Here is a 223,495-nt window from a genome sequence, read left to right on the forward strand (position 1 = left end):
TTAAGTAGTAAGCCGGTGCATGAATCCGGTGGTTACAAGCAGTCTTCGGTGGAGCGGTAGTTCAGTCGGTTAGAATACCTGCCTGTCACGCAGGGGGTCGCGGGTTCGAGTCCCGTCCGTTCCGCCACTTATTAAAAGCCCTGAGCTAACGCTCAGGGCTTTTTTCTTATCTGATGTTTTATTATTGCGAAATTAGCAAAAATTCTCTGCTTTTTGAGATCTTTTTCTCTATAACACCGCCAGCGATAATCTTCCTCAGTTTACGAACATAATGATTGAGGAATAGTATGACTCTCCCTGCATTTGGTCTGGGCACCTTCCGCCTGAAAGGCGACGTTGTTATCGCATCAGTTAAAACCGCACTCGAAATGGGCTATCGCGCAGTTGATACGGCACAGATCTATGAAAACGAAGCTGCCGTTGGACAAGCTCTTGAAGAGAGTGGTGTACCGCGTAATGAGCTGTTCATTACCACGAAAATCTGGATTGATAATCTCAGCAAAGACAAGCTGATCCCTAGCCTGAAAGAGAGCCTGAAAAAACTGCGTACTGACTACGTGGATCTGACGTTGATCCACTGGCCATCACCAAATGATGCCGTCTCCGTGGAAGAATTCATGCAGGCACTGCTGGAAGCGAAAAAGCAGGGTTTAACCCGCGACATTGGGATCTCCAACTTCACCATTCCGCTGATGGAAAAAGCCATTGCCGCAGTTGGCGCAGAAAATATTGCCACCAACCAGATCGAGCTGTCTCCATACCTGCAAAACCGCAAAGTCGTGGACTGGGCAAAACAGCACGGTATCCACATTACCTCATACATGACGCTGGCCTACGGTAAGGCACTGAAAGATGAAGTGATTATGCGTATCGCAGAGAAACATAACGCGACTGCTGCGCAGGTGATTCTGGCATGGGCAATGGGTGAAGGTTATGCCGTGATCCCATCATCAACTAAGCGTGAAAACCTGGCCAGCAACCTGTTAGCAACGGATCTTCATCTGGATGCTGACGATAAGAAAGCGATCGCAGCCCTGGAGTGCAACGATCGCCTGGTAAGCCCGGAAGGTTTAGCCCCTAACTGGGATTAAGTTTGACCCACCCTCTGTAACCTGAACCCTCACACAGCTCCTCCGGGAGCTGTTTTTATATGTTCACTCAGGAAGTCAATAAAGGCACGAATGCGCGTGCTTACCGCTCTGTCACTGTAATACACTGCGCTAAAAGGCATTTCGACCGGCAGACGTTTATCGGCCATTAGCTCCACCAGTTCACCCCGGGCTATTTCCTTATCAATCATATAGTCGGACAAGCAGGCGATACCATTTCCTTCGAGACAAAGCTGCTTCAGCGTTTCCCCGCTGTTTGAGGATAACCCGCAGGTAATTTCATAAAGTTGACCATCATGGCAGGCGACAGGCCAGGTGTTCAGCGATACCGGCTCCGTAAAGCCCAGGCACAGATGCTGCTTCAGTTCTTCAACCGTCTCCGGTTTACCATGTTCAGCAATATACTGTGGCGACACGATAATTTTACGGTAGCTGGCAAACAGAGGGCGGGCACGCAAGCTTGAATCGGTCAGCGTTCCCGCCCGGATAGCCACATCCACTTTACGCTCGATGAGGTTAATAAACGTCTCTGAGGAGACGAGAGAAAGCGTCATCTCCGGATAGCGTTCGCGGAAAGGTTTGATCAGCGGCATCAGAAAGTGAAGCACTACCGGCGTGGCTGCATCAATGCGCAGCAATCCGCGCGGCGTGCTGCGGGTCTCCATTATCTCGGTCTCCGCTGCGGCCATCTCCTGCAGTACCGACTGCACGCGGCGAAAATAACGCTCTCCTTCTTCCGTCAGGCTCAGCTGTCGCGTCGTTCGGTTGAGCAAACTCACTCCAAGCTTCATCTCCAGTTTTTTTACCGAACGGCTGATGGCCGAATTAGCCTGTCCCAGCTGTTCGGCCGCGCGGCTAAAGCTGCCGCTTTCAACGACGGCGACAAAGATTGTCAGCTCTTCCGATGTTGCTTTCATTTTTGCACCACCTGCAAAATTCTATTGAGATTTTGACCATTTTTGTTATTTAAGCACTGGCGCATACTGCCTGTCATCTTAATCCTGATGATACGGAGTATTTTATGCCACTGGCGCTACTTGCCCTGACGATCAGTGCCTTTGCAATTGGCACGACCGAATTTGTTATCGTGGGCCTGGTTCCCACTATTGCTAACCAGCTTGCGATCTCGTTGCCCTCTGCGGGGTTGCTGGTATCAATCTACGCCCTGGGCGTTGCCGTCGGTGCGCCAGTGCTGACGGCCCTGACCGGACGTTTTCCGCGTAAGCAGCTGTTAGTCGCGCTGATGGTGCTGTTCACCGCCGGCAACGTTCTGGCCTGGCAGGCGCCGGACTACACCACGCTGGTGATTGCCCGTCTGTTGACCGGCCTTGCACACGGCGTGTTCTTCTCGATTGGTTCCACCATAGCAACAAGCCTGGTGCCCAAAGAGAAAGCGGCTTCAGCCATTGCGATCATGTTTGGTGGACTGACCGTCGCACTCGTTACGGGCGTACCGTTGGGAACGTTTATCGGACAACACTTCGGCTGGCGTGAAACGTTCCTGGCAGTCTCCTTGCTGGGCGTCATCGCCCTGGTGACCAGCCTGCTGCTGGTACCGTCGAATATTCCAGGCCGGGCAAGCGCCAGCCTGCGCGATCAGCTGAAGGTGCTCACGCATCCGCGTTTGCTGATTATCTACGCGGTAACTGCATTGGGCTATGGTGGCGTATTCACCGCTTTCACCTTCCTGGCGCCGATGATGCAGGACCTGGCGGGCTTCTCACCCAATGCCGTGAGCTGGATTTTGCTGGGGTACGGTATTTCCGTTGCCATTGGCAATATCTGGGGCGGCAAGCTTGCGGATAAGCATGGTGCGGTACCTGCGCTGAAATTCATCTTCGCCGCCCTGGTGGTTCTGCTGATGATTTTCCAGTTCACGGCTTCGGTACACTACGCCGCGCTGGTCACCGTGCTGGTCATGGGGATCTTTGCCTTTGGTAATGTGCCCGGGCTTCAGGTTTACGTGGTCCAGAAAGCTGAGCTCTATACGCCAAATGCGGTGGATGTGGCGTCCGGGCTGAACATTGCCGCATTTAATATTGGCATCGCGCTGGGCTCCATCATTGGTGGGCAAACCGTAGCGCATGTTGGATTAGCCCAGACCCCGTGGATTGGCGCGGTGATTGTCCTGGTGGCCTTCCTGCTGATTGGCCTGAGTGGACGTCTCGATAAGCCAGCCCGGGTCGCGCTGGGGTAACATCAGTAAGTGCTTGCTTACAAAACTGGAAAGCGGTTTCTCAGAAATTGCGTTGAAAGTATGACCTAAAGTCCCTATAACATTAGAACCAGTCCGTTTTCCGGGCTGGTTCATGTTACAGAGGCTGTTTCCAAAAGTGCGAAAAAATACCTATGCCATGCGTTATGTTGCCGGAATGCCCGCGGAGAGGATCTTGCCTCCGGGGTCATTTGCGAGCATAAGCCAGGCATTACCCGCCGGCACACCGTTAAGCAGCGATGAGAAAATCCGTGTACTGGTGTGGAATATCTTTAAGCAGCAGCGTGCCGAATGGTTATCGGTGCTCAAGAATTTTGGAAAAGATGCCCATCTGGTTCTGCTTCAGGAGGCGCAAACTACTCCTGAGCTGGTACGGTTTGCCACCACGAACTATCTTGCCGCCGACCAGGTGCCTGCGTTTGTCCTGCCACAACACCCCTCGGGTGTGATGACGCTTTCAGCAGCACATCCGGTCTATTGTTGTCCTCTGCGTGAACGTGAGCCTATCCTGCGTCTGGCAAAATCGGCGCTGGTGACGGTCTATCCGCTGCCGGATACCCGAATGCTGATGGTCGTAAACATCCATGCGGTCAATTTCAGCCTGGGCGTGGATGTCTACAGTAAGCAGTTACTTCCGATTGGCGATCAGATTGCCCATCACAGCGGCCCCATCATTATGGCAGGCGATTTCAACGCCTGGAGCCGTCCGCGCATGAATGCGCTGTATCGCTTTGCGCGTGAAATGTCGCTGCGTGAAGTTCGCTTTAGCGATGACCAGCGTAAAAAAGCCTTTGGTCGTCCTCTCGATTTTGTCTTTTATCGTGGTTTGAGCGTGCATGACGCCTCTGTTCTGGTGACGCGCGCCTCCGATCACAATCCTCTACTAGTTGAATTCAGTCCCGGCAAACCTGATAAATAATGGTGTGTCAGGTCTGCCGTGGGGCAGGCCTGCGCGGGTGCTGCCCTTTATTTTTCACTCACAAAGGACAGTACGATGACAACAACACGCTCCCATCATGACAATGTAGAAAAACAGTTTGGTTCTCAGGCAAGTGCCTATCTGAGCAGCGCCGTGCATGCTTCTGGCCGCGATCTGGCGCGTCTCGGTGAACGTCTGGCGGCGTTCCCGCAGGCGCACGTGCTGGATTTAGGCTGCGGGGCAGGGCATGCCAGCTTTACGGCTGCGCAGCAGGTCGCTCACGTTACCGCGTATGACTTATCCAGCCAGATGCTGGACGTTGTTGCCGGTGCGGCGAAAGCGAAGGGACTGGACAACATCGATACGCAACAGGGCTATGCCGAATCCTTACCGTTCGATGATGAGTCGTTTGAGGTGGTTATCAGCCGTTACTCCGCGCACCACTGGCACGATGTCGGCCAGGCATTGCGCGAAGTCAAACGTGTTCTGAAGCCGGGTGGCATCTTCATTATTATGGATGTGATGTCCCCTGGACATCCGGTGCGCAATATCTGGCTGCAGACGGTCGAAGCGCTGCGCGATACCTCACACGTGCAAAACTATGCCAGCGGAGAGTGGTTGTCGTTTATCACTGAAGCGGGGCTGATCGCGCGCGCGTTGATTACAGACCGCTTACCGCTGGAGTTCAGCTCGTGGATCGCGCGTATGCGCACCCCGGAAGCATTAAGCCAGGCGATCAGGCTGTATCAGGAGAGTGCGTCCGCGGAGGTAAAGGCATACTTTGAACTGCAGGACGACGGCTCGTTTACCAGCGATACCATCATGGCTGAAGCGCAAAAAGCGGAATAAACAAAAAAGGCACCGAGGGGAATCGGTGCCTTTTTATCTTTCGATCGTGTTATCAGGAGTCTGGCGTAGCGCTGTTCTTCACAAACAGCGTCAGCTGGTCGCCAGGTTTCAGATTGTCAGTATCATTGTTCCAGCGCATCACATCCTTGATGTTTACGCCGTGTCGTTTTGCGATACTGGACAGTGAATCGCCCTTGCGCACGCGATAGGTAATGCTATCGCTGTTGCTGGCGAGACGCTGTGCGCTGCTACCTGCACCTACCGTCAGAGTCTGACCCACTTTCAGGCCGGAGCTGCGCAGATTATTCCACTGCTGCAGATCTTTCGCATTCACGCCAAGACGTGAAGCAATGCCCGAAAGCGTATCACCTGAACGAACCTTATAGCTGCGGCTGTTAACTGATGATGCATCCGCGATCAGCGTTGACTGAACGGCGGCGATTTCACCAGAAGCCAAAGACTCACGTAACTGCTCAGCATGTTTCTGCGGAACCATTACATACTGCGGGCCACTTGCCCCCAGGGTTGAGCCTTTAACGCCAGCATTAAAGGTTTTCAATTTACTTACCGACATACCCGTCATATCAGCAACCTGTTGAATATCAACCGGATTGCTGAGGCGAACACGCGCCAGTGCACGACTTTCGTCTGGTGTTGGCAGTTGTACACCGTAACGCTTGCTGTTCTTGAGAATATCGCTCAATGCCAGCATTTTCGGTACGTAAATCTTTGTTTCCTGTGGCAGTGAGAGCGACCAAAAATCGGTGGATTTACCCCGTGCTTTATTCGCTTTCATTGCCTTCAGTACACGACCTTCGCCACTATTATACGCTGCGACCGTTAACAGCCAGTCGCCGTCAAACATCTTGTTCAGACGTTGCATCATGTCGAGAGCAGCTGTCGTTGAAGCGACAACATCGCGACGCGCATCATAGTTGCGGGTCTGTTTCAGACCATAGTTTCGCCCGGTGCTCGGAATGATCTGCCAAATGCCTGCGGCATTGGCGCCAGACGTCGCGTGTGGGTCAAAAGCGCTCTCCACTATGGGTAGGAGTACCAGCTCCATAGGCATGTTACGTTTCTTAACTTGCCCGGCTATCCAGTACATATACGGCTCTGCCCGTAACGTTACATCGTGGAGATAGCTCTTATTACTTAAATACTTCTGTTTCTGTTCGCGAATCCGGGGATTTTCCGGAATTCCCATCTTTAGCTCGTCGCCAATAGAGGTCCACAAGTCTTGATCCTGCGCGTAAGATGTTCCATCGTCCATCCAGCGCGCCGAACTTGCAAACTTCCCTGCTTCCCCTTGACCAGCCGCAGAAAGGCTCTGTGCGTGCTGTTGTACGTTGCTGCCGTTTTGCGACTGGCAACCTACAAGCAGGACAGAGGCGAGTAATATCGCTTTTGCCTTCATGTGTGTGTCAATAGTTGCTTAAAAGACGAGCGATGATAACGGCGAAATTTTGAAAAGGCAACCCGCAATTATCTGAAGTTATCTTTCTTTGACCTTAACCATGCAAATCGTTGTTCTGGTTGTTGCAAATTTGTTTCTTGGTTAATTTTATTAATTAAATCAATATCATCTGTTCGTAAAAATAAATTAATTTGGCGCTCGTTTTTCAGAATTACGGGGAGTGTTTTTTGGTTTTTTGCACGTAACTCCTTCACTTTGTGATAATAATCCTGAATCGCACGATCCTCGGGTAAGAGGCTCACGGCAAACTTCATATTTCCTAATGTATACTCATGGGCGCAACAAACGAGCGTCTCATCGGGTAGCGCGTTAATCTTCTGTAAAGACTGATACATTTGAGCTGGCGTACCTTCGAACAGTCTTCCGCAGCCTCCGGAGAACAGCGTATCGCCGCAAAAAAGATAAGGCTTACTGTAGAAACACAGATGTCCCAAAGTGTGACCTGGTGTAGCAAATACGGAAAACTCCCACTCGCGTATGAGGATATTTTCGCCTTCTTCGACTACATGCGTGATTCCCTTATCTTGTGCCTCTGCCGGTCCGTAAACCACAAGATGCGGAAAATGGGCGCACAGTTCAGGCACGCCGCCAGTGTGATCGTTATGATGATGCGTTAACAAAACGGCTTCTGGCTGCCAGCCGTTCTCTTTTATGGCGTGCAGGACAGGGGCGGATTCTCCGGGATCGACAATGACGCATCGGCGATCGTCGTCAACCAAAACCCAGATGTAATTGTCCTGAAACGCTGGAATACTGATAAGATTCATACATTACCTCTTAGAGCGTGGCGGGTGTTTTGATGAAACCGGCAAGGATACCTCAGACTGTCGCAGCACCGGAACGTTGGGCGGAATTGCCCTGGGGTGAATACTATCGCGAAGCGTTAGAACAGCAGCTGAAGCCCTGGCTCGCGAAAATGTATGGCTTTCACCTGCTTAAGATTGGCAATCTCAGCGCGGAAATCAATACCGAAAGCTGCGCTATCTCGCATCAGGTTAACGTCTCTCTCGGCGGATCGCCGGTTCAGGTGAAGGCAGACCCGCTGCATCTGCCGTTTGCGGAAAAATCCGTCGATGCGTGTTTGCTCGCACATACGCTACCCTGGTGCAGCGATCCGCATCGTCTGCTTCGCGAAGCCGATCGCGTGCTGATTGATGACGGCTGGCTGGTACTTAGCGGATTCAATCCGCTAAGCCTGATGGGCCTGCGTAAGCTAGTACCGGTGCTGCGCCGGACTCCACCTTACAACAGCCGGATGTTCACCATGATGCGCCAGCTCGACTGGCTTTCGCTGCTGAACTTTGAGGTGCTCTGCTACGGAGGTTTTCAGGTGCTGCCCTGGGCGCGGCAGGGGGGCGTGGTACTGAGCACCCATCTCCCCGCATTGGGCTGTTTGCAGTTTATCGTTGCGCGCAAGCGAACTATTCCCCTTACGCTTAACCCCATGAAGCAGAGCAAGTCGAAAACGCCCATCCGCCAGACCGTCGGCGCCACGCGGCAGTACAAAAAAACCGATTAGGCGTCGGGCTGATAGCCCGCATCTTCACGTGCGGGATTGGATGCAGCAGCACGCGCCAGTTCGTCGCAGCGTTCGTTTTCCGGATGGCCTGCGTGGCCTTTAACCCACTCCCACTTAATCTGGTGCTGGCCCAGCGCAGCATCAAGACGTTTCCAGAGATCGACGTTCTTGACCGGCTTCTTATCGGCGGTTTTCCAGCCGCGTTTTTTCCAGTTATGGATCCACTGGGTGATCCCCTGACGCACGTACTGACTGTCGGTGCTTAACACCACGTCACAATGTTCTTTTAACGCCTCCAGCGCCACGATGGCCGCCATCAACTCCATCCGGTTGTTGGTGGTCAGAAAATAGCCTTCGCTAAAGGTTTTTTCGTGCTGGCGATAGCGCATAATCGCGCCGTAGCCGCCGGGCCCTGGGTTACCGAGACAAGATCCATCGGTGAAAATTTCTACCTGTTTACGCATCTCTGGTAGACTTCCTGTATTCGAAACGTTCAGTTAAACGATAAGTCTGACATAAATGACCGCTATGAGCACTGCAATTACTCGCCAGATTGTCCTCGATACCGAAACCACCGGTATGAACCAGATCGGCGCGCACTACGAAGGGCATAAGATCATCGAGATCGGCGCCGTTGAAGTGGTGAACCGTCGTCTTACGGGGAACAACTTCCACGTTTACCTCAAGCCCGATCGGCTGGTGGATCCCGAAGCGTTCGGCGTTCACGGGATTGCCGATGAGTTCTTGCTGGATAAGCCGACGTTTGCGGAGGTGGCTGACGAGTTTCTGGAATACATCAAGGGCGCCGAGCTTGTCATCCATAACGCATCGTTCGATATCGGCTTTATGGATTATGAATTCAGCAAGCTTAATCGTGATATTCCGAAGACGAACACCTTCTGTAAGGTGACGGACAGCCTGGCGCTGGCAAGGAAGATGTTCCCCGGCAAGCGTAACAGCCTTGATGCACTCTGCTCGCGCTATGAGATAGACAACACCAAGCGAACGCTTCACGGGGCGTTGCTCGATGCCCAGATCCTGGCCGATGTCTATCTGACGATGACCGGCGGGCAGACGTCAATGAAGTTCAGTATGGAAAATGAATCCCAGCAGACGCAGGGCGAAGCGGGCATTCAGCGTGTTGTTCGTCAGGCCAGTCGCTTGCGGGTTGTTTTAGCCAGTGATGAAGAGCTTCTTAACCACGAATCCCGGCTTGATCTGGTCCAGAAGAAGGGCGGCAGCTGTATGTGGCGCGCCTGAAAAAACGCCTGAATGCCTGTAAAATCATCGTTTGGGCGATTTTTGCAGCAAACGATTCAAAACGTGAGAAAAAGCGTTGACGAGATCGGAGGCGCACCGTAATATGCGCCTCGTTCCCCAAACGGGAACAGTGGAGCGGTAGTTCAGTCGGTTAGAATACCTGCCTGTCACGCAGGGGGTCGCGGGTTCGAGTCCCGTCCGTTCCGCCACTATTCAGAAGGCCTGAATCAGAAATGATTCAGGCCTTCGTCGTTTCAGCCTTCTGTAATCTCATTCTCTCACTTATTGTTAACATAAAGTTAATGTGCATGGTGCAATTTATTAACAATTGCACGAATGTAGTGCATTATTTGCACTATTGTTGCGCATTTCTCCATCGATCCTCTCCTCGCACCTCGTTCAGAATGTTTCTTTCTGTAAAAATAATTCACGCAGAATCATTTGGTTATCTCCCGCTTTCCAAAAAATTACCGAACCAATTTCGTATTGGTTTGGTTATTGCTTAATCATTAGCACGATAAGCTTCATTCCATATCAATAACTTATCGTTAATAAAAATAAAGCAATGATGAAAGCGAGCGAACCAATATGGAAAAACCGTCACGGTTTCTGGCAAATTCCAGCACCGCGCTTGAGCAGTTGCGCGGGCTTATCAACCAGCATGAGTCAACACCAGGCATACCGCTGCCCACGGAACGTGAGCTGTCGGACACTCTCGGCGTAGGACGACGTGAAGTGCGTCGTGCGCTGGACGTGCTGGAAGAAGAGGGGCGCATCTGGCGTAAGCAGGGCAAAGGGACCTTTATTGGCCCGGCGGCACCTGTTGAACCGCTGGCCCTTCAGGGATTGGTTCAGCAGACCAACCTTCTGGAAGTGATGGAAGCTCGTCTACAGCTCGAACCCGGCTTAGCCCGGCTTGCGGCACTGCGTGCCACCAGGGAAAACCTCGCGCTCATGCAGCGCATGCTGGAACGCATCGACAAGGTCAGCCCGGATGACCGCGATCTCAACGAACTCTGGGACAGCGCCTTTCACCGGGCAATTGCCGAGGCGGCGGGCAACCGTCTGATGCTCGGCCTGTTTGATGCCATTGATGCCGTTCGGCGCGAACCGGGCTGGCAGCATCTGCGCGAATTAGCCCGCACGCCCGAACGTGTCGACAGCTATAACGACCACCACCATAAGATCATGTCTGCGATTATCCATCGCCAGCCTAATGAAGCCGCGGCCGCCATGCGCGAACACCAGCTCAGCCTGCAAACCGCCCTGATTCAGGCGATCCACCTTGAGGACGACTTCACGCCATGACGACAATACCCTTTAAGGACGCCACGCCCGTATTGCGGGTGCAAAACCTCAACGTTACGTTTGCTGGCTCGCCGGCTAGCGTGCTTGATGGTATCTCGCTGACCGTCAGGGCGGGCGAAACGCTGGCGCTGGTGGGAGAGTCCGGCTGCGGGAAAAGTATCACCTCACTGGCGCTGATGGGGTTACTGCCCGCCAGCGCGCAGATTGTCAGCGGCGAGATGCAGTTTCGCCGCCACGATCTGCGAAAGCTCTCACCGCGGGAATATGCCGACCTGCGCGGCAGCGAGCTGGCGATGATTTTCCAGGAGCCGATGACCTCGCTCAATCCGGCGTTTACGCTGGGGGATCAGCTTAGCGAAGCGGTTATGCGGCACCAGAACGTCTCGCGCGCAGAGGCGATGAAGATCGCGCTGCAGATCCTCGAGAAGGTGCAGATCCCGGCGGCAGAGATGCGCCTGAAAGCATATCCCCACCAGCTTTCCGGCGGCATGCGCCAGCGCGTGATGATTGCGATGGCGCTGATTAACCACCCTAAACTGCTGATTGCTGATGAACCCACCACCGCGCTCGACGTCACCATCCAGGCGCAAATCCTCGCCTTGCTCAACGCCTTAAAAGAGGAAACCGGCACGGCGGTGCTGATGATCACCCACGATTTAGGCGTGGTGGCGGAAGTCGCCCAGCAGGTCGCCGTGATGTATGCCGGACAGGTGGTGGAGCAGGGGAGCGTGGAGGCCATCTTTGCCGACCCGCAGCATCCGTACACCATCGGCCTGATGGGCTCGATTCCTTCTCTTGGCGCACGCAAGGGTCAGCTCTCCACCATTCCCGGATCGGTCCCGCTCCCGGAATCCATGCCGAAAGGCTGCCGTTTTGCCACCCGCTGTCCGTTTGCGCAGTCGCGCTGCCATGCTGAAAAACCGCAGCTAACCGCGCTCGGCGCGGGCCATCAGGTCGCCTGCTTCCGCGTGCCGCTCGAACAGCACATTGCCCTGGGAGAAATCGCATGACCACGCCCATTCTTGAAGCCCGTGACCTCAGCAAGCTTTTCCCCGGCCCCAAAAAACTCTTTACCCCGGCACGGTTTGTCACGGCGGTCGATCGCGTTTCGCTTGCCGTGATGCCGGGCGAAACGCTGGCGATCGTCGGCGAGTCCGGCTCCGGGAAATCTACCCTCGGTCGTCTGCTGCTGCGCCTGCTGGCCGCCAGCGAAGGGCGCGTGTTTTACCAGGGGGAAGAGATCACCGACGCCTCCGGTGCCCGCCTGAACCAGCTCCGGCGCGAGCTGCAGATTATCTTCCAGGATCCCTTCGCCTCGCTCAACCCGCGCATGACGGTGGAGCAGATCGTCGGGGAGCCGCTGTGGCTGCATCAGAACATGAAAAAAGCGGATCGCCAGTACCGCGTTGCCGAGCTGCTCAAAACCGTTGGCCTGCCTGCCGCCTGGGCCGGGCGCTATCCGCACGAGTTTTCCGGCGGGCAGCGCCAGCGTATCGGCATTGCGCGCGCGCTGGCCTCGGGACCGAAGCTGCTGCTGGGCGATGAGCCGGTGTCCGCGCTGGACGTCTCCGTTCAGGCGCAGGTGGTCAACCTGCTGGAAAGCCTGAAGCACCAGCTGGGGCTGACGATGGTGATTGTCGCCCACGGCCTGGCGGTGATCCGCCATATGAGCGACCGCGTGGCGGTCATGTATCTCGGGCAAATCGTCGAGCTTGCCACCGTCGACGAGATTTTTGACGCGCCGCTGCACCCCTATACGCAGGCATTGATCGCCTCGGCACCGCAGATGCAGCCGGGCGTTGAACGCGACGCGCCGCTGCTGCAGGGGGATCTGCCCAACCCGGCCAGCCCGCCGTCCGGCTGCCGTTTCCACACCCGCTGCCCGTACGTTACCGATGAATGCCGCCAGGTCGAGCCGATCAATAAGGTGCTCGACGGCGGACGTCAGGTTGCCTGCCACCGCTGGCAGGAGATCAACCGCGATCGCAGCGTTATTCAGATCGCACCGCCATCCGCCGCCTTTCTGCGCCGCCGTGCGCTGTTTGAACACGCGGCCACTCACTCGTCTCTTCCTTCAAGGAACTCATGATAATGACAATGCGTAATTCTCTTTTGACCGTACTGGGAAGTGTTATGTTGCTTGGCGCGGCGCTGCCCGCCCATTCTGAAAGCGTGCTGCGGATCGGCCTGGGCGCTGACCCGGACATGCTCGACCCGCATCTGGCGCGCACCTACTATGGCCGCTTCGTCTTTGCCTCCCTGTGCGACAGGCTGGTGGACGTTGATGAAAATCTGAAGGTTGTCCCCGGTCTGGCTAAAGACTGGGCGTGGAGTGACGACGGTAAAACCCTGACGCTCAATCTGCGCGAAGGCGTCACCTTCCACGACGGTGAGAAATTCGATGCCGCCGCGGCAAAATACAACCTCGACCGCGCCCTGACCCTGAAAGGCTCCCTGCGTAAGAGCGAGATCTCCTCCGTTGAATCGGTCGAGGTCACCGGCCCGATGCAGATTGCGCTGCACCTGAAGACCCCCGATGCCGCGCTGCTGATGCAGCTCACCGACCGTGCGGGCGCGATGATAGCCCCCTAGGCGGCGAAAAAGCCTGACTTTGCCGCCCACCCGGTCTGCTCCGGCCCGTATAAATTTGACAGCCGCGTGTCCCAGGACCGCATCGTGCTGACCCGCTTCGACAACTACTGGAACAAAGGCGCCTACCACTTCGACAAAATCATCTATCTGCCGATCCCGGATGCCTCCGTGCGCCTCGCGAACCTGCGCGCGGGCGATCTTGACCTGACCGAAGGTATCGCCGCCAGCGATGTTAAAACCGTCGAAGCCGACAGCAAGCTGGTGCTGGCGAAGGTAACCGGCCTGGGCTATCAGGGCATCACCTTCAACATCAACAACGGCAAGGTGCCGGCGAACGATCCGTTCAAGGACGCTCGCGTGCGCGAGGCGTTTTCTCAGGCCATCGACCGCGATGCGTTAAATCAGGTGGTCTTTGAAGGGCTCTATACCCCGGCCAACCAGGCGTTTTCCCCGGTCAGCCCGTATCACGTTAACCTGCCGGTCCCGCCGCGTGACGTAGACAAAGCCAAAGCGCTGCTGAAGGCGGCAGGCGTCACCGCGCCGCTGACCGTCAACCTGCTGGTGCCGAACAACCCAACCTCACAGCAGGTGGGCCAGGTGCTGCAGGCGATGGTCGCCGAGGCCGGATTTAACCTGAACCTGCAGATGACCGAATTCGCCACGCTGCTCGATCGCCAGCAGAGCGGTGACTATCAGCTGAGCTTCTCAGGCTGGTCGGGACGCCCGGATCCGGACGGCAGCATCTACGGCTTTATCAACAGCAAAGGCACCCTTAACGACGGTCGCTACAGCAACGCGCAGGTCGATGAGTGGCTGACCCTGGCGCGCCAGAGCACCGACCAGGCCGCACGCCAGCCGCTGTACGACAAGGTGGTTAAGCAGCTGCAAACCGACATGCCGATTGCCTACCTCTACTTCGAGCCGCGCATTTTCGGTCTGAACAAAAGCGTGCAGGGCTTTAAGCCGTACCCGGACGGCATCGTGCGTCTGGCGGGTTTGACGCTGGCGAAATAAAGGTCCTGAGGAGAACCCATGCTGGAACTGATTTGCAAACGTCTGCTGCTGGCTATACCAACCCTGCTGCTGGTGAGCATGATGGTCTTCGGTCTGCAAAAGCTGCTGCCCGGCGACCCGCTGATCGCCATGGCCGGGGAGGAGCGCGACCCGGCGGTCATCGCCCAGCTGCGCGCGGAGCTGAACCTCGATGCGCCGATCCCCGTGCAGTATTTCCACTGGCTGACGCGGGCGCTGCAGGGCGATCTGGGCGTCTCCTTACGCACGCACGAACCGGTGACGCAGCTGATTGCCAGCAAGCTGCCGGTCACGCTGGAGCTGTCGCTGCTGGCGATGATAATCGCGCTGGTGTTTGGCATCAGCATGGGGATCCTCGCGGCGGTGAACAAAAACAGCTGGGTCGATCACGGGGCGAACTTCGTAGCGATCTCGGGGATCTCGATCCCGCACTTCTGGCTGGGGATCCTGCTGATTCTGGTCTTTTCGGTGAACCTGCAGTGGCTGCCCGCATCCGGCTACGTGCCGTTCACTGAAGATCCGCTTCAGAACCTGCGCACGCTGCTGCTGCCCGCGTCCGTGCTCGGAACCGGCCTCGCGGCGACGCTGATGCGTCATACCCGCGCCTCAATGATTGCGGTGCTGAAGGCGGATTATATCCGCACCGCGCGCGCTAAGGGGCTGCTGCCGAAGGCGGTGATCCTGAAGCACGCGTTTCGCAACGCGCTGGTACCGGTCATCACCCTCACCACGCTGCTGTTCGGCGAGCTGCTGGGCGGCGCGGTGCTGACCGAGCAGGTCTTCACCATTCCGGGGTTCGGCAAGATGATCGTCGACTCGGTATTTAACCGTGACTACGCGGTGGTGCAGGGCGTGGTGCTGATCGTGGCGATCGGCTTCCTGATGCTCAACCTGCTGGCCGACGTGCTCTACGTCCTTATCAACCCGAAAATGCGAGGTTAACCATGGCGGAATTGACGACCCAAACCGTTACGCCCGCGCTGCCGCGCGCGCAAAACCGGGTGTTGAAGAAATTCCTCGCCAACAAAAGCGCGGTGATTGGCGCGGTGGTGGTGGGGTTCTTTGTGCTGGTGGCGCTGCTGGCGCCGTGGATCGCCCCGTTCGACCCGGTCAAAGCCAACTTCCTGGCGGTGCGCAAAGCGCCGTCGGCGATGTACTGGTTCGGCACCGACGAGCTGGGGCGCGACATTTTATCCCGCATTATCTGGGGGGCGCGCACCTCGCTGATGGCGGGCTGTATGTCTGTGGTGATTGCCGTGGTTATCGGCGTGCCGCTGGGGCTGGTGGCGGGTTACTTCCAGAAGATGTGGGACGGGGTGATCTCGCGGTTTATCGAGGCGCTGCTGGCCTGTCCGTTCCTGATCATGGCGATCGCGCTGGGGGCGTTTTTGGGCCCGAGCCTGACCAACGCGATGATCGCCATCGGTCTTTCGGCGATGCCGATCTTCGCCCGCCTGACGCGCGGCCAGGTGATCGCCATTCGCAACGAAGAGTACATCGACGGCGCGCGGGCGATTGGCCTGCCGGATCGCTGGATCATCATTAAATACGTCCTGCCGAACGTGATGTCGCCGATCCTCGTGCAGGCCACGCTGGCGATTGCCTCGGCGATTATCGCCGAAGCCAGCCTGTCGTTTTTAGGGCTGGGGCAGCAGCCGCCCAATCCGTCATGGGGCTCCATGCTCAACACCGCGAAAGGGTTTCTGGAGCAGGCGCCGTGGATGTCCGTTTTCCCCGGCGTGGCGATTTTCCTTGCCGTGCAGGGCTTTAATTTACTCGGCGACGGGCTGCGCGATGCGCTCGATCCGCGCCACGACTAAGGAGTCATGATGACCAAAGCGCTTGATTTTACGTCCGGTTACGCTTCACGCCGTCCGCCAATGATGGGCCATAACGCCGTCGCCACGTCGCAACCGCTGGCGGCACAGGCGGGAATGAAAATGCTGCAGCTGGGCGGTAACGCCGTGGATGCGGCCATTGCCGCCGCGATGGCGCTGACGGTGGTTGAGCCGACCGGCAACGGGATCGGCAGCGACGCCTTTGCCATCGTCTGGGACGGCGAAAAGCTGCACGGCCTGAACGCGTCCGGTCGTTCGCCTGCGAGCTGGCATGCGGATCTGTTTGCCGGTAAAACCGCGGTGCCGGAAATTGGCTGGGACGCGGTGACCGTGCCGGGTGCGGTATCCGGCTGGGTTGCGCTGGCGGAACGCTTCGGCACGCTGCCGCTGACCACGCTGGCGCAGCCAGCCATTGACTACGCGCGCAACGGTTTCCCGGTCTCCCCGCTGATCGGCCATCTCTGGCAGCGCGGCTATAGCAAGCTGAAAGATCAGCCGGGCTTTAGCGCCTGCTTCGCGCCGGAAGGCCGCGCCCCGCGCGTGGGGGAAATCTTCCGTAACCCGGCGCAGGCAAACTCGCTGGAGCTGATTGCCCGCACCAACGGTGAAGCCTTTTACCGCGGCGAGCTGGCGCAGAAAATTGCCGCTTTCGCCAAAGAACACGGCGCGCACCTGACGGCTGAAGATCTGGCAAACCACCGCGTGGACTGGGTAGCGCTGCTGTCGCGCGACTTCGCGGGCGGTTCGGTGCAGGAATTGCCGCCAAACGGCCAGGGGATCGCCACGCTGATTGCGCTCGGCATTCTGGAGCAGTGCGGCATTGAGAAGCATCATCCGGATTCTGTGCAGTCCCTGCACCTGTCCATTGAGGCGATGAAGCTGGCGCTGGCGGATCTCGACCGCTACGTGGCGGATGAAGACCATATGGCGTTCGCGGCGAAAGAGCTGCTGAGCGACCATTATCTGAAGTCGCGCGCGGCGCTTATCGATCGCGACAAGGCCTCAGATTTTGTCTACGGTTCCCCGACGCAAAGCGGCACGGTTTACATCAGCACCGCCGACGCCAGCGGGATGATGGTCTCGTTTATTCAGTCCAACTACATGGGCTTCGGTTCAGGCATTGTGGTGCCGGATACGGGGATCAGCCTGCAAAACCGGGGCTGCGGGTTTGTGCTGGATCCCAATCACCCGAACGCGCTGGCGGGCAGCAAGCGCCCGTTCCACACCATCATTCCGGGCTTTGCGATGGACGGCAACGGCCAGCCGCTGATGTCTTTCGGCGTGATGGGCGGGCCGATGCAGGCGCAGGGGCACATGCAGATGGCGCTGCGCATTATGCTGCACGGGCAAAACCCACAGGCGGCAATTGATGCCCCGCGCTGGCGCGTGGTGCAGGGCAGGGAGGTGATCGTTGAATCGACCTTCGATCGCAATACCATCGCCGCGCTGCGCGAGCGGGGGCATCAGATCGTGGTGGAAGATCCGCTTCAGGATTACAACTTCGGTGGGGCGCAGGTGATTTATCGCCTGCCGGAAGGACACTACGTGGCCGCGACGGAAAGCCGCAAAGACGGGCAGGCGCTGGTGAGTTAATGTTTTATCCTCCCTCTCCCGTTGGGAGAGGGGCGGGGTGAGGGGAAAATTTCACCCAATGCTAAACGGATCCGCATCCTGCCAGGCCGGAAACTTCTCGCGATACTCCTGCAGCGCCGTCAGCGACAGCTCCGCATCAATGCGCGTCGCCTGATGCGGTTCGGCGGTGGCAATGATCTCGCCCTGCGGATTCACCACCCGGCTGTCGCCGCGGTAGTGATGCCCGTTGCCGTCGGTTCCCACGCGGTTACAGCCCACCACGTACGCCTGATTCTCAATCGCGCGCGCCACCAGCAGCGACTGCCAGTGCAGGGAGCGCGGTGCAGGCCAGTTGGCAACATAAAGCGCCAGGTCGTAATCATTGCGGTTGCGCGACCACACCGGGAAGCGCAGGTCGTAGCAGACCAGCGGCAGAATACGCCAGCCGCGCCACTCGAACACCACGCGTTCGTGACCCGCTTCATAGTGATGATGCTCATCCGCCATGCGGAACAGGTGGCGTTTATCGTAAAAATGCACTTTCCCTTCCGGCTCCACCAGCAGGAAGCGGTTCACCGGCCCGCGATCCGTTTGCAGGGCGGCGCTCCCGGCGATCAGCGCGTTGGTCTGCTGCGCTTTGGCATGCATCCAGGCGACCACCTCATCCTGCGGCATTGACTGTTGTGCCGCTTCCATGGCGAAGCCGGTTGTGAACATCTCCGGCAGGACAATCACATCACGCCCGGTAATCTCTTCCAGTTGACGATCAAAGTGGCGCAGGTTGGCGGGGCCATCCATCCACACTAAAGGTTGCTGCAAAATCGAAATCTTCAAACCAGGCACGATACAGACTCCTCAAAAGACCGCTTTTTGACACTGTAGCACGTCATTACGAGAAAATGTGGCAATAAAAAACCCCGCGCGAGGCGGGGTTTGTATAAGCGAAACGCGTTATGCCGCTTCAGGTTTACGGTGCTTCTCCGGCAGCTTTACCGGCTGCGTCGCCAGCTCGTCCGGTTCGAAATCATCCACGTTAATACTGCGCAGACGGCTCTCTTCGGCTTTCACCAGCAGAGCAGCTTCATCTTTATTGATAATGCCGCCGGCGAGCGCCTGTTTTGCCAGTTCGTCCAGACGGGTAAACGGCAGGTTTTTGCCCAGCTGTTTACAGATTTTCTGGTGGATCGGATCGGCAGCCATCACGTCCAGCAGCGCCTCTTCCAGCAGACCCACTGGGTTATGCGGCGTCGGCGTCAGATACTGACCACGACCGATACGGGAGCGGGTTGCGCTCGGTACCTGCAGGATCTTCGCCACCTTGTGGTCCAGCTTGTCGGACGGCGCCAGATGGTGACGACCGGTCGGGAAGATCACCGCGCGCAGGGCACCCGCCACGAAGCGGTTCGGGAAGTTCGCCAGCAGGTCGTCAATCGCCTGTTCAGCCTGATACATCGCATCCTGCGCGCCCCAGTGCACCAGCGGCAGATCCGCTTCCTGACGGCCTTCGTCGTCGTAGCGCTTCAGGACCGCGGAGGCCAGGAAGATCTGGCTCAGCACATCCCCCAGACGGGCAGAGATACGCTCGCGACGCTTCAGGCTACCGCCCAGCACCGCCATGGAGACGTCAGACAGCAGAGCCAGGTTGGCGCTAAGACGGTTCAGATGCTGGTAGTAACGTTTGGTCGCATCGCCGGTCGGCGTCGCGCTGGTAAGACCGCGCGTCAGGCCCAGCCAGAAGCTGCGCACCTTGTTGCTGCCCACGTGACCGATATGTTTGAACAGCAGCTTATCGAAGGCATCCACGTCGTTGTTCTGCGCGGCGGCCATCTCTTCCAGCACGTACGGATGGCAGCGGATTGCGCCCTGACCGAAGATCATCATGCTGCGGGTCAGGATGTTTGCCCCTTCCACGGTGATGGCAATCGGTGCGCCCTGATAGCCGCGCGCCAGGAAGTTGCCTTCGCCGAGCATAATGCCTTTACCGCCCGCGATATCCATCGCGTCAATGATCGACTGCTGCGCGCGGTGGGTACAGTGGTACTTTACAATCGCGGACAGCACGGCCGGTTTTTCGCCCAGCATAATGCCGTAGGTAATCAGAGTAGCAGCGGCATCCATCACGTAGGCATTGCCCGCAATACGCGCCAGCGGCTCTTCGATACCTTCCATCTTGCCGATGGAGATTTTGAACTGACGGCGGATGTGGGCGTAAGCGCCAATCCCCATCGCGACCGACTTCAGACCGCCGGTTGAGTTCGACGGCAGGGTAATGCCGCGGCCCACAGACAGACATTCCACCAGCATGCGCCAGCCCTGACCGGCCATTTTCGGGCCACCGATGATGTAGTCAATCGGCACAAAGATGTCCTGACCGCGGGTCGGACCGTTCTGGAACGGCACGTTCAGCGGGAAGTGACGGCGACCAATTTCAACGCCTGGGGTAGAGGTTGGGATCAGCGCGCAGGTAATGCCCAGATCTTCTTCGCCGCCCAGCAGTTTTTCCGGGTCAGAGAGCTTAAAGGCCAGACCCAGCACGGTGGCGATTGGCGCCAGGGTGATATAACGCTTGTTCCAGGTCAGGCGCATGCCCAGCACCTGTTCGCCCTGCCATTCGCCCATGCAGACCACGCCGGTATCCGGGATCGCGCCCGCATCGGAACCCGCTTCCGGGCTGGTCAGCGCGAAGCACGGGATCTCCTGACCGCGCGCCAGACGCGGCAGGTAGTGATCTTTCTGCTCTTCGGTACCGTAATGCTGCAGCAGTTCGCCCGGGCCTAAGGAGTTAGGCACGCCAACGGTAATCGCCAGGATCCCGGAGACGCCTGCCAGCTTTTGCAGGACGCGAGCCTGAGCGTAAGCGGAGAACTCCAGACCGCCGTACTCTTTCTTAATGATCATCGCGAAGAAGCGATGTTCTTTCAGATACGCCCATAGCTCTGGCGGCAGATCGGCCATTTCATGGGTGATGGCAAAGTCATTGGCCATACGGCACGCTTCTTCCACCGGGCCGTCAATAAAGGCCTGTTCTTCAGCGGTCAGGCGCGGCTGCGGATAGTTATGCAGCTTTTTCCAGTCAGGGTTGCCCTGGAACAGATCGCCTTCCCACCAGGTGGTGCCCGCATCAATCGCTTCTTTCTCGGTGCGCGACATCGGCGGCATCACTTTGCGGAAGCCTTTGAACACCGGCGCAGAGATCATTGATTTACGCATCGGGGCCAGGTTAAACGGCAGAAGAATGATGGCAAGAGGGACTAAAAGCCAGATATTCCAGAGGCCTGCGACGCCAAGCGCAGCCGTCCAGGCCAGAAGAATCATGCTGCTCAGGAATAAACTTACGCGGTGATAGAACAACACACCGAGCAGAACAACGGTTGCGAGAATGCTCAAAATCATCATAAAGAAAAGCTCCCTTGCTTGTAGGAGGTCTGACCACTTGTGATGATATGGTTGTAGTTGATGTTATTTCCTTTAGCAATGTGTTTACAAAATAATTACAACATGGTTCACATTGTTCGCGTTTTCGCCGGCACGAAAAAGCAAAACGCCGGACGATTCGCATGGCTTTAGCTTCTCGCTTTTCCCGCTATCCGGTACACTCCACTGTGTTATTTCATCAATACTGAAGGATTATCCTCATGTACCAGGATCTTATTCGTAACGAACTGAACGAAGCGGCGGAAACGCTGGCGAACTTTCTGAAAGATGATGCCAATATTCACGCTATTCAGCGCGCAGCGGTCCTGCTGGCCGACAGCTTTAAAGCCGGTGGCAAAGTGCTTTCCTGCGGTAACGGCGGTTCCCACTGTGACGCTATGCACTTCGCAGAAGAGCTGACCGGACGCTATCGCGAAAACCGACCGGGCTACCCGGCGATTGCGATTTCCGACGTGAGCCACATCTCCTGCGTAGGCAACGACTTCGGTTACGACCACATCTTCTCCCGCTACGTTGAAGCGGTAGGCCGTGAAGGCGACGTGCTGCTGGGGATTTCTACCTCTGGCAACTCCGGCAACGTGATCAAAGCGATCGCCGCCGCGCGTGAAAAAGGGATGAAAGTCATCACCCTGACCGGTAAAGATGGCGGTAAGATGGACGGTACGGCGGATGTCGAAATTCGCGTTCCGCACTTCGGTTATGCTGACCGTATTCAGGAAATTCACATCAAAGTGATCCACATCCTGATCCAGCTGATCGAAAAAGAGATGGTTAAGTAAGACTTCGCTGGGGGGCTCCGGTGCCCCCCGCTGTTGTGGAGGTGTTTTATGTGCGAACTGCTCGGGATGAGCGCCAATGTGCCAACCGATATCTGCTTTAGCTTCACCGGGCTGGTTCAGCGCGGTGGAGGAACCGGGCCGCATAAAGACGGCTGGGGCATCACCTTCTACGAAGGCAAAGGGTGTCGCACGTTCAAAGATCCACAGCCCAGCTTTAACTCACCGATTGCTAAACTGGTGCAGGACTATCCCATCAAGTCCCGCTCGGTGATCGCCCACATCCGTCAGGCTAACCGTGGCGAAGTGGCGCTGGAAAACACCCATCCGTTTACCCGTGAACTGTGGGGCCGCAACTGGACCTATGCGCACAACGGGCAACTCACGGGCTATAAGTCGCTGGAGACGGGCAATTTCCGCCCTGTTGGCGAAACGGACAGCGAAAAAGCCTTCTGCTGGCTGCTGCACAAGCTGACGGAGCGCTATCCCCGCACGCCCGGCAACATGACTGCCGTATTCAAATACATCGCGACGCTGGCATCTGAACTGCGTGAAAAAGGCGTGTTCAACATGCTGCTCTCTGACGGCCGCTATGTGATGGCGTTCTGCTCGACGAATCTGTTCTGGATCACCCGCCGCGCGCCGTTTGGCGTTGCGACGCTGCTCGATCAGGATGTGGAGATAGACTTTCAGAAGGAGACCACACCGAACGATGTGGTCACAGTCATTGCTACGCAGCCGCTCACGGGCAACGAAACCTGGCAAAAGATTATGCCAGGCGAGTGGGTACTATTTTGTCTCGGGGACCGTGTAATTTGACGCCAGCTGCGGATGGACGACTTCGTGGCTCAGCGGTTTGCTGACCACGTAACGGCCATCGACGATAGAGACCACCGGTGGCTTGTGGGTCTGCTCAAAGTAGTCGTAACCAGGCTTCAGCTGTTTCCAGAAATCCGCGTAGTATGAGTACTTGTGACGCGCCATGTTGGCGTCCGTCATGCGGAAGGGATAGATGCTGACCTGTACGTTAGGCTGCCCAAAGACCAGCGCGCCCGTCACGAACTGGAAAATCTCATCAATGCCGGAGTCGGTCATCGCATAACAGCCGACAGACACGCAGGCACCGTGGATCATCAGGTATTTACCTTCATAACCGTGTGCACGGTCATAGGCATTCGGGAAGCCGATGTTAATGGCTTTATAGAAGCGGCTGTCAGGCTTGAGCTGGCTGCGCTGAACGTTGTAGAACCCTTCCGGACTTTTGAAGTCGCCCTGACGCTGTTTTGGCCCCAGTCCGCCGGAGTAGTTACAAATTTTGTAACTATCAAGCAGCTGATATGTCTCGCCCATTTTGACAAACAGATCGAGAGTGCGCTCTTCCTTAAAGATCTGAATATAAACCGGCGATCCCATTAACTGCTGTTTATATTCCTTGCTGACCGGCGTCGTTGAGCTATTACTGCTGAGCAGTCCGGCAAACGACATGCACGGCATCAGAAGCATCGCAATGAACAATGCGATTTTACGCATACTACTAGTTCCTTGATAAAACCATGACCAACTTGCCAGGACGGCAAAAGAGACCCGAAATCAGATTATTCTGTTAGGAGCGCTCACATTAGCACCGCTATAGATTTTCGCAAGAGCCGGGCGGTGAGTTTACAAATTAGTTTTACTTTATAAACCATCAAAATCGTGATGGCTCCAGGAACTTTGCGCATTAGCTCGCAATTTGGCGCGCGCGACGGCGGATTACCTGCCCGCGAGAAGGGGAAAATGCTACACTTCGCGCCCACTGGATTGTTGTTCATGGAAACCTGCTAACCACATGTTTAAAATTAAAAAAGGACTTAATCTGCCGATTGCAGGCGTGCCAGCGCAGCACGTTTCGACAGGCGCAAGCGTCCGTCATGTCGCCATTTTGGGCGAAGACTACCTGGGTATGCGTCCTTCAATGCTGGTACAGGAGGGCGATCGCGTTATCAAAGGACAGGCGCTCTTCGAGGATAAAAAAAATCCCGGCGTGATGTTCACGGCACCCGCGAGCGGCACCGTTGTGGCCATCAACCGTGGCGAACGGCGCGTTTTGCAGTCGGTGGTTATCCGCATTGAGGGCGATGAAAAGCGTGAATTTGCCCATTACGACAAAGCAGAACTCGCATCGCTGAACCGTGACGCCGTTCAGGATCTACTCCTGGCCTCCGGATTATGGACCGCGCTTCGTACGCGTCCCTTCAGCAAATCCCCCGTACCGGGCACGGAACCGGCCGCCATTTTCGTTACGGCAATCGACACCAACCCGCTCAGCGTGGACCCGCAGCCGGTTATCCTGGCGCAGCGCAAAGCCTTTGATGCTGGGCTGACCGTTTTAACCCGCCTCACGTCAGGAAAAGTCCACGTTTGCCAGGCCGGCGGCGGCAAGCTCGGCGGACATCCGCAGGGGCAGGTCACGTTTAATGAATTTTCGGGCCCCCATCCTGCGGGGCTGGTCGGCACCCATATTCACTTCCTTGAGCCGGTAAGCCTGACGAAACAGGTCTGGCATATGAATTATCAGGACGTCATCGCCATCGGGAAGCTCTTCACCACCGGTGAGCTGTACGCGGAACGCGTCATCGCCATCGGCGGACCGCAGGCTGAAAAACCGCGTCTGGTGAAGACGCTGCTGGGCGCAGACATCAATGAGCTGCTGGAGGGGGAAACGAAAGCGGGGGAAAACCGCCTGATTTCCGGTTCGGTCCTCAGCGGCCGCCATGCTGTCAATGCGCACGCGTACCTGGGACGTTTCCATTTACAGGTCAGCATTGTGCAGGAAGGACGTGAGAGAGAGCTGTTTGGCTGGGTTCTGCCCGGTGCGGAAAAATACTCCGTCACCCGGACCACGCTGGGCCACTTCCTGCGTAATAAGCTGTTTAGCTTCTCAACCAGCACGCACGGCGGCGAGCGAGCCATGGTCCCGATTGGCAACTACGAGCGCGTCATGCCGCTGGATATTCTTCCCACCGTGCTGTTACGCGATCTCCTTGCTGGGGATACCGACGGCGCGCAGGCGCTGGGCTGTCTGGAGCTTGACGAAGAAGATTTGGCGCTCTGTACCTATGTCTGTCCGGGCAAATACGAATATGGGCCGGTATTGCGCGAGGTGTTAACCCGCATTGAGCAGGAAGGATAACCATGGGCTTAAAACACCTCTTTGAAAAAATTGAGCCGCACTTTACCGAAGGGAAGCTCAAAAAGTACTACCCGTTGTATGAAGCAACGACGACCATTTTCTACACGCCGGGGCTGGTGACCAAAGGGGCGGCGCACGTTCGCGATGCCATCGACCTTAAGCGGATGATGATCCTGGTATGGTTTGCGGTCTTCCCGGCTATGTTCTGGGGCATGTACAACGTTGGCCTGCAGATCATTCCGGCGCTGCACCACATGTACGATGCACAGCAGCTGGCGCAGGTAATCCAGTCAGACTGGCACTACCGTCTGGCCCAGTCGTTAGGGGTGAGCTTCGCTGCAAACGCGGGCTGGCTGAGCATGATGACGCTGGGCGCGGTTTTCTTCCTGCCGATTTACATCACGGTATTTATCGTGGGCGGCTTCTGGGAAGTGCTGTTTGCCATCATCCGTAAACACGAGATCAACGAAGGCTTCTTCGTCACCTCTATTCTGTTTGCCCTGATTGTTCCCCCGACGCTGCCGCTCTGGCAGGCGGCGCTGGGCATCAGCTTCGGCGTGGTGATTGCCAAAGAGATCTTCGGCGGCACCGGGCGTAACTTCCTCAACCCGGCGCTGGCGGGACGCGCGTTTCTGTTCTTTGCTTATCCGGCGCAAATCTCGGGCGATCTGGTGTGGACGGCGGCAGACGGCTTCTCCGGCGCGACGCCGCTTTCACAGTGGGGGGCACACGGCGGCGAAACGCTGGTTAACAACGCAACGGGTCAGCCAGTCACCTGGTTTGATGCCTTTATTGGCAACATTCCGGGCTCCATCGGAGAAGTCTCTACGCTGATGATTTTGCTTGGCGGCGCGATCATTCTTTTTGGTCGCGTGGCCTCCTGGCGGATCGTTGCGGGCGTGATGCTCGGTATGGTGCTGACCGCCACCCTGTTCAACGTGATCGGTTCGACCACCAATCCGATGTTCTCCATGCCGTGGTACTGGCATCTGGTGCTGGGTGGCTTCGCGTTCGGCATGATGTTCATGGCGACGGACCCCGTCTCTGCCTCGTTTACAGACAAAGGTAAATGGAGCTATGGCGTGCTCATTGGCGCGATGTGTGTCCTGATCCGCGTGGTCAACCCGGCGTATCCGGAAGGAATGATGTTGGCCATTCTGTTTGCCAACCTGTTTGCGCCGCTCTTCGATTACCTGGTGGTGCGGGCCAACATTAAGCGGAGGAAGGCGCGTGGCTGAAGTTAAAAATAACGACAGTATCAGCAAAACGCTGCTGGTGGTGCTGGTGCTCTGTCTGGTCTGTTCTATTGTCGTGGCCGGTTCTGCCGTGGGGTTAAAACCTCTGCAGCAGGAGCAACGTGCGCTCGATAAACAGCGCAACATTCTGGCCGTCGCCGGGCTGATGCAGGAAGGAATGAGCGCAGACGACGTTTCGGCCGTCTTTGCTGAACGTATTTCGGCGCGTCTTGTGGATTTAAAAACGGGTGAACTGCTGGATAAAGACCCGGCAACATTCAACCAGGCGCTGGCGCTTAAAGATCCGCAGATGAGCCTGACGCTGGAGGCATCGCAAGATCCCGCCGGGATTAAGCGTCGCAGCAACCTGGCCGAAATCTATCTGGTTCGCGACCCCCAAAAACGTATTCAGGAAGTGGTACTGCCTGTTTACGGTAACGGTCTGTGGTCAATGATGTATGCCTTTGTGGCCCTTGATACCGATGGGCGCACCGTAAAAGGCATTACGTATTACGACCAGGGCGAAACGCCGGGGCTGGGTGGCGAAGTTGAAAACCCTAACTGGCGGGCACAGTTTGTCGGCAAGAAAGTGCTCGACGATAACGGCCTGCCTGCGCTGAAGGTGATGAAAGGGGCGGCACGTCCCGGTGACGACTACGCCGTTGACGGGCTTTCCGGCGCCACGCTCACATCAAAAGGCGTGCAGCACAGTTTTGATTTCTGGATGGGCGAGCTGGGCTTTGGTCCTTTCCTGAAAAACGTACGTGAAGGAGCGCTGAACAATGGCTGATACCGGTGAACTGAAAGAAGTCAAAAAGGTGCTCATTGGCCCCCTGCTCGCCAATAACCCGATCACGCTCCAGGTGCTGGGCGTCTGTTCGGCTCTGGCGGTGACGACCAAGCTGGAAACGGCGGTGGTGATGACGCTGGCCGTCACGCTGGTCACGGCGTTCTCCAGCATGTTTATCTCGATGATCCGCCACCACATTCCCAACAGCGTGAGGATCATCGTCCAGATGGCGATCATCGCCTCGCTGGTAATCGTGGTCGATCAGCTGCTGCGCGCCTTCGCCTATGAAACCTCCAAACAGCTCTCGGTGTTTGTCGGGCTGATTATCACCAACTGTATCGTCATGGGACGTGCGGAAGCCTACGCCATGAAAATGCCGCCTCTGGCGAGCTTTATGGACGGTATCGGCAACGGCCTCGGCTACGGCGTGATCCTGCTGACCGTGGGGTTCCTGCGTGAGCTGATTGGCAGCGGCAAGCTGTTTGGCATCACGGTGCTGGATACGGTGCAGAACGGCGGCTGGTATCTGCCAAACGGCCTGTTCCTGCTGGCCCCTAGCGCATTTTTCATTATCGGTTTGTTGATCTGGCTGATTCGTACGCTGAAGCCAGAGCAGCAGGAAAAGGAGTAACCGACGATGGCTCATTACCTGAGTTTGTTTGTGCGTGCGGTGTTTGTTGAAAACATGGCGCTCGCTTTTTTCCTCGGCATGTGTACGTTCCTTGCCGTGTCTAAAAAGGTCTCCACGGCATTTGGCCTGGGCGTGGCGGTCACCGTTGTGTTGGGGCTTTCGGTTCCGATTAACAATCTGGTGTACAACTTTGTGCTGCGGGACGGCGCGCTGGTGGAAGGGGTTGATCTCAGCTTCCTGAACTTTATCACCTTTATCGGGGTGATCGCGGCGCTGGTGCAAATCCTCGAGATGATCCTCGATAAATATTTCCCGTCGCTGTACAACGCGCTGGGGATCTTCCTGCCGCTGATCGCGGTGAATTGCGCCATCTTTGGCGGCGTCTCGTTTATGGTTCAGCGTGATTACAACTTCAGTGAATCCGTGGTGTACGGTTTTGGTTCCGGCATCGGCTGGATGCTGGCGATTGTCACCATGGCGGGGATCCGCGAGAAAATGAAATATGCCAACGTGCCTGCGGGTCTGCGTGGCTTAGGGATCACCTTTATCACCACCGGGCTGATGGCGCTGGGCTTTATGTCCTTCTCCGGTGTGCAGCTATAAGGGCTAACAGATGGAAATTATTCTTGGCGTGGTGATGTTCACGCTGATAGTACTGGTGCTGTCAGGGCTGATCCTGACGGCGCGTGCGAAGCTGGTCAATTCAGGGGATGTGGTCATTGATATCAATGACGATCCGCAGAATCAGATCCGCACTCCGGCGGGAGACAAGCTGCTCAACACGCTCTCCGGTAACGGCATTTTTGTCTCCTCCGCCTGCGGCGGCGGCGGCTCTTGCGGGCAGTGCCGCGTGACGGTAAAAGAGGGCGGTGGCGATATTCTGCCAACCGAGCTGGCGCATATTACAAAGCGTGAGGCAAAAGAGGGCTGTCGTCTGGCCTGCCAGGTCGCGGTGCGCCAGAACATGAAGATTGAGCTGCCGGAAGAGATCTTCGGCGTAAAAAAATGGGAGTGCGAGGTTATCTCTAATGATAACAAAGCCACCTTTATTAAAGAGCTGAAACTGAGGGTGCCGGAAGGGGAAGATGTTCCGTTCCGCGCCGGGGGATACATTCAGATTGAGTGTCCTGAGCATACCGTGGCCTACGCGGACTTCGACGTGCCGGATGAGTATCGTGCCGACTGGGACAAATTCAATCTCTTCCGCTTTGTCTCGGAGGTGAAAGAGCCGACGCTGCGCGCCTACTCGATGGCCAACTACCCGGAAGAGAAGGGCATCATCATGCTCAACGTGCGTATCGCCACGCCGCCACCGAATGTGCCGGATGCACCGCCGGGCGTGATGTCGTCATACATCTGGTCCCTGAAGCCTGGCGATAAGGTGACGATCTCCGGACCGTTCGGGGAGTTCTTCGCGAAAGATACCGACGCGGAAATGGTCTTTATCGGCGGCGGTGCCGGTATGGCCCCGATGCGCTCGCATATCTTTGACCAGCTCAAGCGGTTGGGGAGCCAGCGTAAGATCAGCTTCTGGTACGGAGCGCGCTCGCTGCGCGAGATGTTCTATGAAGATGAGTTTGAACAGCTGGCGCGTGAAAACCCGAACTTCACCTTCCATGTGGCACTTTCCGATCCCCAGCCGGAAGATAACTGGACGGGCTATACGGGGTTCATCCACAACGTGCTGTATGAAAACTACCTCAAACAGCACCCGGCGCCTGAGGACTGCGAGTTCTATATGTGTGGTCCGCCGATGATGAACGCCGCCGTGATTAAGATGCTGAAAGATCTCGGTGTCGAAGATGAGAACATCTTGCTCGATGATTTTGGAGGCTGATAATGCTGACGTTTCTGGCAACCTTTGTGGTTTTTGTGTTTGTCATCTTCGGCATGTCGTTAGGCTGGATCGTTAAGCGGAAAAGCATTCAGGGCAGCTGCGGCGGTATTTCCTCTATTGGGATGGAAAAGGTTTGCGACTGCCCGGAACCGTGCGATGCGCGGAAGAAAAGGATGGCCCGCGAACAGCAGCGCATTATTTAATTTTTTGTAGGCCGGGTAAGGCAAAGCCGCCACCCGGCGTTCTCACATCTGCTTCTCAATCCTCCTTTGTTTACTGTATACTTATCCAGTAATGAGTGAGGGCTTACTATGCGCAAAATAATCCATGTCGATATGGACTGCTTTTTTGCCGCAGTGGAGATGCGTGACAACCCGGCGCTGCGGGATATTCCCATCGCCATTGGCGGCAGCCGCGTTCAGCGTGGTGTCATCAGCACCGCCAACTATCCTGCGCGCAAATTTGGCGTGCGCAGCGCGATGCCGACGGCGATGGCGTTAAAGCTCTGCCCTCATCTCACGCTTCTGCCCGGCCGGTTTGAAGCTTATAAAGAAGCTTCCCTTCATATTCGGGAAATCTTCTCCCGCTATACTTCTTTGATAGAGCCGCTGTCGCTGGACGAAGCCTATCTGGATGTGACCGACAGTGTGCACTGCCACGGCTCCGCCACGCTGATGGCGCAGGAGATCCGCCAGACAATTTTCAACGAGCTGAATCTGACAGCTTCGGCGGGCGTCGCGCCCGTTAAATTCCTCGCCAAAATTGCCTCCGATTTAAATAAGCCCAACGGTCAATACGTCATCACGCCTGACGAGGTGCCGGCGTTTTTGAAAACGCTGCCGCTCGGCAAAATCCCCGGCGTGGGAAAAGTCTCCGCCGCAAAGCTGGAAAGCATGGGGCTACGGACCTGCGAAGACGTGCAGCGAAGCGATCTCGCCATGCTGCTCAAGCGCTTTGGAAAGTTTGGCCGCGTGCTGTGGGAGCGCAGCCAGGGGATTGACGATCGCGATGTGAACAGCGAGCGGCTGCGGAAATCCGTCGGCGTTGAGCGCACCCTCATTGAAGATATTCATGACTGGACCGAATGCGAAACCATTATCACGGAACAGCTTTACCCTGAGCTGGAACGACGCTTAAGCAAGGTGAAGCCGGATCTGCTCATCGCCCGTCAGGGCATCAAGCTTAAATTCAACGACTTCCAGCAGACCACGCAGGAACACGTCTGGCCGCGTCTGAATAAAGACGATCTTATCGCGACGGCGAAAAAGGCATGGGAAGAGCGCCGGGGCGGGCGAGGGGTGAGGCTGGTGGGATTGCACGTCACGCTGCTGGATCCGCAGTTAGAGCGTCAGCTGGTTTTGGGACTGTAAAAAAGCCCGGTATTTACCGGGCCTGCGTTTTTCACCCTCTCCCTTTGGGAGCGGGGAGGGTGCTACTTAACTGGGATCGCTTTCAGCAGTTCAGTCAGCAGCGTCCAGTAGTGACCGACGCTTTCGATATGAACCTGCTCATCCGGCGAGTGCGGACCGGTAATGGTTGGCCCGATGGACACCATATCCATATCCGGATACGGTTTCTTGAACAGACCACATTCCAGACCCGCGTGGATCACCTGGATGTTCGGGGTACTGTTGAACAGACGCTGATAAGTTTCACGCACCAGCGCCATCACCGGAGAACTCGCATCCGGCTGCCAGCCCGGGTAGCTGCCTTTTGCAGACGTTTTCGCGCCCGCCAGCGTACCGAGAGATTCCAGCATGCTCACCACGTACTCTTTACCGCTATCTATAAGCGAGCGGATCAGGCAGACGATTTCCGCGCTGTCGTCGCTCATGGTCACCACGCCCACGTTCAGTGAGGTTTCCACCACGCCTTTCGCCACGTCAGAGTTGCGGATCACGCCGTTTGGCGTCGCGTTCAGCAGCTGAACGAAGGTGTCACGAGATTGCCCGGTCAGCGCGGCTTTATCTGTAGAAACAGATTCCAGCACCACGGTCAGGTTTTTCTCTTTCGCCGACAGTTCGTTTTTCAGGATATCCAGGTATACGGTGGAGAGATTTTTCAGCTCGTCCGCTTTTGCAGCAGGAACCGCTACGGTGGCGAACGCTTCGCGTGGGATCGCGTTACGCAGGGTGCCGCCGTTGAAGTCCACCAGACGCAGGTCCAGCTCAGCTGCATGGCCTGCCAGGAAGCGCGCCAGCAGCTTGTTGGCATTACCCAGACCCAGGTGAATATCGCCGCCGGAGTGGCCGCCTTTCAGCCCTTTCAGCGTCAGCTTGAAGGTCTGGAAGCCTGCAGGGATCGCTTCGCGCGACAGCGGCAGGGTAGAGATGAAATCAATCCCGCCCGCGCAGCCCATGTAGATCTCACCTTCTTCTTCAGAGTCGGTGTTGATCAGGATGTCCGCCTGCAGCCAGTTCGCCTGCAGACCGAACGCGCCGTCCATGCCCGCTTCTTCGGTCATGGTCAGCAGCACTTCCAGCGGACCGTGCTCAACGCTGTCGTCGGCCAGCACGGCCAGCGCAGAGGCCATACCGATGCCGTTATCCGCGCCCAGCGTGGTGCCGCGTGCTTTCACCCAGTCGCCGTCGATGTACGGTTGAATCGGGTCTTTGGTGAAGTCGTGAACGGTGTCGTTGTTCTTCTGTGGCACCATGTCCAGGTGCGCCTGCAGCACAACCGGTTTACGGTTTTCCATCCCTGCGGTAGCAGGTTTGCGGATCAGAATGTTGCCAACCTGGTCACGTTCAGCATGCAGACCTTTTTCCTTCGCCCAGCCCATAATATGTTCGGCAAGCTGTTCTTCATGGTAGGAAGGGTGTGGAATGGAGCAGATTTTCGCAAAAATATCCCACAGCGGCTGCGGAGATAATTGAGACAGTTCAGACACGATAAGTCTCCTTGTCGTGGCGCTGCAAACAGGGTTGCAGGTCACAGGGTTAGCAGGTTAATAGTTACCACAAGTCAGGCTTGCGAGATGAAACTGAGAATACCACTTTCTCTGCTGGCTGGTAGCATAAAGCATGTAAAAACTCAGGCAGAGGGCGCTAAACACTGGTTTTTAGTGCGTCAGATCTCTATAATCTCGCGCAACCTATTTCCCCCTCGAACACTTTTTAAGCCGTATAAAAACAGGCTGGGACACTTCACATGAGCGAAAAATACGTCGTCACCTGGGACATGTTGCAGATTCACGCACGCAAACTGGCTGCGCGTCTGATGCCTTCCGAACAGTGGAAAGGCATTATTGCCGTCAGCCGTGGCGGTCTGGTACCGGGGGCGCTGCTGGCACGTGAGCTGGGTATTCGTCATGTCGATACCGTTTGCATCTCCAGCTATGACCATGACAACCAGCGTGAGCTGACCGTGCTGAAACGTGCGGAAGGCGACGGTGAAGGCTTCATCGTTATTGATGATTTGGTGGATACCGGCGGTACTGCGGTCGCTATCCGCGAAATGTATCCGAAAGCACATTTCGTCACTATCTTCGCGAAGCCTGCTGGCCGCCCCCTGGTTGACGATTACGTGATTGACATCCCGCAGGACACCTGGATTGAACAGCCATGGGATATGGGCGTGGTCTTCGTACCGCCTATTTCAGGCCGTTAATACCAGTACGTAACTTTACACGCCCGGCTATGTCGGGCGTTGTTCTTTTTGGCCTGCCACGCGTTACAATAGTCTCTATACGACGTATTCATGGAGGCAACGCAATGACGCAGGCGAATCTCACCGAGACTCTCTTCAAACCCCGTTTCAAACACCCTGAAACGTCGACGCTGGTGCGTCGCTTTAATCCGGGTACCCAGCCTGCCGTCCAGTCCGCGTTAGACGGTAAAAACGTGCCCCACTGGTATCGTATGATTAACCGCCTGATGTGGGTCTGGCGCGGTATCGACCCCCGTGAAATCCTTGATGTGCAGGCACGTATCGTGATGAGTGAGGCCGAACGTACCGACAGCGAACTCTACGATACGGTGGTGGGCTACCGTGGCGGAAACTGGATCTACGAGTGGTCTAAACAGGCGATGCTCTGGCAGCAAAAAGCCAGCCAGGAAGAGGATGCCACGCGCAGCGGCAAGCACTGGCTGCACGCCGCTAACCTTTACGGCATTGCCGCGTACCCCCATTTAAAAGGGGATGAACTGGCTGAGCAGGCTCAGGCGCTGGCGAATCGCGCCTATCAGGAGGCGGCTCAACGTCTGCCAGGCCGGATGCGTGAACTTGAGTTCACCATTTCAGGGGGATCGTCCGTGACCGGGTTCCTGCATATGCCTGAAGGTGAAGGTCCGTTCCCGACCGTCCTCATGTGCGGCGGGCTGGATTCGCTGCAAATTGATTATTACAGCCTGTATGAGCGTTACTTCGCACCAAAAGGGATCGCGATGCTGACGCTTGATATGCCCTCAATTGGTTTCTCATCCAAATGGAAACTGACTCAGGATTCGAGCCTGCTGCACCAGCATGCGCTAAAAGCGCTGGAAAACATTCCGTGGGTTGACCACACCCGCGTGGCGGCATTCGGCTTCCGTTTCGGCGCGAACGTCGCGGTACGTCTGGCTTATCTTGAATCTTCTCGCCTGAAAGCCGTCGCCTGCCTCGGCCCTGTTGTACACGCTCTGCTCAGCGATCCTGCTCGCCAGGGGAACGTACCTGAAATGTACCTTGATGTGCTGGCCAGCCGTCTTGGCATGCATGATGCATCAGACGAAGCGCTGCGCGTTGAGCTCAATCGCTACTCGTTAAAAACACAAGGGTTGCTGGGACGTCGCTGCCCAACGCCGATGCTGTCGGGGTTCTGGAAAAACGATCCGTTCAGCCCGGAAGAAGAGTCTCGCTTAATCACTTCGTCATCTGCGGATGGCAAATTGCTTGAAGTGCCGTTCAGCCCGGTCTATCAGAATTTCGACAAAGCGCTGAAAGAGATTACGCGCTGGATCGCTCAGAGATTGTGTTAATAGATTGCTAAATTTCGCTGGTTTGGTAAAACAGTGGCTTCACAAAAGGAGATCGCAATGACGTTACCGAGTGGACACCCGAAAAGTAGACTGATTAAGAAGTTTATGGCTCTCGGCCCGTATATTCGAGAAGAGCAGTGTGAAGAGAATCGCTTTTTTTTCGACTGCCTGGCTGTATGCGTCAACGTGAAGCCTGCACCCGAAAAACGTGAATTCTGGGGCTGGTGGATGGAAATGGAAGCAGAGGAAAAACGCTTTACGTATAGCTACCAGTTTGGCCTGTTTAATAAAGACGGCAACTGGCAGGCCACCACGATTAAAGATCAGGAAGTGATTGACCGTCTGGAATATACGCTAAAAGAGTTTCACGATAAGGCACGCGCACTGCTGGCTACCCTGGATCTCAAGTTCGAACCCGCGGATGACTTTTCCAGCGAAGCGGTGAAGCTGACTGCCTGATGGTGTCACAGCGCCGGGTGGCGGCTTTGCCTTACCCGGCCTACAAATTCTCCCTCTCCCCGTGGGAGAGGGCCGGGGTGAAGGCACCAGACCGCATGAATCCCCGACAATAAAAAAACCGGCATCAAGCCGGTTTTTTTATTTCACATCATCAGAACTGGTAGGTCATACCCAGTGCAACGATGTCATCGCTGCTCACTCCCAGTTTATTTTTGTCGTCAATCTGGTTGATTTTATAATCAACAAAGGTGGACATATTTTTGTTGAAGTAATAGGTCGCGCCAACGTCAATATATTTCACCAGATCTTCGTCGCCAATACCTTCAATATCTTTGCCTTTAGACTGGACATAGCCCAGGGACGGGCGCAGACCAAAGTCGAACTGATATTGCGCGACAACTTCAAAGTTCTGCGCTTTATTTGCAAACCCGCCGGAAATTGGCGTCATATTGCGGGTTTCAGAATACATTGCAGCCAGATAGATATCGTTCGCATCATATTTCAGACCGGTTGCCCAGGCTTCAGCTTTCTGGCCCTGGCCACGCGCCAGCAGGTTCTGAGCGTTGGTGCGGTCAGAGTTGGTGTAGGCGCCGCTGACGGCGAAATCGCTGCCGCCGAAGTCATAGGTCAGAGAGGTACCAAAACCGTCGCCGTTCTGTTTCTTGGCGTCACGGTTTTCGTTTTTGCCCTGGTACTGCAGCGTCATGTCCAGACCGTCAACCGCGCCGAAGAAGTCGGTATTGCGGTAGGTCGCCAGGCCGGTAGCACGCTTGGTCATGAAGTTATCGGTTTGTGCGGAAGAGTCACCGCCGAATTCAGGGAACATATCGGTCCATGCTTCGACGTCATACAGGGCACCCAGGTTACGGCCGTAATCCAGTGAACCAAAGTTTTTCAGCTTCAGGCCAGCAAACGCCAGACGCGTCTTCTGAGAGGAGTCGCTCTCAGCTTTGTTACCAGCAAATTCAGATTCCCAACGGCCATAGCCCGTCAGCTGATCGTTAATCTGCGTTTCGCCTTTAAAACCGAAACGAACGTAAGTCTGATCGCCATCTTTGGTGGCATCATCGCTGATGTAGTGCATGGCTTTCACTTTGCCGTACACGTCCAGCTTATTACCATTTTTATTATAAACTTCAGCTGCGTGAACGGATGCAGAAGCCACTACGCCCATAACCATTAATGCCAGAGTGCTCTTTTTCATTTTCGATCCTGTCTTATAAACGCGCTAAAAAATTCGCTGGACGATAAGCTCATGCCTAAGTCCCGTGAAAAAACAGGAAGGGTTTTATCGTTCTGGAATGAAACTTTTATGACAAACTAAGAATAATTTTAAAAAACTGTGATTTATTATTTCGGTAATAAAAGTGTCAAATTCTCCCGCTACGCTTCCTGATCCCGCGCAACAAAGTGTTTCTCAATGTGCTAAGGCAGTTGGCAACGGGGCTGACTCCTGCTAAAACGTTCGTTCGACATTACTTTCCCTTATCGTTGAACGGCAGAGAATCATGAGTGACAGCCAGACGCTGGTGGTAAAACTCGGTACCAGTGTTTTAACAGGCGGATCGCGCCGCCTAAATCGCGCCCACATTGTTGAGCTTGTACGTCAGTGCGCTCAGCTGCATGCCGCAGGGCATCGTATTGTGATTGTGACCTCCGGGGCGATTGCCGCCGGGCGTGAACACCTGGGTTACCCCGAACTCCCCGCGACGATCGCTTCCAAACAGCTGCTGGCCGCCGTGGGGCAAAGCCGACTCATTCAACTCTGGGAACAGTTGTTCTCCATCTATGGCATTCACGTCGGGCAGATGCTGCTGACGCGTGCGGATATGGAAGACAGAGAGCGCTTCCTGAACGCCCGCGATACCCTGCGCGCGCTGCTGGACAACAATATTGTTCCGGTCATTAACGAGAACGATGCCGTTGCCACCGCTGAAATCAAAGTGGGTGATAACGATAACCTCTCGGCGCTGGCCGCGATTCTGGCCGGTGCCGATAAATTACTGCTGCTGACCGATCAGCAGGGGCTGTTCACCGCCGATCCGCGCTCCAACCCGGAAGCCGAGCTGATTACTGACGTTCAGGGCATCGACGATGCGCTGCGCGCCATCGCCGGTGACAGCGTTTCAGGCCTCGGAACGGGCGGTATGGGGACCAAGCTGCAGGCCGCTGACGTCGCGTGCCGTGCCGGTATCGACACCATCATTGCAGCGGGCAGCCGCCCCGGCGTGATTGGCGACGTAATGGAAGGTATCTCCGTCGGCACCCGCTTCCACGCCCAGGAATCCCCGCTGGAAAACCGCAAGCGCTGGATATTTGGCGCGCCTCCTGCTGGCGAACTCGTCGTCGATGAAGGGGCAACCGCCGCGATTCTGGAACGAGGAAGTTCATTACTTCCTAAAGGAATTAAAAGCGTGACAGGCAACTTCTCCCGTGGTGAAGTGATCCGTATCCGTAACCTCGAAGGCCGCGACATCGCCCACGGCGTAAGCCGCTACAACAGCGACGCGCTGCGCCGCATCGCGGGTCACCACTCGCAGCAGATCGACGCCATTCTGGGCTATGAATATGGTCCGGTTGCCGTTCATCGCGATGACATGATTATTCGTTAAGGAGCCAGAACATGCTGGAACAAATGGGCGCCGCCGCGAAGGCTGCCTCTTACAAACTGGCGCTCCTTTCCAGCCGCGAGAAAAACCGCGTGCTGGAAAAAATCGCTGATTATCTGGAATCACAGTCCCAGGAGATTTTGCTCGCTAACGAGCAGGATTTACTGGAAGCGCGTCGTAACGGCTTGAGCGAAGCGATGCTTGACCGTCTGGCGCTGAATCCGGCACGCCTGAAAGGCATCGCCGACGATGTCCGTCAGGTCTGCAATCTGGCCGACCCGGTCGGGCAGGTGATCGACGGTGGGCTGCTCGACAGCGGTTTACGCCTTGAGCGCCGCCGCGTGCCGCTCGGTGTTATTGGCGTTATTTATGAAGCGCGTCCAAACGTGACGGTTGATGTTGCGTCCCTGTGCCTGAAAACCGGTAACGCCGCTATTCTGCGCGGTGGGAAAGAGACATGGCGCACCAACGCCGCGACGGTGAAAGTCATTCAGCAGGCGCTGGAAGAGTGCGGCTTACCGGCGGGTGCCGTACAGGCGATCGAGAGCCCGGACCGCGCGCTGGTCAACGAAATGCTGCGCATGGACAAATACATCGACATGCTCATCCCACGCGGTGGCGCGGGCCTGCACAAGCTGTGCCGCGAGCAGTCGACGATTCCGGTGATCACCGGCGGCATCGGCGTGTGTCATATCGTTGTCGACGACAGTGCGGAGATTGAACCGGCGCTGAAGATTATCGTTAACGCGAAAACCCAGCGTCCAAGCACCTGTAACACCGTAGAAACGCTGCTGGTGCATCAGGATATTGCGAACACCTTCCTGCCAGCCCTGAGCAAACAGATGGCAGAGAGCGGCGTGACGCTGCATGCTGACGCCAGCGCGCTCGCACTGCTTCAGAATGGCCCGGCTAACGTTGTTCCCGTCAAAGCCGAGCAGTACGACGATGAGTTCCTGTCACTGGATCTGAACGTGAAAATCGTTGCCGATCTTGACGACGCTATTGCGCACATCCGTGAACACGGCACGCAGCATTCTGACGCGATCCTGACGCGCACCCTGCGCAATGCCGATCGCTTCGTGAACGAAGTGGATTCTTCAGCGGTATATGTGAATGCCTCCACCCGCTTCACCGACGGCGGCCAGTTCGGCCTCGGCGCCGAGGTGGCGGTCAGCACGCAGAAACTGCACGCGCGCGGCCCGATGGGACTGGAAGCGCTGACCACGTACAAGTGGATCGGCTTCGGTGACGATACGATTCGTGCGTAAATAATCACGGGTGATGCAAAAATAGCCGTTTGATTCAATAGGGCATTGACGCATCACCCGGATAGATCTAACCTTTTGCCCCGTGGTTACGCTCGTAACCGGCCTCTCAGGGCCGATATAGCTCAGTTGGTAGAGCAGCGCATTCGTAATGCGAAGGTCGTAGGTTCGACTCCTATTATCGGCACCATCTAAGAAAATGAATCGCTTAGCGTAAAGTATCTAACGGATTGCATCTTCAATTATCATCCTTGATAACACCTGGTAAACGCCTTTGCGTTGTATCAGCTCAAGGATTGTTCAACGTACTGGCGGGTAGTTACCAGGCGCAAGCCCGAACAGCATTAGAAATTATACTATCCCTTGAAGCTGAAAGAGTTACCGGACTCTCTAAACACATCACTTGAACCCTTAGCGATTCGTTCCGCGCTTCGTGCGGCGCTCAATGATTCTACACGTCGAGATGACGTTGCAGAAAATAAACAGGCGTAATGTTGGGAAGAGTTGGCGCGAGCGGCTATCACATGTTTTAACCTACCGCTCACGGAGCTAAATGGTTTGTATTGCTAGAAATCTAATAAATTGTACAAACATCATGGATCGTTAAACTTAAATGGTCGAAATGCCTTGGCACCACCCAGACGACAAGAAAGAGGATAGAGTCTGCCGAAAAGTTTCGGCTGGATTGCTATAAAGTTCATCAGTATTATTGCTGGCACAATCAGTGATTGAGAAACAACTTCTGAGTGATAAAGGACGATACGATATGAAAGTGACTGATGAGGCGTTGTTACGTTCAGGATTTACACCATCAGATTTGCAGAAGATAAAAAACAACGTTGAAAGCTACGGCGGAACCATGGGGGAAGCGATTCAGGATCTGGCTAATCGATTCAGGGTTGTTTTATGGATAACATCGGCATGTTTGATGGTTTTTATCCTTTTAGTGTTGTTTACTGCGAAAGAAACCGTCGTGGGTGGTGGGATATCAATTCTGATCGCAATAGTCATCGTTGCATTTATTCAGCCGCCAGTCCTTTCTTACAAATCCTGGCGGTTCTGGAGAAAATTCAGAGGCTAATAGTTCGATGTGTCAGTAGAAAGCAGGTCAAATATTACTTTAGCCTTAAGTCCATAACCTACTATTTTCATTGTTAATTTGGGACGGCTCATCGTGTCGACCTTGCGATAGAAATCACGGGGCATCCATTTAAAGAGCCTCCATGCCTCGGGTCTTCTGGCTAATCCAAAGATGCTATATACACTTGCAGTTAACGTAATAGCGTTATAAATCGCAAGTCCTGTTTCAGGCTTGAAACCCATAAACTGGGCCGCTTCCATAGTGCCATCAGCCACAAAGCCCTCTGTTTTGTATTGTTTCCCATATATTCCAGGAATGATTTCTTTTGACAGACCGTTAATGCCATCTGTTACAAGGATAGCCCCTGCCAGCATACCTAAAGGTGTCATCGTAGCGACCATCAACGCACCGCCAGCAATTGCCATTCCAGAAACCACAATATGAATAGCTGAAATCATGTAGCCGACGATTTTATTATTTTCCTTAACAAACTCGACCTTCGCATAAAGCTGTGCGGACTTGGTTTTTAACAGACGCTCTTGTTCAAGCAGGTTGTCCGTTTCAGCACGAAGATTTTTGATGCATACAATACATTCTTCATCGGTTTTAGCTCGTCGTGCTGTTTCAAATTCTTTATCTACAACCTGTTTTATCTCTTCGACAAACTTGATTCGTGTAAGACCATCTTGCAAATAGAATGCTGACAGCCGGTTTGCTGTTTCGACGAGTTTCCGGGCTTCCAGATTTACCATGGTATCTGACCATGTTCTGTTCCAGCCCCTGTTGAGCAGCGCGATATCCATTAAAGACTCCTTCCCAAAATGTGTCTGGTCATTTTACGTGCAATAAGGTCGAAGACAACAGGGAATGATTTCCCAACGTCTGATTTTAGCGGAACGAACACATAATCAAACCCTGAGACTCCACGCGGTAATTCTCTATATTTCATTGTCCGACTTTTCAAACATCCTGGAGTACGAGCGGGACCGCGAGCGCGTCACCACTGTAAACATGTAGATGCTGTTCTGATACGTGCAAAGCGTTTTCCAGTTCCCCGTCTGTACCTCCTGCGGGTTGGTCATAGTAATTTGTCCGGCAATAGCCTGGGCCGATATCTTCGATTACATTGAAGTGTTCTACAACCGGGCCCGGCGCCACAGTCACCTCGGCGGCGTCAGTCCGGAGGCCTTCGAACAGGCCTCATCGTGAGGACAGAATTTGTCTACGGGCGTGGGGTCAGTCCAAATGCTTCCTTATCCAGCATGGCTTCAGCAAGCCACTTCTTGAGACGAACGTTCTCTTCATCCAATGACTTAAGGCGTTTTATTTCAGTAGCTTCAATGCCACCGAACTTCTTACGTCAGGCGTAAAAGGTGGCGTCAGAAAAACACCCCGTCATGAGTATGTCCTTACGTTGCTAATGAAAACATTATTGACATCGTGTTGTGTTAATTAATGGAGAGAGAGCAATGTTTCAAATGTCTAAAAGTGTACGTATTAATTGTTGTAAACAATTTTGATGATATATAAATTATCCCCCGAAGTATTGGAGGGCCAGGGCAAATCTTTCTCTTTATATGATATTGAATTATACAGCATGAGATCTGTAGGGAATTCCGTTGCAAATCATCTGGGGTATATAACTTATTTAATATTAATAAATATCACGCTAGAAACGGTTCCTTCTAGTGTATTTGCATCAAGTGTAACTGCGGGTGATACAGGGTTTTCAATTTCTATTAACTGTACAACCCCAGCCAACGTCGCACTGAGTTTTACCGGAGATACTGTGGATGCAGAAAATGGCGTGTTTAAAAATACTTCAGAAATAACGGGGGGGCAGGTTGGAATATAGTTACTGGATAAGAACAATACCCCTGTCGAAATTGGCAAATCGACAAACATTGGTAGTGTAACTTGAGAGTATAATTATCCAATGACAGCGCGTTATTACCGACTCTCTAACAATGTACCTCCTGGTGAGGTTAACGCGATTGCTAACGTTTCTATAATATATAACTGACTTTTTTTAGCTATTGTCGACATTGACTGACGGGCCAAACGTAGATGGGGCAATGTTGACTGCTCATACTGTAACGTCACAAATATGATAGTGTAGACAGTTAAAGAAAGTCACGTTACGGACCTATTGACGCAACGATGAAGATAAAAAGAAATCCCAGAATTGAAGCCCTGGCTTCTTTTTATCTTCTCGGTTGTACTCATCGATAGATAAAATGAGAAGTAATATATCACTTATTGTTATTATTGTTGTTGGACACTCCTGTCTATAGAGCCAGTCAACAGGGCAATACCTCAGCACTTTTTTACTTTATTTCAATGCTTATCTTCTGCTTTTTTTATACAAATATCGGGATTTAATTATGCATAATGTTCTTATTAGAGATCATGACACTCTCTATATGAGTAGCTTAAAATTATTTTTGTCGGAGTTGTTTTTATCTCATTATCAGAGGGATATTCATTTCTTGCCGGTGTTTGATGTTGAAAACGTCAGTAAAGCAGATGTTATCATTATTGGGTTTGGGCCTGGGGAGTTTTATACCTGCACACCGGAGTTAAAATTTCGCAAAGAAAGCATTATCATCGGTATTGTTGACCATGAAAAAGAAACGCCAGGCGTCATTAAAACATGTACTCACGATATTGTATTTATCCGGCGAGATTTGTCTTTGAAAGACCTACAAAGAAAAATTATAAGCTTATTGAATCAATCTTATAAATACTCAGGAGTTGACGCGTGTAGAAGTTGCTGCGTTAATAAATGTAACGTGTTATCGCTTCAGCAGATGCGAATTATGTCTCGTCTGTCTCGCGGCCAGGCAATCTCTGATATAGCAAGAGAGTTAAGCATAAGCAATAAAACGGTTTATTCCCAAAAACATTTAGTGATGAATAAGTATCAGTTATCCAGTAACTTTGAGCTGCTTATGTTTCTGGAAAACTTGCAAGGTAAAAAAAGGATGGATAATTGATATTTAAAATTTTGATGTAAAAAAAGTATCGCAACGGGCCACTCCCTGCGTTCCATAGCACTCTTTCTTTATCCGCTCGCGTTTCAACAACTCGAAAAGCTTTCTGTAACCGCGTTATTGTGACCGTTACCGCGACGGCTTTTTTAATATGTTACGTTCGTCGGCAACCCATCACACATCTCCTGCAGCTCATTAAACATTCTTGCTACGTGGAAACCATCGCACACGGAATGATGGACCTGCACCGCCATAGGCAACAACACTTTTCCATCCTGTTCGTAGTATTTTCCAAACGTGAACATCGGGGAAAAGAAGTTCTTCATGTGCGCAATGTTCATCGTAAAGTTCGTAAACGTTACCCAGGGAATAGACGATACGAAAAAGACATTTTCTCGTGACTCTTCCTTAGGCCAGTAAGAAAGGTTATTGCCATATCGCGCAACGTCTTCCGCATAGGTGTTCTGGAAGTGCTGAATATTGCCGTCGAAGTGGCTCCACAATGACGAAAAGGTCTCTGTTTCAGGGTGGAAAATGGTATAGCTGGGATGAATTTCATTCCATATAACAAGCTCATTGTCCTTCATGGCCATACGGAATTCCGGATGCCGGTTCATGATTTTAGAGAGGAGGGAAATAATCGTCGGGTAAAACTTCCAGCCGACTTCTTTGATATGTTTTCGCAGCGCGGTAATGTCGATCAAAACCGTTTGGTTAATTGTACACTCAGCAAATGACTGGAATACTTCAAAATGCTCCTTCCTGGCCCAGCGAGATAGATCAACAGTTGTATAGGCCGGGGCTGTTTTTTTCATTGTTTAACCTTTGATTATCAATCGACTAAATGGTTTTAGGCCAGAAAAAGCCGCGCAACCATTTCAACCGTATCTAATCTTCCTGTCAATCTCAGGCTGTGGTTTTCCGAACAGGTATCCCTGGACGAGATCGCAGCCAAGCGCCTGAAGACGTTCAAGCTGCGCTTCGGTTTCAACACCTTCTGCAATGACCCTCATATTGAGGCTCTTCGCCATGCCGGTTATCAATTTAACGATATTAAGGGCATCATCCTGCGTGGATATCGGGTTCACGAAGGATTTGTCGATTTTAATTTTATCAAAATTCAGTTCACTCAGCCGTGAGAGCGACGAATAACCCGTCCCGAAATCATCGATTGAAATTCTTACACCCAGCGTTCTCAGCTTTTTGAGAATAGTGAGCGGCGTGTTGCTGTCGCTGAAGAGCGATGACTCCGTAACCTCTAATTCAAGACGGTTTGCCGGAAGTCCTGTCTCCTTCAGGATGGACTGTACCATTGCCGTAAAGGATTTCGTGCCCAGCTGAACGGGTGAGACGTTCACAGAGATCCTTGCCGGAACCGCCCAGGAAACCGCTTCCCGGCAGGCAAGCTCCAGCACGGTTTTGCCGATCTGATTGATCATCCCCGTTTTCTCCGCGACGGAAATAAAGTAATCGGGTGACAGTAGCCCCTTCACCGGGTGTATCCAGCGAATAAGCGCTTCATAGCCGTAAATTTCATTGCTGAATGAATCGACAATAGGCTGGTAATAAACAACGAATTCATGGTTATCGATGGCCAGTGCCATATCATGTTCAAGGGTTCTACTTTCCTGCAGCTTTTGCAGCATCCACTGACGGAAGACTTTTATCTGCTGTGAACCCTCTTTTTTGGCTTCGTAGAGCGCCAGATCGGCAAATTTATAAAGATAATCAGAGCGCCGTTCATTATCTGATAAAACAATACCCACACAGGTGGCGATTTTTATCAGCTGGTTATTAATCGTATAGGGCTGGCTGATATGCTCACTGATTTCTTTGGCCCGAGAAACCGCTGCTGCTTCAGTGAGGCCACTGGAAAGCAGGGCAAACTCGTCTCCGCCCAAACGGTAAAACGTATCAGTGGCGCTGCTCATTGAGGTGAGGCGTCTGGATACCTGATTCAACAGCAAATCTCCGGCATCATGGCCATAGGTATCGTTGACCTCTTTGAAGCGGTCTAGATCAAATAACATCACCGTGACGGGAATGTGGTTTTTATCTGCCTGAAGGTTAATTTTGTTGAGATCGTCCCAGAAGAAAAGGCGGTTTTTCATGCCGGTGAGGGAGTCATGATAAACATCATATTCCAGCTTTGAGTTCTGAATTTGCAGCGTTTCTTTTGATATCTGAAGCTCGTCAGCAAGGCTTTTAACCTGCATGTGCGCTTTGAGAATGTTTTTATTCTGGTAGATCATTAAGAAACCCAGAATAAAGCTTAATATCACCAGCAGTAATGAAAGCGCGGAGTAAATATAGTAAAGGATCTGTATTTTATGGTTGGATTCATTAACCGTGTTAATATCTTTCGTCAGTGCCGTGGCTGAAAGCTGGCTAAGCGGCGCATCAAGGTCATGCATATTTGTCAGGTATGCCTGTAGCTCTGGGTGGCTCATTTTTTCAAGATGGCTATCCAGATAGCTCAGTATTTTCTCTAAGCGCAAAGCAAGCTCCTGATGCGCTTTATCGCTGTCAATATAGCGACCTAAATCTCCCCCTTTCATTAAATCGCTCTGGCTTAGCATAATTTCGAGACGCATGCGGACTTGGTCTATCGTAACGTCATCGGTATCGGTTGCGTATAGACCAAGCCATGATTCAAAACGGTAATACTCTGATACCAGTTGTGCCACGGACCAGGACTCAGTGTATTGAGTCAGTTTTTGCAATTCCTGCTGTCGATCGTAAACAAGGAATGCAATATATCCTGTCGTGATAAAAAGAGAAAAAATGATACCAACCAGTATCCTGTTCATTATGTTCTCCTGAACGACTACTCAATCTTCATTTTGCTAACCTGCCATGCTGAACGCGAGTAATAAATCTGATTATTCAACTCAGGAAGACTGTCATAGGGGTATACAATGAATGATGGGCCTTTATCGCGGATGCGCATATATTCGCCATTGATCTTTAAGGCAAGTATGGCGTTGTATTTTTTAAAGTCGCTGAGAGGGATCACGGTAGAGTAATCATTGAGCGCAATAACATTAACGTTAGTTCCCTTCGCACCCACATAATCCATGAGTTTATTCATGGGAACACCCTCAAACTTCGTACGACCGTTATACCAGGGAGATGTCGTTTCAAAACTCACCACACCCAGTTTTTCAAGGTTGGCGAGATCAAACACTGCTTTTCCATTTTCATTGGTATTTTCTATATTACCGTAAATCGTTAAAATGGGTTTACCAACTGGTTTTGGCAGTTCGCCAGCCCAGGTTACACTTTGTACGAGACAGCATAACAGCAGTAGGGTTAATCGCATTTTGGCCTCCACTTTTTAACAGAAGTATAAGAATTATAATTTAGATATCACACTAGTTTATATATTTTGTTGAGAACTAATGGGTTTTAGAATTTTTACTGATTTTATTGCAATGAAATCAATGGTTTGGTGATTTTTGTTGAGAGGGGGTAAGACAGTCTGATGACGCTTAACTTTTTGAGAAAAGCTAAAGTTGCTTGCATAAGCTCTCTTGTGTTTAAAAAACGATCGCTTTTATTGATTGTAATCATCTTACACCACTGATTTTACCCGTGATGAAACGGCGAGCGTGCAACCGCTCAGCATCGGCTCTTCGCGTGTATCGCCCTCCTGGAAGTGGCGCGGACGGCGCTGTGCACAATTCGTCCAACTCACGTGAAAAGCCACTGGTTACGCAGCTCCCGACGGGATGAATACTATCCTGCCGGTTTGCGCGGGCAGCACGCCTGCTAAAAACATTAACGCCTGCAGAATGAGCTTTTTCTTATGCCATGGCAGAAAATGTAAATAATGAAGAGAAGGGGTTGTGAGATATTATCGATGAGATCGTCAGTTTACGGTTTCAATCTGTGTCTGAATAATTGCCTGATTTTTGGACGCTTCTTCCACTGAGAAGCGTCCACTTTTTTCTGCCAGCAAAATGATATATATCCGGCATGTTAAAAATAGCGTTTATTCACTTTTTTGACGCAGGAGTCCTCTGTGCTATATGTAAACCGACTAAAATAGCGATCATTGTTCCCATATAGAATTGCCCCATCACCGCTTCAAGCATCGCCAGATTTCGTGCAAAAGGATGTATTGCCAGAATATCTCCATAGCCAAGGGTGGTTAGCGTGGTCAGGCTGAAGTAAAGCATCGTTTCAATTGAGTTATCGTCCGATATTCCTGTATATGCATCTGGAATGAATCCCACCAGTAAACAGTCCAGCAGCGCAAACAAAAGTGAGATATTCAGATAGATAACCATGGCGCCGCGAATGCGATGAAGCGTCACAACACCCTCATCGAAAACCTGTTTCGCCACAATTCAGCTCACGTTGAGACAGAAAAAAATCCCTGACAGGAGAACCAGTACCCCTGTGGTTTTGTGCGTGGTCGTTGTTGACCCGACGGCCAACCCGACAAGACAAAAAGAAAAACTGAGGATAGCCAGATACCTTTTTATATCCTTCGTAACAATGAATACCGAAATCAAGGCCATTGCTGAGAACAACGCATTGTTTAGCCAGTGATAGTTTTTATGTTCGCTCTCCGTAACGGGTGAAATGATAAAAATGGTTAAAACCTGCAGTATTAGAAGAATGGTGAGACAAACATCCTTATAATCGCTTTTCTTTTCAATAAGACATTGAAAGTCACTCATTTTCATGATGTTAACCTGAATTTAGCGTTTTTATATATGTCACATCCGGAATGTGAATCAGCCGGGAAACGGCTTGCGGCTTATTACGTTACTTGCCCGATGGTTTCAAAGCAGAAAGCCCGTCAGCCATGTTCTGTCAGGATGATTCTCAGGTAATTGTTCAAGGATATGAATTAACGTATTCTGGCTGTCCTGTCCGCTGTTGATAAACCTAAAGAAATTGCTGTCACATTTGCTTTTTTGATATTGCATTTTATAGAACTCTTTTTTTCTTAAAAAAGTACGTTCTAACCAGCTGAACTTTTTTATTTCCCTTTCAAGGTATTTCATTTCGGAAATTGAAAGGAATATTTTCTTGTACAGAATATCCCGACTGCCCAGCGAGTATGATTTACTGTCCATCAGATTTTCTCTGTTTTTTGATACTCACGTCCTTGTGCTGAATAAATATCAGTGCCCTACAGACGCGGCATCCACCACGCGTGAAGGTTTAGGCGCTAATGCAATTGCAAATGCAGCGATAAAAAATATCACGCCGATCGACATCATCAGATTATTGGTTGACAGCATCATGCTCTGGCTGTTTACCATCTTGTCAAAAAGCTCGCGCGCAAATTGTCCACCTTGCTGAGGGGCCGAACTAATGTAGTGCGAGAGATCGCCAGTAGGGTCGACGACGGACGCCAGTTTGTCATGTGCTATATAGCGCTGGTCCTGCCATGACGTCGTCACGAGCGATGTGGCAAACGCACCCGATAACGTTCGAACAAAGTTCATTAGCCCCGCGGCTGAAGCCATTTCCGTTTCATCTACAGAGCCCATTGCAAGCCCCGTAATCGGGACATAGTACAGCGGCATGCCAACGCCCATGAATAACAAAGGTACGCAGATGGACCAGTAGTCCATATCGGTCGTCGCATAGGATCGCCAGAAGGTGTCGAGACCCAGCCAGGCGCAGCCAAAGAAGATAAGAATGCGCGGATCGATTTTGTTAGAAAGGTTAGCGGCAACCGGAGAAAATACCACCTGCAGAAGTCCGCCCCAGGCCACCACAATCCCTGCCCATGTTGTTGTATACCCTAAGTTATATTGTAGCCACAAAGGCGTGAGGACATTCAGACCAAAAAAACATCCAAACGCGAGTGCGAGCACAAACATGCTGGCCGAAAAACCGCGATGGCGAAACACTCTGATATCGACGATCGGATGTTCAGCGGTCAGCTCCCAGATGCAGAAACTTAAGAAGCCGATACAGGCAATAATCGCCAGAACGCAAATTTCTTCTGAGGCAAACCAGTCAAGGTCTTTCCCTTCATCGAGCATGATCTGCAGGGCACCCACCCAGATCACCAATAAAATAAACCCAACGATATCAATAGAGTTATTAACCAGCGTATCTTCGAAGATTTTCAGTACTGACCACGCCACGACTGAAAAAGCGATTGCCATCGGGACGTTGATGATAAACACCCACGACCAGCTGTAATGATCGCAAATCCAGCCACCCAGCACCGGGCCTATTACGGGCGCGAGCAATGTTGTCATCGCCCATAATCCCGTCGCCTGCATGGATTTTTCTTTCGGGAAAATACGCAGCAGTAACGTTTGCGATAAGGCCATCAGGGGGCCTCCCGCCATGCCCTGAAAAACCCTCATCAGCAGCAGCATTCCCAGCGAAGTGGAAAGGCCGCAAAGCAAAGAGAAAATACCGAACATGAACACGGAAACGGAGAAAACGCGCACGCCGCCGAACCGTGTGGTTAACCATCCTGATAGCGGTACCGTAATGGCTTCAGCCACAGCATAGGCCGTGATGATCCACGTGCCCTGGCTGGTCCCTGCGCCCAGGGCACCAGCCATGTTGGGTTGAGTGACGTTTGCAATGGTCATGTTGAGCACGGCTAAAAAGTTAGCCATTGCAAGTACCAGGGCACCAATCCATAACATACCGCCTTTCAGCGAAGGCGGCTGATTATCGATAACTAATGTAGACATGGCCTGGTTTCCGTTATTCACTTTTTAAGTTAACTGTCGCTTTCATGGACAGACCAACCCGCAACGGATGCGCCGCAAGCTCATCAGCATTGAGTTTGATGCGCACCGGCAAACGCTGAACAACCTTTATCCAGTTACCCGTTGCGTTCTGCGCCGGAATAATTGAAAACGCTGCGCCGGTGCCGCCATCAAAGCCTTCTACCGTTCCATGGAAAGGCACGCTATCGCCATACAGATCGCTCACCAGTTCTACCTTTTGTCCCACTTTCACATGCTGGAGCTGAACTTCCTTGAAGTTGGCATTGACGTGAATTTGCTGCACCGGCACTACGGACAATAACGGTGTGGAAGGCTGGACGCGTTGTCCAAGCTCGACCTGGCGACGAGCAACCACGCCATCGACTGGCGAACGGATCACGGTTCTTTCCAGATCCAGCCTGGCCTGATCGCGCTTGGCTCTGGCGAGAGCGACTTCCGGGTTGGTTTCGGTATTTGCATCCTCAATCATCACGGCATTCGCCTGTCTTGCGCCCACAGCCGCCTGTCTTGCTGCATCTGCTTGCGCCACGGCGGCTTTAGCGGCATTCAGGTTTGCCAGTGCGGAAGCGTAAACGTTTTGAATACGCGTCAGCTCGTCGCCTGAAATCGCGCCCGTCTGCATTAACGCTTCGCGTCGCTTGAGGTCAACCGTCGCGCGCTGGAAGTCAGCGTTTGCGGCATCAACCTGGGCCAGCAGACGTTTTTGCTCTTTTTCATTTGCCACAACTTCTGCGCCGAGTTTTGTGTCGGTGGCCTTATATCCATTTACCCGCCGAATGGCCAGGTTCAGGTTTGCTTCCGCCTGATTAAGCGCTAACTCTGCGTCAGTAGGATCCAGCTGGATCAGAACATCGCCTTTTTTTACCACCTGAGAATCCGTGACCAGGATGGCATTTACCGTACCGGTGATCGCGGAAGAGAGCTGAGCGGACTCGACATCGGTATAGGCGTTATCGGTTTCAACATATCGGGAACCCACTAATTCCCAGTATGCGAACGAGCCTGCGCCAGCCAGCGCGATGCTTAATGCGAGATAAGAGAATAAACGTTTTCTTTTTTTCTTCTTGATATCGGATGATTCAATATTTTGATTTTCAATAGCTGCAGAATGACTCATTTTATTTCCTTTCTTTCCACTATTTAGTAATTAACCTGGTGTTAAAAAATCACTGTTTGTTAGAGGTATATCCGCCGCCTAATGCGCGCGCTAATGCGACGTCAATCGTAAAGGCGCGAGAATTTACATCGGCTAATTTTCGGCGGGCCGCAACCAGCTCATCTTCCGAGGACAAGACGTCCAGATAATCAGCGACCTTTCCTTCATACCTTTGTTTGGTGAGGGAATACGCCTTTTCTGCCGACGTGACTGCGCCCTGAGAATAAAGCATCTCGTCTTTAAGAGAGGCTCTGCTGGTGAGCGCATCGCTCACTTCCCGAAGTGCATTCGTTAACGTGTCGTTATAAACCTGCACTGCAATGTCATATTCACCGCTGGCGTATTTCAAATCACCCTGGAGCTTCTGCGTATTAAATATTGGCAACGATATGGCCGGGCCAAAGCTGCCAATTGCTGAGCCACTCCGGGTAAGGTTGTTAATACCCAATGACTGGAACCCGGCAAAGGCAACCAGATTAACGCTTGGGTAAAAACCGGCTTTTTTCTGTTTGATTTGCTCTGCTGCCGCCTCGGCGCGTAAACGTGCCGCGACAATATCAGGACGTCGACCAATCAGATCCAACGCAATATTCGGAGGAAGTTCCTCATGCGCTAAAAGCGTTGCCTTAGGCGCGGTGATTGCCAGCGATCTGTCAGGCCCATCGCCGATCAGTGCAGCGAGCTCATGTTTTTTGATCGCAATAGCTTCATCTATTGCCACCAGGTTTGCTTTTGCGTTGAGTTGACGCGTCTCGACCTGTTGAAGGCTGGATAAATCTTCAAGCCCCGCGTCATGTCGTTGCTGGAATAACGCGAGCGTACTGGTTCGTATAGTGAGGGTGTCGTTAAGCGTTTCGCGAACGGTGTATAAATGCGCCAGCTCCGCGTAAACGGTAACAATAGAAGAAGAGAGCACCAATCTTGTTTGTGCTTCTTCCGCCACCGCCGCCATTTCACCAGACGTCGCAGCCGCGAGCGCGGCGCGGTTTTTACCCCAAAAATCAATTTCCCAGCTCATATCAAGCGTGGTGCGCCCATAGCTGTTCCAGTTTTGAGGCGTTGCGCTTTCAGGCGTCACATAGTTGTAACTCATTTTGTCCCGCATAAAGCTGGCGTTTGCGGTGACCTCAGGGAAAAGCGATCCGCTCGCGCTTTGCGTCATCGCCTGGGCCTGCTTCACGCGGGCTTCGGCGATGTTAAGCGTGGGGGAATTTTTAAGCGCGTCATCAATCAGCCCGTTGAGCTGCTCGTCACCGTATTTCTTCCACCAGTAATCTTTCGGCCACTGGCCGTTCTGAGGCGGGAAACTTTGATCGCTTTTAAGTTGTGTGACCGTCTTCATAGGCGGTGGGGTGCCAGGATCGGGGATCATGGCGCATCCGCTCATACTGATGGCGGAAATGACAACACAGCTCATCACTATCCTGGACCGGGTTAAACCGGAAATGCGACACCTCGGAAGTGTCTCCTGAAAACCTTTCATCAGTACGCTCATCATGCTGTTCATAGAGTAGTTCAAATGAAGTACCGTACAGTACGGTACACTTTATATCTTGACTTATGAGCGCCGTCAAATGAAAATGTACTGGTCAGTACGATTACGAACCCTACTATCTGACGTGATTCCGAAATCAGAGAACAAAAAGTGTTGGCCCCGGCCAGGCACCTAAACTAACGAGGAAACATATGGATAAAAGAGCGCTTAAACGGCAACAGATTCTGGAAGTCGCATCCGGACTGTTTCGACAAAAGGGATTTGATGCCACGTCTATCTCAGAGATTAACGCGATTGTTGGTGGCTCAAAATCGACAATTTACAGTCACTTTTCTTCGAAAGAAGAGCTATTTGTCGAATGCATGTCTTCAGAAACTGAACAGTATATAAAGAGCATGACTATTGAAACTGCGGGGCAGGTGCGCCTTTTCAGAAAATCACCACAGCTGGTCATCGAGCAATTTGCCGTTGCCTTTTTACGCTATATTTGCTCTCCGGATATTGTGGATTTGCAAAGATTAATGATTTCCGAGGCCGGAAGATCGGGTATCGGAGAATTATATTATGCGCGAATGCAAAAATTGCGTTCAAATGTTTCGGCGCTTTTTACCGATTTAATGAATCAAAATATTTTAAGAAAAGACGATCCTGTGCTGGCGGCTGAGTATTTTCGTTCTCTTCTCCAGGCCGACATACTGGAACCCTTGCTTTTAAAAGCAAGGAAGGATCAGCCTGACGAAAGTGAAATCGTCATGAAAGCACAGGCCTCCGTTAATGCGTTTATGAAACTGTATGGTCCTGAAAAAATTGAGGATGTAGCAAAGACATCTTTCTAAAATACAGTAAGCGTTCTTTCACCCTATTATTAGGGTGATTTTTCTTTTAGGAATATTTATTTTCAATTGTCATTGGATGACTTTGCCAACGGCCTTCTTGTAAATAAAATTTCGTGGATACTTATGTGTATAAAGTTTACTCTCTTAAAAGATCGTGAAGCTGTAATTAAGTCTCTTACTCACTGGATTGACTCGAATTTATACCGGCCCATTACCGTTTTAGATGTGGCGCGGAAATCCGGTTATTCATTGGCTTACATTCAGCGGAACTTTCGCCAGGAGTGTGGCATAAGTATAGGTCTCTATATCCGAAGCCGGAAACTTGAAAAAGCCGCGCATATGCTCAGACATACGCAGCTCTCTGTTTCAGATATATTCTCGATGTTAGGATACGAGGAGCCGTCAACGTTCAGCAGAGCGTTCTCGAATCAATATGGGCTCTCCCCAACCAAATACCGCGAGCTGGCTAAAAAAAGTCACTACATGAATGGATTGTCGATGTTGATTACTGAGGTAACACGCGAATAAAGCGATAATCCGCTAACCCGCCTCCAGCATCCCAAAGCTCACAATCCGCGCGCGGCCCAACTCTTTCGCCCGGTACAAGGCCACATCCGCGGCGCGCAGCAGGTTGTCAGTCTGGGCATGTTGCGGGTAGCTGGCAATGCCAATCGACACGTCCACCGGCCCAATCTCGGTCAGCCCGTAGCGAATCGACAGCTCATGTACGCCGGTGTAAATCTTCTGCGCGCAGGCGTACGCCTCTGGTTCATCGGCACCTGGAAGCAGCACCAGAAACTCCTCGCCCCCGTAGCGGAATGCGAGTCCGTTGTCATGGGCAGCCCGCTGGACAATTGACGCCACGCTTTTAATCACCCGATCGCCCGCTTCATGGCCGAAGCGGTCATTGATGCTCTTGAAGTGATCGATGTCGATCATCATGCAGCTTAACGGCTCGCCGGTACGCATCGCCTGTGCCGTTTGGGTTTGCAGGGTATTTTCCAGATGATGACGATTACGCAGGCCCGTGAGCGGGTCGAACAAGGCTTTTTCCAGCAACGCGTCGCGCAGCCGTTGGTTGGCCAGCGCCAGCCCGAGCGCCTCGGCCATCAGTTCCAGAAACGCGCGGGAAGGGGCATTATCCGCCGTAATATTCTGGAAGGAGAGCAGGCCAATGGCCTCGCCCTGGGCGATAAGCGGCACGCACAGGGAACTTTCCGCCTGTGATGCCGGAAGATGATAGCAGGCGATATCCGGCTCACCGTTTACCGGCGGGTGGCTCTGCCCGCGGCGCACGGCCCAGCACTCATCCGGATGGAAGCTCGTCTCTTCACCAACCGGTGAAAGCCATTGCGCGACGCAGCGCATCTGCCACGGATCGCGGTCAAGGACGTAAAGTCGGCCCGCAATCCCCGGCGCGATATTAGGCGCAAACAGCTCCGCCACGTTAATCACATCGTTAAAGTTCTCACACCCCTGCAGCCGCTGGGTCATGCGCGCCAGCAGCTCGCGGATGGCCCAGTCGGCATCGCGCTCTCTTTCCAGACGTTGTCGCGCAAGGCCGTTTTCACGGAAGATGCGGATGGCCTGGGCCATATCGCCAATTTCATCAATCTGGTTGAAATTGGGCGTTTCAACCGCGTAATCCTGCGATGCCAGACGGTGTACCACGTCGCTCAGGCGCACCACGGGGCGCAGCACGCGGCGCTTCAATATAAAGCCGAGAACAAACAGGAACAGCAGGGCGGTCAGGCCGACCATAAGCTCAGAGGCCGTACGCAGCGCTTTCGATTTTTTTGTCGCCTCCTGAACGGAGACGATGACGCGCTTGTCGAGTATCTGGCGGAAGTGATCGATCTGGTTTTGTGCGCGCTCAAGCTCCTGCTCATAGGGCGCACCGTAGAGTAGCGCAACGGCCTGCGCATCTTCTCCCTGCGCCGCGCTCGTTAGTGCCATCTGCTGCTCGTCCTGCAGTTCATCAATGATTTTTATGCCTTCGCGCAGCAGGGACAGCTCATCATCCGATGCACCGTTGTCCCGTAGCTTTTCAAGCCGGAGTTCAACGCGCTTCAGGTTGTTCTCTGACTGGCTATATTCCTTCAACGTTTGCGGATCTTTTTTGATGACGTAGAGGCGTGCTAAATTCGACTGCACCCAGGCATCGGTTTCGATATCTTCCGTAAGCTCATCAAAACGCTGGCGTTGTTCAACGGCCTGACGTTCAGCAGTGTCAGCACTTGACGCCATCAGCATGATGACGCCTGAGGCGATGGTCAGGCAGACTGTGGCACCATAGGCCCAGTTTGTTATCGTCGCGATTCGCACCAGATGATCCTTTTACGACATGAGTAGGATGGCGTTCTTCAAATTATAGAAAACGTCTGATTTAAGGCGAAAAAAAGGCGGCACAGCGCCGCCTGGTGTGGTCTTTATCGTCACATCCTCACAATTCTGGAGGGTTTTTTCCTTCTTCGATGAAATCCGCGTCCAGCTCTTCGGCGTTACCTGCATGATCTCGCCCTGAAAAGAGGTTCCAGCAGGCGATAAACAGCGCGGCGATGAGCGGCCCAATCACAAAGCCGTTAATGCCGTACAGCTCCATGCCGCCAAGGGTGGAGATCAAAATCAGGTAGTCCGGCATTTTGGTGTCTTTCCCCACCAGCAGCGGGCGCAGGATGTTGTCCACCAGCCCGACGATAATCACGAAGAAGCCGACAATAAACAGTCCTTGCCAAAGCTGGTGGGTGGCGAACAGGAAGATGGCGGCGGGCACCCAGACAATCGCCGAGCCGATGGCGGGTACCAGCGAGAGGAAGGCCATCAGCGCGCCCCAGAGCACGCTGCCGTCAATACCGGCAATAGCAAACGCAACCCCGCCGAGTATGCCCTGAACCACTGCCACCGCCGCCGTTCCTTTTACCGTGGCTCGCGATACGCCGACGAATTTGGCGAACAGGTGCTGCTTGGCGAAATCAGACAGCGGCAGGGAGTCGAGGATCTGGCGCACCAGATACGGGCCGTCTTTCAGCAGGAAGAACAGCAGATAAAGCATGATGCCGAAGCTTATCGCAAAGCCAAACGTGCCCTTGCCAATCAGAAACGCGCTGCCGGCGAGATACTGCCCGCCCTGCAGGGCGACATCAGAGAGTTTTTTCTGGATCTGCGCGGCGTTGGTCAGGTTGTGATCCGCCAGGAAGCCGCTGGCCCAGTCAGGCAGATGGTTGAAGATGCTTGCCACCACTTCCGGGAACTGGGTGTTGTTCTCCTGAAGCTTCGTGTAAACCACGTTCAGCTCAATGGCGAGCGAGGAGAGGATCACCATCAGCGGAATAAAGACGATCAGGCAGATAATGCCAATGGTCAACAGCGAGGCCAGCCCGTTGCGATCCCCCAGCGCGGCGCGCAGCCTGTTTTTTACCGGGTTGAAGATGACGGTCAGAATAGCGGCCCACAGTATCGCGGAGAAGTAGGGCGACAGCACGTCGAAGAAGGCCCAGGTTACGAGGGCGAGAATAAAGATAAAGAAACCTTTGGTCAGTCCGTTAAAGCGCATTAGTCAGTCCTGGTTACTAATAAACTGTCTCGACTATAGAACTGATTGTGAGAATTACCAACCTTGCGCCGGGTGGCGGGCAGTGTTGCGGTATGAATCCACGCTTTACGGATACCACTTTCGACTGACCGAAGATCGCCTCTTCCTGCACCATGCTGTCAGTATCTGCTTGCGGAGGTGCTTATGGCCTGGCGTCCAATTCTCTATGTGATCCTCACCACCCACCCCAGACTTAGCGCGAGGCGTGCCCGTTTGCGTCTGGTCATCTAGCTTTTTATTAACAATCGCGGTATAACACACCTTCTTTGGATGTTTAGATGTCCATACGTATAGAAGGTAATATGCAAACACAACAAGAAAATGGGCAGCTTAAGCGCACCATGAAAACACGCCACCTGGTTATGCTCTCGCTGGGCGGCGTGATTGGGACAGGGTTATTCTTCAATACCGGCTACATCATTTCAACGACCGGGGCGGCGGGCACGCTGCTGGCGTACCTGATAGGCGCGCTGGTGGTCTGGCTGGTGATGCAGTGTCTGGGCGAGCTTTCCGTGGCGATGCCGGAAACCGGCGCGTTCCACGTCTATGCCGCCCGCTATCTTGGCCCGGCGACGGGCTACACCGTAGCGTGGCTCTACTGGCTTACCTGGACGGTGGCGCTCGGCTCAAGCTTTACCGCCGCCGGCTTCTGCATGCAGTACTGGTTCCCGCAGGTGCCCGTCTGGGCGTGGTGCGTGGTCTTCTGCGTGGTGATTTTTGGCCTCAACGTCATCTCGACGCGCTTCTTTGCTGAAGGCGAATTCTGGTTCTCCCTGGTCAAAGTCATCACTATCATCGCCTTTATTATTCTTGGCGGCGCGGCGGTCTTTGGCTTTATCCCTATGCAGGACGGTTCACCCGCGCCGGGCTTAAGCAACATCACCGCCGAGGGCTGGTTCCCGCACGGCGGCCTGCCGATCCTGATGACCATGGTGGCGGTGAACTTTGCCTTCTCCGGTACCGAGCTCATCGGCATCGCGGCGGGGGAAACGGAAAATCCGCACAAGGTGATTCCGGTTGCGATCCGCACCACCATTGCGCGCCTGATTATCTTCTTTATCGGTACCGTGTTTGTGCTGGCGGCGCTGATCCCGATGCAGCAGGCAGGCGTGGAAAAAAGCCCGTTCGTGCTGGTGTTTGAAAAGGTCGGTATTCCTTACGCGGCAGATATCGTTAACTTCGTGATCCTGACGGCGATCCTCTCGGCGGCGAACTCGGGCCTGTACGCCTCCGGGCGCATGCTGTGGTCGCTTTCGAATGAGAAAACGCTGCCGCGCTGCTTTGCGCGCGTAAACAAAAACGGCGTGCCGCTGACGGCGCTCTCGGTTTCTATGCTCGGCGGCGTGCTGGCGCTGTTCTCAAGCGTCGTGGCGCCGGACACGGTGTTTGTCGCGCTCTCGGCGATTTCCGGTTTTGCGGTAGTGGCGGTGTGGATCAGCATCTGTGCGTCGCACTTCGTTTTCCGTCGCCGCCATCTGCAGTCCGGCCAGCCGCTTTCTGCGCTGCAGTATCGTGCCCCCTGGTATCCGCTGGTGCCGGTGCTCGGTTTTATCCTCTGCGTGGTGGCCTGTGTCGGCCTGTGGTTTGACCCAAGCCAGCGCATTGCCCTTTATTGCGGGCTTCCGTTTGTCGCTCTGTGTTATGGTGCGTACTACCTGACCCGAAATATGACATCGCAGGAGCCTGAACATGTCGCAGAATAACCCGCTTACCGCCATCCTTGAAAAACAGCCGTTTGTGGTGCTGGATGGCGCGATGGCGACGGAGCTGGAAGCGCGCGGCTGTAACCTGGCAGACAGCCTCTGGTCAGCCAAAGTGCTGGTGGAAAACCCGGAACTCATCCGTGAAGTGCATCTCGATTACTATCGCGCGGGCGCGCAGGTGGCGATCACCGCCAGCTATCAGGCCACGCCTGTGGGCTTTGCGGCGCGCGGCCTGGACGAAGGGCAGTCCCGCGCGCTGATCGGTAAAAGCGTGGAGCTGGCGCGTAAGGCGCGCGAAGCGTATCTGGCTGAAAATCCGCATGCGGGCACGCTGCTGGTGGCGGGATCTATCGGGCCATACGGAGCATATCTGGCGGATGGCTCAGAGTATCGAGGCGACTACGTACGCAGTGCGGAGGAATTCACCACCTTCCATCGTCCGCGCGTGGAAGCGCTGCTGGATGCGGGCGCTGACCTGCTGGCCTGCGAAACGCTGCCCTCGTTTGCCGAAATTAAGGCGCTGGCGGCGCTGCTGTCTGAATATCCCCGCGCCCGGGCCTGGTTCTCGTTCACCTTACGGGACAGCGAACACCTGAGCGACGGTACGCCGCTGCGTGACGTGGTCAGCGTGCTGGAAAACTCTCCGCACATCGTCGCGCTGGGCATTAACTGTATCGCCCTGGAAAATACCACGGCGGCGCTGAAGCATCTGCAAAGCCTGACGTCGCTGCCGCTGGTGGTTTACCCGAACTCGGGCGAGCATTATGACGCGGTAACCAAAACCTGGCACCACCACGGCGAAGCGTGCGAGACGCTGGCGGGGTATCTTCCGCAGTGGCAGACTGCCGGGGCGAAGCTGATTGGCGGATGCTGTCGCACCACGCCGAAAGACATTGCTGAGCTGAACGCACAGCGCTGATGCCCTCACCCTGACCCTCTCCCACGGGGAGAGGGGGAAAAAACAACCGCACAAAATCAACTATCCTTTCCCGCTTTTTATCTAAAAACGAATCGTTATGAGCGATTCATTTTTATTCCTTTATCAAAATTCCCGCGCCAGAAATACTGCCCTCATAACAACAAGGGGAGCAGGCACTATGGCAATTTCATCGCGAATCACACTTCTCGGCGCACTGGCGCTGTGGGCATTTCAGGCGCAGGCGGTGGACGTCACCGTCGCGTATCAAACCTCTGCGGAACCGGCGAAAGTCGCGCAGGCGGACAACACCTTTGCGAAAGAGAGCGGCGCGAAAGTCGACTGGCGCAAGTTCGACAGCGGCGCCTCCGTGGTTCGTGCGTTAGCCTCCGGCGACGTGCAGATCGGCAATATCGGCTCCAGCCCGCTGGCGGTCGCGGTCAGCCAGCAGGTGCCGATTGAGGTGTTCCTGCTGGCCTCGCAGCTCGGTAACTCTGAAGCTCTGGTGGTGAAGAAAAACATCACTAAGCCGGAAGATCTGATCGGCAAACGCATCGCCGTGCCGTTTATCTCCACCACCCACTACAGCCTGCTGGCGGCGCTGAAACACTGGGGCATCAAGCCGGGTCAGGTACAAATCATCAACCTGCAGCCGCCGGCGATTATCGCCGCCTGGCAGCGCGGGGATATTGACGGTGCTTACGTCTGGGCTCCGGCAGTGAACGAACTGGAAAAAGACGGCACCGTGCTGACCGACTCTGAAAAAGTGGGCCAGTGGGGTGCGCCAACCCTCGACGTGTGGGTAGTGCGCAAAGACTTCGCCGAGAAACATCCTGAGGTGGTGAAAGCCTTCGCCAAAAGCGCGATTGACGCCCAGCAGCCGTACATCAGTAACCCGGATGAATGGCTGAAGCAGCCCGCCAACCTGGAAAAACTCTCCCGCCTGAGCGGCGTGCCGGAAGCGGACGTGCCGGGGCTGGTGAAAGGCAATACCTATCTGACGCCCGCGCAGCAGGTGCAGCAGCTGACCGGGCCGGTGAACAAAGCGATTGTTGATACCGCCACCTTCCTGAAAGAGCAGGGCAAAGTGCCTGCGGTGGCGGCGGATTACAGCCAGTACGTGACCGATCGTTTTGTGAAATAAGGAGTCCGTCATGCTGAATATTACGAACCTGTACGCCGATTACGGTGGAAAACCCGCGCTGGAGGATATCAACCTGACGCTGGACAGCGGTGAACTGCTGGTGGTGCTGGGCCCGTCCGGGTGCGGAAAAACCACGCTGCTGAATCTGATCGCCGGGTTTGTCCCTTATCAGCATGGCACCATTCAACTGGAAGGCAAAAAGGTGGAAGGCCCGGGAGCCGAGCGCGGCGTAGTCTTCCAGAACGAAGGGTTGCTTCCCTGGCGCAACGTTCAGGAAAACGTGGCGTTTGGGCTACAGCTTGCGGGCGTCAATCGCGAACAGCGGCTGGAAACGGCACGGACGATGCTGAAAAAAGTGGGGCTGGAAGGGGCGGAAAAACGCTTTATCTGGCAGCTTTCCGGCGGCCAGCGGCAGCGCGTGGGTATTGCCCGCGCGCTGGCCGCGAATCCGCAGCTGTTGCTGCTGGACGAGCCGTTCGGGGCGCTGGACGCCTTCACCCGCGAGCAGATGCAAACCCTGCTGCTGCGCCTGTGGCATGAGACCGGCAAGCAGGTGCTGTTGATTACCCACGATATTGAAGAGGCGGTGTTTATGGCGACGGAGCTGGTGCTGCTCTCGCCGGGGCCGGGCCGCGTGCTGGAGCGTTTGCCGCTGGATTTCGCCCGCCGCTACGTCGCGGGCGAACCCGTGCGCAGCATCAAATCCGACCCGCGGTTTATCGAGCAGCGTGAATACGTCTTAAGCCGCGTGTTTGAGCAACGGGAGGCCTTCTCATGAGCATCGTTTTCAGTGAAAAAACGCGCCGCACGCGTCTGGCGCTGCGCTGGCCTTTCTCGCGCCAAATCACGTTGAGCGTCGGTACGCTGCTGGTGCTGCTGGCTGTGTGGTGGGCGGTTGCTGCCCAGCAGTGGGTCAGCCCGCTATTTCTGCCACCGCCGGGACAGGTGCTGGCCAAACTCATTACCATCGCCGGGCCGCAGGGCTTTATGGACGCCACGCTCTGGCAGCATCTTGGGGCAAGCCTGACGCGTATTCTGGTGGCGCTGCTGGCGGCGGTAATTATTGGGATACCGGTCGGGATCGCGATGGGCTTGAGCCCGACGGTGCGCGGCATACTCGACCCGCTGATTGAGCTTTACCGCCCGGTGCCGCCGCTGGCCTATCTGCCGCTGATGGTTATCTGGTTTGGCATCGGTGAAACGTCAAAAATCCTGCTGATTTATCTGGCGATTTTCGCCCCGGTGGCCATGTCGGCGCTGGCGGGGGTGAAGAGCGCCCAGCAGGTGCGGATCCGCGCGGCGCAGTCGCTGGGGGCAAGCCGCACGCAGGTGCTGCTGTTCGTGATTTTACCGGGCGCGCTGCCGGAAATTTTAACCGGGCTGCGCATCGGCCTCGGCGTGGGCTGGTCCACGCTGGTGGCGGCAGAGCTGATTGCGGCCACGCGCGGCCTTGGGTTTATGGTGCAGTCGGCGGGAGAGTTCCTGGCGACTGACGTGGTGCTGGCAGGGATCGCGGCGATCGCCGCGATCGCCTTCGGATTAGAACTGGGGCTGCGCGCGTTACAGCGCCGCCTGACGCCCTGGCATGGAGAAATACAATGAGTGAACGTCTGACCATTACCCCGCTGGGGCCGTACATTGGCGCGCAGGTGTCGGGCCTGGATGTGACCCGTCCGCTGAGCGATAACCAGTTCGAGCAGCTGTACCACGCGGTGCTGCGTCATCAGGTCGTTTTCCTGCGCGAGCAGGCGATCACCCCGCAGCAGCAGCGCGCGCTGGCTCTGCGCTTTGGCGATCTGCATATCCACCCCGTCTATCCCCATGCGGAAGGCGTGGAGGAGATTATCGTTCTGGACACCCACAACGATAACCCGCCGGACAACGACAACTGGCACACCGACGTGACCTTTATCGAGACGCCGCCCGCCGGCGCTATTCTGGCGGCGAAGCTGCTGCCGGAAACCGGGGGTGATACGCTGTGGACCAGCGGGATTGCGGCGTATGAGGCGCTCTCCGCGCCGTTCCGGACGCTGTTGAGCGGGCTGCGGGCGGAGCACGACTTCAAAAAATCGTTCCAGGAGTACAAGTACCGTAAAACGGAAGAGGAACATCAGCGCTGGCAGGAGGCGGTTGCGAAGCATCCTCCGCTGCTGCACCCGGTGGTGCGGACCCATCCTGTCACGGGCAAGCAGGCGCTGTTCGTGAACGAAGGGTTCACGACGCGCATCGTGGACGTGACGGAGAAAGAGAGCGAGGCGCTGTTAAGCTTCCTGTTCGCGCATATCACCAAGCCGGAGTTTCAGGTGCGCTGGCGCTGGCAGGAGAACGATCTGGCGATCTGGGATAACCGCGTAACGCAGCATTATGCCAATGCGGACTATCTGCCGCAGCGCCGGATTATGCAGCGGGCGACGATTTTGGGCGATAAGCCGTTTTATCGCCCTTGATCCTGTAGTACCCGTAGGCCGGGTGGCGGCTACGCCTTACCCGGCCTACAAAAAACTGCACACTTAAAGGTGCGCCTCAATATACCGCTGGTAGCGGTTCGCCTTCAGGTAACACAAATCCACCAGCACCAGCCCGTCGACGCAGTTGTTGAACTCCGGGTCGCTGCCAAAATCAATAAACTGCACGCCGCCGGGCTCGCAAAGCTCGGAATATTGCTTGTAGAGCGGCGGAATGCCGCAGCCCAGATTGCCGAGCAGGGATTTCAGCTTTGTCAGGTCGTCTACGTAATCCACGCCGCCAAACTGCGCGAGCACGTCCGGCAGGGACGCGGGATACGGCTGGCGCGAGGCGGCCAGCGGATGCGTCGCCGGGAACCACAGACGGTAAAATGCCACCAGCAGATCCCGCGCGGCAGGCGGTAAGCCGCCGGAAATGGAGACCGGGCCAAACAGGTAGCGATAGTTTGGATAACGCGCCAGGTAAGCCCCAATGCCGGACCATAAATAATCCAGGCCGCGTCGACCCCAGTAGCGCGGCTGAATAAAGCTGCGCCCCAGCTCAATGCCGTGCTCCAGCACGTCCTGCATTTTGTCGTCGTAGTGGAACAGGCTATAGCTGTACAACCCTTCCAGACCGCGACGTTCAACCTGTCTGGCGGTCGGCATAAAGCGATACGCGCCAACGATCTCCAGATCCTCATCATCCCACAGGATCAGGTGCAGATAATCATCGTCGTAGCTGTCGGTGTCCCGGCGCTTGCCGCTCCCTTCCTCCACCGCGCGAAAAGCAATCTCGCGCAGGCGGCCCAGCTCGCGCAGCAGCGGGGCGTCTTCCTGACCGTTGCGCTGCCAAAGATAGATGGTTTTACCGTCGCTGGTATTGCCCAGACATTCGGCCTGTGCCAGCGCGCGTTTCAGGGTGGCCCGGTCTTCCGGACGGGCAATGGCGCACTGGGTTTTAAAGACGCCAGGCACTCCCTTGCCAAGACGCATCACGTGCTGACGGCACTGCTCGGCCATCTCACGCGACGAAAGGGTGGCGCTATGCCAGTTATGCCAGGCAATCTGCTGGCCGATTTTGATCGGCAGCTGGCTGTGGCGGCGGCGGAACATCTGCTGCATCAATAGCAGCATCGACAGAGTTGGCGACACCAGCGTGCTGGCATAAAAGAGCAGGCTGTTATGCGCCTGAATATGCACCGGCAGCAGCGGGGCGCGCAGCTTGCTGGCGAGTTTGATAAAGCCAGAGTGCCACTTTTTGTCGCGAATGCCTTTGCGCGTGGGGCGGGAAACTTCTCCGGCCGGGAAGAAGATCAGCACGCCCGCGTTTTGCAGATGCTGCTCCATCTGAACCAGCGACGATTTCGCCGTCCTGCCGCCCATATTGTCCACCGGAATAAACAGCGAGCTTAGGGGCTCAAGGTGGGTCAGCATCCGGTTGGTCACGACTTTAACATCGCGACGCACGCGGGAGACGGCGTACATCAGCGCCAGCCCGTCCAGCGTACCCGTCGGGTGGTTGGCAATAATGACCAGGGGGCCATGTTCGGGGATTTGTTCAAGATCGCGGGCGGAAACGGTGCAGAGAATATCAAGGTGTTCCAGAACTTGCTCCACCATATCCAGTCCTTTCAGGTGGCGGTGTGCTGCGGCAAATTGCTGGAATTCCTCTTCGTAAAACAGTCTTTTTAACAGACTTTTTTGCCAGGGTGCAGGCCTCGCCTGAGGCCAAAGATCGTCGAGAACGCTATCGAGGCTAAACATGATTACTCCTCCTGCCGTCTTGCGAAGACAGTAGAAGGAGCAGATGTCGGTTGTATTGCAGTTTGGTGAAGATTAACGCAGGATTTTCTTCTCGGCCAGATCCAGCGCGAAGTAGCTGAAGATCAGATCCGCGCCTGCGCGTTTGATGGCGCCGAGGCTTTCGAGGACCACTTTCTCTTCGTCAATCGCACCGGCCAGCGCGGCGAATTTGATCATCGCGTACTCGCCGCTGACCTGGTAAGCGCCCAGCGGCAGCCCGGTGCGCTCGCGAATGTCGCGCAGGATATCAAGGTACGCGCCCGCAGGTTTCACCATCAGGCAGTCTGCGCCCTGGGCTTCATCAAGCAGGGATTCGCGAATCGCTTCCCGACGGTTCAGCGGGTTCATCTGATAGGTTTTACGATCGCCCTTCAGCGCCGTGCCCGCCGCTTCACGGAACGGGCCGTAGAAGGAGGAGGCAAATTTAGTGGAGTAAGACATGATGGCGGTGTCGGTAAAACCCGCCGCGTCCAGGGCCTGACGAATCGCCTGAACCTGTCCGTCCATTGCGGCAGAGGGCGCGATGAAGTCCGCACCCGCAGCGGCAGCAACGACCGCCTGTTTGCCGAGGTTCAGCAGGGTGGCATCGTTATCCACGCCGTGATCGCACAGCACGCCGCAGTGGCCGTGAGAAGTGTATTCGCAGAAGCAGGTGTCTGACATGACCACCATTTCCGGCACGGTCTCTTTGCAGATGCGGGACATGCGGGCGACGAGGCCATCTTCTTTCCACGCGTCGCTGCCGGTGGCATCGGTATGGTGAGAGATGCCGAAGGTCATCACCGAGCGGATCCCCGCGTTGGCGATGCGTTCAATTTCACGCGCCAGATATTTCTCCGGAATGCGCATTACGCCCGGCATGGCTTCGATGGCTTTGTAGTCATCGATCTCTTCTTCGACAAAAATCGGCAACACCAGATCGTTTAAGGTCAGGGTTGTCTCTTCAAACATAGCGCGCAGTGCGGGTGACTTGCGCAGGCGGCGGGGACGTGCAATTAAATCGGTCATGGTATGCCTGATGTTTGTGGAACAAAGAAGACTAGTGTACCCGAAAGCGTCGTGAGGTGTTTATTAAAGTGGGCGGTTTACCGGTAGATCATGCAAGACTGCGGGAACGGTGTCGTGCGGAGCAAACGGTTTAACATCAACCGCTTGCCCACGGAATATTAAAATTAGTTAGACGCGGTGAGAACCTGGGCTTTATTGGCGCTCAGTTCAGCCACTAAGTTATTAATCCCGTCACTCATATTGACGAAACGCGTATGCGGGGAGCGGGTGACCACCACAAATGCGCCCACGTTTGACTGCGGGATCATGGCCATATAAGTGATGAATCCGCCGCCGCCGCCGGTTTTCTGAATAATACCCGGACGGCCATTTTTTGGTGCCATATAGACCCAGCCCATGCCGAGCGCGTCGGCTTTACCCGGCACGTCCATCCCGATGACGCGTTGCAGCTGAGTGCGCTGATAAATCAGGGTCTGCATGCGATCGGCCTGGCTGCTGCGAGCGTAGAAATCTGAGGAAAGGAACTGCTGCATCCAGCGCATCATGTCGCCAGGGGTGGAATAGACCCCGCCGCTGCCCACGGCCGCGAGCGTGTTATTACAGGGGCTAGCGCCTTTCTCCGCCACCATCAGGCGACGACACTGATCCGGGGACGGGGTAAAGGTGGTGTCTTTCATACCCAGCGGACGGGTTATCTGCTCTTCAAACAGCTGCGTGTAGGGTTTGCCAGCCGCCGTTGAAAGGGCGTCCGCCAGCAGGTCAAAGGCCAGGTTTGAATAAGAGGCCTGCGAACCCGGCGCCGCCTTCAGCGTGGCGGTACTCAGGTAGCGCCAGCGCTGGTCGCGCGTTGGCCAGACAAATACGTCACGGTGCGCCGCCCCGCCTGGCTGCTCACGCGGCAGGGCGCTGGTGTGGGTGGCAAGGTTCACAAGCCGGATCGGCGTCCCCTGATACGTGGGTACCCGGGCGCCTGGCGGCGCGTATTTGCTGAGCGGGTCGTCGAGCTTCACCACGCCCTGGTCGAGCAGTTTCACCAGCATTTCGCTGGTCATCAGCTTGGTTAAGGACGCGATGCGGATAACGGAATCCAGCTGCGGGTGAACGTTATTTCCTGGGCGCGTTTCGCCAAAGCTGCGGAACACACGCTGGTTGCCGTCAATGACGACCATCGCCATCCCGGTTGCGCCGCTGCCGTAATAGATAAGGTTCGCGTAGCGATCGGCAATATCTGAAGCTAAAACGGGCGCCGTCAGCGGTTGGGCTGCCTGGGCGGTAGAAAAGCTCACCGCACACAGCGCGGCAAAAGAGAGCAGACAACGTTTCAACGAAAAGCATCCATGAAGTGAATGAGGAAAGTAATGGGTATTTATACTACTAAACGGTACCGCGCAATGCCCCGAATTGCATAACGATAGCGAGAAAAACGTAACCATGGGTAAATATGAATAATTTACTTGCGAGCCATCTCCCATTTTGTGACATCGGGCTTATGATAGGCACCAGTGTCACTCAATCTTACGGAGAACGGTATGTCTGAGAAACGTGTGGTTATGGTTGTCGATATGCAGAACGGAGTATTTGAAACCCCGCGTCATCAGCGCGAAAAGTGTGTCTCTCTGATCAACCAGCTTACGCAGGCAGCCGACAAGGTGATTTTTATTCAGCATACCGAGGCCGGGGGCCTGGAAGAGGGAAGCGAAGGGTTTGCGCTACTGCCTGAACTCCATCAGCCTGCTGACGCGCTTTACGTCACTAAAACCGCCTGCGATGCCTTCTATAACACCGCGCTTGAGGCGCTGCTGCGTGAGCAGGGCATTCGCGAGTTTGTCATCTGCGGCTGCGCCACCGACTACTGCGTCGATGCGACGATCAAGAACGGCGTTAGCCGGGGTTACCACATCACCGTGGCGGAAGATGCCCATACCACATCCAACCGCCCGGCTGCTGAAGCACAGATCCTGATTAACCATCACAACGACGTCTGGCGTAACTTCATTGCCCCGGCGAACCCTATCGCAGTGAAACGCACCGAAACAATTCTCGAAAACTGGAAAGCGAACTAATAATCAACCCTCGGGTCTGACCTTTTTGCCTGGGCCGGGAGGCTGGCCTGGGCAGGTTTTTCGTGTGGTAACGTGTTGTGCACAGCAACAGCCATAACAACAAGAAGGAAGCATTATGTTTAAGTCTTTTTTCCCAAAGCCGGGGCCTTTTTTCCTGTCGGCATTTATTTGGGCACTTATCGCTGTCATTTTCTGGCAGGCGGGCGGCGGCGCATGGCTGACGCGCATTACGGGAGCGACAGGCGAGGTGCCGATTAGCGCGGCGCGCTTCTGGTCGCTGAGCTACCTGCTGTTTTACGCCTACTACATGGTGTGCGTAGGGCTGTTTGCCCTGTTCTGGTTTGTCTATTCTCCGCACCGCTGGCAGTACTGGTCGATCCTGGGCACATCGCTGATTATTTTTGTGACCTGGTTCCTGGTGGAAGTGGGCGTGGCGGTTAACGCCTGGTATGCGCCGTTCTACGATCTGATACAGACCGCGCTGAGCTCGCCGCATAAGGTGACCATTAACCAGTTCTATCATGAAGTTGGCGTCTTCCTCGGCATCGCCCTGATAGCGGTGATCATCGGCGTGATGAACAATTTCTTCGTCAGCCACTACGTTTTCCGCTGGCGTACCGCGATGAACGAACATTACATGGCGCACTGGCAGCACCTGCGCCATATCGAAGGCGCCGCGCAGCGCGTGCAGGAGGACACCATGCGTTTTGCCTCCACGCTTGAAGACATGGGCGTCAGCTTTATCAACGCCATCATGACGCTGATTGCCTTCCTGCCCGTGCTGGTGACGCTCTCGGCGCACGTGCCGGATTTGCCGATTGTCGGCCATATTCCTTATGGTCTGGTGATTGCCGCGATCGTCTGGTCGCTGATGGGTACGGGCCTGCTGGCGGTGGTCGGGATCAAACTGCCGGGCCTGGAGTTTAAAAATCAACGCGTGGAAGCCGCTTACCGTAAAGAGCTGGTTTACGGTGAAGATGATGCCAACCGCGCCTCGCCGCCAACCGTCCGCGAGCTGTTTGGCGCCGTGCGTCGTAACTATTTCCGTCTTTACTTCCACTATATGTATTTCAACATTGCCCGTATTTTGTATCTGCAGGTGGATAGCGTTTTCGGTTTGTTCCTGCTGTTTCCGTCGATTGTTGCGGGTACGATTACGCTCGGTCTGATGACGCAGATCACCAACGTTTTCGGTCAGGTTCGCGGGTCGTTCCAGTACCTGATCAGCTCCTGGACCACGCTGGTGGAACTGATGTCCATCTACAAACGTCTGCGCAGTTTTGAACGTGAGCTGGACGATCGTGACCTGCAGGAAGTCACCAATACATTTAGCTAATACAGGAAGTTGCTATGCCTTTTGCCGTACCGCGCGCGTTACCGTTGTCCTTGCTGGCCGCTCTTGTGCTGGCAGGGTGTGCCGAAAAAGGGGCTGCTCCGCTCAAAAAGGGGGAGAAGCCCGTCGATGTGGCGAGCGTTGTGCGGCAGAAAATGCCCGCCAGCGTGAAGGATCGCAATGCGTGGGCAGACGCGCTGGCAAAGACCTTTGAAAGCCAAAAGATCGCGCCTACCGAGGAGAATATCTGCTCGGTGCTGGCGGTGGCGCAGCAGGAGTCAATGTACCAGTCAGACCCGGTTGTGCCGGGGCTGAATAAAATCGCCTGGAAAGAGATCGACCGCCGCGCGGAGTCCATGCATATCCCGGTGTTCCTCGTGCACACCGCGCTTAAAATCACCTCGCCGAACGGCAAAAGCTACAGCGAACGGCTGGATACGGTGAAAACCGAAAAACAGCTTAGCGCTATCTTTGATGATTTCATCAGTATGGTGCCGATGGGGCAGAAGCTGTTTGGTTCACTGAACCCGGTACACACCGGTGGTCCGATGCAGGTGAGCATTGCGTTCGCGGAGAAGCATACCGACGGCTACCCGTGGAAAATCGACGGTACGGTACGTCAGGAGGTCTTCTCCCTGCGCGGTGGGCTGTGGTTCGGCACGTATCATCTGCTGAACTATCCGGCGAACTACAATGAGCCGCTGTACCGCTTTGCCGACTTTAACGCGGGCTGGTATGCCAGCCGTAATGCGGCATTCCAGAGTGCGGTCAGCCGCGCAAGCGGCGTCAAGCTCGCGCTGGACGGCGATCTCATCGCTTACGGCAGCAGCGAGGCGGGAAGCACCGAGCTGGCAGTACGGAAATTATCGACAACGCTTGGCTTGAGCAACAGCGACATTCGCCGTCAGCTAGAGAAAGGCGACAGCCTGGCCTTTGAGAAGACGGATCTGTACAACAAGGTGTTTGCGCTTGCGGAGCAGAAAAGTGGGAAAACGTTACCGAGGGCGATCCTGCCGGGGATCCAGCTGGAAAGCCCGAAGATCACGCGTAACCTGACAACCGCATGGTTCGCAAAACGCGTGGACGATCGCCGGGCGCGCTGTATGGGGCTTTAACGGCGGCGGCGAAAGCGCAACACTAACGCCACAACGCCCAGAATCATACATCCCGCGAGGAAGGGGATCAGGCCGAACAGTGTGCTGACGCCAAACCCAATTTCAACTCGCGGGCGTCCGTTATCTTGCACCTGCATCAGGTGTTCATAAACGCCAGGGGCATGGACCAGCATATTGAGCAGCTGGGAACCGGCCCAGAAGCAGAACAGGACAAACAGGGCATAAGCAATATTACCCGCCGTGGAGGTTTTTGGTTTGCCGCCAAAAATCGGTTTCGACAATGTAAAGTCAGCCATGTTGACCTCCCGTGGTTTCACTCTGTTTTAATACGCGTCTTACGGGGTGAGTTTGACAGGTCATCGCATTTGTCAATATCAGAATCGTGGTAATTTGCGCTCAGGAATTCTCCTGGATTGTCGATTTCTGCAGCACATCACAATTTCATCACTTAAGTGAAATTGCGTCGCGTTTCAGAATTTCCGTATCTGCCACAGACCTGGCCGTAAAACTGTGAGAGGATGTCTTTTTTTCCTGCCGGAGTTGTTATGAAGCTCACGTCCAAACTACGCCGTGACTGGCACTACTACGCCTTTGCTATCGGGCTGATCTTTATTCTTAACGGTGTCGTGGGCCTGTTGGGGTTTGAAGCAAAAGGATGGCAAACCTATGCCGTCGGGCTGGTGACCTGGGTGATAAGTTTCTGGCTGGCGGGGCTGATTATCCGCCGTCGTCCTGAAGAGACGACAGCGGATGAGGCGAAGAGCGCCGATTAACCGTTTACGGAACTTTTAAGCGCACTGTCGGCGGCGTGACGCTCCAGCGCCAGTTCGATCAGGCGGGTGATCAGTTCCGGGTAGCTCAGGCCGCTGGCCTGCCACAGTTTTGGATACATGCTGATGTTAGTGAACCCCGGCAGCGTGTTGATTTCATTGATCACCACTTCGTTTTCCGGCGTCAGGAACACATCCACGCGCGCCATGCCGCAGCAGCCGAGCGTCTGATAAGCGCGAATGGCGATCGCCCGGATCTTATTGTTAATCGCCGGATCGATATCCGCAGGAACGACAACCTGCGCGCCTTTGTCATCAATGTATTTGGTGTCGTACGAATAGAAGTCGCTGTTTAACACCACTTCGCCGCAGGTGCTCGCCTGTGGGAAATCGTTGCCCAGCACGGCGCACTCAATTTCACGGCCTTTGATGCCCTGCTCAACCACCACTTTATGGTCGAACTCAAACGCCAGACGGACAGCCTGCGTGAACTCTGCTTCGCTGGTGACTTTGCTGACGCCCACGGAGGAGCCCTGGTTTGCCGGCTTCACAAACAGCGGCAGACCCAGCTCTCCGCTAATTTGCGCGAAGCCGTGTTTGTCGCGGTTTGCGCGGGTGAGGGTCACGAATGGCGCAATATTCAGCCCGGCATCGCGCAGCAGGCGTTTGGTGACGTCTTTGTCCATGCACGCGGCAGAGCCGAGTACGTCCGAGCCGACGAACGGCAGGTTGGCCATGCGCAGCATCCCCTGCAGGGAACCATCTTCGCCCAGGGTGCCGTGAACGATAGGGAAGACCACGTCGATCTGGGCGAGAGCCTGAGCGTTGCCGGCGTCGATGAGCTGCCCCTTCACGACGCCGGGTACGGTGGCGACGCTCACTTCCGAAGGATTAAGGGCGATATGCGCCGGATCGTGAGCGTTCAGCAGATACTGGCTGGCATCGTTAACGTGCCACTGACCCTGTTTATCAATGCCCAGCAGCACCACGTCGAAACGGCTTTTATCGATCGCATCAACGATATTTTTGGCCGATTGCAATGACACTTCGTGCTCCGCTGATTTTCCCCCAAAGACAATACCTACGCGCTGCTTAGCCATCTCACTCTCTTCCAGTCTGACGAAAAGCCAATAACATACCACGATGCCCGGCGGGTTTCGCGGCCTTCTGCCATAATGTTTTGGGGAATGTTGAGGGGGGAGAGTGAAAGGAAAAACGCTGCTGACCGTATTCATCATAGTGGCCGTTGCAACGGTGGGTTACCGCTGGTTGCCGCCTTACTACAACCCTTTCATGCCGCTAACGCTTGACGACCCGCCGGGCCGAATCGCCCAGTATAAGCTTCGGCGCCTGACCCCCGAGGCGTGCGCGAGCCTGCTTTCGCAGGCTAACCAAAGAGATCTCATCCGCACCCAGCCGGTGGCCGACAGCGGTGGCGCGTGTCCGCTTAACAACGTCGTGCGCGTGCGTGATTTCGGTCCGGTCGGCCTGAACAGCAGTTTTCTTGCCAGCTGTCCGCTGGCGCTCAGCTCTGCGCTGTTTATCAGCCAGCAGGCCCGGCCGCTGACAAAACGCTATACGGGCAGCGACCTGGCGCGTATCGACCACCTCGGCAGCTATGCCTGCCGCAATATTTACCACCGCCCTGACGCGCGACGCAGTGAGCATGCCACGGCGGAGGCGCTGGATATCGCCGCCTTTCGGCTGGCGAACGGGGAACGCGTCACGGTGCTGAACGGCTGGAAGGCGGCAGCAACGCAGCCATGGCTTAAGGCCATGCTGTCGGCAAGCTGCGGCTACTACGGAAACGGCCTCGGGCCGGAGTATAACGCGGCGCATGCCAACCATTTTCATCTGGGAATGCGCGGTTTCGGACTCTGTCGGTGAAGCATAATATTCCGCCAGAAAATGGATAATTTGTGACTTATTTCACAAATATGATGACTGGGAAGATAAAACACCAAAGTCAGTCAGGCCGCATCTCTGGTGCGATGTCAAAACGCGTAACTTGCTAATCTGTAGGCGAATTCGCCTAAAAATGAAGACTATTTCTTTATGGAATCCTGGAAAGTTAATCTCATCTCGGTCTGGTTCGGCTGCTTCTTCACCGGGCTGGCCATCAGCCAGATCCTGCCGTTCCTGCCGCTGTACGTCTCGCAGCTGGGGGTGACCTCGCATGAAGCGCTCTCCATGTGGTCCGGCCTGACGTTCAGCGTCACGTTTCTGGTCTCCGCCATTGTGTCACCTATGTGGGGCAGCCTGGCGGATCGGAAAGGCCGAAAACTGATGCTGCTGCGCGCCTCGCTCGGGATGGCGATTGCCATTCTGCTCCAGGCCTTCGCCACCAACGTCTGGCAGCTGTTTTTCCTGCGTGCGGTGATGGGACTGACGTCCGGGTACATTCCGAATGCCATGGCGCTGGTCGCCTCTCAGGTGCCGCGCGAGCGTAGCGGCTGGGCGTTAAGTACGCTCTCCACGGCACAGATCAGCGGCGTCATCGGCGGTCCGCTGCTGGGCGGCTTTCTGGCGGACCACGTCGGACTGCGCGCGGTATTTATCATCACCGCGATCCTGCTGGTGGTCAGTTTTCTGATCACGCTCTTTCTTATCAAAGAGGGGGGCCGCCCGGTTATCAGTAAATCTGAACGCCTGAGCGGCAAGGCCGTCTTCGCCTCGCTGCCCTATCCGGGACTGATGATCAGCCTGTTTCTGACCACTATGGTTATCCAGCTTTGTAACGGTTCGGTCGGTCCGATTCTGGCGCTGTTTATCAAGTCTATGGAGCCGGACAGCACAAATATCGCTTTTCTGAGCGGCATGATTGCCGCCGTGCCGGGCGTATCCGCCCTGATTTCCGCGCCGCGTCTGGGAAAACTGGGTGACAGGATCGGCACGGCGCGCATCCTGATGGCGACGCTGATCTTTGCGGTCGTGCTCTTCTTCGCGATGTCGTTTGTCACCTCTCCGCTTCAGCTTGGCGTATTGCGATTCCTGCTCGGGTTTGCTGATGGTGCAATGTTGCCTGCAGTACAGACTCTGCTGGTTAAATATTCCAGCGACCAGGTGACGGGGCGTATTTTTGGATATAACCAGTCATTTATGTATCTGGGGAATGTTGCCGGTCCGCTTATTGGCGCATCCGTTTCCGCGATGGCCGGTTTTCGTTGGGTATTTGCCGCCACGGCGATTGTCGTTTTAATCAATATTATCCAGCTGGCTATTGCGCTGCGTCGCCGCAGACAAATAGCGGAAGCGAAATCGTCGAGATAATCGTTTCGTTGATGTATTATATATTCTTATGGTAGCCGCATTTTTATATAACAAAATGCGGCATTTTTTTTATAGAGAAACGTTTCGCTCACCGCGGCGGTTCTTTATTTTTATTCCTGTATCACTTTTGCATACCATAATAAATTTCTTCTCTTTGCATTATGGATTCAGAATGCTAACTTCAGACAAAACTGAAAAAGGAACTGGCACGATGAAAAATCTCATTGCTGAATTGCTGGTCAAGCTGGCACAAAAGGAAGAGGAGTCAAAAGAGCTGGTTGCTCAGGTCGAAGCGCTGGAAATTGTGGTCACCGCGCTGCTGCGACAAATGGCGAAAACCGATCAACAGGCGTTGATTGAGAGCGTGGAAGGCGCGCTGGACAGCGTCAGGCCTGAATCGCAGGTTCCGGTTGAGGATGCCGAAATGCTCCACCAGTACGTAAAGAAGCTGTTAAGGCATCCGCGCACCTAAACCGTCACAGGACGTAACGACGTGTCATAGAATTGTCATGCAGGATGCCTATAGTCGCTCTGTTTTTATTTTTATGTATTTGTACATGGAGAAAATAAATTGAAACAGAGCGCACTTTTCATCGCATTACTTCCCCTGTTAATTACCCCTGCCATTTATGCCGATACTGCCCAAACCAGCTTGCTGGATAATCGCGCGGCAAAAGGGGATATCACCCAGCCTGGCGGCGCACGCCGTTTATCAGAAGATCAAACTGCCGCTATTCGCGCTTCGCTGAATGATAAGCCGGCGAAAAATATTATTCTGCTTATTGGCGATGGAATGGGGGATTCCGAAATCACGGCGGCGCGAAATTATGCCGAGGGTGCGGGCGGCTTTTTTAAAGGTATCGATGCATTACCGCTGACCGGACAATATACCCATTACGCGCTGGATAAAAAAACCGGTAAACCGGATTACGTCACGGACTCCGCGGCCTCTGCTACGGCGTGGTCCACCGGCGTGAAAACCTATAATGGCGCGCTGGGTGTGGATATTCACGAAAAAGATCACCAAACCCTTCTGGAGATGGCAAAAGCGGCGGGCCTGGCGACCGGCAACGTCTCCACCGCTGAACTTCAGGATGCAACGCCCGCGGCGCTGGTGGCGCACGTGACCTCGCGTAAATGCTACGGTCCGTCAGTGACCAGCGAAAAATGCCCGACGAACGCGCTGGAAAAAGGCGGCAAAGGCTCGATTACGGAACAGCTGCTGAACGCGCGTCCTGACGTGACCCTGGGCGGTGGCGCGAAAACCTTCGCAGAAACCGCGACGGCGGGCGAGTGGCAGGGCAAAACGCTGCGCGAGCAGGCGCAGGCCCGCGGCTATCAGCTGGTGAGTGACGCAAATTCGCTGGCAGCCATCACCGAGGCGAACCAGGACAAGCCGCTGCTGGGGCTATTCTCTGACGGCAACATGCCCGTGCGCTGGGAAGGACCAAAAGCCTCTTATCACGGCAATATCGATAAACCGGCCGTAACCTGTACGCCTAACCCGAAACGCACGGACAGCGTACCGACGCTGGCGGCGATGACTGATAAAGCCATCTCTCTGCTGAGCAAGAGCGAAAAAGGGTTCTTCCTGCAGGTGGAAGGCGCGTCGATCGATAAGCAAGATCATGCGGCGAATCCGTGCGGCCAGATTGGCGAAACCGTCGATCTGGACGAAGCGGTGCAGAAGGCGCTTGAGTTCGCGAAAAAAGACGGTAACACCCTGGTGGTGGTCACCGCGGACCATGCTCACGCCAGCCAGATTATTCCGGCAGATACCAAAGCCCCGGGCCTGACGCAGGCGCTGAATACCAAAGATGGCGTCGTTATGGTGTTGAGCTACGGCAACTCTGAAGAAGAGTCCATGGAGCACACCGGCACCCAGCTGCGCATTGCAGCCTATGGGCCGCACGCGGCAAACGTGGTAGGCCTGACCGATCAAACGGATCTGTTCTACACCATGAAGGCGGCGCTGGGTCTTAAATGATAAAATCCCGGCGGAAATCACATCTGCCGGGTGGTTTTTTTCCTGTCACGAACCAGACTTACAGGGAATGTTCACAAAAGGATGGTGCAATGAAAACAACATTACTGGTTACTCTGCTCTCTGGCCTGTTCCTGATCGCATCGGCGAACGCGGAAGAGAAGACGCTAACGCCGCAACAACAGCGTATGACCACCTGTAATCAACAGGCGACGTCTCAGAGTCTGAAGGGAGATGCTCGCAAGACCTACATGAGCGACTGCCTTAAAAACGGCGCCGCGAAGCCGGCTGAAAAAAGCCTGACGCCGCAGCAGCAAAAAATGCGCGAGTGTAATGCGAAAGCAACCGAACAGTCCCTTAAAGGGGATGACCGCAGCAAGTTCATGAGCGCGTGCCTGAAGAAAAAAGTGTAGTCCAAACGGGTGAGCGGCTCCGGCGGCTCACCCGAAATTTCATACTTTCCCCGCAGACCCCCTCTCTATAATTTGGGAAAATGTTTCAGAATATTCCCAAAAATGATGAATGATGAAACGTATTACAACAAAAAGCGCATTCGGGAAGAGTGGAATTTAACCCTTTCTCAGGATGACCCTCACCGCGCCGGCATTCAGTTTGCCCGGCGAGTTCGGCTGGCGCGCGCCGTCGGGCTGGCGGCGATGTTTTTCCCCGTTGCGGGGATGCTGGTCACCCATTTTTTACCCGGTGGCTGGTGGCTTTTACTGGTGGGGTGGTCGTTCGTCTGGCCCCATTTTGCCTGGCAGCTGTCCTGCCGTGCCGCTTCACCTCATCAGCAGGAAATTTTCAATCTCAAAATCGATGCCATTATTGCCGGACTCTGGATCGGCGTGATGGGGATGAATGCGTTACCCACCGCAGCGCTGGTGATGATGGTGGGGATGAATATGATGGGTTCAGGGGGCTGTCGTCTGTTTCTCCCGGGGATCGCGTTGACGCTGCTCTCCGCGCTGGTGACCCTGCCACTCGTCGGGAAGGTTGTCGTCTTCAACCCCGACCTTGTGGAGTGGGGCTTAACGTTACCCGTACTCGTGCTGTATCCCATGCTGTTTGCCTGGCTTAGCCACCGAACCGCCATCAGGCTTGCGGAACATAAGCAGCGGCTGGAAATGATGAGCACACGAGACGGGATGACCGGGGTCTTCAACCGCCGACACTGGGAAATGCTGTTGCGAAATGAATTTGAGCATTGTCGGCGCGACCACAGCACCGCCACGATATTGCTGATTGATATCGACCACTTTAAAAACATCAACGACACCTGGGGGCACGACGTGGGCGACGAGGCGATCGTTGCCATTACGCGTCAGCTCCAGCGGTCGGTACGGTCAGGCGATGCGATCGGCCGGTTTGGCGGGGATGAGTTTGCGGTGATCATGTCGCAGACAGCGGCGGAGAGCGCCATCGCCGTGATGTCGCGACTGCATGAGCGGCTGGAAAAACTGACGTTACCGTGCGCGCCAAAAGAAGCGCTGCGCATCAGCGTCGGCGTTGCCCCCTGGGGGCCGCAGTTTGGACACTATCGGGAATGGCTAAAGGCGGCTGACGTGGCGCTGTATAAGGCGAAAAATGCCGGACGCGGCCGCACCGAAGTGGCCGCCTGACGCCCGGTCAGAAATCATGATTTACTCAGCTTCTCTGATTTTTCCATGCATTTTGCCATCGCTTCAATGACGGCCGAGCGGAACCCGCGCTCTTCCAGCACCCGCACCGCTTCGATGGTGGTACCGCCTGGAGAGCAGACCATATCTTTCAGTTCACCCGGATGTTTGCCGGTTTCCAGCACCATTTTGGCGGAGCCCATGACGGCCTGCGCGGCGAACTTATACGCCTGCGCGCGCGGCATTCCGCCAAGCACGGCAGCGTCGGCCATCGCTTCTAAAAACATGAACACATAGGCAGGGGCTGAGCCACTCACGCCAACCACCGGATGGATCATCGATTCGGCAATCACTTCTGCTTCACCGAAGCAGCGGAAAATATTCAGCACGTCGGCTACTTCTTCCGTGGTCACCAGCGCGTTAGGCGTGACGGAGGTCATGCCGGCATTAACCAGCGAGGGGGTATTGGGCATCGCGCGGACGATTTTACGATCGTGACCCAGCGCGCGCGCCAGCTGATCGAGCGTGACGCCCGCGGCAATCGACACGACCAGCGTCTCTTTATTCAGGCTGGAGGTGATATCGCTCAGCACTTTGATCATGATGTTCGGCTTGACGGCGCCAAAGACGATATCGGCGACCTGGGCGACTTCCTGCGCGCTTTCGGCGGCGTTGATCCCGTATTGATCGCGCAACCCGGCGACCTTGTCCGGTGACGGGGTATAGACCCAAATCTGACCCGGCAGCACCTGCCCGCTGGCGATCAGACCGCCCAGGATGGCTTTGCCCATGTTACCGCAGCCGATAAACCCGATTTTCTTGTCCATCACGATTCTCCGTCATTATGCGTTGTTTTCTCTGATTGATAGCTTAACAACGAAATGCAGGCGACAATAGTCGGCAGACTCATTATGGGAAGACAATATGGCGATTTGGGTTGATGCGGACGCGTGTCCGAACGTGATTAAAGAGATTTTATTTCGCGCCGCCGAGCGCGTTCAGATGCCGCTGACGCTGGTGGCGAACCAGAATATTCGCGTACCGCCTTCGCGGTTCATCCGCTCCTTGCGCGTGCCGGCCGGGTTCGACGTGGCGGATAACGAAATTGTTCGCCTGTGCAGCGCGGAGGATCTGGTGATCACGGCGGATATTCCGCTGGCCGCCGAAGTGCTGGAGAAAGGGGCGGCGGCGCTCAATCCGCGCGGGGAGCGTTACTCGCCTTCGACCATTCGGGAAAAGCTCACCATGCGCGATTTTATGGATACGATGCGGGCCAGCGGCGTGCAGACCGGTGGACCGGACAGCCTGTCCCAGCGCGACCGTCAGCAGTTCGCTGCCGAGCTGGATAAATGGCTGCTGGAAGTGAAGCGCCGTACAGCGTAATGATAATTATTGTCAGTTTGTGGTACAGTGTGGCCTCCACAGGGTTGTCATCCCGTACCGCTTTGCAGTAAAGTAATCGCAACATCTTCTGCAATTATTTCTTTACACTCTTCAGCCATTCGGCATCAAGGGGAACACCTGGCATGACCCAACCCATCTTTTTAGTTGGCCCCCGCGGCTGTGGGAAAACCACCGTTGGCCTGGAGCTGGCACGCGTGTGTCATCGCCAGTTTGTTGATACCGACCACTGGCTGCAAACCGAGGCCGGAAAAACCATCGCCGAGATTGTTGAGCAAGAGGGATGGGAGAGCTTTCGCGCGCGCGAAACCGCCGCGCTGAAAGCGGTCACCACCCCGTCTGCCGTGATCGCGACCGGCGGAGGCATCGTTCTGGCGGAGTGCAATCGTCACTTTATGCGCGAAAAGGGGATTGTGATTTATCTCAGCGCGCCGGTGTCGGCTCTGGTAGGGCGGCTGGAAGCCTTTCCGGAAGCGGGGCAACGCCCCGCGCTGACCTCCAGGCCGCTCAGCGAAGAGGTGAGCGAAGTGCTGGCCGAACGCGATGCGTTATACCGCGAAGCGGCTCACCACGTGGTGGATGCGTCCGCGTCTCCCGAAGACGTTGTGATTCAGATTATTACCGCCCTGCGTTTGGCTTGTGCCAGCTAACCGGCGTCTATACTTATAGCTCAGACATAAAAAAAGGATGAGCTATGCCAACCAGACCTCCCTATCCGCGTGAAGCGCGCGTTGTTACCGTTGAAAAAGGCCAGACGGGTCATACCGTGACCTGGTATCAACTGCGTGCCGATCACCCCAAGCCGGACTCGCTGATCAGTGAACACGAGACTGAACAGGAAGCGCTGGATGCGAAACGGCGCTATGAAGATCCCGACATAACCTGAATGTTTTCCTAAACGTTCCAGTATCGTGCCTGAATCACACTTTTTACTCATCGGGAAAGTTAAGCAGGAGTTAATATTTAGTTATTACAAGTAACTCCGGTATCGGCAGGCGATCTTTACATTTCGATGTCGTGATCGCCTGCTACGCTTGGTGCTGTTTTGGTGAAAAAATGAACTGTGCAGCGTAGTGAGCTTGTACCTGTGTGCACGATGTTGAAGTAATGGAAGGCGATCAAGATGAAGGCAACGTTGGCGATCCTCACCATTGGTGTGGTCCCTGTAAGCGAAGTGTTACCGCTCTTAACCGAGCATGTATCTGAACAACAGATAACGCATCTTAGCCTGCTGGGGAAGATGACTCGGGAAGAGGTCATGGAAGACTACGCTGTCGAGGCGGGGGAGGATCCCCTGGCGACGTTATTAAGCGACGGTAAACTGGCGCATGTTTCACGTCAGAAAATCGAGCGTTCGCTGCAGGGCGTAATAGAAGTGCTCGATAATCAAGGTTATGACGTTATTTTGCTGATGAGTACCGCGCCCATTAAGGGCCTCACGGCGCGTAATGCGATTTTGCTGGAGCCGATGCGGATCATTCCACCGCTGGTGGCCTCCATCGTGGATGGTCATCAGGTGGGGGTGATTGTGCCCATTGAGGAGCTCATGGATAACCAGGAGGCAAAGTGGCACGTGCTGGAAAAAGTGCCCTTGTATGCGCTGGCAAATCCGTTCTGGGACAGTGAGGCCAAGCTCATTGCTGCCGGGAAGGAGCTGCTTGAGAGAGGGGCAGATGTCTTGATCCTGGACTGCCTCGGTTTCCATCAGCATCATCGCGATCTGCTGCAAAAAGCGCTGGATGTTCCCGTGCTGTTATCCAACGTTCTGATGGCTCGCCTGGCCTCGGAACTCCTCATGTAATGATTTTGCGTGACAGGTGATGAGCATGGCCCCTATAGTGAATTTTTATCTAAAAATATAAGGGCCAGTTCATGCTTCAGAGTAACGAATACTTTTCCGGTAAAGTGAAATCCATTGGTTTTACCAGCAGCAGCACTGGCCGCGCCAGTGTTGGCGTTATGGCGGAAGGGGAATACACCTTTGGCACGGCGGAAGCTGAAGAAATGACGGTCGTCAGCGGGGCGCTGAACGTCTTACTGCCGGGTGAAACGGAATGGAAAGTTTACGCTGCCGGGCAAGTTTTCAACGTCCCTGGCCACAGCGAGTTCCATTTGCAGGTCGCTGAACCTACCTCTTACCTGTGCCGCTACCTGAAATAAAAAATAAGCCGGGTGGCGCTAACGCTTACCCGGCCTGCGTTTTGCCTGTTATCTCTGCGCTTCGCCGCCGAGACCTTCCACCAGATTCTGAATCAACGCGGCCAGCTCGCCGGTCATCAGGATGAAGTCCGCGTCAAAGCGCTGGGCATAATCTTCCCTGTCGATATCTTCGTTCTGATCGCGCAGCTCGTCACAGAACTTCAGACGCTTAACGGAGCCGTCGTCGCACATCACGAACTGAATGCGCTGCTGCCAGTCGAGCGCCAGTTTAGTGACCACTTTACCCGCTTCGATGTGTACAGCGATCTCGTCGCTCACCAGATCCTGCTTCTTCGCGCGGATCACGCCGCCATCTTCCAACAGGGCTTTCAGCTCGGCTTCATCAAGGATCTGGAAACCCTGAGCCGCAGCGCCGCTGCGTACCCATTCGGTCAGCGTCAGCTCGATCGGCGTTTCCAGCGCCAGTGGAACGACCGGTAAAGATCCGATGCTTTTACGCAGCAGGGCCAGCGTATCTTCTGCTTTCTTGGCGCTGGCGCAGTCCACCATGATCAGGCCGTTGACTGTGTCGATCCACATCATGGTCTGGCTGAAGCGGCTGAAGGCGCGCGGCAGCAGGGAGTGCAGCACTTCGTCTTTCAGCGAATCTTTCTCGGTCTTTTTCAGCTTGCGGCCCTGTTCGGCTTCCAGCTTGAAAATTTTCGCTTCGAGCGCCTGCTTAACCACCGGCGTCGGCAGGATTTTCTCTTCTTTACGGGCGCAGACGATGATTTGACCCGTGCTGCTGGCGTGGGTCAGTGCATCGCTTTGTGAACCCATTGGCGGAACCCAGCCGGTTTTCGCCATATCCTGGCTACCGCAAGGGGAAAAGGTATAAGCGGCTAACTGTTTTTCCATCTCTTCTGCACGCAGCGAAACGTCGCGGCTGAGACGGTAAACCATCAAATTTTTGAACCACAGCATGATAATTTCCACGGCCTTGTCGTTAAATCAGCGGGCATGATAACGAATTGTCGCATCGCTTGCATTGCTAATCGGGAAGCGTGCTTCTACTCTGTTGATAATCAAAATAATGAGGAGAGTCTTGTGCGTATTGGGATCGATTTGGGCGGCACCAAAACAGAAGTCATCGCACTGAGCGAGCAGGGGGAGCAGCTGTTCCGCCACCGTTTGCCGACACCGCGCGATGATTATCACCAAACTATCGAGACGATTGCCAGCCTGGTTGAGATGGCAGAGCAGGCGACAGGGCAAACCGGCAGCGTCGGGATGGGGATCCCGGGGTCGATCTCGCCGTATACCGGGGTGGTTAAAAATGCCAACTCCACCTGGCTCAACGGTCAGCCGTTTGACAAAGATTTGAGCCAACGTCTGAACCGCGAAGTGCGTCTGGCCAACGACGCCAACTGCCTGGCGGTCTCTGAGGCCATCGACGGCGCGGCGGCCGATGCTCAGACCGTATTTGCCGTGATCGTCGGTACCGGCTGCGGCGCGGGCGTGGCGTTCGGCGGACGCGCCCATATCGGCGGTAACGGCACCGCGGGCGAGTGGGGACACAACCCGCTGCCGTGGATGGATGAAGACGAGCTTAAATACCGCGCTGAAGTGCCGTGCTACTGCGGAAAGCAGGGCTGTATTGAGACGTTTATCTCCGGCACCGGTTTTGCGACCGACTACCACCGCTTAAGCGGCCAGCCGTTAAAGGGCAACGAAATCATGCGTCTGGTCGAAGAACAGGATCCGGTCGCCGAGCTGGCCCTTAGCCGCTACGAAATGCGGCTGGCGAAATCCCTGGCGCACGTGGTGAATATTCTCGATCCGGACGTGATTGTGCTCGGCGGCGGCATGAGCAACGTTGACCGGCTGTATGCCACGGTACCGAACCTGGTGAAACAGTGGGTCTTCGGCGGCGAGTGTGAAACCCCGATCCGCAAAGCTGTCCACGGTGACTCCAGCGGCGTGCGCGGCGCGGCGTGGTTGTGGTCGGAATAAAAGCAAATAATGTTTATTCCCTCTCCCTGTGGGAGAGGGCTAGGGTGCGGGCATCAGACCGCACCCTAACCCCATTTATTCCACCGCAAACACCTTATCCAGCCTGCTGTACCCCAGCCCGTTGATCTTCTTCACCTTGATCTGCACCGGAATGCGCTCTTTCATCGCCTCTACGTGGCTGATCACGCCGATGGTTTTCCCGGTGGCGTTCAGCGCGTCGAGCGCATCCAGCGCGGTATCCAGCGTTTCACTGTCGAGCGTGCCGAACCCTTCATCCAGGAACAGGGAATCGATCCGCGTTTTATGACTCACCAGATCGGAAAGGGCCAGCGCCAGCGCCAGGCTGACCAGGAAGCTCTCGCCGCCCGAGAGCGTACGGGTATCACGAACCGCATCCGCCTGCCAGGTATCGACCACTTCCAGCTCCAGCGCGTCGCTGGCCTTGCGCTGCAGCAGATAACGCCCGTGCAGACGGTTAAGCTGCTGGTTAGCAAGCCAGACGAGATTATCCAGCGTCAGCCCCTGCGCGAATTTACGGAACTTGTCGCCGGTGCTGGAGCCGATCAGCGCGTTCAGATAACCCCAGTCGTCCGCCTCGCGCGCGGCCTCTTCAATTTGCTGCATCAACGCCAGCTGGTGCTGACGGTTATCGCTGTCCTGCTTAAGCTGCTGGCGGATCTCGCCCTGATGCGTCGTGTTCTCGCGAAGCCGTTGCGCCAGCTGCTGCAGCTGGCTTTGCAGCGTGGGGGCATCGGCGTTGAGCCCTTCCGGCCGCAGTGCCAGATGAGACTGCAGCTGCTGGTTAGCCTGGCCGGAAAGGGCTGCGGCCTGCTGTATCTGGCTTTCCAGCGACTGCTTCAGCTGTTCGAGGCGACGAATAGCGTCGTCATCCAGCAGCGCGGCAAGGAACGCATCCCGATCGGCAAAGCAGCTCGCTGCGAGCGCCGCGGTGAACTGTGCCTGCGACTGAAGCAGGCGCTCTTGCTCCAGCTTTTCCTGCTGCTGCTGCGCGCTGAGCTGGCTTTGTAGCGACACGCATTCGTCGTGCACGTCGCGCCAGCCGTCCGGAATGGCCGGTTCGGCCTCTTCGCTGTGCGTTTCCGGAAGCGTGTCGAGCAGCGGCTTGAGAGCATTTATGCGTTCCAGAAGCACGCCGTGCTGCGTTTGTTTCTCCTGCCACTGCGCGAATTCCGCTTCGCGGGCGTGCAGCCAGGCGGCTTCATTCCCGTCTTCAGGTACGTTAAGTGATAGCGAAAGCAGGGTGTGTTCCAGCGCCAGGCGCGCGGCCGCCAGCTGCTGCTGATGCTGTCGCTCCAGCACTTCCTGCTCGTTCAACTGGTTTTGCAGGGTCAGACGCTGGCTGAGCTGATAGAGCTGGCGCTCGTACTGTTCCTGCTCGTTCATCCATGGCGTGATATCTTCCTGAATATTCAACGCTATGTTCAGGGAATCGCAGGCCTCCATCCACTCTTTAGTGAGTGCTTGCTCTTCCTGAGAGAGCGTCTGCGCTTCGTCAGTCTCGCGCCGGATCTGCTGCGTCAGGGCATTAACCTGTCCCAGCACCAGCAGCCCTTCCTCTTTAAGTGCGGCGACCTCTTTTTCCAGGAGATCGCGGCGGCGCTGGTTATCCGTCAGCTCAAGCGACTGGTATTGCGCAACGGCGGGATGCTCGCTGGAGCCGCACAGCGGACAGGGTTTGCCTGACTCAAGCCGGGAACGATAGCTTTCCAGGTCTTTAAACGTCGCTTCACGTTCGCACAGGGCCTTCAGGTCCAGATAGTGCTGATGTTTCTCTTTGTACTGCTGGCGGCGCAGCGTCAGCGTTTCATTGAGTTTATTTTGATCGGCCTGGGCCTTCTGCACGCTTTCACCGCTCTGGCGCAGGCGCTTTTGCAGCGGCTGATAGCGGGCATGCAGCGACGTTAGCCGCTGGCGCAGCGTGCGTGACCGGGACTGCTGCTCCATGGCCGCGCTGACCTCATCCGCCGTCAGCGTCAGCGCATTTTCCGGCATCTCAGCCAGCCTGTTGCGTAGTTCACCCATCCGCGCAGCAAGCGAGGCTAACTGCGTTTTGTCGCGGTTAAGCTGTGAGAACTGGGCACGCCAGCCGGCTATCTCCTGCCCCAGCAGGCGATAGCGCTCGTGCTCCGCCAGCCACTGCGCCAGCGCCGTCAGTTCGGTCTGAAGCTGCTCATGATTCCGCTGGGCGGTATGACGGATCCGCGCGCGCAGCGCGGTTTTGGCTTGTAAGCGAGTATTTACTTCGATAATTCGCTGCTGGGTTTGCGTCAGGCGCGCGGTTTGCTCCTGCTGGTGCTCCCAAAGCGGTCGAAGCTGGGCGGCAGGCAGAGCAAGCTGGAGCTTTGCCAGCTCTGGCGCAGCGTTCGTCAGCGCCTGTTGCGCCTGCAGCTGCATCGCGGTGACGCGCTGTTGCTCAAGCACGAGTTCATCATGGCGCGTAAGCCACTGAAAATCTTTCTGTTGGCTTTGCTGCTGAACCAGCAGGGTTTTCTCTTCGTCAGTAAGCGCCTGCAAACTTTGCTGCAACTGCTGCTGTTGCTCTTCGCTCAACAGCACGACGCCTGCCGCCTGCGCCTCGTATTTTTCTAGCAAGCTGCGGGCGGCTTTGTGCTTCTCAAACACCATGGCGGAAATCTGGCCATAGATCTCGGTGCCGGTCAGCTCTTCCAGCAGCTCGGCGCGATCGCTCGGCCTGGCATTAAGGAAGGCGGCAAACTGCCCCTGTGAGAGCAGCATCGAGCGGGTGAAGCGGCCATAGTCCAGCCCGGTGAGCGCAGCGGTTTGCTCCAGTTTATCCGTCACTTTATCGGCCAGGATTTTGCCATCTTCGCAGCGCGCCAGCTCCACGCGCGGCGCCTGCAGGTTGCCGTCCGGCTGGTTGCGCGCGCGGTTCTGGCTCCAGAATGCGCGATAGGCGGTGCCTTTTACCTCGAACTCCACTTCAGCCAGGCACTCGGCGGTGTCGCGCGTCATCAGGTCGTTTTGCGCCTGAGAAACCTTCTGCAGTCGCGGCGTTTCGTGATAAAGCGCCAGACAGATGGCGTCAAGCAGGGTGGTTTTACCTGCTCCGGTCGCGCCGGTGATGGCAAACAGCCCGTTGCTGGCAAAGGGCTCCGCGGTAAAGTCAATTTTCCACTCGCCCTTGAGGGAGTTGAGATTTTTCAGGCGCAGGCTCAAAATTTTCATGCGTTTTCTTCCTCATCATTGAGCGCATGCAGGGTATGGCTGAACAGTTCGCTGAGTCTTGCGCGCTTCGCGTCGTCAATTTCCTCCTGCGAGAGCCTGCGTTCAAACACCTCTTCAACCCGAAGCTCACTGAGCGTTTCGCGTTGAGCGCTTAACAGAATTTTCTCGCGCTGCTCGCGGCTGCGGCGTACCAGTAAAACTTCGACGGGCAAATCTTCCGTCAGCGCCTGAATTTTACGCTGCATATCGTGCAGGTAGTCATCGGTGGTGATTTCGATATCCAGCCAGACGGGCGGGTTAAGCGCCGCGCCGCGCCACTGCTCAAGCTGGGCGGTAATGGTGTCAAGACCGCCCTTCAGCACCGCCAGCGGCTGGGTGACGGGCACCTCCAGCGTCTCGACGGCGTGAAGTTTCCCTTCGGAGAAGCTCACCAGATGGACGGATTTGGCCTTGCCCGTTTCGTCAAAGCTGAGCGAAATTGGCGAGCCGCAGTAGCGGATGTGCTCGCTGCCGCCGACGATCTGCGCCCGGTGTATGTGCCCGAGCGCAATGTAGTCGGCTGGCGGGAAGTTCTGCGCCGGAAAGGCATCCAGCGTGCCGATATAGATCTCACGTACGGCGTCACTTTTACTGGCCCCGACGGTGGTGAGGTGCCCGGTTGCAATCACCGGAATCGGCTGGTCCCCCCGCAGGGTACAGGCATCGGCGTGCTGCTGGTGATAATAATCGGTGATGGCCTGCAGGAGATGCTGCTGTTTTTCCACGCCCGACAGCCCCGCCTGGCTTTGCACGATGTCGCGCGGCCGTAAAAAGGGAATGGGGCACAGTACCGCCCCCGGCGTGCCGTCGCGTTTTTTCAGGATCTGCGGGGCGTGCCCGGCGCTGGCGACGACGGTGGTATTGAGAAATGCCAGGATGTCGCGGGATTCATTGAGCGTCGCGACGGAATCATGGTTGCCGGCGACAATCACCAGATGACAGCCGGTTTGCTGCAAATTCACCACGAAGCGGTTGTACAGTTCACGCGCATAGCTGGGGGGCGAGCCGGTATCAAAGATGTCACCCGCCACAATAATCGCGTCCACCTCGTGCGTCCGGGCCGTTTCCAGCAGCCAGTTCAGGAACGCTTCATGTTCAGCCGCACGGCTTTTGCTGTAAAAATTTTGACCCAGATGCCAGTCCGAGGTGTGAAGTATGCGCATAGCTGATCCGTGGCAAAAAAGAGAAAGCAGGATTATAAACGTTCAGAGACGGGAAAATAACCGCTGTAATAAAACAACGGTTTGCCCCTTATCGTGGTACTGTTTTTCATAAATCTGTCATAAATCTGACGCATAATGGCGCCGAATTACAAACTTGTAACTTAAATAAGATAAGACAGGGCAAAGTATGGCGAGACGTATTCTGGTCGTAGAAGATGAAGCTCCAATTCGTGAAATGGTGTGCTTCGTGCTCGAGCAAAACGGCTTCCAGCCGGTTGAAGCGGAAGATTATGACAGCGCAGTGAACCAGCTGAATGAACCCTGGCCCGATCTGATTCTGCTGGACTGGATGTTGCCCGGCGGCTCCGGACTGCAGTTTATCAAACACCTGAAGCGTGAAGCGCTGACCCGCGACATCCCGGTTGTGATGCTCACGGCGCGCGGAGAAGAAGAGGATCGCGTTCGCGGTCTGGAGACCGGCGCGGATGATTACATTACTAAACCGTTCTCCCCAAAAGAGCTGGTTGCCCGCATTAAAGCCGTGATGCGCCGAATTTCACCGATGGCGGTGGAAGAGGTGATAGAGATGCAGGGGCTGAGCCTTGACCCCACCTCACACCGCGTGATGACCGGTGAAAATCCCCTCGACATGGGGCCTACCGAATTTAAACTCCTGCACTTCTTTATGACCCACCCGGAACGCGTTTACAGCCGCGAGCAGTTGCTGAATAACGTCTGGGGAACTAACGTGTATGTCGAAGACCGGACGGTTGACGTACATATTCGCCGCCTGCGAAAAGCACTGGAACTGAGCGGCCACGATCGCATGGTGCAGACGGTCCGCGGCACGGGTTATCGTTTTTCTACCCGTTTCTGAACAATGACAGGAGTGTGACGCGTGCTGGAACGTCTGTCATGGAAAAGGCTCGTCTTTGAACTGATCTTATGCTGTATTCCGGCCTTCCTTCTGGGGGCCTTTCTTGGACACCTGCCGTGGTTTCTGCTGGCGTCGGTCACCGGGCTGCTGATCTGGCATTTCTGGAACCTGCTGCGCCTCTCCTGGTGGCTGTGGGTTGACCGAAGTATGACGCCGCCGCCGGGAAGCGGCAGCTGGGAGCCGCTGCTGTATGGTCTGCATCAGATGCAGATGCGTAATAAAAAGCGTCGCCGCGAGCTGGGAAGCCTGATTAAGCGTTTTCGCAGCGGTGCAGAGTCGCTGCCGGATGCCGTTATTCTGACGACCGAAGAAGGGACGATCTTCTGGTGTAACGGCCTTGCGCAACAGCTGCTGGGCCTGCGCTGGCCCGACGACAATGGCCAGAATATCCTCAACCTTCTGCGCTATCCCGAGTTCACGCTGTATCTGAAAAAGCGTGATTTTACCCGCCCGCACAATCTGAAGCTCAATAATGGTCGCCATCTGGAAATCCGCGTAATGCCCTACAGCGATAAGCAGTGGCTGATGGTGGCGCGCGATGTCACCCAGATGCACCAGCTGGAAGGGGCGCGTCGCAACTTCTTCGCCAACGTCAGTCACGAACTGCGTACCCCGCTGACCGTGCTTCAGGGCTACCTGGAGATGATGCAGGAGCAAACGCTTGAAGGCGCGCCGCGTGAAAAAGCGCTGCACACCATGCGCGAGCAAACGCACCGGATGGAAGGGCTGGTGAAGCAGCTGCTGACGCTCTCGAAGATTGAAGCGGCGCCGACGCTCGCGCTAAATGACACCATTGATGTGCCGATGATGCTGCGGGTCGTTGAGCGTGAAGCGCAGACGCTAAGCCACAAAAAGCATCACCTGACCTTTGAGGTCGACAACACGCTGAAGGTGCTGGGCAGCGAAGATGAACTGCGGAGCGCCATTTCCAACCTGGTGTATAACGCGGTGAATCATACGCCGGAGGGGACGAAAATCGTGGTGCGCTGGCAGCATACCCAAACGGGGGCTGAGTTTAGCGTGGAAGACAACGGGCCGGGGATTGCGCCTGAGCATATTCCGCGTCTGACCGAGCGCTTTTACCGTGTGGATAAAGCGCGATCCCGGCAGACAGGCGGAAGCGGTCTGGGGCTGGCAATTGTGAAACACGCGGTGAATCACCATGAAAGCCGTCTCGATATTCAGAGTACGCTGGGTAAAGGAACCCGCTTCAGTTTCGTTATTCCGGAACGATTAATTGCCAAAAAGATCGCCTGACGGCAGGCGTGTCATTTTACCTTTCCACGGGTCAGCGTCTGCTGGCCCGTTTGCTTTGCAGTCAAGCGAAACGCGGATGAATTTTATACGGCTGACTGTTTTTTGTTCGCATGATTAGCCATGGGTTTTTCTTATAAATAGCGTATTGTTCTGAGGTGTATTTTCATGCTGGCATATTGTTCTGGTTTTACGATCCCACCTTGCCTTTAAACGTTATAAGCGTTTAAATTGCGCCCCAGATACTGTCAGACCGACTGTATTTGCGTGGTAAATCGAAAAACTATTCTTCTCCACGCCAGGACGGGAGCATTTCCCGCTGAAATTGAGCAAATTTTCGGCTGTATCGTCCCGTCAGGGATATCGAAAATCTCAATGTTTTCAACACCACATCCACAGGCAGTAAGGTTTTATGACCCATCACTTAAAATCGCGTGACATCATCGCGCTGGGCTTTATGACATTTGCGCTGTTCGTTGGCGCAGGCAACATCATTTTCCCTCCAATGGTTGGCTTACAGGCGGGTGAACACGTCTGGACCGCCGCGTTTGGTTTCCTGATTACTGCCGTGGGTCTGCCGGTTCTGACCGTCGTCGCGCTGGCGAAAGTCGGCGGCGGTGTGGATAGCCTCAGCACCCCGATTGGCAAAGTTGCAGGTGTTCTGCTGGCAACCGTCTGCTATCTGGCCGTTGGCCCGCTGTTTGCAACCCCGCGTACGGCAACCGTGTCCTTCGAAGTGGGTATTGCTCCCCTGACCGGTGACGGTGCGATGCCGCTGTTTATCTATAGCCTGATCTACTTCGCAATCGTGATTCTGGTTTCCCTCTATCCGGGCAAGCTGCTGGATACCGTGGGTAACTTCCTGGCTCCGCTGAAAATTGTGGCGCTGATTGTTCTGGCGGTTGCGGCCATCGTCTGGCCAGCGGGTCCGATTAGCGACGCGATGGACGCCTATAAAAACGCCGCGTTCTCTAACGGCTTTGTGAACGGCTACCTGACGATGGATACGCTGGGCGCGATGGTGTTTGGTATCGTTATCGTTAACGCCGCGCGTTCCCGCGGTGTGACCGAAGCGCGTCTGCTGACCCGCTATACTATTTGGGCTGGCCTGATGGCCGGTGTGGGGCTGACGCTGCTCTATCTGGCGCTGTTCCGTCTGGGCTCCGACAGCGCCATGCTGGTTGAGCAGAACGCCAACGGTGCGGCTATCCTGCACGCCTACGTTCAGCACACCTTTGGCGGTGCGGGCAGTATGCTGCTGGCAGCGCTGATTTTCCTGGCGTGTCTGGTGACGGCGGTTGGCCTGACCTGCGCCTGCGCAGAGTTCTTTGCACAGTATCTGCCGCTCTCTTACCGCACCCTGGTGTTTATCCTCGGCATCTTCTCTATGGCGGTGTCCAACCTCGGTCTGAGCCACCTGATTCAGGTCTCGATTCCAGTGCTGACGGCAATTTACCCGCCGTGTATCGTGCTGGTGGTGCTGAGCTTTACTCGCCCGTGGTGGAACAACTCTTCACGAATTATTGCGCCAGCCATGTTTATCAGCCTGATTTTTGGTATCCTTGACGGGATTAAAGCATCAGCTTTCGCGCACATACTGCCGGCATGGACACAGCGTCTGCCGCTGTCCGAGCAGGGGCTGGCCTGGCTGATGCCTACCGTTGTTGCACTGGTTCTGGCGATTATCTGGGACCGTGCTGCAGGGCGTCAGGTCGCATCGAACGCTCATTAATCAACGGCAACAAACTGTTTAACCACGGGGCTTAAGGCCCCGTGGTTTTTTGTTTTTTTCGTGTTGAATGGCAAGATTTAAATGGAAAGCACTAACAAACTTAAACGTGGATTGAGCACGCGCCACATCCGCTTTATGGCGCTGGGCTCTGCTATCGGCACCGGTCTTTTTTATGGCTCGGCAGATGCCATCAAAATGGCCGGTCCCAGCGTTCTGCTGGCGTACATCATCGGCGGCGTGGCGGCGTATATCATCATGCGCGCCCTCGGCGAAATGTCGGTTCACAACCCGTCTGCCAGCTCCTTCTCCCGCTACGCACAGGAAAACCTCGGCCCGCTGGCCGGGTTTATCACCGGCTGGACCTACTGCTTTGAAATCCTGATTGTGGCGATTGCCGACGTGACGGCGTTTGGCATCTATATGGGCGTCTGGTTCCCGGCGGTGCCGCACTGGATTTGGGTGCTGAGCGTGGTGCTGATCATCTGCGCCGTCAACCTGATGAGCGTGAAGGTGTTTGGCGAGCTGGAGTTCTGGTTCTCCTTCTTTAAAGTCGCGACCATTATCATCATGATCCTCGCCGGTTTCGGCATCATCATCTGGGGAATTGGCAACGGCGGGCAGCCGACCGGCATCCATAACCTCTGGAGCAACGGGGGCTTCTTCAGCAACGGCTGGCTCGGAATGGTGATGTCGCTGCAGATGGTGATGTTCGCCTACGGCGGCATCGAGATTATCGGTATCACCGCCGGGGAAGCGAAAGATCCGGAGAAGTCCATTCCGCGCGCCATCAACTCGGTGCCGATGCGTATTCTGGTGTTCTACGTGGGTACGCTGTTCGTGATTATGTCCATCTACCCGTGGAATCAGGTCGGCACTAACGGTAGCCCGTTTGTTCTGACCTTCCAGCATATGGGAATTGCCTTTGCGGCCAGCATTCTCAACTTTGTGGTGCTGACCGCGTCGCTCTCGGCGATCAACAGTGACGTCTTTGGCGTGGGCCGTATGCTGCACGGCATGGCGGAGCAGGGCAGCGCGCCGAAGGTGTTCGCCAAAACCTCACGCCGCGGCACGCCGTGGGTAACCGTTGTGGTGATGACCGTAGCGCTGCTGTTCTCGGTTTACCTGAACTACATCATGCCGGAGAACGTCTTCCTGGTGATCGCATCGCTGGCGACCTTCGCGACGGTGTGGGTGTGGATCATGATCCTGCTGTCGCAGATCGCGTTCCGCCGTCGTCTGTCGCCGGATGAGGCGAAAGCGCTGAAGTTCAAAGTTCCGGGCGGCGTTGCGACGACCGTCGTCGGGCTGATCTTCCTGGTGTTTATCATTGGCCTGATTGGCTACCATCCGGATACCCGCATTTCCCTGTACGTGGGCTGCGCGTGGATCGTTCTGCTGCTTATCGGCTGGGTGTTTAAGTGCCGCCGCGACCGTCAGCTGGCGGAAGCGCAGTAAAATTTTTATTCCCTCTCCCTGTGGGAGAGGGAATTTTGCCTCCTCCTCCTTTCTCCTCCCCCAATAATCCCGAACGTGATGAGCTATCCTTAACCACCCTGTGGCAAGGTGACGTCAATTTCATCAGAGGGGATTCGTGATGTTAAACGCCTGGCACCTTCCGGTTGCCCCATTTGTTAAGCAAAACAAAGACAACCTTGTGATTACGCTCTGGCTGGCGGGAGAAAATCAGCCTGAACGCGTGACGCTCCGCGCCGAAATAGATAACGAAGAGACCGGGCTGAAAATGCACAGGCTGCGCAGCCAGCCGCAGCCGGGGATCACTGCTTGGCGGGCGAATATCGACCTGAGCAGCGGACAGCCGCGCCGCCGTTATAGCTTCAAACTGCTGTGGAATAACCGCCAGCTGTGGTTTACCCCTCAGGGGTTTAGCCGTTTCCCGCCCGCACGGCTGGAGCAGTTCGCGGTCGATTACCCGGATAACGGCCCGCAGTGGGTTAACGATCAGGTGTTTTACCAGATTTTCCCGGACCGTTTTGCGCGCAGCGAAAAACGCACCGCCGACCAGGATAAGATCTATCACCACCATGCGGCGGGCCACGACATTATCCTGAAAGCGTGGGATGAGCCCTTAACCGCGCAGGCGGGCGGCTCGACCTTTTACGGTGGCGATCTCGACGGCATCAGCGAAAAGCTGCCGTACCTGAAAAAGCTCGGCGTGACGGCGCTGTATCTCAACCCGGTGTTTAAAGCCCCGAGCGTGCACAAATACGATACCGAAGATTATCGCCACGTTGACGCGCAGTTTGGCGGTGACGAGGCGCTGCTGCGCCTGCGTAAGAACACCCAAAACGAAGGCATGCGCCTGATTCTGGACGGCGTGTTCAACCACAGCGGAGATTCGCACGCCTGGTTTGACCGTCATAACCAGTCGATGGGCGGGGCATGTCATAACCCGGAGTCGCCGCAGCGCGGCTGGTACAGCTTTAACGAGGAGGGCCGCGCGCTGGACTGGCTGGGTTACGCCAGCCTGCCGAAGCTGGATTTCCAGTCGCCAACGCTCGTGAATGAAATCTACGGCGGTGAAGACAGCATCGTCCGTCACTGGCTGAAGGCGCCGTGGAATATGGACGGCTGGCGTCTGGACGTAGTGCATATGCTCGGCGAAGCGGGCGGGGCGCGGAATAACCTTCAGCACGTCGCCGGGATTACGCGCTCGGCAAAAGCGGCCCAGCCGGAGGCGTTCGTCTTTGGCGAGCACTTTGGCGACGCGCGCCAGTGGCTGCAGAACGATGCGGAAGATGCGGCGATGAACTATCGCGGCTTTACCTTCCCGCTGTGGGGATTCCTCGCTAACACCGATATCTCCTACGATCCGAATCATATCGACGCTGAAACCTGCATGGCGTGGATGGAGAACTATCGCGCCGGTCTGTCCCATCAGCAGCAGCTGCGGATGTTCAACCAGCTCGATAGCCACGATACCGCCCGCTTTAAATCCCTGCTCGGCAAGGATGCGGCGCGTCTGCCGCTGGCGGTCACCTGGCTCTTCACCTGGCCGGGCGTGCCGTGCATCTATTATGGAGACGAAGTGGGGCTGGACGGCAACAACGATCCGTTCTGCCGTAAAACCTTCCCGTGGGAGCCAGAGAAGCAGGACAAGTTGCTGTTCAGCCTGTATCAGCGGCTGGTGAGGCTGCGTAAGCAGAGTCTCGCCCTGCGCTACGGCGGCTGTCAGGTGGTGTATGCCCACGATAACGTGGTGGTGTTTGCTCGCGTCTACAATCAGCAGCGCGTGCTTGTGGCCATTAACCGGGGCGAAGCCTGCGAAGTGGTGCTGGATGATTCACCGCTGCTGAAGGTGGCTACGTGGAAGAATAAAGAGGGCAAGGCGACGATACAGGACGGCGTGCTGGCGCTGCCTGCGGTATCCGCGACGATCTGGTTCGGCAGCTAAGACCTGCTAATGTTTCCACCTTTTAAGATGGCGCAAATGCAACTATTTGTGTCAATCTTAACGGATCGTTTACGGTGAAGGTGGAAACATGGACGAGCTTTACATCCTTGGCTGTTTGTTCCTGGTTTTTGCGCTGGTGGTTGCGCCCGTGCTTGCGGTTATTGGCTTTAATCGAAGTACGGCGGCGCGACAGGAGATCGCCCGGCTACGCCAGCGCATTGAGGCGCTTGAGCAGCGCGGCGCGAATGAGATAGCGCCAGAGCCGGTGCAGTCTGCCGCGCCGGTGGTTGAAGATGCTCCCGCGCCTGTCGACCCCTGGCGTTCCGATACTCCCGCAGCCGTGGCAGAACCCGCTCCGGCCCCGACGCCTGCGGCAAAACAGCCTTCTGCCTTTGGCGGCATCCTGACGTCGCTGGCGCGCTGGTTTATGCAGGGTAATCCGCTGGCGAAGCTTGGGATCCTGCTGCTTTTCCTCGGTCTTTCATTCCTGCTGCGCTATACCGTTGAACATTCCCTGTTCCCGCTTGAGCTGCGCCTCGTGGCAACGTCGCTGTTTGCCATCGTTCTGCTGGCGGTCGGGTGGCGGCTGCGGCACAGGCAGCGTGTCTATGCCCTGATCCTCCAGGGCGGGGCGACCGGCGTGCTCTACCTGACGGTCTTCGGCGCCTTCCGGCTCTGGCAGATGCTGCCGATGACGCTGGCCTTTGCGCTGCTGGTGGTGATTTGCGCGGCGAGCGTCGGGCTGGCGGTGCTGCAGAAGGCGCTGAGCCTGGCCATGCTGGCAAGCCTCGGCGGGTATCTTGCGCCGCTGCTGTTGTCCACCGGGGGCGGCAGCTTTGTGGCGCTGTTCTCTTTCTATCTCCTGCTTTCCATCGGCATTCTCGCTATCAGCATCTGGCAGCACTGGCGCGAGCTGAACCTGCTCGGGCTGCTGTTTACGTTCGGCGTGGGCGGCCTGTGGGGGCTGAATGACTACCAGCCTGAAGACTACTGGGTCTGCCAGCTGTTCCTGATTGCCAATACGCTGATATTCGGCGTCCTGAGCGTGGCGCTGTCGCTGCGGGCGCAGGAGAAAGGGAAGCAAATTATTGACGGCGTGCTGCTGTTTGCCCCGCCGCTGGTTGGTTTTGGAATGCAGTATGGCATGACGCAGCACTGGACCTACGGTCCTGCGCTCAGCGCGCTGGGATACGGCGCATTTTATCTTACCCTCGCGTTCCTTGCGCTGCGGCGCTATCCTTCCATCGGACGACCACTGGTCATGGCGGCGCTGGCTATCGGCGGCGGGTTCGCTACCCTCGCCATTCCGCTGGCGCTGTCGGCACGCTGGACGGCGATGGCCTGGGCGCTGGAAGGGCTGGGTATCCTCTGGCTGGGCGTGCAGCAGCACCAGCGTCGTATGAGCTATAGCGGGACGGCGCTGCTGGTGCTGGCGCTCGGCAGCGCGCTGTGGGCGCAAACGAACGGCGTTACGTCCCTGAGCCTGCTGCTGATCTTCACCATCCTCAGCCTTTGCTGGCTGGCTGCGGCCTGGCTGTGGCGGACTCTCTTCCTGCCGGTCAGCCGGGCGCTGCTGGCAGGCGGACTGCTGTTCTGGCTCGTGGCGCTGCTGGGCGCATCGCGGCTGGTGCTGACGCAGGAATTACCGATTCTGGCGGGCGAGCTGGCGCTGACGGCGGCATCGGTCTGGGGCTGGCGGCAGGTGGCTGCTCGTCTGGCGTGGCGGGAGCTGGATGCCAGCAAATGGCTGCTGTGGCCGGTTATGCTGCTGATGGTGAGTTATCAGCTCTGGCACCAGCAGATCGTTGCCGCCGGCTGGTCAAATCTGGCCTGGTGCGTTGCGCTTCCTGCCGCGCTGATGCTGTTGCGACGCGACGGTGAAAGACTCCTGCCGCGCATCGCGATGGGGCTGCATTTGTCGCTGTTCTGGATGATTTTGCTGGCGCTGGCCGCTGAGCTTTACTGGTTTGCCCGGTCGTTGCCGTGGGGCATGGCGGCCTGGGGCAGCGGTTTAGCGATGGCAGCAGGCGGCGGGGTAATTATGGGGCTCTCTGCAGCCGTACGGCGTCGCGGGTGGCCGTTCCGGGAGTGGCCTGCGCTCTACGCCTGCCTGGCGCCGATCCCCGCGGTCGTGGCGCTGCTGGTACTGCTGGTGGTGACCAATTTCCAGGACGGCGTGGTCTATCGTCAGACCTGGCTGCCGCTGATAAACCCGCTTGAGGAAGGCGCGGCGTTCGCGCTGCTGGGGCTGGTCGTCTTTTATCGGGCGGTGGATCGCTACTACCCGGCGTGGCTCTCGCAGGCCCGTCCATGGCCTGCCGTCGCGATTATGGCGTTTGGCTTCTGGTGGCTTAACGGCGCGCTGATGCGCGCCCTGGCCTGGTACGGCGACGTGGCCTGGAATATGGCATCGCTATGGGATTCGCGGCTTATCCAGACCAGTTTTGCCCTGTTCTGGATGCTGAGCGCGCTGGTGGTCATGATCCATGCCACCCGTCGGGCTTCCCGGCAGGAGTGGCTCTGCGGTGCCGCGCTGCTGGGCGTGGTGATGGTTAAACTGATGCTGGTGGACAGCGCGGGCGGAGGCGGTTTGTCGCGCGCGGTGGCGTTTATCGGCGTGGCGATACTGGTTCTGATCGTGGGGTATTTCTCACCGCTACCGCCCAAAACAGGAGATGAAAAATGAAATGGATGAAGGCGGTAGCCTGTACCGCGCTGCTGGCGCTTTCCGGCCCGGCGTTTTGCGACGAGGGACAAACGGAATCGCCCCGGGACTATGCTTTTGGTCTTTCACTCGATACGTCTGTTCCTTCCCAGTGGTATCGGGTGATGCTGCCGCTCGCCGTCTATGAGCAAAGCACGTCGCCGGATCTGCATGATGTCCGCGTCTTTAACCAGTCGGGCGAGCCGGTTCCCTTCAGCCTGGTCAGCGCGACGCGTCCGCAGGCGCCAGCGCAATCCACCGCGCTGCGCCTCTTCCCGCTGGACGTCTCGCCGCTTGCGGCTTCGCAAGGATCCGGTGATAGCGATAAGATCCTGCTTCGTTCGGGAAACGGCGTTGAGATTGTGCTGGAGGGGCAAAAAGCCGCCGCAGCCGGGCAACATTATCTGCTGACCCTGCCGGAACAGGCGACGGGCGAGATCGCTATATCCCAGCTGCAGCTGCTCTGGAATACCCCGCAGACGCCGTGGCAGGGAACGGCGTCGGTCTATTACAGCGAGGATCTTAAGCGCTGGTATACCCTGCGTGAGGATATGCCATTGCTGGACGTCGTCAGCGGCCACGATCGTCTTAAGCTCGATCGGATCGATACCGACACCGTTTTATCTCCCGATGCGAATCGCTATCTCATGGTGGTGCTGAATGCGCAGAGCCAGGGGCTAGCTTTGACCGGCGTAAACGCAATCAGCGCACCTGCCCAGGCGGCCCCGGAAGCTATCGACCTTGAGGGGGAAGGGGAACAGCTATCGACAAGCGAAGCGCAGTGGCACTGGGCGCGCCCGCAGCCGCTGAGTGCTGTCAGCATCTCACTGAATGGCGATGGCGTCCTTCCCGTGGAGATCGCGTGGCGGAGTACGGAAAAAGACGCATGGCATCCCCTGAAAAAAGAGGTTCTTTACCGTCTTGAGGGAAAAACGTCGCCACCGGTTTCGCTTAACGGGGGCGCGGTGCAGGCAGTGAAAATCACGACGCTGAATGCGCGTCTGCCAGAATACCTGCCGAGCGTCACGGGACATCGCGACCGCTATGACCTGGTGTTCAACGCGCAGGGGAAAGCGCCGTACGTGCTCGCCTGGGGCAACGGCGCCGCAAAGCCTGCCAGCGTGGAGCCCGGCATGCTGATCCCAGCCGACCTGCGCAAGACCTATGATATGGCGAACCTGCCGCAGGCCGACATTCTGGATGATGTCGCGTTAGGCGGCCAGGGGCGTCTGACCGCTACCTCTGCGGCCGAGCGGGAGAGCAGGATGAACACGCTTCTGGTATGGGGCGTGCTGATTGCGGGGGTGATTCTGCTGGCGGGCATGGCCTGGCGCATCTGGCGAGAGACACAGCGTAAGGCATAAAAAAGGCCCGCATAAGCGGGCCTTTTTCGTAAACCGTGCCGATTACAGGCTGGATACGTTCTCAGACAGGTATTTAGCAACGCCGTCTGGAGACGCGTTCATGCCTTCTTTACCTTTTTCCCACTGAGCCGGGCACACTTCGCCGTGCTCTTCGTGGAACTGCAGCGCGTCAACCATGCGCAGCATTTCGTCGATGTTACGACCCAGCGGCAGATCGTTCACAACCTGGTGACGAACGATGCCGTTAGCGTCGATCAGGAAGGAACCACGCAGCGCAACGCCAGCGTCCGGATGTTCGATACCGTAAGCCTGCTGGATTTCGCGTTTGATGTCCGCAACCATTGCGTATTTCACCGCACCGATGCCGCCTTTGTCGACAGGGGTGTTACGCCATGCGTTGTGTACAAATTCAGAGTCGAAGGAGACGCCAACAACTTCCACGCCACGCTTCTGGAATTCTTCATAACGTTTGTCGAAGGCAATCAGCTCAGACGGGCAAACGAAAGTGAAGTCCATTGGCCAGAAGAACAGAACGGTCGCTTTACCGTTGGTGTGCTGTTTGAAGTTGAAGTTTTCAACGATTTCACCGTTGCCCAGAACTGCTGCAGCTGTAAAATCCGGAGCCGGACGAGTTACCAGAACCATATGATTCTCCTGTAGATACTAAGGTTATTTGGAACGCAACGCGAGCCAGTATAGAGAGTGTTCATGGATAAGACAAAGAGGTGGTGACAATCGTTCCGCCAGCTTTTACCTATCAATGTCAATTCTGTCAGAGCTGTTTGTTTTTCGCCTGCGCCATCATGCGCGGGTAAAACTGCCAGAAACGCGCTTCCAGCGCATCGTAATGTTCATCCAGGTCATACCAGGAATCCCGCAGCGCATCCAGTCGCGGTCGGCGGCTTGCCATCCCATTCAACACGTTCTGGATGAAATCCATCTCGCGATAGCGCTCTAGCCAGCGTTCCGACCATAAATAGTTATTCAGATTCACAAAGCGCGGCGGCGAGTCGGGCAGAATGATCGACACCTGCTGGTGGGCATAGCGCACAAACGCCGGCAAGGGCATCTCCGGCGACAGCTGTTCCCAGTGGCGCGACAGAAAGTGATCCCACATCACGTCGAGCGTGATCGGCGCAACGCGGCGCGTTTCAGGGCGAAACCACGCTTTGGCTTCCGTCACTTCCGGCAGCTTATCCGTCAGCACGTCGATGCGGCGGTGCATGAAAATTCCGTCGACAACCTCCGGGGAATAGTCCTCAGCGGGGTTGCCGCGTACGAAATCGGCCAGCAAATTGCCGGACAGGGAGCTGTCAGCGAGGTGAGCGAGATGCAGGTGAGCGAGAAAATTCATGCGTTTTATTTGTCCGGGGGCGGCTAGTTGTTGCAGCAAAAGGGTGTGAGCACTAGACTATGCCGCCTGTTTTTAAGTCACGAGTATACGTCATGCGCGTCGCCGATTTCTCCTTTGAACTACCTGAATCCCTGATTGCTCACTATCCCATGCCTGAGCGCAGCAGCTGTCGCTTACTGTCACTGGATGGGCCAACGGGCGAGCTGACGCACGGTACTTTCACCGATTTGCTCGACAAGCTCAACCCTGGCGATCTGCTGGTCTTTAACAATACACGCGTGATCCCGGCGCGCCTGTTTGGCCGTAAAGCCAGCGGCGGCAAGATTGAAGTGCTGGTCGAACGTATGCTCGATGATAAACGTATTCTGGCACATATTCGCGCGTCTAAGGCGCCGAAGCCGGGCGCTGAACTGCTGCTGGGCGATGACGAGAGCATCAAAGCGACCATGACCGCGCGCCACGATGCGCTGTTTGAGGTGGAGTTCAACGACGAGCGCACGGTGCTCGATATCCTGAACGCCATCGGCCACATGCCGCTGCCGCCGTATATTGAGCGTCCGGACGAAGAGGCCGACCGCGAGCTGTACCAGACCGTCTACAGCCAGAAGCCAGGCGCCGTTGCTGCGCCGACCGCGGGCCTGCATTTTGATGAGCCGCTGCTGGAGAAACTGCGCGCGAAGGGCGTGGAGATGGCGTTCGTGACGCTGCACGTCGGCGCGGGAACCTTCCAGCCGGTGCGCGTGGACAGCATTGAAGATCACATCATGCACTCTGAGTATGCTGAAGTGCCTCAGGACGTGGTGGACGCGGTGCTGGCGGCGAAAGCGCGCGGTAGCCGCGTCGTGGCGGTCGGTACAACGTCCGTGCGCTCACTCGAGAGCGCCGCGCAGGCGGCGAAGCGCAATCTTATCGAGCCGTTCTTTGGCGATACGCAGATCTTTATCTACCCGGGCTATCAGTACAAAGTGATTGACGCGCTGGTGACCAACTTCCATCTGCCTGAATCAACGCTGATTATGCTGGTGTCGGCATTTGCCGGTTATCAGCATACGATGGCGGCCTACAAGTCTGCGGTAGAACAAAAATATCGCTTTTTTAGCTACGGGGACGCGATGTTTATCACGTACAATCCGCTGGCTTTGAATGAGCGTGTCGGGGAATAAGTCCGCGGCACCGTTTTACAACGTTGGACTGTTTTTCTGACGTCGGAGAAAAAATGAAATTTGAACTCGATACCACCGATGGCCGCGCGCGTCGCGGTCGCCTGGTGTTTGATCGCGGCGTGGTGGAAACCCCCGCGTTTATGCCTGTGGGCACGTACGGCACCGTAAAAGGGATGACGCCGGAAGAAGTAGAAGCCACCGGCGCACAGATTATCCTCGGCAACACCTTCCACCTGTGGCTGCGTCCGGGTCAGGAGATCATGAAGCTCCACGGCGACCTGCACGATTTCATGCAGTGGAAAGGCCCAATACTGACCGACTCCGGCGGCTTCCAGGTCTTCAGCCTGGGCGATATCCGCAAGATCACAGAGCAGGGCGTACACTTCCGTAACCCGATCAACGGCGATCCGATTTTCCTCGATCCCGAAAAATCGATGGAGATTCAGTACGATCTCGGCTCTGACATCGTGATGATCTTCGACGAATGTACGCCGTATCCTGCTGACTGGGACTACGCAAAATGCTCCATGGAGATGTCTCTGCGCTGGGCGAAGCGTAGCCGTGATCGTTTTGACTCCCTGCAGAACAAAAATGCGCTGTTCGGCATTATCCAGGGCAGCGTTTACGAAGATTTACGCGATATCTCTGTTAAAGGTCTGGTAGAGATAGGTTTTGATGGCTACGCTGTCGGCGGTTTGGCTGTGGGTGAGCCGAAGGAAGACATGCACCGCATTCTGGAGCATGTCTGCCCGCAAATCCCGGCGGATAAACCACGATACCTGATGGGCGTGGGTAAACCAGAAGATCTGGTTGAAGGCGTACGCCGCGGCATTGATATGTTCGACTGCGTCATGCCAACCCGCAACGCGCGTAACGGCCATTTGTTCGTTACCGATGGCGTGGTGAAAATCCGTAACGCGAAGCATAAGAGTGACACCAGCCCGCTCGATTCCGAGTGCGATTGCTATACCTGTCGCAATTATTCTCGCGCGTATCTGCATCATCTCGATCGTTGCAACGAGATTTTGGGCGCGCGTCTCAATACCATTCATAATCTTCGTTATTATCAGCGCTTAATGGCTGGTTTACGTAAGGCTATCGAAGAGGGTAAATTAGAGAGCTTCGTGACCGATTTCTACCAACGTCAGGGGCGGGATGTTCCACCGTTGAACGTTGATTAATTTTAATAATGAGGGAATTTGAATGAGCTTTTTTATTTCTGATGCGGTAGCGGCAACAGGTGCTCCAGCGCAGGGCAGCCCGATGTCTCTGATTCTGATGCTGGTTGTGTTCGGTCTGATCTTCTACTTCATGATCCTGCGTCCACAGCAGAAGCGCACCAAAGAGCACAAAAACCTGATGAACTCCATTGCGAAAGGCGATGAAGTACTGACTAACGGTGGTCTGGTGGGTCGCGTAACCAAAGTGGCTGAAAATGGCTACATTGCTATCGCCCTGAACGACACCACTGAAGTGGTCATCAAACGTGACTTCGTAGCTGCCGTTCTGCCGAAAGGCACCATGAAGGCGCTGTAATCCCAACTTTTCCCAAAGGGAACTGCCGTGTTAAACCGTTATCCTTTGTGGAAGTACATCATGCTGGTCGTCGTGATTCTCGTCGGCCTGCTGTACGCGCTTCCCAACCTGTATGGTGAGGATCCGGCTGTTCAAATCACTGGCGCGCGCGGTGTCGCCGCCAGTGAGCAAACGCTGATCCAGGTCCAGAAAACGTTACAAGAAGAAAAAATTACCGCTAAGTCTGTGGCTCTGGAAGAGGGTGCAATTCTTGCTCGCTTCGACACCACCGACACGCAGCTCCGCGCTCGCGAAGCGCTGATGGGCGTGCTGGGTGACAAATACGTCGTAGCGCTTAACCTTGCCCCTGCAACCCCGCGTTGGCTGGCTGCGATGAAAGCAGAGCCAATGAAACTCGGTCTTGACCTGCGTGGCGGCGTTCACTTCCTGATGGAAGTGGATATGGATACCGCACTCGGCAAGCTGCAGGAACAGAATATCGACAGCCTGCGCAGCGATCTGCGTGATAAAGGCATCGCTTACACCACCGTGCGTAAAGAAGATAACTACGGCATGAGCATCACGTTCCGCGACACTGCGGCGCGCGATCAGGCTGTAGATTACCTGACTCAACGTCACCGTGACCTGGTGATCACCTCTCAGGGCAGCAACCAGCTGCGCGCGGTGATGACCGATGCACGTCTGAAAGAAGCGCGTGAATACGCCGTTCAGCAGAACATCAACATTCTGCGTAACCGTGTAAACCAGCTGGGCGTGGCTGAGCCGCTGGTACAGCGTCAGGGTGCTGACCGTATCGTGGTTGAACTGCCGGGTATCCAGGATACAGCGCGTGCGAAAGAGATTCTGGGTGCGACTGCAACCCTGGAATTCCGTCTGGTTAACTCTAATGTCGATCAGTCCGCTGCTGCCGCAGGCCGTATTCCGGGTGACTCCGAAGTGAAACAGACCCGCGAAGGTCAGCCAGTTGTGCTGTACAAACGCGTGATCCTGACCGGTGACCATATCACCGACTCCACTTCCAGCCAGGACGAATACAACCAGCCGCAGGTTAACATCTCGCTCGATAGCGCGGGTGGTAACATCATGTCCAACTTCACCAAGGACAACATCGGCAAACCGATGGCAACCCTGTTCGTGGAGTACAAAGACAGCGGTAAGAAAGATGCAAACGGTCGTGCGGTGCTGGTGAAAGAGGAAGAGGTGATTAACATCGCCAATATCCAGTCTCGTCTGGGTAACAGCTTCCGTATTACCGGTATTAACAACCCGAACGAAGCGCGTCAGCTCTCCCTGCTGCTGCGTGCCGGTGCGCTGATTGCGCCAATTCAGATTGTCGAAGAACGTACCATTGGTCCAACTCTGGGTATGCAAAACATTCAGCAGGGTCTGGAAGCGTGTCTGGCCGGTCTGGTGGTCTCTATCCTCTTCATGATCTTCTTCTATAAGAAGTTTGGTCTGATTGCGACGTCCGCTCTGCTGGCAAACCTGGTGCTGATCATCGGCATCATGTCCCTGCTGCCGGGCGCGACGCTGACCATGCCGGGTATTGCGGGTATCGTTCTGACCCTTGCGGTGGCGGTCGACGCCAACGTACTGATAAACGAACGTATCAAAGAAGAGTTGAGCAACGGTCGCTCTGTGCAACAGGCGATTGAAGAAGGCTACAAAGGGGCGTTCAGCTCCATCTTCGATGCGAACGTAACAACACTGATTAAGGTTCTTATCCTGTATGCAGTGGGTACTGGCGCGATCAAAGGCTTTGCGATTACAACCGGTATCGGTGTTGCAACGTCGATGTTTACCGCTATTGTCGGCACCCGTGCCATCGTGAACCTGCTGTACGGCGGCAAGCGCGTCAAAAAGCTGTCTATCTGAGGAGTGCGTTGTGGCACAGGAATATACTGTTGAACAATTAAACCACGGCCGTAAAGTCTGGGACTTTATGCGCTGGGACTACTGGGCCTTCGGCATTTCAGGTTTCCTGCTGATTCTGTCCATCGTCATTATGGGCGTGAAAGGCTTTAACTGGGGGCTGGATTTCACCGGCGGTACGGTCATTGAGATCTCCCTGGAAAAACCGGTCGATATGGACCAGATGCGTTTGTCTCTGCAGAAAGCGGGCTTTGAAGAGCCGCTGCTGCAGAACTTCGGCAGCAGTCGCGACATCATGGTGCGTATGCCGCCGGTGCACGATGCTAACGGCAGCCAGGAGCTGGGCAGCAAGGTTGTTAGCGTGATTAACGAAACAACCAGACAGAACGCGGCGGTCAAGCGTATTGAGTTCGTCGGCCCAAGCGTGGGTGCTGACCTGGCGCAGACCGGCGCAATGGCGCTGCTGGTGGCGCTGATCTCCATTCTGGTATACGTAGGTTTCCGCTTTGAGTGGCGACTGGCGGCCGGTGTGGTTATCGCTCTGGCGCACGACGTGGTGATCACCATGGGCATACTGTCGCTGTTCCACATTGAGATTGACCTGACGATTGTGGCATCCCTGATGTCCGTTATCGGTTACTCACTGAACGACAGTATCGTGGTATCTGACCGTATCCGTGAAAACTTCCGTAAGATCCGTCGCGGTACGCCGTACGAAATCTTTAACGTGTCGTTGACCCAGACGCTGCACCGTACCCTGATCACATCCGGTACCACCCTGATGGTGATTCTGATGCTGTTCCTCTTCGGTGGTCCGGTACTGGAAGGCTTCTCGCTGACCATGTTGATTGGTGTGACTATCGGTACGGCGTCGTCTATCTACGTCGCGTCCGCACTGGCACTGAAACTCGGCATGAAGCGCGAGCACCTGCTCCAGCAGAAAGTCGAGAAAGAAGGGGCGGATCAGCCGTCCATTCTGCCGTAAGGCGACGTTTAGCGCGTTATCGAAATCCCGGTCGGTTGACCGGGATTTTTTTTATCTGCTCCTGACAAACACTCCTGACAGTATGCTGTCAGGAGCCCTGTCGTAGACTCCTTCTGAACCCAAACAACAGGCAGGAGAATATATGAAAAGCGTCATTAACTGGTTTGAAATTCCGGTCGCGGATATGGATCGCGCCATCAAATTTTATGAGCCGGTGATGCAGCTCGCGCTGCGTCGCGAGAAAATGGACTGTGCGGAGCTGGCCGTTTTCCCGCATGAGGATCCGTATACCGGCGGGGCGCTGGCAAAATTTGACGGCGTTACACCGTCTTTGCAGGGCGCTATTATTTACCTGCATACTGACAATCTGGCGGCCACGCTCGATCGCATCGCCTCTGCGGGCGGCGAGTGCGTGTTTGGCCCGCTGGAACTGCCGCATGGCATTGGTACTATCGCATTATTTACCGACAGCGAGGGTAACCGCGTCGGCCTCCATCAACCTGCCTGAGAGCGGAATAAGATATGACCCGACGCGCTGACCGTTTGTTTCAGATTGTGCAGATCCTGCGGGGCAGGCGTCTGACAACGGCAGCGCATCTGGCGGACCGGCTTGGCGTATCCGAGCGCACGGTCTACCGCGATATCCGCGACCTGTCGCTTTCCGGGGTGCCGGTGGAAGGTGAGGCGGGGAGCGGATATCGGCTGATGTCGGGTTTTGACCTACCGCCGCTGATGCTGACTAATAAGGAGTCAGAGGCGCTGATCGTCGCGATTCGCCTGCTCAAAACCTGGGGAGGGGAATCGCTGTCGCGCGAGCTGGAGTCGGCTCAGGAGAAGGTGCTGGCTATCCTGCCCGAGGAGAGTCGTCGAAAGGCTGAGCAGACGCGGATCTACGCCCCGGATTTTTGCATGCAAAGCCACTCCCGCAGCGATTTTGACAGGATCCATCAGGCGATTTCCGCCCAGCGCGTGCTGGCGCTGCATTACCGTGATGAAGCCGGACAGCTCTCAAAGCGCGAGGTTCAGCCGCTGGGCTTGTTCTTCTGGGGGGAGCGTTGGCTGCTGGCGGCGTGGTGCGAACGGCGCGATGACTATCGCTGTTTCCGGCTCGACCGATGCCTCAATATTGTGCAGACGGAGAGGCGGTTTAGCGAGAGTGCGGACAGATCGCTGGCGGATTTTTTGCGAAAGGTTAAGCAGTAAAAAGCCAGCTCTTGAGCTGGGTTTTTTAGCCGGCGGCGAGGTAAAAGCAAAACGGCAACGTATGTTGCCGTTTTAGTATTTGTTCCCTCTCCCTGTGGGAGAGGGGCAGGGTGAGGGCATCAGCCCGCACAGTCCCGAACAGGTTAGAAGTTATAACCCACAACCAGGTAACCACCCCAGCCGGTAGAGCGGACGCTGAAGTCGCCGTTGCCGAAGTTCAGGCTCGCGTCGTCGTTCCACTGACCACCGTTGTGCCAGTAACGCGCAACAACAGAGTAGTGCCAGTGATCGTAGTTCAGCGCCAGGATGTGGCTGGAGGCGATGGAGTCGTTGGTGCGCGCTTTCTTACCGTTCAGGTCGCGGAAGTCGTTGTCGCCCAGATCTGAACCCCAGTCAAAGTTGGTGAAGCCGATATAGCTCAGGTTACCGCCCCACAGCTGGGTAATTGGCACAAAGTATTTCACTTTGAAACGGTAGCCATCCCACTCGTTTTCGTTCGCAGCACCGTAGTTCTGCCACTGGTACTTAGCATACACGTTCAGAGACAGGCTCATTGGCAGGCCGGTATCGATGTCCGTACCCAGACCCATGTACCAGGTGCTCTGGCGACCGGACTTGTTGCGGCCCATGTCGTAGATGTAGTTGTTCGCAAAGTACCACTCTTTGAACGGACCAAACGCCAGGCTGGTACCGGTCAGTTTATCAATAGAGAAACGTGGTTCAATTTCCATGAACAGTGGGGAACCGTGGTTCCAGATACCTTTCGCGTCGGTGTTACCGCCGAAGAATACCGGTGCATCCATATAGCCATAGAAATCAAACCAGTCTTTCTTGGCGAACGCTTCGTACTCCAGGTAGGTATCGTTGCGGATCTGTGGTCCGAAACGGGTGTGGTAGCTGCCGACTACGTTAACGCTCTGGTGCCACCAGTCGGAGAGGTATTGTGGTTTATCGTTTTCCGCTGCGTTAACAGTGAAAGAGGAAGAAAGTGCCAGCACGGCGCCAGCTGCGAGTAATGTTTTTTTCATAATCATGCCACTGATTGAAATTCCCTTCCGGGAGTGAAAAATGCGCGAATTGCGTTTCTAAATATTTCGTGTTTCTGCGGTGCCTATTATAGGAATCCCTGCTCACAAAAATATGTGTTGTTTCACATATCTCTCATACGCGTAATCGATTGCGTTCACGTTTGCGTACTTTAAACGGCCGGGATTGTAGCGGCAATCATTTATGTTGCCAATCCATACGAAATGTAAATGTTAGCGGAGTGACATTTCACTCCGCTAAAAAGGAGGGGATTAGTGCGCGGCGGGTTGAATGTCGTGAATGCGGATAAAGCCTAACTGTTCCGGCGTAAGACCGCTTAACTGAAGCGGGATATCCACATCGCTTGGTGCTAAAACACTGGCCGGGGCGGTGAAGAGTTGATTCTTCACGTTCACCTCCTGGTAATTCTCCGTGGTGCCCTGGATCTGGCCCCACTCGACAGTGCCGCTGAAGGCCGGAAGCGGATCGTTGGACTCTCCCTGGATACGTAATGTTGCGCGAGTACCATCTGCATTCGCCGCCACATTCACCAGAGACATTTTTAGCGTGCCGATCTGACTATTGAGCCGCGCAGGCGTATTCGCGCCCGGCAGCAGATAAACCCCGCTGCTGGATTTGGCATTCAGCGCGTTTTGCTGGGTGATTTTCACCGTTTCTTTGTTCAGCTTGTCCATCGCCGTATTGAGCGTATTGACGCTCTGTTTCAACTGACGGACTTCGGTTTGCTGTGCACAGGCGCTAAGGGTGAAGAGGCTCCCCACCAGCAAAATTTTAAGGTAACGTCTTGTCATTGCGTTTATTTCCTTGAAATAACGGATCGCCTTAATGGTAGCCAGCCTCAACGTGTCAGACATAGATCCTTTGTCTCAAAAAGCTCTTCCTTTGTTGTCAGGCCAGATCAGGGTAAAATGAAAATTAGTTAACCACATAACAGGGATACCGTATGCATTGCCCATTCTGCTCCGCTGTGGATACCAAAGTCATCGACTCTCGTCTTGTGGGCGAAGGGTCATCCGTACGCCGTCGTCGGCAGTGTCTGGTGTGCAACGAGCGTTTCACGACCTTTGAGGTTGCAGAGCTGGTAATGCCGCGCGTGGTAAAAAGCAACGACGTGCGCGAGCCGTTTAACGAAGAGAAACTGCGCAGCGGGATGCTGAAGGCCCTGGAAAAACGACCCGTCAGCGCGGACGACGTTGAGATGGCGTTAAACCACATAAAATCTTACCTTCGTGGTTTGGGTGAGCGTGAAGTGCCGAGCAAAATGATTGGCAACCTGGTGATGGAGCAGCTGAAAAAGCTCGATAAGGTCGCCTATATCCGCTTCGCCTCGGTCTACCGCAGCTTCGAAGACATCAAAGAGTTTGGCGAAGAGATCGCCCGCTTACAGGATTAAGCTCATGCAGGATGAGATTTACATGGCGAGAGCCATGAAGCTGGCGCAGCGCGGTCGTTTTACCACCCATCCCAACCCGAACGTCGGGTGCGTTATCGTTAAAGATGGCGAGATCGTAGGGGAGGGGTTTCACTATCGTGCTGGCGAGCCGCATGCCGAGGTCCATGCGTTGCGCATGGCCGGTGAGAAGGCGCGCGGTGCCACAGCCTACGTCACGCTGGAGCCCTGCAGCCATCACGGGCGTACGCCGCCGTGCTGCGAAGCGCTGATCGCGGCGGGTGTTTCACGCGTGGTCGCCTCAATGCAGGACCCGAATCCACAGGTTGCCGGACGCGGTCTGTATCGCCTGCAGCAGGAAGGCATTGACGTCAGCTATGGGCTGATGATGCAGGACGCGGAAGCGATCAACAAAGGCTTTCTGAAGCGCATGCGCACGGGGTTCCCGTATATTCAGCTTAAGCTGGGCGCCTCGCTGGACGGTCGTACGGCGATGGCAAACGGCGAAAGCCAGTGGATCACGTCACCACAGGCAAGGCGCGATGTGCAACGTCTTCGCGCGCAAAGCCATGCTATTCTCACCAGCAGTGAAACCGTTCTGGCTGACGATCCGGCCATGACCGTGCGCTGGGACGAGCTGAATGCGGATACTCAGGCGCTTTACCCGCAGGAGAACCTGCGTCAGCCGCTGCGTATTATCATTGATAGCCAGAACCGCGTGACGCCGGAGCACCGTATTGTCCAGCTACCGGGTGAAACCTGGATTGCCCGCACCAAAGAAGATACGCGCGAATGGCCGGAAGGCGTGCGCAGTATTATGGTGCCGGAGCATAACGGTCATCTGGATCTGGTGGTGCTGATGATGCTGCTCGGCAAGCAGCAGGTGAACAGCATCTGGGTTGAAGCGGGGCCAACGCTCGCCGGTGCGCTTTTACAGGCCGGGCTGGTGGATGAGCTGATTGTTTACGTTGCGCCTAAACTGTTAGGTCACGACGCGCGCGGCCTGTTTGTGCTGCCCGGCCTTGAAAAACTGGCCGACGCACCGCAACTCAAATTTAGCGAGATTCGTCCGGTAGGCCCGGATGTCTGCCTCCACTTAACGACAGCGTAATTGCTCCTGAAATAGGGAAGCAGTGCGCAAAGTATTATGATAAAATCCGCCCCCCTGCGGGGCCAAATGAACCCGTAAAGGAAGAGTATGAACATTATTGAAGCTGCTGTAGCTACCCCGGACGCTCGCGTCGCCATCACCATTGCGCGTTTCAACAACTTCATCAACGACAGCCTGCTGGAAGGTGCGATTGACGCCCTGAAACGTATCGGCCAGGTTAAAGATGACAACATTACCGTTGTTTGGGTTCCAGGCGCTTACGAACTGCCACTGGCGGCGGGCGCGCTGGCGAAAACCGGTAAATACGACGCGGTGATTGCGCTGGGTACCGTTATTCGTGGCGGCACTGCGCACTTCGAATACGTTGCGGGCGGTGCAAGCAACGGTCTGGCACACGTTGCGCAGGATGCTGAAATTCCTGTCGCGTTCGGCGTGCTGACCACCGAAAGTATTGAACAAGCCATCGAACGTGCTGGCACCAAAGCCGGTAACAAAGGTGCAGAAGCTGCACTGACCGCGCTTGAAATGATCAATGTATTGAAAGCCATCAAGGCCTGATTTTTTTGTAAGGGGAATTCCGTGAAACCTGCTGCTCGTCGCCGCGCCCGTGAATGTGCCGTCCAGGCACTTTACTCCTGGCAGTTGTCCCAGAACGACATCGCTGATGTTGAATACCAGTTCCTGTCAGAACAGGACGTAAAAGACGTTGACGTTCTGTACTTCCGCGAACTGCTGTCGGGAGTGGCGACTAATAGCGCGTATCTCGATGGCCTGATGAAGCCATACCTGTCCCGTCTGCTCGAAGAGCTGGGTCAGGTTGAAAAAGCAGTGTTGCGTATCGCGCTGTTTGAGCTGTCTAAACGTGATGATGTGCCGTATAAAGTGGCCATCAACGAAGCGATCGAGCTGGCGAAAACCTTCGGCGCTGAAGACAGCCACAAGTTTGTAAACGGCGTACTTGATAAAGCAGCACCTGCGATCCGTCCCCACAAAAAGTGATCCGCAAACCGGAGTCCTGCATTGCCTGACGGGCAGTGCGGCTCCGGTTTTTTCTTTTATTTGCTGAGGCATAACGTATGGCATGCGGCGAATTCTCCCTGATTGCCCGTTATTTCGACCGTGTCAGAACCTCTCGTCTTGATGTTGAAACCGGCATTGGCGATGACTGTGCACTTCTCAATATTCCCGAAAAACAGACGCTGGCAATCAGCACCGACACCCTGGTGTGCGGCCGTCATTTCTTACCGGATATCGATCCTGCCGATCTGGCGTATAAAGCCCTGGCGGTTAACGTCAGCGATCTGGCGGCGATGGGTGCCGATCCCGCGTGGCTGACGCTGGCTCTGACGCTGCCTGAAGTAGATGAAGCCTGGCTGGAAGCCTTTAGCGATGCGCTGTTTGAGCAGCTTAGCTATTACGATATGCAGCTGATTGGCGGCGATACGACTGCCGGTCCGCTGTCGATGACGCTGGCGATCCACGGCTACGTGCCGCTCGGCCGCGCGCTGAAGCGCTCAGGTGCAAAACCCGGCGACTGGATCTACGTGACCGGTACGCCGGGCGACAGCGCGGCTGGGCTGGCGATCCTGCAGAACCGTTTAGCGGTTGAAGACGCTGACGATGCGGCGTATCTGGTGAAACGCCACCTGCGGCCAACGCCGCGTATTCTGCACGGCCAGGCGCTGCGCGAACGGGCAAGCTCGGCTATCGATCTCTCTGACGGACTGATCTCCGATCTCGGTCATATTCTGAAGGCCAGCGGCGTCGGTGCGCGCGTTGACCTGGATCTCTTCCCGCTGTCTGAGCAGCTGCTTCGCCATGTGGAGCCTGAGCAGGCCCTTCGCTGGGCGCTCTCCGGTGGTGAAGACTATGAGTTGTGCTTCACGGTGCCTGAGCTCAACCGTGGAACGCTGGACGTGGCGTTAGCGCATCTCGGCGCGAAGTTTACCTGCATCGGTCAGATCATGCCGGAGAGTGAAGGGCTGAAGTTTGTGAAAGACGGTGCGCCCGTTAAGCTGGACTGGAAAGGGTACGATCACTTCGCGTGATGTTGTGCGCTCTGTATTGCCGGGTGGCGGCTTCGCCTTACCCGGCCTACGGATTAGATGGTAAGAGCTTACTTAAACCCCACCACAGGATGCTGCTGATACGGCGTCTCCAGCTCGGCAATCTGCTCCGGCGTCAGCGTGATATCCACCGCATTCAGCAGCTCATCCAGCTGTTCTTCCCGCGACGTTCCAATAATCGGCGCTGCGACCCCGCGCTTGCCCAGCAGCCACGCCAGCGCCACCTGCGCGCGGGTTGCACCGGTATCATCGGCGATCCCGGCTAAACGTTCGGCAATCAGCGCATCGCTGGCTTCTGTACCGCCATAGAGATTCTTTCCCACTTCATCCGATACGAGGCGAGCCGTGGTTTCACCCCACGGACGGGTCAGGCGACCGCGCGCCAGCGGGCTCCACGGGATCACCGCCACGCCCTCCTGATGGCATAGCGGCAGCATCTCGCGTTCTTCTTCACGATAGATCAGATTGTAGTGATCCTGCATGGTGACAAAGCGCGCCCAGCCGTGCTGCGCCTGGAGATCCAGCGCCTGGGCAAACTGCGACGCGTGCATAGACGACGCGCCGATGTGGCGTGCTTTACCGGCTTTGACCACATCATTCAACGCTTCAAGCGTCTCCTCGACTGGCGTGTTGTAATCCCAGCGGTGAATTTGCAGCAGGTCGACGTAATCCATATTCAGGCGTCTGAGGCTGTCATCAATGGAGCGCAGGATCTGCGCGCGAGAAAGGCCCTCAGCCAGGTCACCCACCGGGTAGTAGACCTTGGTGGCGACGACGATGTCATCACGACGGGCAAAATCGCGCAGGGCGCGGCCGACAATCTCCTCGCTGCTGCCGTCGGAGTAGCTGTTGGCGGTGTCAAAGAAGTTAATGCCGCCCTCGATGGCGCGTTTGATAATCGGACGGCTGCTCTCTTCCGGCAGCGTCCAGGCGTGGTTTCCCCGATCGGGCTCGCCAAAGGTCATGCAGCCCAGGCAAAGTCGGGAAACCTTAAGGTCCGTTTTTCCTAATGTTGTGTATTGCACGGTTCCGCTCCTGCTGTTTAAACACCAGGTTTAAGCATAGCAGGAGCGGAAAAGGGGGAAGGGGTCAGTCCAGCCAGGCGCGGATTTTGGCTTCGATACCGGCGGCGTCCAGGCCTATAGCCGCACGGGCTTCATCCTGGGTACCCTGAGGAATGAAATGATCCGGCAGGCCGAGGTTCAGCACCAGCACGGCTTTACGGTTCGCCATCAGCACCTCGTTCACGCCGCTGCCCGCGCCGCCCATGATGGCGTTTTCTTCCAGCGTGACCAGCACGTCATGCGTCTCAGCCATACTCAGAATCAGAGAGTCATCGAGCGGCTTCACAAAGCGCATGTCCACCAGGGTGGCATTCAGCGCTTCAGCCGCTTTCGCGGCCTCGGGCATCAGCGTGCCGAAGTTCATGATCGCCACTTTCTCACCGCGACGCTTAACCACCCCTTTACCGATCGGTAGTTTTTCCAGCGGCTGAAGCTCAACGCCTACCGCATTGCCGCGCGGGTAGCGAACGGCGCTTGGGCCATTCTGATAGTGGTAGCCGGTAAACAGCATCTGACGGCATTCGTTCTCGTCGCTTGGCGTCATGATAACCATATCGGGAATACAGCGCAGGAAAGACAGATCAAACGCGCCCTGGTGCGTCTGGCCGTCGGCACCGACGATGCCTGCACGATCGATAGCAAACAGTACCGGCAGCTTCTGAATCGCCACGTCGTGGATAACCTGATCGTAGGCGCGCTGCAGGAAGGTGGAGTAGATAGCGACAACCGGCTTGTAGCCCCCAATAGCCAGGCCCGCTGCAAACGTCACCGCATGCTGCTCGGCAATAGCAACGTCAAAATACTGGTCAGGGTATTTTCTGGAGAACTCCACCATGCCGGAGCCTTCACGCATGGCAGGCGTCACCGCCATCAGCTTGTTGTCTTTCGCGGCGGTTTCGCACAGCCAGTCGCCGAAGATTTTGGAATAGCTCGGCATGCCGCCGCTACTTTTTGGCAGACAGCCGCTGGACGGGTCAAATTTCGGTACCGCGTGGAAGGTGATCGGATCTTTTTCCGCCGGTTCGTAACCGCGCCCTTTTTTAGTCATGATATGCAGGAATTGCGGGCCTTTCAGGTCGCGCATGTTCTTGAGCGTGGTCACCAGGCCCAGCACGTCATGGCCGTCAACCGGGCCAATATAGTTAAAGCCCAGCTCTTCAAACAGGGTGCCCGGCACCACCATGCCTTTGATGTGTTCTTCGGTACGCTTGAGCAGCTCTTTAATCGGCGGTACGCCGGAGAAGACTTTCTTGCCGCCTTCGCGCAGCGAGGAGTAAAGCTTGCCGGAGAGCAGCTGGGCCAGATGGTTGTTCAGCGCGCCGACGTTCTCGGAGATCGACATTTCGTTATCGTTAAGGATAACCAGCATGTCCGGCTTGATGTCGCCCGCATGGTTCATGGCTTCGAAGGCCATACCGGCGGTAATGGCCCCATCGCCAATCACGCAGACGGTGCGGCGCTGCTTGTTCTCTTTCTCGGCGGCAACGGCAATACCGATGCCCGCCGAAATGGAGGTGGAGGAGTGGCCGACGCTCAGCACGTCGTACTCGCTCTCACCGCGCCACGGGAACGGGTGCAGGCCGCCTTTCTGACGAATGGTGCCAATTTTATCGCGACGTCCGGTCAGAATTTTGTGCGGATAAGCCTGGTGGCCCACGTCCCAGATGAGCTGATCGAACGGCGTGTTATAGACGTAGTGCAGCGCCACGGTCAGCTCTACCGTGCCAAGCCCGGAGGCGAAATGGCCGCTGGAGCGGCTTACGCTGTCGAGCAGGTAGCGACGCAGCTCGTCGCACAGCTTCGGCAGGCTCTCTTTCGGCAACAGACGTAACTCCTGGGTGGAGTCAACTAACGCCAGTGTCGGGTATTTGGCAATATCAAAACTCATCAAAGGCTCATCGTGATATATAGTTTATTTATTACGCTGGATTATATAGTCCGCTAGCGCTTCCAGTGCCGAGGTATCCAGCGATTGCGCGGCCAGTTCATTTAGCGACTGGCGGGCATCATCAATCAGATCCCGGGCTTTACGCTGGGCTTGCTCAAGACCCAGCAGGGCGGGGTAGGTACTTTTGCCAAGCTGCTGGTCCGCACCCTGACGTTTACCCAATGTTGCAGTATCGCCCACCACATCCAGAATGTCATCCTGAACCTGGAATGCCAGGCCGATACTTTCTGCGTATCTGTCCAGAATCGGCAGGGCTTTGCGCCCTTGTTCACCCGCGCTCAGCGCGCCCAGGCGAACGGCGGAACGAATCAACGCCCCGGTTTTATGGCGATGAATACGCTCCAGCTGTTCCAGATTAACCTGACGTCCTTCCGCTTCAAGATCCAGCGCCTGTCCGCCGCACATGCCGGCCACGCCGCTGGCCATTGCCAGCTCGGAGATCATCGCCAGGCGGTCGCGGTCGGCCACTTCCGCCATCGGCGCGTCGCTCAGAATCGAGAATGCCAGCGTTTGCAGGGCATCACCCGCCAGAATGGCATTCGCCTCGCCAAACTTGATATGGCAGGTGGGTTGACCCCGACGCAAATCGTCGTCGTCCATGGCCGGGAGATCGTCGTGGATCAGCGAGTAGGCATGGATGCACTCAACGGCGGCTGCCGGGGCGTCCAGCGTGTTGTCGCTGATGCCAAACATATTGCCCGTGGCGTATACCAGGAACGGGCGCAGGCGCTTTCCACCCAAGAGTGCGCCATAGTGCATGGCTTCAACCAGTGGAGTGTTCTGAAAAGGCTGTGGCGCAATAAAACGGCGCAGGGCGTCGTTGGCGCGTACGACACGCGCCTGAAGCTCGTTGGAAAAATCCATTTACTCGGCGTCCGGTGTAAAAGGCGTGGTTTTCGCGTCTTCGCTGTCGGAAAGCAGGATCTGCACGCGCTGCTCGGCCTGCTGCAGTTTGACCTGTCCCTGGCGCGCCAGCTGCACGCCACGCTCGAATTCGTTGAGCGCCTCTTCCAGCGGGAGATCGCCGCTTTCAAGACGGGTAACGATTTGCTCCAGTTCACTCAGCGCAGTTTCGAAACTGGCCGGTGCGTCGTTCTTCTTCGGCATAGTGAATTGACTCTTATATTCTCAGCCCCGACATGGTAACGGACTCAGGGCAATTATCAAATAACGCGCAATGTGCACAGGAGCGGCGCGATGGTGGTATACTTGCGCGCCTGGATGCAGCCACGGGTGTGGGCTGCTGTACTCTTTTCCATTACAAGCCTTAATACGCTTGCCTAAGAAACATTGCCGCCATGAAGTTTATCATTAAATTGTTCCCTGAAATCACCATCAAAAGCCAATCTGTGCGTTTGCGCTTTATTAAAATTCTCACCGGGAACATTCGTAACGTATTAAAGCACTACGACGAAACCCTCGCCGTGGTGCGCCACTGGGACCACGTTGAAGTGCGCGCCAAAGACGAAAACAAACGTCAGGATATTCGCGACGCGCTGACCCGTATTCCGGGGATCCACCATATCCTGGAAGTGGAAGATGTTCCGTTCAGCGATATGCACGACATCTTCGAGAAAGCGCTGGTCCAGTACCGCGACCAGATCGAAGGCAAAACCTTCTGCGTGCGCGTGAAGCGTCGCGGCAAGCACGAGTTCAGCTCTATTGAAGTGGAACGTTACGTCGGCGGCGGTTTGAACCAGCACGTTGAAACGGCGCGCGTTCGTCTGACCAACCCGGACGTAACCGTGAATCTGGAGATCGAAAACGATCGCCTGCTGCTGGTGAAAGGGCGCTATGAAGGTATCGGCGGCTTCCCGATTGGCACCCAGGAAGACGTATTGTCCCTGATCTCCGGCGGCTTCGACTCCGGCGTCTCCAGCTATATGCTGATGCGTCGCGGCTGCCGTGTGCACTATTGCTTCTTCAACCTGGGCGGCGCGGCGCACGAAATCGGCGTTCGTCAGGTCGCGCATTACCTGTGGAACCGCTTCGGCAGCTCCCACCGCGTGCGTTTCGTGGCGATCAACTTCGAACCTGTGGTCGGCGAAATCCTCGAAAAAGTGGACGACGGCCAGATGGGCGTGGTGCTGAAACGCATGATGGTGCGTGCGGCGTCCAAAGTTGCCGAGCGCTACGGCGTGCAGGCGCTGGTCACCGGTGAAGCGCTGGGCCAGGTTTCCAGCCAGACGCTGACCAACCTGCGTCTCATCGACAACGTGTCTGATACGCTGATCCTGCGTCCGCTGATCTCCCATGATAAAGAGCACATCATCGATCTGGCGCGCGAAATCGGCACCGAAGATTTTGCCCGCACCATGCCGGAATACTGCGGCGTGATCTCAAAAAGCCCAACGGTGAAGGCGGTGAAGGCGAAGATCGAAGCGGAAGAAGAGAACTTCGATTTTAGCATTCTGGAAAAAGTGGTGGAGGAAGCCTCCAACATCGACATCCGCGAGATTGCCCAGCAGACCGAGCAGGAAGTCGTTGAAGTTGAAACCGTGAGCGGTTTTGGTGCCAGCGATGTGATTGTGGATATTCGTTCTATTGATGAACAGGACGCCAGCCCGCTGAACGTCGAAGGCGTGGAGGTGGTTTCTCTGCCGTTCTACAAGCTGAGCACGAAGTTTGGCGATCTCGACAAGAGCAAAACCTATCTGCTGTGGTGCGAGCGCGGGGTGATGAGCCGCCTGCAGGCGCTGTATCTGCGCGAGCAGGGCTTTGCGAACGTGAAGGTGTATCGCCCGTAGTTTTTTGCCGGGGAGTGCGGCCTGAAGCCCTCACCCCGGCCCTCTCCCACAGGGAGAGGGAGAACACCTATTCGTAATAATTATAAATCCCCGCAGGCATCACCAGCGATGACGCTACTTCGTACGCTTTCTCGCGCCCGACCAGCAGGTCAATAATCTTTAAGCCAAAATCAATCGCGGTGCCTGGCCCCTGGCTGGTCAGCAGGTTGACGCGCGGATCCCAGACGACGCGTTTATCCACCCAGTGCTCTTCCGGGATCGTATCCTTAAGCCCCGGGAAACCGGTCATGTTGCCGATGGGGAAGATATCGTGCGGAATCAGAACCGTTCCGGCGGCGGCACAGATTGCCGCGACGATGCGGCCGGATAAATGAAACTGACGCACGGTCTCAACAAGCAGCGGGCTGTCGCGAAAACATTCCGCGCCTTTTAAACCGCCGGGCAGCACGATGATGTCGTAATCGCCGTCAGCCACCTGAACAAGGGGGGCATCCGCAAGGATTTTCACCCCGCGCGAGCAGGTGATTGCCAGATTACCGTCGCTGGCGACGCTGGCGGTGGTGACCTTAATGCCGCCGCGCACCATCAAATCAATGGTGGTGACCGCTTCCATCTCTTCGCTACCAGGGGCGAGGCAGATCAGTGCTGACGCGCTCATATTCACTCTCCTTACGTTTAACCAGGTCATACAGACGGGCGTTTTCCGGCACGGCGATACCGTGCGCGCGGGCGCGTTTTAACAGATAGCCGGTGATGTAGTCGATCTCCGTGTGGCGTAATGCCCGAACATCCTGCAGCATCGAGGAGATGTTTTCTGCCGTGCTCTCAATGACCTGCTCGACATAGCAGCGTAAATCGTCTGCCGAGGTATGCAGGCCTTCCCGCTCAACGACCGCCGCGACTTCCGCACACAGCATAGCAACGTCCTGCGGATGATTTTTCAGCTCTCCGTTCGGGCAGTTCCACAGCGCCGTCAGCGGATTGATTACGCAGTTTACCGCCAGCTTGCGCCACAGCTGAGGGCGGATGTTGTTGTGCCAGGCGACGTCCGGCAGCACCTTCTGCAGCACATCGGCAAGATAGCTGTAATCTCCATCCTGAGTTCTGGCGGGCCCGATGTGCGTCACGCCGCTGGCGACATGCACGATGATGTTGCCGTCGCGACGCGCAGCGTGCGTGGTCGTCGCCATCAGCAGGGGCTGCGGGACGTTTTTCAGCTCATCAAGCGTCCCCATGCCGTTATGCAGCAGCAGAATGGGGGAAGTGGAGGGAAGCTGCGCGGCCAGCGTTTTTACCGCGTCTGAGACCTGCCACGCTTTGAGCGTCACCAGTAAAAGATCGCTTTGCGCCAGGAAATCAGGATCGTTCGCGGTGAGGGATTCGTTAAAGATGCTTCCGTCTTCACCAATCAGGTTTACACTGCAATAGGGCTGGGGCACGCGCAGCCAGCCCTGAACCTCATGTCCGTGCTTGCACAACGCGGTCAGCCATAGCTGACCAAGCGCTCCGCATCCGAGCACCGTAATTTTCATTGTTCCTCCTCACCTGCAACTGCGCCAGGTGTTACAGCTTAATTATACAGCTAAGCTTCTGTTGAGTTATGCCTCGTAGCGGGTATTATGCAACGCAACAAAAGTGAAGGGAGAAGAAAAGATGCCATCTTTCGATATTGTTTCCGAAGTTGATATCCAGGAAGTTCGCAACGGCGTTGAGAACGCAACCCGCGAAGTTGAGTCACGTTTCGATTTTCGCGGCGTTGAGGCGTCGTTTGAGCTGAACGACGCAAATAAGACCATTAAGGTGCTGAGCGAGTCTGACTTCCAGGTGAATCAGCTGCTCGACATTCTGCGCGCCAAGCTGTTAAAACGCGGCATCGAAGGGACGTCTCTGGACGTGCCGGAAGAGTTTGTGCACAGCGGTAAGAACTGGTTTGTTGAAGCCAAACTGAAGCAGGGCATCGAGAGCGCGGTGCAGAAGAAGATCGTTAAGCTCATTAAAGACAGCAAGCTGAAGGTGCAGGCGCAGATCCAGGGCGAAGAAATTCGCGTGACCGGGAAGTCCCGCGATGATCTCCAGTCCGTAATGGCGCTGGTGCGCGGCGGCGATCTGGGGCAACCGTTCCAGTTTAAAAACTTCCGCGATTAATATAAAAAAGCCCGGTTTAACCGGGCTTTTTTTACGCTTTGAGCGCCTGCTCGACTTCGAAGCGGTTTGTCATTTTACTGTCTATTTTGACGTAAGCGCTGCGCTCTTCCGGGACGATGAGCACTTCTGTCACACCCTCTTTGGCTTCCAGACGCTGCTTCAGCATATCGCTGATTTCCACATCATCCGGGATTTCCACGCGCAGGCTGCTCACGTAGCGCGGCTCTTTCATGGTGCTGGCGACCAGCAGCCAGACTATTGCCAATAGCGCACCGGCGAGGAATACGGTTTGTGAATCAAACAGGCCGTCCACCCAGCCGCCTAGCGAGCCGCCGATCGCCACGCCGAGAAACTGGCTGGTGGAGTAGATGCCCATCGCGGTGCCTTTATATCCGGCGGGGGACTCTTTGCTGATCAGCGACGGCAGCAGCGCTTCCATCAGGTTAAAGGCCAGGAAGAACAGCTGTACGCCGGCAATCAGCTCCCAGAAGTGCGGACCGGCACCCCAGAGCACAATTTCGGCAATCAGCAGGACCGCCACGCAGCCCACGAAGACGCGCTTCATTTTGCGCTTCACTTCGGCGTAGATGATGAACGGCACGACGGAGACAAACGAAATCAGCATCGTGACCAGATAGATTTTCCAGTGCTCAGCCGCCGGGAAACCCGCAGCGGCAAGCTGGCCGGGCAGGGCGACAAAGGTCGACATCAGCAGGATGTGCAGACACATAATGCCAAAGTTCAGCTTGAGCAGGCGCGGCTCGAAAATCACTTTGCTGAAGCAGCCTTTTACCATCCCTGATTCGCGGTTCAGAACGTGGTTTTTGCTGTCCGGCACGACCCACAGGGTTAAGGCAATACCGATGGTTGCCAGCACGGCAATCATCCAGAACAGGGCGTGCAGACCCAACGTGTGCGTAATGATGGGGCCCAGCACCATGGCAATTGCAAACGTCACGCCAAAGCTCACGCCGATGAACGCCATCGCTTTGGTGCGGTTCTGCTCGCGGGTTAAGTCGGACAGCAGCGCCATCACCGCGGCGGCAATCGCGCCGGACCCCTGCAGGGCGCGGCCGAGAATAATCCCCCAGATGGAATGGGAGAGGGCGGCAATCACGCTTCCGAGCACAAAGACCAGCAGCCCGCCGACGATCAGCGGCTTTCGACCTACCCGGTCAGAGAGCAGGCCAAAGGGGATCTGGAAGACCGCCTGCGCCAGGCCGTAGATGCCGATCGCGAGTCCAATCAGCGCCTCGCTGGCCCCCTGCAGCGCCATACCGTACGTGGTCAGAACAGGCAGGACCATAAACATGCCAAGCATCCGTAGCGAGAAGACAGTCCCTAAGCCCCAGGTCGCGCGAAGCTCGCCTGGCGTCATTTTATAATCGTTCATTACCACCTCAGTTCAAAAGCAGGCCATAGTGTAGTGCGGGGAAGGGGCGGGGTAAATAAAGGGTTATTTAACAAATATTACATGCGTTATTAGTAGATTCAGTGAATAAAAAAGGGTGCCGAAGCACCCCTTTATTCACCTGTTTTGGCTTACCAGACGTAAGTCAGCAGGTTGTGTGAATCTGGCACCATGAAGTCCACGGACATCATCACGGACAGCGAGGTGATGGCCACAATCGAGAACACAAACAGTTTGCGCGCCCAGACTTTGTCATCTTCCACTTTGTAACCGCGCAGCGCCATGCCGAGCCACCAGACGCTCACCGCGGCCGCTACCGCCAGATATTTGTATCCAGCGTAACCACCCAGAGAGAGCATCAGCGTTGCTACAGCAAAAGCGATGATGTACAGCGTGATGTGGTTCTTGGCAACCGAAATGCCCTTCACGACCGGCAGAACCGGGATGTTCGCTGCCTGATAATCCTTAAAGCGGAAAATCGCGATGGCATAGGAGTGCGGCATCTGCCACAGGCTAAAGATAGCCAGCAGGATCAGCGCACCGCTGTCGAACTCGTTCGTGACCGCGCAGTAGCCAATCACCGGCGGCGCAGCGCCGGAGAGAGAACCAATCAGCGTGCCGTAGACGGAGTGGCGTTTCATATACAGGCTGTAGACGCCCACATACACCACGAACCCCATCACCCCCAGCCAGCAGGCCAGCGGGTTAGCACCAAACCACAGCAGCATAAAGCCAGCAATACCCAGCAAGGTGGCGTACACCAGCGAGACGGAAGGGGCGATCAGGCCTTTCACCAGCACCCGATTTTTGGTCCTTTCCATCTTCTTGTCGATATCCATGTCGATGTAGTTGTTAAATACACAACCGGACGCAACAACCAGTGACACACCGACCAGCGTGTAGATAAAGAGGGTGTAATCAATGCTGCCCTTAGAGGCCAGCAGGAACCCTCCGATCACGGAGATCAGGTTGCCAAAGATGATGCCTGGTTTCGTTACTTGCAGGTATTGCTTAAACATACTCGCCGCTCTTAGTGAACCATCATGTTGTAGTTGAGGTTCCACATAATCCAGATGGAACCGACTACCAGGATAGCGATGATAATCACGGTAAAGATAAAGGCGGTCATATTCCAGCCTTCATCGGACTTGGTGTTCATGTGCAGGAAGCAAACCAGATGCACCAGAATCTGAATCACCGCGGTCACCAGGATTGCACCCAGAATAACCGGCTTAGACGCAGAACCGCTCATCACCATCCAGAACGGGATCACCGTCAGGATGATCGACAGGATGAAACCTGTCATGTAGGTTTTTACGCTACCGTGGGAAGCGCCATGATCGTTTGAATGACTCATTACATCGCCCCCATCAGATATACAACAGAGAACACACAGATCCACACCACGTCCAGGAAGTGCCAGAACAGGCTCAGGCACATGATACGGGTACGGTTAGTGCTGGTCAGGCCGCGACGGGATACCTGGAACATCAGTACCGCCATCCAGATCAGACCAGAGGTGACGTGCAGACCGTGGGTACCGACCAGCGCGAAGAACGCTGACAGGAAGCCACTGCGATCCGGACCGAAACCTTCCAGAATCAGGTGATGGAATTCATAGATTTCCATCCCGATAAATCCAGCACCAAACAGCCAGGTCAACGCCAGCCAGGACACAACCTGGCTCTTGTTGTTTTTGTACATGGCGATAGCCGCCATGCCGTAGGTGATGGAGCTGAATAACAGCAGTGCGGTTTCAACCAGAACGAACGGCAGTTCAAAGATGTCCTTGCCAGCCGGGCCGCCCGCCGTGCCGTTCACCAGAACGGCATAGGTCGCGAACAGACAGCAGAACAGAATGCAGTCGCTCATCAGGTAGATCCAGAAACCGAAGACTTTGGTCGGTCCTGTATCGTGGTGCGCATGCTCATGCGCGTGGGCAGTTGAGTGCGCCAGAGTATCAGTTGCCATTTTTCAGCCCCGCTTTAGAAATCTCGTCGAAATGCTGATTTTCCAGCTTCTCAACTTCACGGACTGGTACGTAGTAGTCCACGTCCTCGTCAAAGCTCTTCACAATCCAGCTGATTACGATGCCGGCGAAGCCAACAATCGCCATCCACCAGATGTGCCAGATCATTGCGAAACCAAATACCGTTGCGAAGGCGGCAATCACAATACCCGCACCGCTGTTTTTCGGCATGTGGATTTCTTCGTAATGAGCAGGTTGCTTGTACGCTTCACCTTTTTCTTTCATTTCCCAGAATGCGTCGCGTTCATGAACCTGCGGCACGATGGCAAAGTTATAGAAAGGCGGTGGAGAAGAGGTAGCCCACTCCAGCGTACGGCCACCCCATGGGTCACCGGTCAGGTCACGGTTCTGGTCGCGGTCGCGAATAGACACGTAGAACTGAATCAGCTGAGACGCGATACCACAGGCAATCAGCACCGCACCGCCCGCTGCAACCATCAGCATTGGGTGGAACTGCGGATCGATCTGCTGGCTCAGACGACGGGTCATACCCATGAAGCCCAGCACGTACAGCGGCATAAATGCTACGAAGAAGCCGATGATCCAGAACCAGAACGCGCGTTTACCCCATTTTTCGTTCAGCGTGAAGCCGAACGCTTTTGGCCACCAGTAGGTTACGCCAGCGAAGCAGCCGAAGACCACGCCACCGATGATAACGTTATGGAAGTGCGCAATCAGGAACAGGCTGTTGTGCAGAACGAAGTCAGCACCTGGTACCGCCAGCAGTACGCCGGTCATCCCACCTACGGAGAAGGTCACGATGAAGCCGATAGTCCACAGCATCGCTGAGTGGAACACGATGCGGCCCTGGTACATGGTGAACAGCCAGTTGAAGATCTTCACCCCGGTAGGGATGGCGATAATCATGGTGGTAATACCGAAGAAGGCATTTACGTTCGCGCCCGCACCCATGGTGAAGAAGTGGTGCAGCCAAACGATGAACGACAGAACGGTAATACACACGGTTGCCCACACCAGAGAGGTGTAACCAAACAGACGTTTACGCGAGAAGGTTGCCGCGATTTCGGAGAACACACCGAACACAGGCAGAACCAGAATGTACACTTCCGGGTGACCCCAGGCCCAAATCAGGTTGATGTACATCATCATGTTGCCACCCATATCATTCGTGAAGAAATGGGTGCCCAGGTAGCGGTCCAGGGTCAGCAGCGCGATGGTGACGGTCAGAATTGGGAAGGAGGCAATAATCAGGATGTTGGCGCACAGAGATGCCCAGGTAAATACCGGCATCTTGAACATGGTCATGCCAGGGGCACGCATCTTGATAATGGTCACGAAGAAGTTAATACCGGTCAGGGTAGTACCGACACCGGAGAGCTGAAGGGCCCAAATCCAGTAGTCGACGCCAACGCCCGGACTGTACTCAATTCCTGACAGCGGCGGGTAAGCCAGCCAGCCGGTCTGCGCGAATTCGCCCACACCCAGTGACAGGTTAACCAGGATAACGCCGACAACCGTGAACCAGAAGCTCAGGTTGTTCAGGAACGGGAACGCCACGTCGCGCGCGCCGATTTGCAGCGGAACGACAACGTTCATCAGACCGATAACCAGCGGCATCGCCACGAAGAAGATCATGATAACGCCGTGGGCGGTAAAGATCTGATCGTAGTGGTGCGGTGGCAGGAAGCCGGCTTCACCCGCAGAAGCGAGTGCCTGCTGGCTACGCATCATGATCGCATCTGCAAAGCCACGAATTAACATGACGATACCGACGATGCAGTACATGATACCGAGTTTTTTGTGGTCAACCGAAGTCAGCCACTCGTTCCACAGGTAGCTCCACTTACCGAAGTAAGTGATCAGGGCCAGTAAGGCCGCGCCACCAATGATAATTGCAGCCACCGTAACCACGATAATCGGTTCATGGTAGGGCACTGCATCCAGTGTCAATTTTCCGAACATTTTCTTCCTCGGCCCCTTAGTGAGCGGTTTCCGCGTGGCTCATGTCCATGCCTTCCATACCTTCGTGCGCGCTGTGCTCGCCTTCAGGCTGGGTCATGTCCATGCTCTTGCCGTGATCCATAAATTTGCCAATAACGTCTTTGAACAAATCTGGTTTCACATTAGAGAAGTACTCCACCTTGTTGTATTCGCTTGGTGCAGCCACTTTTTCGAACGCCGCCATGTCAGACATGGTGTTTGGAGACTGCTTCGCTTTTTCAACCCACTGGTCGAAAGCGGCACGGTCTGGCGTCGCAATAGCTTTGAACTTCATACCTGAGAAGCCCGGGCCGCTATAGCTGGCGGAGATACCATCATAGGTGCCTGCTTCATTCGCGATCAGGTGCAGGTTGGTCTGCATACCGGCCATCGCGTAAATCTGGCTACCCAGACGTGGGATGAAGAAGGAGTTCATTACGGAGTTGGAGGTCACTTTGAACTGAACCGGAGTGTTCGCCGGGAAGGCGATTTCATTCACGGTAGCAATACCCTGCTCTGGATAGATGAAGAACCATTTCCAGTCCATGGAGACCACTTCAATGGTAATAGGTTTCTCATCGTGAACCAGCGGTTTGCTTGGCTCTAGTGCGTGAGTGGTTTTCCAGGTCAGTACGGCAAGGAACAGGATGATCAGAATAGGAACCGTCCAGACCACAGCTTCCACTTTATTGGAGTGTGACCAGTTAGGGCTATACTTCGCATCTTTATTGCTCGCACGATACTTCCAGGCGAAACCAACAGCCATCAAAATGGCAGGAATAACCACAATCAACATCAGGCCAAAAGCCGTCAATATCAGTGAACGTTGTTCCAGTCCAATCTGTCCTTTGGGGTCTAGTAGTGCAGAATCACAGCCACTGAGTAATACAGTGCCCGCGAATAATGACAACCATCCCAAACTTTTATTGTATTTCCCGAGTCTCATTTAACGACCTCAATTCCACGGAGTCTGGTGGCGTTTAAAGTGTGCGGGCATTTTACGGGAAGGTTACATTACTGTAAACATCATTAGGCCTGTGTCAGGAAGGTGTTACCGGGTTCTGCCGCACGTGTCACAAGTGTTGCAAATTATGTCGGTTTTTATGACCGAAGCCGCACGGCATGGGCTTTATAACGAAAGGACCCCCAAGCATACCCTAAAAGGGGCAATTGGTATAACCATTGTTAAAAATAAACAAAAAATTAACAATTAATTATCAATAAAAAGACATCTAAAAAACGAAAAATCAAACTCTCTTATGCTGAATCGTTTAATGAAAAATAGCATTTTGGAATGGGAGCCAATAATTTCCAAATCCTATCCCGCACAAATCAACAAATATTTTTTTCGCGGTTGGCGGCTATTTCACCGTTATAATTTCAGTTAGTGATTACAACGGGAAATAACCTTTCGCATTTTTCTTCAGGTCATCTGCGTTTTACGCAACGCCATGAAATCAAGCAGACCTCCAATCAGGATCCCGGCGATAGCCAGCAGGGCACCTGCGTCCAGCAGAAGGGCTTCGAAAGGGAGTACCAGAGAGGTGCTGGCATTGATAATAAGTACCACAAGCCAGAGCGCCAGAGCGATACAGCCCGCCATTAACAGACGTAGCGCAAAACGGTAAGCGCGGCGATATTCGGTGCGCGGCATAAAATGTTCTGTCCGCTGGGTATATTCCAGCGTCTGACGGCAGACCAGCAGCAATAAAATTCCCGGCACGGCAGCCACGACCGAGAAGAGATAAAATGTTGGCCAGCCGTGGGCTTCCACGAACCAGCCGGCAATCGGGCCAACGTACACCCGGCCAACGGCGGAAAGCGCCGAGAGCAGCGCGAACTGGGTAGCGGAAAACGACTTATTGCACAGGGTCATCAGCAGGGCGACAAACGCCGCTGTTCCCATGCCGCCGCAGAGGTTTTCGAAGAACACCGCCGCGGCCATGCTGATCGTATGTTTGTCGGTAATCGACAGCAGCCAGTAGCCTGCGTTAGAGGCGCCCTGAAGGATGCCGAAAATCAGCAGCGCACGAAACAGCGTCAGGCGCTGCATCAGCACGCCGCCATAAAGCGCGCCGACAATCGTTGCAAACAGCCCCAGCGTTTTATTCACCACACCGACTTCACCGGCGTCAAAACCGACGCCCCGGATCAGGAAGGTGGTGGTGAGGCTCATGGCAAAGGCATCGCCCAGCTTATAAAGGACGATAAGCAACAGGATCAGCCAGGCGTTGTTGCGGCCAAAGAAGTCACGGAGCGGTTCGGCGACGGCCTGCTCCAGCGAGCGGGGAACCGGGATGACGTTACTCGGTTCGGGCGCGAACAGCGTCGCGATAATGCAGGGGATCAGCAGGGCGGCCATCAGCCAGTACATGCCCTGCCAGCCGAGGTAACGGTCGGCGAGCCACAGCGCCAGCCCGCCGGAGACCAGCATCCCGAGGCGATAGCCCAGCACGCTGATTGCCGCACCGGCGCCGCGCTCTTCAGCAGGTAACACGTCCGTCTTCCAGGCGTCGAACACGATATCCTGAGAGGCGGAACAGAAGGCAATCACCACCGCAAGCGCGGCCATCCAGCGAAGCTGGGTGGTGGGTTCAAGAAATCCCATCGCCGCAATGGCCAGCAGCAGCAGGATCTGCGTCATCACTAACCAGCCGCGTCGACGCCCGAGGAAAGGCGGCGTATAGCGATCCATGACCGGAGACCACAGGAACTTAAAGACATAGGCCTGGCCGACAAGCGAGAAGAAACCAATCGTTTTAAGATCGATGTTCTCAACCGTCATCCATGCCTGAAGCGTACCGGAGGTGAGCGCGAGGGGTAAACCCGAGGCGAAGCCGAGGATCAGCAGGATAGCTGATTTCGGTTGCTGGAAAATGCGTAAGTAATGGCTGGACATGTTTTTATAAAACTGACCCGGTGATACACCGGGTCAGAGAGCGGGATTAACGCGCGTTCTGCTTGATGAAGTCGTGAATACTTGTGTCCTGCGCCATATCGGCGATGGTGTCGGTCAGCACGCTGTTCACGGCGTTAGCAATGTTCTGGTTAGAAGCCTGGAAGGCACCTTCAACAGAGTAGCTGGCGCGGTAGTTTTTGGTCATCTTGTTGCCATTCTTCGCGGTGGCAATGATGGCGATATCCGCTTTGGTCGCGATGTTGTAGCGCACGTTACCCTGAGACACGTCAGCGTACAGGTTGTTAACGATGATCTGCAGATCGACCGCGCCGCTTGGGCCAATCATGTAGCCGCGAGCGGTCATCTGTTTCTCCAGCACTTCCTGGAGCAGGAAGCGCAGGTCGCGGGAGGCGGTGAGGGTAACCTGCTGGTTATCTCGGGTCACTTTTGCCAGCGCCTGATCCTGACGCTGATCGGCACCGTTAATGCTCACGGTGACGCCCATCAGGCTTGGGTCCTGCTGAGGCAGGGTGATTTTTGGTGAGACATCAATAGTGGTAGGCGGGGTAGCGCAGCCTGCCAGCATGAAAAGGGCTACCAACGGAAAGAAGAGTTTTTTTAACATTTTCGGGTTCTCAACGAATCGTAAGCATATAAAGAGAAAAATTGCCGCCATCATAACATCGCCAACGGCGAGGGGAAGTGGTCAACGCATGTAAATTCATCGCCTTGTCCGAAAACTGACCAGATCACCCTTTTTCCCAATCCGTGTATGACAAAACGTATGAGTCTCACAGTGAACTTCATTCGTTTGAATGAGAAAATCAGACGAAAGCTAAATATTTGTTGTCAAGGTGTAATGGAAACGGTAAAAGCGGCTAACATTTAAAGGGATGGGTGACATCCTGGCGTTGTCGGAGGAGTAATTTCATGATGATACGTGAGCATATAGAAGATAAATTAAGGGCAGCGTTCAACCCTGTGTTCCTCGAAGTCGTCGACGAAAGCTATCGTCATAACGTGCCGGCAGGTTCTGAAAGCCACTTTAAAGTGGTTCTGGTTAGCGATCGCTTCACGGGAGAACGTTTCCTGAATCGACACCGCTTGATCTACAGCACCTTGACGGAAGAACTCTCCACGACCGTGCATGCGCTGGCACTCCATACCTACACCATTAAGGAATGGGAAGGCCTGCAGGATACGGTTTTCGCATCGCCGCCCTGTCGCGGTGCAGGCACTATCGCCTGATAAATCGGATTTGCAACGGCTGGAGCTTTTCCAGTATGTTGCTTACAGATTTCCTCAAAACGGCCTCCGGGCCGTTTTGTTTTGTTTGAGTTTTGAGCGGATGGTGCGATTTTAAGGCTAAAAATAGCCTTAAAGTGTGAAAAAAGCCGCAGCAACATGCCCCAACCGTTCTCGACTCACCTAAGTGATGCCGCTATAATGCCGCGTCTTATTGAATGTCTTCGGGATGATTCTGGCGACAGGGAATGTGAATCTGCACTAAGAGAGCATCCCGGTATAACAGACAGATTCAGAGTTGACCGAGCACTGTGATTTTTTTGAGGTAACAAGATGCAAGTTTCAGTTGAAACCACTCAAGGCCTTGGCCGCCGTGTAACGATTACTATCGCTGCTGACAGCATCGAAACTGCTGTGAAAAGCGAGCTGGTCAACGTAGCAAAAAAAGTACGTATTGACGGCTTCCGCAAGGGCAAAGTACCAATGAATGTTGTTGCTCAGCGTTATGGCGCTTCCGTGCGTCAGGATGTGCTGGGTGAACTGATGAGCCGTAACTTTATTGATGCGATCATCAAAGAAAAAATCAATCCGGCCGGTGCGCCGAACTACGTTCCAGGCGAATACAAACTGGGCGAAGACTTCACCTACTCCGTAGAGTTCGAAGTGTACCCGGAAGTTGAGCTGAAAGGTCTGGAATCTATCGAAGTTGAAAAACCAGTTGTTTCCGTGACTGACGAAGACGTTGACGGCATGCTGGATACCCTGCGCAAGCAGCAGGCGAACTGGAAAGAGAAAGAAGGCGCTGTTGACGCTGAAGACCGTGTCACCATCGACTTCACCGGTTCTGTAGACGGCGAAGAGTTCGAAGGCGGCAAAGCGTCTGACTTCGTACTGGCAATGGGCCAGGGTCGTATGATCCCAGGCTTCGAAGACGGTATCAAAGGCCACAAGGCTGGCGAAGAGTTCACCATCGACGTGACCTTCCCGGAAGAATACCACGCTGAAAATCTGAAAGGGAAAGCAGCGAAGTTCGCTATCAACCTGAAGAAAGTTGAAGAGCGCGAACTGCCAGAACTGACTGAAGAATTCATCAAACGTTTCGGCGTGGAAGATGGTTACGTAGCGGGTCTGCGTACCGAAGTGCGTAAGAACATGGAACGCGAACTGAACGGCGCGGTGCGTAACCGTGTTAAATCTCAGGCGATCGAAGGTCTGGTGAAAGCCAACGAAATCGACGTTCCTGCTGCCCTGATCGACAGCGAAATCGACGTTCTGCGCCGTCAGGCTGCACAGCGTTTCGGTGGCAACCAGCAGCAAGCGATGGAACTGCCACGCGAGCTGTTCGAAGAGCAAGCGAAACGCCGCGTTGTTGTTGGCCTGCTGCTGGGCGAAGTGATTCGTACCCATGAGCTGAAAGCTGACGAAGAGCGTGTGAAGGGCCTGATCGAAGAGATGGCTTCTGCATACGAAGATCCATCAGAAGTGATCGAGTTCTACGGTAAGAACAAAGAGCTGATGGACAACATGCGCAACGTTGCCCTGGAAGAGCAGGCTGTTGAAGCGGTACTGGCGAAAGCGAAAGTGACCGAAAAAGCGACCTCTTTCAACGAACTGATGAACCAGCAGGCGTAATTTCGCCCTAACGGTTTAAAGTTTGAACAGAAAACCCGTTGCCTTGCGGCAGCGGGTTTTTTTTATCGCAGCGATAGCCCAGGAAGAGTGCTAAAACGCCCTTTCGGTGTTAGCGTAACAACAAAAGGTTGTTATGCTTGAAATAGGGCACTGTGAACCCCATAAGTACGTAATCATGATGAATGAGACTGGCTGATAATCCGTCCGTAAGGTTACAATCAGTACAGCAGGTGTTTTCAATTTTGATCCAGGAGACGGAAATGTCATACAGTGGCGAACGAGATAACTTTGCACCCCATATGGCTCTGGTGCCAATGGTTATTGAACAGACCTCACGTGGTGAGCGTTCTTTTGATATCTATTCCCGTCTGCTCAAGGAACGCGTTATCTTTCTGACCGGCCAGGTGGAAGACCACATGGCTAACCTGATCGTGGCGCAGATGCTGTTTCTGGAAGCGGAAAACCCGGAAAAAGACATTTACCTGTACATTAACTCCCCGGGTGGCGTGATTACAGCAGGTATGTCCATTTATGACACCATGCAATTCATCAAGCCTGATGTAAGCACTATCTGTATGGGTCAGGCTGCATCTATGGGCGCGTTCCTGTTAACAGCAGGGGCGAAAGGCAAGCGTTTCTGCTTGCCAAATTCCCGCGTGATGATTCACCAGCCGCTGGGCGGTTACCAGGGGCAGGCGACGGATATCGAAATCCACGCCCGTGAAATTCTGAAAGTAAAAGCGCGCATGAATGAACTTATGGCGCAGCATACGGGTCAACCACTCGAGCAGATCGAGCGCGATACCGAGCGCGATCGCTTCCTCTCTGCTCCAGAGGCAGTTGAGTACGGCTTAGTCGACTCCGTGTTGACCCATCGTAATTGATGCCCGCGACGCGAGTGTGCCGCTATACTAAGGTAGGGCGGCACGCTGCTGATTGCAGCTTGCGTCTTAGAATGGCATTTGCGTCGTCATGTGCGGCACAAAGAACTTAAAAAGAGGTTTGGACTCATGACAGATAAACGCAAAGATGGTTCGGGCAAACTGCTGTACTGCTCTTTTTGCGGCAAAAGCCAGCATGAAGTGCGTAAACTGATTGCCGGGCCGTCCGTGTATATCTGCGACGAATGTGTCGATTTATGTAACGACATCATTCGCGAAGAGATTAAAGAAGTCGCACCGCACCGTGAGCGCAGCGCGCTGCCAACGCCGCATGAAATTCGTCATCACCTTGACGACTACGTCATCGGACAGGAGCAGGCCAAGAAAGTGCTGGCAGTAGCGGTCTATAACCACTACAAACGTCTGCGTAACGGCGACACCAGCAATGGCGTAGAACTGGGTAAAAGTAACATTCTGCTGATCGGCCCAACCGGTTCCGGTAAAACGCTGCTGGCTGAGACCTTGGCGCGCCTGCTTGATGTTCCGTTCACGATGGCGGATGCCACCACCCTGACCGAGGCCGGTTATGTGGGTGAGGACGTCGAAAACATCATCCAGAAACTGCTGCAGAAGTGCGATTACGACGTACAGAAAGCCCAGCGCGGGATTGTTTACATCGATGAGATCGACAAGATCTCCCGTAAATCTGACAACCCGTCCATTACCCGTGACGTATCGGGTGAAGGCGTACAGCAGGCACTGCTGAAGCTAATCGAAGGTACGGTTGCCGCCGTTCCGCCGCAGGGTGGTCGTAAACATCCGCAGCAGGAGTTCCTGCAGGTTGATACCTCCAAGATCCTGTTCATCTGTGGTGGCGCGTTTGCTGGTCTGGACAAAGTCATCTCCCACCGTGTTGAAACCGGCTCCGGCATTGGTTTTGGCGCAACGGTGAAATCGACGTCCGAAAAACCAAACGAAGGCGAACTGCTGTCTCAGGTTGAACCGGAAGATCTGATCAAATTCGGTCTGATCCCTGAATTCATCGGCCGTCTGCCGGTTGTGGCAACGCTGAATGAGCTGAGCGAAGACGCGCTGATCCAGATCCTGAAAGAGCCGAAAAATGCGCTGACCAAGCAGTATCAGGCGCTGTTCAATCTGGAAGGCGTTGATCTGGAATTCCGCGACGAAGCGCTGGATGCTATTGCCAAGAAAGCGATGGTCCGTAAAACCGGTGCGCGTGGTCTGCGTTCAATTGTTGAAGCGGCACTGCTCGACACCATGTACGATCTGCCGTCGATGGAAGACGTTGAGAAAGTGGTGATTGACGAGTCCGTGATTAGCGGCCAAACCAAGCCGCTGCTGATTTACGGCAAACCGGAAGCACAGCAGGCATCTGGCGAATAATTAACCAAATCATACAAGCAGTTAATCAAAAAGGGGGGATTTTATCTCCCCTTTACTTTTTCCGTATTCATAGCGTTGAATGTGTGGGAAACATCCCCATATACTGGATACATGTTAATGGTTATGTGAAGCACAGTGACATGACCAGCTTACCTGGCGGACACTAACTAAGAGAGAGCTCTATGAATCCTGAGCGTTCTGAACGCATTGAAATCCCCGTATTGCCGTTGCGCGATGTGGTGGTTTATCCGCACATGGTCATACCCTTATTTGTAGGGCGGGAAAAATCTATCCGTTGCCTCGAAGCCGCCATGGATCATGATAAAAAAATCATGCTGGTGGCGCAGAAAGAAGCATCAACGGATGAGCCGGGTGTAAACGATCTTTTCACCGTCGGGACCGTGGCCTCTATTTTGCAGATGCTGAAGCTGCCTGACGGCACCGTGAAGGTGCTGGTAGAAGGCCTGCAGCGTGCGCGTATTACCACTCTGTCAGATGACGGCGAGCACTTCTCTGCAAAGGCAGAGTACCTTGATTCGCCTGAGCTTGATGAACGTGAACAGGAAGTGCTGGTTCGCACCGCGATTAGCCAGTTTGAAGGCTATATCAAGCTGAACAAGAAAATTCCACCAGAAGTGCTGACGTCGCTGAACAGCATCGACGATCCTGCGCGTCTGGCTGACACCATCGCTGCACACATGCCGCTGAAGCTGGCTGACAAACAGTCCGTGCTGGAAATGTCCGACGTCAACGAACGTCTGGAATACCTGATGGCGATGATGGAGTCTGAAATCGATCTGCTGCAGGTTGAGAAGCGCATTCGCAACCGCGTGAAAAAGCAGATGGAGAAATCTCAGCGCGAGTACTATCTGAATGAGCAAATGAAGGCCATTCAGAAAGAACTGGGCGAGATGGACGACGCGCCGGACGAAAACGAAGCGCTGAAGCGTAAGATCGACGCGGCGAAGATGCCGAAAGAGGCGAAAGAGAAGGCTGAAGCAGAACTGCAGAAGCTGAAAATGATGTCTCCAATGTCGGCTGAAGCGACCGTTGTACGCGGCTACATTGAGTGGATGGTGCAGGTTCCGTGGAACGCCCGCAGCAAGGTCAAAAAAGACCTGCGTCAGGCGCAGGAAATCCTGGATACCGACCACTACGGCCTGGAACGCGTGAAAGACCGCATTCTTGAGTACCTTTCGGTACAAAGCCGTGTAAACAAAATCAAAGGCCCAATTCTGTGCCTCGTTGGACCGCCGGGTGTGGGTAAAACCTCTCTGGGTCAGTCCATCGCCAAAGCGACCGGACGTAAGTATATCCGTATGGCGCTGGGTGGCGTACGTGATGAAGCGGAAATTCGCGGTCACCGCCGTACCTACATCGGTTCTATGCCGGGTAAACTGATCCAGAAGATGGCGAAAGTGGGGGTTAAAAACCCGCTGTTCCTGCTCGATGAGATCGACAAGATGTCGTCGGACATGCGTGGTGACCCTGCGTCTGCGCTGCTGGAAGTGCTTGATCCAGAACAAAACGTGGCATTCAGCGATCACTACCTGGAAGTGGACTACGACCTGAGCGATGTGATGTTCGTGGCGACCTCCAACTCCATGAACATTCCGGCCCCGCTGCTGGACCGTATGGAAGTGATCCGTCTCTCCGGTTATACCGAAGATGAGAAGCTGAACATCGCTAAGCAGCACCTGCTGCCGAAACAGATTGAGCGAAACGCGCTGAAAGCTAACGAGCTGACCGTCGAGGACAGCGCGATTATCGGCATCATTCGCTACTACACCCGTGAAGCGGGCGTGCGTAGCCTTGAGCGTGAAATCTCTAAACTGTGTCGTAAAGCGGTGAAACAGCTGCTGCTGGATAAGAGCCTGAAACACATTGTGATTAACGGCGACAATCTGCATGCGTACCTGGGCGTTCAGCGCTTTGACTATGGTCGCGCGGACAACGAAAACCGCGTTGGCCAGGTGACCGGCCTGGCATGGACGGAAGTGGGCGGCGATCTGCTGACCATCGAAACCGCCTGCGTGCCGGGCAAAGGCAAGCTGACCTACACCGGCTCGCTGGGTGAAGTGATGCAGGAATCCATCCAGGCGGCGCTGACCGTGGTGCGCGCGCGCGCGGAGAAACTGGGTATCAACCCTGATTTCTACGAAAAACGCGACATCCACGTGCACGTTCCTGAAGGGGCGACGCCGAAAGATGGCCCAAGCGCGGGTATTGCCATGTGTACCGCTCTGGTTTCCTGCCTGACAGGTAACCCGGTGCGTGCCGATGTGGCAATGACCGGTGAAATCACGCTGCGTGGTCAGGTTCTGCCGATTGGTGGTTTAAAAGAAAAGCTGCTGGCGGCACACCGCGGTGGGATCAAAACCGTATTGATCCCTTACGAAAATAAACGCGATCTGGAAGAGATTCCGGACAACGTGATTGCCGATCTGCAGATCCATCCTGTGAAGCGAATTGAGGAAGTTCTTAGTCTCGCATTGCAGAATGAACCCTCCGGAATGCAGGTTGTAACCGCAAAATAGTGACCTCGCGCAAAGAGCGTCAATAAAAACAAGGCTGGTAAGTCATTTCGCACTTGCCAGCCTTTTTTTGTATAGCTAATTTAGATTGCTGATTAGGTCAGCCATCAACAACGGGTGTTGTAAGGTCATGGCAGGCCTGATATAACTGCTGCGCGGTCGCGTTGTGAAGGATTCAGGCGCGATATAAATTATAAAGAGAGGAAGAGAACAGTGAATAAATCTCAACTGATTGACAAAATTGCTGCTGGTGCTGATATTTCTAAAGCTGCAGCTGGACGTGCGTTAGATGCCTTAATTGCTTCTGTTACTGAATCTCTGCAGGCTGGGGACGACGTTGCACTGGTAGGTTTCGGTACTTTTGCTGTTAAAGAGCGTGCTGCCCGTACTGGCCGCAACCCTCAGACCGGTAAAGAGATCACCATTGCTGCTGCTAAAGTGCCGGGTTTCCGTGCAGGTAAAGCGCTGAAAGACGCAGTAAACTGATTGCTTTCCCGTTTCAGGGAAGCCGGAAAGTACAAGGGCGCATCATTTGATGTGCCTTTTTTGTTTGTCCAGACCTGATTTGTGCGAGTTTATGCGAGTTGTGGGCTGACAATCGCCCCGTTTTCTTGTCACAATACGCCTTCACGCGCGACGGGCAGGATTTTCCGTCAGCGTCAGGTAACCAGTCACCTACAGCGGAGTGTTGTTACACCATGATGGACAGCTTACGCACGGCTGCTAACAGTCTCGTGCTCAAGATTATTTTCGGTATCATTATCGTGTCGTTCATATTGACCGGCGTGAGCAGTTACCTTATTGGCGGTGGCGCAAACTACGCCGCAAAAGTGAATGGCCAGGAAATCAGCCGTGGTCAGTTCGAGAATGCTTTTGCCGGTGAACGTAACCGTATGCAGCAACAGCTGGGCGACCAATTCTCTGAACTGGCGGCGAACGAAGGGTACATGAAGACCCTGCGCCAACAGACACTGAACCGTCTTATCGACGAAGCGCTGCTTGATCAGTATGCCAAAAAACTGGGCCTTGGCATCAGCGATGAGCAGGTGAAAAAAGCCATCTTCTCCACGCAAGCCTTCCAGTCTAACGGTAAATTCGACAACGCGCGTTACAACAGCATCGTCAATCAGATGGGGATGACGGCCGACCAGTACGCTCAGGCGCTGCGTAACCAGCTGACCACCCAGCAGCTCATCAATGCCGTCGTGGGCACCGATTTCATGCTCAAAGGTGAAACGGACGAACTGGCCGCGCTGGTGGCGCAGCAGCGTGTTGTACGCGAAGCGACCATTGATGTGAACGCCCTGGCGGCGAAACAGCAGGTAAGCGATGCTGACGTTAACGCTTACTACGAGCAGAACAAGAATTCCTTTGTTTCTCCAGAGCAGTTCCGCGTGAGCTACATCAAGCTGGATGCCGCCGCGCTGCAGGAAACCGCGTCTGATGCTGAAATCCAGTCTTACTACGATCAGCATCAGGATCAGTTCACTCAGCCGCAGCGTAACCGCTACAGCGTGATTCAGACGAAAACCGAGGCCGATGCTAAAGCGGCGCTGGATGAGCTGAACAAAGGCGCTGATTTCGCGACTGTTGCTAAAGCGAAATCCACCGACATTATCTCTGCGAAAAACGGCGGTGATATGGGCTGGCTGGAAGATGCGACCACGCCTGACGAGCTGAAAAATGCCGGTCTGAAAGAGAAAGGCCAGCTTTCTGGTGTTATTAAGTCTTCCGTTGGTTTCCTGGTCGTGCGTCTGGACGACATCACCGCGGCGAAAACCAAGCCGCTGGCTGACGTTCACGATGATATCGCGGCGAAAGTGAAACAGGAGAAAGCGCTGGATGCCTATTACGCGCTGCAGCAGAAGGTAAGCGATGCTGCCAGCAACGATAACGAATCTCTGGCAGGTGCAGAGCAGGCTGCAGGCGTGAAGGCGGTTGAGACGGGCTGGTTTGGTCGCGACAACCTGCCGGAAGAGCTGAACTTCAAACCGGTTTCTGATGCTATCTTCAACGGTGGTCTGGTGGGTGAGAACGGCACGCCGGGCAGTAACTCTGACATCATTACCGTCGACGGAGATCGTGCGTTTGTACTGCGCGTCAGCGAACACAAGCCAGAAGCGGTCAAACCGCTGGCGGAAGTGAAGGATCAGGTTATCGCTCAGGTTAAGCACAACAAAGCGGAACAGCAGGCGAAACTGGATGCTGAGAAGATTCTGTCCGATCTGAAAGCGGGTAAAGAAGACTCGCTGAAAGCGGCTGGCCTGAGCTTTGGTGAAGCGAAAACGCTGAGCCGTACCGGCCAGGACCCAATCAGCCAGGCCGCGTTTGGTCTGACTCTGCCTGCCAAGGACAAGCCAAGCTTCGGCACCACCACCGATGCACAGGGTAACGTCGTTCTGCTGGCGCTGGATGAAGTGAAAGCCGGTACCCTGCCAGAAGCGCAGAAGAAAGCGATGGTTCAGGGGATTACCCAGAACAATGCTCAGATTGCCTTCGAAGCCATGATGAGCAACCTGCGTAAAGAAGCCAAAATCAAGCTGGGTGATGTGATGACTCAGCAGCAGTAATTACGTGTCTGCTCGCAGATTTTCGTAACGCTCTGCAAAAAATAAAGGCCGCTTTCGCGGCCTTTTCCATTTCTGCAATCTGCTGTTTGTGCCGGTTTTAACTGGCGGCTATCGTGAAGTGGCTGTCAACAAACAAGGAGATAACAGCATGAAATGTGGAATCAAAGCACTGTTAATTACGCTGGCTATTGCCACCACCGGGATGAGTGCGGGTGCGATGGCGTCGGCCCCCGCGGCCAAAACACAAACTACCCAGAACAGGTCCGACGCGGCAGCGCCGGTGCAAGGGCAAACCAAAGCGACAGACGCCGGTAAAAATGCGGATGATGACGGCACGCGGGTCAGTATCAATACGGCCTCAGCAGAAGATCTCGCCCGTGCGATGAATGGCGTGGGCCTGAAAAAAGCGCAGGCCATCGTTAGTTACCGCGAAGAGTATGGCCCTTTCAAAACGGTCGACGATCTCAAGCAGGTGCCGGGCATGGGCAGCGCGCTGGTTGAGCGCAACCTCTCACACCTGACGTTGTAATTACGCAATTTCTTGCACTGCGGCAAAATTTTGCCAGGATAAAGAGGTCATACCAGTTATGACCTCTCTTCCTACAATAACAGTAAAGGCTATTGCGCTATGCAGACAAAAATCAAAGTACGCGGTTTTCATCTCGACGTTTATCAGCATGTGAACAATGCTCGCTATCTTGAGTTTCTTGAAGAAGCGCGCTGGGACGGGCTGGAAAATAGCGAAAGCTTTCAGTGGCTGACCGCGCACAACATCGCGTTCGTGGTCGTCAATATCAACATCAACTACCGCCGTCCGGCCGTGCTGGGTGATGTGCTCACGGTCACCAGCCAGGTGCAGCAGATCAATGGCAAAAGCGGGGTCTTAAGCCAGGTGGTGACGCTCGATCCAGAAGGGCAGGTGGTCGCAGATGCGTTGATCACGTTCGTCTGTATCGATCTGAAAACGCAGAAAGCGCTACCGCTGGAAGGGGAGTTGCGGGAGAAGCTGGAGTTGATGATCGCTTAGAAAGTTTGTCTTTTATAAAAGACAAAAGGGTTTTTCAGGGATAGAATAGTGGACAGGGACTATGTCGTTGAACGCTACCGGACCCGTGACGGGAAAGTACCGTTTGAGGAGTGGGTAACGAAGATGAAGCGAAAGGATCCGGAGTTAGCGTTTCGGATCCTTCTACGAATTGACCGTGCTGAGAAAGGGAATTTCGGCGATTACCGATATCTCAGAGAGGGGGGCTGGGAATTGAAAATTGATTGTGGTCCCGGCTATCGAATCTATTTTTCGGTACAACATCGGAAGATCCTGTTGTTGCTGATCGGCGGTGACAAAAAGAGTCAAAAAACTGATGTGAAACTGGCAATAGATTACTGGAAAGATCATCAAAAGGATAAACCGGATGAGCATGATCCAACGAAAATTTTCTAGTTCCATCAGCCATGATGACGCCGTCGTAAAAATGCTTCGTGAAGACCCTTCCTGTGCTCAGCTATATCTGCAGGTTGCGTTGGATGAGATATACGAAGAGCAGGGGATCCCTGCATATTTAATCGCATTAAGACGTGTCATCGAATCCCGCGGCGGCATAGGTGAAATCGCTGCCAAAGCAGGTCTGTCCCGTCAACAGCTATACCGAACCCTATCAGACAACGGCAACCCAACGCTGACAACGCTGATGAAAGTCACACGTGCTGCCGGTGTGAAACTGTTCGACAGCACGGTCAAGTAGCCCTATTTAAGTCCGGTTTTTTTCTGCATCGCGGCCATCACGCCGGATTTATCGGTAAGATAGTGGTTCAGCCCGTTAGCGCGCAGATTACAGGCCGCACACTGGCCGCAACCGTCGCCTTTGATACCGTTATAGCAGGTGAGCGTTTCGCTGCGAACAAGGTCCAGCTTGCCCCAGTAGTCCGCCAGCGCCCAGGTTTCGGCTTTATCCAGCCACATGAGCGGAGTTTCAAAGCGCGTCTCTTTCGCCATCCCCAGATTAACGGCGTGGTTTAACGCCTTCACGAACTCATCGCGACAGTCCGGGTAGCCGGAGAAGTCGGTCTCGCACACGCCCGTGATCACCGCTTCGGCTTTTACCTGATAGGCGTAGATCGCCGTCAGGGTCAGGAAGAGGATATTACGGCCCGGCACGAAGGTATTCGGAATGCCGCTGGCATCGGGTTCATAGTCTGGCACAGGAATACTGTCGCGAGTGAGGCTGCTCACGGCCAGTTCATTTAACAGCGTAACGTCCAGCACCTTGTGCGCGCGTGCCCCCAGTTTCAGGGCTAGTTCACGAGCAACGTCGATTTCAGCGCGATGACGCTGACCATAATCGAAAGTGACACAGTGAACTTCATCGTACTGATGAAGGGCCTGGACCAGGCAGGTAGTAGAGTCTTGTCCTCCGCTGAACACGACGACGGCACGTTTCATAAATCATCTCGACTGTTACGGTAAAAACGTTATGTTACCGTCTGACCACGACGGCGACCAGCTTCTTCACGATTTGGGCGCGGGCAGCCAGGCTTCGGTAAAGTCAAACCAGCCGCGGGTGTTGAGGCGTATACCATTCACGCCAGGCGGAGCACTGATTTGGTATTGATAATTAAAGAGTGGCGTCAGCACCGCACTCTCCATTAGCCGGTTAAAGATGGCTTGCAGTCCCGCGTGTCTATCCCGAGCCTGGGCCTGAGTCTGTACCGCATCCAGCGTGGCTTGCAGATGAGCGTAAGCCGGAGCGCTAAGAACGTGCGGCCAGAGGGCATCGCAGCGCAGCCACTGTTCAAGCGTATATTCCGGCGCTTCGCCAATCAGCCTGTCCCCCATCATAATGTCTGCATCGGCAAGCTCCAGGCATCCGTCCCACGTCTTGGCGTCGTGAAAGATCACGGTCAGTTCACACCCCAGTAGCGCCAGGTATGCCTTCAACTGGCTGGCCATGGTGTGAAGCTCAACAGGGAGATGGTAAACCAGCGTCAACGCCTCAGGGAGGGTTACGTCCGATAAATCAGGCCATTCGGGGATTGTCCAGTCGGGAAGCAGTTCCTGGGTGGGCGTGATGAGCCCTTCGTTTAGCGGAAGTGTGTGAAGAAGCCTGGAGAGATGAATGATATTGATAAGCCGTTTTGCCTGAATCTCACTCAGGCGTGCGCTCTGTTTTAGCGTGAGGTAGCAGAACCCCAGGCTGGTGCTGCTGCTTACCAGCCGCAAACTTTCCAGCTCGTCGGCCTCGCCGATCGCGATTTGCACCGGGTGGCGACAGCTGGTGCCCAGGCTGTAATCAAAAAGCTGCGGAGTGATCCAGTATTCGATGGCTTTGAGCAGCGGATGGCTCAGGTGATACTGCTCATGGCTTTCCAGACGAACCAGGTCGGGCTCAAAGGCGGCCAGCCGAAAGGGGCCACTGCCAACCGCAGGATGGTCGGGATGCGCCAGACGGCTACAGTAGGTTGCCAGCCTGTGCGGCAGCCAGTAGTCCGGTTGATGCAGCGTAAACGTCAGACACTGAGGATGCGTTGTTTCAATAGATAAGACGCTCTGAAACAGAGTGCGCAGAGCAGGAAGCGTCAACAGCGCTGTCAGACTTCGCTGGAGTTGCGCCGTTTCTATTTTATCGCCGTTATGCCAGTGCAGGGTGGAGCGAATGTAGAAATGCCAGCGCAGGCTGTCAGCAGAGACATCCCAGTGATGCGCCAGATCGCCCGTAGGTTCGCTGCTGTTACCGTTAAAACGCGTCAGGCCTGAGAACACCTCTCCCGCCAGATGCTGCTCTGCCCGGCCCGGTAAAAACCCCGGCTGAAGTGGCTCCAGCGAGCGATAGTAGGGGATGCGCAGCGTCGGCGTGTCGTTTTGCCACTGCCCGCCCAAAAAAGGATGCAGTAATGACCGCAGCGCTTCAGGGGCAAGCTGGGCCAGTTCCAGCGCGTTATGCTGCTGCCCGCTTTTCAGCGCCTCTTCCATCATCGCATTGCGCAGTGACTCCGGGGCGACATGGAACGTTAGCTCACCGCGCTTACCGCGGCCAGACTGCGCTCGCCAGCTGAGCCAGCCCGCCTCCTGAGCCTGGCGCAGTAAGGTGCGGACATGCCGCTCGCTACAAAAACAGCGGGCGGCCAGCTCGCTGATGGTGACCTGTTGCGTTGCACCCTGAGAAGGCTGCCAGAGGCGGTGATACTGGTTGAGTCGATTGAGCTGGCGCATAAAAAACCCGGAACAATAATTTTCATCTATTCACTATTACTTCCGTATATCTCACACGATACTGTTGCACAAGTTAACCGCATCACATTTCGGGAGTAATCATGGCTCGGCTCGCTGCATTTGATATGGACGGTACGCTGTTAATGCCGGATCACCGTTTAGGGGAAAAAACCCTGAACACGCTGAAGCGCCTGCGCGAGCGTGATGTCACCCTGACGTTTGCCACCGGGCGTCATGTGCTGGAGATGCGCCATTTGCTGGGGGCGTTCTCCCTCGACGCTTTTCTGATCACCGGCAACGGGACGCGAATTCACTCCGTAGAAGGAGATGTGCTGCACCGGCAGGATCTCAACCCGGAAGTCGCGGATATCGTGCTGCACAGCACCTGGGACACGCAGGCCAGCGTCCACGTCTTTAACGATCGCGGCTGGTTCACCGGAAGCGAAATCCCGGAATTATTGCATGCGCATGTTTACAGCGGTTTCAAATACCAGCTTATCGATCTGCGTCGTATCCCCGCCCATGCGGTAACCAAGATCTGCTTCTGCGGCGATCATGACGATCTGTGCCGCTTACGGATTCAGCTGAATGAGGCGCTGGGCGCCCGGGCGCACCTGACCTTCTCGGCGGTGGATTGTCTGGAAGTGCTGCCGGTGGGCTGTAACAAAGGCTCCGCTCTGGCGGTGCTGAGCGACCACCTTGGCTTAACGCTGCAGGAGTGTATGGCGTTCGGTGACGCCATGAACGACCGCGAAATGCTCGGTAGCGTAGGTCGCGGTCTGATCATGGGGAATGCGATGGCGCAGCTGAAAGCAGAACTCCCCCATCTGCCGGTTATTGGCCACTGCCGCAATGAAGCAGTGTCCCATTTTTTGACGCATTGGCTGGACAACAACAATCTCCCGTATTCCCCCGAATAGTGAGACCCTTCCAGCAAGCCAGACTTCGGTCTGGCTTTTTTTATTTCACCAGGTCTGCAATCTGCGCTTTCCACGGGGCGATATCGCCGATGTTGGCCTGCACCCACTCCGCGTTGTAGTAGGTATCGAGATAACGCTCGCCGCTGTCGCACAGCAGCGTGACGATGGAACCGGTGCGGCCCTCTTCGCGCATACGGGCGGCAAGCCGCAGTGCGCCCCACATATTTGTGCCCGTCGATGCGCCCACCTTGCGGCCCAGCTGCGTTTCCAGCCAGTGCGCCGTTGCCACGCTTGCGGCATCAGGCACGCGCATCATCTCATCCACGACGTCGGGGATGAAAGAGGGCTCCACGCGCGGGCGGCCAATACCTTCAATTTTACTGCCCACCGGGCTGCGCAGTTCCGCATCGCGGTTTTGCCAGTAGTCGAGGAACACGGAGTTCTGCGGGTCAACCACCATCAGTTGGGTATCGTAGCCCTGACAGCGGATATAGCGTCCAATAGTGGCTGACGTGCCGCCGGTACCGGCGCTCATGACGATATAGGACGGAACCGGATGCGGTTCGTGGGTCATCTGGCGGAAAATACTGTCGGCAATGTTGTTATTGCCGCGCCAGTCCGTCGCGCGCTCGGCGAAGGTGAACTGGTCCATATAGTGGCCGTTCAGCTCGCGGGCCAGCATTTCGGAGGCGGCGTAGATTTCGCAGGCGCTTTCCACAAAGTGGCAGCGTCCGCCGTAAAATTCGATCTGTTCGATTTTGCGTTTTGCGGTGCAGGACGGCATCACCGCGATAAACGGCAGGCCCAGCAGGCGGGCAAAATAGGCTTCGGACACGGCCGTTGAGCCGGACGAAGATTCTATGATGGTGGTGCCTTCTTTAATCCAGCCGTTACATAAACCGTATAAAAACAGCGAGCGCGCCAGGCGATGCTTCAGGCTACCGGTGGGATGGGTGCTTTCATCCTTCAGATAGAGCTGAATGCCGTCAAATCCCGGCAGGGAAAGGCGAATCAGGTGCGTATCCGCCGAGCGCTGATAGTCGGCATTAATTTCGCTGATCGCATGTTTAACCCAGGTGCTATTCATCGTCGTTATCCGTTTGTCATTTTGTGCCTAGGATAGCGAAAAGCACAGAAAAAATTGTTGCTATCTGGCCTTTAAAATAGAATTAAGAGAGAAAAATTTTCTCTGTGAGGTGGGTATGCTAGATAAAATTGACCGCAAGCTCCTTTCATTGCTGCAAAATGACTGTACCCTCTCTTTGCAGGCGCTGGCAGATGCCGTTAATCTGACCACCACTCCGTGCTGGAAGCGCCTTAAGAAGCTGGAAGATGACGGCATTCTTCTGGGACGCGTCGCGTTGTTAGATCCCGAAAAGCTGGGGCTTGGGCTGACGGCATTTGTGCTGATAAAAACCCAGCATCACAGCAGCGAGTGGTATTGCCGCTTCGTTACTCAGGTGTCTGAGATGCCCGAGGTGCTCGGTTTCTGGCGTATGGCCGGAGAGTATGATTACCTGATGCGCGTCCAGGTGGCCGACATGAAGCGTTATGATGATTTCTACAAGCGGCTGGTGAACAGCGTCCCGGGTTTGTCGGACGTCACCTCAAGCTTCGCCATGGAACAGATTAAATACACCACAGCATTACCCATTGAATAACTTCGTAAAACACCTTCAGGAACAAACCGCGTGCGATTATTTGCCCAATTAAGCTGGTACTTTCGTCGGGAGTGGCAACGCTACCTCGGTGCAGTCGCCCTGCTTATTATTATTGCCATCCTTCAGCTGATCCCGCCGAAAGTGGTGGGGTACGTCGTGGATGGCGTCACCGAACAGCATTACACCACCGCACGGGTGTTGATGTGGGTCGGCACGCTGGTGCTGACGGCGGTCATTGTTTATCTGCTGCGCTACGTCTGGCGCGTGCTGCTGTTTGGTGCATCCTATCAGCTGGCCGTTGAGCTGCGTGAAGATTTTTACCGCCAGCTGAGCCGACAGCATCCCGAATTTTATCTGCGGCATCGCACCGGGGATCTCATCGCCCGTGCGACGAACGACGTCGATCGCGTGGTCTTTGCCGCCGGGGAAGGGGTGCTGACGCTGGTGGACTCGCTGGTGATGGGCTGTGCGGTGCTGATCGTGATGTCTACGCAGATCAGCTGGCAGCTGACCCTGCTTGCCCTGCTGCCGATGCCGATCATGGCGCTGGCGATCAATCGCTATGGCGAACAGCTGCACGAGCGCTTCAAGCTGGCGCAGGCGGCGTTTTCGTCTCTGAACGATCGCACCCAGGAGAGCATGACCAGCATCCGCATGATCAAAGCGTTTGGCCTGGAAGACCGTCAGTCTGCGCTGTTTGCCGCCGATGCGGCGGACACGGGAGCGAAAAACATGCGCGTTGCGCGTATTGACGCCCGCTTCGACCCAACGATCTATATCGCGATTGGCATGGCGAACCTTTTGGCGATTGGCGGCGGCAGCTGGATGGTGGTGCAAGGCACGTTGACCCTGGGGCAATTAACCAGCTTTGCGATGTATCTGGGGCTCATGATCTGGCCGATGCTGGCGCTGGCCTGGATGTTTAACATCGTGGAGCGCGGGAGCGCCGCCTACAGCCGCATTCGCGCCATGCTGGCCGAAGCGCCGGTGGTCATCGACGGTAGCGAAGCCGTACCGGAAGGGCGCGGCGTCATGACCGTCGACGTCCGGCAGTTTATCTATCCGCATACGGAAAATCCGGTACTGGAGAACGTCAGCTTTACCCTACAGCCGGGTCAGATGCTGGGCATCTGCGGCCCGACGGGATCCGGCAAAAGTACCGTGCTGTCGCTGCTCCAGCGCCACTTTGACGTCACCGAGGGTGATATCCGCTTCCACGATATTCCCCTGACCAGGCTACTGCTGGATGAGTGGCGTGGTCGCCTGGCGGTTGTCAGCCAGACGCCGTTTTTATTTTCGGACACCGTGGCGAACAACATTGCCCTTGGACGTCCGTCGGCGACGCAGGAAGAGATTGAACATGTGGCGCGTCTGGCCAGCGTTCATGATGATATTTTGCGTCTGCCGCAGGGGTACGAAACGGAAGTCGGGGAACGCGGCGTCATGCTGTCCGGCGGGCAAAAGCAGCGTATCTCCATTGCCCGGGCGCTGCTGCTGAATGCGGAAATCCTGATCCTGGATGATGCGCTTTCTGCCGTGGATGGCCGTACCGAGCACGAGATCCTGCATAACCTGCGCCAGTGGGGCGACGGACGCACGGTGATTATCAGCGCCCACCGTTTGTCAGCGCTCACCGAGGCCAGCGAAATTCTGGTCTTACAACACGGACACATTGCCCAGCGCGGGCAGCATGAAACGCTGGCCGAGCAGCCGGGCTGGTATCGCGATATGTACCGCTATCAACAGCTTGAAGCGGCGCTGGACGATGCGCCTGAGCAGGATGAGGAGGCCGCCAATGCGTAAGCTCGGAACGATGTGGCCGACGCTCAAACGTCTGCTGGCCTACGGCTCGCCGTGGCGTAAACCGCTCTCCGTGGCCGTGCTTTTACTCTGGATTGCGGCGATTGCTGAAGTGAGCGGGCCGCTGCTCATCAGCTATTTTATCGACAACATGGTCGCCAAAAGCTACCTTCCGCTGGGGCTGGTGGCGGGCTTAGGCGTGGCCTACGTTGGCCTGCAGCTGGCGGCAGCAGGGCTGCACTATGCTCAGTCGCTGCTGTTTAACCGTGCAGCCGTGGGCGTTGTTCAGCAGCTGCGTACGGATGTGATGGACGCGGCGCTTCGCCAGCCGCTTAGCGAGTTTGATATCCAGCCGGTCGGGCAGGTGATTTCGCGCGTGACCAACGATACCGAGGTGATCCGCGATCTGTACGTTACCGTGGTCGCGACGGTGTTACGCAGCGCGGCGCTGATTGGCGCGATGCTGGTGGCGATGTTCAGCCTCGACTGGCGCATGGCGCTGGTGGCGATCACCATCTTCCCGGCGGTGCTGATTGTCATGGTCATTTACCAGCGCTACAGCACGCCGATTGTGCGTCGGGTGCGCGCGTATCTGGCCGACATTAACGATGGCTTCAACGAAGTGATCAACGGCATGAGCGTCATCCAGCAGTTCCGCCAGCAGGCGCGCTTTGGCGAACGCATGGGTGAAGCCAGCCGTTCGCACTACATGGCGCGTATGCAGACGCTGCGGCTTGATGGTTTCCTGCTGCGTCCGCTGCTGAGCCTTTTCTCGGCGCTGGTGCTTTGCGGGCTGCTGATGCTCTTCGGGCTGAGCTCAAACGGTACGATTGAAGTGGGCGTGCTGTACGCGTTTATCAGCTATCTCGGGCGTCTTAACGAGCCGCTGATAGAGCTCACCACCCAACAATCGATGCTGCAGCAGGCGGTGGTCGCCGGTGAGCGCGTGTTTGAGCTGATGGACAGGCCGCGCCAGGCCTACGGCAATGACGAGCGGCCTCTGCAAAGCGGGACTATCGCCTTTGATAACGTCTCGTTTGCCTATCGCGAAGACCGGCTGGTCTTGCAGGACATCACGCTTGACGTTCCATCACGCGGTTTCGTGGCGCTGGTGGGGCATACCGGCAGCGGTAAGAGCACGCTTGCCAGCCTGTTGATGGGCTATTACCCGGTCACGCACGGCGAAATCCGCCTCGACGGGCGCCCGCTCGCGTCTCTCAGCCACACCGTGTTGCGTAAAGGCGTTGCGATGGTGCAGCAGGATCCGGTCGTGCTGGCCGATACTTTCTACGCGAACGTGACCCTGGGCCGAGACTACTCCCAGGAGCAGGTCTGGGATGTGCTGGAAAAAGTGCAGCTGGCAGAGCTGGCGCGCGGGTTTAGCGATGGGATCAATACCAAACTGGGCGAGCAGGGGAACAATCTCTCCGTCGGGCAAAAGCAGCTCCTGGCGCTGGCGCGGGTGCTGATTGAAACGCCGCAGATTCTGATTCTGGATGAAGCGACGGCCAGTATTGACTCCGGCACCGAGCAGGCCATCCAGCAGGCTCTGGCCGCGGTACGCGACCATACGACGCTGGTGGTGATTGCCCACCGTCTTTCCACTATCGTCGAAGCGGACACCATTCTTGTGCTACATCGCGGACAGGCCGTGGAGCGCGGTACGCACCGTGAGCTGCTGGAAGCAAAAGGGCGCTACTGGCAGATGTACCAGCTGCAGCTGGCGGGCGAGGAGCTGGCGGCCAGCGTGCGCGATGAAGAGTCGCTTAGCGCCTGATGCACCAAAATGAGGCGACGCGCTAACAGTCATTCCTGTTGGTGCAAAACTGAAACGCACCCTGCACCGGCATGGTGCGTTTTTTTTCACCTGTTTGTTTATTACGGCCGCGTAATGCTCTGTGCGCCGCCGTTAACCCTCGTTTTCATTTCTGGCACACCCCTTGCAATACCTTCTGCGTAAGCTGCGGCCATTACCGAATTCTGACTGGAGGGGATCTATGAAGCTGGTTACGGTTGTAATCAAACCATTCAAACTCGAAGACGTGCGCGAAGCGTTGTCTTCAATGGGTATTCAGGGACTGACTGTCACCGAAGTGAAAGGCTTTGGTCGTCAGAAGGGTCATGCCGAGCTTTATCGCGGGGCGGAATACAGCGTTAACTTCCTGCCAAAAGTAAAAATTGATGTCGCGATTGCTGACGATCAGCTTGATGAAGTCATTGATGTCATTAGCAAAGCGGCCTATACCGGCAAAATTGGCGACGGCAAAATTTTCGTTGCCGAACTGCAGCGCGTCATTCGCATCCGTACCGGCGAATCTGACGAAGCGGCATTGTAAATAACGCCTGGCACACAGTGATAGGGATCGAGAAAATGAAGATAGCAACACTTAAAACGGGTCTGGGTTCGCTGGCGCTGCTGCCGGGCCTGGCGCTGGCTGCTACCCCTGCGGTGGTCGACAAAGCCGATAACGCCTTTATGATGATCAGCACCGCGCTGGTGCTGTTCATGTCAATTCCGGGCATTGCGCTGTTCTACGGCGGCCTGATCCGTGGCAAAAACGTTCTCTCCATGCTGACGCAGGTTGCCGTGACGTTCGCACTGGTCTGCGTGCTGTGGGTGGTTTACGGTTACTCGCTGGCGTTCGGCACGGGCAACGCGTTCTTTGGTAACTTCGACTGGGTGATGCTGAAAAATATTGAGCTGACCGCGCTGATGGGCAGTTTCTATCAGTACATCCACGTTGCGTTCCAGGGCTCCTTCGCCTGTATTACCGTCGGGCTGATTGTGGGCGCGCTCGCCGAGCGTATTCGTTTCTCTGCCGTGCTGATCTTCGTGGTGGTCTGGATGACGCTCTCCTATGTGCCGATTGCGCACATGGTCTGGGGTGGCGGTCTGCTGGCAACGCACGGCGCGCTGGACTTCGCGGGTGGTACCGTTGTACACATCAACGCCGCGGTAGCGGGCCTGGTGGGTGCCTACCTGATTGGCAAACGCGTGGGCTTCGGTAAAGAAGCGTTCAAACCGCACAACCTGCCGATGGTGTTTACCGGTACGGCTATCCTCTACTTTGGCTGGTTTGGCTTCAACGCCGGCTCGGCAAGTGCAGCAAACGAAATCGCCGCGCTGGCCTTCGTGAACACCGTTGTGGCCACGGCGGGTGCAATCCTCTCCTGGGTGTTTGGCGAGTGGGCCGTACGCGGTAAACCGTCACTGCTGGGTGCCTGTTCGGGGGCCATTGCCGGTCTGGTTGGCATTACGCCAGCGTGTGGGTATGTCGGCGTAGGCGGTGCGCTGCTGGTCGGCCTGGTGTCCGGTCTGGCGGGTCTGTGGGGCGTGACCGCACTGAAACGTGTGCTGCGCGTTGACGACCCATGCGATGTGTTTGGTGTTCACGGCGTGTGCGGTATCGTGGGTTGTATCATGACCGGTATCTTTGCCGCGAAATCGCTCGGTGGCGTGGGCTACGCAGAAGGCGTGACCATGGTTCATCAGGTGCTGGTGCAGCTGGAAAGTATTGCTATCACCGTTGTCTGGTCTGCCGTTGTGGCCTTCATTGGTTATAAGCTGGCGGATATGACGGTGGGTCTGCGCGTACCGGAAGAGCAGGAACGCGAAGGTCTGGACGTCAACAGCCACGGCGAGAATGCGTATAACGCCTGATAAACAGCAAAACGGCAACTTCGGTTGCCGTTTTTCATGTTTATTCCCTCTCCCCGTGGGAGAGGGTGAGGGCATCAGGCCGCACACAATCACCCGCGATTACGCATTACCCCTTCCTGCACCGTAGACGCGACCAGCACGCCGTCCTGAGTATAAAACTCCCCGCGCACAAATCCGCGCGCGCTCGACGCTGACGTACTCTCCACGCTGTAAAGCAGCCACTCATTCATGTTGAACGGACGGTGGAACCACATGGAGTGATCGATCGTCGCGACCTGCATCCCTTTTTCCAGAAAACCAACCCCGTGCGGCTGCAGCGCCACCGGCAGGAAGTTGAAATCTGACGCATAGCCCAGCAGGTACTGATGCACGCGGAAATCTTCCGGTACGGTCCCGTTAGCCCGGATCCAGACCTGACGCTTCGGTTCGGCGGGGTGGCCTTTCATCGGGTTGTGGAACTCAACCGGGCGGATCTCCAGCGGCTTATCGCAGAGAAACTTCTCTTTGACCTGCGGCGGAAGCAGATGCGCCAGCGCACGGGCGATATCGGTCTCTGATTTGAGATCGTCTGGCGCCGGTGCTGGCGGCATCACTTTTTGATGTTCGTAGCCGGGTTCCGGCGCCTGGAAAGAGGCGGTCATGTAAAAGATCGGCTTGCCGCTCTGAATGGCCGCTACGCGGCGTGCGCTGAAGCTGTTGCCGTCTCTCAGGACTTCAACGTCATACACAATCGGTTTTGCGCTATCGCCAGGGCGTAAGAAGTAGCTGTGGAATGAATGCACCAGACGGTCTGCCGGGACAGTCTCCTTTGCTGCGTACAGTGCCTGTCCGACGACTTGCCCCCCGAAGACCTGGCGTAAGCCGAGATCTTCGCTCTGTCCGCGAAAGAGTCCTTCCTCAATTTTTTCCAGATTCAGTAATGTCAGCAGATTGTTCAGTGCCTGACTCATAGTTGTCCTCAATAAACGCCGTAGCGAAAGATAGGCAGAGTATAACGCAGAAATGAAAGTGGTCCGATGGGTAGAATAATCTGAATATCGGCACGTTTTCAGGCATAAATCGGTGATCTGTGCCACACTTGGATACGTTATGTGATTGAAACGACATCGGATGGGATCGATCCCGCTGGTGCATTGATAAGGAGACTTCAATGAAACTCGTGCCCATGCTAAGTGGTGTAGCTATTGCGGTGGCGTTGTCCGCCTGTGCCGGTAAGAGTGCCCAGGTGCCGGTACCAGCAGCAGACCCGAACGGGATTAATACCCTTTCACAGCAATCCATTCAGCAGCCTAATGTTTCCGGTACCATCTGGATTAAACAGAAAGTTGCGTTGCCGCCGGATGCGGTATTAACCGTAACGCTGTCTGATGCTTCTCTGGCCGACGCACCGTCGAAAGTTGTGGCCCAGCGTGCCGTTCGTACTGAAGGCAAGCAGGCGCCGTTTAGCTTCGTGTTGCCGTATAACCCGTCGGACGTGCAGCCTAACGCCCGTATCCTGCTGAGCGCAGCGGTAACCATCAACGGCAAGCTGGTGTTTATCACCGATACGGTCCAGGAAGCGATCAACAACGGTGGGACAAAAATCGACCTGAACCTGGTGCCGGTACAGCAGACCGAAGTGCCGGTCGCACCGCAGACCAATCAGCCGTCTCTGCCAACTCCACCGACTCAGATGTAATTTCTGCATTTTCCCTCTCCTCCGGGAGAGGGGTCAATACACCCAGCGAAACTTCTGCAAATCGATCTGACCCGACCCTGACACCTGCACACCCTCTGAAAGTAACGCCTGACGCTGACGCTGAAGATCCGGCCCGGTGAGCGAAATGGCACCATAACGATTCACCACCCGATGCCAGGGCAGCGTACTGCCTTCCGGCAGCCGTTTCAGGACGCCGCCAACCTGTCGCGCCGCGCGCGGGGAACCGGCCAGACGCGCGACATCACCATAGGTGGTGACGTAGCCTTCCGGAATTGAGGCCACGATTTGCCATACGCGCTGTGGAAAGGAGTCGTGTTCGTCCATACCTTTACCTGTGGAGAGTGTCTGGAAAGCTATGGTAAACGAAGATCTGCATGATTGCTGCGCCTGTTTGCGCAAGAAACCAGCATCCGGTTGCTGGTCGCTTGCAATTGGGCTTTAGCACAGGGATAATGCGCCAGCGCGTTGGTTATCAACGCTCTCAATGGGGGCTCTGTTGGTTCTCCCGCAACGCTACTCTGTTCACCAGGTCAGGTCCGGAAGGAAGCAGCCAGGGCAGACGACGTGTGTGCCGGGATGTAGCTGGCAGGGCCCCCACCCATTTGTGGCCTCATAAGATTCTTCAGCTTCACCTCTCCCTTACATCATTACTCCACAATAAAACTACGTCTATATCGTGTAATATATATTTCATTGGACTGAAATATTATTGTCATAAACCTGTAATAATAGACTGTCATTTTATAATCGGACGGCTATTTTCTTCCATAACTCAAAAAAATATATATCTGGATAACATTGTTAAGTTCGTGTATTAAATAAAGTACTTATTCCGAAGGGAAGTGACAAACATGGCTACAGCGGTATTAAACGTTAAGATTGATGACGCGCTAAAAGAAAGACTTCGCCACTATGCGGAAGTCAATAACGAGAATTTAAGCGTGACGACAGAGAAACTGCTGCTGCTGGCGTTCGAAGCAGTAGAAGAGGCGGGAGTATCGGAAGAGGATATTGATAATCAGCATACGGAAGAAGAGAGTGTTTCTCCATTTACTCCTAAAGAAATCAAGGCTCTACGTAAAATTCTGAAGAAGAGAAAATGAAACAACAACTGTCAACTGCCAGTGACTACAACGAGGCCTGCGATCTGTTGCGTTCAGGCTACGTGAAGCATGTACGTCTTGGCTGGAATGTTGGAAGCGATGAGTTCTTTCGAATTGCGTCTGACTGGTGTGATACCGGTGCAAAAATTAAAAAAGACGGTGATAACTTCGTTATTTCACTAAAAGGCTTTCCTATTCCTCCTCAGCATTAAACCCTTACCAGTGAAAACTGCTGACTGCATATGTTACAGTCAGCAGTTTTTATTTTATGATCTGCTTCAACTATTTTAATATTAGATCACGCTGCGTTTTAACGATGGCACGTTTTTATTCAGGGCGAGCCATAACGGTTTGATCCTCAGCAACGCCTGCTCAAGCTCTGTCGATTCGAGCGAGAAGGGCATGCGTAAATAGCGGTCAAACGCCCCAGATAAACCAAACCGCGTCCCGGTTCCCAGGTTAATCCCGATTATTTCTGCCCGTGCGGCAAGCTGTGTCGCCAGCATGCCCGGAAGCTCTATCCAGTAAGAGAGCCCGCCTTCCGCCTCGTGGAATTTCCACTCCGGGAAATATTCGCGCAGCAGGTCACCACATCGATCGCGCCGTTCCGCCAGCATCTTCCGGCGTGCGGGCAGAAACGTCTCGCTGTTGTTAATGAGCCACTGCATTGCCAGCTGTTCGAGCAGCGGCGAGCCTAAATCGAGAGTATCCCGCGTCTGGGCAAGCGTGGCGATGATGCGCGATGAGGCGCGGATCCAGCCGAGACGCAGCCCGCCCCAGAAGCTTTTTCCGGCAGAGCCTAAGGTGATGACGGTGGCCTGCGGGTTAAAGGCGGCCAGCGGTGGCGGGGGAGGCGCATCAAACCAGAGATCCACCATCGTTTCATCCACCACCAGCGCCGTGCGGGTTTGGGCTGCAATATCCGTGATGGCCTGACGGGTGGCGATATCCATACAGCGCCCGGTCGGATTATGAAAATCTGGCATCAGGTAGGCCAGGCGCGGCGCCGTCTGGGCAAGCGTTGCGGCAAAGCCATCCGTATCCCAGCCGGTTTCCGGCAGCGACACCCCGACTGGCCGACACTGCGCCCCCTGAATGGCGGCAATCGCCAGCGGATAGGTGGGATGATCGACCACGACGCGGTCCCCCGGCCCGGTCATCATCCGCAGTACCAGCGCAAAGCCGCTGACGGCACCATTGGCCACCATCACTTCATCTGCGCGGGTGGGAAGACCCCGCGCGGTGTAGCGCGCAGCGATGGCCTCCCGCAGCGTCGGCAACCCAAGCTGATCGTAGCCCGTCAGGGAGAGATGCGGGGTAATGGCCGTGAGCGCATGGGCATAAGCCTGATGGATCTCCGGCCCGGCATTCAGGGCGGCAGTAGAGAGATCCAGTGCGGCGCTCGCCGCTGAAAGGGTAGGAACGGCGCGCGTGTCAGGGAGAATGACCCGTGACCCGCTGCCGTGGCGGCTTTCAAGGTACCCCTCCTCGCGCAGGTGGGCGAGGGCGCTGCTGACGGTGGTCCGGCTCACGTCCAGCGCCGTGGCCAGCTCACGCTCGCCCGGCAGCCGCGTATTCAGTGCCAGACGCCCATCAAGGATTAACAGACGCAGCGCGTCGGCCAGCTGTCGCCAGAGCGGGGTGCGGGATGAGGCTTGCTGCCAGTGGCCTAAAAGGCGTACCAGAGACTGGCTTCCGAAACGACGTGATGACATATGCAGTCCACTATTTGAAAACTGGACATTAATCATAGTGCCATTTTAGGTCAGGATGAAAGCCTGGTTCACTGGAGAAGATAAAAATGGTACGTCGTCTGCTACAACTCTATGTCGGTTTAGGACTGTATGGCCTTTCCACCGCGATGTTTATTCGTTCCGATTTGGGTGTCGATCCCTGGGATGTGTTTCACCTTGGGGTGGGGATGCAGCTGGGGATGACTATCGGGACGGTGATCATTGTGACCGGCGCTGCGGTGCTGCTGCTGTGGATCCCGCTGCGCCAGATGCCGGGTCTTGGCACGATCAGCAACGTGATTTGTATCGGTCTGGCGGCGGACGCCAGCATGGCGCTTATCCCGGAACTGGATTCGCTAGCCGTTCGAATCGCTTTCCTGGTATCGGGCATCGTGATGAACGCGATTGCGACAAGCATGTACATCGGGGCTGGTTTCGGGCCAGGCCCGCGCGACGGTCTGATGACCGGCATTCACGCCCGGCTGGGGTGGTCCATTCGCAGCGTGCGTACCTCAATTGAGGTGTCCGTCCTGCTGATTGGGTGCGTGCTTGGCGGCACGTTTGGCGTGGGGACGGTGCTGTATGCCCTGACCATTGGTCCGCTTATTCAGCTCTGTTTGCCCTGGTTCCGCCAGAAGCCGCGCACTGAGGAAATACCTCAGCCGGAGCGGGTAGTTTAATTTTGCGAAGCGCTCACATGTTTTAACGGCGTCGCTGTGCCAGAATATACGCTTCGAAAATCGCGATGCCGGAAAGCATGAAAGCAATCACTCTCTATGATGTCGCCCTCCTTGCGGGGGTTTCTTATCAGACCGTTTCCCGCGTCATTAACGACGCGGAACATGTGTCTGCCCGCACGCGGGAAAAGGTGCAGCAGGCGATGGCGGAGCTGCACTACGTTCCTAACCTTCGGGCGCAGCAGCTGGCGGGGAAACGCACCCGTACGCTGGGCCTCATCACCACCGACCTGGCTCTGCACGCGCCTTCGCAAATTGTGTCGGCGGTCAAATCGCGAGCGGCGGAACAGGGGGCGAGCGTCCTGATTTCCATGGTGGAGCAACCCCGGCAGTGTCAGGCCGCGCTTCAGACGCTGCTGGCACAGCGGGTGGACGCGCTGCTGGTAAATGTGCCGCTTGACGATCCGCACGCTGAAGAACTCAGGGCGATGGCGTCGCCCGTCCCGGTGCTGTTCCTCGATGTGGCGCCCTCAGCGCGGGTAAACAGCCTCGTGTTTAACGCAGAGCTGGGGGCGCGTCTGGGCGTTGAGCATCTGCTTTCACTGGGGCACCAGCGCATTGCCCTGCTGAGCGGGCCGGAAAGCTCGGTCTCTGCGCGGGCGCGCCTGGCGGGCTGGAAAGCGACGCTGGCGAAGGCGGGTCTTAACGCTTCGGCTGTGGCCTACGGTGACTGGAGCGCGGCCAGCGGTTACGAGAAGGGACATACGCTGTTGTCTGCGGCGACATTACCGGACGCGATTCTGGTGGCGAACGATCAGATGGCGCTCGGGGTAATGCGCGCCTGCGCGGAAAAAGGGATCGCGATCCCTGGCCAGCTTTCGGTGGTTGGGTTTGACGATACGGCCGACAGCGCCTGGTTTTCCCCGCCGCTGACGACCATTCGTCAGGCGTTTCGCGAGGCGGGCGAACGCAGCGTGGAGTGGCTGCTGGCGTCTTCCGGGGGCGAAGCGTGCCGGCAGGTTCAGCTGCCGGTGACGCTGGTTACCCGTCATTCCAGCGCGCGCCGCAATCCGAAGCAGGCCGAACGCGAGGATCTGGCGCAGCAGCTCAGAAGCCTGGCACTCCTTGCCGAGCAGATTGCCCGCAAATAAAACTTTGTGATCGGACTCGCTACCCCGCGATTGAACGCTTTACCGTTGCCGGATGCCAGGGCATGTTAACTAAAATTGTGAGCGCTTCGCAAAGAGGTTACTATGTCCATCACTTCACCGCTGACCCTCAGCGCCATTCTGGCCCGTCGGGACTGGGAAAATCCTGGCATCACCCAGTGGAACCGTCAGGCCGCACACGCGCCGTTGCACAGCTGGCGCAATGAACCCTCGGCAAGAGATGATGCTGGATCCGCCAGCAGGCACGTTCTCAACGGGCTATGGCGGTTTAGCTATTTTTCTGCGCCGGAGCGGGTTCCTCAGGCATGGGTAACCGAAGATTGTGCAGACGCCGTTGCGATGCCCGTGCCGTCTAACTGGCAGATGCAGGGGTTCGACACGCCCATCTATACCAATGTCACCTATCCCATTCCCGTTAACCCGCCTTTTGTGCCGCAGGAAAATCCGACTGGTTGTTATTCGCTCACATTTGAGGTGGATGACGCCTGGCTTCAGAGCGGGCAGACCCGCATCATCTTCGACGGCGTGAACTCGGCGTTCCATCTGTGGTGCAACGGTCAGTGGATGGGCTATTCCCAGGACAGCCGGTTGCCCGCTGAATTTGACCTCTCGGCGGCATTACGCCCCGGGCAGAACCGCCTGGCGGTCATGGTATTGCGCTGGTGCGACGGCAGCTATCTTGAAGATCAGGACATGTGGCGCATGAGCGGCATCTTCCGCGATGTGACCTTGCTGCATAAACCGGAGACGCAGATTGCCGATTATCACGTGGTGACGGACCTGAATGCGGAGCTGGACCGCGCGGTGCTGAAGGTGGATGTCGCGCTGGCAGGCGCTGGCTTTGCAGACTGCGAGGTGGTCATTACCCTGTGGCGCACGAGTGAAAAATGCGCCAGCGTTTCCCGACGTCCAGGATCTGCCATCGTCGACGAGCGCGGCAGCTGGCCAGAGCGCTTAACGGCGGCGATCCCCGTTGACCAGCCCGCGCTCTGGAGCGCTGAAACGCCAGAACTTTATCGCCTGACGATTGCGCTTCTTAACCCGCAGGGTGAGCTGCTGGAGGTTGAGGCGTGCGACGTGGGCTTCCGCCGCGTTGACATCAGCAATGGCCTGCTGAGGCTCAACGGTAAACCGCTGCTGATCCGTGGGGTTAACCGGCACGAGCATCACCCGGAAAACGGTCAGGTGATGGACGAGGCGACCATGCGCCGCGATATCGAAATCATGAAGCAGCACAACTTCAACGCCGTGCGCTGCTCGCACTACCCGAACCATCCGCTGTGGTACCGGCTTTGCGATCGCTACGGGCTGTACGTCGTTGATGAAGCCAATATCGAAACGCACGGCATGGTGCCGATGAGCCGCCTTGCTGACGATCCGCGCTGGCTGCCCGCCATGAGCGAGCGCGTGACCCGCATGGTGCAGCGCGATCGTAATCATCCCTCGGTTATCATCTGGTCCCTGGGCAATGAGTCGGGCCACGGTGCAAACCACGACGCGCTGTACCGCTGGCTGAAAACCACCGATCCGACGCGCCCTGTGCAGTATGAAGGCGGCGGCGCGAACACGGCGGCGACCGATATTGTTTGTCCAATGTATGCCAGGGTCGATCGGGATCAGCCGTTCCCGGCAGTGCCTAAATGGTCAATCAAGAAATGGATCGGCATGCCGGACGAAACGCGCCCGCTGATCCTCTGTGAATATGCCCACGCGATGGGAAACAGCTTTGGCGGGTTCGCGAAATACTGGGAAGCGTTTCGCAGCCATCCTCGCCTGCAGGGCGGGTTTGTCTGGGACTGGGTCGATCAGGCCCTGACGAAACGGGACGAAGATGGCAATACGTTCTGGGCGTACGGCGGAGACTTCGGCGACAAGCCGAACGACCGGCAGTTCTGTCTTAATGGGCTGGTATTCTCCGATCGCACGCCGCACCCGTCGCTGTATGAGGCGCAGCGGGCCCAGCAGTTCTTTACCTTTACGCGGGTCAGTACCTCGCCGCTGGTGATTGAGGTGCAAAGCGGCTACCTGTTCCGCTACACCGATAACGAAGTGCTGAACTGGACGGTTGCCCGGGACGGAGACGTGCTCGCTGCGGGCAAGGTGACGCTGGATATGGCCCCTGAAGGCACTCAGCGTCTGGAGATCGTCCTGCCGGAGCTGAACGCCGGGCCGGGTGAGGTCTGGCTGAACGTTGAAGTACGCCAGCCGCGGGCAACGCCGTGGTCACCGGCAGACCATCGCTGCGCGTGGGAGCAGTGGCCGCTTCCGGCCCCACTTTTTATTGCCGCGCCAGTTCCGGCGGGCGAGCCGCCGGTGTTAACGCAAAACGATCGCAGTCTGGATATCACCCATTGTCAACAGCGCTGGCAGTTCGATCGCGCAACCGGAAACCTGTCCCAGTGGTGGCGAAACGGCGTTGAAACGCTCCTTTCACCTCTGACGGACAACGTCAGCCGCGCGCCGCTGGATAACGACATTGGCGTGAGTGAAGCGACGCAGATCGATCCGAACGCCTGGGTTGAAAGCTGGAAAGCGGCGGGTATGTACGAACTCACCTCGCGCGTTCTGCACTGTGAGGCACAGCAGCACGCAGGCGACGTGGTGGTCACAACCCAACACGTACTTGAGTATCGCGGCAAAGCCTTGTTCATGAGCCGTAAAGTCTGGCGGGTGGACGATCGGGGCGTTCTGCATGGCGATATTCAGGTCGATATGGCATCTGATATCCCTGAACCCGCGCGCGTTGGCCTGAGCGTTCATCTTGCCGAAACGCCGGAAAACGTCCACTGGCTGGGTCTGGGGCCGCATGAAAACTACCCGGACAGAAAGCTGGCGGCGCAGCAAGGGCGCTGGACATTACCTCTCGAGGCCATGCACACGCCGTATATCTTCCCGACGGAAAATGGTTTGCGCTGCGATACCCGGGAACTTGTGGTGGGAACGCATCAGCTGATCGGCCGGTTCCATTTCTCGGTGAGCCGCTACGGCCAGCAGCAGCTGCGTGAGACAACCCATCATCATCTGCTGCGCGAAGAGCCGGGATGCTGGCTCAATCTCGATGCGTTCCATATGGGCGTGGGCGGCGACGACTCCTGGAGCCCCAGCGTCTCTCCGGAGTTCATCCTGCAGACACGCCAGCTTCGCTATACCTTCAGCTGGCAGCAGAACCCTTAACTGACCATGAAGATGCGGCCACAGGGCGTGGCCGCAGTCTTACGCCAGAATGCCGCTCAGGCCATGCAGGCTCATGTAAATCCCTACTACGGTAATCAGCGCAGCGGAGATCCACGGCGCTTTACGGGATAATTCGCTAAACCCGGGCCAGCGTTTGGTCGCGTGCTTGAGGCTTAAGGCGGCAATCGCGCCGGAAGCGACCAGCGTTAACGCCAGACCAATACTGAAGCTGAACACCAGCGTCGCGCCGAGGGCAAAATGCTTCAGCTGCAGGCAGATCAGCAGCACGGTGATGGACGCCGGACAGGGGATAAGCCCGCCGGTCAGGCCAAACATCACGATCTGTCCGGTGGTGACATTTTGACCGCTGAAGCGCCGGTTAATATCCTGCGCGTGAGCGCGCTGGTGGGCGTCCTGCCACTCTTCTTCAACCAGCGAGTGTTCGTGGTGATGATGATGATCATGATGGTGCTCATGGTCATGGTCATGGTGGTGGTGATCGTGATCGTGATGATGATCGTGCGGCTGGCTCTCTTTCCAGGTTCGCCACGCCATCCACAGGGCGATCGCAACGATCAGCACCCCGGAGATCAGCTGAAACCAGGGTTCGGACGTGTGTGCATCCCAGCCCCGACCAAACCATAATCCCGCCATCGCAACGAGCCAGACCACCGCCGTATGGGAGAGGGTTGCCGCCAGGCCGAGCAGCACCGCCTGTTTCAGCGTGCCGCGGATGGCAACAATAAAGGCGGCCATCATTGTTTTTGAATGGCCCGGTTCCAGGCCATGAAGCGCACCGAGCAGGATAGCGCTGGGAACAAACAGCCAGGCATTGCCCTGCTGAAGGAGTGAAGCAAAATCGGTCATGGGAAATTCCGGAGTGGAAAGCGTGCGGAGATACTACTCCCCCCCAGTAGCTTAATACTACCCCCCAGTAGAAAAATACTCAGGGGGAGTAGAGCGTGATATGCTTTAAAAGCCAAAAAATAAGGGATACAGAGATGTCACATACCGTTCGCGACAAGAAGATGTTACTGACTCGCCTGAAGAAAATTCAGGGGCAGAGCACCGCGCTGGAAAAAATGCTCAACAGCGATCACGAATGCGCCGAGGTTTTACAGCAGCTGGCGGCGATCCGCGGGGCGGTCAATGGCATGATGATGCAGGTGATCGAAGGGCATTTAACCGATCATGTGGTGAAAGAGCCTGAAGAATCGCAGCGTGAAGCCGATCTTGGCGTGGTGTTGCGGGTGATGAAATCCTATCTTAAGTAGAATGCTTGCCGAGGTTATTTTCTGCCCAAAGAATAAATTCCGTCTTTGGCAGCGCTTTACTGTAAAACCATCCCTGACCGTACTGCACGCCGTGGCGGTGTAGCCAGGCGAGCTGTCCTGCGGTTTCGACGCCCTCCGCCACCATCGCCAGCTTCAGCGACTTCGCTATTTCAATGATGTGCGGCGTCACGTTTTTATACTCCAGCGCATCCACGAACGATTTATCAATTTTTAGCGTGTCGACGTCCAGATCCTGCAGATAGCTCAGGCTGGAATAGCCCGTGCCAAAATCATCAATATAGACGGGGTGGCCCGAACGACGGAATGCGGCGATAGCCGGTGCGCTAATTTTGGGATCGGCAAAGCCGCGCTCGGTGAGCTCCAGGGCGATTTGCCGGGGATGGATCTGCCACTTGTTCAGGAGCTGACTCAGCAGAGGCGGCAGGATGCCGGAGGTTAAATCAGCAGGGGCGAGGTTAATGGAGATATGCTGATCCGGATAGCGTTGCAGCCAGTGGCCCATATCTTCAAACACCTTTTCGGTGACTAACTGCGTCAGCTGCGAGATGAGCCCCGTTTGCTCGGCAAGGGGGACAAAAATATCCGGCGAGAGGCAGCTTCCGTCTGGCTGAGGCCAGCGCGTCAGCGCCTCGGCGCCCACAATTTTTCCGCTACAGAGTGCCACGATGGGCTGATAGTGGACCACAAAATCCCGGCTGTTAATGGCGTCAAGCAGGCGATTGCGCGGCGACTGGATACGCCGCAGGATCCGCAGGACAAACAGTGCGGCGAGCAGGCTTATCAACATGCCGAACGGTAACCAGAAAAGAAGCTGCCGGTGCCAGGTTTCAGCCAGCGGTTTGAGCGTAGCCCATGCGACGACGGTAAATCCAAGCTCAGGTACAGACTTCATGACGTACATTGAACCGTTGTACTGCACGCTTTTCACGCCCCGCTCCTGGACCATGTCGCGGATGTGAGAGTCGAGCTTGCTGCTGCTGGCAAATATGCGGTGCGTTGCGCTTCCTACCAGGGCGGCATCAATCGCTATCTCGCCGAAAGGGATCACGTCCACCAGCGAGGCAGGATCGACCATCACAAGGTAGTGGCCTTTACCCAGCACCGCCATGTAGCGGTTAAACCCAAGATCGTTCTGCGTGGTCAGCCAGGCGCTGTAGCCATCTTCGGTAATGCGCATCGGAGGGGGGAAAGGGGACGCATGACTGGTTTGCTCCAGGGAGGAGCAGAGCGGTCGAAGGTTGTCGATATAAATCACTTCCTGGACATATCGCCACGAGAAAGCGACCCGGCGCATTTCCCTCAATTGCAAGGGGCTACAGGGCACTCCCTCAAAGGCCTGCAGGTGATCGAGCGCTTCCTTTGCCTGATCCACAACCCTGTCGGTGCGTACCAGCACGCGCGAGGCGTAGTTATCCAGCGCATCGGCAAATTTATCTTCCGCCTGGCGGTGGGCCAGCCAGATGCTCAGACAAATGGGGACCAGCACGGAAAAGATAAGTACGCCAGTCACCAGACTGACCAGATGTCGGGTTTTCATGCTGTCGTGTCCTTCCTCGTACACCCGTTCCTGGGCATTGAGTTCCCTGCCTGAAGAGAAAGATTTTTTCGCGAAATGATATAGTTATAGCACGTGGTTAGCATGGTTTTCATTTTATCTCAGGCAAATGAGAAAATATCGCCAGGCGAGAGGGGTTGTTTTTTCAAACTGGCCTGGATATTATTTTGTTATGTTATAACAAAACATAAAGGATTTACGATGAAACCCAATATCCACCCAGCCTATCGCACCGTGGTATTCCACGACACCAGTGCCAATGAATACTTTAAAGTAGGCTCAACCATTAAAACCGACCGCGAAATTGAACTCGACGGTGAGACGTACCCGTACATCACCATCGAGGTTTCTTCAAAATCGCACCCGTTTTATACCGGCAAGCAGAAAACGTTCTCCACGGACGGCAGCGCAGCGCGCTTCCGCAAGCGTTTTGGCGGTTTTCTCAATGCGAAGCGGGGCTAACCATGCAGGTACTTAACTCATTACGTAGTGCAAAGCAGCGTCACCCGGATTGCCAGATAGTCAAACGCAAGGGACGCTTATACGTGATTTGCAAATCGAATCCGCGCTTTAAGGCGGTTCAGGGACGTAAAAAAAGACGCTAAACGCGCGTTTCTCGCCAGCTTTCCAGGGATCTTTTCTGTTTGCCATCGGCAGTAAAATTGTCGGTGGCAAGCCAGCTTTCAAAGGCGCTCGCCAGCGCAGGCCACTCTTTGTCGAGAATCGAAAACCAGTCGGTATCCCGGTTACGGCCTTTTATGACCAGCGCCTGACGAAAGCGCCCCTCAAACTGAAAGCCCAGACGCAGCGCCGCTTTGCGGGAAGGCTCGTTCAGGCTATTGCACTTCCACTCATAGCGCCGGTACCCCAGGGTATCGAACACGTACCGCATCAGCAGATACTGCGCTTCTGTCGACCCTGGCGTGCGGCTTAACAGAGGAGAGAAGTGAACGTGCCCCACTTCCACGACGCCGTTTTTAGGATCGATCCGCATCAGGGACAGCGTCCCGACAGGAGACTGGGTCCGGTTATCCATAACGGTAAAGTGGATGGGATCGGATAACTCGCTTACGCTCGCCACCCATTCGGCAAACTCCTCTGCGGTGGCATCGGGTTCACGCAGTAGCCACGTCCAGCTGCGGGTATCTTCGGCAAGGGAATAGGCGGAGAACAACGCGTGGGCATGCTCCACGCGCAGCGGCTCAAGCCGACAATAGTGACCCTGAAGGACCACCCGGGACGGGGGCTGACGAGGCTGCCAGTCGATAAGGGCTTCGCCTACAGGCTGTCCAAACTCGTTGAATATATTCATCTTTATTTCCGTGACGTTGAAAAGATCTCCAGATTAGTGAATTGCTGGTTCCTTAAAAAGAACCACCAGGCTATGTTTTTCTGGTACCACAAGGAGGGAAGATGAATATACCGGGTGATGAGCTTTACGCTTTGCTCCATGCTGCGCTGAAAAAGCGTGGGCAGGAGACGCTTCAGCGCGCGCTCTATCTTGCTTTGCGGGAGGCCATACTGGGCGGAAAGCTTCGGTCCGGCAGCCAGCTGCCCGGTTCGCGAACGCTGGCGCAGCAGATCTCTGTTTCCCGAAATACGGTCAATGCGGCGCTGGACCAGCTCACGCTCGAAGGCTATTTGCTGCGTAACCGTCAGGGTACGCGGGTGGGGCAATTCGCTCATCGTACGATTGCCCGGGCATTGCCGGATCCTGACGTCAGGCTGACAAAACGGGTCGCCCTGCTGCCCACTCCCGTGCCGCGCGACACCCCGGTGATGGCGTTTACGCCGGGAACGCCTGCCATTAACTACTTCCCCTTGCCGCTGTGGCGGCGATTGTACGATCGCGTCCTGCGCGAGGAGGGGAGTGCCCTGTTAGGCTATGGCGACCCGGCCGGCGAGCCGTCGCTGCGTGCCGCGATTGCCCGACATCTCGCCCTGTCCCGCGGTATCGACTGCGACGCCAGCCAGATTGTGATAACCGAAGGAGCGCTTGAGGGCGTCAACCTCTGCACGATGCTGTTAAGCGAGCCTGGCGATGTCACCTGGGTAGAAAACCCCGGCTATAGCGGGGCAAAGAGTGCGTTTGTTAAAACCGGCCTGGCAATGACGGGAATACCGGTTGATGACGAGGGAATGTGCTGGGAAGGGCTGGATGCGCCTGCGCCCTCAATGATTTTTACCTCTCCTTCGCATCAGTTCCCTTACGGGAGCGTGCTCAGCGCGCGGCGGCGGCTGGCGCTGCTGGAGCTGGCCCGGAAGCACAACGCGTGGATTATTGAAGACGATTACGACAGCGAGTTCCGCTATGCCGGTGAGCCCGTACCGGCGATGCTGGGAATGGCCAACAATGCGCCCGTTGTGTATCTGGGGACGTTCAGTAAAACGCTGTTTCCGTCACTTCGAATGGGGTTTATGGTTTTACCGCCAGCGCTGGCGAAAGCGGCTCGCCCGGCCATCGGCTCGCTGTTGCGCGGGGGGCATCGCGCGGAGCAGCGTACCCTGGCGCTGTTCATTGAAGAAGGTCATTACGCCCGTCATCTTGCCGCCATGCGTAGGCTCTACCGTAAGCGCTACCGCCAGCTGCGTGAGGTGCTGGGCGCAGAGCTTAATACGCCGCACCGTATTCTCGCTGGCGAAGGCGGGATGCATCTGGCGCTGGCGATAGACGGTATTGACGACCAGAGGCTGGTGGAGCAGGCGAGGGCGTTTCAGCTGGCACCCGCTGCGCTGAGCGGGTACTACCTGGAGGCGAAGCAGGGGCAAACCGGTCTGGTTTTAGGTTACGGCAATACCTCTGCTTCTCAGTTTGCGCCGGGGATCCGACGCCTGCAGACGTTAATTACGCAGCAGCAGGGCGGGAAAGGGTAAAGACATCATAGAAAGAGAGCTGACCTTTGGTGGAGACCATTTTCTGCAGCTTCTCTTTTTGCCCGGCTTCTACCGCCGGAGAGTGCATAATGTTTTCGATCAGCTCCTCTGGCACGTAACGCGTGTTGTACCATTCGCCGTTATAGCAGACCCGGAAATCGAGCACGTCGATATCTTCGTAACGGTAGCGCGGATTCACGTCGAAAAAGAAAAAGGCGTTAAAGACGACAAACAGTACAACCAGCAGCCAGACGGAGTCCACCAGCGTTTCGGACTTCAGCATCACAATCAGCGTCGCCAGCCACGCGGCATACATGGCGACAAACAGTCCAGGATGTTTGCGAATAAAGCTAATGCTAAAGCGCGGGAGATTGTCGCGCTTTTCGCGGAGGTTGAGATCGTCGATGGTGGCGGTAAGCAGGCGCTGTATCTCGGTCATTTTTTGCCTTCATGAGAGTTGACAATACAGGGTGTCTGCCAATTTTAGGGGAGCCATCAGGCTGAAAAAAGTAACAGTCTGACGCTAAAAGACTATAACAGTTGACTCCCCGCAACCTCACAGCGTTTTGATGATTTTTGCCGGGTTGCCGCCAACGACGACGTTAGCCGGGACGTCTTTCGTCACGACGGCGCCGGAGGCCACGACCACATTATCACCAATAGTGACGCCGGGGTTAATTACCGCCCGGCCACCAATCCAGACGTTATTGCCAATATTGACAGGTTTCCCAAACTCCACGCCGCTGTTTCGTTCTTCCGCGTTCAGGGGATGGGTAGCCGTATAAATATGAACACCCGGCGCGAGCATGCAGTTATCGCCAATATGAACAGGGCAGACATCCAGCATCACGCAGTCGAAGTTAGCATAAAAGTTTTTGCCCAGATAAATGTTATATCCATAGTCGCAGCGGAAGCTCGGCTCTATATAAGCTCCTGCGCTTTGTCCCAGAAGTTCCGCCAGAATGTTCTGTCGTTCTGTTTTTTCATCAGGCGCGGTGTGGTTATAGCGGTAAACCAGATGGCGGGCCCGCAGTCGGTCAGCCCGTAACGTCTCATCGCCGGGGCGGTAATGTTCACCGGCAATCATTTTCTGTTTTTCTAAGCTCATTGGAAACCTCTCTGGATGTTATTACCGCAGGGTAATCGGAACAGGCCAGAAGGGGAACGTTCCCGAAAAGCCGATGTGACTGTCGTCACAACATTGCTGCTGATGAACACGTTTTATACGGAGACCTGGCTTACGCACAGGGAGCATAACGGGACAGGTAAATACTCAGAACGAGGCGTAGAACTCTACAGACACCCTTCAAAGATTAACGGACAAATTTCCACACAGAAGTAGGGATTTTGTCATACAGTTTATTCATTGTCAGTTCAGCAAGACGATGGTCAGCGGCTGAATAAAATACCGCCAGTTCATTATCAGAAAGCTCGTATTTATTCTTTTCAATGACGCGCTCAAGCGTGTCAATTGACTGACAACGTCGTAAGCGCATCAAATAATCGATTTTTGTGAGTGGTTTATCAGACATAAATTCACCTTAGTAATTGTAATAATTTTAACAGGAAAGACTCACCGGGTTAGCTCTGCTCACGTTGACGAAACAGCGGAATAGCCGATTTCCCGATTTACGCCATTTTTGCAAATCCTGAGCGTTAATGCCGTAACTGCTGAACAACATAAAGGTGTCGTCCAGGTATTCATCAATTTGCTCAATGAGCTTATTATCTTCATTGTACTTAATTTTATAATTAAGTGCGAAGGTTGCGATATGCTCTATGAGCTCATTCAACTGTAAATTGATGGCAGACGTTGGGTCGTTTACCCAGCCATGATTGCTTTCATCAAGATTGGCAAGGCAGTCATGGTACAAGGATTCGCAGAGAAATTTCAACTGCGCGATATCATGCCTTTTTGGCGAGTACTCGTCCATAGCGCATCCCCTTCTGAGTGATTTCTTACTCACCGAACATCATTGTCGGGATGGATACAACTGACTTAGCTACATGAGTGCTGTGTTCCTGATAACCTAACTATAAGCCACTCCTTCCTGGATTTCACCGCGCTATTACGAAAAATTACAAATAAAAACTGCAGGCTGGGAGCGTGTACGCAAATGGTCACCCTGGACTCAACGTTTTATCCAAATTAACGACGGGGTTTTATCGGTTCCTTACGTTTCATCGGCTTAGCAAAAATGATGAGAAAAGTTCAGATTCAGACTTATCTTTGTAAGAACTTCTTATTAGGAATATTCCTAATACCTTAAGCGGGGAAATGAAATTAAAAAAATCCTGAATTCACCGATTAAGGTATCAGTTAATTATGATATGACTATTTAAGATGGCAGAAAATAAATAGAGCCACAATAAGCGTAATTTATGATTTTTTCTGAAAATGAAAAAGGCCGCTAATGCGGCCTTTTTATCATGTGGAACCGGTATCAGTGAGGTTCTACCGAATGACTGTGTTCAACATCTTCATTCTTGCGGCTAAAGCGGCGGCGAACCACCACGAAGAACACCGGTACGAAGAAGATAGCCAGTACGGTCGCGGTAACCATACCGCCCATCACGCCTGTACCTACCGCGTTCTGCGCGCCGGAGCCTGCACCGGAGCTGATAACCAGCGGCAGTACGCCGAGGATAAACGCCAGCGACGTCATCAGGATTGGACGCAGACGCATACGAACCGCTTCAAGCGTCGCCTCAATAAGGCCTTTGCCTTCTTTTTCCATCAGATCTTTGGCGAATTCAACGATTAGTATCGCGTTCTTCGCCGACAAGCCAATGGTTGTCAGCAGGCCTACCTGGAAGTAAACGTCGTTGGTCAGTCCACGGAACGTTGCCGCAAGCAGCGCACCGATAACCCCGAGTGGAACCACCAGCATAACGGAGAACGGAATCGACCAGCTCTCGTACAGTGCCGCCAGACACAGGAAGACCACAATCAGTGAAATGGCGTACAGGGCAGGGGCCTGGTTACCGGACAGACGTTCCTGATAGGACATACCGGTCCAGTCATAGCCGATACCCGCAGGCAGTTTGCTTGCCAGTTCTTCCATCAGGTTCATGGCTTCACCGGTGCTTCGGCCCGGAGCAGCCTGACCCAGGATCTCCATCGATGGCAGACCGTTATAGCGTTCCAGACGCGGTGAACCGTATTCCCAGCGTGAGGTTGAGAACGCCGAGAACGGAACCATCTGACCATTGCTGCCGCGCACGAACCAGCTGTTGATATCGTTCGGCAACATACGGTACTGCGCTTCTGACATCACGTACACTTTCTTCACACGACCGCGGTCGATGAAGTCGTTAACGTAGCTACCGCCCCAGGCTGCGCCCAGCGTGGTGTTGATGTCACTGATGGATACGCCCAGCGCCTGGGCTTTCTCCTGGTCGATATCGATCTTGTACTGCGGCGTATCTTCCAGGCCGTTTGGACGCACGCCAACCAGCAGGTCAGGGTGTTTAGCGACTTCACCAAACAGCTGGTTACGCGCCTGCGTCAGTTTTTCGTGACCCAGACCGCCCTGGTCAATCAGCTGGAAGTCGAAGCCGGTCGCGGTACCCAGTTCAACAATCGCTGGCAGGTTAAAGGCGAAGACCATCGCATCTTTAATCTGCGAGAAGGTGCCCATTGCACGGCCGGTGATGGCTTCAACCTTGTTCTTTTCGCCCGGACGTTCAGACCAGTCCTTCAGAGAAACGAAGGCAATACCGGTGTTCTGACCACGACCCGCAAAGCCAAAGCCGTTAACCGCAAACACGGACTCAACGTTGTCTTTCTCTTTGGTGAGATAGTAGTCCGTCACTTCATCCAGCACTTTCTGGGTACGCTCTTGCGAGGCACCCGCCGGAAGCTGTGCCATCGTCAGGAACACGCCCTGGTCTTCATCTGGCAGGAACGAGCTTGGCAGACGAACGAACAGGAAGGCCATGCCCACCACGATGATGATGTAGAGCAGCAGGTAACGACCGGTGCTGCGCAGGATGTTGCCCACGCTGTCGGTGTAGTGGTGCGTGCTCTTATCGAACATGCGGTTAAACCAGCCGAAGAAGCCTTTATGCTCGCCGTGACCGCCTTTCTGAATCGGCTTCAGCATGGTGGCACACAGGGCAGGGGTCAGGATCAACGCCACCAGCACCGACAGCGCCATCGCGGAAACGATGGTAATAGAGAACTGACGGTAAATCGCACCGGTAGAGCCCCCGAAGAAGGCCATCGGGATAAATACCGCAGACAGAACCATCGCGATACCGACCAGCGCGCCCTGGATCTGGCCCATTGATTTACGGGTCGCTTCCTTCGGCGGCAAACCTTCTTCCGCCATCACGCGCTCGACGTTCTCGACCACGACGATGGCGTCATCCACCAGCAGGCCGATGGCGAGCACCATCCCGAACATCGTCAGGGTGTTTATCGAGTAGCCAAATATCGACAGGATCGCAAAGGTCCCGAGCAATACCACCGGCACGGCAATCGTTGGGATAAGCGTCGCGCGGAAGTTTTGCAGGAACAGGTACATCACCAGGAAGACCAGGATGATCGCCTCAACCAGCGTCTTAACCACTTCATGAATTGAGATTTTGACGAACGGCGTGGTGTCGTACGGGTAAACGATTTTCAGACCTGACGGGAAGAACGGTTCCATCTTCTTCAGCTCTGCGCGGATCGCCGTGGCGGTGTCCAGGGCGTTAGCACCTGTCGCCAGTTTGATACCCAGACCGGAAGCCGGTTTACCGTTAAACTTCGCGATGATGTCGTAGTTCTCACCGCCCAGCTCAACTTTCGCCACGTCGCGCAGGCGAACCTGTGAACCGTCCTGATTCACCTTCAGCAGAATTTTGCTGAACTCATCGGCAGAGGTCAGACGGGTCTGCGCGATGATCGAGGCGTTAAGCTGCTGGCCTTTCACCGGCGGTGTACCGCCTAACTGACCGGCCGCTACCTGGGCGTTCTGCGCTTTAATCGCGCTGATCACGTCAACCGGCGTCAGCTGGAAGTTGTTCAGCTTGTTCGGATCCATCCAGATACGCATCGCGTACTGGGAACCGAACAGCTGCACGTCACCCACGCCGGAAGTACGGCTGATGGCGTCCTTCATGTTGGCGCCCACGTAGTCGGAAATATCCTCCTGCGTCATGGTGCCGTTGGTGTTGATAACGCCGACAACCATCAGGAAGCTACTGGACGATTTCTCGACGCTCACACCCTGCTGTTGTACTTCCTGCGGCAGCAAAGGCATTGCCAGCTGCAGTTTGTTCTGCACCTGAACCTGCGCAATGTCAGCATCCGTACCTGACTCGAAGGTCAGGGTGATCTGTACCGTACCAGTGGAATCACTGTTTGAGGACATGTACATCAGGTTATCGATACCGTTCATGTTCTGTTCGATAACCTGGGTGACGGTGTCCTGCACCGTTTTTGCATCAGCCCCCGGGTAGGTTGCGGAAATTGTTACCGCCGGTGGCGCAATCGTTGGATATTGCGCGACAGGTAGCTTCAGGATCGCAAGTCCCCCGGCCAGCATGATGATAATGGCGATCACCCACGCAAATATGGGGCGATCGATAAAGAAATTAGGCATGTCTTAACGGCTCCTGTTTAAGTTAAGACTTGGTTTGTTCTGACTGGCCAGCGGCCGAAGCTTGTTGTTTATCGTCAGATTTCACTTCCTGTGCTTTAACCTGCGCGCCAGGACGAACTTTTTGCAAACCAGTAACAATCACGCGATCGCCATCTTTCAGACCTTCCGTCACCAGCCATTTATCGCCAATCGCCTGAGTGGCGGTGATATTGCGCGTTTCGACTTTGTCATCAGCCCCAACAACCAGCGCGCTCGCATCGCCGCGTGGCGTACGGGTCACACCCTGCTGTGGAACCAGAAGTGCGGTTGGATTTGTTCCTTCTTCCAGACGCGCGCGAACGAACATACCTGGCAGCAGATTTTTGTCAGGGTTAGGGAAAATCGCACGTAAGGTGATGGAACCGGTAGTCTGGTCGACCGTCACGTCAGAGAATTCCAGGGTACCTTCCTGCGGGAACTTGATACCGTCGTTGGTGATCAGCTCCACTTTTGCTTTGCCGTTTTCCTGTTTCAGGGTGCCGTTAGCCAGCTCCTGCTTAAGGCGCAGGAAATCGTTGCTGGACTGCGTCACGTCAACGTAGATCGGATCGAGCTGCTGTACGGTCGCCAGCGCAGTGGTCTGACCGTTCTGCACCAGTGCCCCTTCCGTGACGGAAGACTTACCAATACGACCGCTGATAGGGGAGGTCACTTTGGTATAGGCCAGGTTAATGCGCGCGGTTTCGACGGCCGCTTTGGCGGCCACCACGCTCGCGTTAGCCTGCTGTGCATCTGCCAGGGCGGTATCGTAATCCTGTTGGCTGATGTACCTGGTACCGAGCAGCTTTTGGTAGCGGTTCAACGTCAGCTGAGCAATTTTGGCCGCGGCTTGTGCTTTCGCCAGGTCGCCTTTCGCACTTTCATAAGAGGCCTGATAGGTTGCGGGATCAATCTGATACAGAGACTCACCGGCCTTCACATCACCGCCTTCGGTGAAGTTACGCTTCAGGATAATGCCGCTGACCTGAGGACGCACTTCCGCAATGCGGTAAGCATTGGTACGGCCTGGTAATTCGGTGGTGATTTGTAGAGGTTCAGATTTGAGCGTCACGACGCCTACTTCTGGCGCCTGCTGAGCTCCTTGTTGAGCTGGTTTGTCGTCACATCCTGTTAGCGCTAAGCTGCCTGAGAGCATCAGAACGACCGCCAGAGGCGTTAACCCTCTGTTTTTGTTCATATGTAAACCTCGAGTGTCCGATTTCAAATTGATCAAGGGTCCTGAGTCTAAAACCCATTGCTGCGTTTATATTATCGTCATGCTATGGTACATACATTCATAAATGTATGTAAATCTGACTCCTGTAAATTCACCCACCTATGGCACGAAAAACTAAACAACAAGCGCTGGAAACCCGACAACACATTCTGGATGTGGCAATACGTTTGTTCTCGCAGCAGGGTGTTTCATCCACCTCGCTGGCGCAGATTGCTCAGGCTGCCGGTGTGACGCGAGGAGCGATTTACTGGCATTTTAAAGATAAGTCAGATCTGTTCAGTGAAATCTGGGAGCTTTCAGAGTCCAGCATTAGCGATCTCGAGAGTGAGTATCGAGCAAAATTCCCTGACGATCCACTCTCAGTATTAAGAGAAATATTAGTATATATCCTTGAAGCAACGGTAGTTGAAGAACGTCGCAGATTAATGATGGAGATTATTTTTCATAAATGCGAGTTCGTGGGCGAGATGGCGGTGGTGCAGCAGGCACAGCGCAGCCTTAGTCTGGAGAGCTATGATCGTATCGAACAGAACCTGAACCTGTGCGTGCAGGCAAAACTGTTACCGGCCAATCTCCTGACCCGACGGGCGGCAATCCTGATGCGCAGCTACATTTCAGGTCTGATGGAGAACTGGCTTTTCGCGCCGCAATCCTTTGATCTCAAAGAGGAAGCCAGCAGCTACGTGGCGATTTTACTGGAAATGCTTCAGCTCTGCCCCACGCTGCGCAGCGACGCGTCTTCGCTAACGGCCTGATCCCTTTCCAGGATTTATCTTAGAGGACAACGTTCGCGCTATTCTGCTTTCGGCGAGCGTGATATTCTTCACGCCGGACTATTTTCGGTCCTCTTCTGACATCATTCACAACTATGCTGCCCATCAATCGCTCGCAACATCCTGTATTTGCATTGCTCTTTGCGATGCTGTTTTTCTTCGCCACGGCGCCGCTGACCTGGGCCCGCGCCGATAACAGCAATGATATTCCCTCGCGCGGCGATGTTCAGTCGCAGCTCGACACGCTGAATAAACAAAAAGATCTCTCCCCTCAGGATAAACTCGTCCAGCAGGACCTGACGGAAACGCTGGAAACGCTGGATAAAATTGAACGCGTCAAAGCGGAAACCGTCCAGCTTCGTCAGAAGGTGGCGCAGGCGCCTGAAAACATGCGTAAGGCCACCGACGCGCTGAATGCCCTCAGCGATGTGGATAACGACGACGAGACGCGCAAGACGCTCTCGACGCTCTCTTTACGCCAGCTGGAGTCCCGCGTCGCTCAACTGCTCGACGACCTGCAAACCGCGCAGTCGGATCTCGCAACCTATAACAGCCAGCTTGTCTCGCTGCAGACCCAGCCCGAGCGCGTGCAAAACGCGATGTACGCCGCGTCTCAGCAGCTGCAGCAAATCCGCAACCGTCTGAACGGCACGACGGTAGGCGAAGGCACGCTGCGCCCGACACAGCAAACCCTGCTGCTGGTTCAGCAGACCTTGCTCAACGCACAGATTGAACAGCAGCGTAAAAGCCTGGAAGGGAATACGGTGCTGCAGGACACGCTTCAGAAACAGCGTGATTACGTCACAGCGAACATTAACCGCCTGGAACACCAGCTTCAGCTGTTGCAGGAGGCGGTAAACAGCAAACGCCTGACCCTGACGGAAAAAACCGCCCAGGAGGCCGTATCGCCTGACGAAACCGCCCGCATTCAGGCGAATCCGCTGGTGAAACAGGAGCTCGAGGCCAACCACCAGCTGAGCCAGCGCCTGATACTGGCGACGGAAAACGGCAACTCGCTGGTTCAGCAAAATATCAAAGTGAAGAACTGGCTGGATCGCGCGCTGCAGGCTGAACGCAACATTAAAGAGCAGATTGCGGTCCTGAAGGGCAGCCTCCTGCTGTCGCGTATTCTCTATCAGCAGCAGCAGACGCTCCCGTCCGCCGATGAGCTGGAAGACATGACCAACCGCATCGCGGATTTACGTCTGGAACAGTTTGACGTCAACCAGCAGCGCGATGCCCTTTTCCAGAGCGATACCTTTGTCGCCAAAATTGAAGAGGGGCATTCCAGCGACGTGAACCCGGAAGTGCACGACGCGCTGCTCCAGGTCGTCGATATGCGTCGCGAGCTGCTGGACCAGCTCAACAAACAGCTGGGCAACCAGCTGATGATGGCCATTAACCTGCAAATCAACCAGCAGCAGCTGGTGAGCGTCTCGAAAAGTCTGCAGGAGATCCTGACCCAGCAGATTTTCTGGGTGAACAGCAACAAACCGATGGACTGGGACTGGGTCAAATCCTTCCCGGAGACGCTGAAAACGCAGATTAAGAGCATGAAGATCACCGTAAACTGGGAGAAAGCCTGGCCTGCGGTAATGATTGCTTTCCTGGCCGGTTTACCGTTGCTGTTGATTGCCGGCCTGATCCGCTGGCGTCTGGGCTGGCTGAAAAAATATCAGGCGAAGCTGGCGTCCGAAGTGGGGCAGTTGCGCAACGATAGCCAGCTCCACACGCCAAAAGCGATTCTCATCGATCTCATCCGCGCCCTGCCGGTGTGCCTGATTATTCTGGCTGTGGGGCTTATTCTGCTCACCATGCAGCTCAACGTCAGCGATCTGCTGTGGGCGTTCAGTAAAAAACTGGCGCTATTCTGGCTGGTCTTTGGCGTGTGCTGGAAGGTGCTGGAAAAAGACGGCGTGGCGGTGCGTCATTTCAACATGCCTGCACAGCTGACCAGCCACTGGCGTCGTCAGATCGTGCGCATCAGCCTGGCGCTCCTGCCGCTGCACTTCTGGTCGGTTGTCTCTGAGCTTTCTCCGCTGCACCTGATGGATGACGTGCTGGGCCAGCTGGTCATCCTGCTTAACCTGCTGCTGATTGCGATCCTGATGTGGCCGATGTGCCGCGACAGCTGGCGTGATAAAGAGTCCCACAATATTCGTCTGGCCACCGTGACGGTGCTGGCGATCATTCCGCTGGCGCTGATGGTGCTGACGGCAACGGGCTATTTCTATACCACGCTGCGCCTTTCCGGGCGCTGGATTGAAACGGTCTATCTGGTGATCGTCTGGAACCTGCTCTATCAGACCGTGCTGCGCGGCTTAAGCGTCGCGGCCCGCCGCATTGCCTATCGCCGTGCCATCGCGCGTCGTCAGCATCAGGTGAAAGAGGGGGCCGAGGGCGCGGAACCGCAGGAAGAGCCGACCATCGCCCTGGAGCAGGTTAACCAGCAGACGCTGCGTATCACCATGCTGGTGATGATCGCCCTGTTTGCGGTGATGTTCTGGGCAATCTGGTCAGATCTTATTACCGTTTTCGCCTATCTCGACAGTATTACCCTCTGGCAATACAACGGTACCGAAGCGGGTGCGGCGGTCATGAAAAGCGTGACCATGGGCAGCCTGCTGTTTGCGCTGGTGTCGTCGGTGGTGGCCTGGGCGCTGATTCGCAACCTGCCAGGCCTGCTTGAAGTGCTGCTCCTGTCACGTCTGAATCTCCGCCAGGGGGCCTCCTACGCCATTACCACGATCCTCAACTACGTGATCATTATTGTCGGGGCGATGACGGTCTTTGGCTCGCTTGGCGTCTCGTGGGATAAACTGCAGTGGCTGGCGGCGGCCCTCTCGGTCGGTCTTGGTTTTGGCCTGCAGGAGATCTTCGGTAACTTCGTGTCCGGCCTGATCATCCTGTTCGAACGTCCGGTACGTATCGGCGATACCGTCACCATCGGCACGTTCTCGGGAACGGTCAGCAAGATCCGTATTCGCGCCACCACCATCACCGACTTCGATCGCAAAGAGGTGATCATCCCGAACAAAGCGTTCGTGACCGAGCGTCTGATCAACTGGTCGCTCTCCGATACGGTAACGCGCGTGGTGATCCGCCTGGGCGTAGCCTATGGATCGGATCTGGAGAAGGTGAAAGAGGTGCTGCTCAAGGCGGCGTCAGAACATCCGAAAGTGATGCACGATCCGGCCCCTGCGGTCTTCTTCACCACCTTTGGGCCGAGCACGCTGGATCACGAGCTGCGTTTATACGTGCGCGAGCTGCGTGACCGCAGCTACACGGTGGATGAGCTTAACCGCTCTATCGATCGTTTGTGTCGTGAAAACGATATTAATATCGCCTTCAACCAGCTCGAGGTTCACCTGCGTAACGAGAAAGGTGATGAGCATACGGAAGTGAAGCGCGACATTAAGGGTGACGATCCGACTCCGGCGTAATCTATTTTTTTCCCTCTCCCTGTGGGAGAGGGTTAGGGTGAGGGCAACAGGCCTTCACCTTTGCCTCAAAATCCCGCCGCACAATCTCCAGTGCCTTAAGCACCGTCTCGGCGGGGATCTCATGATTCTCCAGCAGCATAATCAAATCGACGGCCAGCTTGACCTCATCGGGTGCATTTTCCAGCGACATGGGTGTGGCTCCTGTTAACGGGTTAAACGTTCAATGACGCGCTCAATCTCGTCCCGCGCCTGACGGCAGCGGACGATACGTCCTTCCAGCGCGCTAATCTCGCGCATCAATAGCTGCTGCTCTTCCAGCGTTTCGCTGTTGTTCAGCCGCGTCTCGCGCTCGCGCTTCATCTCAAACAGCCGGCGCTCAAACTCCTGGTTCTCCAGCCGCTTACGCTGCCATTTACCGAGCCCCGGCGAGGCGCTGTCCCAGGCGCGCAGCGGCCAGGCGGCGATTTCGCGATGCAGAGCGGTGATCTGCTCTGCGAGATGCTCCGCAAGCCACGCCACCTGCTCCTGCTGTTCACTCTCAACCGCATGGCGAAGCTCGTCGAGGTTGGTCTGCGCTTCCGCCAGATAATCCTGAATGACGGTGCTGCGGGTACGAAAAAGCTGCCGGTCAAAGCGCGGCTTCAGCGTGGCGTGCCCCATCAGCGGTGTAGCCTGCTCCCGCAGAGCAATGAGCTGATTTTGCAGCCTCTCAAGAAGCAGTGCTGTTTTCAAGGCGCTCTCCAGTGGTAAAGTAGCCGTTCAGTTTGATAACGATTCGCATTATGAAGCGTACTATTTTAATCATCATTGGCTGGATCGCGGTAGTGCTTGGCACGCTGGGCGTGTTTTTACCCTTGCTGCCTACCACCCCGTTTATCCTGCTCGCGGCCTGGTGCTTCGCTCGCTCGTCGCCGCGTTTTCACCACTGGCTGCTCTATCGCTCGTGGTTTGGCGGCTATCTGCGGCACTGGCAAAAACACCGGGCTATGCCGCCCGGCGCGAAGCCGCGCGCGATCGCGGTGATCCTCATCACCTTCGCTATTTCATTATGGCTGGTGAAAATGATGTGGGTACGTATTCTTCTGCTGGCGATCCTCTCCTGCCTGCTTATCTTCATGTGGCGGATCCCCGTGGTTGATGAAAAGCAACAAAAGCGCTGAAGCCTTATCATGACTGTTGCAATTATTGCGCACAGCCAGTAAATTCGACCGTTTTCGAGCACAGGTGCGCCTGGTCAAAGGTTAAACAATTGTTGCCTTGGCCGACTCGTTGCGCGCTGTGAGTAACACTGTTTCATTTAGGCAAAACCGATGACCGCAACTGCACAGCAGCTTGAATATCTGAAAAACAGCATCAAAAGCATCCAGGACTATCCAAAGCCTGGCATTCTTTTCCGTGATGTCACCAGCTTGCTGGAAGACCCGAAAGCGTACGCGCTCAGCATTGAACTGCTGGTCGAGCGTTATAAAAACGCCGGAATCACCAAAGTAGTAGGTACCGAAGCCCGTGGCTTCCTGTTTGGCGCACCGGTTGCGCTGGCAATGGGCGTGGGTTTTGCGCCGGTGCGTAAGCCGCGCAAACTGCCGCGTGAAACCATTGCTGAGAGCTACGAGCTGGAGTACGGCACCGATCAGCTGGAGATCCACGTTGATGCGATCAAGCCTGGCGACAAAGTGCTGGTGGTGGACGACCTGCTGGCAACCGGCGGTACCATTGAAGCGACCGTGAAATTGATCCGTCGTCTGGGTGGTGAAGTGACCGACGCGGCATTCATCATCAACCTGTTCGATCTCGGCGGTGAACAGCGCCTGGAAAAACAGGGCATCACCAGCTACAGCCTGGTGCCTTTCCCGGGTCATTAATCCCGGTTTTCACAACCTCGCTCAATGGGTGAGGTTGTGATAGCATTCCCCTCCATAAATTCACCTTCCAGCGTTGCAGAGCCTGCCCATGAGTTATCAGGTGTTAGCCCGTAAATGGCGACCACAAACCTTTGCTGACGTTGTCGGTCAGGAACATGTGCTGACGGCCCTGGCGAACGGCTTGTCGCTAGGTCGCATCCATCACGCCTATCTTTTCTCCGGCACCCGCGGCGTCGGTAAGACCTCAATTGCCCGTTTGCTGGCGAAAGGTCTCAACTGCGAAACCGGGATCACCGCCACGCCCTGCGGCGTGTGTGATAACTGCCGCGAGATCGAGCAGGGGCGTTTTGTCGATCTGATCGAGATCGACGCCGCCTCGCGCACCAAAGTGGAAGATACCCGCGATCTGCTCGATAACGTGCAGTACGCCCCGGCGCGCGGCCGCTTCAAGGTCTACCTGATCGATGAAGTGCATATGCTGTCGCGCCACAGCTTTAACGCCCTGCTGAAAACGCTGGAAGAACCGCCCGCGCACGTGAAGTTCCTGCTGGCGACTACCGATCCGCAAAAGCTGCCGGTCACGATTTTATCGCGCTGCCTGCAGTTCCACCTGAAGGCGCTGGACGTTGAGCAGATCCGCGCTCAGCTTGAGCACATTCTTGATGAAGAGAGCATTGTCCACGAACCGCGCGCCCTGCAGCTGCTGGCCCGCGCGGCGGACGGTAGCCTGCGTGATGCGCTCAGCCTGACCGACCAGGCGATTGCCAGCGGTGACGGCAAGCTCTCCACCGAGGCTGTCAGCACTATGCTCGGCACGCTGGATGACGATCAGGCGCTGTCGCTTATCGAAGCGATGATTGCCGCCAACGGCGAACGCGTGATGTCGCAGGTGAATGCGGCCGCGGCCCGGGGTATTGAATGGGAAGGACTGCTGGTTGAGATGCTCAGCCTGCTGCACCGCGTGGCGATGCTGCAGCTTTCGCCGTCAGCCATCGGTGCGGATATGGCCGCTATTGAACAGCGGATGCGTGAGCTTGCCCGCACCGTGCCGCCTGCCGACGTGCAGCTGTACTACCAGACGCTGCTGATTGGCCGCAAAGAGTTACCGTTCGCGCCGGATCCACGAATGGGCGTTGAAATGACGCTGCTGCGCGCGCTGGCGTTCCACCCGCGCATGCCATTGCCGGAGCCGGAAGCGCCGCGGCAGTCTTTCGCGCCGGTCGCCCCTACGGCGGTGATGTCGCCGCAGCAGGTGCCACCGCAGCCGACGCCGCCGCCACAGCAGAACGTGCCGCTGTCGGATGCCACCAGTTCGGTGCTTGCCGCACGCAGCCAGCTGCAGCGTGCGCAGGGAGTAACCAAACCAAAAAAGAGTGAACCGGCAGCGCCAGGAAGAGCGCGGCCGGTGAACAACGCCGCGCTTGAACGACTGGCCTCGGTAACGGAGCGCGTACAGTCGCGTCCTGCACCGTCCGCGCTCGAGCAGAAAGCCCCGGTGAAAGAAGAGGCTTACCGCTGGAAGGCAACCACGATTACCGAAGAGGTGAAGGAAGAGGTCGCCACGCCGAAAGCGCTGAAAAAGGCGCTGGAGCATGAGAAAACGCCGGAGCTTTCCGCGAAGCTTGCCGAAGAGTCCATTGCGCGCGACGCCTGGGCCGCCGAGGTCAGCGAACTCCAGCTGCCGAAGCTGGTCGAGCAGGTCGCGCTGAATGCCTGGAAAGAGCAGGACGGCAATCAGGTGCGTTTGCACCTGCGTCCGGGTCAGCGGCACCTCAATTCCCCTGGCGCGCAAAAGGCGCTGGCGGAGGCGCTCACCGCATTACAGGGTGCGCCGGTTGAATTGACTATCATTGAAGATGATAATCCGGCAGTGAAAACGCCGCTCGAGTGGCGCCAGGCCATTTATGAAGAAAAGCTCGCGCAGGCGCGCGAGGCGATTATTGCGGATAACAACATTCAGACCCTGCGCCGGTTCTTCGACGCCGATCTGGATGAAGAGAGTATTCGCCCCATTTGATCGTGAGTCTGACTTACGGTTGTAATCCTTAAACGTGAAAAAGAGAGAAGCCTATGTTTGGTGGAAAAGGCGGTCTGGGTGGCCTGATGAAGCAGGCTCAGCAGATGCAGGAAAAAATGCAGAAGATGCAGGAAGAGATCGCTCAGCTGGAAGTCACGGGTGAGTCCGGTGCCGGTCTGGTCAAAGTGACCATCAACGGTGCGCACAACTGCCGTCGCGTGGAAATCGACCCGAGCCTGCTCGAAGACGACAAAGAGATGCTGGAAGATCTGGTTGCAGCCGCGTTTAACGATGCCGCTCGCCGTATCGACGAAACTCAGAAAGAGAAAATGGCCTCTGTTTCCAGCGGTATGCAGCTGCCGCCTGGCTTCAAGATGCCATTCTGATGCAAACCAGTCCGCTGCTCACGCAGTTAATGGAAGCACTGCGCTGCCTGCCGGGCGTTGGCCCGAAGTCGGCGCAGCGCATGGCGTTTACGCTATTGCAGCGCGACCGCAGCGGCGGGATGCGCCTGGCGCAGGCTTTGACCCGCGCCATGTCAGAAATTGGTCACTGTGCGGATTGCCGCACCTTTACCGAGCAGGACGTATGTAACATCTGTACAAACCCGCGTCGTCAGGAAAACGGTCAGATTTGCGTGGTGGAGAGTCCGGCGGACATCTACGCCATCGAACAAACCGGGCAGTTTTCCGGCCGCTACTTCGTGCTGATGGGGCATCTCTCACCGCTGGACGGTATTGGCCCGGATGATATCGGTCTTGACCGCCTTGAACAGCGTCTTGAGTCCGAAACCATCAAAGAGGTGATCCTCGCCACCAACCCGACGGTGGAAGGGGAGGCAACCGCCAACTACATCGCTGAACTGTGCTCGCAGTACGGCGTTGACGCCAGCCGCATCGCCCACGGCGTGCCGGTGGGCGGCGAGCTGGAAATGGTCGACGGCACAACGCTTTCGCACTCTCTGGCCGGGCGTCACAAGATTATTTTCTGACCAAACGGAGGCTGCGCGCGCGGCCTCCGCTTGAAAATCCCCCCCCTTATCCCCATCTCTCACTCAACGTTTTACAACCCCATTAAATGGCATTGTTGAGGTCGACTTAGATGAAAGGACAAGAAACCCGTGGTTTCCAGTCAGAAGTAAAACAGCTTCTGCACCTGATGATCCATTCCCTGTATTCCAACAAAGAAATTTTCCTGCGTGAGCTGATTTCCAACGCCTCGGACGCGGCGGACAAGCTGCGCTTCCGCGCGCTGTCTAACCCGGACCTGTACGAAGGCGACGGCGAGCTGCGCGTGCGTGTCTCGTTCAATAAAGAGAACCGCACCCTGACCATCGCCGATAACGGCATCGGGATGAACCGCGACGAGGTGATCGACCACCTCGGCACCATCGCCAAATCCGGCACCAAAGCGTTCCTCGAGTCCATGGGCTCTGACCAGGCGAAAGACAGCCAGCTGATCGGCCAGTTCGGCGTGGGCTTCTACTCGGCGTTTATCGTGGCCGACAAAGTCACCGTGCGCACCCGTGCGGCAGGCGACAGCGCCGAGAACGGCGTGCTGTGGGAATCCAAAGGGGAAGGCGAGTACACCGTTGATGACATCACTAAGGCGGATCGCGGCACTGAAATTACCCTGCACCTGCGCGAAGGCGAAGACGATTTCCTGAACGACTGGCGCGTGCGCTCGATCATCAGCAAATATTCCGACCACATCGCCCTGCCGGTTGAGATTGAAAAACAGGAAGAGAAAGACGGTGAAACCGTGGTTTCCTGGGAGAAGATCAACAAGGCGCAGGCGCTGTGGACGCGCAACAAGTCTGAAATTAAAGACGACGAATACAACGAGTTCTACAAGCACATCGCCCACGACTTTACCGACCCGCTGACCTGGAGCCACAACCGCGTGGAAGGTAAGCAGGAGTACACCAGCCTGCTGTACATCCCGGCACAGGCGCCGTGGGACATGTGGAATCGCGATCACAAGCACGGCCTGAAGCTGTACGTGCAGCGCGTGTTCATCATGGACGACGCCGAGCAGTTCATGCCGAACTACCTGCGTTTCGTGCGTGGTCTGATAGATTCCAACGATCTGCCGCTGAACGTTTCGCGTGAAATTCTGCAGGACAGCACCGTCACCCGTAACCTGCGCAACGCCCTGACCAAACGTGCGCTGCAGATGCTGGAAAAACTGGCGAAAGACGATGCGGAAAAATATCAGACCTTCTGGAAACAGTTCGGCCTGGTGCTGAAAGAAGGCCCGGCAGAAGACACCGCGAACGTTGAAACGATCGCCAAACTGCTGCGCTTCGCCTCTACGCACACCGACTCCTCCGCGCAGACCGTGTCGCTTGAAGAGTACGTCTCCCGCATGAAAGAAGGGCAGGAGAAGATCTACTACATCACCGCTGACAGCTACGCGGCGGCGAAGAGCAGCCCGCACCTGGAGCTGCTGCGCAAGAAAGGCATCGAAGTGCTGCTGCTTTCTGACCGCATCGACGAGTGGATGATGAACTACCTGACCGAGTTCGACGGTAAGGCGTTCCAGTCCGTAGCCAAAGCCGACGAATCCATCGACAAGCTGGCCGATGAAGTGGACGAAAGCGCGAAAGAAGCCGAGAAGGCGCTGGAGCCGTTCGTTGAGCGCGTGAAAACTCTGCTGGGCGATCGCGTGAAAGAGGTGCGCTTCACGCACCGTCTGACCGACACCCCGGCGATTGTCACCACCGATGCGGACGAAATGAGCACCCAGATGGCGAAACTGTTCGCTGCGGCGGGCCAGGCGATGCCGGAAGTGAAATATATCTTTGAGCTTAATCCGGATCATCCTCTGGTGAAACGCGCGGCGGATACCCAGGACGACGCCCGCTTTGCCGAGTGGGTTGAGCTGCTGCTGGATCAGTCCCTGCTGGCCGAGCGCGGCACGCTGGAAGATCCTAACCTGTTCATTAAACGTGTGAATGCGCTGCTGCTGGCGTAATTGACCACGCCTCCCCTGGTCTTCTCTCTCTTCCGTGGGAGAGGGCCGGGGTGAGGGCACCAGACCGCACCCTTCCAAATAATCTCCCCCCGTTAACCGTTTCAGCCTTCCCGCCTTCCTTGAGCGATGCCCGTTCTGGTGGTATTGTTTAGCGCTTTTGAAAAATTGAAACGACTTTTGAGGGGATTTTCGCAATGCGTATTATTCTGCTTGGCGCTCCGGGCGCGGGTAAAGGAACTCAGGCTCAGTTCATCATGGAGAAATACGGTATTCCGCAAATCTCCACCGGTGACATGCTGCGCGCCGCTGTTAAATCTGGCTCCGAGCTGGGTAAACAAGCGAAAGACATCATGGACGCAGGCAAGCTGGTGACCGACGAGCTGGTTATTGCTCTGGTTAAAGAGCGCATTGCGCAGGAAGACTGCCGTAACGGTTTCCTGCTGGACGGCTTCCCACGCACCATTCCTCAGGCCGACGCCATGAAGGAAGCGGGCATCAACGTGGACTACGTTCTGGAGTTCGACGTACCGGACGAGCTGATCGTTGACCGTATCGTTGGCCGTCGTGTACACGCTGCTTCTGGCCGCGTTTACCACATCAAATTCAACCCACCTAAGGTTGAAGGCAAAGACGACGTGACCGGCGAAGAGCTGACCACCCGTAAAGACGATCAGGAAGAGACCGTGCGTAAACGCCTGGTTGAATACCATCAGATGACCGCACCGCTGATCGGCTACTACACTAAAGAAGCGCAGGCGGGTAACACCAAATACGCAAAAGTTGACGGCACCAAAGCCGTGGCTGACGTACGTGCAGAGCTGGAAAAAATCCTCGGCTAATCGCGCGCCTCTCACCCGGGCTCCCGGGTGAGAAATATTCTCATCTTACCTATTACAGCAATGGGTTTCGTTTAAACGCATTTCCGCTACAATTGACAACCTATCAAATGGTTAAGAGGCGTGAATGAGTCAGGCGAAAACCGGCATCCTGCTTGCCAATCTGGGCACTCCAGAAGCACCTACATCAGACGCGGTAAAACGCTACCTGCGACAATTTTTAAGCGACACGCGCGTCGTGGATTTCCCGAGACTGCTGTGGTGGCCGCTGCTGCGTGGCGTCATTCTGCCGATTCGTTCTCCGCGCGTCGCCAAACTCTATCAGTCCGTCTGGATGGAAGAGGGCTCGCCACTGATGGTTTACAGCCGTCGCCAGGAAAAAGCGCTGGCCGCCCGCCTGCCGGATATGCCCGTCGCGCTCGGCATGAGCTACGGAAAACCGTCCCTCGAAAGCGCGGTGGAATCACTGCTGGCGCAGGGCGTGGACCATATCGTCGTGCTGGCGCTCTACCCGCAGTACTCCTGCTCGACGGTGGCCGCCGTCTGGGACGAGCTGGCCCGCATTCTGGCGACCCGCCGCCGCATTCCGGGCGTGACCTTTATTCGCGACTACGCGGATAACGATCTCTACATCCAGGCGCTTGCCAACAGCGCGCGCGCGTCGTTTGAAAAGCACGGCGAGCCGGATCTGCTGCTGCTCTCCTATCACGGTATCCCACAGCGTTTCGCCAATGAAGGGGATGATTATCCGCAGCGCTGCCGCGATACCACGCGCGAGCTGGTCTCCGCCCTTGGCCTGCCGCCGGAGAAGGTGATGATGACCTTCCAGTCGCGCTTCGGCCGCGAGCCGTGGCTGACGCCGTACACCGATGAAACCCTCAAAATGCTGGGTGAGAAGGGCGTGAAGCATATTCAGGTGATGTCGCCGGGCTTCTCGGCCGACTGTCTGGAAACGCTGGAGGAGATCGCGGTACAAAACCGGGAATTTTTCCTTGAAGCTGGCGGCAAAAAGTACGAGTACATTCCGGCGCTTAACGACTCCCCTGAGCATATCGACATGATGGTCTCGCTGGTGACGAAAAGCCGCTGATCGCGCTTGAGGCCGGGTTTGTGCTACCATTCCCGGCTTCTATTCCTTGCACAGTTCAGACCATGAAATTTCCCGGTAAACGCAAATCCAAACACTACTTCCCCGTCGATGCCCGCGATCCGCTCCTGCAGCAAATCCAGCCTGAGAACGAAACCAGCGCGGCATGGGTGGTGGGTATCGATCAGACGCTGGTGGATATTGAAGCCAAAGTGGATGATGCGTTTGTTGCGCGTTACGGTCTGAGCGCCGGGCATTCGCTGGTGATTGAAGACGACGTTGCCGAAGCGCTGTACCAGGAGCTGGTGCGCGAAAACCTGATTACCCATCAGTTCGCCGGTGGCACCATCGGCAATACCATGCACAACTACTCCGTGCTGGCCGACGACCGCTCGGTGCTGCTCGGCGTGATGTGCAGCAATATCGAAATCGGCGGCTATGCCTACCGCTATCTCTGCAACACCTCAAGCCGTACCGATCTGAACTACCTTCAGGGCGTCGACGGGCCTATTGGCCGCTGCTTTACGCTGATTAGCGATTCCGGCGAGCGTACTTTTGCCATCAGCCCGGGTCATATGAACAAGCTGCGCGCCGAGAGTATTCCGGAAGAGGTGATCGCGGGCGCCTCGGCGCTGGTGCTGACCTCCTACCTGGTGCGCTGTAAGCCGGGCGAGCCGATGCCGGAAGCGACCATGAAAGCGATTGAGTACGCGAAGAAATACAACGTGCCGGTCGTTCTGACGCTGGGTACTAAATTCGTTATCGCCGATAACCCGGAATGGTGGCAGGCGTTCCTGAAAGAGCATGTTTCGATTCTGGCGATGAACGAAGAAGAGGCCGAAGCGCTGACCGGCGAAAGCGATCCGCTGCTGGCATCTGACAAAGCGCTGGACTGGGTGGATCTGGTGCTCTGCACTGCCGGACCGGTTGGGCTGTACATGGCCGGCTTCACGGAAGAAGAGAGCAAGCGTAAAACCCAGCACCCGCTGCTGCCCGGCGCGATTGCCGAGTTTAACCAGTACGAGTTCAGCCGCGGCATGCGTTACAAGGATTGCGTAAACCCGCTGCGCATCTACTCTCACATCGCGCCATACATGGGCGGGCCGGAGAAGATCATGAACACCAACGGCGCGGGCGACGGCGCGCTGGCGGCGCTGCTGCACGATATCACCGCCAATGCCTACCACAAAACCAACGTACCGAACTCCAGCAAGCACAAGTTCAGCTGGCTGACCTATTCGTCGCTGGCGCAGGTGTGTAAGTACGCCAACCGCGTGAGCTATCAGGTGCTTAACCAGCATTCCCCGCGCTTAACGCGCGGCCTGCCGGAACGCGAAGACAGCCTCGAAGAGGCCTACTGGGACAGATAAAAGCAAAACGGCAACCTGTGGTTGCCGTTTTTAGTGTTTATTCCCTCTCCCCCGCGGGAGAGGGCCAGGGTGAGGGCATCAGACCACACAACTCTTAACCCGTCACCGCCTCTTCAACCGGCGGTTTCTCCAGCAGCGTCAGCATGGTGTTGGCAATCTCGCGCTCGCCCATCACCACCTTATCTGCCCCGCGCTCGGTAATGTACTCCACCTCGTCGTCATAGTGCGCCCGGGCGATAATCTCAATCGTTGGGCACTTCGCGCGCGCGGAAGCCACAATCTCGCCCGCTTCATAGCCGTTAGGTATGGTCAGCAGCAGCCAGCGCGCGCAGTCCAGATGCGCCAGATTCATGATCTCTTCGTTTGCCGCATTGCCCAGCACCGCACGAATCCCGCGCTCGCGCAGCTCGTCGACGCGGGTGCGTGAGGTCTCAATCACCACCAGCGGAATGCCCTGCGCCATTAGTTTTTCACCGAGCAGGCTGCCCACGCGGCCAAAGCCGACCAGCAGGGCGTGATTGCAAATATCCACCGGGATCTGCTTCTCTTCTTCGATGGCCTCTTCGAGCGTCTGTTCTTCCAGCGTTTCGGTTTTATCGAGGTATTTTTCCAGCAGGGCAAACAGCACCGGGTTCAGCATAATTGACAGGATCGCCCCCGCCAGCACCAGGTTTTGTCCCGCCTGCGGCAGCAGGTTCAGGGCCATGCCCAGACCGGCCAGAATAAAGGCGAATTCACCGATCTGCGCCAGGCTGGCGGCGATGGTCAACGCCGTACGAGGGGAGTGGCCGAACATTCTCACCAGGAAGAAGGCGGCGAGCGACTTACCAAAGATGATGATCGCCAGCGTGCCCAGCACGGCCAGCGGCTGGTGAATCAGGACCATCGGGTCAAACAGCATCCCGACGGAGACGAAGAACAGCACGGCGAAGGCATCGCGCAGCGGCAGAGTGTCGTGCGCCGCGCGGTGGCTCAGCTCGGATTCGTTCAGCACCATCCCGGCGAAGAACGCGCCCAGGGCAAAGGAGACATCAAACAGCTCTACGGCACCAAAAGCGATACCCAGCGCCAGCGCCAGCACGGAGAGGGTGAACAGCTCGCGGGAGCCGGTTGCCGCGCTGCGGGACATGATCCACGGCACCAGACGGCGTCCCACCAGCATCATGATGGCGATAAATGCCACCACCTTACCGATGGTGATACTCATATCTAGCGCCAGCGAGGCCAGGCCGACGTTGTCTTTTTCCATCATCCCGGCAACGGCTGGCAGCAGCACCAGCGTCAGGACCATGACCAGGTCTTCAACAATCAGCCAGCCTATCGCGATTTGCCCGCGCTGGCTGTCTATCAGCTGTCTCTCTTCAAGCGCGCGCAGCAGCACCACGGTGCTGGCGGTTGAGAGACACAGCCCAAATACTATGCCGGTCATTAACGACCAGCCCAGCACCGCCGAAAGCGCCATCCCCAGCAGCGTCGCCACCCCTATCTGGGCGATCGCTCCCGGTATGGCGATCGACTTTACCGCCATCAAATCCTTCAGGGAGAAGTGCAGGCCGACGCCAAACATCAGCAGAATTACGCCCAATTCCGCCAGCTCAGGGGCCAGTTTGGTATCCGCCACGAAGCCTGGCGTAAACGGTCCCGCCAGTACACCCGCTAACAGATAGCCGACAAGAGGAGAAATACGCAGTTTATTGGCAATCATGCCGAGGATAAAAGCGAGCACAAGTCCACCAACAATGGTGGTGATAAGCGGTGTGGCGTGGTGCATTCCGTCTCCTTTCGTTGTGGGTGTTCCTTTTTGGCGAAAACCAAAAAACCGAGTAATAGTTTATGACAAATTTTACCCTTATGTTTATGAATAATTGTTGAAGTTTGAATAAAACAGCAATAAGCACGTAAAAAAGCGCATTTTGATAAATTCAGTGAGGGTATGAAGAGGAAACCCTTATGGCATCAGGGTATCGGGAAGCCAAAGTTAAACTTTGGCTTCCCGTAACTTATGCTTTATGACGGTTATCAGGCAGGAATATGGTTAACATACCAAGAAGTGGCAGGAAAGCGCAGATTTTATAAACCAGGAAGATGCTGGTGTGATCCGCAACCATCCCTAACACCGCCGCACCAAGCCCACCCATGCCGAAGGCGAAACCGAAAAACAGTCCGGAAACCATACCGATACGGCCAGGCAGCAGCTCCTGGGCATAAACCAGAATGGCGGAAAACGCCGATGCGAGGATAAAACCAATGATCACGGTTAAAATTCCCGTCCATTCAAGGCTTGCGTACGGCAAAATGAGGGTAAAGGGGGCTACGCCGAGGATAGAGCCCCAAATGACATATTTACGCCCAATCTTATCCCCCACAGGCCCGCCAATGACCGTACCGGCCGCGACGGCGAACAGGAAGGCAAACAGGTGGAACTGCGCATTCTGTACCGATAATCCGAATTTTTGCATCAGATAAAAGGTGTAATAGCTGCTGATGCTCGCCATATAGAAGTATTTCGAGAAAATCAGCACCAGCAGTACGGAAACCGCCAGGATAACCTTGTTGCGCGGCAGGGGATTGATAACCTTCGCTTTAGGTTTTCCTTTATTCACGCGATGCTGAGCGGCATACCAGCGGCTGATCTGCGCCAGCACGATAATCGCCAGCAGCGCGGCCAGCACAAACCAGGCCACGTTGCCTTTACCGTAAGGGGCAATAATCACCGCGGCCAGCAACGGGCCGAGAGAGCTACCAAAGTTACCGCCAACCTGGAAGAGTGACTGCGCCAGCCCGTGACGCCCCCCTGAAGCCATACGCGCCACGCGGGAAGACTCCGGATGGAAAACGGACGAGCCGGTGCCCACCAGCGCGGCGGCAACCAGCACCGCTTCAAAACTCCCCGCCATGGCCAGCAGCACCAGCCCGCTTAGGGTAAAGCACATGCCAATCGGCAGCGACCAGGGCATCGGATATTTATCCGTCCAGTAGCCCACCACCGGCTGCAGCAGCGAAGAAGCCAGCTGGAAGGTCAGGGTGATCATCCCTATCTGCACGAAAGTTAATGAAAACTCGGACTGCAGCAGCGGATAAATGGCCAGAATCAACGACTGGATCATATCGTTGAGCAGGTGCGAGAGACTGATTGCGCCTAAGACTTTAAAGGAGGTGCGCGACGCCGGCGCGCCCGGAACGGGCTGGGTTGATTCACTGATTGCCATAGAGAGAAGTACCACGTCTTTAGTTATTAGAGGTGCAGGGTGTAATTATTATCCGACTAACATACCCGCCCGGGACATTTGAAGAAAGTCGCAATTCTGAAAACTTATTTGTCTATTATTGTGAGTCACTGTAATTTTTGCCTTTGTCTATTGGTCAGGGAGAGAGAAGATGAAGTTAATGAAGCGGGGCGTCGCGCTGGCGCTCTTCGCCGCATGGGGCCTGGTAAGCCTGCCCGCGCAGGCGTATGAAAAAGACAAAATCTATAAAATCACCATTCTGCATACCAACGATCACCACGGTCATTTCTGGCGCAGTGAATACGGCGAATATGGCCTGTCGGCACAAAAAACGCTGGTGGACGGCATTCGTAAAGAGGTGGCGGCTCAGGGCGGCAGCGTGCTGTTGCTCTCAGGCGGCGATATTAATACCGGCGTGCCGGAATCCGATTTACAGGACGCCGAACCCGATTTTCGGGGCATGAACCTGATTGGCTACGACGCGATGGCCGTGGGTAACCATGAGTTTGATAATCCGCTGAGCGTGCTGCGTCAGCAGGAAAAATGGGCCAAATTCCCCTTCCTCTCCGCCAATATTTACCAGAAAAGTACCGGCGAGCGCCTGTTTAAGCCGTGGGCGCTGTTTAAGCGTCAGGATCTGAAGATCGCGGTCATCGGCTTAACCACTGACGATACGGCGAAAATTGGTAACCCCGAGTTCTTTACCGATATCGAATTCCGCAAACCGGCAGACGAAGCGAAGCTGGTAATTCAGGAGCTGCAGCAAAACGAGAAGCCGGACGTGATTATCGCCACCACGCACATGGGGCACTACGACAACGGCGAGCACGGCTCTAACGCGCCCGGCGACGTGGAAATGGCGCGCAGCCTGCCCGCGGGCTCGCTGGCAATGATTGTGGGCGGTCACTCACAGGATCCGGTGTGTATGGCCTCGGAGAACAAAAAGCAGGTGGACTACGTGCCGGGCACGCCGTGCGCGCCGGACCGTCAGAACGGTATCTGGATTGTTCAGGCGCACGAGTGGGGCAAATACGTCGGCCGGGCGGATTTCGAGTTCCGTAACGGCGAAATGAAGCTGGTTCATTATCAGCTCATCCCGGTCAACCTGAAGAAGAAAGTCACCTACCCGGACGGGAAAAGTGAGCGCGTACTCTACACGCCAGAGATCGCTGAAAACCAGCAGATGCTCTCCCTGCTGACGCCGTTCCAGAACAAAGGCAAGGCGCAGCTGGACGTGAAAATCGGCACGCTGAACGGTCGTCTGGAGGGGGACCGCAGTAAAGTTCGCTTCGTGCAGACCAACATGGGGCACCTGGTGCTGGCGGCGCAAATGGCGCGTACCGGCGCTGACTTCGGCGTGATGAGCGGCGGCGGTATTCGTGATTCCATCGAGGGCGGAAACATTACCTATAAAGACGTCCTGAAGGTGCAGCCGTTCGGCAACGTGGTGGTCTATGCGGACATGAGCGGGAAAGAGGTGATTGACTACCTGACCGCCGTGGCGCAGATGAAGCCGGATTCCGGGGCCTATCCGCAGTTTGCTAACGTCAGCTTCGTCGCGAAGGACGGCAAGCTTAACGACCTGAAGATCAAAGGCGAACCGGTTGACCCGGCCAGGACTTACCGTCTGGCGACGTTAAGCTTTAACGCCACCGGCGGCGACGGCTATCCGCATATTGATAACAAACCGGGATACGTGAATACCGGCTTTATCGACGCGGAAGTGCTGAAGCAGTTTATCGAGCAGAATTCGCCGATTGACGTGAATGCGTACGAGCCGAAAGGTGAGGTGAGCTGGCAGTAGTGGTGTGCGGCCTGATGCCCTCACCCCAACCCTCTCCCACTGGGAGAGGGCGCGAACACAAAAAACGGTAACGCCTGTTACCGTTTTGCTTTTACCTCGCAGCCGCCACCGGGCAATTTTCTCAATCCCGCCGCGCAATATCCGCAAACTTCGCGTCCAGCATTTTCGCCAGGTCACCCGCCGCCAGCTCGATATCCAGCCCGCGTTTGCCGCCGGATATAAAGATGGTTTCAAACTCCTGTGAAGGGGCATCAATCAGCGTCGGCAGGCGTTTTTTCTGCCCGAGCGGACTGATCCCGCCCACCAGATAGCCCGTGGTGCGTTGCGCCACCATCGGATCCGCCATATCCACCTTCTTCGCCCCCAGCGCTTTGGCGACTTTCTTCAGATCCAGCTGCCCCGCCACCGGAGTAACCGCGACGGCGAGGTGTTTCATATCGCCATTCACCGCCACAAGCAGCGTTTTATAAACCTGGTCCGCATTAAGCCCCAGCTTGCGCACCACTTCATCACCAAAGTTAGTTTCATGCGGATCGTGATCGTAAGTGTGGATCCGGAAAGAAATGTTGTTTTTTTCGAGTAATTTAACGGCGGGAGTCATAGCTATCCTTCTTACGACAGACAAATCATGCCCACAGCATACGCCTGACGTTTGTCTAAAAAATAGCACCATCTTGCGCAATAGTATTGGCAGTGATGGTCACTTTGAGCGACAATCGGCTCAACCGAAGGTCTCCTTCGGCATAATAAAAACGATGAAATTCCTCTTTGACGGGCCAATAGAAATATTGGCCATTTTTTTATTTCAACAGTGACGGCAAATTCCCTTCTCCGTACAAATGTAACGCCCCAACCGCCACCACGTAATGCCCCGCGGGCAAAGCATGCAGCGTCTGCCGCCAGGCTTTGTTGCGCGCATTCATCAGCACATCATACAGCGATTCGCTGAATGTAGACGGTAACGCCAGCTTACCGTCCTCAGGCGGCGCGTCCAGCCACCAGCCAATCATGGTCTGTAGCAGGCGCGCGTTGGTATGCCAGTGGGTCAACGTATCATCCAGCAGCATCAGGCCGTCGTCGGGAAGCTGCCGCAGAAGCGCAATCTGGCTGTCCGTCCCTTCCAGCTCGATGATGGGCAGGCTGCGCGCCCTTGCCGCGTTCAGCAGCTGGTAATCAATGCCGTAGTCACCGCGCAGTCCCAGACGCTGCGCCTGCGTGGCCTGCAGCACCATCGCAATTTGCCAGAGCGGCAGGGTGTCAATCATGGAGAGCGACACGCCGGTTTCATCCGCGACGCGCGTCAGTTCGGCAAGCCGGGCATCATCCAGACGTTCCGCCAGGCTGAGATCGCTTTCCAGCCCGGCAAACGGCGACTCCTGACCCGAAATGTCCGCCTCAACGACCAGCGCGTCGGCGCGTTTCAGTTGTTTAATCAGCCCGGGTGGCAGGGGAGACATATCCTGTGTACCCATATGGATGCTGCCGACCAGATGAAGGTGCTGCCCGCCGGGGAGAGAGATATCCAGACCGGGCCAGGCGTAACGGCGAGGAAAGAGGGCGCGAAACGATGCTTTTATACGATTAAACAGACCCATACGCGCTCCATGAATGGAAAGGTTCATGCTAGCGCGTACGGGTACAAGGTTCAATCCTTCGGTTTAAAGCGCAGCAGACGGTTGGCGTTGCTCACCACGGTAATGGAGGAGAGCGCCATCGCCGCGCCCGCGACCACCGGGTTAAGCAGCGTGCCGGTCAGCGGCCATAAAATCCCGGCCGCGATTGGGATACCGAGGGTGTTATAGACGAACGCTCCCAGTAAGTTCTGCTTCATGTTGCGCAGCGTGGCTTTTGAAATGGCCAGCGCGTCGGCAACGCCTATCAGGCTGTGGCGCATCAGCGTAATCGCAGCGGTTTCGATGGCGACATCGCTCCCGCCACCCATGGCAATCCCCACGTCCGCCTGGGCCAGCGCCGGGGCATCGTTGATGCCGTCGCCGACCATCGCCACCTGACGACCCTGACTTTGCAGCTTCTTGATGGCGTCCGCTTTACCGTCCGGCAGCACGCCTGCAATGACCTCATCAATTCCGGCTTCTTTCGCGATGGCGTTGGCCGTTGTCGGATTGTCCCCGGTCAGCATCACCAGACGATAGCCCGCACGGTGCAGACGCTGCAGGGCGTCCACGCTGTCCTGGCGAAGCGGATCGCGCACGGCCAGCAGCGCGGCGGCTTTGCCATCCACAGCCAGCAGAACCGGCGTAGCGCCCTGAGACGCCTGCGCCTTCAGCTCGCTTTCCAGCTCGGCGGTATCAATACCGTTTTCATTAAACAATGCCTGGTTGCCCAGCAGCAGCGCGTGTCCTTCTGCTTCACCGCTGACGCCGAGCCCGCGCAGGGTGCGGAAACTGCTGACCTGCGGCAGGGCAGAAGCATTCGCTTTATCGAGAATGGCGCGCGCCAGCGGATGGCTTGAGCCTTGCTCCAGCGCGGCGGCGAGACGCAGCGCCTCCTCTTCCGTAATGCCCACGGTGTGGACGGCGACCACCTGCGGTTTGCCTTCGGTCAGCGTGCCGGTTTTATCAAACACCAGCGTGTCCAGGGTGCTGGCCCGCTGCAGCGCATCCGCATCCCGCACCAGTACGCCAAATTCGGCCGCGCGGCCTACGCCGGAGATAATCGACATCGGAGTCGCCAGGCCAAGGGCGCAAGGACAGGCGATGATCAGCACCGTGGTGGCGATCACCAGGGTGTAAACAATCTGCGGTGCCGGGCCGAAGAAATACCAGATAGCCGCGCTCAGCAGGGCAATGCCGACCACCACCGGCACAAAAATGGCCGAGATTCTGTCGGCAAGCTGGCCAATTTCCGGCTTGCTGCTCTGGGCCTGACGCACCATGCGGATGATACGCGACAGCGTCGTGTGGCTGCCGACGGCGCTGGCGGTAAACAGCACGCTGCCGTCCTGCACCACCGTACCCGCATGAACGGCGTCGCCGTCTGATTTCTGCTGAGGGATAGGCTCGCCGGTCAGCATCGCTTCATCCAGCCAGGCTTCGCCCTGGGTTATCTTACCGTCAACGGGAACGCGATCGCCCGTCGTCAGGCGCAGCGTCATGCCGGGCTGAACTTCCGCCAGCGGGACGCTCTTTTCCCCCTCGTCCGTGACCAAGCGGGCCGTCGGCGGGGTTAAATCGAGCAATCGTTCCAGCGCTTTCGAGGAACGCTGACGGGCGCGGGCTTCCAGCATATGGCCTAAGTTAATCAAGCCGATAATCATCGCGCTCGCTTCATAGTAGAGATGTCGCGCTTCCATCGGGAACCACTGGGGCCAGACGTTCACGCTCATCGAATAGAGCCACGCCGCGCCGGTCCCGAGGGCGACCAGGGTATCCATCGTCGCGGTGCGGTTTTTCAGGCTCTTCCAGGCGCTGGTATAGAAATGCCCGCCTGCAAACACCATCACCGCAAGGGTAATCAGGCCAATCACCAGCCACAGCGTGCGGTTGTCGTCGGTGACCATCATGTTGTCACCCATCATGCCCCACACCATCACCGGAATACCCACCAGCAGGGCGACAATCGCCTGCCAGCGGAAGCGTTTCATGGTGGCGATAGCCGTTTCCTGCTGGCGCTCGCGGCGCTCGGCATCATCTTCGATGGCCTCCGCCCCGTAGCCCGCTTTCTCAACGGCCTGCACTAAATCTGCGGCGGAGGCGCTGCCCATCACCAGCGCAGTACGCTCCGCAAGATTGACCCGTGCCTGCGCGACCCCCGGTACGGCCTGCAAGGCGTTTTGTACCCGGGAGACGCAGCTGGCGCAGCTCATGCCGTTGATCAGCAGCTGTTGGCTGTCGTCAATATCATCAGCTGCCGGAAGCTCAGGAGTGGCCGCTGTCAGCGCTTCCGACGGGGATGATGACTCTGCCAGCGGTTTAGCCTTTGGGTGGCTTAACTCCGCCCCGTAACCGGCCTGCTTGATGGTATCGATCAGCGCATCCGCGCTGGCGCTGCCGGTGACGGCGGCATGATCGATAGTCACGTCAGCGCTTTCAACGTCAGGGCGCTGTTCCAGGCTTTCTTTAACGCGTTTGACACAGTGGCCGCATGAGAGGCCGTCCAGCGTCAGGTCGATAGTGTGAGACATAACAAAACTCCCGTATAATGAACTGGTCAGTAGTTGACCTGAGTAACGCTTTTCGCTAACTGTTATGAAGGTTAAACCTTCCATCAAGGGGAAGGTCAAGGGGGAAATGTGAATATCAGTGACGTGGCAAAAAAAACCGGCTTAACCAGCAAGGCAATCCGCTTTTATGAAGAGAAGGGGCTGGTGACGCCACCGCTGCGCAGCGAAAACGGCTACCGCAGCTATACGAAACTGCATATTGATGAGCTGACGCTGCTGCGCCAGGCAAGACAGGTCGGGTTTAATCTGGAAGAGTGCGGCGAGCTGGTGAACCTGTTCAACGATCCGAAGCGTCACAGCGCCGACGTGAAAAAACGCACGCTGGAAAAAGTGGCCGAAATTGAACGCCACATCATCGAGCTGCAGTCGATGCGCGAACAGCTGCTGCAGCTCGCGGAATCCTGTCCGGGGGATGACAGCGCCGACTGCCCGATTATCGATAATCTTGCCGGCTGCTGTCATCGTAAGGCCTCTGCCTAACAGGCTTTTACCCGCAGGGTAATGCCTTCCACCGCAATGACCTCAACCCGCGTGCCGGCGCTGAGGTCGTCGTCGGCGACCACCGGCCACGAGCTGTCGCCCACGCGCATGTGCCCGCGCCCGTTTACCAGCGCGGTGTCGAGCGTAAAACGCTTGCCGACAATCTGCTGTCCGCGCTGGTTAAGGTGCGCGTCCAGCGGTTTTTGCTCGTTAACCCGCCGGTTTAGCCAGCGCCACCACAGCCACGCGGCCACCAGCGTCAGCACGGCAAATAGCGCGCCCTGCCACGCCCAGTCCAGCGGCAGGATCCAGACCAGAAGGCCAGTAATGACGGCGGCAACACCGCTCCAGAGCAGGTAGCCGTTGCCGCCCAGCATCTCCGCCGCCAGCAATAAGCCGCCGAGGCTTAGCCAGAAGGCATGAGGATGTGCAACGATCGGCTCAATCATTTTTTACGCTCGTTTCCGCTGTCTTTAATCAGTTCGGCAATACCGGCGATAGAGCCCATCAGGCTGCTGGCCTCCAGCGGCATCATCACCACCTTGCTGTTGTTCGCCGAGCCGATCTGTTTTAGCGCGTCGGTATATTTTTGCGCGACAAAGTAGTTCACGGCCTGGATATCACCGGCGGCAATCGCCTCGGACACCATCTGAGTGGCGCGGGCTTCCGCTTCTGCCGAACGTTCACGCGCTTCAGCCTGTAAGAATGCGGACTGACGATCGCCTTCCGCTTTCAGGATCTGCGACTGTTTTTCCCCTTCCGCTTTGAGGATCTCCGCCTGACGCACCCCTTCGGCTTCCAGAATGTAGGCGCGCTTGGTTCGCTCGGCCTTCATCTGGGCGTTCATGGAGGCGATCAGCTCCGCCGGTGGGCGCACGTCGCGGATCTCAATACGGGTGACCTTGATCCCCCACGGGTTCGTTGCCTCATCGACAATGTGCAGCAGGCGGGTATTGATGCTGTCGCGCTGGGAAAGCATTTCGTCCAGCTCCATCGAGCCGAGCACGGTACGGATGTTGGTCATCGTCAGGTTGACGATCGCCAGCTCCAGGTTGCTGACCTCATAGGCCGCTTTCGGCGCATCAATCACCTGAATAAAGCAGACGGCGTCGATGGTGACGTTGGCGTTATCCTTGGAGATGATCTCCTGAGAAGGAATGTCCAGTACCTGTTCCATCATGTTGATCTTGCGACCAATGCGGTCCATGAACGGAACAATCAGGCTTAAGCCTGGCTGGAGGGTATTGGTATATCGACCGAAACGCTCAACGGTCCACTGATACCCTTGCGGGACAATTTTGACGCCTGCGCCCACAATAACCAGCGCAACAAAAATAAGGACAGGAACAACGATAAGCATAAAAACCTCCTGTTTTGCATGCTGTGACGAGAGATGTGTGTGTTTATTGCTCGTAAGTATAGGTAAAGTCAGAGATGAAGCCATCACCGGCTTCGGCAATGGCTTTAGATAATCCCTGGTAGTACTTCTCCAGCCCCAGCGCTTCGATACGCTGGATCTGTTCGCGGATAGGGGCGCAGAACAGAACGGCATTCCCCGCTTCTACGCGTTTGTTATTCGGTGGAAGGTCGCCCGCGATGGCTTTGAACCACGTTCTGATACCCTGCTTTAAATTATGCGGCGCTTTTGTCAGGTTATCCATGCCCGTCAGGACCTGCAGGGTGGGAAACTCATCGGCCAGCACGGCGGTTTTCATGCGCGCAAAGAACTGGCTGAACAATTCAAACGATCCCAGATCGGTCACGCGCGGTTTGGTCGTTTTACCGTTTTTATTGCCGATTTTCCCTGCGGCTGACGCTGCGGCCGGAACCGCATTCACCTTTTCCAGCTCCAGCCCGAATAACAAATTGCAGTGCGCGCGGCGCGCTTTCAGCGGGTAGGACATCAGCACGTCAATGAATTGGGTGGCCTTTACATCCGCAAGATCGTGGTTGATAAGCCACTGGGTACGAGAAAATTCAGCCGGAGAGACGAACCAGTCGGGTACCTCATTGAAACGTTTTGATTTTCCCTTGCCGTCAAATTCCAGAAAGTGTGTCCCGTTGTCGAAGGCGAAATAGCAATTTTTGAAACTGCCGATCGTGGTGTTCACGATGAGCGCCTTCTTAACAAAATCCACCACCTCTGCACCAATGACAAAACGCGTGAGTTCCGACGATTTGATGACTTCCATTAATGTTTCGACATCAGGAACACCAGGCTTCAGGGAAGGAAACTCATAAAAGATATGTGCCATGCTGCTTACTTCCTGTAGTGATGGTGGTGACAAATTACAAACAAAAAGTTTAACACTTGCTTTAGCGTGAGGCTATTCGCTCTGTGCAGGCGAAAGGATTATGCTACAGACGGTTATTACACGAAGCGGTTAACGGAAGCGTAATGAACGATAAAAAAAAGCTATTACATCTCAGGGATATCGGATTTCGTGTCGGGGAAAACATTATTCTTCAACACGTCGGATTTAGCCTCTCGCCGGGCGAGTTTAAATTAATCACGGGACCGTCAGGCTGCGGTAAAAGCACGCTGCTGAAGATTGTGGCTTCCCTCCTCAGCCCGACGGAGGGAACCATTCTGTTTGAAGGACAGGATATCGCGACCCTGTCCCCGGAAAGCTACCGCCAGCAGGTCTCCTACTGCGTGCAGACCCCCGTGCTTTTTGGCGATACGGTCTATGACAACCTGATTTTCCCGTGGCAAATCCGTAATAAAACGCCGGAGCCGGAAAAATTTATCAGCGATCTCGCCCGCTTTGGCCTGGCGCAGGAGACGTTGACCAAATCCATCACTGCGCTGTCGGGTGGAGAAAAGCAGCGCGTCTCGCTGATCCGCAACCTGCAGTTTTTACCGAAGGTGTTGCTGCTCGACGAAATTACCAGCGCGCTCGATGACGCCAACAAGCGCAACGTTAACGAGATTATTCATCGCTACGCCCGGGAGCAGAACATTGCCGTGCTGTGGGTGACGCACGACGCTAACGAAATTACCCATGCGGATGACGTGATTACGCTTCAGCCGCACGGCGGGAAAATGCAGGAGGCTAACCGTGGGTGAGCATAACATTACCAATGAATCCCTGGCGTTTTCGATGGTGCTGGTACTGATTGCGATTGTGGTCAGCTACCGGGAAAAGCTGGGGCTGGAAAAAGATATTGTGTGGAGTATCTGCCGCGCGGTGATTCAGCTCATCATCGTCGGCTATGTGCTGAAGTATATATTCAACGTCAACCACGCGATGCTGACGCTGCTGATGGTGCTCTTTATCTGCTTTAACGCAGCGTGGAATGCGAAAAAACGCAGTAAATACATTGATAAAGCGTTTATCTCGTCGTTTATCGCCATTACCACCGGGACGGCGCTCACTCTGGCGGTGCTGGTGCTCTCCGGCTCGATTGCGTTTACGCCGATGCAGGTTATCCCCATATCCGGGATGATTGCGGGGAACGCCATGGTGGCCGTTGGGCTGTGTTATAACAATCTCGGCCAGCGTTTCAGCAGTGAACAGCAGCAGCTACAGGAGAAATTAAGCCTGGGGGCGACGCCTAAAGTGGCCTCGGCGCGGCTGATTCGTGAGAGCATTCGCTCATCGCTGATCCCAACGGTCGATTCAGCCAAAACGGTGGGGCTGGTGAGCCTGCCTGGCATGATGTCGGGGCTGATTTTTGCCGGTATCGATCCGGTAAAAGCGATTAAGTATCAGATCATGGTGACATTTATGCTGCTTTCCACGGCAAGCCTGTCAACCATCATTGCCTGCTACCTGACCTATCGGAAGTTCTACAACGCGCGCCACCAGCTGGTGGTGACGCAATTAAAGAAAACGGGTTAAGCCTGTTTTGTAGGCCCGGTAAGCGTTAGCGCCACCGGGCATTTTTTTGTTAGTAGAGCAACGCGTACAGCTGACGACGATACTTCGACGCCAGCGCGTCTCCGGTGCCTAGCGCGGCCAGAATTTCCTGGAACATCTTACGCGCCTGACCGTCTGCGGCTGCCAGGTCTTTTTGCAGGTGGCTGAACAGCAGCTCCAGCGCCTCTTCGTTACGCCCCACCTGGTGCAGCTGCAGCGCCAGCTGGCTTGCCAGCGCGGCATCGGCCGGGTTGTCGGCAACCTGCTGCTGCAGCTGCTGAATTTCCGGGGTGTCCGCGGCCTGTTTCAGCAGCTCAATTTGTGCGACCAGACCCTGATAGCGGGTGTCCTGATCCTGCAGCGGAACCGTTTTGAGTACGGCTTCCGCGTCTTCTGAGCGGTGCAGGGCGATCTGCGTTTCCGCAAGCAGCAGGCCGATCTGGCTGTTCTGATTCGACAGCTGCCACGCCTCTTTGAGCAGCGGCAGCGCCTCGTCGTATTTGCCTTCCTGCATCAGCGCCATGCCTTCCTGCGCTTTCAGCTCTTCTTCGCGCGGCAGCACTTTATCCAGCAGGGCGCGGATAGCCTCTTCCGGCTGCGGCCCCTGGAAACCGTCAACGGGCTGACCGTTCTGGAACAAATAGACGGTTGGGATGGCGCGCAGACCAAACTGAGACGCCACCATCGGCTCGGCGTCACAGTCCAGCTTGGCGAGAATGAACTGACCGTTGTACTGGGCAGCAAGGCTTTCCAGCACCGGCGTCAGCTGCAGGCAGTGTTGGCTGCGTTCAGACCAGAAGTAGAACAGGACCGGTTTGGTCATCGACTGTTCAAGGGTCTGTTGCAGGTTAGCTTCTGTAATATTGACGATATTCTCTACGGACATGCGGCTTTCTCTTTTGTCGGTTTGTTCTTTACATGGGGATGAGCGTCGTCGCTTCAACTCAACCGTGCAAAATTTTGTCCATCACCCGGCCCGGCAGCAGGCGCTTTAACCAGCCTACGGCGTGGGTGACCAGCGTTACCGGATAGCGCATTTTGGGATGTTCGCTCTCAAAAGCATGGCGCACTTTGGCCACCACTGCCTCTGGCCCGAGGGTAAAACGTGCGGCAATGCCGGGGTTCTCGACCGGTTTATCCGCCTGGGTCTGGTTCACGTTTTCGGTAAAGCGGGTGCGGATCGGGCCGGGTTCAATCAGGCTGACCTTGATGCCGCTGTGGCGCAGCTCCATGCGCAGGGCGTCGGACCAGGCCTCCAGCGCATATTTGCTGGCGGCGTAGGCGCCGCGGCCCGGGGTGGAAATCAGCCCCATCACTGACGATGTCATCACGATGCGCCCTTCACCGTGCGGCAGCATCGCGGGGAGCAGACGCATGGTGAGCTGATGCACGCCGAAGAAGTTGGTCGAAAACTGTTTCTCCAGCGTTTCGCGGGAGAGCGTATCCAGCGGGCCATACACGCCGTAGCCGGCATTGTTAAAGAGCCCGTACAGACGATTGTTGGTCAGCGCGATCGCTTCATCGGCGGCGCGTTCAACGCTCTCCGGCGAGTCCATATCCAGCAGCACGCCGGTAAAGCCCAGCCCGTTCATACGTTCGACATCGTCGGGTTTGCGACAGGCCGCCAGCACCCGAAACCCCTGGCGCTTCAGTTCGAGCGCGCTTTCCAGGCCGATTCCACTGGAACATCCTGTAATTAAGACCGATTTTTGCATAACTTTACCTGTCAGGATCTCCGCTTAATCAGGAGTCATGTTTAACTAAAGGAGCCAGCCGCGTTGCCATCCAGTCGGCAATAAACGGCTGAGCATCGCGATTGGGGTGGATCCCGTCGTCTTGCATCCACTGGGGTTTGAGATAGACCTCTTCCATAAAAAATGGCAGCAGCGGAATATCAAACTCTTTGGCAAGCTTAGGGTAGATCGCGCTAAAGGCTTCATTATACCGACGACCGTAGTTGGCGGGCAGGCGAATTTGCATCAGCAGCGGCTGGGCGTTTGCCGCCTTAATGTCCTGCAAAATGGTGCGCAGCGTTTGCTCGGTTTGCTGAGGCTGAAAACCGCGCAATCCATCGTTACCGCCAAGCTCCACCAGCACCCAGCGAGGCTGATGCTGTTTGAGCAGCGCAGGCAGGCGCGACAGGCCCTGCTGCGAGGTATCGCCGCTGATGCTGGCGTTGATTACCGACGTCTTGCTCTGCCATTTGTCGTTGAGCAGAGCGGGCCAGGCCGCGCTGGCCGCCATGCGATAGCCTGCGCTCAGGCTGTCGCCGAGAACCAGTAACGTGTCCGCTGCCGCCGCGCGGAAGGTCATCAGAATCAAAAACAGGAAGGGCAAATGCCAGCGGAAAACAGTGTTGAAGTTCATCATCTTAAGAAGTCCGTCGGTCAGGGGGAACACGAGCTTTCCATCCTTACTGGAGTTGAACTCGTTGTCAAACGCGCTGAAACCATCGCGCTGATTGGCGAATCCGGCTCCGGCAAGTCCACGCTGCTGGCGATTTTGGCCGGTCTGGACGACGGCAGCAGCGGCGAGGTCCATCTTGTCGGGCAACCGCTGCATCAGCTTGATGAGGAGGCGCGGGCCGCGCTGCGCGCGCGTCACGTTGGTTTTGTCTTTCAGTCCTTTATGCTGATCCCAACCCTGAACGCGCTGGAAAACGTCGAACTCCCGGCGCTGTTGCGCGGTGAAAACAGCCGTGAAAGCCGGGCGCACGCGAAGGCGCTGCTGGAGCAGCTCGGTCTGGGCAAGCGTCTCGATCATCTTCCCGCACAGCTCTCCGGCGGCGAGCAGCAGCGCGTGGCGCTGGCGCGGGCGTTTAACGGTCGTCCCGAAGTCCTGTTTGCCGATGAGCCCACCGGTAACCTTGACCGTAAAACCGGCGACAAAATTGCCGACCTGCTGTTTTCGCTCAACCGCGAGCACGGCACCACGCTGATCCTCGTAACCCACGATCCGCAGCTCGCCGCACGCTGCGACCGTCGCCTGCGTCTGGTCAACGGTATTCTTCAGGAGGAGGCATGATTACCCGCTGGTTCTGGCGCGAGTGGCGCTCGCCCTCGCTGCTGATTGTCTGGCTGGCGCTAAGCCTGGCGGTGGCCTGCGTGCTGGCGCTCGGCAGCGTCAGCGACCGCATGGAAAAAGGGCTCAGCCAGCAGAGCCGGGAGTTTATGGCGGGTGACCGGGCGCTGCAAAGCTCCCGTCCGGTGCCGTCGGGCTGGATTGACGAAGCGCGTAAAGAAGGGCTGAAGATGGGGGAGCAGATAAGCTTCCAGACCATGACCTTTGCGGGCGACACGCCGCAGCTCGCCAGCGTTAAAGCCGTCGATGATATCTACCCGATGTACGGCGAACTGCAGACCAACCCGCCCGGGCTGAAGCCCAAGCCCGGCACGGTGCTGCTGGCATCACGTCTGATGGCGCTTCTGAACCTGAAACCCGGCGATAGCATCGACGTCGGCGACGCCACCCTCAAGATTGCCGGGGAGGTGGTGCAGGAGCCCGATTCCGGCTTTAACCCCTTCCAGCTCGCGCCGCGCCTGCTGATGAACACCGCGGATGTCGCGGCAACCCATGCGGTACAGCCGGGCAGCCGCGTCACCTGGCGCTATAAGTTTGGCGGCACGCCTGCCCAGCTGGATGCGTACGAAAAATGGCTTCTGCCGCAGCTCAAACCGGAACACCGCTGGTACGGGCTGGAGCAGGACGAGGGGGCGCTCGGTAAATCACTTGAACGTTCTCAGCAGTTCCTGCTGCTTTCGGCACTGTTGACCCTGCTGCTGGCGGTGGCGGCGGTTGCCGTGGCGATGGGGCATTACTGCCGCAGCCGTTACGACCTGGTGGCGATCCTCAAAACCCTGGGGGCGGGCAGGGCGCAGCTGCGTAAGCTGATCGTCGGCCAGTGGCTGATGCTGCTGGTACTGTCCGCGCTGACCGGGGGAATAATGGGGCTGCTGTTTGAAAAACTGCTGATAGTGATGCTGAAGCCGGTGCTCCCGGCCGCCTTGCCGCCGGCCAGCCTCTGGCCGTGGCTGTGGGCGATGGGCGCAATGACGGTGATTTCGCTGCTGGTGGGGCTCCGACCTTACCGCCTGCTGCTCGCCACGCAGCCGCTGCGCGTGCTTCGCAACGATGTGGTGGCGAACGTCTGGCCGCTGAAGTTCTACCTACCGGTGATTATTGTCGTAGCGGTGGGGCTGCTTGCGTGGCTGATGGGCGGCAGCACGCTGCTGTGGGCGGTGCTGGCCGGGGCGGTTGTGCTGGCGCTGCTGTGCGGCGTGCTGGGCTGGGTATTGCTCAACGTCCTGAAGCGGCTGACGGTAAAATCGCTGCCCGTGCGCCTGGCGGTCAACCGCCTGCTGCATCAGCCGTGGTCAACGCTCAGCCAGCTGTCGGCGTTTTCGCTGTCGTTTATGCTGCTGGCGCTGCTGTTAGTGCTGCGCGGCGATCTGCTGGATCGCTGGCAGCAGCAGCTTCCCCCGGAAAGCCCGAACTATTTCCTGATCAATATCGCGCCTGAGCAGGTGACGCCGCTGAAGGGCTTCCTGTCGGAGCATCACATTATCCCCGAGTCGTTCTATCCCATCGTGCGCGCGCGTCTGACGCAGATCAACGGTCAGCCAGCGGAGGGGAACAAGGACGAGTCGCTGAACCGCGAGCTGAACCTGACCTGGCAGGAGAAACGCCCTGACCATAACCCGATAACCGCCGGCACCTGGCCGCCGAAAGCGGGAGAGGTGTCGATGGAGGAGGGACTGGCGACGCGGCTGAACGTGAAGCTGGGAGACAGTGTCACCTTCACAGGGGATACCCAGGATTTTACCGCGAAAGTCACCAGCCTGCGTAAAGTGGACTGGGAAAGCCTGCGGCCCAACTTCTTCTTTATCTTCCCGCCGGGCGCGCTGGACGGGCAGCCGCAGAGCTGGCTGACCAGCTTCCGCTGGGAAAACGGCAACGGCATGCTGACCCAGCTCAACCGGGAGTTTCCAACGGTCAGCCTGCTGGATATCGGGGCGATCCTGAAGCAGGTAGGGCAGGTGCTGGAGCAGGTGAGCCGCGCGCTGGAGGTCATGGTGGTGCTGGTGACGATCTGCGGCGTGCTGTTGCTGCTGGCTCAGGTACAGGTGGGCATGCGCCAGCGCCATCAGGAGCTGGTGGTCTACCGCACGCTGGGTGCCGGAAAGCGGCTGCTGCGGATGACGCTCTGGAGCGAGTTTGCGCTGCTGGGGCTGGTGGCGGGTCTGGTAGCGGCCATTGGCGCGGAAACGGCGCTGGCGGTGCTGCAGACAAAGGTCTTTGACTTCCCGTGGGAGCCTGACTGGCGTCTCTGGTTGATCCTGCCTCTCAGCGGCGCGGTGCTGCTTTCTCTTTGCGGAGGCTGGCTCGGCACGCGGCTGTTAAAGGGGAAAGCTCTGTTCCGTCAGTTTGCGAGTTGATTTAGCACAGTGATAGTTGCGCGCCGGGTTTTAATGCCGGTGCGCAGCGTTTAAATAGCACAAAGTGATAATACCCGCTAATTTAGTAGCACAAAACATTAAAAAACCGACCACACAGCCCGATTATTTCCAGTTAATATTCACTCGCTAAATATTTAGCAGCGTGTCTATTAAGGAAAAATAATGACTATAAAAAAATCAGCGCTGGCGGCAACGATCGGCGCGGCAGTGGCATTGACTACGTTCGCTTCTCAGGCGGAAATCACCGTTCTTAAGCAGGATCCTCAGGCGGGTAACCCGCTGAGCCGCCTGAACTTTACCGTTGGCGGCAGTATTCGTCCTCAGTTCCAGAACATGACCGGCGACGACGGTAAAAACAGCTACAAGCGTAACGGCTTTGACGGCGGCACCCGTTTCCGTTTCGCGGCTGATTACTACCTGTTTGATGACATCAGCTGGATCAGCTACTACGAGCTGGGTGTCAATATTCCTGCGCAGTTTAACTGGGATCACCACTACGCCGACGGCGCACACGACACCACGCGTCGTATGCTCTACACCGGTCTGAAGAGCGACACCTGGGGTACGCTGACCTTCGGTCAACAGAACAGCGTTTACTATGATGTGGTGGGCGCGAAAACCGATATCTGGGACTACGATATGATCGGTCAGGCTCCGGGTAACGGTATCAACGGCGATTACGACGGTTCTTACCGTTCACGCCAGATGCTGAAATATAAGAAAACCGTGGGTGATGCCGACATTTATGCATCCTACCTGTTTGAAGACAGCGAATACCTGCCGGGCAACGGCCTGCGCTACAAGCGTAAAGGCGGCGGCTCGCTGGGTCTGGATTACCACCTGACCACCGACCTGACCTGGGGCGCGGCGTGGAACTACACCCGCGCGGACATGCGTAACCCTGACAACGGCGACAGCAAAACCTACGACCAGAACATCCTCGGTACCGCGCTGAGCTGGACGCCGGACAACTGGACCTTCTCCGCTGGCGGCGGCTGGTACCAGAACTTCCTGACCACCAAAAAAGTGTCTGTTAACGACTACTTCGCCGGTGATGCATGGGGTATTGAATACTTTGCGGGCTACAAGTTCCCAATCGGTCAGTACGCGGTTAAATCCATCCAGCCTTACTTCATGGGTGACCGTATTGAGTACGTGAACGGCCGTAACTACCAGCGCATCGACAACGGCGTGGGTATCAGCTTCCAGCTGGACTACGGTTTCCGCGTGGATTACGAACACGTGTTCACCTCCAGCACCGACAACCTGGGCGACATGAACCTGGTGCGTCTGCGTTACGACTTCTAAGTCGTCTTGTTGGGTGCGGTCTGATGCCCTCACCCTGACCCTCTCCCACAAGGAGAGGGAATAAACATTAAAACGGCAACCCCGGTTGCCGTTTTGCTTTTACCTCGCCACCCGGCCTTGTTTTTCAGCGATCAAGCCACTCGGCAACGTCTTCAAACGTCCCGCGATAGACAATCTTCTCCGCTTTCTTCTCCAGCTGATAGCCGTACATCGGGTCGTAATAGTCGTTCAGGAGCGGTACAAGCCAGCTGAAGTGCGCGTCCGTGCTGCCGGAGCGTTGCTGTTCCAGCAGCGCGAAATCTAACAGCGCGGTGAATTCTGCATGCCGCTGCAGCCCCAGACGGCGGCGAATGGCGAACAGGCCGTGATGCAGGTACTCGCTGTATTCCTTCCAGCCCGCTTCCTCGCCGTAGGCGGCAGAAAAATCCGCCCACATATGGTCGAAATACTCTTCGCGCAGGCGTTCAAGACGAATTTCAAACGGGTCTTCGACGACAGCGATAGGAGCTTCAGCCATGCGGTCGCGCAGGCACTCCGGCAGGTGGTTGGAGCCAATCATCCGGCCTTCATCTTCCAGCACCCAGCGCGCGGCATCTTTTTTCAGGAGCTCAGCCGCAAGGTGATTTTCAAAGCTGGCCTGGGAAAGCTGCGGCGTGAGCGTGCGGCCAAACGACGAACCGCGATGGTGCGCCAGCCCTTCCAGATCGATACCCTGCGCGTGCTGCTTCACCAGCAGGGTTTTACCGTTTCCGGTGCAGCCGCCAATAAGCACCATCGGCTTTTGTGACTGCTCGATGGTCACCTGAATCGCCGTCTGACGCAGGGCCTTATAGCCGCCGCGGATCAGCGGGTAGTCGACGCCCGCCTCTTTCAGCCAGGCCTGAGAGATATGCGAGCGCTGGCCGCCGCGCGCGCAGCAGAGATAGCCCTCAGGATGGGCAAGGCTGGCCTCGCGCCAGGCGTTGATGCGTGCCTCACGCGTCTCGCCGCTCACCAGCTGATGGCCGAGCGCCAGCGCGGCCTCGGGGCCCTGGCGTTTATAGCAGGTGCCGACGGCGGCGCGCTCGTCGTCGTTCATTAAGGGCAGGTTGATCGCCGCAGGCATCGCGCCCTGGGCAAATTCGATCGGCGCGCGAACGTCGATTAAAGGGGTATCAGACGCGAGGATCGCGCGATAGTCCGTTCCATCGTTCATGGTTATTCCAGAAGAAAACTCAGCAGCAATGGGCGGGGATTGTACGCCGGGGAAGGGGAAGGTCAACTCCCCGGCGCAGATGTCTTACTTGAGCTTTGACTGTGCCCAGACAATACCGCTCGCATATTCCGGCGGCAGGAGCGGGATCATGGCTTCCAGGGTGGCGCTCAGGCGGCCCGTGTCGCTGTCGTTCAGGTTCAGGTGACCGACCTTACGACCCGCGCGGACCTCTTTGTCATACCAGTGCAGATGCACGAGCGGCAGCTTCAGCCAGTCGTAGTTCAGATCGGTGCCGATCAGGTTGATCATCACCGACGGGCTGTTCACCACCGGCTGCGGCAGCGGCAGGTCGGCGATCGCGCGCAGGTGCAGCTCGAACTGGCTGATGGACGCGCCGTTTTGCGTCCAGTGGCCACTGTTGTGCACGCGCGGCGCAAGTTCGTTGATCAGCAGACCGGACGGGGTGATAAAGCACTCCATCGCCATGACGCCTACATACCCGAGTTCGTGCATGATGGCAGAGAGCATATCTTCCGCCTGCGCCTGCTGGTCAGCATTGGCGTGCGGGAAGGCGACGCTGGTGCGCAGAATGCCGTCCTGATGCAGGTTATGCGTCAGCGGATAAAAGACGGTATGCCCGTCTTGCCCGCGCGCGCCAACCAGCGACACTTCACCGCTGAAGTTGATGCCCTGCTCAACGATGCACTCGCCGTAGCAGTCGTCCGGCAGTTCTGCCGTTTCATCTGCACGCAGGCGCCACTGGCCGCGGCCGTCATAGCCGCCCACGCGGCGCTTCACGATTGCCAGCTCGCCCAGCATCGCGAAAACGTCATTCCACTCGCTTTTATCGGACAGGAGCTGCCACGGCGCGGTCGGCAGACCGAGCTTGTCGAACAGCTGCTTTTGCGTCAGACGGTCGGCAACGATCGGGAACACGTCGCGGTTAACGAAGGCGTTATGACGCGCCAGCTCGCGGGTCAGAGCCGTTTCCGGCCAGCGTTCGATCTCGGCGGTGATCACGCTCTGGTGGAACGGTACGGCTTCCGGTTCGGCGTCCAGCCCGACGGGCCAGACGGCAATACCCAGCGGCTCACCGGCCTGACGCAGCATGCGGCCTAGCTGGCCGTTACCGAGGACGCAAACCTGCTTCATGCCGCACCCCGCGGGTCCGGATTGTCCAGTACCTCGTCGGTCTGGGCTTTACGCCACTCCGCCAGACGCTGGTGTAATGCTTTATCGTGCGTCGCAAGAATTTGCGCCGCCAGCAGGGCGGCATTGGCAGCACCCGCTTTACCAATCGCCAGCGTGCCGACAGGAATACCGCGCGGCATCTGGACGATGGAGTAGAGGCTATCCACACCGCTTAACGCGGCGCTTTGGACCGGAACGCCCAGTACCGGCACCAGGGTTTTGGCGGCAATCATGCCTGGCAGATGTGCTGCGCCGCCCGCACCGGCAACGATCACCTCATAACCGTTCTCTTCGGCGCTTTCGGCGAAGCTGAACAGTTTGTCCGGCGTACGGTGCGCGGAGACCACTTCAACGTGGTGCGGAACATTCAGGATTTCAAAGATTTCGGCGGCGAACTGCATGGTAGCCCAGTCGCTTTTGGACCCCATCACGATGGCGACACGCGCCGGATTATTGCGGGAAGACATGCGTCTTAAAACTCCTGTGGTGCGAAACACACTGCTTTCGAGGGCACAGAGAATAGCATGTTATACGGGCAAGGAAAACGGTTGCGCGGTTAAATCTTGAGCCGTTGTTGCCATCCGTTCATAACAAAACAGACCGCGTTCTGGCGGTCTGTTTTCGTTGTTTGGCAATCATTATTTAGTCAGTTCGGCTGTCATGTGTACGCGGTTGTTGAACTGCGCGCTGGTAATTTTGTAAGAGGCACCCTGTTCAGCGGCCTGCGCGGCGATTTTCGCTTCTGCGCGGTCAAGGGTAGAGGCGGTTGCGCTCACGCTTTGAGCGAAAGAACCGAAAGAAACCAGGGAAAGAGCGGCAACTGCAACGAAAGTTTTGATGGATTTCATGGTCGTATTCCTTAAGTATTTTATCTGGGATAGGGCGTGTTGCCCTGATGTGATAAATAATAGGCCGACCACGTGCTGATTAAAATCGAAACAATTTGCCGATATTGTTCAAAAAAATAGAATAATAGTGTGAGGGGTTAAAACGGAAACGCGATCAGCTCCACGTCCTCTGGAGTGACTTTGACCATGGAGCCTTCGGTGTGCCAGGCACCCAACACCACGCGATGGGCCGCTTCGCCGTTGGCGATAAGGGAATGGACGTCAGGACGGTGCGTATGACCGTGGATCAACCACTGAATGCCATGCTTTTCCATTACGCTCACCACGGCCTGCGGGTTCACGTCCATGATTGTCATGGATTTGCTGCTGTTGGCGGCTTTACTGCCCGCTCGCATTCTGGCGGCGATGCGGTTGCGGATAAACAGCGGCAGCGCAAGGAACACCTTTTGGATCCACGGTGTGTGGACTTTAGCGCGAAACGCCAGGTAGCCGGTATCGTCGGTGCAGAGCGTGTCGCCGTGCATGATCAGGACCCTGCGGCCATAGAGATCGAGCACCTGCTCTTCCGGCAGCAGCGTCATGCCGCTTTCGCGGGCATAGCGCTTGCCGATCAGGAAATCACGGTTGCCGTGAATGAAGTAGCAGGGAACGCCGGAATCCACGAGGGCGTGAATGGCGGCTGCCATTTCACGGTGCAGCGGGTTAGGGTCGTCGTCGCCAATCCAGGCTTCAAAGAGGTCGCCCAGGATGTACAGCGCATCGGCGCTTTTCGCTTCACCGCGTAAAAAACGCAGAAAACCGGCGGTTATCGCCGGTTCTTCTGTTTGCAGATGCAGATCCGCAATAAAGAGTGTCGCCACGAATTACTCGCTGACGGTCACGCTTGTAATCACAACGTCTTCTTTAGGAACGTCCTGGTGCATACCGCTGCGGCCAGTAGCGACGGCTTTGATCTTGTCAACCACGTCCATACCTTCAACCACTTCTGCGAATACGCAGTAGCCCCAACCCTGCAGGCTTTCGCCGGAGAAGTTCAGGAAGTCGTTGTCAGCCACGTTGATGAAGAACTGCGCGGTGGCAGAGTGCGGAGCCTGAGTACGGGCCATTGCCAGCGTACCGCGGGTGTTTTTCAGACCGTTGTTCGCTTCGTTTTTGATCGCTTCTTTGGTCTCTTTCTGGTTCATGCCAGGTTCGAAACCGCCGCCCTGGATCATAAAGCCGTTGATCACGCGGTGGAAAATGGTGTTGTTGTAGAAACCTTCGCGGCAGTAGTCCAGGAAGTTTTTAACTGTTTCAGGCGCTTTGTCATCAAAGGTTTTGATTACGATATCGCCATGATTAGTGTGGAAAGTAACCATTTTTGCATCCTGTTCCGTTATTGTGGTACGTCGACCCGCGTTCGGGTCATCTATAGGGGCTTGTTATAGCATAACCACAGGATGCGATCACCTTGCATTGTGTGCTGCTTCGGGTTTGAATTACGGGTAGAATAGCCGGTTTTCAACCACACACGTGTTTACATGGAATCTTCGATGTTAAAAATCTTTAATACAATGACGCGCCAAAAAGAGGAATTTAAACCTATCCATGCCGGGGAAGTCGGCATGTACGTGTGTGGTATTACGGTTTACGATCTCTGTCACATTGGGCATGGCCGTACCTTTGTCGCTTTTGACGTGGTGTCACGCTACCTGCGTTTTCTGGGCTATACCCTGAAATACGTGCGTAATATCACCGACATCGACGATAAAATCATCAAGCGCGCTAATGAGAACGGCGAAAGCTTCGTTGCGCTGGTCGATCGCATGATCGTCGAAATGCACAAAGATTTCGACGCTCTGAATATTCAGCGCCCGGACAGCGAGCCGCGCGCGACCCACCATATTCACGAAATCATCGAGATCACCGAAAAGCTGATCGCACGCGGTCACGCCTACGTTGCGGACAACGGTGACGTGATGTTCTCGGTGCCGACGGACCCAACCTACGGTTCGCTTTCCCGTCAGGATCTGGACCAGCTTCAGGCCGGTGCGCGCGTTGACGTGGTTGACGTGAAGCGTAACCCGATGGACTTCGTGCTGTGGAAAATGTCCAAAGAGGGCGAACCAAGCTGGCCATCCCCGTGGGGCGAAGGCCGCCCGGGCTGGCACATCGAATGTTCCGCGATGAACTGCAAACAGCTGGGCAAGCACTTCGATATTCACGGCGGCGGTTCGGACCTGATGTTCCCGCACCACGAAAACGAAATCGCGCAGTCTACCTGCGCACACGGCGGCGAGTACGTTAACTACTGGATGCACTCCGGGATGGTAATGGTTGACCGCGAGAAGATGTCTAAATCGCTGGGTAACTTCTTCACCGTGCGCGACGTGCTGAAGTATTACGACGCGGAAACCGTGCGCTACTTCCTGATGTCCGGCCACTATCGCAGCCAGCTGAACTACAGCGAAGAGAACCTGAAGCAGGCGCGCTCGGCGCTGGAGCGTCTTTATACCGCGCTGCGCGGGACCGACAGGTCTGTTCCTGCTGCAGGTGGCGAAGCGTTCGAAGCTCGCTTTGTTGAGGTGATGAACGACGACTTCAACACCCCGGAAGCCTACTCCGTGCTGTTCGACATGGCGCGCGAAGTGAACCGCCTGAAGTCAGAAGATATGGCCGCGGCGAATGCGCTGGCGTCCCATCTGCGTAAGCTCTCCTCCGTGCTCGGCCTGCTGGAGCAGGACCCGGACGCGTTCCTGCAGAGTGGTGCGCAGGCGGACGACGGTGAAGTGGCGGAAATTGAAGCGTTGATCAAAGCGCGTCTGGAAGCGCGTCAGGCAAAAGACTGGGCGGCGGCAGATGCGGCGCGCAATCGTCTGACCGAGATGGGCATCATTCTGGAAGATGGCCCGCAGGGCACCACCTGGCGCCGTAAGTAGGTCCGGTGCGCGCTGATGCCCTCACCCCAGCCCTCTCCCACAGGGAGAGGGTGCAAACACTAAAAACGGCAACTTGAGTTGCCGTTTTGCTTTTACCTCCGTCTCCACCACAGCAACCCCATCAGCACGACTCCCGGCAGCCACACCCACAGCAGCTCCGACACGATCACCTGATGCCCGTACGGCGTGGTGTAGCGCGACAGCGCAAACGGCGCGACCTTAATCACCTGCCACGGCGCAAAGAAGCGTTCATCTGACCACGGCCACAGCCAGCCGACGCCTTTCCCTCCCGTGGTAATCGAATCCAGCAGGCTGTGCGACAGCAATGACACGGTCAAAAACAGCCAGCACCGCGTCAGGCTGGCCCGGAACCATCGTCGGCCAATCAGCACGCAGAGTATCGGCACCACAAAGGCGAACAGCAGGGAGTGGGTAAAGCCGCGATGGCCGAAAACATTGCCGTACGCGACGCCAAACTTGAACGCCAGCACGTCGGCATCCGGCAGCATGGCGAGGACAATCCCGGCAAACAGCAGGCGGGGAGGAATCACTTTGGTTCCCAGGCCTAAGCCCAGACAAAGCGGAACAGCAGCGTGCGTAATAACGGTAGGCATTGCGATTATCCATGGCAAATCATGGAAATATAGCAGCAATCCCGCGCCGGCAGACCTGTTTTAAATTCTGATTTTACGCCGACTCGCGCGCGATAAGCTGCCCGGAAAGCGTAATGCGCTGGGTTTGCAGCGTCGGCTCCTTCAGCGTGCGAATAATCAGCCCGGCCGCCTGACGCCCCGTCTCTTCGCTGGCGGACGACACGTAGGTAAAGGACGGCGAGGTGAGGTTAACGTGGAGCATATCTTCGAAACCGACCAGCGCGACCTGCTGCGTCAGAAACACATCTTTACCCACCGTTCGTCCCACCTGATGGATACCGGAGATGGAGCCGATCATGGCATCCGGCGAGTGGCAGAGCAGGGCGGTGATGGTATTGTTTTTTTCCAGCAGCTGGCGGGTGGCGAAACCCGCAGCCAGGGTATCATCGTCGCAGGCCGGAGAATATTCATCGCGCCAGACCAGACCGTTCTGCGTCATCGCGCTGCGAAAACCGAGCAGGCGCTGTTCGCGGATAAGGCAGCCTTCACGTCCGCCAATGTAGGCGATATTGCGATGGCCGCGCTCGATAAGATAACGCACCGCCAGATTTGCCGCCTGACGGTTATCGCGCATCACCAGATTGCATTTTTCATCCAGCAGCGACTGAGAGACCACCACCAGCGGCAGCGGGCAGCGGCGAATCTGCTCCGGCAGGGTAGACGTGCGGGTATCGGAGGCCAGATAGATAACCCCGGCGACGCCCTGCTGCTTAAATGACAGCAGGCAGCGCTCAAGATGGTCATGGTCGTTCTGGGGCTGGCCGAGAAAAACCATATACCCCTGTTTTTCAAGATCCTGGACGATGCTCGCCATCACTTTGATGGAGAAACTGTCGCTAAAGTCACGGAGGATCAGGCCAATCAGATTGGACGTATTGGCGCGGAGGTTGGCAGCGGCAACGTTATGAACATAGCCCAGCGTATTGATGGCAGCGTTGACCTTCTCGATCGTTGCCTCTGAGATTTTCCCTTTCTGGCGCAAAACCAGCGAGACCGTTGAGACCGATACGCCCGCGTGCTTTGCGACATCAATAATGCTGACTTTCTTCAAAACCGCTCCCTGAAATTCACCGATTATCAGTCAGATACGACAATGCGTCTCCCAGACTACAGGAGACGCGTCGTTCAGGCATCTTATTATTTGCCGATCATGGTGGACATGGTCTGGGCGATAAACTGTGCTCTGGCACCGAAAATCACCTGAATACCGTTGTCGCCGACGAAGACCACGCCGCGCGCGCCGAGTCCGTTCAGGCCGTCCTTATCGACCACCTCGCTTTTTGCCACTTCCAGGCGAAGGCGGGTGATACAGGCGCCGACGGAGTCGATGTTGTGCGCCCCGCCCAGCAGGGTGATGATCTCGGTCGCGAGTTCTGAATCAGACTTATCATCCGCGTTGGCGGTCACTTCAGTGCGGCCCGGCGTTTTCACGTCGAAACGACGAATCACAAAGCGGAACGTGAAGTAATAAATCAGGCCCATTGGAATGCCGATGATAATCGCATTCAGGAAGTTGGTCTTGTAGCCGTTAAAGGACGGCAGGATCCCGAATGAGAGATAGTCGATAAAGCCCGCGGAGAACGACTTGGCGATATGCGCATGCAGCAGATACATAGTCATGTAGGCCAGGCCTGCCATGATGGCGTTAAAGACGTACAGGATCGGCGCCACGAAGATAAAGGTAAACTCGACCGGTTCGGTGATCCCCGTCAGGAAGCAGGTCAGCGCCGCAGAGAACAGAATACCGGCCGCAATTTTCTTATTCTTCGTATGGGCTTCGTGATACATCGCCAGGCACGCGGCGGGCAGCGCGAACAGCATCAGCGGGAATTCGCCCTGCATGAATTTACCGGCATTCTGGTAGGTGTCACTGCTGAAGGACTTCACCCCTTCTTCCAGCATCTTGAACCAGATGGTCTGGTCGCCGTGGATCACCTGTCCTGCCTGGGTGGTGTAATCCCCGAACGAATACCAGAAGGACGGATACCAGATGTGGTGCAGGCCGAGCGGGATCAGCGCGCGCTCTACCAGACCGAAGATAAAGGTCGACGCCGCCTGATTATCGCCGTTAACCACCACGGAGAGCGCGTCGATACCGGCCTGAATATGCTGCCACACGTACGGCAGCAGCAGCCCCATCAGGAACGACAGAAACGCCGTTGCAATGGCCACGAAGCGCTTGCCGGAGAAGAAGCCCAGGAACTCCGGCAGCTGCATGGTGTGGAAGCGGTTATAGCACCAGGCCGCGAGAATACCGCAGATCAGGCCGCCGAAGACGCCCATCTGCAGCGTCGGGATGCCGACGACCATGGCGTATTTCCCGCCCTGGGAGGCCATCTCCGGCGTGATGCTCAGCACGGTACTGATGGTGATATTCGTGACAAACACCGACACCGCCGCAGACAGCGCCGCGATGCCGGATTCTGACGCCAGACCCACGGCGGAGCCAATGGCAAACAGCATCGGCAGGTTATCAAAGATAACCCCGCCCGCGTTCATCATCAGCGGCAGATGGAACTTATCGCCGAAGGCCAGCAGCAGGCCCGCAGCGGGAAGCAGTGAAATTGGCAGCATTAAGGCGCGACCAATCATCGATAACTTAGACAGCGATTTAACAAACCCTGATATCAGACTCATGCTGATTTCCCCCGAGTAGCGCTTTTTTGGCGCTGTTATTGTAAGTAGAACGTTTTAGTAGAACGTTCTACTTATCGTGGGCAAAGAGTGAAAAACGCGCAACAGAATTTTCATGTTTCAACAGATGAAATAGTGATTATTTGAAGTTGATCGATAAATAACCGCGATGGGTGTGAGGGGATTTAATATCCCCTCTCCCTGTGGGAGAGGGTTGGGGTGAGGGCATAAAACGGCTCAGGCCGTAACGGTTACGCTCTGTCCTTCAAAGCTCACGGTCTGACCCGCGACAATTTTGCAGCGCTTGCGCGTTTCTACCACGCCGTCGACTTTTACTAGCCCGTCGGCGATAACGATTTTCGCCTGCGCGCCGCTTTCGCTCCAGCCTTCCAGCTTCAGCAGGTCGCACAGCTCAACGTGCGGGTGTTTACCTAATGAAAAAGTTGCCATCTTACGCGTCCTCTACGTCGTGATATTCTTCGCACGCCTGCAGCGTGTTCTGAATCAGCGTTGCTACGGTCATCGGGCCTACGCCGCCCGGTACGGGGGTAATGTAAGACGCGCGCGCGGCGGCATCTTCGTACACCACGTCGCCGACCACTTTGCCGTTTTCCAGACGGTTAATCCCGACGTCCACAACGATCGCACCCTCTTTAATCCACTCGCCAGGAATAAAGCCCGGCTTGCCGACCGCGACGATCAGCAGATCGGCGTTCTCGACGTGGTGACGCAGGTTTTTGGTGAAGCGGTGGGTCACGGTGGTGGTGCAGCCCGCCAGCAGCAGCTCCATGCTCATCGGGCGGCCCACGATGTTGGAGGCACCGATAACCACGGCGTTCAGACCGTAGGTGTCGATGTTATAGCGCTCCAGCAGCGTCACAATGCCGCGCGGCGTGCACGGGCGCAGGCGCGGCGCGCGCTGGCACAGGCGGCCAACGTTGTACGGATGGAAACCGTCCACGTCTTTATCCGGTGCAATACGCTCCAGCACCTTCACGTTGTCGATACCCGCCGGCAGCGGCAGCTGAACCAGAATACCGTCGATCTCTTTATCGGCATTCAGGGTGTCAATAAGTTCCAGCAGCTCTGCTTCGCTGGTGGTTTCTGGCAAATCGTAAGAGCGGGAGACGAAGCCCACCTCTTCACACGCTTTGCGCTTGCTGCCGACATAAATTTGCGATGCCGGGTTGCTGCCAACCAGCACAACGGCCAGCCCGGGGGCGCGTTTTCCGGCAGCTTTACGCGCCTTCACTTTTTCCGCGACCTCAGAGCGCACCTGCTGCGCAATCGTTTTACCGTCAATAATCTTTGCTGCCATCAGAGAGAAGATTCCGTCTGTAACGTTTGAAAGGGGGGATGGCGTGTATTTTGTCAGAAGCGAGCGTCGCTGTCAGTCACCCTTTACGCGTTTTTATCAGTGAGACGCAAAAACCCTTCTTAGTGGATGGTCAATTTCTTAGGCGGTATTAGGATGTGACCTGGCGAAATGGCAGCGTTTTGACATATTTAAAAAACGCGTCCTGAGCTACTTTGTCTCCTCCGAAATAAGCTTTCAATTAATCAATTGAACGTATTTCTTATTCCCGATTATTCGCGGGAAGGGTTATTTACATTTTAAAGGAATAGACATGAAACTCAGCAACATTGCTTCTACTGTTATTGCTACTTTGGCCCTGGTTGCAGGTGCCGCAAATGCAGCAGATCCTGCTGCGCCGGTTTCCGTTAATGGCGGTACCGTACATTTTAAAGGTGAGCTGGTTAATGCGGCTTGTTCAGTAAATACTGATTCTTCCGAGCAGACCGTTAATCTGGGCCAGTATCGTACCGCGAAATTTACCAAAGTGGGCGACACCACCTCTAATATTCCATTCAACATTGAACTGAATGATTGCGATCCGCTGGTTGCCAAAACTGCAGCTGTTGCGTTCACCGGTCAGATCGACCCAACCGACAAAACCCTGCTGGCCGTGACCTCCGGTAACAACGACAACACCGCGAAAGGCGTGGGTATCGAGATCCTCGACAGCAAATCCAGCGTTCTGACCCCAGACGGCGCGACCTTCTCTGCTGCGCAGACGCTGATTGAAGGGACCAATACCCTGAAGTTCACCGCACGTTACAAATCAACGGCTGCCACCACTGAGCCAGGCCAGGCGAACGCTGACGCCACCTTCGTAATGAAATACGAGTAATTCTTCCGCACAGGGATGTTCAGGCCTCAGGGACGAGGCCCGTCATACGCAAATGCCAGGAACGAAGGATGACAAGGACTGGAACACTACTGCTGTTAACCCTTGCGATGGCTTGTCCGGCATCGGCGCATACCGTGGTGATCGAAGGTGGCAAGGTTCATCTCCGGGGTGAACTGGTGAACGGCGGCTGCGCCGTGGCGCCCGACAGCCAGAATATGCGCATCGACATGGGGCAGTACCGAACCAATTCATTTTCCGGTGTGGGCAGTTTTTCCACGGTTAACGTGCCTTTTACCGTGCGGCTGCTGGACTGCAGCGTTGATGTTTCGCGCACCGTGGGGATCCAGTTTCAGGGCGTGACGCCTGCAGAAGATCCGCAGGTCTTTCTGGCGACATCGCGGCCGGGTGAAACGCCTGTCAGCAGCGGCGTGGGGCTGGCGCTCTTTGACGAACAGCAGCGTCAGATTATCCCAAACGCCACGGCCGTCAGCTGGCTGCCGATCGACACCCGCGAGCTCGCGTTCCATTTTAGCGCCCGCTATCGGGCTATTTCCGAACACCTCGAGCCAGGCAAAATTCAGTCGGATGTCTGGTTTACGTTGATTTATCCATAACACCTGCGAACACATTATTAAAGGTACGGTTGTGATGAATACCCTAATTAAACCAGGACTTTTTTTATCGTTTATTTTGATGATGGTTTCTGCCTGCGCAAATGCTTCCGGCGGTATTGCGCTGGGGGCCACGCGCGTTATTTATCCCGCAGAGGCGAAGCAAACGTCGCTGGCGATCACCAACAGCAACAAACAGGAACGCTATTTAATTAACGCGTGGATCGAAAATGCAAGCGGGCAAAAAGAAAAAACCTTTGCCGTCACTCCGCCCCTGTTTGTCAGCGAGCCGAACAGTGAAAACACGCTGCGTATTATTTACGCCGGGCCGGCGCTGCCTGCCGATCGCGAATCGCTCTTTTACATGAACGTGAAGGCGATCCCGTCGGTGAACAAAGCGAAAACGGAAAACAATAACGTGCTGCAGCTGGCGATCCTCTCACGCATTAAGCTGTTTGTGCGCCCGAACAACCTGGCGATGCAGCCGGAAGAGGCGCTTTCCCAGCTGCGGTTTGAGCGCGCGGGCAGCCATCTCAAGGTCAGCAACGCTTCCCCGTATTACATCACCCTCGTCAATCTGAAGCTGGGCGGGCAGCAGCTGGATAACCTGATGGTTGCGCCGAAAAGCTCGGCACAGCAGGTGCTGCCAGCCGGTGCCAGCGGCACGCTTTCCTGGCAGAGCGTGAATGACTACGGTGCCATCACTCCGGCGCGTAGCGTTAACCTGTGAGCAGAGTCAGGGCGATGAAAAACCACCAGGGACGTTACTGCCCGGTTGCACTGGCGCTGATGGCTGCGCTCTGGCCGCAGGCTGGCTGGAGCGAAAGTTATTTCAACCCGGCCTTCTTGTCCGACGACACCGCCAGCGTGGCGGATTTGTCGCGTTTTGAACAAGGACACCAGCAGGCACCCGGCGTTTATCGCGTGGATATCTGGCGTAACGATGAGTTTATCGGTACCCAGGACGTGCGTTTTGAGCAGGTCGAGAACACGCCGCCGGTGGCGGGCGGTTTGTCGGCCTGCATTACGCGCGCGATGCTCGATCGCTTTGGTGTCAACGTCGCGGCGTTTCCCGAGCTGGCTAAGGTGCAGGGCGACACCTGCGTTCCGTTGACCACGGCCATACCCGGCAGCGAAACGGTATTCAACTTTGCCTCCCAGCGTCTGGACGTCAGCCTGCCGCAGGTGGCGTTGCAAAACAGCGCCCGGGGCTACATTCCGCCTGAACAGTGGGATGAAGGTATTCCTGCCGCGCTGGTGAACTACAGCTTCACCGGTAACCGGGGAAGCGAAGACGACAGCTATTATCTGAACCTGCAGAGCGGGTTGAACTATGGCGCCTGGCGTTTACGTAACAACGGCGCATGGCGGTACACGCAGAATAACGGGCAGCGGCACAGCGAGTGGCAGAATATTGGCACCTGGGCGCAGCGCACCGTCATCCCGCTCAAAAGCGAACTGGTGCTGGGCGACAGCAATACCGGGAATGACGTCTTCGACAGCATGGGTTTTCGCGGCGGGCGGCTCTTCTCGTCTGACAGCATGTACCCGGACAGCCTGCAGGGCTACGCGCCGACCGTGCGCGGGATTGCCCGTACGCCCGCCAAAGTGGTGGTTCGCCAGAACGGCTACGTTATCTATCAAAGCTATGTGCAGCCGGGCGCATTTGCCATTACCGATCTTAACCCGACCTCCTCAAGCGGTGACCTGGAAGTCACGGTCGAAGAGAAAGACGGCACCCAGCAGCGCTATACCGTGCCGTACTCCACCGTGCCGCTCCTGCAGCGTGAAGGTCGCTGGAAGTACGACCTCGTCGCGGGGGATTACCGCAGCGGGAACAGCGATCAGGATACGCCGTTTTTCACTCAGGGCACCCTGATTACCGGCCTTGCCAACGGTTACACGCTCTACGGCGGGACGCAGCTGGCGTCACGCTATACCGCGGTGGCCGTCGGGGCCGGGAAAAACCTGGGCGACTGGGGCGCGGTCTCGCTCGATATCACTCACGCCCGCAGCCAGCTCGCGGACGACAGCAAGCATGAAGGCCAGTCTCTGCGCTTCCTCTACGCGAAATCCCTTAACGGCTTCGGCACCAACTTCCAGCTGCTGGGCTACCGCTACTCCACAAAAGGGTTTTACACCCTCGACGATGTGGCCTGGCGCTCAATGGAGGGCTATCAGTATGCCGATAGCCAGAACGATAACGATGTGCCGGACGTGCAGAGTTATCACAACCTGACGTGGAATAAAAAAGGCCGCTTCCAGCTCAACGTATCTCAGTCTCTGGGGGACTACGGCTCGGTCTATATCTCCGGTAGCGAGCAGACCTACTGGGGAACAGACGAGACGAACCTCTGGTACCAGCTGGGCTACGCGGGAGGCGTGAAGGGGATTAACTACTCCGTCTCGTGGTCGTGGAATAAATCCGTTGGGATAGACGGCACCGACCGGATCGCGTCGTTTAACGTCTCCGTGCCGTTCAGCCTCTTTACCCGCCAGGGCTATCGCCGGGACAGCGCGATTGACCGCGCCTACGCTACGGCATCCGCCAGTCGAAACAGCGATGGCGACACAAGCTGGCAAACCGGCGTCAGCGGAACGCTGCTGGAGGACCGCAACCTGAACTACAGCGTGACCCAGGGGCACGCCAGCACCAACGGCTCAAGCGGAAGCGCCAGCGCCAACTGGCAGGCGACCTACGGCACGCTGGGCGTGGGCTACAACTACTCCCGCGACCAGCACGATCTC

Annotated in this window: 212 protein-coding genes, 3 tRNA genes, 1 other RNA gene, 4 pseudogenes and 1 other annotated feature; of the genes and pseudogenes, 130 read left to right on the forward strand and 90 right to left on the reverse strand. The window is 55.9% G+C overall.

The features are described from left to right. Positions 1-50: 50 nt before the first annotated feature. Both UTM25_RS17810 and dkgB read left to right on the forward strand, forming a co-directional pair. Positions 51-127, forward strand: a tRNA-Asp gene (locus tag UTM25_RS17810). 160 nt (positions 128-287) lie between these two features. Next, positions 288-1,091 carry a 2,5-didehydrogluconate reductase DkgB gene (dkgB, locus tag UTM25_RS17815; protein WP_194399632.1) on the forward strand — a complete coding sequence of 268 codons (804 nt, stop codon included), beginning with the start codon at positions 288-290 and terminating at the stop codon, positions 1,089-1,091. 29 nt (positions 1,092-1,120) lie between these two features. On the opposite strand, the gene yafC is transcribed toward dkgB, so the two are convergent. Further along, a complete protein-coding gene (yafC, locus tag UTM25_RS17820; RefSeq protein WP_194399633.1) occupies positions 1,121-2,026 on the reverse strand; it encodes a DNA-binding transcriptional regulator YafC in 906 nt (301 codons plus the stop codon). A 104-nt stretch (positions 2,027-2,130) separates the two neighbouring features. Between yafC and UTM25_RS17825 the strand changes: the two genes are divergently transcribed. The 3 genes from UTM25_RS17825 (at position 2,131) to UTM25_RS17835 (ending at position 5,092) form a co-directional block, all read left to right on the forward strand. Beyond that, positions 2,131-3,306, forward strand: a complete 1,176-nt coding sequence (locus tag UTM25_RS17825) for an MFS transporter (RefSeq protein ID WP_194399634.1) — start codon at positions 2,131-2,133, stop codon at positions 3,304-3,306. Positions 3,307-3,442: 136 nt separating this feature from the next. Beyond that, a complete protein-coding gene (locus UTM25_RS17830; RefSeq protein WP_024909448.1) occupies positions 3,443-4,243 on the forward strand; it encodes an endonuclease/exonuclease/phosphatase family protein in 801 nt (266 codons plus the stop codon). Positions 4,244-4,318: 75 nt separating this feature from the next. Continuing rightward, positions 4,319-5,092: a class I SAM-dependent methyltransferase gene (locus UTM25_RS17835; protein WP_194399635.1), complete on the forward strand. Its 774-nt coding sequence runs from the start codon at positions 4,319-4,321 to the stop codon at positions 5,090-5,092. A 52-nt stretch (positions 5,093-5,144) separates the two neighbouring features. Here the strand turns inward: UTM25_RS17835 and mltD are convergent, their stop codons facing one another. Both mltD and gloB read right to left on the reverse strand, forming a co-directional pair. Continuing rightward, entirely contained in the window at positions 5,145-6,509 is a 1,365-nt protein-coding gene (gene mltD / locus UTM25_RS17840; RefSeq protein ID WP_032661729.1) for a murein transglycosylase D, read from the reverse strand. 68 nt (positions 6,510-6,577) lie between these two features. Next, positions 6,578-7,336 (reverse strand): hydroxyacylglutathione hydrolase, encoded by a 759-nt coding sequence (gene gloB, locus UTM25_RS17845; RefSeq protein WP_194399636.1) that lies wholly within the window; start codon positions 7,334-7,336, stop codon positions 6,578-6,580. Positions 7,337-7,368: 32 nt separating this feature from the next. Between gloB and UTM25_RS17850 the strand changes: the two genes are divergently transcribed. Next, on the forward strand, positions 7,369-8,088 hold the full coding sequence (locus UTM25_RS17850) for a class I SAM-dependent methyltransferase (RefSeq protein WP_023310484.1): 720 nt from the start codon (positions 7,369-7,371) through the stop codon (positions 8,086-8,088). Here the strand turns inward: UTM25_RS17850 and rnhA are convergent. Continuing rightward, complete coding sequence (rnhA, locus tag UTM25_RS17855; protein WP_194399637.1) at positions 8,085-8,552, reverse strand: ribonuclease HI; 468 nt, start codon at positions 8,550-8,552, stop codon at positions 8,085-8,087. The genes UTM25_RS17850 and rnhA overlap by 4 nt on opposite strands. A gap of 64 nt (positions 8,553-8,616) precedes the next feature. Between rnhA and dnaQ the strand changes: the two genes are divergently transcribed. The 9 genes and pseudogenes from dnaQ to UTM25_RS17900 all read left to right on the forward strand — a co-directional run bounded on the left by dnaQ (position 8,617) and on the right by UTM25_RS17900 (position 17,711). Continuing rightward, positions 8,617-9,348 (forward strand): DNA polymerase III subunit epsilon, encoded by a 732-nt coding sequence (gene dnaQ, locus UTM25_RS17860; RefSeq protein ID WP_206689041.1) that lies wholly within the window; start codon positions 8,617-8,619, stop codon positions 9,346-9,348. Positions 9,349-9,480: 132 nt separating this feature from the next. Further along, a tRNA-Asp gene (locus UTM25_RS17865) sits at positions 9,481-9,557 on the forward strand. A gap of 379 nt (positions 9,558-9,936) precedes the next feature. Continuing rightward, positions 9,937-10,656, forward strand: a complete 720-nt coding sequence (locus tag UTM25_RS17870; RefSeq protein WP_320715130.1) for a FadR/GntR family transcriptional regulator — start codon at positions 9,937-9,939, stop codon at positions 10,654-10,656. Next, positions 10,653-11,666, forward strand: coding sequence for an ABC transporter ATP-binding protein (locus UTM25_RS17875; RefSeq protein WP_194399640.1), 1,014 nt, complete (start codon positions 10,653-10,655; stop codon positions 11,664-11,666). The genes UTM25_RS17870 and UTM25_RS17875 overlap by 4 nt, the downstream gene beginning before the upstream one ends. Then, the gene (locus UTM25_RS17880; RefSeq protein ID WP_194399641.1) at positions 11,663-12,745 is read left to right on the forward strand and encodes an ABC transporter ATP-binding protein; all 1,083 of its coding nucleotides are present in this window, start codon (positions 11,663-11,665) and stop codon (positions 12,743-12,745) included. Before UTM25_RS17875 ends, UTM25_RS17880 begins: the two co-directional genes overlap by 4 nt. Positions 12,746-12,747: 2 nt before the next feature. Next, a pseudogene (locus UTM25_RS17885) lies at positions 12,748-14,262 on the forward strand (ABC transporter substrate-binding protein). A gap of 18 nt (positions 14,263-14,280) precedes the next feature. After that, entirely contained in the window at positions 14,281-15,222 is a 942-nt protein-coding gene (locus UTM25_RS17890) for an ABC transporter permease (RefSeq protein ID WP_194399643.1), read from the forward strand. Positions 15,223-15,224: 2 nt separating this feature from the next. Next, a complete protein-coding gene (locus UTM25_RS17895; RefSeq protein WP_029739694.1) occupies positions 15,225-16,100 on the forward strand; it encodes an ABC transporter permease in 876 nt (291 codons plus the stop codon). A 9-nt stretch (positions 16,101-16,109) separates the two neighbouring features. Further along, positions 16,110-17,711 carry a gamma-glutamyltransferase family protein gene (locus UTM25_RS17900; RefSeq protein WP_194400084.1) on the forward strand — a complete coding sequence of 534 codons (1,602 nt, stop codon included), beginning with the start codon at positions 16,110-16,112 and terminating at the stop codon, positions 17,709-17,711. 51 nt (positions 17,712-17,762) lie between these two features. On the opposite strand, the gene UTM25_RS17905 is transcribed toward UTM25_RS17900, so the two are convergent. Both UTM25_RS17905 and fadE read right to left on the reverse strand, forming a co-directional pair. Further along, the gene (locus UTM25_RS17905) at positions 17,763-18,533 is read right to left on the reverse strand and encodes an amidohydrolase (protein WP_039263863.1); all 771 of its coding nucleotides are present in this window, start codon (positions 18,531-18,533) and stop codon (positions 17,763-17,765) included. 108 nt (positions 18,534-18,641) lie between these two features. Then, the gene (fadE, locus tag UTM25_RS17910) at positions 18,642-21,086 is read right to left on the reverse strand and encodes an acyl-CoA dehydrogenase FadE (protein ID WP_194399644.1); all 2,445 of its coding nucleotides are present in this window, start codon (positions 21,084-21,086) and stop codon (positions 18,642-18,644) included. Between the two features lie 239 nt (positions 21,087-21,325). Between fadE and lpcA the strand changes: the two genes are divergently transcribed. Both lpcA and UTM25_RS17920 read left to right on the forward strand, forming a co-directional pair. Continuing rightward, the gene (gene lpcA, locus UTM25_RS17915) at positions 21,326-21,904 is read left to right on the forward strand and encodes a D-sedoheptulose 7-phosphate isomerase (RefSeq protein WP_010427884.1); all 579 of its coding nucleotides are present in this window, start codon (positions 21,326-21,328) and stop codon (positions 21,902-21,904) included. A gap of 48 nt (positions 21,905-21,952) precedes the next feature. Next, on the forward strand, positions 21,953-22,720 hold the full coding sequence (locus UTM25_RS17920) for a class II glutamine amidotransferase (protein ID WP_023310496.1): 768 nt from the start codon (positions 21,953-21,955) through the stop codon (positions 22,718-22,720). Here UTM25_RS17920 and dpaA read toward each other — a convergent pair. Then, complete coding sequence (gene dpaA / locus UTM25_RS17925) at positions 22,691-23,431, reverse strand: peptidoglycan meso-diaminopimelic acid protein amidase (RefSeq protein WP_194399645.1); 741 nt, start codon at positions 23,429-23,431, stop codon at positions 22,691-22,693. The genes UTM25_RS17920 and dpaA overlap by 30 nt on opposite strands. Before the next feature lie 298 nt (positions 23,432-23,729). Here dpaA and UTM25_RS17930 point away from each other — a divergent pair, with 298 nt between their 5' ends. From UTM25_RS17930 to dinB, 8 genes are all read left to right on the forward strand, one after another. Next, positions 23,730-25,073: a Na(+)-translocating NADH-quinone reductase subunit A gene (locus tag UTM25_RS17930; protein ID WP_194399646.1), complete on the forward strand. Its 1,344-nt coding sequence runs from the start codon at positions 23,730-23,732 to the stop codon at positions 25,071-25,073. Positions 25,074-25,075: 2 nt separating this feature from the next. Further along, entirely contained in the window at positions 25,076-26,311 is a 1,236-nt protein-coding gene (locus tag UTM25_RS17935; RefSeq protein ID WP_194399647.1) for an NADH:ubiquinone reductase (Na(+)-transporting) subunit B, read from the forward strand. Beyond that, positions 26,304-27,098 carry a Na(+)-translocating NADH-quinone reductase subunit C gene (locus tag UTM25_RS17940; protein ID WP_194399648.1) on the forward strand — a complete coding sequence of 265 codons (795 nt, stop codon included), beginning with the start codon at positions 26,304-26,306 and terminating at the stop codon, positions 27,096-27,098. The genes UTM25_RS17935 and UTM25_RS17940 overlap by 8 nt, the downstream gene beginning before the upstream one ends. After that, a complete protein-coding gene (locus UTM25_RS17945) occupies positions 27,091-27,729 on the forward strand; it encodes an NADH:ubiquinone reductase (Na(+)-transporting) subunit D (RefSeq protein ID WP_014882676.1) in 639 nt (212 codons plus the stop codon). The genes UTM25_RS17940 and UTM25_RS17945 overlap by 8 nt, the downstream gene beginning before the upstream one ends. 6 nt (positions 27,730-27,735) lie before the next feature. Continuing rightward, positions 27,736-28,332: an NADH:ubiquinone reductase (Na(+)-transporting) subunit E gene (nqrE, locus tag UTM25_RS17950; protein ID WP_023334613.1), complete on the forward strand. Its 597-nt coding sequence runs from the start codon at positions 27,736-27,738 to the stop codon at positions 28,330-28,332. Positions 28,333-28,342: 10 nt separating this feature from the next. After that, on the forward strand, positions 28,343-29,566 hold the full coding sequence (nqrF, locus tag UTM25_RS17955) for an NADH:ubiquinone reductase (Na(+)-transporting) subunit F (RefSeq protein ID WP_194399649.1): 1,224 nt from the start codon (positions 28,343-28,345) through the stop codon (positions 29,564-29,566). A gap of 2 nt (positions 29,567-29,568) precedes the next feature. Continuing rightward, a complete protein-coding gene (nqrM, locus tag UTM25_RS17960; RefSeq protein WP_194399650.1) occupies positions 29,569-29,769 on the forward strand; it encodes a (Na+)-NQR maturation NqrM in 201 nt (66 codons plus the stop codon). A gap of 108 nt (positions 29,770-29,877) precedes the next feature. Next, positions 29,878-30,936, forward strand: a complete 1,059-nt coding sequence (gene dinB / locus UTM25_RS17965) for a DNA polymerase IV (RefSeq protein WP_194399651.1) — start codon at positions 29,878-29,880, stop codon at positions 30,934-30,936. A gap of 62 nt (positions 30,937-30,998) precedes the next feature. Here the strand turns inward: dinB and pepD are convergent, their stop codons facing one another. Then, complete coding sequence (pepD, locus tag UTM25_RS17970; RefSeq protein WP_194399652.1) at positions 30,999-32,456, reverse strand: cytosol nonspecific dipeptidase; 1,458 nt, start codon at positions 32,454-32,456, stop codon at positions 30,999-31,001. A 260-nt stretch (positions 32,457-32,716) separates the two neighbouring features. Here pepD and gpt point away from each other — a divergent pair, with 260 nt between their 5' ends. From gpt to crl, 3 genes are all read left to right on the forward strand, one after another. After that, positions 32,717-33,175 (forward strand): xanthine phosphoribosyltransferase, encoded by a 459-nt coding sequence (gene gpt, locus UTM25_RS17975; protein WP_010427903.1) that lies wholly within the window; start codon positions 32,717-32,719, stop codon positions 33,173-33,175. 104 nt (positions 33,176-33,279) lie between these two features. Beyond that, positions 33,280-34,524, forward strand: a complete 1,245-nt coding sequence (gene frsA, locus UTM25_RS17980; RefSeq protein WP_194399653.1) for an esterase FrsA — start codon at positions 33,280-33,282, stop codon at positions 34,522-34,524. A gap of 57 nt (positions 34,525-34,581) precedes the next feature. Beyond that, the gene (crl, locus tag UTM25_RS17985) at positions 34,582-34,983 is read left to right on the forward strand and encodes a sigma factor-binding protein Crl (protein ID WP_023310506.1); all 402 of its coding nucleotides are present in this window, start codon (positions 34,582-34,584) and stop codon (positions 34,981-34,983) included. A gap of 151 nt (positions 34,984-35,134) precedes the next feature. Here crl and phoE read toward each other — a convergent pair whose 3' ends face one another. Continuing rightward, complete coding sequence (phoE, locus tag UTM25_RS17990; protein WP_047648644.1) at positions 35,135-36,187, reverse strand: phosphoporin PhoE; 1,053 nt, start codon at positions 36,185-36,187, stop codon at positions 35,135-35,137. Between the two features lie 304 nt (positions 36,188-36,491). Between phoE and proB the strand changes: the two genes are divergently transcribed. The 4 genes from proB to UTM25_RS18010 all read left to right on the forward strand — a co-directional run bounded on the left by proB (position 36,492) and on the right by UTM25_RS18010 (position 39,938). Next, positions 36,492-37,595 carry a glutamate 5-kinase gene (gene proB, locus UTM25_RS17995; RefSeq protein WP_023310508.1) on the forward strand — a complete coding sequence of 368 codons (1,104 nt, stop codon included), beginning with the start codon at positions 36,492-36,494 and terminating at the stop codon, positions 37,593-37,595. A gap of 11 nt (positions 37,596-37,606) precedes the next feature. Beyond that, entirely contained in the window at positions 37,607-38,860 is a 1,254-nt protein-coding gene (proA, locus tag UTM25_RS18000; protein ID WP_032661683.1) for a glutamate-5-semialdehyde dehydrogenase, read from the forward strand. A 111-nt stretch (positions 38,861-38,971) separates the two neighbouring features. Further along, a tRNA-Thr gene (locus UTM25_RS18005) sits at positions 38,972-39,047 on the forward strand. Positions 39,048-39,623: 576 nt separating this feature from the next. Then, a complete protein-coding gene (locus tag UTM25_RS18010; protein WP_194399654.1) occupies positions 39,624-39,938 on the forward strand; it encodes a hypothetical protein in 315 nt (104 codons plus the stop codon). Here the strand turns inward: UTM25_RS18010 and UTM25_RS18015 are convergent. Next, positions 39,935-40,741 carry a DUF4225 domain-containing protein gene (locus UTM25_RS18015; protein WP_194399655.1) on the reverse strand — a complete coding sequence of 269 codons (807 nt, stop codon included), beginning with the start codon at positions 40,739-40,741 and terminating at the stop codon, positions 39,935-39,937. The two genes, UTM25_RS18010 and UTM25_RS18015, sit on opposite strands and share 4 nt — an antisense overlap. Positions 40,742-41,036: 295 nt before the next feature. On the opposite strand from UTM25_RS18015, the pseudogene UTM25_RS18020 reads away from it, so the two are divergent. Continuing rightward, positions 41,037-41,147 (forward strand): annotated as a pseudogene (locus UTM25_RS18020) (IS3 family transposase); the annotation flags it as partial. 37 nt (positions 41,148-41,184) lie between these two features. Here the strand turns inward: UTM25_RS18020 and UTM25_RS18025 are convergent. Next, positions 41,185-41,325 (reverse strand): annotated as a pseudogene (locus tag UTM25_RS18025) (transposase); the annotation flags it as partial. A gap of 257 nt (positions 41,326-41,582) precedes the next feature. Continuing rightward, positions 41,583-41,843, reverse strand: coding sequence for a hypothetical protein (locus UTM25_RS18030; RefSeq protein WP_320715140.1), 261 nt, complete (start codon positions 41,841-41,843; stop codon positions 41,583-41,585). Positions 41,844-42,322: 479 nt separating this feature from the next. Between UTM25_RS18030 and UTM25_RS18035 the strand changes: the two genes are divergently transcribed. Next, complete coding sequence (locus tag UTM25_RS18035) at positions 42,323-42,934, forward strand: helix-turn-helix transcriptional regulator (RefSeq protein ID WP_194399656.1); 612 nt, start codon at positions 42,323-42,325, stop codon at positions 42,932-42,934. Between the two features lie 21 nt (positions 42,935-42,955). Here UTM25_RS18035 and UTM25_RS18040 read toward each other — a convergent pair. From UTM25_RS18040 to UTM25_RS18085, 10 genes and pseudogenes are all read right to left on the reverse strand, one after another. Then, positions 42,956-43,074: pseudogene (locus UTM25_RS18040) on the reverse strand (IS3 family transposase); the annotation flags it as partial. 3 nt (positions 43,075-43,077) lie between these two features. Continuing rightward, a complete protein-coding gene (catA, locus tag UTM25_RS18045; RefSeq protein WP_194399657.1) occupies positions 43,078-43,746 on the reverse strand; it encodes a type A chloramphenicol O-acetyltransferase in 669 nt (222 codons plus the stop codon). A 63-nt stretch (positions 43,747-43,809) separates the two neighbouring features. Then, a complete protein-coding gene (locus tag UTM25_RS18050; protein WP_194399658.1) occupies positions 43,810-45,741 on the reverse strand; it encodes a putative bifunctional diguanylate cyclase/phosphodiesterase in 1,932 nt (643 codons plus the stop codon). 17 nt (positions 45,742-45,758) lie between these two features. Then, positions 45,759-46,253, reverse strand: a complete 495-nt coding sequence (locus tag UTM25_RS18055; protein WP_194399659.1) for a molybdopterin-dependent oxidoreductase — start codon at positions 46,251-46,253, stop codon at positions 45,759-45,761. 676 nt (positions 46,254-46,929) lie between these two features. Beyond that, on the reverse strand, positions 46,930-47,280 hold the full coding sequence (locus UTM25_RS18060; RefSeq protein WP_194399660.1) for a potassium channel family protein: 351 nt from the start codon (positions 47,278-47,280) through the stop codon (positions 46,930-46,932). Between the two features lie 3 nt (positions 47,281-47,283). After that, positions 47,284-47,625 carry a hypothetical protein gene (locus UTM25_RS18065; protein WP_194399661.1) on the reverse strand — a complete coding sequence of 114 codons (342 nt, stop codon included), beginning with the start codon at positions 47,623-47,625 and terminating at the stop codon, positions 47,284-47,286. Positions 47,626-47,724: 99 nt separating this feature from the next. Beyond that, positions 47,725-48,021 (reverse strand): hypothetical protein, encoded by a 297-nt coding sequence (locus UTM25_RS18070; protein ID WP_194399662.1) that lies wholly within the window; start codon positions 48,019-48,021, stop codon positions 47,725-47,727. 48 nt (positions 48,022-48,069) lie between these two features. Next, positions 48,070-49,614, reverse strand: a complete 1,545-nt coding sequence (locus tag UTM25_RS18075) for a DHA2 family efflux MFS transporter permease subunit (protein ID WP_233469375.1) — start codon at positions 49,612-49,614, stop codon at positions 48,070-48,072. Between the two features lie 13 nt (positions 49,615-49,627). Beyond that, complete coding sequence (locus tag UTM25_RS18080) at positions 49,628-50,770, reverse strand: HlyD family efflux transporter periplasmic adaptor subunit (protein ID WP_047742741.1); 1,143 nt, start codon at positions 50,768-50,770, stop codon at positions 49,628-49,630. Positions 50,771-50,819: 49 nt separating this feature from the next. Further along, positions 50,820-52,226, reverse strand: a complete 1,407-nt coding sequence (locus UTM25_RS18085) for an efflux transporter outer membrane subunit (protein WP_194399663.1) — start codon at positions 52,224-52,226, stop codon at positions 50,820-50,822. A 269-nt stretch (positions 52,227-52,495) separates the two neighbouring features. On the opposite strand from UTM25_RS18085, the gene UTM25_RS18090 reads away from it, so the two are divergent. Both UTM25_RS18090 and UTM25_RS18095 read left to right on the forward strand, forming a co-directional pair. Then, positions 52,496-53,140: a TetR/AcrR family transcriptional regulator gene (locus UTM25_RS18090; protein ID WP_001547746.1), complete on the forward strand. Its 645-nt coding sequence runs from the start codon at positions 52,496-52,498 to the stop codon at positions 53,138-53,140. A 123-nt stretch (positions 53,141-53,263) separates the two neighbouring features. After that, complete coding sequence (locus UTM25_RS18095; protein ID WP_194399664.1) at positions 53,264-53,668, forward strand: helix-turn-helix domain-containing protein; 405 nt, start codon at positions 53,264-53,266, stop codon at positions 53,666-53,668. 12 nt (positions 53,669-53,680) lie between these two features. Here the strand turns inward: UTM25_RS18095 and UTM25_RS18100 are convergent, their stop codons facing one another. Then, positions 53,681-55,465, reverse strand: a complete 1,785-nt coding sequence (locus UTM25_RS18100; RefSeq protein ID WP_194399665.1) for a diguanylate cyclase — start codon at positions 55,463-55,465, stop codon at positions 53,681-53,683. A gap of 118 nt (positions 55,466-55,583) precedes the next feature. Continuing rightward, positions 55,584-56,693: an AI-2E family transporter gene (locus UTM25_RS18105; protein ID WP_194399666.1), complete on the reverse strand. Its 1,110-nt coding sequence runs from the start codon at positions 56,691-56,693 to the stop codon at positions 55,584-55,586. A gap of 341 nt (positions 56,694-57,034) precedes the next feature. On the opposite strand from UTM25_RS18105, the gene mmuP reads away from it, so the two are divergent. The 6 genes from mmuP (at position 57,035) to tauD (ending at position 62,942) form a co-directional block, all read left to right on the forward strand. Then, positions 57,035-58,435: an S-methylmethionine permease gene (mmuP, locus tag UTM25_RS18110; RefSeq protein ID WP_194399667.1), complete on the forward strand. Its 1,401-nt coding sequence runs from the start codon at positions 57,035-57,037 to the stop codon at positions 58,433-58,435. After that, positions 58,422-59,354, forward strand: coding sequence for a homocysteine S-methyltransferase (gene mmuM / locus UTM25_RS18115; RefSeq protein ID WP_194399668.1), 933 nt, complete (start codon positions 58,422-58,424; stop codon positions 59,352-59,354). The genes mmuP and mmuM overlap by 14 nt, the downstream gene beginning before the upstream one ends. A 178-nt stretch (positions 59,355-59,532) precedes the next feature. Continuing rightward, on the forward strand, positions 59,533-60,495 hold the full coding sequence (gene tauA / locus UTM25_RS18120; RefSeq protein ID WP_194399669.1) for a taurine ABC transporter substrate-binding protein: 963 nt from the start codon (positions 59,533-59,535) through the stop codon (positions 60,493-60,495). A 10-nt stretch (positions 60,496-60,505) separates the two neighbouring features. After that, positions 60,506-61,273, forward strand: coding sequence for a taurine ABC transporter ATP-binding subunit (gene tauB, locus UTM25_RS18125; RefSeq protein ID WP_194399670.1), 768 nt, complete (start codon positions 60,506-60,508; stop codon positions 61,271-61,273). Beyond that, positions 61,270-62,097, forward strand: coding sequence for a taurine ABC transporter permease TauC (gene tauC / locus UTM25_RS18130; protein ID WP_194399671.1), 828 nt, complete (start codon positions 61,270-61,272; stop codon positions 62,095-62,097). The genes tauB and tauC overlap by 4 nt, the downstream gene beginning before the upstream one ends. Continuing rightward, positions 62,094-62,942, forward strand: coding sequence for a taurine dioxygenase (gene tauD, locus UTM25_RS18135; protein ID WP_194399672.1), 849 nt, complete (start codon positions 62,094-62,096; stop codon positions 62,940-62,942). The genes tauC and tauD overlap by 4 nt, the downstream gene beginning before the upstream one ends. 63 nt (positions 62,943-63,005) lie before the next feature. On the opposite strand, the gene UTM25_RS18140 is transcribed toward tauD, so the two are convergent. The 3 genes from UTM25_RS18140 to ampH all read right to left on the reverse strand — a co-directional run bounded on the left by UTM25_RS18140 (position 63,006) and on the right by ampH (position 67,078). Continuing rightward, positions 63,006-64,706 (reverse strand): lysophospholipid acyltransferase family protein, encoded by a 1,701-nt coding sequence (locus tag UTM25_RS18140; protein WP_320715146.1) that lies wholly within the window; start codon positions 64,704-64,706, stop codon positions 63,006-63,008. Between the two features lie 72 nt (positions 64,707-64,778). Next, positions 64,779-65,753, reverse strand: coding sequence for a porphobilinogen synthase (gene hemB, locus UTM25_RS18145; RefSeq protein WP_194399673.1), 975 nt, complete (start codon positions 65,751-65,753; stop codon positions 64,779-64,781). 164 nt (positions 65,754-65,917) lie between these two features. Beyond that, positions 65,918-67,078: a D-alanyl-D-alanine-carboxypeptidase/endopeptidase AmpH gene (gene ampH, locus UTM25_RS18150; protein WP_194399674.1), complete on the reverse strand. Its 1,161-nt coding sequence runs from the start codon at positions 67,076-67,078 to the stop codon at positions 65,918-65,920. Positions 67,079-67,282: 204 nt separating this feature from the next. On the opposite strand from ampH, the gene UTM25_RS18155 reads away from it, so the two are divergent. The 3 genes from UTM25_RS18155 (at position 67,283) to UTM25_RS18165 (ending at position 70,264) form a co-directional block, all read left to right on the forward strand. Beyond that, complete coding sequence (locus UTM25_RS18155) at positions 67,283-67,816, forward strand: isochorismatase family protein (RefSeq protein ID WP_194399675.1); 534 nt, start codon at positions 67,283-67,285, stop codon at positions 67,814-67,816. 115 nt (positions 67,817-67,931) lie between these two features. Then, a complete protein-coding gene (gene sbmA / locus UTM25_RS18160; protein ID WP_194399676.1) occupies positions 67,932-69,152 on the forward strand; it encodes a peptide antibiotic transporter SbmA in 1,221 nt (406 codons plus the stop codon). A 14-nt stretch (positions 69,153-69,166) separates the two neighbouring features. Further along, the gene (locus UTM25_RS18165; protein WP_194399677.1) at positions 69,167-70,264 is read left to right on the forward strand and encodes a DUF1615 domain-containing protein; all 1,098 of its coding nucleotides are present in this window, start codon (positions 69,167-69,169) and stop codon (positions 70,262-70,264) included. Here UTM25_RS18165 and UTM25_RS18170 read toward each other — a convergent pair. Then, complete coding sequence (locus UTM25_RS18170) at positions 70,261-70,560, reverse strand: DUF2755 family protein (RefSeq protein ID WP_008503287.1); 300 nt, start codon at positions 70,558-70,560, stop codon at positions 70,261-70,263. The genes UTM25_RS18165 and UTM25_RS18170 overlap by 4 nt on opposite strands. Positions 70,561-70,809: 249 nt before the next feature. On the opposite strand from UTM25_RS18170, the gene UTM25_RS18175 reads away from it, so the two are divergent. Next, positions 70,810-71,037, forward strand: a complete 228-nt coding sequence (locus UTM25_RS18175) for a DUF2754 domain-containing protein (protein WP_023310528.1) — start codon at positions 70,810-70,812, stop codon at positions 71,035-71,037. On the opposite strand, the gene ddlA is transcribed toward UTM25_RS18175, so the two are convergent. Further along, positions 71,034-72,134, reverse strand: coding sequence for a D-alanine--D-alanine ligase (gene ddlA / locus UTM25_RS18180; protein ID WP_194399678.1), 1,101 nt, complete (start codon positions 72,132-72,134; stop codon positions 71,034-71,036). The two genes, UTM25_RS18175 and ddlA, sit on opposite strands and share 4 nt — an antisense overlap. A 103-nt stretch (positions 72,135-72,237) precedes the next feature. Here ddlA and UTM25_RS18185 point away from each other — a divergent pair, with 103 nt between their 5' ends. The 6 genes from UTM25_RS18185 to adrA all read left to right on the forward strand — a co-directional run bounded on the left by UTM25_RS18185 (position 72,238) and on the right by adrA (position 77,907). Beyond that, a complete protein-coding gene (locus UTM25_RS18185; RefSeq protein ID WP_194399679.1) occupies positions 72,238-72,921 on the forward strand; it encodes an extensin family protein in 684 nt (227 codons plus the stop codon). A gap of 168 nt (positions 72,922-73,089) precedes the next feature. Then, positions 73,090-74,304 carry a multidrug efflux MFS transporter gene (locus tag UTM25_RS18190; protein WP_194399680.1) on the forward strand — a complete coding sequence of 405 codons (1,215 nt, stop codon included), beginning with the start codon at positions 73,090-73,092 and terminating at the stop codon, positions 74,302-74,304. Positions 74,305-74,515: 211 nt separating this feature from the next. Continuing rightward, positions 74,516-74,776 (forward strand): anti-adapter protein IraP, encoded by a 261-nt coding sequence (gene iraP / locus UTM25_RS18195; protein WP_023310532.1) that lies wholly within the window; start codon positions 74,516-74,518, stop codon positions 74,774-74,776. 99 nt (positions 74,777-74,875) lie between these two features. Continuing rightward, positions 74,876-76,291, forward strand: a complete 1,416-nt coding sequence (gene phoA / locus UTM25_RS18200; RefSeq protein ID WP_320715149.1) for an alkaline phosphatase — start codon at positions 74,876-74,878, stop codon at positions 76,289-76,291. Between the two features lie 89 nt (positions 76,292-76,380). After that, positions 76,381-76,701: a phosphate starvation-inducible protein PsiF gene (gene psiF / locus UTM25_RS18205; RefSeq protein ID WP_023310534.1), complete on the forward strand. Its 321-nt coding sequence runs from the start codon at positions 76,381-76,383 to the stop codon at positions 76,699-76,701. A gap of 102 nt (positions 76,702-76,803) precedes the next feature. Then, positions 76,804-77,907, forward strand: coding sequence for a diguanylate cyclase AdrA (adrA, locus tag UTM25_RS18210; protein ID WP_194399682.1), 1,104 nt, complete (start codon positions 76,804-76,806; stop codon positions 77,905-77,907). A 14-nt stretch (positions 77,908-77,921) separates the two neighbouring features. Here adrA and proC read toward each other — a convergent pair whose 3' ends face one another. After that, complete coding sequence (gene proC, locus UTM25_RS18215; RefSeq protein ID WP_194399683.1) at positions 77,922-78,731, reverse strand: pyrroline-5-carboxylate reductase; 810 nt, start codon at positions 78,729-78,731, stop codon at positions 77,922-77,924. A 97-nt stretch (positions 78,732-78,828) separates the two neighbouring features. On the opposite strand from proC, the gene UTM25_RS18220 reads away from it, so the two are divergent. The 5 genes from UTM25_RS18220 to ppnP all read left to right on the forward strand — a co-directional run bounded on the left by UTM25_RS18220 (position 78,829) and on the right by ppnP (position 81,465). Continuing rightward, a complete protein-coding gene (locus tag UTM25_RS18220) occupies positions 78,829-79,287 on the forward strand; it encodes a YaiI/YqxD family protein (protein WP_010428006.1) in 459 nt (152 codons plus the stop codon). 143 nt (positions 79,288-79,430) lie between these two features. After that, entirely contained in the window at positions 79,431-79,955 is a 525-nt protein-coding gene (gene aroL / locus UTM25_RS18225; RefSeq protein ID WP_194399684.1) for a shikimate kinase AroL, read from the forward strand. Between the two features lie 44 nt (positions 79,956-79,999). Further along, on the forward strand, positions 80,000-80,191 hold the full coding sequence (yaiA, locus tag UTM25_RS18230; protein WP_023310538.1) for a protein YaiA: 192 nt from the start codon (positions 80,000-80,002) through the stop codon (positions 80,189-80,191). 237 nt (positions 80,192-80,428) lie between these two features. Continuing rightward, entirely contained in the window at positions 80,429-81,106 is a 678-nt protein-coding gene (locus UTM25_RS18235; protein ID WP_194399685.1) for an AroM family protein, read from the forward strand. Positions 81,107-81,177: 71 nt separating this feature from the next. Further along, the gene (gene ppnP / locus UTM25_RS18240) at positions 81,178-81,465 is read left to right on the forward strand and encodes a pyrimidine/purine nucleoside phosphorylase (RefSeq protein ID WP_008503270.1); all 288 of its coding nucleotides are present in this window, start codon (positions 81,178-81,180) and stop codon (positions 81,463-81,465) included. Positions 81,466-81,513: 48 nt separating this feature from the next. Here the strand turns inward: ppnP and rdgC are convergent, their stop codons facing one another. After that, entirely contained in the window at positions 81,514-82,428 is a 915-nt protein-coding gene (rdgC, locus tag UTM25_RS18245; protein ID WP_023310540.1) for a recombination-associated protein RdgC, read from the reverse strand. Between the two features lie 123 nt (positions 82,429-82,551). Between rdgC and mak the strand changes: the two genes are divergently transcribed. Beyond that, entirely contained in the window at positions 82,552-83,457 is a 906-nt protein-coding gene (gene mak / locus UTM25_RS18250; RefSeq protein ID WP_194399686.1) for a fructokinase, read from the forward strand. 75 nt (positions 83,458-83,532) lie between these two features. Here the strand turns inward: mak and sbcC are convergent, their stop codons facing one another. Both sbcC and sbcD read right to left on the reverse strand, forming a co-directional pair. After that, complete coding sequence (gene sbcC, locus UTM25_RS18255; RefSeq protein WP_194399687.1) at positions 83,533-86,664, reverse strand: exonuclease subunit SbcC; 3,132 nt, start codon at positions 86,662-86,664, stop codon at positions 83,533-83,535. Next, on the reverse strand, positions 86,661-87,866 hold the full coding sequence (sbcD, locus tag UTM25_RS18260) for an exonuclease subunit SbcD (protein ID WP_194399688.1): 1,206 nt from the start codon (positions 87,864-87,866) through the stop codon (positions 86,661-86,663). The genes sbcC and sbcD overlap by 4 nt, the downstream gene beginning before the upstream one ends. A gap of 187 nt (positions 87,867-88,053) precedes the next feature. Between sbcD and phoB the strand changes: the two genes are divergently transcribed. The 7 genes from phoB (at position 88,054) to UTM25_RS18295 (ending at position 99,269) form a co-directional block, all read left to right on the forward strand. Next, positions 88,054-88,743 carry a phosphate response regulator transcription factor PhoB gene (gene phoB, locus UTM25_RS18265; protein ID WP_008503265.1) on the forward strand — a complete coding sequence of 230 codons (690 nt, stop codon included), beginning with the start codon at positions 88,054-88,056 and terminating at the stop codon, positions 88,741-88,743. A gap of 21 nt (positions 88,744-88,764) precedes the next feature. Continuing rightward, positions 88,765-90,060 carry a phosphate regulon sensor histidine kinase PhoR gene (gene phoR / locus UTM25_RS18270; RefSeq protein WP_194399689.1) on the forward strand — a complete coding sequence of 432 codons (1,296 nt, stop codon included), beginning with the start codon at positions 88,765-88,767 and terminating at the stop codon, positions 90,058-90,060. Positions 90,061-90,469: 409 nt separating this feature from the next. After that, positions 90,470-91,789 (forward strand): branched-chain amino acid transporter carrier protein BrnQ, encoded by a 1,320-nt coding sequence (gene brnQ, locus UTM25_RS18275; RefSeq protein WP_023310545.1) that lies wholly within the window; start codon positions 90,470-90,472, stop codon positions 91,787-91,789. Positions 91,790-91,870: 81 nt separating this feature from the next. After that, on the forward strand, positions 91,871-93,244 hold the full coding sequence (proY, locus tag UTM25_RS18280; protein WP_194399690.1) for a proline-specific permease ProY: 1,374 nt from the start codon (positions 91,871-91,873) through the stop codon (positions 93,242-93,244). Between the two features lie 139 nt (positions 93,245-93,383). Further along, positions 93,384-95,201 carry a maltodextrin glucosidase gene (gene malZ, locus UTM25_RS18285; RefSeq protein WP_194399691.1) on the forward strand — a complete coding sequence of 606 codons (1,818 nt, stop codon included), beginning with the start codon at positions 93,384-93,386 and terminating at the stop codon, positions 95,199-95,201. A gap of 88 nt (positions 95,202-95,289) precedes the next feature. Further along, positions 95,290-97,887, forward strand: coding sequence for a DUF2339 domain-containing protein (locus tag UTM25_RS18290; RefSeq protein ID WP_194399692.1), 2,598 nt, complete (start codon positions 95,290-95,292; stop codon positions 97,885-97,887). Then, the gene (locus tag UTM25_RS18295) at positions 97,884-99,269 is read left to right on the forward strand and encodes a DUF3999 domain-containing protein (RefSeq protein WP_194399693.1); all 1,386 of its coding nucleotides are present in this window, start codon (positions 97,884-97,886) and stop codon (positions 99,267-99,269) included. Before UTM25_RS18290 ends, UTM25_RS18295 begins: the two co-directional genes overlap by 4 nt. A gap of 42 nt (positions 99,270-99,311) precedes the next feature. On the opposite strand, the gene UTM25_RS18300 is transcribed toward UTM25_RS18295, so the two are convergent. Further along, entirely contained in the window at positions 99,312-99,914 is a 603-nt protein-coding gene (locus UTM25_RS18300; protein WP_014168840.1) for a peroxiredoxin, read from the reverse strand. A gap of 127 nt (positions 99,915-100,041) precedes the next feature. Beyond that, positions 100,042-100,623 carry an ACP phosphodiesterase gene (gene acpH, locus UTM25_RS18305; protein WP_023310549.1) on the reverse strand — a complete coding sequence of 194 codons (582 nt, stop codon included), beginning with the start codon at positions 100,621-100,623 and terminating at the stop codon, positions 100,042-100,044. A gap of 92 nt (positions 100,624-100,715) precedes the next feature. Between acpH and queA the strand changes: the two genes are divergently transcribed. From queA to UTM25_RS18340, 7 genes are all read left to right on the forward strand, one after another. Further along, entirely contained in the window at positions 100,716-101,786 is a 1,071-nt protein-coding gene (queA, locus tag UTM25_RS18310; protein ID WP_059446575.1) for a tRNA preQ1(34) S-adenosylmethionine ribosyltransferase-isomerase QueA, read from the forward strand. 53 nt (positions 101,787-101,839) lie between these two features. Then, positions 101,840-102,967: a tRNA guanosine(34) transglycosylase Tgt gene (gene tgt / locus UTM25_RS18315; protein WP_320715156.1), complete on the forward strand. Its 1,128-nt coding sequence runs from the start codon at positions 101,840-101,842 to the stop codon at positions 102,965-102,967. Between the two features lie 22 nt (positions 102,968-102,989). Beyond that, entirely contained in the window at positions 102,990-103,322 is a 333-nt protein-coding gene (gene yajC / locus UTM25_RS18320; protein WP_003859109.1) for a preprotein translocase subunit YajC, read from the forward strand. Positions 103,323-103,349: 27 nt separating this feature from the next. Next, the gene (secD, locus tag UTM25_RS18325) at positions 103,350-105,197 is read left to right on the forward strand and encodes a protein translocase subunit SecD (RefSeq protein WP_194399694.1); all 1,848 of its coding nucleotides are present in this window, start codon (positions 103,350-103,352) and stop codon (positions 105,195-105,197) included. A gap of 10 nt (positions 105,198-105,207) precedes the next feature. After that, positions 105,208-106,179, forward strand: coding sequence for a protein translocase subunit SecF (gene secF / locus UTM25_RS18330; RefSeq protein WP_194399695.1), 972 nt, complete (start codon positions 105,208-105,210; stop codon positions 106,177-106,179). Positions 106,180-106,321: 142 nt separating this feature from the next. Continuing rightward, positions 106,322-106,687, forward strand: a complete 366-nt coding sequence (locus tag UTM25_RS18335) for a VOC family protein (protein ID WP_033144761.1) — start codon at positions 106,322-106,324, stop codon at positions 106,685-106,687. 14 nt (positions 106,688-106,701) lie between these two features. Beyond that, on the forward strand, positions 106,702-107,382 hold the full coding sequence (locus UTM25_RS18340; RefSeq protein WP_039263922.1) for a helix-turn-helix transcriptional regulator: 681 nt from the start codon (positions 106,702-106,704) through the stop codon (positions 107,380-107,382). 143 nt (positions 107,383-107,525) lie between these two features. Here UTM25_RS18340 and UTM25_RS18345 read toward each other — a convergent pair whose 3' ends face one another. Further along, on the reverse strand, positions 107,526-108,410 hold the full coding sequence (locus UTM25_RS18345) for a nucleoside-specific channel-forming protein Tsx (protein WP_025756198.1): 885 nt from the start codon (positions 108,408-108,410) through the stop codon (positions 107,526-107,528). A 270-nt stretch (positions 108,411-108,680) separates the two neighbouring features. Further along, entirely contained in the window at positions 108,681-109,220 is a 540-nt protein-coding gene (locus tag UTM25_RS18350) for a DUF3251 domain-containing protein (protein WP_045909789.1), read from the reverse strand. Between the two features lie 152 nt (positions 109,221-109,372). Here UTM25_RS18350 and nrdR point away from each other — a divergent pair, with 152 nt between their 5' ends. The 5 genes from nrdR (at position 109,373) to thiL (ending at position 112,978) form a co-directional block, all read left to right on the forward strand. Next, positions 109,373-109,822 (forward strand): transcriptional regulator NrdR, encoded by a 450-nt coding sequence (gene nrdR, locus UTM25_RS18355; RefSeq protein WP_008503337.1) that lies wholly within the window; start codon positions 109,373-109,375, stop codon positions 109,820-109,822. A gap of 4 nt (positions 109,823-109,826) precedes the next feature. Further along, positions 109,827-110,930 carry a bifunctional diaminohydroxyphosphoribosylaminopyrimidine deaminase/5-amino-6-(5-phosphoribosylamino)uracil reductase RibD gene (gene ribD, locus UTM25_RS18360; RefSeq protein ID WP_194399696.1) on the forward strand — a complete coding sequence of 368 codons (1,104 nt, stop codon included), beginning with the start codon at positions 109,827-109,829 and terminating at the stop codon, positions 110,928-110,930. Positions 110,931-111,017: 87 nt separating this feature from the next. After that, positions 111,018-111,488, forward strand: coding sequence for a 6,7-dimethyl-8-ribityllumazine synthase (ribE, locus tag UTM25_RS18365; RefSeq protein ID WP_006176874.1), 471 nt, complete (start codon positions 111,018-111,020; stop codon positions 111,486-111,488). A 21-nt stretch (positions 111,489-111,509) separates the two neighbouring features. After that, positions 111,510-111,929 (forward strand): transcription antitermination factor NusB, encoded by a 420-nt coding sequence (nusB, locus tag UTM25_RS18370; protein WP_006809908.1) that lies wholly within the window; start codon positions 111,510-111,512, stop codon positions 111,927-111,929. A 77-nt stretch (positions 111,930-112,006) separates the two neighbouring features. Continuing rightward, a complete protein-coding gene (thiL, locus tag UTM25_RS18375; RefSeq protein ID WP_194399697.1) occupies positions 112,007-112,978 on the forward strand; it encodes a thiamine-phosphate kinase in 972 nt (323 codons plus the stop codon). 68 nt (positions 112,979-113,046) lie between these two features. Here the strand turns inward: thiL and UTM25_RS18380 are convergent, their stop codons facing one another. From UTM25_RS18380 to xseB, 4 genes are all read right to left on the reverse strand, one after another. Continuing rightward, complete coding sequence (locus tag UTM25_RS18380) at positions 113,047-114,021, reverse strand: aldo/keto reductase (protein WP_194399698.1); 975 nt, start codon at positions 114,019-114,021, stop codon at positions 113,047-113,049. Between the two features lie 64 nt (positions 114,022-114,085). Continuing rightward, a complete protein-coding gene (gene dxs, locus UTM25_RS18385) occupies positions 114,086-115,948 on the reverse strand; it encodes a 1-deoxy-D-xylulose-5-phosphate synthase (protein ID WP_194399699.1) in 1,863 nt (620 codons plus the stop codon). A gap of 24 nt (positions 115,949-115,972) precedes the next feature. Further along, complete coding sequence (ispA, locus tag UTM25_RS18390; RefSeq protein ID WP_194399700.1) at positions 115,973-116,872, reverse strand: (2E,6E)-farnesyl diphosphate synthase; 900 nt, start codon at positions 116,870-116,872, stop codon at positions 115,973-115,975. Beyond that, positions 116,873-117,115 (reverse strand): exodeoxyribonuclease VII small subunit, encoded by a 243-nt coding sequence (gene xseB, locus UTM25_RS18395; protein WP_008503331.1) that lies wholly within the window; start codon positions 117,113-117,115, stop codon positions 116,873-116,875. It abuts the gene before it with no gap. Between the two features lie 191 nt (positions 117,116-117,306). Between xseB and thiI the strand changes: the two genes are divergently transcribed. Further along, the gene (gene thiI / locus UTM25_RS18400; protein ID WP_045887927.1) at positions 117,307-118,755 is read left to right on the forward strand and encodes a tRNA uracil 4-sulfurtransferase ThiI; all 1,449 of its coding nucleotides are present in this window, start codon (positions 117,307-117,309) and stop codon (positions 118,753-118,755) included. A gap of 67 nt (positions 118,756-118,822) precedes the next feature. On the opposite strand, the gene yajL is transcribed toward thiI, so the two are convergent. Beyond that, positions 118,823-119,413, reverse strand: a complete 591-nt coding sequence (gene yajL, locus UTM25_RS18405; protein ID WP_023310563.1) for a protein deglycase YajL — start codon at positions 119,411-119,413, stop codon at positions 118,823-118,825. Beyond that, positions 119,376-120,287, reverse strand: coding sequence for a 2-dehydropantoate 2-reductase (panE, locus tag UTM25_RS18410; RefSeq protein WP_023310564.1), 912 nt, complete (start codon positions 120,285-120,287; stop codon positions 119,376-119,378). The genes yajL and panE overlap by 38 nt, the downstream gene beginning before the upstream one ends. Before the next feature lie 121 nt (positions 120,288-120,408). On the opposite strand from panE, the gene UTM25_RS18415 reads away from it, so the two are divergent. Continuing rightward, a complete protein-coding gene (locus UTM25_RS18415) occupies positions 120,409-120,900 on the forward strand; it encodes a YajQ family cyclic di-GMP-binding protein (RefSeq protein ID WP_023334701.1) in 492 nt (163 codons plus the stop codon). A 31-nt stretch (positions 120,901-120,931) separates the two neighbouring features. On the opposite strand, the gene UTM25_RS18420 is transcribed toward UTM25_RS18415, so the two are convergent. From UTM25_RS18420 to UTM25_RS18455, 8 genes are all read right to left on the reverse strand, one after another. Beyond that, on the reverse strand, positions 120,932-122,293 hold the full coding sequence (locus UTM25_RS18420) for an MFS transporter (RefSeq protein ID WP_194399701.1): 1,362 nt from the start codon (positions 122,291-122,293) through the stop codon (positions 120,932-120,934). Positions 122,294-122,442: 149 nt separating this feature from the next. After that, positions 122,443-123,330, reverse strand: coding sequence for a heme o synthase (gene cyoE, locus UTM25_RS18425; protein WP_013095848.1), 888 nt, complete (start codon positions 123,328-123,330; stop codon positions 122,443-122,445). Positions 123,331-123,341: 11 nt separating this feature from the next. Further along, positions 123,342-123,668, reverse strand: a complete 327-nt coding sequence (locus UTM25_RS18430; RefSeq protein ID WP_006176899.1) for a cytochrome o ubiquinol oxidase subunit IV — start codon at positions 123,666-123,668, stop codon at positions 123,342-123,344. Further along, on the reverse strand, positions 123,668-124,282 hold the full coding sequence (locus UTM25_RS18435) for a cytochrome o ubiquinol oxidase subunit III (protein WP_023334703.1): 615 nt from the start codon (positions 124,280-124,282) through the stop codon (positions 123,668-123,670). The genes UTM25_RS18430 and UTM25_RS18435 overlap by 1 nt, the downstream gene beginning before the upstream one ends. Next, complete coding sequence (cyoB, locus tag UTM25_RS18440; RefSeq protein ID WP_014168864.1) at positions 124,272-126,263, reverse strand: cytochrome o ubiquinol oxidase subunit I; 1,992 nt, start codon at positions 126,261-126,263, stop codon at positions 124,272-124,274. The genes UTM25_RS18435 and cyoB overlap by 11 nt, the downstream gene beginning before the upstream one ends. A 16-nt stretch (positions 126,264-126,279) precedes the next feature. Next, entirely contained in the window at positions 126,280-127,227 is a 948-nt protein-coding gene (cyoA, locus tag UTM25_RS18445) for a cytochrome o ubiquinol oxidase subunit II (protein ID WP_014882770.1), read from the reverse strand. 477 nt (positions 127,228-127,704) lie between these two features. Further along, positions 127,705-129,180 carry a muropeptide MFS transporter AmpG gene (gene ampG, locus UTM25_RS18450; protein ID WP_109844821.1) on the reverse strand — a complete coding sequence of 492 codons (1,476 nt, stop codon included), beginning with the start codon at positions 129,178-129,180 and terminating at the stop codon, positions 127,705-127,707. 46 nt (positions 129,181-129,226) lie between these two features. Next, entirely contained in the window at positions 129,227-129,805 is a 579-nt protein-coding gene (locus UTM25_RS18455) for a lipoprotein (RefSeq protein ID WP_023310568.1), read from the reverse strand. Between the two features lie 305 nt (positions 129,806-130,110). Between UTM25_RS18455 and bolA the strand changes: the two genes are divergently transcribed. From bolA to UTM25_RS18510, 11 genes are all read left to right on the forward strand, one after another. Then, positions 130,111-130,428: a transcriptional regulator BolA gene (gene bolA, locus UTM25_RS18460; protein WP_021241655.1), complete on the forward strand. Its 318-nt coding sequence runs from the start codon at positions 130,111-130,113 to the stop codon at positions 130,426-130,428. A gap of 330 nt (positions 130,429-130,758) precedes the next feature. Continuing rightward, on the forward strand, positions 130,759-132,057 hold the full coding sequence (tig, locus tag UTM25_RS18465; protein WP_194399702.1) for a trigger factor: 1,299 nt from the start codon (positions 130,759-130,761) through the stop codon (positions 132,055-132,057). 260 nt (positions 132,058-132,317) lie between these two features. Continuing rightward, positions 132,318-132,941, forward strand: a complete 624-nt coding sequence (gene clpP / locus UTM25_RS18470) for an ATP-dependent Clp endopeptidase proteolytic subunit ClpP (protein ID WP_010428105.1) — start codon at positions 132,318-132,320, stop codon at positions 132,939-132,941. Positions 132,942-133,067: 126 nt separating this feature from the next. After that, positions 133,068-134,342, forward strand: a complete 1,275-nt coding sequence (gene clpX / locus UTM25_RS18475) for an ATP-dependent protease ATP-binding subunit ClpX (RefSeq protein WP_023310570.1) — start codon at positions 133,068-133,070, stop codon at positions 134,340-134,342. Between the two features lie 182 nt (positions 134,343-134,524). Next, the gene (gene lon, locus UTM25_RS18480) at positions 134,525-136,879 is read left to right on the forward strand and encodes an endopeptidase La (RefSeq protein WP_320715160.1); all 2,355 of its coding nucleotides are present in this window, start codon (positions 134,525-134,527) and stop codon (positions 136,877-136,879) included. Positions 136,880-137,089: 210 nt separating this feature from the next. Further along, positions 137,090-137,362, forward strand: a complete 273-nt coding sequence (hupB, locus tag UTM25_RS18485; protein ID WP_002444653.1) for a nucleoid-associated protein HU-beta — start codon at positions 137,090-137,092, stop codon at positions 137,360-137,362. Between the two features lie 212 nt (positions 137,363-137,574). Further along, positions 137,575-139,446: a peptidylprolyl isomerase gene (gene ppiD / locus UTM25_RS18490; protein WP_194399703.1), complete on the forward strand. Its 1,872-nt coding sequence runs from the start codon at positions 137,575-137,577 to the stop codon at positions 139,444-139,446. A gap of 148 nt (positions 139,447-139,594) precedes the next feature. Then, on the forward strand, positions 139,595-139,975 hold the full coding sequence (locus tag UTM25_RS18495; protein WP_194399704.1) for a helix-hairpin-helix domain-containing protein: 381 nt from the start codon (positions 139,595-139,597) through the stop codon (positions 139,973-139,975). Positions 139,976-140,074: 99 nt separating this feature from the next. Beyond that, entirely contained in the window at positions 140,075-140,473 is a 399-nt protein-coding gene (locus UTM25_RS18500; RefSeq protein ID WP_024906822.1) for a YbgC/FadM family acyl-CoA thioesterase, read from the forward strand. 48 nt (positions 140,474-140,521) lie between these two features. Further along, a complete protein-coding gene (locus UTM25_RS18505) occupies positions 140,522-140,887 on the forward strand; it encodes a type II toxin-antitoxin system RelE/ParE family toxin (protein WP_194399705.1) in 366 nt (121 codons plus the stop codon). Continuing rightward, on the forward strand, positions 140,859-141,188 hold the full coding sequence (locus UTM25_RS18510; RefSeq protein WP_194399706.1) for an addiction module antidote protein: 330 nt from the start codon (positions 140,859-140,861) through the stop codon (positions 141,186-141,188). Before UTM25_RS18505 ends, UTM25_RS18510 begins: the two co-directional genes overlap by 29 nt. Positions 141,189-141,190: 2 nt before the next feature. Here the strand turns inward: UTM25_RS18510 and queC are convergent, their stop codons facing one another. Together queC and UTM25_RS18520 are read right to left on the reverse strand one after the other, a co-directional pair. After that, the gene (queC, locus tag UTM25_RS18515; RefSeq protein ID WP_126796946.1) at positions 141,191-141,886 is read right to left on the reverse strand and encodes a 7-cyano-7-deazaguanine synthase QueC; all 696 of its coding nucleotides are present in this window, start codon (positions 141,884-141,886) and stop codon (positions 141,191-141,193) included. 66 nt (positions 141,887-141,952) lie between these two features. Then, on the reverse strand, positions 141,953-143,653 hold the full coding sequence (locus UTM25_RS18520; protein WP_194399707.1) for an SgrR family transcriptional regulator: 1,701 nt from the start codon (positions 143,651-143,653) through the stop codon (positions 141,953-141,955). 101 nt (positions 143,654-143,754) lie between these two features. Between UTM25_RS18520 and cof the strand changes: the two genes are divergently transcribed. Further along, a complete protein-coding gene (gene cof, locus UTM25_RS18525; RefSeq protein WP_194399708.1) occupies positions 143,755-144,573 on the forward strand; it encodes an HMP-PP phosphatase in 819 nt (272 codons plus the stop codon). A 40-nt stretch (positions 144,574-144,613) separates the two neighbouring features. On the opposite strand, the gene UTM25_RS18530 is transcribed toward cof, so the two are convergent. After that, positions 144,614-145,660 carry a PLP-dependent cysteine synthase family protein gene (locus UTM25_RS18530; protein WP_194399709.1) on the reverse strand — a complete coding sequence of 349 codons (1,047 nt, stop codon included), beginning with the start codon at positions 145,658-145,660 and terminating at the stop codon, positions 144,614-144,616. Between the two features lie 115 nt (positions 145,661-145,775). Between UTM25_RS18530 and UTM25_RS18535 the strand changes: the two genes are divergently transcribed. The 5 genes from UTM25_RS18535 to amtB all read left to right on the forward strand — a co-directional run bounded on the left by UTM25_RS18535 (position 145,776) and on the right by amtB (position 151,695). After that, positions 145,776-146,234 carry an Lrp/AsnC family transcriptional regulator gene (locus UTM25_RS18535; protein WP_023310581.1) on the forward strand — a complete coding sequence of 153 codons (459 nt, stop codon included), beginning with the start codon at positions 145,776-145,778 and terminating at the stop codon, positions 146,232-146,234. 30 nt (positions 146,235-146,264) lie between these two features. Continuing rightward, positions 146,265-148,037 carry a SmdA family multidrug ABC transporter permease/ATP-binding protein gene (locus UTM25_RS18540; RefSeq protein WP_194399710.1) on the forward strand — a complete coding sequence of 591 codons (1,773 nt, stop codon included), beginning with the start codon at positions 146,265-146,267 and terminating at the stop codon, positions 148,035-148,037. Then, positions 148,030-149,811: a SmdB family multidrug efflux ABC transporter permease/ATP-binding protein gene (locus UTM25_RS18545; protein WP_048978934.1), complete on the forward strand. Its 1,782-nt coding sequence runs from the start codon at positions 148,030-148,032 to the stop codon at positions 149,809-149,811. The genes UTM25_RS18540 and UTM25_RS18545 overlap by 8 nt, the downstream gene beginning before the upstream one ends. 220 nt (positions 149,812-150,031) lie before the next feature. After that, positions 150,032-150,370 carry a P-II family nitrogen regulator gene (gene glnK, locus UTM25_RS18550; protein ID WP_008503304.1) on the forward strand — a complete coding sequence of 113 codons (339 nt, stop codon included), beginning with the start codon at positions 150,032-150,034 and terminating at the stop codon, positions 150,368-150,370. Between the two features lie 35 nt (positions 150,371-150,405). Beyond that, positions 150,406-151,695, forward strand: a complete 1,290-nt coding sequence (amtB, locus tag UTM25_RS18555) for an ammonium transporter AmtB (RefSeq protein WP_023310584.1) — start codon at positions 150,406-150,408, stop codon at positions 151,693-151,695. Positions 151,696-151,784: 89 nt separating this feature from the next. Here amtB and tesB read toward each other — a convergent pair whose 3' ends face one another. After that, positions 151,785-152,645: an acyl-CoA thioesterase II gene (tesB, locus tag UTM25_RS18560; protein ID WP_029741633.1), complete on the reverse strand. Its 861-nt coding sequence runs from the start codon at positions 152,643-152,645 to the stop codon at positions 151,785-151,787. A gap of 200 nt (positions 152,646-152,845) precedes the next feature. Between tesB and UTM25_RS18565 the strand changes: the two genes are divergently transcribed. Then, positions 152,846-153,373: a YbaY family lipoprotein gene (locus UTM25_RS18565; protein WP_008503301.1), complete on the forward strand. Its 528-nt coding sequence runs from the start codon at positions 152,846-152,848 to the stop codon at positions 153,371-153,373. Between the two features lie 33 nt (positions 153,374-153,406). Here the strand turns inward: UTM25_RS18565 and UTM25_RS18570 are convergent, their stop codons facing one another. Next, positions 153,407-153,718, reverse strand: coding sequence for an MGMT family protein (locus UTM25_RS18570; protein WP_194399711.1), 312 nt, complete (start codon positions 153,716-153,718; stop codon positions 153,407-153,409). Between the two features lie 170 nt (positions 153,719-153,888). Between UTM25_RS18570 and ffs the strand changes: the two genes are divergently transcribed. The 3 genes from ffs (at position 153,889) to UTM25_RS18585 (ending at position 154,709) form a co-directional block, all read left to right on the forward strand. Beyond that, an RNA gene (ffs, locus tag UTM25_RS18575) (signal recognition particle sRNA small type) lies at positions 153,889-153,985 on the forward strand. Between the two features lie 260 nt (positions 153,986-154,245). Then, complete coding sequence (locus UTM25_RS18580) at positions 154,246-154,497, forward strand: hypothetical protein (protein WP_029741630.1); 252 nt, start codon at positions 154,246-154,248, stop codon at positions 154,495-154,497. After that, entirely contained in the window at positions 154,494-154,709 is a 216-nt protein-coding gene (locus UTM25_RS18585; RefSeq protein WP_023310588.1) for a hypothetical protein, read from the forward strand. The genes UTM25_RS18580 and UTM25_RS18585 overlap by 4 nt, the downstream gene beginning before the upstream one ends. 81 nt (positions 154,710-154,790) lie before the next feature. On the opposite strand, the gene UTM25_RS18590 is transcribed toward UTM25_RS18585, so the two are convergent. Then, positions 154,791-156,212: a PLP-dependent aminotransferase family protein gene (locus UTM25_RS18590; protein WP_194399712.1), complete on the reverse strand. Its 1,422-nt coding sequence runs from the start codon at positions 156,210-156,212 to the stop codon at positions 154,791-154,793. Positions 156,213-156,298: 86 nt separating this feature from the next. Between UTM25_RS18590 and UTM25_RS18595 the strand changes: the two genes are divergently transcribed. The 3 genes from UTM25_RS18595 (at position 156,299) to UTM25_RS18605 (ending at position 161,250) form a co-directional block, all read left to right on the forward strand. Continuing rightward, positions 156,299-156,910 carry a YczE/YyaS/YitT family protein gene (locus UTM25_RS18595; RefSeq protein ID WP_194399713.1) on the forward strand — a complete coding sequence of 204 codons (612 nt, stop codon included), beginning with the start codon at positions 156,299-156,301 and terminating at the stop codon, positions 156,908-156,910. Positions 156,911-156,987: 77 nt separating this feature from the next. Further along, positions 156,988-158,058, forward strand: a complete 1,071-nt coding sequence (locus tag UTM25_RS18600; RefSeq protein WP_194399714.1) for a LacI family DNA-binding transcriptional regulator — start codon at positions 156,988-156,990, stop codon at positions 158,056-158,058. 102 nt (positions 158,059-158,160) lie between these two features. Next, a complete protein-coding gene (locus UTM25_RS18605) occupies positions 158,161-161,250 on the forward strand; it encodes a beta-galactosidase (protein ID WP_194399715.1) in 3,090 nt (1,029 codons plus the stop codon). 39 nt (positions 161,251-161,289) lie between these two features. Here UTM25_RS18605 and UTM25_RS18610 read toward each other — a convergent pair whose 3' ends face one another. Then, a complete protein-coding gene (locus UTM25_RS18610) occupies positions 161,290-162,117 on the reverse strand; it encodes a nickel/cobalt efflux protein RcnA (protein ID WP_194399716.1) in 828 nt (275 codons plus the stop codon). 134 nt (positions 162,118-162,251) lie between these two features. Between UTM25_RS18610 and UTM25_RS18615 the strand changes: the two genes are divergently transcribed. Continuing rightward, the gene (locus tag UTM25_RS18615; protein WP_194399717.1) at positions 162,252-162,524 is read left to right on the forward strand and encodes a metal-sensing transcriptional repressor; all 273 of its coding nucleotides are present in this window, start codon (positions 162,252-162,254) and stop codon (positions 162,522-162,524) included. Here UTM25_RS18615 and UTM25_RS18620 read toward each other — a convergent pair. Further along, positions 162,517-164,082 carry an EAL domain-containing protein gene (locus tag UTM25_RS18620; protein WP_194399718.1) on the reverse strand — a complete coding sequence of 522 codons (1,566 nt, stop codon included), beginning with the start codon at positions 164,080-164,082 and terminating at the stop codon, positions 162,517-162,519. The two genes, UTM25_RS18615 and UTM25_RS18620, sit on opposite strands and share 8 nt — an antisense overlap. 219 nt (positions 164,083-164,301) lie before the next feature. Between UTM25_RS18620 and UTM25_RS18625 the strand changes: the two genes are divergently transcribed. Beyond that, on the forward strand, positions 164,302-164,562 hold the full coding sequence (locus tag UTM25_RS18625; RefSeq protein ID WP_006176933.1) for a type B 50S ribosomal protein L31: 261 nt from the start codon (positions 164,302-164,304) through the stop codon (positions 164,560-164,562). A gap of 2 nt (positions 164,563-164,564) precedes the next feature. Next, entirely contained in the window at positions 164,565-164,705 is a 141-nt protein-coding gene (ykgO, locus tag UTM25_RS18630; protein ID WP_003859006.1) for a type B 50S ribosomal protein L36, read from the forward strand. On the opposite strand, the gene UTM25_RS18635 is transcribed toward ykgO, so the two are convergent. Beyond that, on the reverse strand, positions 164,702-165,412 hold the full coding sequence (locus UTM25_RS18635) for a GNAT family N-acetyltransferase (protein WP_194399719.1): 711 nt from the start codon (positions 165,410-165,412) through the stop codon (positions 164,702-164,704). The two genes, ykgO and UTM25_RS18635, sit on opposite strands and share 4 nt — an antisense overlap. Positions 165,413-165,513: 101 nt before the next feature. Between UTM25_RS18635 and UTM25_RS18640 the strand changes: the two genes are divergently transcribed. Then, complete coding sequence (locus UTM25_RS18640; protein WP_194399720.1) at positions 165,514-166,974, forward strand: PLP-dependent aminotransferase family protein; 1,461 nt, start codon at positions 165,514-165,516, stop codon at positions 166,972-166,974. Here UTM25_RS18640 and UTM25_RS18645 read toward each other — a convergent pair. From UTM25_RS18645 to acrA, 6 genes are all read right to left on the reverse strand, one after another. After that, on the reverse strand, positions 166,946-167,413 hold the full coding sequence (locus UTM25_RS18645) for a YlaC family protein (protein WP_194399721.1): 468 nt from the start codon (positions 167,411-167,413) through the stop codon (positions 166,946-166,948). The genes UTM25_RS18640 and UTM25_RS18645 overlap by 29 nt on opposite strands. Before the next feature lie 117 nt (positions 167,414-167,530). Next, positions 167,531-168,082, reverse strand: a complete 552-nt coding sequence (gene maa, locus UTM25_RS18650) for a maltose O-acetyltransferase (protein WP_194399722.1) — start codon at positions 168,080-168,082, stop codon at positions 167,531-167,533. A 205-nt stretch (positions 168,083-168,287) separates the two neighbouring features. Continuing rightward, positions 168,288-168,506, reverse strand: coding sequence for an HHA domain-containing protein (locus tag UTM25_RS18655; RefSeq protein WP_008499287.1), 219 nt, complete (start codon positions 168,504-168,506; stop codon positions 168,288-168,290). Between the two features lie 27 nt (positions 168,507-168,533). Then, complete coding sequence (gene tomB, locus UTM25_RS18660) at positions 168,534-168,908, reverse strand: Hha toxicity modulator TomB (RefSeq protein WP_008499288.1); 375 nt, start codon at positions 168,906-168,908, stop codon at positions 168,534-168,536. A gap of 510 nt (positions 168,909-169,418) precedes the next feature. Next, positions 169,419-172,565: a multidrug efflux RND transporter permease subunit AcrB gene (gene acrB / locus UTM25_RS18665; protein ID WP_194399723.1), complete on the reverse strand. Its 3,147-nt coding sequence runs from the start codon at positions 172,563-172,565 to the stop codon at positions 169,419-169,421. A 22-nt stretch (positions 172,566-172,587) separates the two neighbouring features. After that, positions 172,588-173,781, reverse strand: a complete 1,194-nt coding sequence (gene acrA, locus UTM25_RS18670; protein WP_194399724.1) for a multidrug efflux RND transporter periplasmic adaptor subunit AcrA — start codon at positions 173,779-173,781, stop codon at positions 172,588-172,590. A 140-nt stretch (positions 173,782-173,921) separates the two neighbouring features. On the opposite strand from acrA, the gene acrR reads away from it, so the two are divergent. Both acrR and mscK read left to right on the forward strand, forming a co-directional pair. Further along, positions 173,922-174,575: a multidrug efflux transporter transcriptional repressor AcrR gene (gene acrR / locus UTM25_RS18675; protein ID WP_194399725.1), complete on the forward strand. Its 654-nt coding sequence runs from the start codon at positions 173,922-173,924 to the stop codon at positions 174,573-174,575. Positions 174,576-174,688: 113 nt separating this feature from the next. Then, positions 174,689-178,036 (forward strand): mechanosensitive channel MscK, encoded by a 3,348-nt coding sequence (gene mscK, locus UTM25_RS18680; RefSeq protein WP_194399726.1) that lies wholly within the window; start codon positions 174,689-174,691, stop codon positions 178,034-178,036. Between the two features lies 1 nt (position 178,037). Here mscK and rsmS read toward each other — a convergent pair whose 3' ends face one another. Both rsmS and priC read right to left on the reverse strand, forming a co-directional pair. Further along, entirely contained in the window at positions 178,038-178,226 is a 189-nt protein-coding gene (gene rsmS, locus UTM25_RS18685; protein WP_193804921.1) for a pleiotropic regulatory protein RsmS, read from the reverse strand. Positions 178,227-178,240: 14 nt separating this feature from the next. Continuing rightward, a complete protein-coding gene (gene priC / locus UTM25_RS18690) occupies positions 178,241-178,768 on the reverse strand; it encodes a primosomal replication protein N'' (RefSeq protein WP_194399727.1) in 528 nt (175 codons plus the stop codon). Positions 178,769-178,818: 50 nt separating this feature from the next. Between priC and UTM25_RS18695 the strand changes: the two genes are divergently transcribed. The 9 genes from UTM25_RS18695 (at position 178,819) to UTM25_RS18735 (ending at position 188,184) form a co-directional block, all read left to right on the forward strand. After that, the gene (locus tag UTM25_RS18695; protein ID WP_194399728.1) at positions 178,819-179,196 is read left to right on the forward strand and encodes a DUF454 family protein; all 378 of its coding nucleotides are present in this window, start codon (positions 178,819-178,821) and stop codon (positions 179,194-179,196) included. A 150-nt stretch (positions 179,197-179,346) separates the two neighbouring features. Beyond that, entirely contained in the window at positions 179,347-179,898 is a 552-nt protein-coding gene (gene apt / locus UTM25_RS18700; protein ID WP_194399729.1) for an adenine phosphoribosyltransferase, read from the forward strand. A gap of 88 nt (positions 179,899-179,986) precedes the next feature. Further along, entirely contained in the window at positions 179,987-181,915 is a 1,929-nt protein-coding gene (dnaX, locus tag UTM25_RS18705) for a DNA polymerase III subunit gamma/tau (protein ID WP_194399730.1), read from the forward strand. Continuing rightward, positions 181,245-181,309, forward strand: a sequence feature (DnaX frameshifting element). (Overlaps the previous gene by 65 nt.) A gap of 53 nt (positions 181,916-181,968) precedes the next feature. Next, complete coding sequence (locus UTM25_RS18710; protein WP_003858972.1) at positions 181,969-182,301, forward strand: YbaB/EbfC family nucleoid-associated protein; 333 nt, start codon at positions 181,969-181,971, stop codon at positions 182,299-182,301. Continuing rightward, positions 182,301-182,906, forward strand: a complete 606-nt coding sequence (gene recR, locus UTM25_RS18715) for a recombination mediator RecR (RefSeq protein ID WP_008499298.1) — start codon at positions 182,301-182,303, stop codon at positions 182,904-182,906. The genes UTM25_RS18710 and recR overlap by 1 nt, the downstream gene beginning before the upstream one ends. A gap of 110 nt (positions 182,907-183,016) precedes the next feature. Next, on the forward strand, positions 183,017-184,891 hold the full coding sequence (htpG, locus tag UTM25_RS18720; protein WP_133550901.1) for a molecular chaperone HtpG: 1,875 nt from the start codon (positions 183,017-183,019) through the stop codon (positions 184,889-184,891). A gap of 194 nt (positions 184,892-185,085) precedes the next feature. Next, complete coding sequence (gene adk, locus UTM25_RS18725; RefSeq protein ID WP_006809841.1) at positions 185,086-185,730, forward strand: adenylate kinase; 645 nt, start codon at positions 185,086-185,088, stop codon at positions 185,728-185,730. 124 nt (positions 185,731-185,854) lie between these two features. Further along, on the forward strand, positions 185,855-186,817 hold the full coding sequence (gene hemH / locus UTM25_RS18730) for a ferrochelatase (RefSeq protein ID WP_194399731.1): 963 nt from the start codon (positions 185,855-185,857) through the stop codon (positions 186,815-186,817). A 62-nt stretch (positions 186,818-186,879) separates the two neighbouring features. Continuing rightward, a complete protein-coding gene (locus UTM25_RS18735; RefSeq protein ID WP_029741032.1) occupies positions 186,880-188,184 on the forward strand; it encodes an inosine/guanosine kinase in 1,305 nt (434 codons plus the stop codon). Between the two features lie 94 nt (positions 188,185-188,278). Here UTM25_RS18735 and ybaL read toward each other — a convergent pair whose 3' ends face one another. After that, positions 188,279-189,955, reverse strand: a complete 1,677-nt coding sequence (ybaL, locus tag UTM25_RS18740; RefSeq protein WP_059446552.1) for a YbaL family putative K(+) efflux transporter — start codon at positions 189,953-189,955, stop codon at positions 188,279-188,281. 229 nt (positions 189,956-190,184) lie between these two features. Beyond that, positions 190,185-191,393 carry an MFS transporter gene (locus UTM25_RS18745; protein WP_039263970.1) on the reverse strand — a complete coding sequence of 403 codons (1,209 nt, stop codon included), beginning with the start codon at positions 191,391-191,393 and terminating at the stop codon, positions 190,185-190,187. Positions 191,394-191,562: 169 nt separating this feature from the next. Here UTM25_RS18745 and ushA point away from each other — a divergent pair, with 169 nt between their 5' ends. Then, positions 191,563-193,215: a bifunctional UDP-sugar hydrolase/5'-nucleotidase UshA gene (gene ushA / locus UTM25_RS18750; protein ID WP_194399733.1), complete on the forward strand. Its 1,653-nt coding sequence runs from the start codon at positions 191,563-191,565 to the stop codon at positions 193,213-193,215. Between the two features lie 121 nt (positions 193,216-193,336). On the opposite strand, the gene ybaK is transcribed toward ushA, so the two are convergent. From ybaK to copA, 3 genes are all read right to left on the reverse strand, one after another. Further along, complete coding sequence (gene ybaK, locus UTM25_RS18755; RefSeq protein ID WP_134866730.1) at positions 193,337-193,816, reverse strand: Cys-tRNA(Pro)/Cys-tRNA(Cys) deacylase YbaK; 480 nt, start codon at positions 193,814-193,816, stop codon at positions 193,337-193,339. A gap of 199 nt (positions 193,817-194,015) precedes the next feature. Continuing rightward, positions 194,016-194,810: a TraB/GumN family protein gene (locus tag UTM25_RS18760; protein WP_194399734.1), complete on the reverse strand. Its 795-nt coding sequence runs from the start codon at positions 194,808-194,810 to the stop codon at positions 194,016-194,018. Positions 194,811-194,860: 50 nt separating this feature from the next. Next, complete coding sequence (gene copA, locus UTM25_RS18765) at positions 194,861-197,359, reverse strand: copper-exporting P-type ATPase CopA (protein WP_194399735.1); 2,499 nt, start codon at positions 197,357-197,359, stop codon at positions 194,861-194,863. Between the two features lie 108 nt (positions 197,360-197,467). Here copA and cueR point away from each other — a divergent pair, with 108 nt between their 5' ends. Beyond that, the gene (gene cueR / locus UTM25_RS18770) at positions 197,468-197,878 is read left to right on the forward strand and encodes a Cu(I)-responsive transcriptional regulator (RefSeq protein ID WP_194399736.1); all 411 of its coding nucleotides are present in this window, start codon (positions 197,468-197,470) and stop codon (positions 197,876-197,878) included. On the opposite strand, the gene UTM25_RS18775 is transcribed toward cueR, so the two are convergent. Genes UTM25_RS18775 through UTM25_RS18785 form a run of 3 tightly spaced genes read right to left on the reverse strand, consistent with a single transcriptional unit; the run spans position 197,875 to position 200,133 of the window. Next, complete coding sequence (locus UTM25_RS18775; protein ID WP_194399737.1) at positions 197,875-198,327, reverse strand: NfeD family protein; 453 nt, start codon at positions 198,325-198,327, stop codon at positions 197,875-197,877. The two genes, cueR and UTM25_RS18775, sit on opposite strands and share 4 nt — an antisense overlap. Beyond that, on the reverse strand, positions 198,324-199,238 hold the full coding sequence (locus UTM25_RS18780; protein WP_023310620.1) for an SPFH domain-containing protein: 915 nt from the start codon (positions 199,236-199,238) through the stop codon (positions 198,324-198,326). The genes UTM25_RS18775 and UTM25_RS18780 overlap by 4 nt, the downstream gene beginning before the upstream one ends. Before the next feature lie 43 nt (positions 199,239-199,281). Further along, complete coding sequence (locus UTM25_RS18785; RefSeq protein WP_194399738.1) at positions 199,282-200,133, reverse strand: hypothetical protein; 852 nt, start codon at positions 200,131-200,133, stop codon at positions 199,282-199,284. A 143-nt stretch (positions 200,134-200,276) separates the two neighbouring features. Between UTM25_RS18785 and fetA the strand changes: the two genes are divergently transcribed. After that, entirely contained in the window at positions 200,277-200,948 is a 672-nt protein-coding gene (gene fetA, locus UTM25_RS18790; protein ID WP_194399739.1) for an iron efflux ABC transporter ATP-binding subunit FetA, read from the forward strand. Next, positions 200,941-201,723, forward strand: a complete 783-nt coding sequence (gene fetB / locus UTM25_RS18795; protein WP_194399740.1) for an iron efflux ABC transporter permease subunit FetB — start codon at positions 200,941-200,943, stop codon at positions 201,721-201,723. The genes fetA and fetB overlap by 8 nt, the downstream gene beginning before the upstream one ends. A gap of 49 nt (positions 201,724-201,772) precedes the next feature. Here the strand turns inward: fetB and UTM25_RS18800 are convergent, their stop codons facing one another. Genes UTM25_RS18800 through tesA form a run of 3 tightly spaced genes read right to left on the reverse strand, consistent with a single transcriptional unit; the run spans position 201,773 to position 204,108 of the window. Continuing rightward, positions 201,773-202,627: a co-chaperone YbbN gene (locus UTM25_RS18800; RefSeq protein ID WP_194399741.1), complete on the reverse strand. Its 855-nt coding sequence runs from the start codon at positions 202,625-202,627 to the stop codon at positions 201,773-201,775. Positions 202,628-202,685: 58 nt separating this feature from the next. Then, complete coding sequence (locus UTM25_RS18805) at positions 202,686-203,456, reverse strand: SDR family oxidoreductase (RefSeq protein WP_194399742.1); 771 nt, start codon at positions 203,454-203,456, stop codon at positions 202,686-202,688. A gap of 28 nt (positions 203,457-203,484) precedes the next feature. Continuing rightward, positions 203,485-204,108, reverse strand: coding sequence for a multifunctional acyl-CoA thioesterase I/protease I/lysophospholipase L1 (gene tesA, locus UTM25_RS18810; protein ID WP_032661743.1), 624 nt, complete (start codon positions 204,106-204,108; stop codon positions 203,485-203,487). Between tesA and ybbA the strand changes: the two genes are divergently transcribed. The 3 genes from ybbA to UTM25_RS18825 all read left to right on the forward strand — a co-directional run bounded on the left by ybbA (position 204,079) and on the right by UTM25_RS18825 (position 208,505). Next, positions 204,079-204,765: a putative ABC transporter ATP-binding protein YbbA gene (gene ybbA, locus UTM25_RS18815; protein WP_047650473.1), complete on the forward strand. Its 687-nt coding sequence runs from the start codon at positions 204,079-204,081 to the stop codon at positions 204,763-204,765. The genes tesA and ybbA overlap by 30 nt on opposite strands. Further along, complete coding sequence (gene ybbP / locus UTM25_RS18820; protein ID WP_194399743.1) at positions 204,762-207,176, forward strand: putative ABC transporter permease subunit YbbP; 2,415 nt, start codon at positions 204,762-204,764, stop codon at positions 207,174-207,176. Before ybbA ends, ybbP begins: the two co-directional genes overlap by 4 nt. A 183-nt stretch (positions 207,177-207,359) precedes the next feature. Continuing rightward, positions 207,360-208,505, forward strand: a complete 1,146-nt coding sequence (locus UTM25_RS18825; RefSeq protein ID WP_023310628.1) for a porin — start codon at positions 207,360-207,362, stop codon at positions 208,503-208,505. A gap of 124 nt (positions 208,506-208,629) precedes the next feature. Here UTM25_RS18825 and mnmH read toward each other — a convergent pair whose 3' ends face one another. The 6 genes from mnmH to ppiB form a co-directional block, all read right to left on the reverse strand. Further along, a complete protein-coding gene (mnmH, locus tag UTM25_RS18830; RefSeq protein ID WP_194399744.1) occupies positions 208,630-209,700 on the reverse strand; it encodes a tRNA 2-selenouridine(34) synthase MnmH in 1,071 nt (356 codons plus the stop codon). Positions 209,701-209,784: 84 nt separating this feature from the next. Then, positions 209,785-210,852, reverse strand: coding sequence for a 5-(carboxyamino)imidazole ribonucleotide synthase (gene purK / locus UTM25_RS18835; RefSeq protein ID WP_194399745.1), 1,068 nt, complete (start codon positions 210,850-210,852; stop codon positions 209,785-209,787). Then, on the reverse strand, positions 210,849-211,358 hold the full coding sequence (purE, locus tag UTM25_RS18840) for a 5-(carboxyamino)imidazole ribonucleotide mutase (RefSeq protein ID WP_023310631.1): 510 nt from the start codon (positions 211,356-211,358) through the stop codon (positions 210,849-210,851). The genes purK and purE overlap by 4 nt, the downstream gene beginning before the upstream one ends. Before the next feature lie 171 nt (positions 211,359-211,529). Further along, positions 211,530-211,739, reverse strand: coding sequence for a YdgH/BhsA/McbA-like domain containing protein (locus tag UTM25_RS18845; protein ID WP_023336837.1), 210 nt, complete (start codon positions 211,737-211,739; stop codon positions 211,530-211,532). Between the two features lie 137 nt (positions 211,740-211,876). Then, positions 211,877-212,599, reverse strand: coding sequence for a UDP-2,3-diacylglucosamine diphosphatase (gene lpxH / locus UTM25_RS18850; RefSeq protein WP_194399746.1), 723 nt, complete (start codon positions 212,597-212,599; stop codon positions 211,877-211,879). 3 nt (positions 212,600-212,602) lie between these two features. Then, complete coding sequence (gene ppiB / locus UTM25_RS18855; RefSeq protein WP_023310635.1) at positions 212,603-213,097, reverse strand: peptidylprolyl isomerase B; 495 nt, start codon at positions 213,095-213,097, stop codon at positions 212,603-212,605. A 174-nt stretch (positions 213,098-213,271) separates the two neighbouring features. Between ppiB and cysS the strand changes: the two genes are divergently transcribed. Then, positions 213,272-214,657 (forward strand): cysteine--tRNA ligase, encoded by a 1,386-nt coding sequence (gene cysS / locus UTM25_RS18860; protein ID WP_029741052.1) that lies wholly within the window; start codon positions 213,272-213,274, stop codon positions 214,655-214,657. 92 nt (positions 214,658-214,749) lie between these two features. Here the strand turns inward: cysS and UTM25_RS18865 are convergent, their stop codons facing one another. From UTM25_RS18865 to folD, 5 genes are all read right to left on the reverse strand, one after another. Then, positions 214,750-215,271 (reverse strand): metal-dependent hydrolase, encoded by a 522-nt coding sequence (locus UTM25_RS18865; RefSeq protein WP_047648510.1) that lies wholly within the window; start codon positions 215,269-215,271, stop codon positions 214,750-214,752. 73 nt (positions 215,272-215,344) lie between these two features. Beyond that, a complete protein-coding gene (gene malI / locus UTM25_RS18870) occupies positions 215,345-216,361 on the reverse strand; it encodes a Mal regulon transcriptional regulator MalI (RefSeq protein ID WP_194399747.1) in 1,017 nt (338 codons plus the stop codon). An 86-nt stretch (positions 216,362-216,447) separates the two neighbouring features. Further along, positions 216,448-217,947, reverse strand: a complete 1,500-nt coding sequence (locus tag UTM25_RS18875) for a PTS transporter subunit EIIC (protein ID WP_029741054.1) — start codon at positions 217,945-217,947, stop codon at positions 216,448-216,450. 234 nt (positions 217,948-218,181) lie between these two features. Further along, the gene (gene ybcJ / locus UTM25_RS18880; protein ID WP_023334767.1) at positions 218,182-218,394 is read right to left on the reverse strand and encodes a ribosome-associated protein YbcJ; all 213 of its coding nucleotides are present in this window, start codon (positions 218,392-218,394) and stop codon (positions 218,182-218,184) included. A 1-nt stretch (position 218,395) separates the two neighbouring features. Continuing rightward, on the reverse strand, positions 218,396-219,262 hold the full coding sequence (gene folD / locus UTM25_RS18885) for a bifunctional methylenetetrahydrofolate dehydrogenase/methenyltetrahydrofolate cyclohydrolase FolD (RefSeq protein ID WP_008499332.1): 867 nt from the start codon (positions 219,260-219,262) through the stop codon (positions 218,396-218,398). A gap of 310 nt (positions 219,263-219,572) precedes the next feature. On the opposite strand from folD, the gene fimA reads away from it, so the two are divergent. The 4 genes from fimA to fimD all read left to right on the forward strand — a co-directional run. Next, positions 219,573-220,136 carry a type 1 fimbrial major subunit FimA gene (gene fimA, locus UTM25_RS18890; RefSeq protein WP_023310641.1) on the forward strand — a complete coding sequence of 188 codons (564 nt, stop codon included), beginning with the start codon at positions 219,573-219,575 and terminating at the stop codon, positions 220,134-220,136. A gap of 68 nt (positions 220,137-220,204) precedes the next feature. Then, the gene (gene fimI, locus UTM25_RS18895) at positions 220,205-220,750 is read left to right on the forward strand and encodes a type 1 fimbrial protein subunit FimI (protein WP_023310642.1); all 546 of its coding nucleotides are present in this window, start codon (positions 220,205-220,207) and stop codon (positions 220,748-220,750) included. Positions 220,751-220,784: 34 nt separating this feature from the next. Then, positions 220,785-221,477, forward strand: a complete 693-nt coding sequence (gene fimC, locus UTM25_RS18900) for a type 1 fimbria chaperone FimC (RefSeq protein ID WP_033144824.1) — start codon at positions 220,785-220,787, stop codon at positions 221,475-221,477. Positions 221,478-221,491: 14 nt separating this feature from the next. After that, on the forward strand, positions 221,492-223,495 hold a 2,004-nt coding region (fimD, locus tag UTM25_RS18905), incomplete at its 3' end, for an outer membrane usher protein FimD (protein WP_320715176.1).

The organism is Enterobacter sp. 61D5 (assembly GCF_034107965.1).
Lineage (GTDB): Bacteria > Pseudomonadota > Gammaproteobacteria > Enterobacterales > Enterobacteriaceae > Enterobacter > Enterobacter cloacae_M.

Excerpts from the sequence above, each read along its gene's own strand:
- UTM25_RS17890 (WP_194399643.1), top strand. The coding sequence starts at position 14,281 with ATGCTGGAACTGATTTGCAAACGTCTGCTGCTGGCTATACCAACCCTG.
- UTM25_RS18015 (WP_194399655.1), bottom strand. The coding sequence starts at position 40,741 with ATGGATATCGCGCTGCTCAACAGGGGCTGGAACAGAACATGGTCAGAT.
- nqrF (WP_194399649.1), top strand. The coding sequence starts at position 28,343 with ATGGAAATTATTCTTGGCGTGGTGATGTTCACGCTGATAGTACTGGTG.
- maa (WP_194399722.1), bottom strand. The coding sequence starts at position 168,082 with ATGAGCTTAGAAAAACAGAAAATGATTGCCGGTGAACATTACCGCCCC.
- UTM25_RS18155 (WP_194399675.1), top strand. The coding sequence starts at position 67,283 with ATGTCTGAGAAACGTGTGGTTATGGTTGTCGATATGCAGAACGGAGTA.
- UTM25_RS18235 (WP_194399685.1), top strand. The coding sequence starts at position 80,429 with ATGAAGGCAACGTTGGCGATCCTCACCATTGGTGTGGTCCCTGTAAGC.
- mmuP (WP_194399667.1), top strand. The coding sequence starts at position 57,035 with ATGCAAACACAACAAGAAAATGGGCAGCTTAAGCGCACCATGAAAACA.
- UTM25_RS17935 (WP_194399647.1), top strand. The coding sequence starts at position 25,076 with ATGGGCTTAAAACACCTCTTTGAAAAAATTGAGCCGCACTTTACCGAA.
- hemB (WP_194399673.1), bottom strand. The coding sequence starts at position 65,753 with ATGACCGATTTAATTGCACGTCCCCGCCGCCTGCGCAAGTCACCCGCA.
- UTM25_RS18095 (WP_194399664.1), top strand. The coding sequence starts at position 53,264 with ATGTGTATAAAGTTTACTCTCTTAAAAGATCGTGAAGCTGTAATTAAG.
- rsmS (WP_193804921.1), bottom strand. The coding sequence starts at position 178,226 with ATGTCGCTGGAAAATGCACCCGATGAGGTCAAGCTGGCCGTCGATTTG.
- dkgB (WP_194399632.1), top strand. The coding sequence starts at position 288 with ATGACTCTCCCTGCATTTGGTCTGGGCACCTTCCGCCTGAAAGGCGAC.
- UTM25_RS18875 (WP_029741054.1), bottom strand. The coding sequence starts at position 217,947 with ATGAGTCTGATATCAGGGTTTGTTAAATCGCTGTCTAAGTTATCGATG.
- tauA (WP_194399669.1), top strand. The coding sequence starts at position 59,533 with ATGGCAATTTCATCGCGAATCACACTTCTCGGCGCACTGGCGCTGTGG.
- thiI (WP_045887927.1), top strand. The coding sequence starts at position 117,307 with ATGAAGTTTATCATTAAATTGTTCCCTGAAATCACCATCAAAAGCCAA.
- UTM25_RS18430 (WP_006176899.1), bottom strand. The coding sequence starts at position 123,668 with ATGAGTCATTCAAACGATCATGGCGCTTCCCACGGTAGCGTAAAAACC.
- UTM25_RS18340 (WP_039263922.1), top strand. The coding sequence starts at position 106,702 with ATGACCCGACGCGCTGACCGTTTGTTTCAGATTGTGCAGATCCTGCGG.
- UTM25_RS18545 (WP_048978934.1), top strand. The coding sequence starts at position 148,030 with ATGCGTAAGCTCGGAACGATGTGGCCGACGCTCAAACGTCTGCTGGCC.
- sbcC (WP_194399687.1), bottom strand. The coding sequence starts at position 86,664 with ATGAAAATTTTGAGCCTGCGCCTGAAAAATCTCAACTCCCTCAAGGGC.
- UTM25_RS18780 (WP_023310620.1), bottom strand. The coding sequence starts at position 199,238 with ATGCTTATCGTTGTTCCTGTCCTTATTTTTGTTGCGCTGGTTATTGTG.
- ybcJ (WP_023334767.1), bottom strand. The coding sequence starts at position 218,394 with ATGGCAACTTTTTCATTAGGTAAACACCCGCACGTTGAGCTGTGCGAC.
- adrA (WP_194399682.1), top strand. The coding sequence starts at position 76,804 with ATGATGAATGATGAAACGTATTACAACAAAAAGCGCATTCGGGAAGAG.
- gloB (WP_194399636.1), bottom strand. The coding sequence starts at position 7,336 with ATGAATCTTATCAGTATTCCAGCGTTTCAGGACAATTACATCTGGGTT.
- ykgO (WP_003859006.1), top strand. The coding sequence starts at position 164,565 with ATGCAGGTACTTAACTCATTACGTAGTGCAAAGCAGCGTCACCCGGAT.
- UTM25_RS18580 (WP_029741630.1), top strand. The coding sequence starts at position 154,246 with ATGGCTACAGCGGTATTAAACGTTAAGATTGATGACGCGCTAAAAGAA.
- thiL (WP_194399697.1), top strand. The coding sequence starts at position 112,007 with ATGGCATGCGGCGAATTCTCCCTGATTGCCCGTTATTTCGACCGTGTC.
- UTM25_RS18290 (WP_194399692.1), top strand. The coding sequence starts at position 95,290 with ATGGACGAGCTTTACATCCTTGGCTGTTTGTTCCTGGTTTTTGCGCTG.
- UTM25_RS18415 (WP_023334701.1), top strand. The coding sequence starts at position 120,409 with ATGCCATCTTTCGATATTGTTTCCGAAGTTGATATCCAGGAAGTTCGC.
- UTM25_RS18535 (WP_023310581.1), top strand. The coding sequence starts at position 145,776 with ATGCTAGATAAAATTGACCGCAAGCTCCTTTCATTGCTGCAAAATGAC.
- tauC (WP_194399671.1), top strand. The coding sequence starts at position 61,270 with ATGAGCATCGTTTTCAGTGAAAAAACGCGCCGCACGCGTCTGGCGCTG.
- nqrE (WP_023334613.1), top strand. The coding sequence starts at position 27,736 with ATGGCTCATTACCTGAGTTTGTTTGTGCGTGCGGTGTTTGTTGAAAAC.
- clpP (WP_010428105.1), top strand. The coding sequence starts at position 132,318 with ATGTCATACAGTGGCGAACGAGATAACTTTGCACCCCATATGGCTCTG.
- UTM25_RS18570 (WP_194399711.1), bottom strand. The coding sequence starts at position 153,718 with ATGGACGAACACGACTCCTTTCCACAGCGCGTATGGCAAATCGTGGCC.
- UTM25_RS18585 (WP_023310588.1), top strand. The coding sequence starts at position 154,494 with ATGAAACAACAACTGTCAACTGCCAGTGACTACAACGAGGCCTGCGAT.
- mscK (WP_194399726.1), top strand. The coding sequence starts at position 174,689 with ATGCTGCCCATCAATCGCTCGCAACATCCTGTATTTGCATTGCTCTTT.
- folD (WP_008499332.1), bottom strand. The coding sequence starts at position 219,262 with ATGGCAGCAAAGATTATTGACGGTAAAACGATTGCGCAGCAGGTGCGC.
- proA (WP_032661683.1), top strand. The coding sequence starts at position 37,607 with ATGCTGGAACAAATGGGCGCCGCCGCGAAGGCTGCCTCTTACAAACTG.
- sbmA (WP_194399676.1), top strand. The coding sequence starts at position 67,932 with ATGTTTAAGTCTTTTTTCCCAAAGCCGGGGCCTTTTTTCCTGTCGGCA.
- UTM25_RS17875 (WP_194399640.1), top strand. The coding sequence starts at position 10,653 with ATGACGACAATACCCTTTAAGGACGCCACGCCCGTATTGCGGGTGCAA.
- gpt (WP_010427903.1), top strand. The coding sequence starts at position 32,717 with ATGAGCGAAAAATACGTCGTCACCTGGGACATGTTGCAGATTCACGCA.
- UTM25_RS18455 (WP_023310568.1), bottom strand. The coding sequence starts at position 129,805 with ATGTTAAAAAAACTCTTCTTTCCGTTGGTAGCCCTTTTCATGCTGGCA.
- mltD (WP_032661729.1), bottom strand. The coding sequence starts at position 6,509 with ATGAAGGCAAAAGCGATATTACTCGCCTCTGTCCTGCTTGTAGGTTGC.
- ybbA (WP_047650473.1), top strand. The coding sequence starts at position 204,079 with ATGCCAGCGGAAAACAGTGTTGAAGTTCATCATCTTAAGAAGTCCGTC.
- rdgC (WP_023310540.1), bottom strand. The coding sequence starts at position 82,428 with ATGCTGTGGTTCAAAAATTTGATGGTTTACCGTCTCAGCCGCGACGTT.
- clpX (WP_023310570.1), top strand. The coding sequence starts at position 133,068 with ATGACAGATAAACGCAAAGATGGTTCGGGCAAACTGCTGTACTGCTCT.
- proC (WP_194399683.1), bottom strand. The coding sequence starts at position 78,731 with ATGGACAAGAAAATCGGGTTTATCGGCTGCGGTAACATGGGCAAAGCC.
- UTM25_RS18520 (WP_194399707.1), bottom strand. The coding sequence starts at position 143,653 with ATGCGCCAGCTCAATCGACTCAACCAGTATCACCGCCTCTGGCAGCCT.
- UTM25_RS18065 (WP_194399661.1), bottom strand. The coding sequence starts at position 47,625 with ATGAAAATGAGTGACTTTCAATGTCTTATTGAAAAGAAAAGCGATTAT.
- fimC (WP_033144824.1), top strand. The coding sequence starts at position 220,785 with ATGAATACCCTAATTAAACCAGGACTTTTTTTATCGTTTATTTTGATG.
- phoB (WP_008503265.1), top strand. The coding sequence starts at position 88,054 with ATGGCGAGACGTATTCTGGTCGTAGAAGATGAAGCTCCAATTCGTGAA.
- adk (WP_006809841.1), top strand. The coding sequence starts at position 185,086 with ATGCGTATTATTCTGCTTGGCGCTCCGGGCGCGGGTAAAGGAACTCAG.
- UTM25_RS18600 (WP_194399714.1), top strand. The coding sequence starts at position 156,988 with ATGAAAGCAATCACTCTCTATGATGTCGCCCTCCTTGCGGGGGTTTCT.
- nqrM (WP_194399650.1), top strand. The coding sequence starts at position 29,569 with ATGCTGACGTTTCTGGCAACCTTTGTGGTTTTTGTGTTTGTCATCTTC.
- panE (WP_023310564.1), bottom strand. The coding sequence starts at position 120,287 with ATGAAAATTACGGTGCTCGGATGCGGAGCGCTTGGTCAGCTATGGCTG.
- fimA (WP_023310641.1), top strand. The coding sequence starts at position 219,573 with ATGAAACTCAGCAACATTGCTTCTACTGTTATTGCTACTTTGGCCCTG.
- cyoB (WP_014168864.1), bottom strand. The coding sequence starts at position 126,263 with ATGTTCGGAAAATTGACACTGGATGCAGTGCCCTACCATGAACCGATT.
- cysS (WP_029741052.1), top strand. The coding sequence starts at position 213,272 with ATGTTAAAAATCTTTAATACAATGACGCGCCAAAAAGAGGAATTTAAA.
- UTM25_RS17895 (WP_029739694.1), top strand. The coding sequence starts at position 15,225 with ATGGCGGAATTGACGACCCAAACCGTTACGCCCGCGCTGCCGCGCGCG.
- UTM25_RS18825 (WP_023310628.1), top strand. The coding sequence starts at position 207,360 with ATGACTATAAAAAAATCAGCGCTGGCGGCAACGATCGGCGCGGCAGTG.
- UTM25_RS18435 (WP_023334703.1), bottom strand. The coding sequence starts at position 124,282 with ATGGCAACTGATACTCTGGCGCACTCAACTGCCCACGCGCATGAGCAT.
- acrB (WP_194399723.1), bottom strand. The coding sequence starts at position 172,565 with ATGCCTAATTTCTTTATCGATCGCCCCATATTTGCGTGGGTGATCGCC.
- UTM25_RS18030 (WP_320715140.1), bottom strand. The coding sequence starts at position 41,843 with ATGTTTGTCGATTTGCCAATTTCGACAGGGGTATTGTTCTTATCCAGT.
- dnaX (WP_194399730.1), top strand. The coding sequence starts at position 179,987 with ATGAGTTATCAGGTGTTAGCCCGTAAATGGCGACCACAAACCTTTGCT.
- rnhA (WP_194399637.1), bottom strand. The coding sequence starts at position 8,552 with ATGCGTAAACAGGTAGAAATTTTCACCGATGGATCTTGTCTCGGTAAC.
- UTM25_RS18625 (WP_006176933.1), top strand. The coding sequence starts at position 164,302 with ATGAAACCCAATATCCACCCAGCCTATCGCACCGTGGTATTCCACGAC.
- UTM25_RS18035 (WP_194399656.1), top strand. The coding sequence starts at position 42,323 with ATGCATAATGTTCTTATTAGAGATCATGACACTCTCTATATGAGTAGC.
- ushA (WP_194399733.1), top strand. The coding sequence starts at position 191,563 with ATGAAGTTAATGAAGCGGGGCGTCGCGCTGGCGCTCTTCGCCGCATGG.
- dxs (WP_194399699.1), bottom strand. The coding sequence starts at position 115,948 with ATGAGTTTTGATATTGCCAAATACCCGACACTGGCGTTAGTTGACTCC.
- UTM25_RS18865 (WP_047648510.1), bottom strand. The coding sequence starts at position 215,271 with ATGCCTACCGTTATTACGCACGCTGCTGTTCCGCTTTGTCTGGGCTTA.
- proY (WP_194399690.1), top strand. The coding sequence starts at position 91,871 with ATGGAAAGCACTAACAAACTTAAACGTGGATTGAGCACGCGCCACATC.
- UTM25_RS18010 (WP_194399654.1), top strand. The coding sequence starts at position 39,624 with ATGAAAGTGACTGATGAGGCGTTGTTACGTTCAGGATTTACACCATCA.
- ybbP (WP_194399743.1), top strand. The coding sequence starts at position 204,762 with ATGATTACCCGCTGGTTCTGGCGCGAGTGGCGCTCGCCCTCGCTGCTG.
- UTM25_RS18800 (WP_194399741.1), bottom strand. The coding sequence starts at position 202,627 with ATGTCCGTAGAGAATATCGTCAATATTACAGAAGCTAACCTGCAACAG.
- UTM25_RS17920 (WP_023310496.1), top strand. The coding sequence starts at position 21,953 with ATGTGCGAACTGCTCGGGATGAGCGCCAATGTGCCAACCGATATCTGC.
- purE (WP_023310631.1), bottom strand. The coding sequence starts at position 211,358 with ATGTCTTCCCGCAATAATCCGGCGCGTGTCGCCATCGTGATGGGGTCC.
- tesB (WP_029741633.1), bottom strand. The coding sequence starts at position 152,645 with ATGAGTCAGGCACTGAACAATCTGCTGACATTACTGAATCTGGAAAAA.
- aroL (WP_194399684.1), top strand. The coding sequence starts at position 79,431 with ATGACCCAACCCATCTTTTTAGTTGGCCCCCGCGGCTGTGGGAAAACC.
- UTM25_RS18075 (WP_233469375.1), bottom strand. The coding sequence starts at position 49,614 with ATGTCTACATTAGTTATCGATAATCAGCCGCCTTCGCTGAAAGGCGGT.
- dpaA (WP_194399645.1), bottom strand. The coding sequence starts at position 23,431 with ATGCGTAAAATCGCATTGTTCATTGCGATGCTTCTGATGCCGTGCATG.
- UTM25_RS18080 (WP_047742741.1), bottom strand. The coding sequence starts at position 50,770 with ATGAGTCATTCTGCAGCTATTGAAAATCAAAATATTGAATCATCCGAT.
- UTM25_RS17930 (WP_194399646.1), top strand. The coding sequence starts at position 23,730 with ATGTTTAAAATTAAAAAAGGACTTAATCTGCCGATTGCAGGCGTGCCA.
- UTM25_RS18565 (WP_008503301.1), top strand. The coding sequence starts at position 152,846 with ATGAAACTCGTGCCCATGCTAAGTGGTGTAGCTATTGCGGTGGCGTTG.
- dnaQ (WP_206689041.1), top strand. The coding sequence starts at position 8,617 with ATGAGCACTGCAATTACTCGCCAGATTGTCCTCGATACCGAAACCACC.
- UTM25_RS18710 (WP_003858972.1), top strand. The coding sequence starts at position 181,969 with ATGTTTGGTGGAAAAGGCGGTCTGGGTGGCCTGATGAAGCAGGCTCAG.
- queA (WP_059446575.1), top strand. The coding sequence starts at position 100,716 with ATGCGCGTCGCCGATTTCTCCTTTGAACTACCTGAATCCCTGATTGCT.
- UTM25_RS18760 (WP_194399734.1), bottom strand. The coding sequence starts at position 194,810 with ATGGGTCTGTTTAATCGTATAAAAGCATCGTTTCGCGCCCTCTTTCCT.
- ddlA (WP_194399678.1), bottom strand. The coding sequence starts at position 72,134 with ATGGCTAAGCAGCGCGTAGGTATTGTCTTTGGGGGAAAATCAGCGGAG.
- UTM25_RS18610 (WP_194399716.1), bottom strand. The coding sequence starts at position 162,117 with ATGACCGATTTTGCTTCACTCCTTCAGCAGGGCAATGCCTGGCTGTTT.
- UTM25_RS18845 (WP_023336837.1), bottom strand. The coding sequence starts at position 211,739 with ATGAAATCCATCAAAACTTTCGTTGCAGTTGCCGCTCTTTCCCTGGTT.
- UTM25_RS18620 (WP_194399718.1), bottom strand. The coding sequence starts at position 164,082 with ATGAAAACCCGACATCTGGTCAGTCTGGTGACTGGCGTACTTATCTTT.
- UTM25_RS18090 (WP_001547746.1), top strand. The coding sequence starts at position 52,496 with ATGGATAAAAGAGCGCTTAAACGGCAACAGATTCTGGAAGTCGCATCC.
- tauB (WP_194399670.1), top strand. The coding sequence starts at position 60,506 with ATGCTGAATATTACGAACCTGTACGCCGATTACGGTGGAAAACCCGCG.
- ribE (WP_006176874.1), top strand. The coding sequence starts at position 111,018 with ATGAACATTATTGAAGCTGCTGTAGCTACCCCGGACGCTCGCGTCGCC.
- UTM25_RS17900 (WP_194400084.1), top strand. The coding sequence starts at position 16,110 with ATGACCAAAGCGCTTGATTTTACGTCCGGTTACGCTTCACGCCGTCCG.
- UTM25_RS18175 (WP_023310528.1), top strand. The coding sequence starts at position 70,810 with ATGAAGCTCACGTCCAAACTACGCCGTGACTGGCACTACTACGCCTTT.
- sbcD (WP_194399688.1), bottom strand. The coding sequence starts at position 87,866 with ATGCGCATACTTCACACCTCGGACTGGCATCTGGGTCAAAATTTTTAC.
- ribD (WP_194399696.1), top strand. The coding sequence starts at position 109,827 with ATGCAGGATGAGATTTACATGGCGAGAGCCATGAAGCTGGCGCAGCGC.
- UTM25_RS18510 (WP_194399706.1), top strand. The coding sequence starts at position 140,859 with ATGAGCATGATCCAACGAAAATTTTCTAGTTCCATCAGCCATGATGAC.
- UTM25_RS18140 (WP_320715146.1), bottom strand. The coding sequence starts at position 64,706 with ATGTTTAGCCTCGATAGCGTTCTCGACGATCTTTGGCCTCAGGCGAGG.
- UTM25_RS18300 (WP_014168840.1), bottom strand. The coding sequence starts at position 99,914 with ATGGTTCTGGTAACTCGTCCGGCTCCGGATTTTACAGCTGCAGCAGTT.
- htpG (WP_133550901.1), top strand. The coding sequence starts at position 183,017 with ATGAAAGGACAAGAAACCCGTGGTTTCCAGTCAGAAGTAAAACAGCTT.
- acrR (WP_194399725.1), top strand. The coding sequence starts at position 173,922 with ATGGCACGAAAAACTAAACAACAAGCGCTGGAAACCCGACAACACATT.
- UTM25_RS18615 (WP_194399717.1), top strand. The coding sequence starts at position 162,252 with ATGTCACATACCGTTCGCGACAAGAAGATGTTACTGACTCGCCTGAAG.
- tomB (WP_008499288.1), bottom strand. The coding sequence starts at position 168,908 with ATGGACGAGTACTCGCCAAAAAGGCATGATATCGCGCAGTTGAAATTT.
- UTM25_RS17835 (WP_194399635.1), top strand. The coding sequence starts at position 4,319 with ATGACAACAACACGCTCCCATCATGACAATGTAGAAAAACAGTTTGGT.
- UTM25_RS17870 (WP_320715130.1), top strand. The coding sequence starts at position 9,937 with ATGGAAAAACCGTCACGGTTTCTGGCAAATTCCAGCACCGCGCTTGAG.
- copA (WP_194399735.1), bottom strand. The coding sequence starts at position 197,359 with ATGTCTCACACTATCGACCTGACGCTGGACGGCCTCTCATGCGGCCAC.
- ppiB (WP_023310635.1), bottom strand. The coding sequence starts at position 213,097 with ATGGTTACTTTCCACACTAATCATGGCGATATCGTAATCAAAACCTTT.
- recR (WP_008499298.1), top strand. The coding sequence starts at position 182,301 with ATGCAAACCAGTCCGCTGCTCACGCAGTTAATGGAAGCACTGCGCTGC.
- UTM25_RS18745 (WP_039263970.1), bottom strand. The coding sequence starts at position 191,393 with ATGGCAATCAGTGAATCAACCCAGCCCGTTCCGGGCGCGCCGGCGTCG.
- ybaL (WP_059446552.1), bottom strand. The coding sequence starts at position 189,955 with ATGCACCACGCCACACCGCTTATCACCACCATTGTTGGTGGACTTGTG.
- fimI (WP_023310642.1), top strand. The coding sequence starts at position 220,205 with ATGACAAGGACTGGAACACTACTGCTGTTAACCCTTGCGATGGCTTGT.
- yajC (WP_003859109.1), top strand. The coding sequence starts at position 102,990 with ATGAGCTTTTTTATTTCTGATGCGGTAGCGGCAACAGGTGCTCCAGCG.
- UTM25_RS18655 (WP_008499287.1), bottom strand. The coding sequence starts at position 168,506 with ATGTCTGATAAACCACTCACAAAAATCGATTATTTGATGCGCTTACGA.
- tgt (WP_320715156.1), top strand. The coding sequence starts at position 101,840 with ATGAAATTTGAACTCGATACCACCGATGGCCGCGCGCGTCGCGGTCGC.
- tesA (WP_032661743.1), bottom strand. The coding sequence starts at position 204,108 with ATGAACTTCAACACTGTTTTCCGCTGGCATTTGCCCTTCCTGTTTTTG.
- glnK (WP_008503304.1), top strand. The coding sequence starts at position 150,032 with ATGAAGCTGGTTACGGTTGTAATCAAACCATTCAAACTCGAAGACGTG.
- UTM25_RS18420 (WP_194399701.1), bottom strand. The coding sequence starts at position 122,293 with ATGAACGATTATAAAATGACGCCAGGCGAGCTTCGCGCGACCTGGGGC.
- cof (WP_194399708.1), top strand. The coding sequence starts at position 143,755 with ATGGCTCGGCTCGCTGCATTTGATATGGACGGTACGCTGTTAATGCCG.
- bolA (WP_021241655.1), top strand. The coding sequence starts at position 130,111 with ATGATGATACGTGAGCATATAGAAGATAAATTAAGGGCAGCGTTCAAC.
- UTM25_RS18590 (WP_194399712.1), bottom strand. The coding sequence starts at position 156,212 with ATGTCATCACGTCGTTTCGGAAGCCAGTCTCTGGTACGCCTTTTAGGC.
- xseB (WP_008503331.1), bottom strand. The coding sequence starts at position 117,115 with ATGCCGAAGAAGAACGACGCACCGGCCAGTTTCGAAACTGCGCTGAGT.
- UTM25_RS17945 (WP_014882676.1), top strand. The coding sequence starts at position 27,091 with ATGGCTGATACCGGTGAACTGAAAGAAGTCAAAAAGGTGCTCATTGGC.
- tig (WP_194399702.1), top strand. The coding sequence starts at position 130,759 with ATGCAAGTTTCAGTTGAAACCACTCAAGGCCTTGGCCGCCGTGTAACG.
- frsA (WP_194399653.1), top strand. The coding sequence starts at position 33,280 with ATGACGCAGGCGAATCTCACCGAGACTCTCTTCAAACCCCGTTTCAAA.
- cyoA (WP_014882770.1), bottom strand. The coding sequence starts at position 127,227 with ATGAGACTCGGGAAATACAATAAAAGTTTGGGATGGTTGTCATTATTC.
- yafC (WP_194399633.1), bottom strand. The coding sequence starts at position 2,026 with ATGAAAGCAACATCGGAAGAGCTGACAATCTTTGTCGCCGTCGTTGAA.
- purK (WP_194399745.1), bottom strand. The coding sequence starts at position 210,852 with ATGAAGCAGGTTTGCGTCCTCGGTAACGGCCAGCTAGGCCGCATGCTG.
- UTM25_RS18190 (WP_194399680.1), top strand. The coding sequence starts at position 73,090 with ATGGAATCCTGGAAAGTTAATCTCATCTCGGTCTGGTTCGGCTGCTTC.
- dinB (WP_194399651.1), top strand. The coding sequence starts at position 29,878 with ATGCGCAAAATAATCCATGTCGATATGGACTGCTTTTTTGCCGCAGTG.
- UTM25_RS18220 (WP_010428006.1), top strand. The coding sequence starts at position 78,829 with ATGGCGATTTGGGTTGATGCGGACGCGTGTCCGAACGTGATTAAAGAG.
- apt (WP_194399729.1), top strand. The coding sequence starts at position 179,347 with ATGACCGCAACTGCACAGCAGCTTGAATATCTGAAAAACAGCATCAAA.
- UTM25_RS18530 (WP_194399709.1), bottom strand. The coding sequence starts at position 145,660 with ATGAATAGCACCTGGGTTAAACATGCGATCAGCGAAATTAATGCCGAC.
- malZ (WP_194399691.1), top strand. The coding sequence starts at position 93,384 with ATGTTAAACGCCTGGCACCTTCCGGTTGCCCCATTTGTTAAGCAAAAC.
- amtB (WP_023310584.1), top strand. The coding sequence starts at position 150,406 with ATGAAGATAGCAACACTTAAAACGGGTCTGGGTTCGCTGGCGCTGCTG.
- ppiD (WP_194399703.1), top strand. The coding sequence starts at position 137,575 with ATGATGGACAGCTTACGCACGGCTGCTAACAGTCTCGTGCTCAAGATT.
- lon (WP_320715160.1), top strand. The coding sequence starts at position 134,525 with ATGAATCCTGAGCGTTCTGAACGCATTGAAATCCCCGTATTGCCGTTG.
- crl (WP_023310506.1), top strand. The coding sequence starts at position 34,582 with ATGACGTTACCGAGTGGACACCCGAAAAGTAGACTGATTAAGAAGTTT.
- queC (WP_126796946.1), bottom strand. The coding sequence starts at position 141,886 with ATGAAACGTGCCGTCGTCGTGTTCAGCGGAGGACAAGACTCTACTACC.
- UTM25_RS18050 (WP_194399658.1), bottom strand. The coding sequence starts at position 45,741 with ATGAACAGGATACTGGTTGGTATCATTTTTTCTCTTTTTATCACGACA.
- tauD (WP_194399672.1), top strand. The coding sequence starts at position 62,094 with ATGAGTGAACGTCTGACCATTACCCCGCTGGGGCCGTACATTGGCGCG.
- proB (WP_023310508.1), top strand. The coding sequence starts at position 36,492 with ATGAGTGACAGCCAGACGCTGGTGGTAAAACTCGGTACCAGTGTTTTA.
- UTM25_RS18070 (WP_194399662.1), bottom strand. The coding sequence starts at position 48,021 with ATGGACAGTAAATCATACTCGCTGGGCAGTCGGGATATTCTGTACAAG.
- UTM25_RS18605 (WP_194399715.1), top strand. The coding sequence starts at position 158,161 with ATGTCCATCACTTCACCGCTGACCCTCAGCGCCATTCTGGCCCGTCGG.
- UTM25_RS18595 (WP_194399713.1), top strand. The coding sequence starts at position 156,299 with ATGGTACGTCGTCTGCTACAACTCTATGTCGGTTTAGGACTGTATGGC.
- UTM25_RS18735 (WP_029741032.1), top strand. The coding sequence starts at position 186,880 with ATGAAATTTCCCGGTAAACGCAAATCCAAACACTACTTCCCCGTCGAT.
- UTM25_RS18775 (WP_194399737.1), bottom strand. The coding sequence starts at position 198,327 with ATGATTGAGCCGATCGTTGCACATCCTCATGCCTTCTGGCTAAGCCTC.
- psiF (WP_023310534.1), top strand. The coding sequence starts at position 76,381 with ATGAAAACAACATTACTGGTTACTCTGCTCTCTGGCCTGTTCCTGATC.
- UTM25_RS18085 (WP_194399663.1), bottom strand. The coding sequence starts at position 52,226 with ATGAGCTGTGTTGTCATTTCCGCCATCAGTATGAGCGGATGCGCCATG.
- UTM25_RS18640 (WP_194399720.1), top strand. The coding sequence starts at position 165,514 with ATGAATATACCGGGTGATGAGCTTTACGCTTTGCTCCATGCTGCGCTG.
- ampG (WP_109844821.1), bottom strand. The coding sequence starts at position 129,180 with ATGTCCAGCCATTACTTACGCATTTTCCAGCAACCGAAATCAGCTATC.
- hemH (WP_194399731.1), top strand. The coding sequence starts at position 185,855 with ATGAGTCAGGCGAAAACCGGCATCCTGCTTGCCAATCTGGGCACTCCA.
- UTM25_RS17850 (WP_023310484.1), top strand. The coding sequence starts at position 7,369 with ATGAAACCGGCAAGGATACCTCAGACTGTCGCAGCACCGGAACGTTGG.
- UTM25_RS18295 (WP_194399693.1), top strand. The coding sequence starts at position 97,884 with ATGAAATGGATGAAGGCGGTAGCCTGTACCGCGCTGCTGGCGCTTTCC.
- phoE (WP_047648644.1), bottom strand. The coding sequence starts at position 36,187 with ATGAAAAAGAGCACTCTGGCATTAATGGTTATGGGCGTAGTGGCTTCT.
- lpcA (WP_010427884.1), top strand. The coding sequence starts at position 21,326 with ATGTACCAGGATCTTATTCGTAACGAACTGAACGAAGCGGCGGAAACG.
- UTM25_RS18695 (WP_194399728.1), top strand. The coding sequence starts at position 178,819 with ATGAAGCGTACTATTTTAATCATCATTGGCTGGATCGCGGTAGTGCTT.
- UTM25_RS18495 (WP_194399704.1), top strand. The coding sequence starts at position 139,595 with ATGAAATGTGGAATCAAAGCACTGTTAATTACGCTGGCTATTGCCACC.
- UTM25_RS18805 (WP_194399742.1), bottom strand. The coding sequence starts at position 203,456 with ATGCAAAAATCGGTCTTAATTACAGGATGTTCCAGTGGAATCGGCCTG.
- acpH (WP_023310549.1), bottom strand. The coding sequence starts at position 100,623 with ATGAATTTTCTCGCTCACCTGCATCTCGCTCACCTCGCTGACAGCTCC.
- nrdR (WP_008503337.1), top strand. The coding sequence starts at position 109,373 with ATGCATTGCCCATTCTGCTCCGCTGTGGATACCAAAGTCATCGACTCT.
- acrA (WP_194399724.1), bottom strand. The coding sequence starts at position 173,781 with ATGAACAAAAACAGAGGGTTAACGCCTCTGGCGGTCGTTCTGATGCTC.
- ppnP (WP_008503270.1), top strand. The coding sequence starts at position 81,178 with ATGCTTCAGAGTAACGAATACTTTTCCGGTAAAGTGAAATCCATTGGT.
- UTM25_RS18105 (WP_194399666.1), bottom strand. The coding sequence starts at position 56,693 with ATGCGCTTTAACGGACTGACCAAAGGTTTCTTTATCTTTATTCTCGCC.
- UTM25_RS18055 (WP_194399659.1), bottom strand. The coding sequence starts at position 46,253 with ATGCGATTAACCCTACTGCTGTTATGCTGTCTCGTACAAAGTGTAACC.
- iraP (WP_023310532.1), top strand. The coding sequence starts at position 74,516 with ATGAAAAATCTCATTGCTGAATTGCTGGTCAAGCTGGCACAAAAGGAA.
- cyoE (WP_013095848.1), bottom strand. The coding sequence starts at position 123,330 with ATGTTTAAGCAATACCTGCAAGTAACGAAACCAGGCATCATCTTTGGC.
- fetA (WP_194399739.1), top strand. The coding sequence starts at position 200,277 with ATGAACGATAAAAAAAAGCTATTACATCTCAGGGATATCGGATTTCGT.
- mmuM (WP_194399668.1), top strand. The coding sequence starts at position 58,422 with ATGTCGCAGAATAACCCGCTTACCGCCATCCTTGAAAAACAGCCGTTT.
- UTM25_RS17880 (WP_194399641.1), top strand. The coding sequence starts at position 11,663 with ATGACCACGCCCATTCTTGAAGCCCGTGACCTCAGCAAGCTTTTCCCC.
- ybaK (WP_134866730.1), bottom strand. The coding sequence starts at position 193,816 with ATGACTCCCGCCGTTAAATTACTCGAAAAAAACAACATTTCTTTCCGG.
- mnmH (WP_194399744.1), bottom strand. The coding sequence starts at position 209,700 with ATGAACGATGGAACGGACTATCGCGCGATCCTCGCGTCTGATACCCCT.
- catA (WP_194399657.1), bottom strand. The coding sequence starts at position 43,746 with ATGAAAAAAACAGCCCCGGCCTATACAACTGTTGATCTATCTCGCTGG.
- ispA (WP_194399700.1), bottom strand. The coding sequence starts at position 116,872 with ATGGATTTTTCCAACGAGCTTCAGGCGCGTGTCGTACGCGCCAACGAC.
- UTM25_RS18170 (WP_008503287.1), bottom strand. The coding sequence starts at position 70,560 with ATGGCTGACTTTACATTGTCGAAACCGATTTTTGGCGGCAAACCAAAA.
- UTM25_RS18345 (WP_025756198.1), bottom strand. The coding sequence starts at position 108,410 with ATGAAAAAAACATTACTCGCAGCTGGCGCCGTGCTGGCACTTTCTTCC.
- UTM25_RS18635 (WP_194399719.1), bottom strand. The coding sequence starts at position 165,412 with ATGAATATATTCAACGAGTTTGGACAGCCTGTAGGCGAAGCCCTTATC.
- yaiA (WP_023310538.1), top strand. The coding sequence starts at position 80,000 with ATGCCAACCAGACCTCCCTATCCGCGTGAAGCGCGCGTTGTTACCGTT.
- UTM25_RS18645 (WP_194399721.1), bottom strand. The coding sequence starts at position 167,413 with ATGACCGAGATACAGCGCCTGCTTACCGCCACCATCGACGATCTCAAC.
- yajL (WP_023310563.1), bottom strand. The coding sequence starts at position 119,413 with ATGAGCGCGTCAGCACTGATCTGCCTCGCCCCTGGTAGCGAAGAGATG.
- UTM25_RS18785 (WP_194399738.1), bottom strand. The coding sequence starts at position 200,133 with ATGGCACATATCTTTTATGAGTTTCCTTCCCTGAAGCCTGGTGTTCCT.
- fadE (WP_194399644.1), bottom strand. The coding sequence starts at position 21,086 with ATGATGATTTTGAGCATTCTCGCAACCGTTGTTCTGCTCGGTGTGTTG.
- UTM25_RS17825 (WP_194399634.1), top strand. The coding sequence starts at position 2,131 with ATGCCACTGGCGCTACTTGCCCTGACGATCAGTGCCTTTGCAATTGGC.
- UTM25_RS18165 (WP_194399677.1), top strand. The coding sequence starts at position 69,167 with ATGCCTTTTGCCGTACCGCGCGCGTTACCGTTGTCCTTGCTGGCCGCT.
- UTM25_RS18335 (WP_033144761.1), top strand. The coding sequence starts at position 106,322 with ATGAAAAGCGTCATTAACTGGTTTGAAATTCCGGTCGCGGATATGGAT.
- UTM25_RS18500 (WP_024906822.1), top strand. The coding sequence starts at position 140,075 with ATGCAGACAAAAATCAAAGTACGCGGTTTTCATCTCGACGTTTATCAG.
- brnQ (WP_023310545.1), top strand. The coding sequence starts at position 90,470 with ATGACCCATCACTTAAAATCGCGTGACATCATCGCGCTGGGCTTTATG.
- UTM25_RS18350 (WP_045909789.1), bottom strand. The coding sequence starts at position 109,220 with ATGACAAGACGTTACCTTAAAATTTTGCTGGTGGGGAGCCTCTTCACC.